192 protein-coding genes, 6 tRNA genes, 4 pseudogenes and 1 riboswitch (2 of these 203 cut by a window edge) are annotated in these 230,686 nt (G+C 63.7%); of the genes and pseudogenes, 91 read left to right on the forward strand and 111 right to left on the reverse strand.

The window, feature by feature from the left end; genetic code table 11:
• Positions 1 to 750, reverse strand: partial view of a substrate-binding domain-containing protein gene (locus L0U84_RS15030; RefSeq protein ID WP_233850857.1) — the 5' portion only. 330 nt of this gene lie to the left of the window's left edge; only the first 750 of its 1,080 coding nucleotides appear in the window; the start codon lies at positions 748 to 750; its stop codon lies beyond the left edge, outside the window.
• A 135-nt stretch (positions 751 to 885) separates the two neighbouring features.
• On the opposite strand from L0U84_RS15030, the gene L0U84_RS15035 reads away from it, so the two are divergent.
• From L0U84_RS15035 to L0U84_RS15050, 4 genes are read left to right on the forward strand one after another with little or no spacing between them, the layout of a single operon-like run.
• Complete coding sequence (locus tag L0U84_RS15035) at positions 886 to 1,371, forward strand: NAD(P)H-dependent oxidoreductase subunit E (protein WP_233850859.1); 486 nt, start codon at positions 886 to 888, stop codon at positions 1,369 to 1,371.
• Positions 1,368 to 2,942: a formate dehydrogenase beta subunit gene (locus L0U84_RS15040; protein WP_233850861.1), complete on the forward strand. Its 1,575-nt coding sequence runs from the start codon at positions 1,368 to 1,370 to the stop codon at positions 2,940 to 2,942. Before L0U84_RS15035 ends, L0U84_RS15040 begins: the two co-directional genes overlap by 4 nt.
• Positions 2,943 to 2,957: 15 nt before the next feature.
• Entirely contained in the window at positions 2,958 to 5,942 is a 2,985-nt protein-coding gene (gene fdhF / locus L0U84_RS15045; RefSeq protein WP_233850863.1) for a formate dehydrogenase subunit alpha, read from the forward strand.
• Positions 5,943 to 5,950: 8 nt separating this feature from the next.
• Positions 5,951 to 6,202: a formate dehydrogenase subunit delta gene (locus tag L0U84_RS15050; RefSeq protein WP_233850865.1), complete on the forward strand. Its 252-nt coding sequence runs from the start codon at positions 5,951 to 5,953 to the stop codon at positions 6,200 to 6,202.
• Between the two features lie 134 nt (positions 6,203 to 6,336).
• On the opposite strand, the gene L0U84_RS15055 is transcribed toward L0U84_RS15050, so the two are convergent.
• Entirely contained in the window at positions 6,337 to 8,055 is a 1,719-nt protein-coding gene (locus tag L0U84_RS15055) for an FAD-dependent monooxygenase (protein WP_233850867.1), read from the reverse strand.
• Between the two features lie 208 nt (positions 8,056 to 8,263).
• Between L0U84_RS15055 and L0U84_RS15060 the strand changes: the two genes are divergently transcribed.
• On the forward strand, positions 8,264 to 10,111 hold the full coding sequence (locus L0U84_RS15060; RefSeq protein ID WP_233850869.1) for a tetratricopeptide repeat protein: 1,848 nt from the start codon (positions 8,264 to 8,266) through the stop codon (positions 10,109 to 10,111).
• Between the two features lie 75 nt (positions 10,112 to 10,186).
• On the opposite strand, the gene L0U84_RS15065 is transcribed toward L0U84_RS15060, so the two are convergent.
• Entirely contained in the window at positions 10,187 to 11,488 is a 1,302-nt protein-coding gene (locus L0U84_RS15065; RefSeq protein WP_233850871.1) for an MFS transporter, read from the reverse strand.
• A gap of 327 nt (positions 11,489 to 11,815) precedes the next feature.
• On the opposite strand from L0U84_RS15065, the gene L0U84_RS15070 reads away from it, so the two are divergent.
• Entirely contained in the window at positions 11,816 to 12,340 is a 525-nt protein-coding gene (locus tag L0U84_RS15070) for a GNAT family N-acetyltransferase (RefSeq protein WP_233850873.1), read from the forward strand.
• A 318-nt stretch (positions 12,341 to 12,658) separates the two neighbouring features.
• Here the strand turns inward: L0U84_RS15070 and L0U84_RS15075 are convergent, their stop codons facing one another.
• Both L0U84_RS15075 and L0U84_RS15080 read right to left on the reverse strand, forming a co-directional pair.
• Positions 12,659 to 14,113, reverse strand: a complete 1,455-nt coding sequence (locus L0U84_RS15075) for a type 1 glutamine amidotransferase (RefSeq protein WP_233850875.1) — start codon at positions 14,111 to 14,113, stop codon at positions 12,659 to 12,661.
• A 128-nt stretch (positions 14,114 to 14,241) separates the two neighbouring features.
• Positions 14,242 to 15,999, reverse strand: a complete 1,758-nt coding sequence (locus L0U84_RS15080; RefSeq protein WP_233850877.1) for a cation:proton antiporter — start codon at positions 15,997 to 15,999, stop codon at positions 14,242 to 14,244.
• Positions 16,000 to 16,213: 214 nt separating this feature from the next.
• On the opposite strand from L0U84_RS15080, the gene L0U84_RS15085 reads away from it, so the two are divergent.
• The 7 genes from L0U84_RS15085 to guaD all read left to right on the forward strand — a co-directional run bounded on the left by L0U84_RS15085 (position 16,214) and on the right by guaD (position 26,305).
• Positions 16,214 to 17,593 carry an amidase gene (locus tag L0U84_RS15085; RefSeq protein ID WP_233850879.1) on the forward strand — a complete coding sequence of 460 codons (1,380 nt, stop codon included), beginning with the start codon at positions 16,214 to 16,216 and terminating at the stop codon, positions 17,591 to 17,593.
• A gap of 157 nt (positions 17,594 to 17,750) precedes the next feature.
• Positions 17,751 to 18,260, forward strand: a complete 510-nt coding sequence (locus L0U84_RS15090; protein WP_233850881.1) for a disulfide bond formation protein B — start codon at positions 17,751 to 17,753, stop codon at positions 18,258 to 18,260.
• Positions 18,261 to 18,645: 385 nt separating this feature from the next.
• A complete protein-coding gene (gene xdhA / locus L0U84_RS15095) occupies positions 18,646 to 20,184 on the forward strand; it encodes a xanthine dehydrogenase small subunit (RefSeq protein WP_233850883.1) in 1,539 nt (512 codons plus the stop codon).
• Positions 20,184 to 22,676, forward strand: coding sequence for a xanthine dehydrogenase molybdopterin binding subunit (gene xdhB, locus L0U84_RS15100; RefSeq protein ID WP_233850884.1), 2,493 nt, complete (start codon positions 20,184 to 20,186; stop codon positions 22,674 to 22,676). Before xdhA ends, xdhB begins: the two co-directional genes overlap by 1 nt.
• The gene (gene xdhC, locus L0U84_RS15105; protein ID WP_233850885.1) at positions 22,657 to 23,673 is read left to right on the forward strand and encodes a xanthine dehydrogenase accessory protein XdhC; all 1,017 of its coding nucleotides are present in this window, start codon (positions 22,657 to 22,659) and stop codon (positions 23,671 to 23,673) included. The genes xdhB and xdhC overlap by 20 nt, the downstream gene beginning before the upstream one ends.
• A gap of 48 nt (positions 23,674 to 23,721) precedes the next feature.
• Positions 23,722 to 24,771 carry an adenosine deaminase gene (locus tag L0U84_RS15110; RefSeq protein ID WP_233850886.1) on the forward strand — a complete coding sequence of 350 codons (1,050 nt, stop codon included), beginning with the start codon at positions 23,722 to 23,724 and terminating at the stop codon, positions 24,769 to 24,771.
• A gap of 151 nt (positions 24,772 to 24,922) precedes the next feature.
• Complete coding sequence (guaD, locus tag L0U84_RS15115) at positions 24,923 to 26,305, forward strand: guanine deaminase (RefSeq protein ID WP_233850887.1); 1,383 nt, start codon at positions 24,923 to 24,925, stop codon at positions 26,303 to 26,305.
• Positions 26,306 to 26,352: 47 nt separating this feature from the next.
• On the opposite strand, the gene L0U84_RS15120 is transcribed toward guaD, so the two are convergent.
• From L0U84_RS15120 to L0U84_RS15200, 17 genes are read right to left on the reverse strand one after another with little or no spacing between them, the layout of a single operon-like run.
• On the reverse strand, positions 26,353 to 27,597 hold the full coding sequence (locus L0U84_RS15120; protein WP_233850888.1) for an NAD(P)/FAD-dependent oxidoreductase: 1,245 nt from the start codon (positions 27,595 to 27,597) through the stop codon (positions 26,353 to 26,355).
• Positions 27,594 to 28,874 carry a beta-ketoacyl synthase N-terminal-like domain-containing protein gene (locus tag L0U84_RS15125; protein ID WP_233850889.1) on the reverse strand — a complete coding sequence of 427 codons (1,281 nt, stop codon included), beginning with the start codon at positions 28,872 to 28,874 and terminating at the stop codon, positions 27,594 to 27,596. The genes L0U84_RS15120 and L0U84_RS15125 overlap by 4 nt, the downstream gene beginning before the upstream one ends.
• Complete coding sequence (locus tag L0U84_RS15130) at positions 28,871 to 30,097, reverse strand: beta-ketoacyl-ACP synthase (RefSeq protein ID WP_233850890.1); 1,227 nt, start codon at positions 30,095 to 30,097, stop codon at positions 28,871 to 28,873. The genes L0U84_RS15125 and L0U84_RS15130 overlap by 4 nt, the downstream gene beginning before the upstream one ends.
• Positions 30,097 to 30,822, reverse strand: a complete 726-nt coding sequence (locus tag L0U84_RS15135; protein ID WP_233850891.1) for a 3-ketoacyl-ACP reductase FabG2 — start codon at positions 30,820 to 30,822, stop codon at positions 30,097 to 30,099. The genes L0U84_RS15130 and L0U84_RS15135 overlap by 1 nt, the downstream gene beginning before the upstream one ends.
• The gene (locus L0U84_RS15140) at positions 30,819 to 31,307 is read right to left on the reverse strand and encodes a hotdog family protein (RefSeq protein WP_233850892.1); all 489 of its coding nucleotides are present in this window, start codon (positions 31,305 to 31,307) and stop codon (positions 30,819 to 30,821) included. The genes L0U84_RS15135 and L0U84_RS15140 overlap by 4 nt, the downstream gene beginning before the upstream one ends.
• A gap of 5 nt (positions 31,308 to 31,312) precedes the next feature.
• Entirely contained in the window at positions 31,313 to 32,497 is a 1,185-nt protein-coding gene (locus L0U84_RS15145; RefSeq protein WP_233850893.1) for a beta-ketoacyl-[acyl-carrier-protein] synthase family protein, read from the reverse strand.
• On the reverse strand, positions 32,494 to 34,965 hold the full coding sequence (locus tag L0U84_RS15150; RefSeq protein WP_233850894.1) for an MMPL family transporter: 2,472 nt from the start codon (positions 34,963 to 34,965) through the stop codon (positions 32,494 to 32,496). Before L0U84_RS15150 ends, L0U84_RS15145 begins: the two co-directional genes overlap by 4 nt.
• Positions 34,965 to 35,678, reverse strand: coding sequence for a LolA family protein (locus L0U84_RS15155; protein ID WP_233850895.1), 714 nt, complete (start codon positions 35,676 to 35,678; stop codon positions 34,965 to 34,967). Before L0U84_RS15155 ends, L0U84_RS15150 begins: the two co-directional genes overlap by 1 nt.
• Positions 35,666 to 36,106 (reverse strand): acyl-CoA thioesterase, encoded by a 441-nt coding sequence (locus tag L0U84_RS15160; RefSeq protein WP_233850896.1) that lies wholly within the window; start codon positions 36,104 to 36,106, stop codon positions 35,666 to 35,668. The genes L0U84_RS15155 and L0U84_RS15160 overlap by 13 nt, the downstream gene beginning before the upstream one ends.
• The gene (locus L0U84_RS15165; RefSeq protein WP_442794009.1) at positions 36,103 to 37,764 is read right to left on the reverse strand and encodes an HAL/PAL/TAL family ammonia-lyase; all 1,662 of its coding nucleotides are present in this window, start codon (positions 37,762 to 37,764) and stop codon (positions 36,103 to 36,105) included. The genes L0U84_RS15160 and L0U84_RS15165 overlap by 4 nt, the downstream gene beginning before the upstream one ends.
• Positions 37,751 to 39,487 (reverse strand): glycosyltransferase family 2 protein, encoded by a 1,737-nt coding sequence (locus L0U84_RS15170; protein WP_233850897.1) that lies wholly within the window; start codon positions 39,485 to 39,487, stop codon positions 37,751 to 37,753. The genes L0U84_RS15165 and L0U84_RS15170 overlap by 14 nt, the downstream gene beginning before the upstream one ends.
• Entirely contained in the window at positions 39,487 to 41,196 is a 1,710-nt protein-coding gene (locus L0U84_RS15175) for an AMP-binding protein (RefSeq protein WP_233850898.1), read from the reverse strand. The genes L0U84_RS15170 and L0U84_RS15175 overlap by 1 nt, the downstream gene beginning before the upstream one ends.
• Positions 41,193 to 41,864: a hypothetical protein gene (locus L0U84_RS15180; protein WP_233850899.1), complete on the reverse strand. Its 672-nt coding sequence runs from the start codon at positions 41,862 to 41,864 to the stop codon at positions 41,193 to 41,195. Before L0U84_RS15180 ends, L0U84_RS15175 begins: the two co-directional genes overlap by 4 nt.
• The gene (locus L0U84_RS15185; RefSeq protein WP_129961494.1) at positions 41,864 to 42,115 is read right to left on the reverse strand and encodes an acyl carrier protein; all 252 of its coding nucleotides are present in this window, start codon (positions 42,113 to 42,115) and stop codon (positions 41,864 to 41,866) included. The genes L0U84_RS15180 and L0U84_RS15185 overlap by 1 nt, the downstream gene beginning before the upstream one ends.
• A 2-nt stretch (positions 42,116 to 42,117) precedes the next feature.
• A complete protein-coding gene (locus L0U84_RS15190; RefSeq protein ID WP_233850900.1) occupies positions 42,118 to 42,417 on the reverse strand; it encodes a phosphopantetheine-binding protein in 300 nt (99 codons plus the stop codon).
• Positions 42,392 to 43,186, reverse strand: coding sequence for a 1-acyl-sn-glycerol-3-phosphate acyltransferase (locus L0U84_RS15195; RefSeq protein WP_233850901.1), 795 nt, complete (start codon positions 43,184 to 43,186; stop codon positions 42,392 to 42,394). Before L0U84_RS15195 ends, L0U84_RS15190 begins: the two co-directional genes overlap by 26 nt.
• On the reverse strand, positions 43,170 to 43,895 hold the full coding sequence (locus tag L0U84_RS15200) for a beta-ketoacyl synthase chain length factor (RefSeq protein WP_233850902.1): 726 nt from the start codon (positions 43,893 to 43,895) through the stop codon (positions 43,170 to 43,172). Before L0U84_RS15200 ends, L0U84_RS15195 begins: the two co-directional genes overlap by 17 nt.
• Before the next feature lie 492 nt (positions 43,896 to 44,387).
• Positions 44,388 to 44,601, forward strand: a riboswitch (yybP-ykoY riboswitch).
• 10 nt (positions 44,602 to 44,611) lie between these two features.
• Between L0U84_RS15200 and L0U84_RS15205 the strand changes: the two genes are divergently transcribed.
• Entirely contained in the window at positions 44,612 to 45,184 is a 573-nt protein-coding gene (locus L0U84_RS15205; RefSeq protein ID WP_233850903.1) for a TMEM165/GDT1 family protein, read from the forward strand.
• Between the two features lies 1 nt (position 45,185).
• Here the strand turns inward: L0U84_RS15205 and L0U84_RS15210 are convergent, their stop codons facing one another.
• Entirely contained in the window at positions 45,186 to 45,875 is a 690-nt protein-coding gene (locus L0U84_RS15210) for a DUF4136 domain-containing protein (RefSeq protein ID WP_233850905.1), read from the reverse strand.
• A gap of 322 nt (positions 45,876 to 46,197) precedes the next feature.
• Here L0U84_RS15210 and pepN point away from each other — a divergent pair, with 322 nt between their 5' ends.
• The 5 genes from pepN (at position 46,198) to L0U84_RS15235 (ending at position 51,110) form a co-directional block, all read left to right on the forward strand.
• Positions 46,198 to 48,894, forward strand: a complete 2,697-nt coding sequence (gene pepN / locus L0U84_RS15215; RefSeq protein WP_233850907.1) for an aminopeptidase N — start codon at positions 46,198 to 46,200, stop codon at positions 48,892 to 48,894.
• A gap of 214 nt (positions 48,895 to 49,108) precedes the next feature.
• Positions 49,109 to 49,390, forward strand: coding sequence for a type II toxin-antitoxin system RelE/ParE family toxin (locus L0U84_RS15220; RefSeq protein ID WP_233850909.1), 282 nt, complete (start codon positions 49,109 to 49,111; stop codon positions 49,388 to 49,390).
• Between the two features lie 16 nt (positions 49,391 to 49,406).
• Positions 49,407 to 49,859, forward strand: a complete 453-nt coding sequence (locus L0U84_RS15225; protein ID WP_233850911.1) for a HigA family addiction module antitoxin — start codon at positions 49,407 to 49,409, stop codon at positions 49,857 to 49,859.
• Positions 49,860 to 49,944: 85 nt separating this feature from the next.
• Positions 49,945 to 50,961 (forward strand): class 1 fructose-bisphosphatase, encoded by a 1,017-nt coding sequence (locus tag L0U84_RS15230; protein WP_233850913.1) that lies wholly within the window; start codon positions 49,945 to 49,947, stop codon positions 50,959 to 50,961.
• Between the two features lie 73 nt (positions 50,962 to 51,034).
• A tRNA-Thr gene (locus tag L0U84_RS15235) sits at positions 51,035 to 51,110 on the forward strand.
• A 235-nt stretch (positions 51,111 to 51,345) separates the two neighbouring features.
• Here L0U84_RS15235 and L0U84_RS15240 read toward each other — a convergent pair.
• On the reverse strand, positions 51,346 to 51,546 hold the full coding sequence (locus L0U84_RS15240) for a hypothetical protein (RefSeq protein ID WP_233850915.1): 201 nt from the start codon (positions 51,544 to 51,546) through the stop codon (positions 51,346 to 51,348).
• A 649-nt stretch (positions 51,547 to 52,195) separates the two neighbouring features.
• Here L0U84_RS15240 and L0U84_RS15245 point away from each other — a divergent pair.
• Together L0U84_RS15245 and L0U84_RS15250 are read left to right on the forward strand one after the other, a co-directional pair.
• Positions 52,196 to 52,345, forward strand: a complete 150-nt coding sequence (locus L0U84_RS15245) for a hypothetical protein (protein ID WP_008921206.1) — start codon at positions 52,196 to 52,198, stop codon at positions 52,343 to 52,345.
• A 288-nt stretch (positions 52,346 to 52,633) separates the two neighbouring features.
• Positions 52,634 to 53,230: a chorismate mutase gene (locus L0U84_RS15250; RefSeq protein ID WP_233850916.1), complete on the forward strand. Its 597-nt coding sequence runs from the start codon at positions 52,634 to 52,636 to the stop codon at positions 53,228 to 53,230.
• 38 nt (positions 53,231 to 53,268) lie between these two features.
• Here the strand turns inward: L0U84_RS15250 and L0U84_RS15255 are convergent, their stop codons facing one another.
• Positions 53,269 to 54,417, reverse strand: a complete 1,149-nt coding sequence (locus L0U84_RS15255) for an exonuclease domain-containing protein (RefSeq protein WP_233850917.1) — start codon at positions 54,415 to 54,417, stop codon at positions 53,269 to 53,271.
• Positions 54,418 to 54,749: 332 nt separating this feature from the next.
• Positions 54,750 to 54,953 carry a cold-shock protein gene (locus L0U84_RS15260; protein ID WP_129962756.1) on the reverse strand — a complete coding sequence of 68 codons (204 nt, stop codon included), beginning with the start codon at positions 54,951 to 54,953 and terminating at the stop codon, positions 54,750 to 54,752.
• A gap of 399 nt (positions 54,954 to 55,352) precedes the next feature.
• Here L0U84_RS15260 and L0U84_RS15265 point away from each other — a divergent pair, with 399 nt between their 5' ends.
• A complete protein-coding gene (locus L0U84_RS15265; protein WP_233850918.1) occupies positions 55,353 to 55,601 on the forward strand; it encodes a hypothetical protein in 249 nt (82 codons plus the stop codon).
• 528 nt (positions 55,602 to 56,129) lie between these two features.
• Entirely contained in the window at positions 56,130 to 57,293 is a 1,164-nt protein-coding gene (locus L0U84_RS15270; protein ID WP_233850919.1) for a porin, read from the forward strand.
• 135 nt (positions 57,294 to 57,428) lie between these two features.
• On the opposite strand, the gene greB is transcribed toward L0U84_RS15270, so the two are convergent.
• Positions 57,429 to 57,998 carry a transcription elongation factor GreB gene (gene greB / locus L0U84_RS15275; RefSeq protein WP_233850920.1) on the reverse strand — a complete coding sequence of 190 codons (570 nt, stop codon included), beginning with the start codon at positions 57,996 to 57,998 and terminating at the stop codon, positions 57,429 to 57,431.
• A gap of 123 nt (positions 57,999 to 58,121) precedes the next feature.
• Here greB and L0U84_RS15280 point away from each other — a divergent pair.
• Together L0U84_RS15280 and L0U84_RS15285 are read left to right on the forward strand one after the other, a co-directional pair.
• Positions 58,122 to 58,198 (forward strand) — tRNA-Arg (locus L0U84_RS15280).
• A 74-nt stretch (positions 58,199 to 58,272) separates the two neighbouring features.
• Positions 58,273 to 58,349: transfer RNA gene (locus tag L0U84_RS15285), tRNA-Arg, on the forward strand.
• A 74-nt stretch (positions 58,350 to 58,423) separates the two neighbouring features.
• Here the strand turns inward: L0U84_RS15285 and L0U84_RS15290 are convergent.
• From L0U84_RS15290 to L0U84_RS15310, 5 genes are all read right to left on the reverse strand, one after another.
• A complete protein-coding gene (locus tag L0U84_RS15290) occupies positions 58,424 to 58,909 on the reverse strand; it encodes a phage protein NinX family protein (protein WP_233850921.1) in 486 nt (161 codons plus the stop codon).
• A 118-nt stretch (positions 58,910 to 59,027) separates the two neighbouring features.
• A complete protein-coding gene (locus L0U84_RS15295) occupies positions 59,028 to 61,388 on the reverse strand; it encodes a RelA/SpoT family protein (RefSeq protein ID WP_233850922.1) in 2,361 nt (786 codons plus the stop codon).
• 111 nt (positions 61,389 to 61,499) lie between these two features.
• Positions 61,500 to 61,703 (reverse strand): DNA-directed RNA polymerase subunit omega, encoded by a 204-nt coding sequence (gene rpoZ / locus L0U84_RS15300; RefSeq protein ID WP_008921215.1) that lies wholly within the window; start codon positions 61,701 to 61,703, stop codon positions 61,500 to 61,502.
• A 60-nt stretch (positions 61,704 to 61,763) separates the two neighbouring features.
• Positions 61,764 to 62,447 (reverse strand): guanylate kinase, encoded by a 684-nt coding sequence (gene gmk / locus L0U84_RS15305; protein ID WP_233850923.1) that lies wholly within the window; start codon positions 62,445 to 62,447, stop codon positions 61,764 to 61,766.
• 19 nt (positions 62,448 to 62,466) lie between these two features.
• Entirely contained in the window at positions 62,467 to 63,390 is a 924-nt protein-coding gene (locus L0U84_RS15310) for a YicC/YloC family endoribonuclease (RefSeq protein ID WP_233850925.1), read from the reverse strand.
• Positions 63,391 to 63,727: 337 nt separating this feature from the next.
• Here L0U84_RS15310 and rph point away from each other — a divergent pair, with 337 nt between their 5' ends.
• The 6 genes from rph to L0U84_RS15340 all read left to right on the forward strand — a co-directional run bounded on the left by rph (position 63,728) and on the right by L0U84_RS15340 (position 70,311).
• The gene (rph, locus tag L0U84_RS15315) at positions 63,728 to 64,465 is read left to right on the forward strand and encodes a ribonuclease PH (RefSeq protein WP_233850927.1); all 738 of its coding nucleotides are present in this window, start codon (positions 63,728 to 63,730) and stop codon (positions 64,463 to 64,465) included.
• On the forward strand, positions 64,462 to 65,148 hold the full coding sequence (rdgB, locus tag L0U84_RS15320; protein WP_233850928.1) for an RdgB/HAM1 family non-canonical purine NTP pyrophosphatase: 687 nt from the start codon (positions 64,462 to 64,464) through the stop codon (positions 65,146 to 65,148). The genes rph and rdgB overlap by 4 nt, the downstream gene beginning before the upstream one ends.
• Complete coding sequence (gene hemW, locus L0U84_RS15325) at positions 65,145 to 66,374, forward strand: radical SAM family heme chaperone HemW (RefSeq protein WP_233850929.1); 1,230 nt, start codon at positions 65,145 to 65,147, stop codon at positions 66,372 to 66,374. Before rdgB ends, hemW begins: the two co-directional genes overlap by 4 nt.
• Before the next feature lie 55 nt (positions 66,375 to 66,429).
• A tRNA-Ser gene (locus L0U84_RS15330) sits at positions 66,430 to 66,519 on the forward strand.
• A 103-nt stretch (positions 66,520 to 66,622) separates the two neighbouring features.
• The gene (locus L0U84_RS15335; protein WP_233850930.1) at positions 66,623 to 68,359 is read left to right on the forward strand and encodes a DUF6538 domain-containing protein; all 1,737 of its coding nucleotides are present in this window, start codon (positions 66,623 to 66,625) and stop codon (positions 68,357 to 68,359) included.
• Positions 68,360 to 68,493: 134 nt separating this feature from the next.
• A complete protein-coding gene (locus tag L0U84_RS15340; RefSeq protein ID WP_233850931.1) occupies positions 68,494 to 70,311 on the forward strand; it encodes a hypothetical protein in 1,818 nt (605 codons plus the stop codon).
• 731 nt (positions 70,312 to 71,042) lie between these two features.
• Here L0U84_RS15340 and L0U84_RS15345 read toward each other — a convergent pair.
• Entirely contained in the window at positions 71,043 to 71,432 is a 390-nt protein-coding gene (locus tag L0U84_RS15345; protein ID WP_233850932.1) for a hypothetical protein, read from the reverse strand.
• A gap of 252 nt (positions 71,433 to 71,684) precedes the next feature.
• Here L0U84_RS15345 and istA (L0U84_RS15350) point away from each other — a divergent pair, with 252 nt between their 5' ends.
• Positions 71,685 to 73,163, forward strand: a complete 1,479-nt coding sequence (istA, locus tag L0U84_RS15350) for an IS21 family transposase (protein WP_267939715.1) — start codon at positions 71,685 to 71,687, stop codon at positions 73,161 to 73,163.
• A pseudogene (locus tag L0U84_RS15355) lies at positions 73,156 to 73,476 on the forward strand (ATP-binding protein); the annotation flags it as partial. The gene istA (L0U84_RS15350) and the pseudogene L0U84_RS15355, both read left to right, overlap by 8 nt.
• A gap of 28 nt (positions 73,477 to 73,504) precedes the next feature.
• Here L0U84_RS15355 and L0U84_RS15360 read toward each other — a convergent pair.
• Together L0U84_RS15360 and L0U84_RS15365 are read right to left on the reverse strand one after the other, a co-directional pair.
• A complete protein-coding gene (locus L0U84_RS15360; protein WP_233845960.1) occupies positions 73,505 to 75,562 on the reverse strand; it encodes a recombinase family protein in 2,058 nt (685 codons plus the stop codon).
• The gene (locus tag L0U84_RS15365; RefSeq protein ID WP_011493047.1) at positions 75,543 to 75,710 is read right to left on the reverse strand and encodes a hypothetical protein; all 168 of its coding nucleotides are present in this window, start codon (positions 75,708 to 75,710) and stop codon (positions 75,543 to 75,545) included. Before L0U84_RS15365 ends, L0U84_RS15360 begins: the two co-directional genes overlap by 20 nt.
• Before the next feature lie 294 nt (positions 75,711 to 76,004).
• On the opposite strand from L0U84_RS15365, the pseudogene L0U84_RS15370 reads away from it, so the two are divergent.
• Together L0U84_RS15370 and L0U84_RS15375 are read left to right on the forward strand one after the other, a co-directional pair.
• Positions 76,005 to 76,499: pseudogene (locus tag L0U84_RS15370) on the forward strand (ATP-binding protein); the annotation flags it as partial.
• Positions 76,500 to 76,634: 135 nt separating this feature from the next.
• Entirely contained in the window at positions 76,635 to 77,432 is a 798-nt protein-coding gene (locus L0U84_RS15375) for an ImmA/IrrE family metallo-endopeptidase (protein ID WP_233850933.1), read from the forward strand.
• A 193-nt stretch (positions 77,433 to 77,625) separates the two neighbouring features.
• Here L0U84_RS15375 and L0U84_RS15380 read toward each other — a convergent pair whose 3' ends face one another.
• From L0U84_RS15380 to L0U84_RS15410, 7 genes are all read right to left on the reverse strand, one after another.
• A complete protein-coding gene (locus tag L0U84_RS15380) occupies positions 77,626 to 78,339 on the reverse strand; it encodes a hypothetical protein (RefSeq protein WP_233850934.1) in 714 nt (237 codons plus the stop codon).
• A 350-nt stretch (positions 78,340 to 78,689) separates the two neighbouring features.
• Positions 78,690 to 80,345, reverse strand: a complete 1,656-nt coding sequence (locus L0U84_RS15385; protein ID WP_233850936.1) for a restriction endonuclease subunit S — start codon at positions 80,343 to 80,345, stop codon at positions 78,690 to 78,692.
• Positions 80,342 to 81,811, reverse strand: coding sequence for a type I restriction-modification system subunit M (locus L0U84_RS15390; protein ID WP_233850937.1), 1,470 nt, complete (start codon positions 81,809 to 81,811; stop codon positions 80,342 to 80,344). The genes L0U84_RS15385 and L0U84_RS15390 overlap by 4 nt, the downstream gene beginning before the upstream one ends.
• 107 nt (positions 81,812 to 81,918) lie before the next feature.
• Positions 81,919 to 84,363 carry an EcoAI/FtnUII family type I restriction enzme subunit R gene (hsdR, locus tag L0U84_RS15395; protein ID WP_233850938.1) on the reverse strand — a complete coding sequence of 815 codons (2,445 nt, stop codon included), beginning with the start codon at positions 84,361 to 84,363 and terminating at the stop codon, positions 81,919 to 81,921.
• A gap of 823 nt (positions 84,364 to 85,186) precedes the next feature.
• Entirely contained in the window at positions 85,187 to 85,591 is a 405-nt protein-coding gene (locus L0U84_RS15400; protein ID WP_233850939.1) for a RidA family protein, read from the reverse strand.
• A gap of 87 nt (positions 85,592 to 85,678) precedes the next feature.
• Entirely contained in the window at positions 85,679 to 85,909 is a 231-nt protein-coding gene (locus tag L0U84_RS15405; protein ID WP_233850940.1) for a hypothetical protein, read from the reverse strand.
• A 214-nt stretch (positions 85,910 to 86,123) separates the two neighbouring features.
• Complete coding sequence (locus tag L0U84_RS15410; protein WP_233850941.1) at positions 86,124 to 87,344, reverse strand: Bcr/CflA family multidrug efflux MFS transporter; 1,221 nt, start codon at positions 87,342 to 87,344, stop codon at positions 86,124 to 86,126.
• A gap of 290 nt (positions 87,345 to 87,634) precedes the next feature.
• Here L0U84_RS15410 and L0U84_RS15415 point away from each other — a divergent pair, with 290 nt between their 5' ends.
• The 5 genes from L0U84_RS15415 (at position 87,635) to L0U84_RS15435 (ending at position 93,020) form a co-directional block, all read left to right on the forward strand.
• A complete protein-coding gene (locus tag L0U84_RS15415; RefSeq protein ID WP_233852037.1) occupies positions 87,635 to 88,111 on the forward strand; it encodes a hypothetical protein in 477 nt (158 codons plus the stop codon).
• Positions 88,112 to 88,269: 158 nt separating this feature from the next.
• Positions 88,270 to 89,553 (forward strand): glutamate-1-semialdehyde 2,1-aminomutase, encoded by a 1,284-nt coding sequence (hemL, locus tag L0U84_RS15420; protein WP_233850942.1) that lies wholly within the window; start codon positions 88,270 to 88,272, stop codon positions 89,551 to 89,553.
• 122 nt (positions 89,554 to 89,675) lie between these two features.
• Entirely contained in the window at positions 89,676 to 90,827 is a 1,152-nt protein-coding gene (gene ribD, locus L0U84_RS15425) for a bifunctional diaminohydroxyphosphoribosylaminopyrimidine deaminase/5-amino-6-(5-phosphoribosylamino)uracil reductase RibD (RefSeq protein WP_233850944.1), read from the forward strand.
• 15 nt (positions 90,828 to 90,842) lie between these two features.
• The gene (locus L0U84_RS15430; protein ID WP_233850945.1) at positions 90,843 to 91,478 is read left to right on the forward strand and encodes a riboflavin synthase; all 636 of its coding nucleotides are present in this window, start codon (positions 90,843 to 90,845) and stop codon (positions 91,476 to 91,478) included.
• A 72-nt stretch (positions 91,479 to 91,550) separates the two neighbouring features.
• Positions 91,551 to 93,020, forward strand: a complete 1,470-nt coding sequence (locus tag L0U84_RS15435) for a TonB family protein (RefSeq protein ID WP_233850946.1) — start codon at positions 91,551 to 91,553, stop codon at positions 93,018 to 93,020.
• 17 nt (positions 93,021 to 93,037) lie between these two features.
• Here L0U84_RS15435 and L0U84_RS15440 read toward each other — a convergent pair whose 3' ends face one another.
• The 6 genes from L0U84_RS15440 to L0U84_RS15465 all read right to left on the reverse strand — a co-directional run bounded on the left by L0U84_RS15440 (position 93,038) and on the right by L0U84_RS15465 (position 99,097).
• Entirely contained in the window at positions 93,038 to 94,618 is a 1,581-nt protein-coding gene (locus tag L0U84_RS15440; RefSeq protein ID WP_233850947.1) for a GTPase, read from the reverse strand.
• The gene (locus L0U84_RS15445; protein WP_233850948.1) at positions 94,615 to 95,871 is read right to left on the reverse strand and encodes a GTPase; all 1,257 of its coding nucleotides are present in this window, start codon (positions 95,869 to 95,871) and stop codon (positions 94,615 to 94,617) included. Before L0U84_RS15445 ends, L0U84_RS15440 begins: the two co-directional genes overlap by 4 nt.
• Before the next feature lie 98 nt (positions 95,872 to 95,969).
• Positions 95,970 to 96,905, reverse strand: a complete 936-nt coding sequence (gene catA, locus L0U84_RS15450; RefSeq protein WP_129962735.1) for a catechol 1,2-dioxygenase — start codon at positions 96,903 to 96,905, stop codon at positions 95,970 to 95,972.
• 78 nt (positions 96,906 to 96,983) lie between these two features.
• A complete protein-coding gene (gene catC, locus L0U84_RS15455) occupies positions 96,984 to 97,274 on the reverse strand; it encodes a muconolactone Delta-isomerase (protein WP_233850949.1) in 291 nt (96 codons plus the stop codon).
• Between the two features lie 27 nt (positions 97,275 to 97,301).
• Positions 97,302 to 98,438: a muconate/chloromuconate family cycloisomerase gene (locus tag L0U84_RS15460; protein ID WP_233850950.1), complete on the reverse strand. Its 1,137-nt coding sequence runs from the start codon at positions 98,436 to 98,438 to the stop codon at positions 97,302 to 97,304.
• A gap of 308 nt (positions 98,439 to 98,746) precedes the next feature.
• Entirely contained in the window at positions 98,747 to 99,097 is a 351-nt protein-coding gene (locus L0U84_RS15465) for a VOC family protein (RefSeq protein WP_233850951.1), read from the reverse strand.
• 207 nt (positions 99,098 to 99,304) lie between these two features.
• On the opposite strand from L0U84_RS15465, the gene ribBA reads away from it, so the two are divergent.
• The 4 genes from ribBA to L0U84_RS15485 all read left to right on the forward strand — a co-directional run bounded on the left by ribBA (position 99,305) and on the right by L0U84_RS15485 (position 102,787).
• Positions 99,305 to 100,438 carry a bifunctional 3,4-dihydroxy-2-butanone-4-phosphate synthase/GTP cyclohydrolase II gene (gene ribBA, locus L0U84_RS15470; protein WP_233850953.1) on the forward strand — a complete coding sequence of 378 codons (1,134 nt, stop codon included), beginning with the start codon at positions 99,305 to 99,307 and terminating at the stop codon, positions 100,436 to 100,438.
• 48 nt (positions 100,439 to 100,486) lie between these two features.
• The gene (ribH, locus tag L0U84_RS15475; protein ID WP_062128749.1) at positions 100,487 to 100,999 is read left to right on the forward strand and encodes a 6,7-dimethyl-8-ribityllumazine synthase; all 513 of its coding nucleotides are present in this window, start codon (positions 100,487 to 100,489) and stop codon (positions 100,997 to 100,999) included.
• Positions 100,996 to 101,430 (forward strand): transcription antitermination factor NusB, encoded by a 435-nt coding sequence (nusB, locus tag L0U84_RS15480; RefSeq protein WP_129962730.1) that lies wholly within the window; start codon positions 100,996 to 100,998, stop codon positions 101,428 to 101,430. Before ribH ends, nusB begins: the two co-directional genes overlap by 4 nt.
• A gap of 160 nt (positions 101,431 to 101,590) precedes the next feature.
• Positions 101,591 to 102,787, forward strand: a complete 1,197-nt coding sequence (locus tag L0U84_RS15485) for a pyridoxal phosphate-dependent aminotransferase (protein ID WP_233850955.1) — start codon at positions 101,591 to 101,593, stop codon at positions 102,785 to 102,787.
• A gap of 103 nt (positions 102,788 to 102,890) precedes the next feature.
• On the opposite strand, the gene L0U84_RS15490 is transcribed toward L0U84_RS15485, so the two are convergent.
• Entirely contained in the window at positions 102,891 to 104,108 is a 1,218-nt protein-coding gene (locus L0U84_RS15490; protein ID WP_233850956.1) for a transglycosylase SLT domain-containing protein, read from the reverse strand.
• A gap of 616 nt (positions 104,109 to 104,724) precedes the next feature.
• Here L0U84_RS15490 and L0U84_RS15495 point away from each other — a divergent pair.
• Both L0U84_RS15495 and L0U84_RS15500 read left to right on the forward strand, forming a co-directional pair.
• Complete coding sequence (locus tag L0U84_RS15495; protein WP_233850957.1) at positions 104,725 to 106,299, forward strand: UbiD family decarboxylase; 1,575 nt, start codon at positions 104,725 to 104,727, stop codon at positions 106,297 to 106,299.
• A gap of 46 nt (positions 106,300 to 106,345) precedes the next feature.
• A complete protein-coding gene (locus L0U84_RS15500) occupies positions 106,346 to 107,026 on the forward strand; it encodes a LysE family translocator (protein ID WP_233850958.1) in 681 nt (226 codons plus the stop codon).
• Between the two features lie 72 nt (positions 107,027 to 107,098).
• Here the strand turns inward: L0U84_RS15500 and L0U84_RS15505 are convergent, their stop codons facing one another.
• From L0U84_RS15505 to L0U84_RS15515, 3 genes are all read right to left on the reverse strand, one after another.
• Positions 107,099 to 108,064, reverse strand: coding sequence for a threo-3-hydroxy-L-aspartate ammonia-lyase (locus L0U84_RS15505; RefSeq protein ID WP_233850959.1), 966 nt, complete (start codon positions 108,062 to 108,064; stop codon positions 107,099 to 107,101).
• 209 nt (positions 108,065 to 108,273) lie between these two features.
• Entirely contained in the window at positions 108,274 to 108,600 is a 327-nt protein-coding gene (locus L0U84_RS15510) for a hypothetical protein (RefSeq protein WP_233852039.1), read from the reverse strand.
• 388 nt (positions 108,601 to 108,988) lie between these two features.
• Positions 108,989 to 109,150, reverse strand: coding sequence for a hypothetical protein (locus tag L0U84_RS15515; RefSeq protein WP_167544139.1), 162 nt, complete (start codon positions 109,148 to 109,150; stop codon positions 108,989 to 108,991).
• A gap of 276 nt (positions 109,151 to 109,426) precedes the next feature.
• Between L0U84_RS15515 and L0U84_RS15520 the strand changes: the two genes are divergently transcribed.
• From L0U84_RS15520 to L0U84_RS15530, 3 genes are all read left to right on the forward strand, one after another.
• Positions 109,427 to 110,362, forward strand: a complete 936-nt coding sequence (locus tag L0U84_RS15520) for a Rossmann-like and DUF2520 domain-containing protein (RefSeq protein WP_233850960.1) — start codon at positions 109,427 to 109,429, stop codon at positions 110,360 to 110,362.
• 96 nt (positions 110,363 to 110,458) lie between these two features.
• Positions 110,459 to 110,779: an EthD family reductase gene (locus L0U84_RS15525; RefSeq protein WP_090801500.1), complete on the forward strand. Its 321-nt coding sequence runs from the start codon at positions 110,459 to 110,461 to the stop codon at positions 110,777 to 110,779.
• A 168-nt stretch (positions 110,780 to 110,947) separates the two neighbouring features.
• Positions 110,948 to 111,511, forward strand: a complete 564-nt coding sequence (locus tag L0U84_RS15530) for a YggT family protein (protein ID WP_129962722.1) — start codon at positions 110,948 to 110,950, stop codon at positions 111,509 to 111,511.
• Positions 111,512 to 111,728: 217 nt separating this feature from the next.
• Here the strand turns inward: L0U84_RS15530 and L0U84_RS15535 are convergent, their stop codons facing one another.
• Positions 111,729 to 113,453 (reverse strand): methyl-accepting chemotaxis protein, encoded by a 1,725-nt coding sequence (locus L0U84_RS15535; RefSeq protein WP_233850961.1) that lies wholly within the window; start codon positions 113,451 to 113,453, stop codon positions 111,729 to 111,731.
• A gap of 268 nt (positions 113,454 to 113,721) precedes the next feature.
• On the opposite strand from L0U84_RS15535, the gene L0U84_RS15540 reads away from it, so the two are divergent.
• Together L0U84_RS15540 and trmB are read left to right on the forward strand one after the other, a co-directional pair.
• Positions 113,722 to 113,795: transfer RNA gene (locus tag L0U84_RS15540), tRNA-Gly, on the forward strand.
• Positions 113,796 to 113,996: 201 nt separating this feature from the next.
• Positions 113,997 to 114,803: a tRNA (guanosine(46)-N7)-methyltransferase TrmB gene (gene trmB / locus L0U84_RS15545; RefSeq protein WP_233850962.1), complete on the forward strand. Its 807-nt coding sequence runs from the start codon at positions 113,997 to 113,999 to the stop codon at positions 114,801 to 114,803.
• Between the two features lie 69 nt (positions 114,804 to 114,872).
• On the opposite strand, the gene L0U84_RS15550 is transcribed toward trmB, so the two are convergent.
• From L0U84_RS15550 to L0U84_RS15560, 3 genes are all read right to left on the reverse strand, one after another.
• A complete protein-coding gene (locus tag L0U84_RS15550; RefSeq protein ID WP_233850964.1) occupies positions 114,873 to 115,709 on the reverse strand; it encodes an undecaprenyl-diphosphate phosphatase in 837 nt (278 codons plus the stop codon).
• Positions 115,710 to 115,807: 98 nt separating this feature from the next.
• A complete protein-coding gene (locus L0U84_RS15555; RefSeq protein ID WP_233850966.1) occupies positions 115,808 to 116,401 on the reverse strand; it encodes a DUF1439 domain-containing protein in 594 nt (197 codons plus the stop codon).
• A gap of 83 nt (positions 116,402 to 116,484) precedes the next feature.
• On the reverse strand, positions 116,485 to 116,760 hold the full coding sequence (locus tag L0U84_RS15560; RefSeq protein WP_233852041.1) for a YkgJ family cysteine cluster protein: 276 nt from the start codon (positions 116,758 to 116,760) through the stop codon (positions 116,485 to 116,487).
• Positions 116,761 to 117,035: 275 nt separating this feature from the next.
• Between L0U84_RS15560 and hemN the strand changes: the two genes are divergently transcribed.
• Positions 117,036 to 118,421: an oxygen-independent coproporphyrinogen III oxidase gene (gene hemN, locus L0U84_RS15565; protein ID WP_233850968.1), complete on the forward strand. Its 1,386-nt coding sequence runs from the start codon at positions 117,036 to 117,038 to the stop codon at positions 118,419 to 118,421.
• Between the two features lie 137 nt (positions 118,422 to 118,558).
• Positions 118,559 to 118,643: transfer RNA gene (locus tag L0U84_RS15570), tRNA-Leu, on the forward strand.
• 263 nt (positions 118,644 to 118,906) lie between these two features.
• On the opposite strand, the gene L0U84_RS15575 is transcribed toward L0U84_RS15570, so the two are convergent.
• The 5 genes from L0U84_RS15575 to L0U84_RS15595 form a co-directional block, all read right to left on the reverse strand.
• Positions 118,907 to 119,515, reverse strand: coding sequence for a hypothetical protein (locus tag L0U84_RS15575; protein WP_233850970.1), 609 nt, complete (start codon positions 119,513 to 119,515; stop codon positions 118,907 to 118,909).
• Positions 119,516 to 119,564: 49 nt separating this feature from the next.
• Positions 119,565 to 119,900 (reverse strand): hypothetical protein, encoded by a 336-nt coding sequence (locus L0U84_RS15580; protein WP_233850971.1) that lies wholly within the window; start codon positions 119,898 to 119,900, stop codon positions 119,565 to 119,567.
• A gap of 54 nt (positions 119,901 to 119,954) precedes the next feature.
• Positions 119,955 to 120,341 carry a hypothetical protein gene (locus L0U84_RS15585; protein WP_233850973.1) on the reverse strand — a complete coding sequence of 129 codons (387 nt, stop codon included), beginning with the start codon at positions 120,339 to 120,341 and terminating at the stop codon, positions 119,955 to 119,957.
• A 684-nt stretch (positions 120,342 to 121,025) separates the two neighbouring features.
• Positions 121,026 to 121,301 carry a hypothetical protein gene (locus L0U84_RS15590; protein ID WP_233850975.1) on the reverse strand — a complete coding sequence of 92 codons (276 nt, stop codon included), beginning with the start codon at positions 121,299 to 121,301 and terminating at the stop codon, positions 121,026 to 121,028.
• A gap of 13 nt (positions 121,302 to 121,314) precedes the next feature.
• Entirely contained in the window at positions 121,315 to 122,853 is a 1,539-nt protein-coding gene (locus L0U84_RS15595; RefSeq protein WP_233850977.1) for an FAD-dependent oxidoreductase, read from the reverse strand.
• Between the two features lie 134 nt (positions 122,854 to 122,987).
• Here L0U84_RS15595 and L0U84_RS15600 point away from each other — a divergent pair, with 134 nt between their 5' ends.
• Positions 122,988 to 123,923, forward strand: a complete 936-nt coding sequence (locus L0U84_RS15600) for a helix-turn-helix domain-containing protein (protein WP_233850979.1) — start codon at positions 122,988 to 122,990, stop codon at positions 123,921 to 123,923.
• 31 nt (positions 123,924 to 123,954) lie between these two features.
• On the opposite strand, the gene L0U84_RS15605 is transcribed toward L0U84_RS15600, so the two are convergent.
• The 13 genes from L0U84_RS15605 to L0U84_RS15665 form a co-directional block, all read right to left on the reverse strand.
• A complete protein-coding gene (locus L0U84_RS15605; RefSeq protein ID WP_233850981.1) occupies positions 123,955 to 125,286 on the reverse strand; it encodes an MFS transporter in 1,332 nt (443 codons plus the stop codon).
• 43 nt (positions 125,287 to 125,329) lie between these two features.
• Positions 125,330 to 125,890 (reverse strand): heme-binding protein, encoded by a 561-nt coding sequence (locus tag L0U84_RS15610; RefSeq protein WP_233850983.1) that lies wholly within the window; start codon positions 125,888 to 125,890, stop codon positions 125,330 to 125,332.
• A gap of 29 nt (positions 125,891 to 125,919) precedes the next feature.
• Positions 125,920 to 127,092 carry a dihydrodipicolinate synthase family protein gene (locus L0U84_RS15615; RefSeq protein ID WP_233850985.1) on the reverse strand — a complete coding sequence of 391 codons (1,173 nt, stop codon included), beginning with the start codon at positions 127,090 to 127,092 and terminating at the stop codon, positions 125,920 to 125,922.
• Complete coding sequence (locus L0U84_RS15620; RefSeq protein WP_233850987.1) at positions 126,995 to 128,719, reverse strand: GMC family oxidoreductase; 1,725 nt, start codon at positions 128,717 to 128,719, stop codon at positions 126,995 to 126,997. The genes L0U84_RS15615 and L0U84_RS15620 overlap by 98 nt, the downstream gene beginning before the upstream one ends.
• Positions 128,720 to 128,729: 10 nt before the next feature.
• Positions 128,730 to 129,509, reverse strand: coding sequence for a 3-ketoacyl-ACP reductase (locus L0U84_RS15625; protein WP_233850989.1), 780 nt, complete (start codon positions 129,507 to 129,509; stop codon positions 128,730 to 128,732).
• A gap of 30 nt (positions 129,510 to 129,539) precedes the next feature.
• A complete protein-coding gene (locus tag L0U84_RS15630) occupies positions 129,540 to 130,646 on the reverse strand; it encodes an ABC transporter ATP-binding protein (RefSeq protein WP_233850990.1) in 1,107 nt (368 codons plus the stop codon).
• A gap of 3 nt (positions 130,647 to 130,649) precedes the next feature.
• Positions 130,650 to 131,543, reverse strand: a complete 894-nt coding sequence (locus L0U84_RS15635) for a carbohydrate ABC transporter permease (protein ID WP_442794010.1) — start codon at positions 131,541 to 131,543, stop codon at positions 130,650 to 130,652.
• A 29-nt stretch (positions 131,544 to 131,572) separates the two neighbouring features.
• Entirely contained in the window at positions 131,573 to 132,547 is a 975-nt protein-coding gene (locus L0U84_RS15640; protein ID WP_233850991.1) for a carbohydrate ABC transporter permease, read from the reverse strand.
• A gap of 78 nt (positions 132,548 to 132,625) precedes the next feature.
• Positions 132,626 to 133,882: an ABC transporter substrate-binding protein gene (locus L0U84_RS15645; protein ID WP_233850992.1), complete on the reverse strand. Its 1,257-nt coding sequence runs from the start codon at positions 133,880 to 133,882 to the stop codon at positions 132,626 to 132,628.
• An 88-nt stretch (positions 133,883 to 133,970) separates the two neighbouring features.
• Complete coding sequence (locus tag L0U84_RS15650; RefSeq protein ID WP_233850993.1) at positions 133,971 to 135,512, reverse strand: aldehyde dehydrogenase family protein; 1,542 nt, start codon at positions 135,510 to 135,512, stop codon at positions 133,971 to 133,973.
• 1 nt (position 135,513) lies between these two features.
• Complete coding sequence (locus L0U84_RS15655; protein WP_233850994.1) at positions 135,514 to 136,296, reverse strand: enoyl-CoA hydratase/isomerase family protein; 783 nt, start codon at positions 136,294 to 136,296, stop codon at positions 135,514 to 135,516.
• A complete protein-coding gene (locus L0U84_RS15660; RefSeq protein WP_233850995.1) occupies positions 136,289 to 137,881 on the reverse strand; it encodes an acyl CoA:acetate/3-ketoacid CoA transferase in 1,593 nt (530 codons plus the stop codon). The genes L0U84_RS15655 and L0U84_RS15660 overlap by 8 nt, the downstream gene beginning before the upstream one ends.
• Before the next feature lie 19 nt (positions 137,882 to 137,900).
• Positions 137,901 to 138,920: a Gfo/Idh/MocA family protein gene (locus L0U84_RS15665; protein ID WP_233850997.1), complete on the reverse strand. Its 1,020-nt coding sequence runs from the start codon at positions 138,918 to 138,920 to the stop codon at positions 137,901 to 137,903.
• Positions 138,921 to 139,036: 116 nt separating this feature from the next.
• Between L0U84_RS15665 and L0U84_RS15670 the strand changes: the two genes are divergently transcribed.
• The 3 genes from L0U84_RS15670 to L0U84_RS15680 all read left to right on the forward strand — a co-directional run bounded on the left by L0U84_RS15670 (position 139,037) and on the right by L0U84_RS15680 (position 143,282).
• Entirely contained in the window at positions 139,037 to 140,119 is a 1,083-nt protein-coding gene (locus tag L0U84_RS15670) for a LacI family DNA-binding transcriptional regulator (RefSeq protein ID WP_233850999.1), read from the forward strand.
• Positions 140,120 to 140,660: 541 nt separating this feature from the next.
• Positions 140,661 to 141,572: a lipid A biosynthesis lauroyl acyltransferase gene (locus tag L0U84_RS15675; RefSeq protein WP_233851001.1), complete on the forward strand. Its 912-nt coding sequence runs from the start codon at positions 140,661 to 140,663 to the stop codon at positions 141,570 to 141,572.
• Positions 141,573 to 142,067: 495 nt separating this feature from the next.
• Positions 142,068 to 143,282 carry a mechanosensitive ion channel family protein gene (locus L0U84_RS15680; RefSeq protein ID WP_233851003.1) on the forward strand — a complete coding sequence of 405 codons (1,215 nt, stop codon included), beginning with the start codon at positions 142,068 to 142,070 and terminating at the stop codon, positions 143,280 to 143,282.
• An 83-nt stretch (positions 143,283 to 143,365) separates the two neighbouring features.
• On the opposite strand, the gene L0U84_RS15685 is transcribed toward L0U84_RS15680, so the two are convergent.
• Positions 143,366 to 144,751 (reverse strand): amino acid permease, encoded by a 1,386-nt coding sequence (locus L0U84_RS15685; protein WP_233851005.1) that lies wholly within the window; start codon positions 144,749 to 144,751, stop codon positions 143,366 to 143,368.
• Between the two features lie 275 nt (positions 144,752 to 145,026).
• Between L0U84_RS15685 and L0U84_RS15690 the strand changes: the two genes are divergently transcribed.
• A complete protein-coding gene (locus tag L0U84_RS15690; protein WP_233851007.1) occupies positions 145,027 to 145,935 on the forward strand; it encodes an alpha/beta fold hydrolase in 909 nt (302 codons plus the stop codon).
• A gap of 74 nt (positions 145,936 to 146,009) precedes the next feature.
• On the opposite strand, the gene L0U84_RS15695 is transcribed toward L0U84_RS15690, so the two are convergent.
• The 9 genes from L0U84_RS15695 to L0U84_RS15735 all read right to left on the reverse strand — a co-directional run bounded on the left by L0U84_RS15695 (position 146,010) and on the right by L0U84_RS15735 (position 157,148).
• A complete protein-coding gene (locus L0U84_RS15695) occupies positions 146,010 to 146,843 on the reverse strand; it encodes a M55 family metallopeptidase (RefSeq protein ID WP_233851009.1) in 834 nt (277 codons plus the stop codon).
• Positions 146,840 to 147,967 (reverse strand): DmpA family aminopeptidase, encoded by a 1,128-nt coding sequence (locus tag L0U84_RS15700; RefSeq protein ID WP_233851011.1) that lies wholly within the window; start codon positions 147,965 to 147,967, stop codon positions 146,840 to 146,842. The genes L0U84_RS15695 and L0U84_RS15700 overlap by 4 nt, the downstream gene beginning before the upstream one ends.
• A complete protein-coding gene (gsiD, locus tag L0U84_RS15705) occupies positions 147,964 to 148,869 on the reverse strand; it encodes a glutathione ABC transporter permease GsiD (protein WP_233851013.1) in 906 nt (301 codons plus the stop codon). Before gsiD ends, L0U84_RS15700 begins: the two co-directional genes overlap by 4 nt.
• Positions 148,870 to 148,876: 7 nt before the next feature.
• Entirely contained in the window at positions 148,877 to 149,797 is a 921-nt protein-coding gene (gene gsiC / locus L0U84_RS15710) for a glutathione ABC transporter permease GsiC (RefSeq protein WP_233851015.1), read from the reverse strand.
• A gap of 127 nt (positions 149,798 to 149,924) precedes the next feature.
• Complete coding sequence (gene gsiB, locus L0U84_RS15715; RefSeq protein WP_233851017.1) at positions 149,925 to 151,487, reverse strand: glutathione ABC transporter substrate-binding protein GsiB; 1,563 nt, start codon at positions 151,485 to 151,487, stop codon at positions 149,925 to 149,927.
• A 108-nt stretch (positions 151,488 to 151,595) separates the two neighbouring features.
• Positions 151,596 to 153,518, reverse strand: coding sequence for a dipeptide ABC transporter ATP-binding protein (locus L0U84_RS15720; protein WP_233851019.1), 1,923 nt, complete (start codon positions 153,516 to 153,518; stop codon positions 151,596 to 151,598).
• Between the two features lie 70 nt (positions 153,519 to 153,588).
• On the reverse strand, positions 153,589 to 154,578 hold the full coding sequence (locus tag L0U84_RS15725) for an isoaspartyl peptidase/L-asparaginase family protein (protein WP_233851021.1): 990 nt from the start codon (positions 154,576 to 154,578) through the stop codon (positions 153,589 to 153,591).
• Positions 154,575 to 155,666, reverse strand: coding sequence for a MurR/RpiR family transcriptional regulator (locus L0U84_RS15730; protein ID WP_233851022.1), 1,092 nt, complete (start codon positions 155,664 to 155,666; stop codon positions 154,575 to 154,577). The genes L0U84_RS15725 and L0U84_RS15730 overlap by 4 nt, the downstream gene beginning before the upstream one ends.
• A gap of 213 nt (positions 155,667 to 155,879) precedes the next feature.
• Positions 155,880 to 157,148 (reverse strand): MFS transporter, encoded by a 1,269-nt coding sequence (locus L0U84_RS15735; protein WP_233851023.1) that lies wholly within the window; start codon positions 157,146 to 157,148, stop codon positions 155,880 to 155,882.
• Positions 157,149 to 157,242: 94 nt separating this feature from the next.
• Here L0U84_RS15735 and L0U84_RS15740 point away from each other — a divergent pair, with 94 nt between their 5' ends.
• Positions 157,243 to 157,953 (forward strand): pseudouridine synthase, encoded by a 711-nt coding sequence (locus L0U84_RS15740; RefSeq protein ID WP_233851024.1) that lies wholly within the window; start codon positions 157,243 to 157,245, stop codon positions 157,951 to 157,953.
• A 167-nt stretch (positions 157,954 to 158,120) separates the two neighbouring features.
• Positions 158,121 to 158,309, forward strand: coding sequence for a hypothetical protein (locus L0U84_RS15745; RefSeq protein ID WP_233851025.1), 189 nt, complete (start codon positions 158,121 to 158,123; stop codon positions 158,307 to 158,309).
• Between the two features lie 131 nt (positions 158,310 to 158,440).
• On the opposite strand, the gene L0U84_RS15750 is transcribed toward L0U84_RS15745, so the two are convergent.
• Positions 158,441 to 159,472, reverse strand: coding sequence for an NAD-dependent epimerase/dehydratase family protein (locus tag L0U84_RS15750; RefSeq protein WP_233851026.1), 1,032 nt, complete (start codon positions 159,470 to 159,472; stop codon positions 158,441 to 158,443).
• A 94-nt stretch (positions 159,473 to 159,566) separates the two neighbouring features.
• Here L0U84_RS15750 and L0U84_RS15755 point away from each other — a divergent pair, with 94 nt between their 5' ends.
• The 4 genes from L0U84_RS15755 to L0U84_RS15770 all read left to right on the forward strand — a co-directional run bounded on the left by L0U84_RS15755 (position 159,567) and on the right by L0U84_RS15770 (position 163,232).
• A complete protein-coding gene (locus L0U84_RS15755; RefSeq protein ID WP_233851027.1) occupies positions 159,567 to 160,598 on the forward strand; it encodes a CDP-6-deoxy-delta-3,4-glucoseen reductase in 1,032 nt (343 codons plus the stop codon).
• Positions 160,599 to 161,003: 405 nt separating this feature from the next.
• Positions 161,004 to 162,188, forward strand: a complete 1,185-nt coding sequence (locus tag L0U84_RS15760) for an acetylornithine transaminase (protein ID WP_233851028.1) — start codon at positions 161,004 to 161,006, stop codon at positions 162,186 to 162,188.
• A 19-nt stretch (positions 162,189 to 162,207) separates the two neighbouring features.
• A complete protein-coding gene (locus L0U84_RS15765; protein WP_233851030.1) occupies positions 162,208 to 162,681 on the forward strand; it encodes a GNAT family acetyltransferase in 474 nt (157 codons plus the stop codon).
• A gap of 257 nt (positions 162,682 to 162,938) precedes the next feature.
• On the forward strand, positions 162,939 to 163,232 hold the full coding sequence (locus L0U84_RS15770; protein WP_233851032.1) for a GYD domain-containing protein: 294 nt from the start codon (positions 162,939 to 162,941) through the stop codon (positions 163,230 to 163,232).
• 107 nt (positions 163,233 to 163,339) lie between these two features.
• On the opposite strand, the gene L0U84_RS15775 is transcribed toward L0U84_RS15770, so the two are convergent.
• From L0U84_RS15775 to L0U84_RS15805, 7 genes are all read right to left on the reverse strand, one after another.
• Positions 163,340 to 164,044 (reverse strand): ABC transporter ATP-binding protein, encoded by a 705-nt coding sequence (locus L0U84_RS15775; RefSeq protein WP_442793975.1) that lies wholly within the window; start codon positions 164,042 to 164,044, stop codon positions 163,340 to 163,342.
• A gap of 17 nt (positions 164,045 to 164,061) precedes the next feature.
• Complete coding sequence (locus L0U84_RS15780) at positions 164,062 to 164,853, reverse strand: ABC transporter ATP-binding protein (protein ID WP_233848678.1); 792 nt, start codon at positions 164,851 to 164,853, stop codon at positions 164,062 to 164,064.
• A gap of 20 nt (positions 164,854 to 164,873) precedes the next feature.
• Positions 164,874 to 166,043, reverse strand: a complete 1,170-nt coding sequence (locus L0U84_RS15785; RefSeq protein ID WP_233851034.1) for an ABC transporter permease subunit — start codon at positions 166,041 to 166,043, stop codon at positions 164,874 to 164,876.
• Positions 166,044 to 166,069: 26 nt separating this feature from the next.
• Entirely contained in the window at positions 166,070 to 167,020 is a 951-nt protein-coding gene (locus L0U84_RS15790) for a branched-chain amino acid ABC transporter permease (RefSeq protein WP_233851036.1), read from the reverse strand.
• Between the two features lie 228 nt (positions 167,021 to 167,248).
• A complete protein-coding gene (locus L0U84_RS15795; RefSeq protein ID WP_233851038.1) occupies positions 167,249 to 168,451 on the reverse strand; it encodes a branched-chain amino acid ABC transporter substrate-binding protein in 1,203 nt (400 codons plus the stop codon).
• A 545-nt stretch (positions 168,452 to 168,996) separates the two neighbouring features.
• Complete coding sequence (ispH, locus tag L0U84_RS15800; protein WP_129961032.1) at positions 168,997 to 169,956, reverse strand: 4-hydroxy-3-methylbut-2-enyl diphosphate reductase; 960 nt, start codon at positions 169,954 to 169,956, stop codon at positions 168,997 to 168,999.
• A gap of 2 nt (positions 169,957 to 169,958) precedes the next feature.
• On the reverse strand, positions 169,959 to 170,414 hold the full coding sequence (locus L0U84_RS15805) for an FKBP-type peptidyl-prolyl cis-trans isomerase (protein ID WP_011489621.1): 456 nt from the start codon (positions 170,412 to 170,414) through the stop codon (positions 169,959 to 169,961).
• Positions 170,415 to 170,628: 214 nt separating this feature from the next.
• On the opposite strand from L0U84_RS15805, the gene radC reads away from it, so the two are divergent.
• From radC to nadB, 4 genes are all read left to right on the forward strand, one after another.
• Complete coding sequence (gene radC / locus L0U84_RS15810; protein ID WP_233851040.1) at positions 170,629 to 171,540, forward strand: RadC family protein; 912 nt, start codon at positions 170,629 to 170,631, stop codon at positions 171,538 to 171,540.
• 198 nt (positions 171,541 to 171,738) lie between these two features.
• Positions 171,739 to 171,972 carry a 50S ribosomal protein L28 gene (gene rpmB / locus L0U84_RS15815; protein WP_007180631.1) on the forward strand — a complete coding sequence of 78 codons (234 nt, stop codon included), beginning with the start codon at positions 171,739 to 171,741 and terminating at the stop codon, positions 171,970 to 171,972.
• A 10-nt stretch (positions 171,973 to 171,982) separates the two neighbouring features.
• Positions 171,983 to 172,150, forward strand: coding sequence for a 50S ribosomal protein L33 (gene rpmG, locus L0U84_RS15820; protein ID WP_008919555.1), 168 nt, complete (start codon positions 171,983 to 171,985; stop codon positions 172,148 to 172,150).
• Between the two features lie 224 nt (positions 172,151 to 172,374).
• A complete protein-coding gene (nadB, locus tag L0U84_RS15825) occupies positions 172,375 to 173,973 on the forward strand; it encodes an L-aspartate oxidase (RefSeq protein WP_233851042.1) in 1,599 nt (532 codons plus the stop codon).
• Positions 173,974 to 174,097: 124 nt separating this feature from the next.
• Here nadB and nadC read toward each other — a convergent pair whose 3' ends face one another.
• From nadC to purN, 6 genes are all read right to left on the reverse strand, one after another.
• On the reverse strand, positions 174,098 to 175,021 hold the full coding sequence (nadC, locus tag L0U84_RS15830; RefSeq protein ID WP_233851043.1) for a carboxylating nicotinate-nucleotide diphosphorylase: 924 nt from the start codon (positions 175,019 to 175,021) through the stop codon (positions 174,098 to 174,100).
• Positions 175,021 to 176,160 (reverse strand): quinolinate synthase NadA, encoded by a 1,140-nt coding sequence (nadA, locus tag L0U84_RS15835; RefSeq protein ID WP_233852044.1) that lies wholly within the window; start codon positions 176,158 to 176,160, stop codon positions 175,021 to 175,023. Before nadA ends, nadC begins: the two co-directional genes overlap by 1 nt.
• Before the next feature lie 128 nt (positions 176,161 to 176,288).
• Entirely contained in the window at positions 176,289 to 177,485 is a 1,197-nt protein-coding gene (locus L0U84_RS15840) for a DesA family fatty acid desaturase (protein WP_233851044.1), read from the reverse strand.
• A 200-nt stretch (positions 177,486 to 177,685) separates the two neighbouring features.
• A complete protein-coding gene (locus L0U84_RS15845; protein ID WP_233851045.1) occupies positions 177,686 to 179,074 on the reverse strand; it encodes a mechanosensitive ion channel family protein in 1,389 nt (462 codons plus the stop codon).
• Between the two features lie 70 nt (positions 179,075 to 179,144).
• On the reverse strand, positions 179,145 to 180,404 hold the full coding sequence (locus L0U84_RS15850; RefSeq protein ID WP_233851046.1) for an RsmB/NOP family class I SAM-dependent RNA methyltransferase: 1,260 nt from the start codon (positions 180,402 to 180,404) through the stop codon (positions 179,145 to 179,147).
• Positions 180,401 to 181,054 (reverse strand): phosphoribosylglycinamide formyltransferase, encoded by a 654-nt coding sequence (gene purN, locus L0U84_RS15855; RefSeq protein ID WP_233851048.1) that lies wholly within the window; start codon positions 181,052 to 181,054, stop codon positions 180,401 to 180,403. Before purN ends, L0U84_RS15850 begins: the two co-directional genes overlap by 4 nt.
• Before the next feature lie 138 nt (positions 181,055 to 181,192).
• On the opposite strand from purN, the gene L0U84_RS15860 reads away from it, so the two are divergent.
• The 6 genes from L0U84_RS15860 (at position 181,193) to dut (ending at position 188,654) form a co-directional block, all read left to right on the forward strand.
• Positions 181,193 to 182,188, forward strand: a complete 996-nt coding sequence (locus tag L0U84_RS15860; RefSeq protein WP_233851050.1) for a bifunctional riboflavin kinase/FAD synthetase — start codon at positions 181,193 to 181,195, stop codon at positions 182,186 to 182,188.
• Positions 182,189 to 182,356: 168 nt separating this feature from the next.
• Positions 182,357 to 185,194 (forward strand): isoleucine--tRNA ligase, encoded by a 2,838-nt coding sequence (gene ileS, locus L0U84_RS15865; protein WP_233851052.1) that lies wholly within the window; start codon positions 182,357 to 182,359, stop codon positions 185,192 to 185,194.
• Complete coding sequence (lspA, locus tag L0U84_RS15870; RefSeq protein WP_129961023.1) at positions 185,194 to 185,700, forward strand: signal peptidase II; 507 nt, start codon at positions 185,194 to 185,196, stop codon at positions 185,698 to 185,700. The genes ileS and lspA overlap by 1 nt, the downstream gene beginning before the upstream one ends.
• Before the next feature lie 127 nt (positions 185,701 to 185,827).
• On the forward strand, positions 185,828 to 187,045 hold the full coding sequence (coaBC, locus tag L0U84_RS15875; protein ID WP_233851054.1) for a bifunctional phosphopantothenoylcysteine decarboxylase/phosphopantothenate--cysteine ligase CoaBC: 1,218 nt from the start codon (positions 185,828 to 185,830) through the stop codon (positions 187,043 to 187,045).
• 80 nt (positions 187,046 to 187,125) lie between these two features.
• Positions 187,126 to 188,142: an LLM class flavin-dependent oxidoreductase gene (locus L0U84_RS15880; RefSeq protein ID WP_233851055.1), complete on the forward strand. Its 1,017-nt coding sequence runs from the start codon at positions 187,126 to 187,128 to the stop codon at positions 188,140 to 188,142.
• 65 nt (positions 188,143 to 188,207) lie between these two features.
• Positions 188,208 to 188,654, forward strand: a complete 447-nt coding sequence (gene dut / locus L0U84_RS15885) for a dUTP diphosphatase (RefSeq protein WP_233851056.1) — start codon at positions 188,208 to 188,210, stop codon at positions 188,652 to 188,654.
• 146 nt (positions 188,655 to 188,800) lie between these two features.
• On the opposite strand, the gene clpA is transcribed toward dut, so the two are convergent.
• Both clpA and clpS read right to left on the reverse strand, forming a co-directional pair.
• Positions 188,801 to 191,098 carry an ATP-dependent Clp protease ATP-binding subunit ClpA gene (clpA, locus tag L0U84_RS15890; RefSeq protein WP_233851057.1) on the reverse strand — a complete coding sequence of 766 codons (2,298 nt, stop codon included), beginning with the start codon at positions 191,096 to 191,098 and terminating at the stop codon, positions 188,801 to 188,803.
• Positions 191,095 to 191,409, reverse strand: coding sequence for an ATP-dependent Clp protease adapter ClpS (clpS, locus tag L0U84_RS15895; protein ID WP_008919570.1), 315 nt, complete (start codon positions 191,407 to 191,409; stop codon positions 191,095 to 191,097). The genes clpA and clpS overlap by 4 nt, the downstream gene beginning before the upstream one ends.
• Before the next feature lie 557 nt (positions 191,410 to 191,966).
• Here clpS and L0U84_RS15900 point away from each other — a divergent pair.
• Positions 191,967 to 192,173 carry a cold-shock protein gene (locus tag L0U84_RS15900; RefSeq protein WP_007180614.1) on the forward strand — a complete coding sequence of 69 codons (207 nt, stop codon included), beginning with the start codon at positions 191,967 to 191,969 and terminating at the stop codon, positions 192,171 to 192,173.
• A gap of 182 nt (positions 192,174 to 192,355) precedes the next feature.
• Here the strand turns inward: L0U84_RS15900 and icd are convergent, their stop codons facing one another.
• Positions 192,356 to 193,612 carry an NADP-dependent isocitrate dehydrogenase gene (gene icd, locus L0U84_RS15905; protein ID WP_233851058.1) on the reverse strand — a complete coding sequence of 419 codons (1,257 nt, stop codon included), beginning with the start codon at positions 193,610 to 193,612 and terminating at the stop codon, positions 192,356 to 192,358.
• Positions 193,613 to 193,942: 330 nt separating this feature from the next.
• Between icd and L0U84_RS15910 the strand changes: the two genes are divergently transcribed.
• From L0U84_RS15910 to L0U84_RS15935, 6 genes are all read left to right on the forward strand, one after another.
• Positions 193,943 to 194,512, forward strand: coding sequence for a pseudouridine synthase (locus L0U84_RS15910; RefSeq protein ID WP_129961017.1), 570 nt, complete (start codon positions 193,943 to 193,945; stop codon positions 194,510 to 194,512).
• A gap of 495 nt (positions 194,513 to 195,007) precedes the next feature.
• On the forward strand, positions 195,008 to 195,202 hold the full coding sequence (locus tag L0U84_RS15915; RefSeq protein WP_027212290.1) for a hypothetical protein: 195 nt from the start codon (positions 195,008 to 195,010) through the stop codon (positions 195,200 to 195,202).
• A 144-nt stretch (positions 195,203 to 195,346) separates the two neighbouring features.
• Positions 195,347 to 195,862: a DUF192 domain-containing protein gene (locus tag L0U84_RS15920; protein WP_233851059.1), complete on the forward strand. Its 516-nt coding sequence runs from the start codon at positions 195,347 to 195,349 to the stop codon at positions 195,860 to 195,862.
• A gap of 298 nt (positions 195,863 to 196,160) precedes the next feature.
• Entirely contained in the window at positions 196,161 to 198,269 is a 2,109-nt protein-coding gene (gene fusA / locus L0U84_RS15925) for an elongation factor G (RefSeq protein ID WP_233851060.1), read from the forward strand.
• Positions 198,270 to 198,472: 203 nt separating this feature from the next.
• Positions 198,473 to 199,000, forward strand: coding sequence for a cupin domain-containing protein (locus L0U84_RS15930; RefSeq protein ID WP_233851061.1), 528 nt, complete (start codon positions 198,473 to 198,475; stop codon positions 198,998 to 199,000).
• 38 nt (positions 199,001 to 199,038) lie between these two features.
• A complete protein-coding gene (locus tag L0U84_RS15935) occupies positions 199,039 to 200,058 on the forward strand; it encodes a HoxN/HupN/NixA family nickel/cobalt transporter (RefSeq protein ID WP_233851062.1) in 1,020 nt (339 codons plus the stop codon).
• Between the two features lie 154 nt (positions 200,059 to 200,212).
• On the opposite strand, the gene L0U84_RS15940 is transcribed toward L0U84_RS15935, so the two are convergent.
• The 3 genes and pseudogenes from L0U84_RS15940 to L0U84_RS15950 all read right to left on the reverse strand — a co-directional run.
• Positions 200,213 to 201,457 carry an HlyD family type I secretion periplasmic adaptor subunit gene (locus tag L0U84_RS15940; protein WP_233851063.1) on the reverse strand — a complete coding sequence of 415 codons (1,245 nt, stop codon included), beginning with the start codon at positions 201,455 to 201,457 and terminating at the stop codon, positions 200,213 to 200,215.
• Positions 201,454 to 203,847, reverse strand: a complete 2,394-nt coding sequence (locus tag L0U84_RS15945) for a type I secretion system permease/ATPase (protein ID WP_233851064.1) — start codon at positions 203,845 to 203,847, stop codon at positions 201,454 to 201,456. The genes L0U84_RS15940 and L0U84_RS15945 overlap by 4 nt, the downstream gene beginning before the upstream one ends.
• Before the next feature lie 904 nt (positions 203,848 to 204,751).
• Positions 204,752 to 205,246, reverse strand: a pseudogene (locus L0U84_RS15950) (ATP-binding protein); the annotation flags it as partial.
• A gap of 294 nt (positions 205,247 to 205,540) precedes the next feature.
• Between L0U84_RS15950 and L0U84_RS15955 the strand changes: the two are divergent.
• Positions 205,541 to 205,708 carry a hypothetical protein gene (locus L0U84_RS15955; RefSeq protein WP_011493047.1) on the forward strand — a complete coding sequence of 56 codons (168 nt, stop codon included), beginning with the start codon at positions 205,541 to 205,543 and terminating at the stop codon, positions 205,706 to 205,708.
• Positions 205,689 to 207,746, forward strand: a complete 2,058-nt coding sequence (locus L0U84_RS15960) for a recombinase family protein (RefSeq protein ID WP_233845960.1) — start codon at positions 205,689 to 205,691, stop codon at positions 207,744 to 207,746. The genes L0U84_RS15955 and L0U84_RS15960 overlap by 20 nt, the downstream gene beginning before the upstream one ends.
• Positions 207,747 to 207,774: 28 nt before the next feature.
• Here the strand turns inward: L0U84_RS15960 and L0U84_RS15965 are convergent.
• The 6 genes and pseudogenes from L0U84_RS15965 to L0U84_RS15990 all read right to left on the reverse strand — a co-directional run.
• Positions 207,775 to 208,095 (reverse strand): annotated as a pseudogene (locus L0U84_RS15965) (ATP-binding protein); the annotation flags it as partial.
• Positions 208,088 to 209,566: an IS21 family transposase gene (gene istA / locus L0U84_RS15970; RefSeq protein WP_267939715.1), complete on the reverse strand. Its 1,479-nt coding sequence runs from the start codon at positions 209,564 to 209,566 to the stop codon at positions 208,088 to 208,090. The pseudogene L0U84_RS15965 and the gene istA (L0U84_RS15970), both read right to left, overlap by 8 nt.
• A gap of 285 nt (positions 209,567 to 209,851) precedes the next feature.
• Positions 209,852 to 212,947 carry a Mur ligase family protein gene (locus L0U84_RS15975; RefSeq protein ID WP_233851065.1) on the reverse strand — a complete coding sequence of 1,032 codons (3,096 nt, stop codon included), beginning with the start codon at positions 212,945 to 212,947 and terminating at the stop codon, positions 209,852 to 209,854.
• A gap of 185 nt (positions 212,948 to 213,132) precedes the next feature.
• Complete coding sequence (locus L0U84_RS15980; RefSeq protein WP_233851066.1) at positions 213,133 to 213,348, reverse strand: hypothetical protein; 216 nt, start codon at positions 213,346 to 213,348, stop codon at positions 213,133 to 213,135.
• A gap of 576 nt (positions 213,349 to 213,924) precedes the next feature.
• Positions 213,925 to 214,947: an OmpA family protein gene (locus L0U84_RS15985; RefSeq protein WP_233851067.1), complete on the reverse strand. Its 1,023-nt coding sequence runs from the start codon at positions 214,945 to 214,947 to the stop codon at positions 213,925 to 213,927.
• Positions 214,948 to 215,063: 116 nt separating this feature from the next.
• Complete coding sequence (locus tag L0U84_RS15990; protein ID WP_233851068.1) at positions 215,064 to 220,004, reverse strand: Ig-like domain-containing protein; 4,941 nt, start codon at positions 220,002 to 220,004, stop codon at positions 215,064 to 215,066.
• 439 nt (positions 220,005 to 220,443) lie between these two features.
• Here L0U84_RS15990 and L0U84_RS15995 point away from each other — a divergent pair, with 439 nt between their 5' ends.
• The 7 genes from L0U84_RS15995 (at position 220,444) to L0U84_RS16025 (ending at position 228,848) form a co-directional block, all read left to right on the forward strand.
• On the forward strand, positions 220,444 to 220,998 hold the full coding sequence (locus L0U84_RS15995; RefSeq protein WP_233852084.1) for a hypothetical protein: 555 nt from the start codon (positions 220,444 to 220,446) through the stop codon (positions 220,996 to 220,998).
• Positions 220,964 to 222,637, forward strand: coding sequence for an ABC transporter substrate-binding protein (locus L0U84_RS16000; RefSeq protein ID WP_233851069.1), 1,674 nt, complete (start codon positions 220,964 to 220,966; stop codon positions 222,635 to 222,637). Before L0U84_RS15995 ends, L0U84_RS16000 begins: the two co-directional genes overlap by 35 nt.
• 40 nt (positions 222,638 to 222,677) lie before the next feature.
• A complete protein-coding gene (locus tag L0U84_RS16005; protein ID WP_233851071.1) occupies positions 222,678 to 223,706 on the forward strand; it encodes an ABC transporter permease in 1,029 nt (342 codons plus the stop codon).
• Entirely contained in the window at positions 223,703 to 224,602 is a 900-nt protein-coding gene (locus L0U84_RS16010) for an ABC transporter permease (protein WP_233851073.1), read from the forward strand. Before L0U84_RS16005 ends, L0U84_RS16010 begins: the two co-directional genes overlap by 4 nt.
• Complete coding sequence (locus L0U84_RS16015) at positions 224,599 to 226,788, forward strand: ABC transporter ATP-binding protein (protein WP_233851074.1); 2,190 nt, start codon at positions 224,599 to 224,601, stop codon at positions 226,786 to 226,788. The genes L0U84_RS16010 and L0U84_RS16015 overlap by 4 nt, the downstream gene beginning before the upstream one ends.
• A gap of 441 nt (positions 226,789 to 227,229) precedes the next feature.
• On the forward strand, positions 227,230 to 228,057 hold the full coding sequence (locus L0U84_RS16020) for a hypothetical protein (RefSeq protein WP_233851075.1): 828 nt from the start codon (positions 227,230 to 227,232) through the stop codon (positions 228,055 to 228,057).
• Positions 228,058 to 228,386: 329 nt separating this feature from the next.
• Positions 228,387 to 228,848 carry a Rap1a/Tai family immunity protein gene (locus tag L0U84_RS16025; protein ID WP_233851076.1) on the forward strand — a complete coding sequence of 154 codons (462 nt, stop codon included), beginning with the start codon at positions 228,387 to 228,389 and terminating at the stop codon, positions 228,846 to 228,848.
• Positions 228,849 to 228,941: 93 nt separating this feature from the next.
• Here the strand turns inward: L0U84_RS16025 and L0U84_RS16030 are convergent, their stop codons facing one another.
• Positions 228,942 to 229,787 (reverse strand): aldo/keto reductase, encoded by an 846-nt coding sequence (locus tag L0U84_RS16030; protein ID WP_233851077.1) that lies wholly within the window; start codon positions 229,785 to 229,787, stop codon positions 228,942 to 228,944.
• Between the two features lie 195 nt (positions 229,788 to 229,982).
• Here L0U84_RS16030 and L0U84_RS16035 point away from each other — a divergent pair, with 195 nt between their 5' ends.
• Positions 229,983 to 230,686: the 5' portion of a GntR family transcriptional regulator gene (locus L0U84_RS16035; protein WP_013090333.1), read on the forward strand. 43 nt of this gene lie beyond the right edge of the window; only the first 704 of its 747 coding nucleotides appear in the window; the start codon lies at positions 229,983 to 229,985; the stop codon falls past the right edge of the window.

Raw genomic sequence — 230,686 nt, forward strand, 5'->3', positions numbered from 1 at the left:
TCCGACCTGTCGCAGCGCCAGATCGAGCAGCATCCGCGTACCCGAGCCCGGCTGGCGGTTGACGAAACGGATGTCGTCGCGTGCCAGATCGCCGAGTCCGCCGATCCGCTTCGGATTGCCCTTGCCGATGAAGAGCCCCTGCTTGCGTCGGGTCAGATGCACGAGCACATGGCGTTGCGGATCGAGCCAGCGCCGGTAGGTATCGGCGCACACCGCGCGAAACTCGCCGAGCGGCAGATGAAAACCCGCCAGATCACACTCGCCCCGCGCTAGCGCGCTGACCGCGTCGGCGCTGTCGCGGTACTTGATCTCGACCAGCAGATCGTTGGCGACCAGCGCCGTCACGAGCGCGGCCACCGCATAACCGTGCGACGCGTGGATGCGCACGTCATCGGCGGGCGGCGCGAGCCAGCGGTTCAGATCGCTCGCCACTTCGCTCGCGAGCGCCTGCAGGTTGCCGTCGAGCCGCTCGCCGCAGAGCCGCTGCGCACGCAGCACCGCGTGACCGAGTTCGGACAGCACCGAGCCGCGTCCACGCTCTTTCGCGATCAGCGGACCACCGAGCCGCTCCTCGATGCTGCGCAGCAAACCCCAAGCGTGCCGGTAGGACAAACCCTTAAGCGCCGCGGCCTGCGCAATGCTGCCAGATTCGTCGACGAGCGCGAGCAGCGGCACCACGTCAGACAGGCTGGCCTCGCGGCCGTCGACGCCCTTCACCACCAGCTCGACCTGACATTCGATCCTGACCATATATGTATGACTCTTTCCTATTGCATGCGCCGGTTGGCCCGCCTATCTTTCGGCTATACCATATCGAATAAGCGAAGCATACGTGCACGTATTATGAATAACAAGTGCATATATCGCTTTGGAGGAGCCCCCACTTTGGACGATTCCCTCGCCACGGCACCGGATCAGCTCGTGCAGCGTCACGCGCAGCCGGGCCGCTCGTTGATCACGATCCTGCACGCGATCCAGGATGAACTCGGTTATGTGCCGCCCGCGGCGGTCGAACCGCTCGCCCGCGCGCTCAACCTGTCGCGCGCGGAAGTGCACGGCGTCATCACTTACTACCATCACTTCCGCACCACGCCGGCCGCGCCCGTCACGGTGCAGCTATGCCGCGCCGAAGCGTGCCGCAGCATGGGTACCGAGGCGCTCGCCCAGCACATCGAGGCGCACACCGGTTGCCGCTTCGACGCCGGTCACCATGACGGCGCGACGGTGGAACTCGAATCGGTGTACTGCCTCGGCCAATGCGCGCTGTCGCCGGCGCTGATGCTCAACGGCACGCTGCACGCGCGCGTGTCGCCGCAGAAATTCGACGCGCTGTTCGCCGCGGCCCAAAAATGCGTGGAGGTGCCGGCATGACGCGCATCTATGTTCCGCGAGATTCGTCGGCGCTCGCGCTCGGCGCCGATGCGCTGGCTGAAGCCATCGCCAGCGAAGCCGCGCGCCGCGGCATTGCGATCGAACTGATCCGCAACGGTTCGCGCGGCTTGCTGTGGCTCGAACCGCTCGTCGAAGTCGCGACGCCTGAAGGCCGCATCGGCTATGCAAACGTTGAAGCAGCAGACGTCGCCGGCATGTTCGACGCGGGCTTCGTCGACGGCGGCGAGCATGCGCGGCGCGTCGGTGTGGTCGACGAGATTCCGTATCTGAAGAAGCAGCAGCGCCTGACCTTCGCGCGGATCGGCATCACCGACCCGCTGTCCATCGACGATTACGTCGCGCACGGCGGCCTCGAAGGCGTGCGCCGCGCGCTGCAAACCGACGGCGACAGCGCCTGCGAAGCGCTGATCGAATCCGGCCTGCGCGGCCGCGGCGGCGCGGCCTTCCCGGCCGGCATCAAGTGGCGCACGGTACGCGGCGCGAAGGCCGCGCAGAAGTACGTCGTCTGCAATGCCGACGAAGGCGATTCGGGCACCTTCTCCGATCGTCTCGTGATGGAAAGCGATCCGTACATGCTGATTGAAGGCATGGTCATCGCGGGCGTCGTGACCGGCGCGACTGTCGGCTACATCTATGTGCGCAGCGAATACCCGCACTCGATCGCAACGCTCGAAGCGGCCATCGCCCGTGCGCGCCAGGCTGGCTGGCTCGGCGACAACGTGCTCTCGAGTGGGCAGCGCTTCGAACTGTTCGTCGCCAAAGGTGCGGGCTCGTACGTGTGCGGCGAGGAAACCGCGATGCTCGAATCGCTCGAAGGCAAGCGCGGCATCGTTCGCGCGAAGCCGCCGGTGCCCGCGCTCGTGGGTCTCTACGGCCAGCCCACCGTGATCAACAACGCGATCACGCTCGCCACGGTGCCGATCATCTTCGCGCGCGGCGCGGCGTTCTATAAGGACTTCGGCATGGGCCGCTCGCGCGGCACGCTGCCGTTCCAGCTGGCCGGCAACATCAAGCGAGGCGGCCTCGTCGAACTCGCGTTCGGCGTGACGTTGCGCGAACTGCTCGACGACTTCGGCGGCGGCACCGCGAGCGGCCGCCCGGCGCGCGCGGTGCAGGTCGGCGGTCCGCTCGGCACGTATCTGCCGGAAAGCCAATGGGACATTCCGATGGACTACGAAGCGTATGCGGCGGTCGGCGCGGTAATCGGCCACGGCGGTCTGGTCGTGCATGACGACACGTCGAACCTCGCCGAGCTCGCGCAATACGCGATGCACTTCTGCGCGCTCGAATCGTGCGGCAAATGCACACCGTGCCGGATCGGCTCGACGCGCGGCGTCGAGGTGATCGCCCGGATTCGTGACGGCGACACGTCGACGCGTCAGGTGCAATTGCTGCGCGATCTATGCGACACGATGGTGTCCGGCTCGCTTTGCGCGATGGGCGGCATGACGCCGTTCCCGGTGCTGTCCGCGCTCGATCATTTCCCTGAAGACTTCGGTCTCGCCGCCGATCCCACTGCCGACCACGCTACCAAAGCGGCCGCGGCCTGACTCCAGGAGTTCACCATGTCCGACCAGTTCAACTCCCCCGCCGGCGCCCCGAAGGAAGTCCCCCAGGGGGGCGGCTGCGGCTCAGGTAACTGCGCGTGCAAGTCGCAAGCGCTGGCACGCGCCGCCAACCCCTATGCCGACGAAACCGACTACGGCACCCCAGCCCGCCACTCGGACGTCGACGTGACGCTCGAAATCGACGGCCAGGCGATCACCGTACCGGCCGGCACGTCGGTGATGCGCGCGGCGGCCGAAGCCGGCGTCAACGTGCCGAAGCTGTGCGCGACCGATTCGCTCGAACCGTTCGGCTCGTGCCGTCTGTGCCTCGTCGAAATCGAAGGACGACGCGGCTATCCGGCATCGTGCACGACGCCGGTCGAAGCCGGCATGAAGGTGCGCACGCAGACCGACCGTCTGCAGACGCTGCGTCGCAACGTGATGGAGCTGTACATCTCCGATCACCCGCTCGATTGCCTGACCTGCCCAGCCAATGGCGACTGCGAACTGCAGGACATGGCGGGCGTGACCGGCCTGCGCGAAGTGCGCTACGGCTTCGACGGCGCGAATCATCTGAAGGACAGGAAGGACGAATCGAATCCGTACTTCACGTACGACCCGTCGAAGTGCATCGTCTGCAATCGCTGCGTGCGCGCGTGCGAGGAAACCCAGGGCACGTTCGCGCTGACCATTACCGGACGCGGCTTCGAATCGCGCGTGGCGGCCAGCGAGAACCAGCCGTTCATGGACTCGGAGTGCGTGTCGTGCGGCGCGTGCGTGGCCGCGTGCCCGACCGCGACCCTGCAGGAAAAGACCGTCGTGATGCTCGGCCAGCCCGAGCACTCGGTCGTCACCACCTGTGCGTATTGCGGCGTCGGCTGCTCGTTCAAGGCCGAGATGAAGGGCAACCAGGTCGTGCGGATGGTGCCGCACAAGAACGGCCAGGCCAACGAAGGCCATGCGTGCGTGAAGGGCCGCTTCGCATGGGGCTACGCGACGCACAAGGACCGCATCAAAAAACCGATGATCCGCGCGAAGATCACCGACCCGTGGCGCGAAGTCAGCTGGGACGAAGCGATCTCGTATGCGGCGTCGGAATTCCGCCGCATCCAGGCGAAGCACGGGCGCGATTCGATCGGCGGCATCACGTCGTCGCGCTGCACGAACGAAGAGACTTACCTCGTGCAGAAGCTCGTGCGCGCCGCGTTCGGCAACAACAACGTCGACACCTGCGCGCGGGTCTGCCATTCGCCGACCGGCTACGGTCTGAAGACGACGATCGGCGAATCGGCGGGCACCCAGACGTTCGCGTCGGTCGATCAAGCCGACGTCATCATGGTGATCGGCGCGAATCCGACCGACGGCCATCCGGTGTTCGGCTCGCGTCTGAAGCGCCGCGTGCGCGAGGGTGCGAAGCTGATCGTCGTCGATCCGCGCCGCATCGATATCGTCGATACGCCTCATGTGAAGGCGTCGCATCATCTGCAATTGCGGCCCGGCACCAACGTCGCGATCGTCAATGCGCTCGCGCATGTGATCGTCACCGAAGGCCTGCTCGACGAAGCGTTCGTCGCCGAGCGCTGCGAAACCCGCGCGTTCGAGCAGTGGCGAGATTTCGTCGCGCTGCCGGAGAACTCGCCCGAAGCGACCGAAGCGGCGACCGGCGTGCCCGCGCAACAGGTGCGCGAAGCCGCGCGCATCTACGCGACCGGCGGCAACGCCGCCATTTACTACGGCCTCGGCGTCACCGAACACGCGCAAGGCTCGACGATGGTGATCGGCATCGCGAACCTCGCGATGGCGACCGGCAACATAGGCCGCGAAGGTGTCGGCGTGAATCCGCTGCGCGGCCAGAACAACGTGCAGGGTTCGTGCGACATGGGCTCGTTCCCGCACGAGCTGCCGGGCTATCGGCACATCGGCGATCCGCTCGTGCGCACGCAGTTCGAAAACGCCTGGAACGTCACGCTGCAACCGGAACCGGGCCTGCGCATTCCGAACATGTTCGACGCCGCGCTGCACGGCAGCTTCAAGGGCCTCTATTGCCAGGGCGAGGACATCGTGCAGTCGGACCCGAACACGCATCATGTGGCGGCGGCGCTGTCGTCGATGGAATGCATCGTCGTGCAGGACATCTTCCTGAACGAGACCGCCAAGTACGCACACGTGCTGCTGCCCGGCTCGTCGTTCCTCGAAAAGGACGGCACGTTCACCAATGCCGAGCGTCGCATCTCGCGCGTGCGCAAGGTGATGCCGCCGCTCGGCGGCTACGCGGACTGGGAAGTCACGCAGCTGCTATCGCGCGCGCTTGGCTACGAGATGGACTACACGCATCCGTCCGAGATCATGGACGAAATCGCGCGGCTCACGCCGACTTTTCACGGCGTGTCGTTCCAGAAGATCGACGAGATGGGCAGCATCCAGTGGCCGTGCAACGAGGACGCGCCCGACGGCACGCCGACGATGCACGTCGGTACCTTCGTGCGCGGCAAGGGCAGGTTCGTGATCACGAAGTTCATCGCCTCGCCGGAGAAGGTCACGCGCAAGTATCCGCTGCTGCTGACGACCGGCCGCATCCTGTCGCAGTACAACGTCGGCGCGCAGACGCGCCGCACCGAGAACTCGCGCTGGCATGAAGAAGACCGGCTCGAACTGCATCCGCACGATGCCGAGGAACGCGGCATCAAGACCGGCGACTGGGTCGGCATCGAATCGCGCGCGGGACAGACCGTGTTGCGCGCGAAGGTGACGGAGCGGATGCAGCCGGGCGTCGTCTATACGACGTTCCACTTCCCTGAATCGGGCGCGAACGTGATCACGACCGACAGCTCCGACTGGGCGACCAACTGCCCGGAATACAAGGTGACCGCGGTGCAGGTGATGCCGGTCGAGCAACCGTCGCAATGGCAGAAGGACTATTCGCGCTTCAACAGCGAACAGCTCGAACTGCTCAAGCAACGCGAGCAGGCCAACGCGGCCGCGGCCGTCACCGCGGGCAAGTGAGGCGAGCGATGGACAATCGGAATCTGATCGACATGGCGAACCGGATCGGCGACTTCTTCGAGTCGATGCCCGACCACGAAGAAGCGCTGACCGGCGTCGCCGAACACATCCGCCGCTTCTGGGAGCCGCGCATGCGGCGCGCGCTGCTCGCGACGCTCGACGAAGCGCCGGACACGTATGACATCGCGCTATCGAACTTCACGCGCGAGGCGATCGTCAGGTATCGCGAGAAGTTGACGCCGGCTCAGGCGGCGGCTTAGTCGGCGGCTCAGTCGGCGGCTTAGGCGGCGGCTTAGGCGGCGGCTCAGGCTTAGGCCGTACGCTCAATCACCGAAGCGCGGCGGCGAGACCCGCCGTCGCGCTCTCGCCCATGCCAGGCAACAGGCGACCCTGATCACAACGTCGCCTGCTCCGGTATCTCTCCCCCCACCGCAAACCACGCCTCGCAGTGCCGTACGAGACCGTGCAGGTCCGAGCCGGTGCGTCCGCGCGCGCTGATATAGCCGTCGGGCCGCACCAGATAGAACGACGGCCGCGTGCGTCCATACGATTCGGACAGCGCCGGGCCGCCATCACCGCTCGTATCGGTGACGCGCCAGATCCGCACCGCGTTCGGCAGCAGCCGCTCGACCTCGGCGGCGAGCTTTTCCAGCTCCGGATCCGGCGGCGCCGCATGTTTGGCGGCCGGATCGAGCGGCGTGCCGTCGACGGGCAGCGGCGGCACCAGCAGAAACAACGAGAAGAACGCCGGATCGTGCAGATCGAAAATGCAGCCAACGCCCGGCGCCCGGCCGAGCGGGCCGTCGACCACATGCACGAGCGCATCCGGCGCGCGCTCCCCCGCGCGCGGGCCGCCGTCGAGCACACGTTCGAGCGTCAGCGGACTGCGCCGGTACTGGATCGACAGCTCGCTGATCGTCGCGCGCGCGGCATCGCGCAGCGGACCGAGCGCGGCCAGCACCGGCATGACGCGCTCGCGCAGCAGCTTCAGCGGACCGTGATCGGCCTCGGCCATCTGCGTGATGAAACCGGTCTGCCGCAGCACGTCGCGCTCGATCGGATGCCGTTCGGCGTGGTACGTGTCGAGCAGGCGGTCCGGTGCCGCTCCGCCGATCACGCGCGCGAGCTTCCAGCCCAGATTGAGCGCTTCCTGGATGCCGGTGTTCATGCCCTGCGCAGCCGCGGGGCTGTGCACGTGCGCGGCATCGCCGGCGAGGAAGATACGGCCCACGCGCAGCCGATCGACCATCCGGCTGTTCACGCGGAAATAGGCCGACCACGCGAGATCCGACACGTCGACCCGCTCGCGCACGCGTCGCGCGATCAACGCCTTGCATTGTTCGAGCGACGGTGCCGGGTCCAGCGGCGGCTCGCCGGGTACTGCGGGGGTCGGTGGCGCGGCGCTGCCGGCCAGCGCGACCGCGTGATCGGCAATCAGACGATGGCGGCCGTGGCCCATCGGAAACAGCGCGACCAGACCGTCACCGGACGCGAAGATATGGAACTCGTCGTCGGGCCAGTCGGTTTCCGCGTGCAGGTCGGCGAGCAGGAAGGTCTGCTCGAAGGTCTTGCCCTCGAAGTTCAGGCCGAGGCGATGGCGAATCGAGCTATGCGCGCCGTCGGCCGCGATCATATATGACGGACGCATGCCTTCCGTGCGGCCGTCCGCGCGGCGCAAGGTCGCCTGAATGCTCGCGGAGCCTTGCATGAACGCCATCAGTTCGACGCCGCGCTCGACCTTCACGCCGAGCGTCGCCAGATGCTCGGTGAGCAGCCGCTCGGTCACGGACTGATCGAGAAACAGCAGATAGGGATAGCGTGTGTGCAGCGGGTCGAAATCGAGCTGCGCAAGCCGCATGCCGTTCGAAAACAGATTCGCGACGCGCGCGCGATGGCCGAGTTCGAGAAACGGCTCGATCAGCCGATGCTGCTCGAGCAGCTCGAGCGTGCGCGCCTGAATGCCGATCGCGCGCGAGTAAGGGTTCGGCTGCGGCGCCTTGTCGATCAGACGCACGGGGATATGCGCACGCGCGAGACTCATCGCTGCGGCAAGTCCGGTGGGACCGGCCCCGACGATCAGCACCGGCGACGCGTCGTAGGCGGCAGCGTCCATGCGGAACTCCGGAGGCAACAATGCGTTCTAGTGTACGCCGCCGCTCTTGCGCACACGGGTGCGCTGCATCAATCGCATCGCGGGACATCTCGCGCGGGCGCTCCGACGGTCGCCCACGACGCGCCCCAGATCCGCGCAAATCCGGGCCCTTTGCGCAAGTATGGGAAAATGCGGCCTCAGTCTGATTGATCCGAATGCCCTCCCCGTCATGCAACCTGTATTTGACCGCGCGTTTGCGGCGCATCGTGACGGCCGCCTCGACGACGCCGAACGCGGCTACCGCACCACGCTCGACCACGACCCCAGCCATGTCGACGCGCTGCACCTGCTCGGCGTGCTGCGCCACCAGCAGGGCCAGCACGCCGAAGCCGCGGCCTTGGTGCGGCGCGCGGTCGACCTGCGCCCGGAAGACGCCGCGCTGCAGTTGAACCTCGGCAATGCGCTGAAGGCGCTCGGCCAGATCGACGCCGCGATCGAGCAGTTCCGCAACGCGCTGACGCTCGCGCCGACGTTCCCGATGGCGCACTACAACCTCGGCAATGCGTATGCGTCGGTGGGCCGTCACGAAGACGCGGCAGATGCGTTCGAACGCTCGCTGCGTCTGCAGCCTAACGATGCGTCGTCGCACAACAATCTCGGCAACGCACTGCACGCGCTCGGCCGTCACACGGACGCGATCGCGTCGTTCCGGCGCGCGCTCGAACTGCGCCCCGGTCACGCGGGCGCGCTGAACAACATGGGCATGTCGCTGAACGCGCTCGATCGGCCGAACGAGGCGGTGCCCTGCTTCGAGGCCGCGCTCGCCGCCGAGCCGCGCTTCGTCGCCGCGCACTTCAATCTCGCGAACACGTTCGATGCGACCGGCCAGCATGCGCAGGCAGTCGCGTCATTCGAAGCGGCGCTGCGTCTGCAGCCGAATTTGCCGCCCGCGATCTATGGCATGGGCAACGCGCTCGCGTCGCTCGGCCGTGCCGAACAGTCCCTGCCGTATCTGGAGCGCGCGGTCGGGCTCGATCCGCAGTTCGCGCTTGCGTGGCTCGCGCTCGGCACTGCGCACCAGGCGCTCGGCGCGCATGAGGCGGCGGTGCGCGCGCTCGATCAGGCGTTACGGCTGCGACCCGATCTCGCGTCCGCGCATATGAACCGTGCGCTCGCGTGGCTCGCGATGCGCGATTTCGAGCGCGGGCTGCCCGAATATGAATGGCGACTGCAAACCGTCGCGCAACCGGCGATCCAGACGTTACCGCGCTGGCATGGCGAGCCGATCGACGAGTACACGCTGCTGATCCATGCCGAACAGGGTTTCGGCGACACGCTGCAGTTCGTGCGCTTCGTGCCGCTCGCAGCGCTTCGTGCGGCGCGCGTCGTGCTCGAAGTGCAGCCGCAGTTGGTGCCGCTGCTCGCACCCGCCGCGAAGGCATGGCGCGTCTCGCTGATCGCGCAGGGCCAGCCGCGTCCCGCCGCCGATCTGCAGATTCCGCTGTTGAGCCTGCCGCTCGCGCTCGGCACGCGCTACGACACGATCGACGCGCGCACGCCGTATCTGAGCGTGCCGCCTGTCTATGGCCGCAAATGGCGCGGCTCGCTCGGCGGTCAGGCGAAGCGCAAGATCGGGCTCGCGTGGTCGGGGCGCATCCAGCGCAACGAAACCCGCACGATGCCGCTCGCCGCGCTGGAGCCGCTGTTCGCGCTCGACGGCATCGACTGGATCGTGCTGCAGCCGGATCTGTCCGACGACGAACGCGCCGCGCTCGACGCGCATCCGCGCGCGGCCGCGATCCATCGCTTCGACGATCGCATCGGCGACTTCGCGGATACCGCGGCGATCATCGAGCGGCTCGACGCGGTGGTGTCGATCGACACGTCGATCGCGCACCTCGCCGGTGCGCTGCGCAAGCCGCTGTGGCTGATGCTGCCGTTCGCCGCCGACTGGCGCTGGTTCGACGACGACACCCGCAGCCCGTGGTATCCCGCTGCAACGCTCGTGCGTCAGCCGAGGCCGGGCGCGTGGGATGAAGTCGTCGAGGCGGTCGCCGGCGAATTGCGGCACGGTTAGCGACAAACCTCGCTCCGCCAACGAAAAACCCCGCTTCCGCGGGGTTTTTCGTTTTCAGAACACGAGGCGAACCCGTCAGGCGGCCCGATACTGATTGCGCGACTCCGGCGTGCGATACAGGAACAGCGTCGCGAGCAGACCGCAGATCGCCGCCACGCCGAGAACGAGGCCCGGCGCCGCCTTGTTGCTGGTTACGTGGATCAGCAGCGTGGCGATGGCCGGCGTGAAACCGCCGATCGTCGTCGCGAGGCTGTACGCGAGCGAGAAGCCGGCGGTACGCACTTCCACGGGCATCACTTCGGTCAGCGCAACGACCATCGCGCCGTTGTAGCAGCCGTACAGGAACGACAGCCACAGCTGCACGGCAAGCAGACGCGCGAACGACGGTTCGGCGACGAGCCATTGCAGCGCCGGATACGCGGTGAGGAGCGTCAGGATCGTGAACGCGAGCAGCACCGGACGGCGGCCGATCCGATCCGACAGCGCGCCCGAGAGCGGCAGCCAGATCAGGTTCGAGATACCGACGCAGACGGTGACGACGAGCGCGTCGATCGCCGACAGCTTCAGCACTTCCTTGCCGAAGGTCGGCGTGTACGCGGTGATCATATAGAACGACACGGTCGTCATGATGACCATGCCCATGCCGCCTAGCACTACGGGATAGTTCGCGAGCATCGACTTCAGGATTTCGCCCATGCTCGGACGATGCTTGCGCGCCGTGAACTCCTCGGTTTCCTGCAGCGAGCGGCGGATGATGAACAGGAACGGCACGATCAGACAGCCGATCAGGAACGGCACGCGCCAGCCCCACGCGAACATCTGGTCGGCGGGCAGAATCTTGTTGAGCGCCACGCCGATCAGCGCGGCGAATACCACCGCGACCTGCTGGCTGCCCGACTGCCACGAGCAATAGAAGCCCTTGTTGCCCTTCGTCGCGATCTCCGACAGATACACCGACACGCCGCCGAGCTCGGCGCCCGCCGAGAAACCTTGCAGCAGCCGGCCGAGCAGCACGAGCACGGGCGCCAGGAGCCCGATGGTCGCGTAGCCCGGTATCGTCGCGACCGTCAGCGTGCCGAGCGCCATCAGGCTCAGCGTGAGGATCAGGCCTTTGCGGCGGCCGTGATGGTCGATGTAGGCGCCCAGCACGATCGCGCCGAGCGGACGCATCAGGAAGCCCGCGCCGAATACGGACAGCGACAGCATCAGCGACGCGAAATCGCTGCCGCTCGGGAAGTAGGTCTTGGCGATCGCCGAAGCGTAGTAGCCATAGACCATGAAGTCGTACATCTCAAGAAAGTTGCCGCTGACGACGCGGAACACTGTCTTGACCTTGGATTCTTCCGTGGTGGAAGCGGCGTGGGTCGCAGTAGACATGACACTCTCGATAGGCCCGCCGCCCTGTCGGACGGATCGACGCGAACGGTGACGAGCGGGCAGTTGGAACGATCCACTGCGTTTGGCAAGCGGATGCCGCAGGCGGACACGCAGGTATAAGCGAAGCGCGCGCCCGAGGGGCGCCGCATTCTGCTGCCCACGGCGCTCATCCGATATCAGGGTAAACGCTGAGCTCGATGCGGGACCGATGCCACGTAATGTTACTGCTGATAGGGTTGCCGCGAAACGCATACAGTTTGCTTACGCGCGACACCGGCGGGCAGCGCGGTAGACTGTCCGCGCGAGGCCATTCAGTTGATTACTCCGATGCGAACCACCCCTGCTGTTTCCCTGCGCCCCGCCACGCTCGAGGACGCCGCGCTGATTGCGTCGATCCACAGCGCCAGTTGGCAGGCGACCTATCGCGGCCTGTTGCCCGACGCGTTCCTAGACGGCGAAGTCACGCGCGAACGTGCCGCCTATTGGGCAGCGCGTCTCGGCGCACCGGGCGGCGAGCGCCGCATCGTGCTGATCGCCGAGCTGGCCGGCGAGCCGACCGGCTTCGTGTGTGTCGAGCGTCAGCCCGAGTCCGCGTGGGGCGTGCTGCTCGACAATCTGCATGCGCTGCCCGGTTATCAGGGCATCGGCGTCGGCAAGACGCTGATGCACGCAGCCGTCGACTGGGCGCGCGCACAGGGCGAGGCGCAGCTGTATCTGTACGTGCTCGAGGGCAATACGGCGGCGATCGGCTTTTACGAGCGGCATGGCTGGCAGTTCGTCGGCGCGGAGCCCGATCATATGGGCGGCATGGATATCACCGCGTTGCGCTACGTGTACCGGTTGAAGCCCTGAGCACTTTGCTCGACAGTGCGTGACGCGCGCCGTCAGGTGGCGTCGCGTCGAACTATCCGCCGGCAAACAGTACCGAGTGGATGACCCACATGTCGCAGCGTCGCTTGACCGAAATCCCGGAGCAATTCGCGCGATGAGCGCTGGGTGAGCGAGTCCGAGAAAAAGAAAACGCACTGCCACAGAACGTGGCAGTGCGTCAGTTGGAGGGGTTCGCCCCGTCGGGCTCCCGAAAGCAGCTAAAGCGCCGGGTCGATACACAGCCACGACGGCGGACTCAACCTCCACCGCGCACACCGCGCCAACGCAAACCCGCCATGCTTAAAACCGCGTCTCCCGCGCGACCCGCAGGAACGTATCGAGCAGCGGCGTGCAATCGAGCAGTTCCGGCCCACCCGCGCGATGAAACTCCGGGTGCCACTGCACGCCCATCACGAACGGTGCGCGCCGGTAGCGCACGGCCTCGATGATGCCATCCGACGCCGACACCGCCTCGATGTTCAGATCGCGGCCCAGCGTCTTGACCGCCTGATGGTGGATCGAATTGACGATCCCGTCGCGCCGCCCGGGGAACATGTTCAGTAACGTCGAGCCATCCGGAAAGTGCACGCCGTGCCGGTGCTGATCGTACTCCTCGTTGACGTGCGCGTTTGCGGTCGGCACTTCGGTCGCGATGTCCTGATATAGCGTGCCGCCGAACGCGACGTTGATCAGCTGGCAGCCGCGGCACACGCCGAGCACCGGCTTGCCCGATTCGACGAACTCGTGCAGCAGCTCGAGCTCGTACATGTCGCGCACGCGGTCACCGGGCCATTCGTGGCTGCTCGCCGTTTCCGCATACGTCTGCGGCGACACGTCGGCGCCGCCTTGCAGCAGCAGGCCATCGAGATGCTTGGCATAGTCGCGCAGACGGATGTTGCTCGGGTGCAGCATGCCCTGATGACCGACGGTCGGGATCATGAACACCAGCACGTCGCGCGACATCACCCAGTGCGCGACCGACTCCTCCAGATACTGCAGCGTCTTGCCGCGCAAGCCCTTCGCGCCCGGTTCCGGGTGGAAGATGCGCGCCGACACGCCGATGCGCAGCGTGCGCTGCGTGATCCGCTGCCCGGCGCGATCGAACAGCTGCCGCGCGCGCGCCGCGATGATGCGGCCGAACACGCTCCATGCCGAATCGCTCTGCTTCAGATAGCGCGGCGGCGACGGCGGAAGTGCGTTGGGTGGCGGCGGGTTGGTGGCGCTGAAATCGGGTGCCGCGCCGAAACCGGGCGGCGGCGAGCCGGGCGCACGCGCCGCGGGCGCGGCGGCTTCCTCGGTGGTGATTTCGGCGTCGGTGGCGATGTCCGTGGCGCTGATGTCGCCCGCGCGCGGCTCGCGAGCCGCCGCCATCGGCTTCACGACAGGATCGGATTTCACCGTAGTGGCGCCCCCGGTGTACGTACCGGCGCGCCGCGCTTCGCGCTCGTGCACCGCGGCTTCCTGCCGCGCGGTCGATTCCGCGGCGGCGCTGCGTGCCTCGACCGCGTCGCGCAACCGCGCCGCTCGCGGATCTTCGGGAGTAACCGACGACGCGCTGATCGGATCGTCGGTGGACGACCTCACGGTCGCCTCCCCGGCGGCCGGGCTCGTGTCTTTGGCGGCCGACTGGGTGGCATCTTCATGCGACGGCGCAAGCGCCGCGGCCGGTGTGACCGGCGCGCCGCCCGGCGCGGGCGAGGCCGGCTGCGGACTGCCGGTCGTGCCGGCGTTTTCAGGTGGTTTGTTTTCGCTCATGACTGTCGGACGGGCGCCTTTCACGGGAACGAATGAATATGCCCTGATTATCCGCCAGCGCAGCAGGCCCGGCAAACCCGCACACAATTACTCACATTGTTGCGAAGCGCTGCACCAATCGCTATGAGTCAAGGGTCTGGCCGCTCTTCGAAAGTTTCCCGCAAGGCGATCTGCATCGACGCGTGAATCTTCACGCACCAGCGCCACACGAGCGCGAGCAGCAGCGCCGCGCACACGAGCACCGCGACGAGCAGGCCCGTCGGCGGCAGGATGCTGCCCGACAGCGCCGCCACCAGCAGAAACACGCCGATCATCGACACGATCGGCACGAGGTCGGCGATCGCGTGACGCAGCGCGCTCGTGAAGCGCCCGGCGGTGGTCGACTGCACGCTGACCTCGGCGAGCAGCAGCGCGAGCGACTTGGTCTTGCGATACACGGCCACGAGGAACGGCAGCGACACGACGAGCGCGACGCTCCACTGCACGACGCGTTGCAGCGGCTCTTCGTCGAGCCAGTGCGCGAGCAGCCGGCCACTGTGCGGCGCGCTATATGACACGGCCAGGAAAATCGCCGCGACGAGCGCGAGATTCACCGCGATCTGCAAGACGATGCGCCGCGTCATGCCGATCAGCGTCGGCTCGCCGCGCGCCGTGGTCAAACTGCGCAGCCATTGCCCGTACATGCCGAACACGTTGGACATCGTGGCGGGCACCGCATGCGCGATGCGGCGCGTCAGCGGATCGGCGACGCGGATCAGATACGGCGTCGTCAGCGTGGTCAGTGCCGACACGGCGACCGCGATCGGGTACAGAAAGCCGCTCGTCACCTTCAACGTCAAACCGAGCGTCGCGATGATGAACGAGAACTCGCCGATCTGCGACACGGTCATGCCGACGCGCATCGAGGTGCGCGCGTCCTGTCCCGACAGAAACGTGCCCAGCCCGCACGACACAAGCTTGCCGACGATCACCGCCAGCGTGATTACCGCAATCGGCCATCCGTAGTCGAGCATCACGGCCGGGTTCAGCATCAGTCCGATGGTGACGAAGAAGATCGCGGAAAACGCGTCGCGCAGCGGTGCGATCAGATGCTCGATCCGATGCAGATGGCGCGACTCGGCCATGATCGCGCCGATCAGGAAGGCGCCGAGCGCGATGCTGTAATCGAGCTTGACGACCAGCAGACAGAAACCGAAGCAGAAGCCGAGCACGGACACGAGCAGCATCTCGTCGCTGCCGGTGCGCGCGACGTAGTTCAGCGCGCGCGGCACGAGCAGCACGCCGACCAGCAGCGACACCGTCATGAACAGCAGCAGCTTGCCGAGCGTGACGGCCGCGAGCCCGGCCGACAACTGCCCGGTCTGCGCGATGCCGGTCAAGAGCACCAGCATCGCGATGCCGAGAATGTCCTCGACGATCAGAATGCCGAACACCAGCTGAGCGAAGCTTTCGCGCTTGAGTCCGAGGTCGGACAGCGCCTTCACGATGATCGTCGTCGACGAGATCGCGAGGATCGCGCCGAGGAACAGCGAGTCCATCGGGCTCCAGCCGAACGCGCTGCCGATCTCGTAGCCGATCCACAGCATCAGCACGATTTCGGACAGCGCCGCGACGATCGCCGTCGCGCCGACCTTGAACAGCTTGCGCAGGCTGAATTCGAGACCCAGTGAAAACATCAGGAACACGACGCCCAGCTCGCCGAGCGTCTGGATCGTCTGTTCGTCGTGGATCAGCTGGAACGGCGGCGTGTACGGTCCGATAATCACGCCGGCCGCGATATAGCCGAGCACCACCGGCTGCTTCAGGCGATGGAACAGCACGGTGACGACGCCAGCCAGCGCCATCACGACGGCCAGATCCTGGATGAAGCCGATGCCATGGTGCATGAGCGCATTCCTTACAAACAGTAATCTCAGAAAGCGCAGTGTAACAAACGAACCGGCCATGTTTCTGGCGAATTCGTGCGCGGCAGCGCACCATCGGTCTCAGGCCGCTCGGCCGCAAAACCTTGCTCTACAATGCGGACGGACCTTTCCCGTTGGCTCGACACTGCCCCGTTCATACGCCCCAACGGCGCTCAACCGGATTTCTACCGACATCATGGCCACTGAATTCGCCCCCTTCCCGCCGCTTGCCCAGCTTGCCGCCGATCTCGCCGCCGGCCGCACCACGAGCCGCGCGCTCGTCGAAACCGCGCTCGGCCGGATCGCCGATCCGGCCGGCCAGGGCGCCGCCGTCTTCATGCACGTCGACGCCGGCGCCGCGCGCGCCGCTGCCGACGCGCACGACCGCCTGCGCGCGGCCGGCACGGTGCTGTCGCCGCTCGCCGGGATTCCAGTGTCGGTCAAGGATCTGTTCGACATCGAAGGCCAGCCGACCCGCGCGGGCTCCATCGCGCTCGCCGACGCGCCCGCCGCGAAGGCCGATGCGGTCGCGGTCGCGCGTCTTAAGCGGGCCGGCGCCGTGATCGTCGGGCGGACCAACATGAGCGAGTTCGCGTTTTCCGGGCTCGGCCTGAATCCGCACTACGGCCATCCGCTGTCGCCGTACCGGCGCAGCGTGACGGGCGACGAGCGGATTTCGGGCGGCTCGTCGTCGGGCGCGGCGGCCTCGGTCGCCGACGGCATGGCCGCGGTCGCGCTCGGCACCGACACCGGCGGCTCGATCCGCATTCCGGCCGCGCTGTGCGGGCTGACCGGCTTCAAGCCGACCGCCGCGCGCATTCCGAAGCAGGGCGGCGTGCCGTTGTCGTCGACGCTCGATTCGTTCGGGCCGATCGGCGTGTCGGTCGCGTGCTGCGCGCTGGTCGACCGGATGCTCGCCGGGCTCGAGCCGCGCATCCCGGTCGCGCGGCCGCTCGAGGGCGTGCGCCTCGGCGTGCTGACCAACTTCGTGACCGACGGCGTCGAGCCCGAAGTCGCGCGCGCGATCGATACCGCGCTCAAGCATCTGGAGGCGGCCGGCGCGATCGTCAGCGAGGTGCGCTTCGCGCCGCTCGACCGCCTGCCGCAGATCAACCGCTTCGGCTTTTCGCCGATCGAGGCGTATGCGTGGCATCGTCCGCTGCTCGACAAGCATCGCGAGCAATACGATCCGCGCGTGCTCGTGCGCATCATGAAGGGGCAGCCGGCCAGCGCGGTCGACTATCTGGACCTGCTCGCCGAGCGCGAAGCCATGCTCGATGAAGCCGCACGCACGCTGTGGCAGCGGTTCGACGCGGTCGTCGCGCCGACGGTGCCGGTCGTGCCGCCGCGTCTCGCTGACCTGGTCGACGACGACGACGCGTTCGGCCGCACTAACGCGCTGATCCTGCGTAATCCGAGCGCGTTCAACTTCCTCGATAGCTGCGCGCTGTCGTTGCCGTGCCATCTGCGCGGCGACGCGCCGGTCGGCCTGATGCTCGCAGGCGCGCCGTACGCCGACGACGCGTTGCTCTCAATCGGCCGAGGGGCCGAGGCGGTGCTGAACGCGATCCGGTAAAGCGTGGCGCGGGCAGTAGCCCGGCGGGAAACGGCAACGGCAGCGGCAGCGGCACCGCCACCGGCCGCGCCAATCGTCAGGCCATAAACGGCACGGCGGGGGTTCGCGCTAGAATCGCGGGCACCCGCCCTTTCGTCTCCAGACCAATCGAAGATCCATGAATAACGACTCCGCGATGCTGCGCCGTGAGCGCACCCTGCTGGTTCTGCTCGGCCTGATCTGCCTCGCCCTCGTGGGCGGTGCGTTGTACCTGCAATTCGGCCTGCGCGAAGACCCGTGCCCGCTGTGCATCATCCAGCGCTATTTCTTCCTGCTGATCGCGATCTTCGCGTTCCTCGGCGCGCGCTTCAAGAACTGGCGCGGCGTGCGCCTGCTCGAATTGATGGCGGCGCTGTCGGCGCTCGCGGGCATCGCCACCGCGGCGCGGCATGTGTACATCCAGGCGAATCCCGGCTTCAGTTGCGGCTTCGACGCGCTGCAACCGGTGGTCGACAGCCTGCCGCCCGCGCACTGGCTGCCGAGCGTGTTCAAGGTCGCGGGCCTCTGCGAGACCGCGTATCCGCCGATTCTCGGGCTGACGCTGCCGATGTGGTCGGGCGTCGCGTTCATCGTCGCGTTCGTCGCGCTGGTGCTGAGCCTGGTGCGCAATCGCCGTCGGATTTCCTGACGGCGGCGAAACCTGGTCGAGCGAGCCTCGAACGCCGTTCGAAACGCCGAACTCGCCGCCAGTGCGCTTGCCGATCCGCATGGCCAAAGACGCCGGACTTCGTGTTGCCCATGCCGGGCCAGCGAAGCCGGCGTTTTCTCTGCGCGACGCTCTGCGCCCGCACGTCATTCCCGTCGTTTCCCGCCACGCGCACGCAACTTCTCGCCGCCGCGCGACTCGTACCAGGATCATGACCGCCGCCGCATGAGCTTCATGCGACGCGGGAAATATTTTCGGGCCGGGGTAGTGCTATCTTCGGGTATGGATGGCGATCTACGTGCGCGAGGCCGGCTTTTGCGACCCCATGCGTAACGCGCGCCCGGTCCGCACTGTCTTCCGACTCGCCATGACAACGCAAACCATCCGCTTCTACCACCAGGGGTCCGTCCGCGAGGTCGCGGACGTCCCGGCGACGCGCACCGTGCTGCAGCACCTGCGCGAGGACCTGCGCTGCACCGGCACCAAGGAAGGCTGCGCGGAAGGCGACTGCGGCGCCTGCACGGTCGTGATCGGCGAACTCGACGCGCACGGCACCCTCGCCCTGAAGGCGGTCAACGCCTGCATCCAGTTCCTGCCGACGCTCGACGGCCGCGCCCTCTTCACCGTCGAAGACCTGCGCGCGGCAAACGGCGCGCTGCATCCGGTACAGCAGGCGCTGGTCGACTGTCACGGTTCGCAATGCGGCTTCTGCACGCCCGGCTTCGTGATGTCGATGTGGGCCCTCTACGAGAATCAGCCCGCCGGCGCCGGCCTGCCGACCCGCGACGAAATCGACGCCGCGCTGTCGGGCAACCTGTGCCGCTGCACCGGCTACCGGCCGATCATCGATGCCGCGCAGAAGATGTTCGACTACGCGCAGCATCCGCGTGTCGCGCTCGACCGCGCCGCGATCACGGCCACGCTGCGCACGCTGCAACGCGAAGACACGTTCGAATACAGCGCGCCCGACACCCGCGGCGCCGCGTTCGGCTCACCGACTTTCCACGCCCCGCTCACGCTCGACGCGTTCGCGACGCTGCGCGCGCAGCATCCGGACGCGCGCATCGTCGCGGGCAGCACCGACGTCGGCTTGTGGGTCACCAAGCAGTTCCGCGATCTCGGCGACCTGCTGTACATCGGCAACGTCGCCGAGTTGAAGACGATCGCGCGCGACGCGCAAACGCTGACCATTGGCGCGGCGGTCACGCTCGAAGACGCGTACGCGGCGCTCACGGCCGACTACCCCGAGCTCGCCGAACTGTGGACGCGCTTCGCATCGCTGCCGATCCGCAATGCGGGCACGCTCGGCGGCAACGTCGCGAACGGCTCGCCAATCGGCGATTCGATGCCGGCCCTGCTCGCGCTCGGCGCCGAGGTCGAGCTGCGCCGCGATCGCACGACCCGCACGCTGCCGCTCGACGCGTTCTACCTCGGCTATCAGAAGACCGCGCTCGTGCCCGGCGAATTCGTCAGCGCGCTGCGGGTGCCGCGCCCGGTCGGCGCGCTGCGGTTTCGCACCTACAAGGTCGCGAAGCGTTACGACCAGGACATCTCGGCGGTGTGCGCGGCGTTCGCGCTACACGTCGCGGCAGACGGCACGATCCGCGCGGCGCGCGTCGCGTTCGGCGGCATGGCCGCCACCCCGAAGCGCGCAGCGCATGCCGAAACCGTGCTCAACGACGCACCGTGGACCGAAGAGACCGCCCGTCGCGCGATGGACGCGCTCGCCGCCGATTACCAGCCGCTCACCGACATGCGCGCGTCGAGCGCGTATCGGCTGAAGGTCGCGCGCAATCTGCTGTGGCGCTTCTACCTCGAAACGCGCGACGACGCGCCGCTCGCGCTCTGCGACGTCAATGCGTTCGCGTTCGAAGCGGGCGCAGCCGTCGCGAAGGAGTCGCCGTGATGAACCGGACCGATGCCTTTATCGAACGCGCGGCCGAGCGTGCCGAGCAACGCGACGCGGCGCCGCACGATGCCGCCGGCGGCGCGGCGATCGGCGTGCCGCTGCCGCACGAATCCGCCGCGCTTCACGTGAGCGGCGAAGCGACCTACACCGACGACATCGCCGAGCTGCACGGCACGCTGCACGCGGCGCTCGGTCTGTCCCGCCATGCGCATGCGCGCATCGTGTCGATGGATCTCGACGCGGTCAGAAACGCGCCGGGCGTGCTCGCGGTGCTGAGCGCCGACGATATCCCCGGTGAAAACAATTGCGGCCCGGTGCTGCACGACGATCCGATCCTCGCCGACGGCGAAGTGCTGTACCTCGGCCAGCCGGTCTTCGCGGTGATCGCCGAAAGTCACGAGCTCGCACGCCGCGCGGCCGCGCTCGCGAAAAGCGACGACGTGATCCGCTACGAGCCGCTCGACGCGATCCTCACCGCCACCGAAGCAAAAGCCGCGAAACAGTTCGTGCTGCCGCCGCTGCATCTGCGGCGCGGCGACCCGGACGCGAAGATCGCCGCTGCGCCGCACCGGCTCGCCGGCAGGTTCGAGGTCGGCGGCCAGGAGCAGTTCTATCTCGAAGGCCAGATCGCTTACGCGGTGCCGAAGGAGATGGACGGCATGCTCGTCTACAGTTCGACGCAGCATCCGAGCGAGATGCAGCAGGTCGTCGCGCATATGCTCGACTGGCCCGCGCATAGCGTCGTGTGTGAATGCCGGCGCATGGGCGGCGGCTTCGGCGGCAAGGAATCGCAGTCGGCGCTATTCGCGTGCGTGGCCGCGCTCGCCGCGCAGTCCTTGCGTCGGCCGGTCAAGCTGCGCGCCGATCGCGACGACGACTTCCTGATCACCGGCAAGCGCCACGACGCGGTCTACGAGTACGAAGCGGGCTTCGACGACGAGGGGCGCCTGCTTGGCGTGCGAGTCGAAATCGCATTGCGCGCCGGCTATTCGGCCGATCTGTCCGGCGCGGTCGCGACGCGCGCGGTGTGCCACTTCGACAACGCGTATTACCTGTCCGACGTCGATATTGTCGCGCTGTGCTGTAAGACGAATACCCAGTCGAACACCGCCTTTCGCGGCTTCGGCGGACCGCAGGGCGCGCTCGTGATGGAAGTGTTGCTCGACGACATCGCTCGCGAGCTGCGGCTCGATCCGCTCGACGTGCGGCTCGCGAATTACTACGGTATCGGCGAACGCGATACGACGCCGTACGGACAGCGCGTCGAAGACAACATCATCGCGCCGCTTACCGACACGCTGCTCGATTCGAGCGACTACCGCGCGCGTCGCGCGGCGCTTGCCGAATTCAATGCGAAAAGTCCCGTGCTCAAACGCGGCCTCGCGTTTTCGCCGGTCAAGTTCGGCATCTCGTTCAACGTGCCGTTCCTGAATCAGGCCGGCGCGCTCGTGCACGTGTACAAGGACGGCTCCGTGCTCGTCAATCACGGCGGCACCGAGATGGGCCAGGGACTCAACACGAAAGTCGCGCAGGTGGTGGCGAATCAGTTCGGCTTGCCGTTATCGCGCGTGCGGGTGAGCGCGACCGACACCTCGAAAATCGCCAACACGTCGGCAACCGCGGCCTCGACCGGCAGTGACCTGAACGGCATGGCGGCCGAAGCCGCCGCGCAGACGATCCGCGCACGGCTCGCCGAACTCGCGGCGCGCCAGCTCGGTGGCGACGCCAACGACGTGGAATTCGCGCGCGGCAGCGTATCGGTAAACGGCGGCGCGCTGCCGTTCGAACAGCTCGTCAACGCCGCGTATCTGGCGCGCGTGCAGCTGTGGTCGGACGGCTTCTACGCGACACCGAAGGTGCATTGGGATGCGAAGACGCTGACCGGTCATCCGTTCTATTACTTCGCGTATGGCGCGGCGGTGTCGGAGGTCGTCGTCGATACGCTGACCGGCGAATGGAAGCTCGTGCGCGCGGATGTGTTGCACGACGCGGGCCAATCGATCAATCCGGCGATCGATCTCGGCCAGATCGAAGGCGGCTTCATTCAGGGCATGGGCTGGCTCACCACCGAAGAGCTGTGGTGGAACCGCGACGGCCGCCTGATGACGCACGCGCCGTCAACCTACAAGATTCCCGCGGTCAGCGATACGCCGGCCGCGTTCCACGTGCGGCTCTACGACAACAGCAATGCCGAGCCCACCGTGTTCCGCTCGAAGGCCGTCGGCGAGCCGCCGTTATTGCTGCCGTTCTCGGTGTTTCTGGCGATTCGCGACGCGATCGCGGCCGCGCTGCCGGGCGCGCAACATGCTCCGCCATTGCGCGCGCCGGCGACACCCGAGGCGATACTCGACGCGCTGGACGCGCTGAATGCCGCGAATGCGTTGCACGACGCCGGGCCGTCCGAACCCGCAGCGCACCCCGAACCCGCCGCGCCGACAGCTGACGCAGCCCCCCACGGAGAATCGCCGGATGCAAGCCTGGCTCACTGACCTGCAACATCTGCTCGCGCATGGCGACGCCGCCGTGCTGGTGACGGTCGCGCGCGTCGAAGGTTCGGCGCCGCGCGAAGCCGGCACGAAGATGATCGTCACGCGCGAGGCGGCCAAACATACGATCGGCGGCGGCCACCTCGAGTGGAAGGCGATCGAGACCGCGCGCCAGGTGCTGCGCGACGGCATGCGCGCGCCGCACATGCGCCGGCTCGAACGCTTCGCGTTGGGGCCGAGCCTCGGCCAGTGCTGCGGCGGCGCCGTGATTCTCGCGTTCGAACGGCTCGACGTCGGCGATCTCGGCTGGCTCGCCTCGCTCGCCAAGCGTCTGGCGGCGGGTCAATCGACGGTGCGTAGCGTATCATTCGGCCCCGCGCCGGATGCGGTGATGCTGTCCGAGCCCGAGCCCGGCATCGACGGCGCCGACTGCCTGCTGTGGGACGGCGCAGGTTTCGACGACAGCAGCGCGCTGCTGACCGAAACGATCGCGCCGGGCGAATTCTCCGTCGTGCTGTTCGGCGCCGGTCACGTCGGCGCGGCGCTCGTGCGCGTGCTCGCGACACTGCCCTGCACGGTGCGCTGGGTCGACGAGCGCGACGCGCAGTTTCCCGCGCTCGATGCGCTGCACGCGCCGAACGTGACGATCGACGCGAACGACGCCCCCGACGAAGCGATCGACCAGGCCGCGCCGGACACGTACTTCGTCGTGATGACGCACAACCACGCGCGCGATCTCGAACTGGCCGAGCGCATCCTGCGGCGAGGCGACTTCGCGTTCTTCGGCATGATCGGCTCGCACACCAAGCGCAAGCAGTTCGAGCATCGGCTCGCGGCGCGCGGCATCGATCCGGCGCGGATCGCGCGGATGAAGTGTCCGCTCGGCGTCGACGGCATCGTCGATAAATCGCCCGAGGTCATCGCGATCTCGGCGGCCGCGCAGGTGCTGCAGGCCGTCGAGGCGAACGCGGGTGCGCACCACGCGACCCAGGCGGTTTGATACGCGAGCCGGCGCGCCCGTTACTCCAATACACAATTCCAAACCACCATGAATACGACAACCGCTACCCCCGTTCCCCTCGTTACGCTCGCCGACAAAGCCGCGCGCGCGCCGAAGGCCGAGCTGCATATCCACATCGAAGGCTCGCTCGAACCCGAGCTGATTTTCGCGCTCGCGCAACGCAACGGCGTGAAGCTCGCCTACGACTCGGTGGAAGCGTTGCGCGCCGCCTATGCGTTCACCGATCTGCAATCGTTCCTCGACATCTACTACGCGGGCGCGAGCGTGCTGCTGCACGAGCAGGACTTCTACGACATGACGATGGCCTACGTCGAGCGCTGTCTCGCCGACAACGTCGTGCATAGCGAAATCTTCTTCGACCCGCAGACGCACACCGAGCGCGGCGTGCGGATCGCGACGGTGGTGGCCGGCATCGAACGCGCGCTTGCCGACGCGGAGAAGCGCGGCATGTCGAGCAAGCTGATCCTGTGTTTCCTGCGTCATCTGTCCGAGGACGATGCGCTCGCCACCTTCGACGAAGCGCTGCCCCTCTTCGAGCAGTACAGGCATCGGCTGATCGGCGTGGGGCTCGATTCGTCGGAGCGCGGCCATCCGCCGTCGAAGTTCGAGCGCGTGTTCGCGAAGGCGCGCGCTCTTGGATTGAAGCTGGTCGCGCATGCGGGCGAGGAAGGCCCGCCGTCCTACATCTACGAAGCGCTCGACGTGCTGAAGGTCGACCGTGTCGATCACGGCGTGCGCAGCATCGAGGACCCGGCGCTCGTCACGCGTCTCGCCGACACGCGCGTCGCGCTGACCGTGTGCCCGCTGTCGAACCTGAAGCTGTGCGTATTCGACGACCTGACCAAACACACGCTGAAGGACCTGCTCGATCGCGGCGTCGCGGTGACCGTCAACTCCGACGATCCGGCCTATTTCGGCGGCTACGTGAACGCCAACTACCTGGCGACGATCGATGCGCTGAAGCTCGACGACGCCGAGGTCTACACGATCATCCGCAACGGTTTCGAGGCGTCGTTCGTGACGCCCGAGGAACGCGCGATGCTGATCGGCAAGCTCGACGCGCACTGGCGGCAGTAAGCCACGCGCCACTGGATTTCAACTGACCGGCCTCGACGGGTGTCGGCGGCCAGCGGCTTCGCCTCGTTCGGGAAACGGCAACGCCCCGGACCGAGGCGCGCTTGCCGCTGCCTTCGCCGCCCGGCTTTCAACATTCGGAGACAGCTTTTCCATGACTGAATCGGCTCATACCGCGCCAGTGGCGCAAACGGCAAAAGCGGCGCAAACGGCATTCCGCGCACAACTGCTGACCTTCAACGGCGATCCGGCGCATGCGCCGAACGCCGCGGTGTACTACGAGGACGGTCTGCTGATCGTCGAAGACGGCCGCGTCGTCGCGGCGGACTCCTATGCGGCGATCGCGTCGCGGCTCGCGCCCGGCACGCAGGTCATGGACCGGCGCGACAAGCTGATCGTGCCGGGCTTCATCGATACGCACATCCACTACCCGCAGACCGACATGATCGCGTCGCCGGCGCCGGGATTGCTGCCGTGGCTCGACACTTACACGTTTCCGACCGAGCGCCGCTTCGCCGACCTCGCGCACGCGCGCGACACCGCGAGCTTCTTCGTCGACGAACTGCTCGCCTGCGGCACGACGACCGCGCTCGTGTACTGCACGGTGCACAAGGAATCCGCCGATGCTCTCTTCGCCGAGAGTGAAGCGCGCAATCTGCGCATGGTCGCGGGCAAGGTGCTGATGGACCGCCACTGCCCCGAGTTCCTGCGCGACACCGCGCAATCGGGCTATGACGACAGCGCCGAATTGATCGGCCGCTGGCACAATCGCGGCCGCCAGATGTACGCGCTGACGCCGCGCTTCGCGCCGACCTCGACCGAAGCGCAACTCGAAGCATGCGGCGCGCTCGCGCAACTGCATCCGGACCTGTTCATCCAGAGCCACGTCGCGGAGAACACCGACGAAGTGAAATGGGTTGCGGATCTGTTCCCCGGCCACCGCAGCTATCTCGACATCTACGATCACTACGGCTTGCTGCGCCGTCGCGCGGTGTACGGCCATTGCATCTACCTCGACGACGAGGACCGCAAGCGCATGGCGCAAACCGGCGCGCTCGCGTCGCACTGCCCGACGTCGAACCTGTTCCTCGGCAGCGGCCTGTTCGACTTCGAGAAAGCCGACTCGGCCGGCATGCCGATCGCGCTCGCGACCGACGTCGGCGGCGGCACGTCGTTCTCGATGCTGCAGACGATGAACGAAGCGCACAAGGTCGCGCGTCTCGGCGGTCATCATCTGACAGCGACGCGGATGTTCTATCTCGCGACCGCCGGAGCGGCCGAAGCGCTCGATCTCGCCGACAAGGTCGGCACGCTGAGGGACGGCTCGGAAGCGGACTTCGTCGTGCTCGATCCGCAGGCGACGCCGCTGCTCGCGCGCCGCACCGCGCGGCGCGAATCGCTCGAAGAGCTGCTGTTCGCGTTCGCGCTGCTCGGCGACGATCGTGCGGTGTATGAGACGTATGCGGCCGGCAAGCGCGTGCATCGCCGCGACGACGCGCGCCAGCACGTGCCGGGGCGCGCGAAGATCGCGGCTTGACGCCGGGCTTGAAGTTGCGTTGACACGGGCTCGGGGCGAGGCGCGTGTCAGCCCGGCTTGCACACCTCGTGCAATGCATTCAGGCGCCGCACCGGGTCCGCGACATACGGATTCGACTCGTCCCACGCATAACCGGCGAGCACCGCGCAGATCATGCGACGGATCGTCGGCGACTGCTCCGGGTAGTAGATGATGTCCTGCAGCTCGCCCGTGTACCAGCGCTCGACGAACGCGCGGAACGTGTCGATGCCTTTGCGCAATGGCACGTCGTAGTCGGCTGACCAGTCGACCGTCGCGCCGTCGAGCTGCCGATTCAGCGCGCGCGCCGCCAGATGCGCGGAGCGCAGCGCGATCGTCACGCCCGACGAAAACACCGGATCGAGAAACTCGCCCGCGTTGCCGAGCAACGCATAGCCCGGCCCGTGCAGACTCGCGACGTTCGCCGCGTAGCCGCCGATCTGCCGCACCGGCATCAGGAACGGCGCCTGCCCGATCAACCGGTTCAGCGTCGGCTCCTGCTGGATCAGCGCGCGCAGCGTCGCCTCGCGCTGCGCTTGCGGCACGTCGAGAAAGCTCGCCTCGGCGACGCATCCCACTGAAGAACGGCCGCCCGCGAGCGGAATCATCCAGAACCACACGTCGCGACGCTCGGGATGCGTCGCGATGCAAATCTTGTTGCGATCGATGTCGTCGAGCGCGAGACCGTCGCGCACGTGCGTGAACAGTGCGGCGCGCGTCGGCATGCGCGTCGGCGCTTCCAGGTTCAGCAGGCGCGGCAGCACACGACCGAAGCCGCTCGCATCGAGCACGAAACGCGCCTCGACCCGATACGCGTGCCCCGCTTCATCGGCGACGTCGAGCACCGGCGCCGCGCCGGTTTGCACCGCGCTCACCGTGTGGCCGAAACGCACGTCGGCGCCCTGCGCGGCCGCGCAACGAATCAGCACGTCGTCGAACAGCGCGCGCTCGACCTGGTACGTGGTGCCCCAGCCCGGCGAATACTTGTCGCGGAAGTCGAACGACGAGCTCTGGTCGCGATACACGAAATACGCACCGTTCTTGTACTGGAAACCCGCCTCGACGACGGCCTGCAGCATGCCGGCCACTTCGAGGTAGGCCATGCTTTGCGGCAACAGGCTCTCGCCGATCGAAAAGCGCGGAAAGTGCTGACGCTCCAGCACCAGCACCGAGCGGCCCGCCTGGCGCAATAGCGCGGCGGCCACCGCGCCGGCAGGACCCGCGCCGATGATCGCGACGTCGACCGCGGTCGGCTTTGAAGTATCGCTATTCAAGTCACTCCTCCAACGTTTTGCATGCGTGGCAGCGCGGTATGAGGGCCACGCCACGCTTCGAACATCAGGCTTGCGCAACTGCCGCCGAACCCGAATGAAACCGACATTGCCGTGTCGATGCGCGCGTCGCGCGCGGTGCGCACGAGCGGCATGTCCCGCACTTGCGGCTCCGGCGTATCGATTAGCGCCGTCCCCGCGATAAAGCCGTCGCGCATCATCAGCAGCGTATAGATCGCTTCGTGCGCGCCGCACGCGCCGAGCGAATGCCCGGTCATGCCCTTGGTCGACGAGAACGCGGGCACCCCTTGCGCCGATGCACCGAACACGTCGCGCAACGCGTGCAGCTCTTCGAGATCGCCGAGCGGCGTCGACGGCGCATGCGTGTTCACGTAGTCGGGACCGCGGCCCGTTTGCTCCAGCGCGCCGCGCATCGCGCGCGCGATGCCGGCCGCACGCGGCGCGACCATGCCCGCGCGATCCGTGCAATCGCCGAAGCCGCACAGCTCCGCGTAGATGCGCGCACCGCGCGCGAGCGCATGATCGAGCGCTTCGAGCACCAGCACGCCGCCGCCCGACGCGATCACGAAGCCGTCGCGCTGCGTGTCGTACGGACGCGACGCGCTTAACGGCGTGTCGTTGAAGCGGCGCGACAACGCACCCATCGCGTCGAACATCAGCGTGGTGTTGTCGTGCAGCGCTTCGCTGCCGCCCGCTAGCACGATCTGTTGACGGCCGGTCTGGATCAGCTGCATCGCCTGACCGATCGCCAGCGCCGACGTCGTGCATGCCGACGACGGCGAATAGCTGACGCCTTCGAGCCCGAACATCTGCGCGACGTTCGCCGACGCGGTGCTGCTCATCGCGTGCGGCACCGTGTACGGCGGCACTTTTTCGACACCGCGCGTTTGCGCGATCGCGAGCGCCGCGTCGTAACTCGCTAACGCGCCGACGCCCGAGCCGATCACGACGCCCGCGCGCGGCGACTGCAATGCGTCCGAGGTAAGCCCCGCATCGTCGATCGCGCGTTGCGCCGCATGGCAAGCGAAGCGCGCGGTATCGCCCATGAAGCGTTCGAGCTTGCGCTCGAACGGCGCCTCGTGCGCGACCGACGCGACGCCGGCCACCTGCGATGCAAACCCGCGCTCGCGCCACGCGTCGACACGCTCGATGCGCGAGCGCCCTGCTCGCAACGCAGCCGAGACTTCGTCGAGCGTATTGCCGAGACACGACACGATGCCCATGCCGGTCACCACCACGCGGTGCAGGCCGGCGCTCATCGAACGCGCCGGAATATCAGCGACGTGTTGATGCCGCCGAACGCGAAGTTGTTGCTCATCACGTACTCGGCGTCGATGTCGCGCGCGCCGCCGACGATGTAATCGAGCGCCGCGCAGGCCGGATCGACGTGGTCGAGATTCAGCGTCGGCACGTACCAGTTGCGCTTCATCATCTCGATCGTCCACCACGCCTCGAGCGCGCCGCACGCGCCGAGCGTATGGCCGACATAGCTCTTCAGCGAGCTGATCGGCACGCGCGCGCCGAAGGTCTGCGCGGTCGCATGGCTTTCGGCGATATCGCCGCGATCGGTCGACGTGCCGTGCGCGTTCACGTAGGCAATCGCTTCGGGCGGCAATTGCGCGTCGCGCAGCGCGAGCCGCATCGCGAGCGCCATCGTGTCGGCGGTCGGTTGGGTCATGTGCGCGCCATCCGAGTTGCAGCCGAAGCCGACCACCTCCGCGTGGATCCGCGCGCCGCGCGCCACGGCGTGCTCGTACTCTTCCAGCACCAGTGTCGCCGCGCCCTCGCCGACCACGAGGCCGTCGCGCGCGGCATCGAACGGACGCGGCGTCAGATGCGGCTCGTCGTTGCGCGTGCTGGTCGCGTACAGCGTGTCGAACACGGCGACCGCCGGGCCCGACAATTCTTCCGCGCCGCCCGCGAGCATCAGCGTCTGCTTGCCGGACTGGATCGCCTCGTACGCATAGCCGATCGCCTGGCTGCCCGACGCGCACGCGCACGAGGTCGGGATGATGCGGCCTTTCAGATCCCAGAACAGGCTCACGTTGACGGCGGTCGTGTGCGGCATCATCTGCACGTAGCTGTTCGACGTGACGTTGCTCATCGAACCGGTCTCGAGCATCGTGCCGAACGCGCGGATCGGCTGCACCGAGCCCGACGACGAACCATACGCGACGCCCATGCGGCCATCGGCGATGCTGGGGTCGTCCGCGAGCCCCGCATCGGCGAGCGCGAGTTCGCTCGCGCGCACCGCATACAGCGACACCGGACCCATCGAGCGCACCTTTTTGCGCGGGTAATGCGCGGGAGTCTCGAACGCGGGTAACGGACACGCGAGCCGCGTATGCAGCGATTCGAAGTAGTCCCACTCGGGCATGCGCCGCACCGCGTTCTCGCCGCGGTTCAGGCGCGCCTGAACCGCGTCCCAGCTGTCGCCGAACGCGCTCACGCCGCCCATGCCGGTGATGACGACGCGCTTCATCAGACCATCCCGCCGTTCACGCCGATCACCTGGCGGGTCACGTACGACGCGCCGTCCGACATCAGAAAGCTCACCACCGACGCGACCTCCGCCGGCTGTCCGACGCGATTCATCGGCACGGTCTTCAGCGCGTGGTCGAGCGTCACCTGTTCGAGCATGCCGGTTTCGATCAGCCCCGGCGCGACGCAATTGACGGTGATATTGCGCGACGCGAGCTCGACCGCGAGCGCCTTGGTCGCGCCGATGAGTCCCGCCTTCGCCGCGCTGTAGTTGACCTGGCCGCGATTGCCCATCACGCCAGACACCGAGGCGATCGTAACGATGCGCCCGCCCTGGCGCGCGCGCACCATCGGCATCGTGAGCGGATGCACGACGTTGTAGAACGCGTCGAGGCCGGTTTCGATCACGACGTCCCAGTCTTCTTCGGTGAGCGCCGGAAACGCCGCATCGCGCGTGACACCCGCGCTGCACACGATGCCGTAGTACGGACCGTGCGCGGCGACGTCGGCTTCGAGGGCCTCGCGGCACACCGCGCGCTCGCGCACGTCGAATTGCAGCACGCGCGCCGTGCCGCCCTGCGCGGCGATGCCCGTCGCGACCGCGTCGGCTTCGCCGCGTCCCGTGCGGCAATGCACGGTCACGGCGAAACCGTCGGCGGCCAACTTGTACGCAATCGCGCGGCCGATGCCGCGGCTTGCGCCGGTAACGAGAACTCGCCGGCTCATGAACTGACACTCCCTTCGATGAATGACTGGAAATCGGGCGGTTGAAACACCTTGATCACGGCTTCGGCGCAACGCGTGTCGCCGTCGTCGATCGTGCATTCGTAGGCGCTGTGGCCTGACTCGCTGCGCAGCAGTTCGCTCACGTCGACGCGCAAACGCGCGCCGCTCGGGAACACCGGCTGCATCGCCTGATAGCTGCGCGAGCCGAGCAGCACACCGGGACGCGCGTGGCCGCCGCCGCGCATCGCGACCAGCGCGATGTGCGCGGCGATCGCCTGCGCCATCAGCTCGATGCCGATCCACGCGGGCATCGCGCCGGCGGCGTCGGCATACCAGGCGTGCGGGTCGACGTTGGCGAAGGCGCTCAGCGTGGTGTCGGCGAAGGTGTCGATCGCGTCGAGCAGCAGCATGCTGCCGCGATGCGGGATGATCGCGTCGATCGGCTGACGCACGAGTTGCTCGACAGTGGGTAGCGAGGTCGTCATGCGCTCTACCTGGCGAGAATCAGGCTGACATTGCTGCCGCCGAACGCGAACGAATTGCTCATCGCGTATTGCGTGCCGGTGCCGCGCGGCAGCTGGCGCGCGCCGGCGACGAGGTCGAGCGCGGGCAGCAAGGGATCGGCCTCGCCGTCCCACAGATGCGGCGGCAGCGTCGCGTTCTCGCGCGCGAGCGTGAGCCACGCGAAGCCGAGTTCCGTCGCGCCAGCCGCGCCGAGCTGATGGCCGGTCAGCGGCTTGGTGCCGCTCGCGGCGACGCCGTCGGGGAACACGCGCGCCATCAGATGCGCTTCCATTTCGTCGTTCTTCTGCGTGGCGGTCGCGTGCAGGTTCACATAGCCGACCGCCGACGCCGCGATGCCCGCGTCCGCGAGCGCGTCGCGAAGCGCGAGTTCACCGCCGACGCCCCGCGGGTCCGGTGACGAAATATGATGCGCGTCGCTCGATTCGCCGAGGCCCGCGAGCCGCACCGCCGCTTCGTCGCGGCTCATCAGGAACACGGCCGCGCCCTCGCCCACGTTGATGCCGCGGCGATTGCGGCTCATCGGGTTGGTGCGCGCGCTGCTGGTCGATTCGAGCGACGCAAAACCCTGCACCGTCAATTCGCATAGCGAATCGACGCCACCGACCACGACCGCATCGCACAGCTGCAATTGCAGCAGCCGACGCGCCGAGGCGAACGCCTTCGCGCTCGACGTGCACGCGGTCGAAATCGTAAATGCCGGTCCCTGCACGCCGAGCGCGGCGGCCGCGAATGGCGCAGCGGTGCCGATTTCCATCTGCCGGTAGTTGAAGCTGCCCGGCAACTCGCCGGCTCGCGCCTGATAGACGAACGCGGTTTCGGCCGCCTCGATGCCCGACGTGCTGGTGCCGAGCACGACGCCGATGCGCCCCGGGCCGTAGCGCTCGCGCGCGGCTTCGATCGCGGGCGCGATCTGCGCGAGCGCCGCGAGCAGCAGCCGGTTGTTGCGGCAGTCGTAGCGCGCCAGATCGGCGCGCGGCGCGAGTTCGAGCGGCGTGAGCACGCTGCCGACGAACGCATCGCCGATGCCGGTATGCACGTTGCCCATGCCGGGCGAGCGCGCGGCGGCGAGCGCCGGCACGATCTCTTCGACGTTGCCACCGAGCGCGTTGATCATGCCGAGCGCGTGCAAATAAACTGTTGGCGCTTTCATGCCGCCCTCCGTGATTCCGATGACCTGCCCGATGACTCGAGCGGGCGCGCTGCCGAAGGCATGCCGATAGGCGCGAGCAGCACCGCGACCGCGATGCCGAGCGCGAGCGTGGTGCCGAAGCTTTTGAGCGCGGGCATCGCGCTGACGCCGAGCATGCCGAACGACAACAACGTGGTCGCCGCCGACAGCAACACGCCGGTCCACACCGCGCCGAGGTCCGCGTCCGCGCGCGCGCAGCCTTCGCGCAGGAACACCGCATAGTTTGCGCCGACGCCGAGCACCAGCATCAGCGCGAGCCAGTTGAACAGATTGAGCGGCACGCCCGCGTAGCCGAACACCGCCAGCGCAACGCCGACCGCGAACAGCACGGGCAAGGTCGTGGCGATGCCGCCGCGCACCCCGTAGCGCAGCGTCAGCAGCACGCACACCAGCACGAGCGCGCCGCCGAGCCACCAGCCGCTATCCACGCGATACGCGCCGAACAGCTTCGACACGCTCGCGGCCTTGTCGACGAACACGACGCCGGGCAAGCCGTGCGCGATCGCGACCAGCGCGGGCTCGTTACTCGGCGTCACGCCTTGCGGGATCACGACGGCCGCATAGCTTGCTTCATGCGCCCGATTTCCGTCATTCGATTCCACCGCGCCGAGCCACAGATGCCGATACGGTTGCGACCACGGCGCCGCGAGCCAGCGCTCGACGCTCAGCGGCGCGGGCGGCTGAGCGAAGCCGGCGAGCCACGCATCGGCGACTTCGTCCTTGAAGCCTGCTTGCAGCAGCGTCGCGCGCAACGCGGCGGAGTCGCCGAACACATGCCGTGCGAGCAGCGCGCGATCTTCGCTCTGACGTTGCGCGGACGGCACGAACTGTGCAACCGACTGATAGCCGCCGACGCTATCGGCGGTGCCGTTCAGTGCATCGAGCTTCGCGCCGAGCGCTTCGGCGCGTTGCAGCACCGCTTCCTCGCTTGCGCCGCGCACGACGAAAAACTGCGCGCTGTTATCGACGCCGACCGCCTCACGCACCGTGTCTTCCTGCGCGGCCAGCGACGCGTCACGCTGGATCAGCAGATGAATGTCGTCGTCGCTGGTCAGACGCAGCCAGCCCGGCACCGACGCGATCAGCAGCAGCGCGGCGACCAGCCACGCGCGCTTGCCGCCGAGCGCATGCTGCCAACGCGCGAGCAGCCGCGCCGCGCCCGCGAACAGGCGTCGCGGACTGCGCTTCGGCGCGCGCGTGAGCAGCGCGGGCAGCAGCCACAGCACCGACGCGAACGCGGTCGTGATGCCCGCCATCGCAAAGCACGCGATCTGCTTCAACGCGGGGAACGGCACCCACATCAGGATCGCGTAGCCGAGCAGGCTCGTCGTCAGCGCCACGCTCAGCGCGGGCCGCACGCTACGCGCGCCGCGCCGCGCATCCCAGTCGCGGCCCGCGCCGAGATAGACGACGAAGTACTGGATCGAATAGTCGACGGCTTCGCCGATCAGGCTCGCGCCGAACACGAGCGTCAGCAGGTGCAGCTTGCCGAAGATCAGCAGCGTCGCCGCGAGCGCGCAGACGATGCCGAGCGCGGTCGATACGAAGCCGAGCAGCAACAGGCGCGGCGAGCGGAATACCCACATCATCAGCAGCGCGATGCCGGCGAGCGACGCGATGCCGATCACGTGCACCTCGCGTTCGGAAGCGCTGCGCGCGGCCTCGGCGTAGAACACGGCGCCCGTGCGCGCAACCGATACATCGGCAAACTGCTGATGCAAAGTGCTTTGCGCATCGGCGAGTGCCGCCTGCACCGCGCGCTGCGTCTTCGTTTCATAAGCCGAGCCCGGCAGCGTCGCGATGATCAGCACGCCGGTCGTATCGCCATGCGCGCCGTGACGATGCGACACCAGCAGGTTGTCCTCGACTTCGAGATTCGACGTCGCGAGCGGCAGGTCGCCGAGCCAGCGTTCGAGCCAGCCGAACGGATCGTCGGCGAGTTGCGTGCTGAGGCCGCCTTGCAGCGGGCTGTAGATGCGCTGCGCGAGCATGTCGTGCAGGGTCGCCGGGCTCGCGCTCGCGAGCGCGGTGCGATCGGGCGGCGCGAGCAGGCCGAAGCGGTACGGCAGATACAGCGCCGGGATCTGCGACAGATCGAACGGCGGCAGTTCGGCGGTCACCGACGCGAATGCGCCGCTCTTTTGCAGCGTCGCGCCCAGTTGCTTCGCGGCCGCTTTCGCGTGCGCATCGTCGTGGCTCGTGACGAGCAGCACGGTGCGATCACCGAGCGCGCTCGCGAGCGTGTCGACCGCTTTTTCGGCGACCGGGTCCGCTTCGGTCGCGGGCAGCAGCGCGAGCAGATTGGTTTCGAGCGGCGACGCGCCCGCGAAGCGCCAGCCGCAATACAGCGCCGCCAGCAGCGCGAGCACGAGCCATGCGGCACGCACGCCCCATGCGCGTTTCGCGACTCGCTGCTGCGGCATGTCCATCAAGGCGCTCCGAACAGGCTGCGCTCGTCGGGCGTCGGCTCGGCGACCGCCGCGCTGTTCGCGAACTCGAGCTTCGTCGTGTCGCCGTTCGCGAGCGTGATGCGCAGGCTTTGCAGATAATCGCCGCCGCTCATGTCGAGGCCCTTGATCGATTGCGCAAGCTGCGGCTGATTCGGCGTGAGACGCATGCGCCATTGCGCGGCGCTGCCTTCGGCACTCACGTCGAACTGCGAGTACAGCGCTGATAGATCGCCGCCGAGCATCGCGCGCATCATCTTCGACACCTGCGCGACGCCGCGCGTGCCTTGCGCGCCATGTGTGCCATTCGCGCTCGCGCGATGGCCGCCGGCGTCGACCTGCGCGACGCCCGCATCGGTGATCACGTAGGTGGCCTTGTACGGCGTGTCGATCTGCCAGATCACGCCGCGCTCACGGAAGAACAGCAACGTGCCGTTGCTGACGAGCGGCTGCTTCATCGCGGCGAGCGTCTGCGTCTGCGTGAATCGCGCGCGCACGCCCTTGGGCTGCGCGAGATGCGCGGCGATCTGCGAGACGAGCGCGGCGTTGGCGTCGTTGGCGGCATGGGTTGTCGGGGTCGTGTCGCCCACGGTGGCCGCATCGGCCCCGACGACCCAGGCCGCCGCCAACGCAAGCGCCCCTATCACGCCAATCGCGCCCGCCAGCCGCGACACGTACCGGTTCATCGTCCCCATACGCGCTCCAGCTTTTCGAACACGACCGGCGGCGACACGAACTGCAATTCCTCGGTGGCGGCATCGACGGCAACCTGGATCGTATAGCCCTTCGTGAGCCGCGCGCCCGACCCGCAATCGACGATTTCATAGCCTATTTTCAGGCGGTTTTCGTATTCGAGCAGTTCCGCGCGCACTTCGAGCTTCTGGCCGTACACGGCGGCCCGCACGTACTTCAGATGCGCCTCGACGATCGGCCATAGATAGCCGGACGCCCGCATCTCGCGATAGTCGTAGTCGAACGCGCGCAACAGCGCCGCGCGGCCCAACTCGAAGTACTTCAGATAATTGCCGTGCCAGCACACGTTCATCGCGTCGACGTCGTGAAACGGCACTTCGACGGTCGCGCTCGCGGCGAGCACGTGCTGCGTTTTCGCGGGCTCATTCATGCGTTGACTCCCTGGCGATCGTCCGCCATGTCCAGCAGTTCGCACGCGGCAATGCGCGCGGTGAGCTCGCGCAACTCGCCTTCGAGCGCGCGGTCCTCGTCGACGAACGGCGAATGCGCGCCCACCTCGTCGATGAATGCGGCGAGCGGCGTCGGCACCGGCGTCGCGCTGTCGATCCGCAAGCGCAGATGCACAGCCTGCACGGTCGCGAGCGTGTGCGCGGCGGCGACCTGCTCGGTCAATTCGAGCACACGCAGGCAGTCGCGCGCGGCGATCGTGCCCATGCTGACCTTGTCCTGATTGTGCGCCTCGGTCGAGCGCGAAAACACGCTCGCGGGCATCGTGTTCTTCAGCGCCTCGGCGGTCCATGCGGAGGTCGAAATCTGCACGGCCTTGAAGCCGTGATTGATCGCCGCGCGCTCGGGCGCCGCGCCCGACAGATTGCGCGGCAAGCCGTTGTTGAAGTTGACGTCGACCAGCAACGCGAGCTGCCGGTCCATCAGATCCGCCAGATTGGCGACGGCAACCTTCAGCGCATCCATCGCGAACGCGATGTGGCCGCCATAGAAATTACCGCCGTGCAGGATGCGTTCGTTGTCGGGATCGACGAGCGGATTGTCGTTCGCGCTGTTCAGCTCGTTTTCGACGTCGCGGCGCACCCAGCCCAGCGCATCGCGCGCGACGCCGATCACGTGCGGCGCGCAGCGAATCGAATAGCGGTCCTGCAGACGATGTCCGGGCGTGTCGGCGCGGCCGGCCAGATCGGCGCGGATCCATGCGGCCGCTTCGGCCTGGCCCGCGTGCGGCTTCACCTCGAACAGCGTCGCGTCGAAGTGCGCGGCGCGGCCGTCGAGCGCGACGGTCGCCAGCGCGGTCAAACGGGCGGCCAGCCGCGTCAGATGCCCGGCGCGCGCCACCGCGAGACACGCGAGGCCGGTCATCACGGCCGTGCCGTTCATCAGCGCGAGGCCTTCCTTCGGCGCGAGCGTCAGCGGCTCGACACCAAGCTCGGTCCATACGTCGCGCGCCGCGCGCAACGCGCCGGCGTACCGCACGTCGCGCTCGCCCGCGAGCGCTGCCGCCACGTACGACAGCGGCGTCAGATCGCCGCTCGCGCCGACCGAACCCTCGGATGGAATGCGCGGCAACACGCGATGATTGATCAAGGCCGCGAGACGTTCGAGCAGCACGGTACGCACGCCCGAAAAGCCGTACGCGAGCGAATTGAGACGAGCGGCGATCACGGCGAGGGTTTGCGCATCGTCGAGATACGCGCCCATGCCGCAGCCGTGATAACGCGTCAGTTGCAGCGGCAATGCCTCGACGAGCGCCATCGGCACGTCGACCACGCAGGCGTCGCCATAGCCGGTGTTGACGCCGTACACGGTCGCGCCGGCGGCCAACTGGCGGCGCAGGAATGCCGCACCGCGCTCGATGCGCGCGCGCCATGCGGGATCGTCGCTCAGCACGACGCGCGCCCGCTGCCGCGCAATCGCGACGACCTCTTCGATCGTCAGTCGGCGCGCACCGACGACGACCGGCGCCAAATCGGCAGAGGCAGAGGCAGAGGCAGCGGCTGCGGCAGCGGCGTCCATATTCGCGGCGGTATGCGCATCGACAAGCACGGGTCGCATCACGTTCAGATCATGTTCGGCCATTCGCGCCTCGCTTGGGGCTGGCCCAGAAATCGAAGAAGTTGAACCATTGATAAGGGGCCTTGCGGCAATAGTGTTCGAGGCGCAGCGCGTAGCGTTGCGCCCACGCGGCCAGATGCTGCGCGCGTTCGCGGCGCGGCAGTTCGATGCGCTCGGCGAACGGTTCGAAGTACATCCGATAGCCGTCGCGTTCTTTCAGGCAGAAGAACAGGTAGACCGGACAACCGAGCGCATGTGCGAGCACGTAGGGTCCTTGCGCGAACGGCGCGCTCGCGCCGAGAAATTGCGCGTCGGTGGTGCGTCCCGCCTCGCGCGCCGGCACCCGATCGCCGACGATCACCAACAGCTCGCCCGCATCGATGCGCTGCTGCATCAGCACCGCGGTCTCGGGACCGAAATCGCCGACTTCGAGCAGATGCCGCGCGAACTCGCGATTGGACGCCGCCAGCACCTCGTTGAAGCGGCGCGCATGCTCGGTGTAGACGACCGCCGTGACCTTCGCGTGATCGCCGCGGATGGCGAGCGCGCGCATCATCTCCAGATTGCCGAGGTGCGCGCCGATCACGAGCGCGCCCTTGCCGCTCGCGATCAATGCTTCGAACGCCGCGGGATCGTCGAACGTGACGTCGGTGTCGTCGACCCGACCGGTCCACGCGGCGAGCTTGTCGAAGCCCGATTGCGCGAACGCGAGCATATGGCGATACGCGGACAGCCAGCCCGGGCGCGGCGTATCCGCGGACGGCGCGACCGCGTTCAGATGCGCGAAGTAGTTGTCGGACGCGGCGCGCGCGGCGCGGCCCGTCAGCAGAAAATACGCGACGACCGGATGCAGCCACAGCGCGGTGAAGCGGCGGCCGAACAGCTTGCAGCTCAGCGCGAGCAGGCTCATGCCGAGGCGGCTGCCGCGTTCGGCGATGCGCCACCAGGCTTCGGGCCGGGGTTCGTCGGCGCGCTCGTCCGCTGTATCCGCCGGCGCGCCACGGCGCGGCATCACCTTGTGCGCGAGCAGCATCGGCAGACGCCACAGCATGCCGAACACGAGCCGCGTATGGCTGCGGCTGATGCGCACGTTGTCCCACAGCACGTCGAAATGCGACACGCCGTCGGACGCATAGGTCACGCGCGTCGGGATCGAGCGGAACGCGGCGCGCCGCCAGTGCAGTCGCACGAGGATCTCGATGTCGAAGTCCATGCGGGTCGGCAGCCGCACGCTATCGATCAGCTCGCACGCGAGCGCGAGCGGGTACAGACGAAAGCCGCACATCGAATCGCGGATCGTCAGCGAGAGCGTCTCGATCCATACCCACACGTGGGTCAGATAGCGGCCGTACAGACGCGCCTTCGGCACGCTGTCGTCGTAGACCGGACGGCCGAGAATCACCGCGCCGGGTTCGGCGCGCGCGGCATCGAGAAAGCGCGGCACGTCGGTCGCGTCGTGCTGGCCGTCGGCGTCGATCTGCAGCGCGTGGGTATAGCCCGCGGCGCGCGCCGCGCGCAAGCCCGCCATCACCGCCGCGCCCTTGCCGCCGTTTTCGGGCAGACGCAGCAGCGTCATCTGCTGCGCGTATTGCAGCGCGAGCGCGGCGAGCACCTGCTGGGTCGGCTCGTCGCTGCCGTCGTCGACGACGAAGATCGGCAGGCCGTGCACCGCGAGATTCGCAACGGTCGCGCCGATCGCGTCCTTGTGGTTGTAGATCGGAATGACGATGCAGGGCGCGAACTTCATCACGCGCCCTCCCGATGCACGAGCAGCCCCGACGCGCATTCGCGTCCGTCGAGCCGGTACGCGAACTGCACACGCCGGCGCGCGGCGTCGTAGGTGAGCGTGAGCTCGAGCACCGCACCGGGCGACACCGGCGCCATGAACTTCAGGCGATCGACCGACGCCACCTCACGCACCCGCGGCCAATGCCCGGCCGCGAGCCGCGCCGCCCAGTCGACCTGCACGACGCCCGGCAGAATCGGCAAGCCCGGAAAGTGTCCGGCGAAATGCTGCAGTGACGGCGGCACGCGCAGCACGTAGTGCAGCGTTTCGCCTACGCGCAGGTCGCCTACGCGCGATTCGGCGAGCACTTCCATGCCCTCGGCGAGCGGCGCGAACGCGGCCGCCACCGCGCTCGCGGGCAGCTTGCCGCGCGCGTCGAATGGCAGGCTCACACGAAAACGCCAGTGACGCGGCAGCACGACCGCATCGAAGTAATCGGCCAGATGCCGGCGCAGCGTTTTGGCGAGCGCGACGCGGCCGTCGTTGCGCAACGCCGCGCCGCCAGCTTCGGTCAGCGCGACCACCGCGCCGACCCGTTCGCGCGACGCGCCTTCGAGCGGCACCAGCGCCGCCTGCGCGACATAGGGATGCAGCGCGAGGCGCGCTTCGAGCTCCGGCAGCGAAACGCGCTTGCCGCCGAGCTTCAGCACGCGGTCGAGGCGCCCTTGCAAACGGAAGCGCCCGTCGGCATCGAACGCGATGCGATCGCCCGTGCGGTGCCAGCCGTCGCGATCGAGATGCGGCGAGCGCACGCATAGCGCGCCGTCGTCGTCGCGGCGCACCTCGACGCCGGCGACCGGTTGCCACGCGTCGCCCTGATCCTGGCGCCGCCACGCGATCCCGCCGGTTTCCGTGCTGCCGTAGATTTCGAGCGGCGCGGCGCCGTAGCTCGCCGCATAGGCCCGCGCGGCGTCGGCCGCAAGGGGTCCACCCGACGAAAAGAACGCGCGCGGCACGGGCGTCAGCGTGGCGAAGCCCGGCAACGCGGGCCAGCGCGACAGCTGCGCGGGCGTCGACACGACCGCCGTCGGGCCGCATTGCGCGATGCGCGCCTGCAACTGCAGCGGCTCCATGCCGATCGCGCGATCGAACGCGCGGCCGGCCGCGAGCGGCCACAACACGCGAAACAGCAGACCGTAGATATGGTGATGCGGCACGCTCGCGAGCATCGTCGCGTCGCCGAGCAAGGCGCCCCACTGCTGTTCGAGCGTATGGACTTCGGCGTTGAATTGCGCGAGCGTCTTGCGGATCGGCTTGGGCGTGCCGCTGCTGCCGGACGTGTAGAGCGTCAGCGGTGCGTGCGGATCGATAGGCTGCGCGGGGTGGGCCGTCACATGCGTCGCCGCGACGAACGGCGGCAGGTCCGCATCCGTGAGCAGGAAGTCGTAGGCGTCCGCGAGATCGGCGAGATAGCCCGGCGTCGCATTGGCCGGAATCACCGGCTCCTTGCCGCACGCGAACAGCGCGAACAGTGCGCAGGCGAACTCGAACGGATCGTCGATACAGAGCGCGCAGCGCCGCGCGTCGTGGCTTCGCACGAGCTCGATCAAGCCCGCGACGCGCGCGCGAAACGCCGCGCGATCGAGCAGCACGGCGCCGTCGCGGCACACCGGTGCGGCTGGCGTGGCAAGCGCGGCTTCGGCCGACAACAGATCATGCAACGCGATCATCGGGCCGACTCCGAACCGGCACGCGCGGCGCGCGGCAGCACGAACAGGCGTCGCCACACGTATTCGCCCGCCAGCAGCACACCGATCAGTCCATAGGCGATCGCACCGTTGTACAGCGACCAGGCCGCGCGGCTCCAATAGAGTGCGGTATAGGCGGAAAACGCGCCGTTGAGCACGAAAAACGCGCACCAGACCTGGGTCACGCGCCGCGTATAGTTCACCGCGCCCGGCGGCAGATCGGGACTGCCGAGGCGCGCGAATTTTTCGATCATCGACGGCCCGCGCACGAGCGTTGCGCCGAACGCGATCAGCAAACCGAGATTGACGAGCGACGGATAGAAGCGCAGCAGCAGTTCGCTATCGGTGACGACGATCGTCGCCGACGCGCAGCTCAGCATCGCCACCACGCTCCAGTCGAGCGTGGAGAGCTGCCGCAGCGACATCGCAACCGGACCGCCGCCGGCCCAGCGCTGCAGCCACAAAGTAGCCAGCAGCATGCCGCCGACGAGACGCGGCGCGTCCCAGTGCCATGCGCACAAGATCAGTGCGGGGTAAGCCAGTTTCAGCAGCACCTGCACGACGGTCCTGCTCCAGTGAGGCCGCACGGCGGATTCGCTTGCGGCGGGACGCGGCTCCGACATCTGCGTGCGCGGGTGCGCGGCCGGCATCAGCCTTGCGCCGCGAGCAGCGATTCGACCGCGCCGATCACGTCGCCGACCGTGCGCACGGACTTGAATTCCTCCGGCTTGATGCGGCGGCCCGTCATCTCCTGCAGCTTGATCGCGAGGTCGACCGCGTCGATGCTGTCGAGGTCGAGGTCTTCGAACAGGTGAGCGTCGGGCGTCACGCGCTGCGGCTCGATCGCGAAGTTTTCCTGAAAGATCGCGCGGATGCGCTCAAGAATCTCAGTCTCGGACACGATTAAACCCCCTTCCTTGCGGTTTCGTTCGCAGCGTGCGCCGCTTCGCGCTGACTTTCGACCAACGCGGCGAGCGTGTTGATCGAGCGGAAGTGCTCGCGCGTGCGTTCGTCGTTCGCCGCGATGGTCAGTTGGTATTGTTTGCGCAGCACGATGCCGATCTCGAGCGCGTCGATCGAATCGAGACCAATGCCGTCGGAACCGAACAACGGGGCGTCGTCGTCGATATCGGCGGGGCTCAGGTCTTCGAGATCGAGGGCTTCGATCAGAAGCCTTTTAATTTCCAGTTTTAAAGAATCCATAATCGAACAGGTGCTGGGTAATGTGGGCTTCTACGGCATTCGTCACGCTGCGCGCCGCGATGGCCGCGGTGGTGTCATGCGCGGCCAGCTCGTCGACGCCGAGCGGCGCGAGCACGTTCACTCGCATCCGGAAAGCGCGCGCCGGCACGTCGTACCAGCGCATCTGCCGCGTGAACGCGGGCGGATCGCAATCCATCAGCACCGGCACGATCGGCGCGCCGGCCTTCAGCGCCATGTGCGCGAAACCGCGCGAAAACGCGTGCAGCCGGTTCGGCGCGGGGCTGCGCGTGCCCTCCGGAAAAATGATCATCGTGTAGCCGGCCGCGAGCTGCTTCGCGCCGGCCTCGACGAGCGCGATCGCGTCCGCATTGCTCACGTATTCGGCCGCGCGCACGATGCCCCAGAAACATGGGTTGCGCCAGTGCGCGTGCTTGACGACGCAGCACGCGCGCGGCGTCAACGACAGCAGAACCATCACGTCGAGGTAAGTCGGGTGGTTCGCGACCACGATCGCCGGTCCGCCCGCGCGCAACGCCTCGCCGCCCGACACTTCGAGTTCCATCACGCCGAGACCGCGCAGCACCGCGACGAGCGCGCGGAAAAAACGGTGAATCACGACCGTCACCGCGCGCTGCCGCGACGCGCGATGCGGCCACAACCACGCGAGCGGAAACACGAGCACGGAAAACAGCACGCCGCACACGCCGAACCCGACGAAAGCCAGGCCCGTCGCGCAAAAACGCCATGCGTAATCAAGCCGCGCGCTCATCCCACCTCCAGTGCCACAGCGCGCCGGCCCGCTGCCAACGCGCGGGCTGACCGGTTTCGAGGCAGTGCAGCAGCGCCTGGCTCTGGGTCGGAAAGCTCGCGGCATCGCTCAACGCGGTTCGCGGCTCGTCGGGTTGCCCGGCCACCTGCTCGTCGGCGCGGGTCAAGGAGCAAACAACGTGCCCGGCTGACGCATGCTTGTCGAGCAACAGCGCGATCGCACCGCCCTGCACTTCGTCTTCGATCGTGCCGTACGCGAGATCGGCCGGTTCGTCGGCATAGACGAGCAACACGGGCGCATCCGGTTGCGTCGCGTATTGCGCGTACGCTTCGAGCAGCGCATAGCCGAGCGTTTGCTCACCAGCCGATACCGCGCTCGCGGCCGAGCGGTCGCCCCGTGCAATCCCGAACACGCCGGTCATCGCGTTCAACACCGACAGGCTGAAGGCGGTTGGCGACACCGGCTCGCCCGCGCTGATGCTGCGCAGGATGTCGGTGGTACGCCGCAATTCCCCGTGCCGCGACGCAAACACCACGCGCGCGGGTTCCTGCGCGACGCAGTCGTGAGCGACCTTGAGCGCTACCTTGGACAGCGTGCTGAGACGCCGCCGCACGATCGGCTCGATGAAGCCGATATCGGGTGCGGCAGACGAGGTAGCCGGCCAGCTAGACCAGCGACCGACCGGAATGGTCCAGTGCAGATCGGGCATATGGTGTTCGCGCGTAGAAACGGGGAAGGGGCTCAAGCGCCTGACGGAATACGCATCCGTCACAGCGAGCGGCGCCGCGCGGATCGGGAGGTTCCAGCCGGGATCGACCAGTCTTGTGGGGAGTGCAGCATGACCGGCGATCGCGCCCGATTTGTCAGGCGCCCCTGACAATCGGTGTAGTGGATGGCGGCTCGGGCTCCTTTTGTGGCCGAATAGTACCGGATATTTTGAAGCAAATCGTCGAGGAAAGACGTATCCATCTGTATCCGCGCCCTGCCCCCGACACGTCGCCGGACGATTTGACCCGGCCGGCCGCGGCGCCGCACCGGAAGGCGGATTCGAGCGGTGGCGCTCGCGTGGCGGCGGCGCCGAACGCCATCGAAAAACCTTTCATTCTTCTTTCCCCGGAAACCTTGCAGAGCGATAACAGCGACGCCGCACCGTCCGCGCAAACAACATTCGCGGCTACGCCGACGCCGCTCCTGTTATACTCCGCCCCTCATTGGGGAGTAGCCGCCCCGCGGCACGTCCGCACCGCTTCGCCGGTGCGTCGCACGTGTGGTTCGCGGGGGCGACTGTCAACAGACTTGGCCGGCACGGCCATGGCAGTCGCAGCCTCTGGCCTGGCGAGACCGATGATCCACACGCGCCGCAACAGGGCCCGGCGTGTCGTGGGTCGTCGCTCGTTCATCTTCGGCCCGAGGAATCCATTCAACGTGACTCAAGCTTTTCTCATTTCGACCGGCGCGGTCGCGCTCGCCGAGATCGGCGACAAGACGCAACTGCTGTCGCTCGTGCTGGCCGCGCGCTATCGCAAGCCCGTGCCGATCATTCTCGGCGTGCTCGCGGCGACGCTGATCAATCACGCGGGCGCCGGCGCGCTCGGCGCATGGCTCGGCTCGATGCTGACGCCGACCATCATGCGCTGGGCGCTGGCGGCGTCGTTCATCGGCATGGGACTGTGGATTCTCGTGCCCGACAAACTCGACGACGAGGAAGCCAACACGAGCCGCTCCCACTTCGGCGTGTTCGGCACGACGGTCGTCACGTTTTTCCTCGCGGAAATGGGCGACAAGACGCAGATCGCGACGATCGCCCTCGCCGCGCGCTTTCACGATTTCTTCGGCGTGGTGGCGGGCACGACGCTCGGCATGATGATCGCGAACGTGCCGGCGATCCTGCTTGGCGATCGCTTCGCGCATCGTCTGCCGACGAAGCTCGTGCACGGCATCGCCGCGGTGATGTTCGTCGTGCTGGGCGCGCTGGCGTTGTTCGGAGTCGGGGTCTGAGCTACTGCGCGGCTTTAGGCGCCGATGCCGCTGGCGCGGGTGGTGCCGCCGCCGGCAGCGACACTTCGTTCGCATCCGCGCCGCCGCCGAGCGGAATCTTCACGGTGTGCACGGCGCCGTTGGCGAGCGGGAAATCAGCGAGCGCGCTACGCGCCAGATACGGCATCGCCCGCACCAGCGACGACTCGTCGCCGAAATTGCGCGCCGTCACGTTGTAGACCTCCCGGCCGCTCGCGCGCTCGGTGATCCGGATGCCGAGCAGATGCGTGAACACCGGGTAGCTCTGGTTCACATACGTCGACGGGAACGGCCCCCACGGTCCCCACGGATCGAACGGTCGCCCCCAGTAAGGACCGGGCCACGGGTTGTAGTAGACCGGCTGCGCGACAGTCACGATGTCCGAACGGATGCCATAGGCGAGCTCGACCAGATAGCGCGCGTCGTCGTGCGCGACTTCGCGGAACGAGTGCACGGCGAGCTCGTTCGCGACGATCCGCTCGTACGCGCTCAGTTCGAGATTGTTCTTCTGATCCTCGTGCCGCGTGAACGCATAGGTACGGGTCGCGTCGCTGCCGCTCCAGTCCGAGAACGCCGTGACCTGTGTCGTCACGTAGGTCGTGCAGCCGGACAGCAGCACCGTCAGCGCGACGAACAGCAGCGCGACACGGCGGGTCCATCGATCGATGCTCATGGTCTGCCTCGTGATGCCTGTGGGTTGCATCGTTTTGCTTCCGTTAAAACCTTGATTGCGCCGCGAATCTTCCGTCGCGCGATCCGCGGGCCGGTTGGCGATGCCTCGCCCGCGCCAAGCGCGGCGCCCGATAATACGCTGACCTCGCCGGCCGGCAAATGGTTCTTCTTCTGCCCGGCGAGACCGGCCGCGCTGCCCGGCGCCGAAACCCGGCCTCCATCCCTGCCGCACGATTGCCCGAGGCTTTGTACAATGACTCGACCAAAGCCCGGCTCGCGCGCCATTTGCGCCCGACCGCTCGAGTACACCACCACAGAACGCCATGGCCGATACCGCAACGCCCAATGTGATCCGCCGCGCCGATTACGCGCCGCCCGCCTTCCTGATCGACACCGTCGCGCTGGAGTTCGATCTGGTCCCCGAACGCACGGTCGTCAGGAATACGATGCGTGTGCGCCGCAACCCGGATGCGTCGCGCGCCGCGCATTTCGAACTGATGGGCGAGCAGCTCGAGTTCGTCAGCGCGGAGATCGACGGCAAGCCGTTCCCGAACGCGCACCCGCACGAGCACGGCCTGCTGCTCGACGACGTGCCGGACAGCTTCGAGCTGACCCTCACGAGCGTCTGCAATCCCGCGGAAAACACCACGCTGTCGGGGCTGTACGTATCGAGCGGCAACTTCTTCACGCAGTGCGAGGCCGAAGGCTTTCGCCGCATCACCTACTTCCTCGACCGCCCCGACGTGATGGCCAGCTTCATGGTCACGCTGCGCGCGAGCAAGGCCGACTACCCCGTGCTGCTGTCGAACGGCAATCTGCTCGAAGAAGGCGAGTTGCCCGACGGCCGTCATTTCGCGCGCTGGGAAGATCCGTTCAAGAAGCCTAGCTATCTGTTCGCGCTCGTCGCGGGCAAGCTCGTCGCGCTCGAAGAACGCGTGAAGACCGGCTCGGGCAAGGAAAAGCTGCTGCAGGTGTGGGTCGAGCCGCACGATCTCGACAAGACCCGCCACGCGATGGATTCGCTGATCCACTCGATCCGCTGGGACGAAGAGCGCTTCGGGCTCGAGCTCGATCTTGACCGCTTCATGATCGTCGCGGTCAGCGACTTCAACATGGGCGCGATGGAGAACAAGGGGCTCAACATCTTCAACACGAAGTACGTGCTCGCGAACCCCGAAACGGCCACCGACACCGACTTCGCGAACATCGAGGCGGTGGTCGGCCACGAGTACTTCCACAACTGGACCGGCAACCGCGTGACCTGCCGCGACTGGTTCCAGCTGAGCCTGAAGGAAGGCCTGACGGTGTTCCGCGACCAGGAGTTTTCGGCCGACATGGCGGGCGGCGCCACCGACGAAGCCGCGCGCGCGACCAAGCGCATCGAGGACGTGCGCGTGTTGCGTCAGATGCAATTCGCCGAAGACGCGGGCCCGATGGCACATCCGGTGCGCCCGGAGAGCTACGTCGAGATCAACAACTTCTACACGATGACCGTCTACGAGAAAGGCTCGGAAGTCGTGCGGATGTATCAGACGCTGTTCGGCCGCGACGGTTTTCGTAAGGGCATGGACCTGTACTTCAAGCGCCACGACGGCCAGGCGGTGACCTGCGACGACTTCCGGCACGCGCTCGCCGACGCAAACGGCCGCGACCTCGCGCAATTCGAGCGCTGGTATAGCCAGGCCGGCACGCCGCGCGTGTCGGTGCGCACGCGCTATGACGCCGGGCAGCAGCGCTACAGCCTGACGCTGCGCCAGGGGTACGGCGATGCCGTGCCAGCCGCGCGCGAAACGCAGAAGGGACCGCTGCTGATTCCCTTCGCGATCGGTCTGATCGGCAGGGACGGCCGCGATCTGCCGCTGCAGCTCGACGGCGAGGCGAAGGCGTCGGAGTCGACCACGCGTGTGCTCGAATTCACGCAGACCGAGCAGACCTTCACGTTCGTCAACGTCGGGCAGGAACCGCTGCCGTCGCTGCTGCGCAATTTCTCGGCGCCGGTGATCGTCGAATACGACTACACGGCCGAACAGCTCGCATTCCTGCTCGCGCACGACAACGATCCGTTCAACCGCTGGGAAGCCGGCCAGCGCCTCGCCACCCGCGAGCTGCTCGCGCTGGCCGCGCGCGCGGCCACGGGCGCGGCGCTGCAGCTCGACGACTCGGTGGTCGCCGCGTTCGCGCGCGTTTTGACCGACGAGACGCTGTCGCCGGCGTTCCGCGAGCTCGCGCTGATGCTGCCGTCCGAAGCGTATCTGGCCGAGCAGATGGCCGAGTCGAATCCGGCCGCGGTGCATGCGGCACGGCAGTTCGTGCGCAAGCGCCTCGCCAATGCGCTGCACGACGACTGGCTCGAGGTCTACGAGCAGCACCGCACGCCGGGTGTCTATGAAGCGACGCCCGAGGCCGCCGGTCATCGCGCGCTGAAGAATCTCGCGCTGTCGTATCTGACCGAGCTCGACGATTGCGCGGACGCCGTGCGTCTCGCGACCGCGCAATATGAAGGCGCGAACAACATGACCGACCGCGCGGCCGCGCTGTCGGCGCTGCTCAACGCGGCCGCGCCGCAAGGCGGCAGCCCCGAGGCGCAGCACGCGCTCGATGACTTCTATCGACGCTTCGAAAAAGAGCCGCTCGTGATCGACAAATGGTTCGCGTTGCAGGCCACGCAGCGCGGCGTCGCACAGCGTCCGGTGATCGAGACGGTGCGCAAGCTGATGACGCATCCTGCCTTCAACCTGAAGAACCCGAACCGGGCGCGTTCGCTGATTTTCAGCTTCTGCGCGGCGAACCCCGCGCAGTTCCACGCGGCCGATGGCTCCGGCTACGCATTCTGGGCCGAGCAGGTGATTGCGCTCGACGCGCTCAATCCGCAGGTGGCCGCGCGCCTCGCGCGCTCGCTCGAACTGTGGCGGCGCTTCACGCCGGCGCTGCGCGACAGCATGCGCGCGGCGCTCGAGAAAGTGGCCACGCAGGTCAAGTCGCGCGACGTGCGTGAGATCGTCGAGAAGGCGTTGGCGTGATGCCTCGCTGAGTTCTCGAGTTGCATCGGAAAGCCGGCACGCGTTGCCGGCTTTTTTTCGCGCTTTTTTCGGCTTTTTTCGGCAATGGGCTGCGTTCACGCGGCGCGTGACGCGCCGTTGGCCGTTTGGCTGACTGTTCATCGGACGTCGTCGGGACGAGAGTATACGCACACGTTTAATGGTTTACATTTAACGCAGAGCGTTATACTATTCGATGATCACGACATTCGCAGACAAGGCCACTGCAAGAATATTCCAGGGCAAATTCGTACACACGCTGCCTCACTCGATCCAGGGGCTGGCGCATCGCAAGCTGCTGATGATCGACGCCGCGAGTTCCATCGCGAATTTACACGCGCCGCCAGGAAACCGGCTCGAAGCCCTGCAGGGCCAGCGCAGCGGGCAATGGAGCATCCGCATCAATGCGCAGTGGCGCATCTGTTTTCATTTCGTCGGCGAAGACGCGCTGAATGTCGAGATCGTCGACTATCACTGACTTCTGGGAGACCGACATGGTCATCAAACGCTCCGCGCTCAAAAGCATCGATTTCTCCGATATCGATTCGGGCGCGGCCATCGCCGAGATCCACCCGGGCGCAATTCTGCGCAGCGAGTTCCTCGAGCCGCTCGGCATGTCCGTCAACGCGCTCGCGCTGGCGCTGCGGGTGCCGGCGCCGCGCATCAACGACGTCGTGCGCGGCCGCCGCGCGATCTCCGCCGATACCGCGCTGCGGCTCGAGCGCTACTTCGGCGCCAGCGCACAGTTCTGGCTCAATCTGCAAATCGCCTACGACCTGCGCGTCGCCACCGCCGCCGCGGGCGAGCAGATCGAACGGGAAATCGAACCGATGCCGCGCGCCGAGCGCCCGAAGCTGCCCACCGTGCCCAAGGGACACGCCCGGGCCGCGGCCCTCGCGGCCAGCGTCAGCGGCACCGTCTCGGCCAAGGCCCGCCGCAAGACCTGATAGTGGCCGTGCGACCAAAAGCACAGAGCCGACACAACGAGCGGTTAAAATCCCATCATTCCTCTAGCCTTCCCGGAGTACAGCAATGTCTTTGCAACGTCGTACCACTCTCTCGAAGTACCTGATCGAGCAGCAGCGCGAAACCAACAACCTGCCCGCCGACCTGCGCCTGTTGATCGAAGTCGTCGCGCGCGCGTGCAAAGCGATCAGCTACCACGTCAGCAAGGGCGCGCTCGGCGATGCGCTCGGCTCGGCGGGCAGCGAAAACGTCCAGGGCGAAGTGCAGAAGAAGCTCGACATCCTGTCGAACGAAATCCTGCTCGAGGCTAACGAATGGGGCGGCAACCTCGCGGGCATGGCCTCCGAGGAAATGGAACAGTTCTTCCCGATTCCGGCCAACTATCCGAAGGGCGAATATCTGCTCGTGTTCGATCCGCTCGACGGCTCGTCGAACATCGACGTCAACGTGTCGATCGGCACGATCTTTTCGGTGCTGCGATGCCCGGACGGCCATCAGCCCACCGAGCAGTCGTTCCTGCAGCCGGGCACGCAGCAGGTCGCCGCGGGCTATGCAGTGTACGGCCCGCAAACGGTGCTCGTGCTGACCACCGGTAACGGCGTGAACTGCTTCACGCTCGACCGCGAGCTCGGCTCGTGGGTGCTCACGCAAAGCGACATGCGCATTCCGGTCGAAACGCGCGAGTACGCGATCAACGCATCGAATGAACGCCACTGGTATCCGCCGGTTCAGCAATACATCGGCGAACTGAAAGCGGGCAAGGAAGGTTCGCGTCAGGCCGACTTCAACATGCGCTGGATCGCGTCGATGGTCGCCGACGTGCATCGCATCCTGAATCGCGGCGGCGTCTTCATGTACCCAGCGGACAAGCGCACACCGGACAAGCCGGGCAAGCTGCGTCTGATGTACGAAGCCAATCCGATGGCGTTCATCGTCGAGCAGGCGGGCGGCGCCGCAACCAACGGCGAGAAGCGCATTCTCGACATCCAGCCGAAGAGCCTGCACGAGCGCGTCGCGGTGTTCCTCGGCTCGAAAAACGAGGTCGATCGCGTGACCCGCTATCACCTCGAAGCTAAACAGTGATCTTGATATAAAAAATGCACACAGGGGCTTGCCAAGGCACTGAAGTAGTCCCTATAATCTCGTTTCTCCTGATGCCGGAATAGCTCAGACGGTAGAGCAGCGCATTCGTAATGCGAAGGTCGGGGGTTCGATTCCTCTTTCCGGCACCATCAAGTTTCAAGCAAAAAGCCCAGTCCTCGTGACTGGGCTTTTTGCTTTTCTGTCGCGCGCTTGCATTGCGTCGCACGATCATCCGAATCGCGCGCCGTTGCGCGAGCCACTGCTGATCAGGAGACGGGCGCCATAGGCGCCGTCCCGACTTTCGATTCCACTCCCCTATTGAGCCATGGCTGCGCCTTACCGATCATCGCGCGGCGCCACGTCGAGGCTCAACGCACGGCTAGCCTATTCGGGAGCGCGGAGCGGGTCGTACGACCGCGGCATCGCGAGGTTGCGCGCGACGACGGTATCGGCCGGCGCGGCAGGCTGCTGGTGTGGCGCGCCGTATGCGGCTATCGCTTGCGCGGGTGCCGACGCGAACCACAGGATCTTGCCGGCGCACTCGATGCCAACCTGACGTCCGTTCCAGTAGACAGCGTTTTCCATCGCGATCTCTCCCTGAACAATGAAGACTGTCATCATCCGCGCCGCACGTCGCGCGACCGTATGCCAACGCACATCGGACGATCAATAGTCGCTTCAATCATAGGAAACCTGGCGCGCTGTGTCTGACTTGTCACCAAGTGAGGGCCTTTTGTCACAGCAATGCGGGAATGCGTTTGCTAGCCAACTATGAGCCAGTTAATTAACGACAAAAATCTATAAATAGTGTTTGGCGCGGTCAACGCGACGCGGAATCTGCCGTTTACAAAGAATTAGGCCGGCAGTTATGCAATCGGCAAATTACGAACGTTCAGTTCATAAAAGCGAAAATCTTGCCGATGCGGCGATGCACAAGTTTTGTCACGTCTTATTCACACTCAAGTGTTAAGTGCAAATATCGACCGGTCGTGCTGAAACCCAGGCCAGGAAGGGAATGGCGGAGCGAGCGGGACAGAGGTGATTTCGCGCTGGCAATTAAGCGGATCAGGCAGATCGCGAAAGCCAAGCGATAGTCAGACGATAAATTTTATTCAATCCCTCTGCTGATGTGTCGGCTTGTGCCGTTAAAGCAACAGAGTGTGTATGACTCGCATCGGACACTGGTGCGACGCGGGGAACGAGGCCGATAATCGGTTCGCAAAGGAGAAAGATCATGGATGCCAAACCACCGAAGATTCCGACCCCGGACAAAGTTTTTTACCCGGATCCGGAACCTGTGGCCGTCGAGTTTCTGGGAGCCGAGCTGCCTGAGCATGTTCGCGCTTTCTTCGACGAACAACGCAAGTCGTGCGACCCGAAGTAACGGACCACTGGTGCGGCGCAGCATTCGCGCTCGTTGAATTCACGGGCAGCGAATACTCGCGCCCTCATTACTACGCGTCAGACACCTCGGTCATGACGCTGGATCAGTTCGCCTGATCCGTGCTGCAGCGCTGGGCCACGCGGCTCAAGCGTGCGAACTCGTGCGTCCTCCTCGCGCCGACCTTCCCTCTCCGACGATCCGTGTGAATTGGCCCGATACGCGCCGTTTGCCTGGCATCATTTATTCTTCTGGTTTTTCAGTCAACGGCCGCCCGGCCGAGTTCACTCCATGAATCGTTTGCATCGCTTCGGCGTCTCATGCGCGCTCGCCATCGCCGCCACTGTCGCCTTCCCGCCCGCCCCCGCCCTCGCCGAAGGCGACGACACCGCGCTCACCAACCTGATCGCACTGGTTTCGCAGCGTCTTGCGCTTGCCGAGCCGGTCGCGCGCTGGAAGTGGGCGAACCATCAGCCGATCACCGATACGCCGCGCGAAAACGCGCTGCTCGCCGAAGTGGAAAAGCGTGCCGCGGCGGCGAACGTCGACCCGGCGTTCGCCCGCGAGTTCTTCCGGGATCAGATCGAGGCGAGCAAGGACGTGCAGAACGCGCTCTTCGCAAACTGGCGCAGCACCCAGCCGCCGCAAGGTCCCGCACCCGATCTCGCGACCAGCACGCGACCGCAGCTCGACAAGCTGACGCAATCGCTGATGGCGAGTCTCTCGCGCGTGCAGCCGCTGCGCACGGCGGAGGATTGTCCGTCGCGCGTCGCGCAATCGCTGGCTAACTGGAAAGCGCTGACGCGCTATGACTCAACGCACTCGAGCGCGCTGACGCGTGCGCTAGGTCACGTGTGCGAAACGGGTGGGGTCGGCGCGACCGGCTGATGCCGGCAACGCCACGGCGCGTGCACGCCGCATGAGCGTCACGCGACGATGCTCGACTCGGGCGTGTCGCGCGACACGCTCAACGGCATCACGCGCAAGCCACGCGCCAGATGGCTTTGCAGGATACGGTACGTCGAGAGTTCGAACGACCCCGCCATCATCGACGCATGCAGCTGCGCCGCCTGGACGAGCGACGGCGCGTGCCCGAGGTAGCGCCAACGATCGACCACATGAAAGATGCGCTGCGCGTCCTCACGCTCCTCGAACACGATGGGCCCCTCGAATGGCCACGGCGCGTTCGCGGGGTCGCTCTTCGTCACACGCGGCAAGCGGTTGTGTCCCGGCCGCAGCGTTGCGATCCACTGCGCCTCCGCGAGCATCGCGCCGAGTTCGCCGCCAGTCGCGCGCCATTCGACGCGTCGCACCAGCTGCGCAAGCCGCATATCCTTCGATGAACGGCGCTCGCCGGTCAGATGCGAGCGCAGCCGCTGACGCACGCGCACGCTGCGGCCGACATACAGCGGCGCATCGCCTTCGCCATAGAACGCATACACGCCACAGCCCGCCGGCGCGGTGTCGAGCAGATCCTCGGTGATGTCGTCGGCGAGCCGATAGCGCCGCGTCGTGCGCTCGATCTGCGCGCGCAGCGCTTCCAGCGGCACCAGCGTCGGCAGACGCTGCCAGAACTGCCAGATCAGATCGGCGTCGGCGAGCGCGCGGTGGCGGTCGGACGGCACCAGCGCATGGCGTTCGACGAGCGCATCCAGACCGTGGCGCTTTTCGCCGGGAAAGAGCGCGCGCGACAGACGTACCGTGCACAGCACGTCCGGATCGAACGCGATTCCCGCCCGACGAAATTCGCTGCGCAAAAATCCGCGATCGAAACTCGCGTTGTGCGCGACGAACAGCTTGCCGGTCAGGCGCTCGAACAGCGCGGGCGCGATCGACTCGAACGTCGGGGCGCCGCGCACCATGTCGTTCGTGATGCCAGTCAGCTGCTGGATGAACGACGGAATCGGCTGCTGCGGGTCGATCAGGCTGCTCCAGCGTGATACGCCAGCCGGCCCGACTTCGACGACGCCAACTTCGGTAATGCGGTGCTCGCTGGTGGAGCCGCCGGTCGTTTCGAGGTCGACGAAGACGATCGGTGCATCGAGTGCCGGTTCCGGCGAAAGCAGTTCAGACATGGGACAAGGGATTCGGACGCATGAATTTGCGGCAAGTATGCACCAGTTGGACGTGGCGCATCCAGGTTGCGGTGCGTGCGCGGGTGGAAACTGTGCGTCGGCATAGGCCGTCGAATATGCGCCGCTACCCCGCAGACGCTTGAACAGTCCATTAACCCGGACGTGGTCAGTTCGCTTCGATCCATTATCTTCCGACAATAATGCGTATTGCTGAACCATGCAGTTACAGAATCTCGAACTCGCGGGGGCATCTGAATGAAAATAAAAACCCTCGCACGACGGCGAGGGTTTTTCACTTCAGACCGCGGGACGGCGTGCCCGGCGCAGCGTATTCACAGCGGCTGAATGTTGGCCGCCTGTTTGCCCTTCGGGCTGGTCTTGATTTCAAACGACACACGCTGGTTTTCCTTCAACGACTTGAAGCCCTCGCTGCGGATCTCCGAAAAGTGCGCAAACAGATCCTCGCCCCCCGAATCCGACGTGATGAAGCCAAAACCCTTAGCATCGTTGAACCATTTGACGACACCAGTTTCCATTTCCTGTTTTCCCTCTGTGATTTATCCAAAGCGGGCAATGCCCTTGAATCGATCTAGCCCCGATTCAGTTGCCTATATTCTGATTGAGACTAAAACCAGAAACCAGCCAATGAAATTCGGCTTTGCCGTTATACGGGGAACAGAGAATGGCCGTCAAGTAAACTTTTCACATGCGTTTAGCGCATAAAAAGATAAGATTTCAAATCAAGTGGATATAGGTCACTCCGTCAAATTTACCTGGAGGAATATGCCTGACCCTCTGAACGGAAAAATTTTCGGCGATATGCAAAGCAAATGTAACAAAATCCATCTTTGCGTAAGTGTTTGTCCGACTTGTTGCGGCGCGGCCCCGCTCGCATGATGCAAACCAGTTGTAGCGATGCGCATCAGGAGGTTGCCATGCTGTTCAAGGAAATCCGCCATCTCTTCGCCTGGCTCACTCATTCGCACGCCAAGGTCATACCAGACCAACCCGCACGGACCGCGGATTCATCCACCGTTTTCGACTTCGATCCGATGTGGCACGGAGACCACTGGCAGAACCTGCTCTCCTCGCCGATGGATGCGCGCCGCTATGTGATGGAAGACTGGAGCGCGTCCGCCCCGACGGACTGGGACGACGCGGAAGGCGCCGCGCCCGCTCATTAGGCGAATCCGCGAAGGTCGTCCGCCATAAAAAAAAAGCGCGACTGGAAGGTCGCGCCGACAAAGGTTTGGAGATCTTTTTCGTCAACGAAAAAGTCTGCTTCGGAAAGCAGAAATTACAGTATAGCGGCCATATGCAATTTCGATTATTCGCACAATTAACAATCGTCTATTGCCGCAATAACAACAATCTTTTTATCGCATTTTGTCCCGTTGTTTTTCCGCCTCGCTCGGTGTCGCGAATCAGCAACGCGCTTTAGGAACATTCAGCCGCCGAATCCGCCGAGTCGGGCGCAAAGCCTTTACACATAAGGCTCGAACGGCAATTAACGATCGTTTCTCCTTGCGTAATACTTTATTGCGCTAATCGGAACGCCAACTCCTGGAAGTGTCTCTCTACACTCTGCCTAATCGGAAACCGGCGCGAATCTGGTCAACGCGCTTCTCATGCGAATTCCGCCTCTCGCAGCGCTCGCGTGAAGGTCTCCTAAGCCAGGGTTTTATACCTCTCTCGCTCTCGGAGTTATAGCAATGAAGAAGACACTCATGGTCGCTGCCCTGTCGGGCGTTTTCGTCACGGCAGCGCACGCGCAAAGTAGCGTCACCCTGTATGGCCTGATCGACGCCGGTATCACCTATACGAATAACCAGCGCGTCAGTGCTACCCAGCACGGCGCCAACGTTGCGATGACGAGCGGTTCGGTGAACGGCAGCCGCTGGGGCCTGCGTGGCGCTGAAGATCTCGGCGGTGGTCTGAAGGCCATCTTCACGTTGGAAAACGGCTTTGGAATCAACGACGGCACGCTCAAGCAGAACGGCCGTATGTTCGGCCGGCAGGCGTTCGTCGGTCTGTCGAGTGACCAGTTCGGCGCCGTCACGCTCGGCCGTCAATATGACAGCGTGGTCGACTACGTCGCCCCGCTGGCGCTGACCGGCACGCAATATGGCGGCACGCAGTTCGCTCACCCGTTCGACAACGACAACCTGAACAACTCGTTCCGAATCAACAACTCGGTCAAGTACCAGAGCGCGAACTACGGCGGTTTCAAGTTCGGCGCGTTGTACGGCTTTTCGAACCAGGCGGCCGGCTTCGCGAACAACCGCGCATACAGCTTTGGCGCATCGTATAACTGGCAGGGTCTGAACGTCGCCGCCGCGTACATGCAACTGAACAGCAACGGCTCGACCAGCGCGGCCGCAGCGTTCAATTCGGGGGGTGCGGTGTCGGGCGACAACACGTTCTTCGCGCAACGCCAGCAAACGTGGGGCGCAGGCGCCAATTACGCGTTCGGCCCGGCAACCGTCGGCCTCGTGTACTCGCAAACCAACCTGCACGGCCTCGCCGGCATCAGCCAGGCCGCATCGGGCATACCGGGCGGCATCGGCTTCCCGACCAACAGCGCACAGTTCCAGAACTTCGAAGCGAATGCCCGTTACGCTCTGACGCCGGCATTGAGCCTCGCGGCCGCGTACACGTACACCCGCGCGAACCTGTCGAGCTCGCACGTGCACTGGAACCAGGTCAACCTGCAAACCGCATACGCGTTGTCCAAGCGTACCGACGTGTACCTGCAAGGCGTGTATCAGGCAGCGAACGAAGACTCGATCGTCCCCGCCTACATCAATGGCGTGGGTAATGCTTCGGGCAACAACAAGCAAGTCGCTGTGACGGCTGGCCTGCGTCACCGCTTCTAAGCACTGCGCAAGGACTGGCAGTAGAGAAGGCGCCGTTCGCGGCGCCTTTTTTTGTGTCCGTGCCGAAGCGGGTCCATCGCCTCGTTTCGCGCAAGATTGCATGCGGGCACGTGAACCCACGTCCTCGCCAGAGGCCTAGCGGCCGCTATCAGGCGTTGGATACTTGACGTCGAGAATATCGATCGGCTGCGGACCGGCCGGCGTGAATAGCGTGACCGTATCGCCGACTTTAGCCTTCAGCAGCGCGCGCGCAATGGGCGAAATCCAGCTCACGTGCCCGATATCCAGGTCGACCTCGTCGACACCGACGATCGTCACCTTACGCTCTTCGCCATCCTCGGTCGCATAGTCGACCGTCGCGCCGAAGAACACCTGATCGACGTTCTCCTGCCGGCTGCTATCGACGACCTCGGCCAGATCCAGCCGCTTGGTCAGAAAGCGGATGCGCCGGTCGATTTCGCGCAGACGGCGTTTGCCGTAAATGTAGTCGCCATTCTCCGAGCGGTCGCCGTTCGACGCCGCCCACGACACGAGCTTGACGACCTCGGGCCGCTCGACATCGATCAGATGCAGCAATTCATCGCGCATACGCCGATGACCGGCGGGAGTCATGTAGTTCTTGGTGCCTGCGGGCACGTCGGGCTGGGCGACATCGAGATCGTCATCGTTGTCTTCGCTCGACTCTTTGACAAAGGCCTTGTTCATAATGATCCGTTAACAGCAGCTAGCAACAACCTTATAAGAGGTTACACGATCGGGCCCGCGACACAAATCGCCGTGATGGGCTTCCATTTTTCGATTCTGTTGGCTATAATCTCGTTTCTGTGTGCGGCTGTAGCTCAGTTGGATAGAGTACTTGGCTACGAACCAAGGGGTCGTGGGTTCGAATCCTGCCAGCCGCGCCACCTCATTCGAGAGCTTCCTTGCCGGGAGTTTTCAGGTTTCACCGGTTTTTGCAGTAAGCATCACCGTTTTGCGTGCGGCTGTAGCTCAGTTGGATAGAGTACTTGGCTACGAACCAAGGGGTCGTGGGTTCGAATCCTGCCAGCCGCGCCACCCATGAAGGGCCTTCCAACCGGAAGGCCCTTTGTCTTTTCTGGCGCACCATGCCATGCCTGTGCACAAGCAGCTCATCGCGGCGGCGACTGAATATCCCCAATCTGCCCGTCCGGGTGCGGCAAGTCCTCGACGACCCCGCCTACCGTTTGCTCGCTAATCGTCTCGGCCCGCACGCCGGTCAGTGCCTGGCGCTCGCGCAGCACGTCGTCGACGGTGTCGCCGAAATGGCTCGCGACAAACGCCCGCAGCAAAGCGATGCGCAGCGAGTCGCCGCTCCCCTCCGAGGCTCGATGTCCGCCCCTGAACTCAGCGACGCATACCGCGCCTTTCTCGCTCTGCTCGCGCACATCGAGCCGCATCGCGCGCTCGAGCACAACGGCAGCCGCCTCCCATGACGCGGAAGGCGTGAAACGCCCGTCCCACGGACGACCAAGATCGTTGCCGCGGATCGCAACCGTCTCGCCGCTATCGGTAAAGTAGATTTCGCGCACGAAGTCGTGCAGGCTGCGCGCGACCCAGTAATCAAGCGCCACGCCGGCGAGGTCGGATACGTTCAATTGCGTTCTCCCTGAGGTTCAGGTGAGACTTGCGTTCAGATGCATCCCGAGCCGCACGAAAGATGCCTGACTAGCCCGCAGCGCCGCTCAAAACCGCGCCGGCGCCCAGTCAGAAGGCTCAGTAATCCGCGCGCTCGCGGTCGATGCGCATACCGCCGTCGTGGCGGTGATGCCCCTCTTCACTCGGCCGCTCACGCGCGATGCGCATGACATCGGGATTCGTGCGCACGCGCCGCATCACGTTAGCCAGATGCACGCGGTCGCTGACCTGAATCACGAAGCGCAGAATCGTGGATTCCTGCGACAGATCTTCGTCCATTGCGATATGGACGATGTTCGCGTCCGCCGACGTGATGTCGGCCGCTACGCGGGCAAACACGCCCTTGGTGTTCTTGACCAGCACCTTGACCGCGACATCGAACAGACGCCCCGGCTGCGGCGCCCACGCGACGTCGATCCAGCGGCCCGGATCGCGCCGGTGGATGCGCTGCGCGACGCGGCAATCGGTGGTATGGATCGCCATGCCGAGGCCGATGCCGATATAGCCCATGATGTCGTCGCCCGGAATCGGGCGGCAGCACGCGGACAGCTGCACCGACATGCCTTCGGTACCGGTGATGACGACCGGCGGCGCATGCGGCGTCGAGCCGGACTCGGAGCGCGAGCCATCGTCGTCGCCGTCGCGACCGTTCATCAACACTTCGATGCGCTTGGCCATCACCGCGGCGACCCGCCGGCCGAGACCGATGTCCGCGAAAATTTCCTGACGGTTCTTGTTGCCCGTCCACTGCACGAGCTTTTCCCACGCTTCCGGCGTCACATCCGATAGCGCTAGGCCATAGCCCTTCAACGCCTGATCGACGAGACGCTCGCCGAGCTGCACCGACTCGTTCAGGCGCATCGTCTTCAGATAGTGACGGATCGCCGAGCGCGCCTTGCCGCTGCGCACAAAGCCGAGCCACGCGGGGTTCGGCTTCGAATACGGCGCCGTGATGACTTCGACGATGTCGCCGCTCTTCAGCTCGGTACGCAACGGCAACAGTTCGTTGTTGATCTTCACCGCGACGCACTGGTTGCCGAGGTCGCTGTGGATCGAATACGCGAAGTCGAGCGCAGTGGCGCCGCGCGGCAGCGCCATGATCTTCGACTTCGGCGTGAACACGTAGACCGCGTCCGGGAACAGGTCGATCTTCACGTGCTCGAGGAATTCGCTCGAGTCGCCCGCTTCGCTCTGAATGTCGAGCAGCGACTTCAGCCACTGGTGCGCGCGCTTTTGCACGTCGTTCAGATCCGCGCTGCCGTTCTTGTACAACCAATGCGCGGCGACGCCCGCCTCGGCGATCTCGTGCATCTTGCGCGTGCGCACCTGAAACTCGATCGGCGCACCGAACGGGCCAACAAGCGTGGTGTGCAGCGACTGATAGCCGTTCACCTTCGGGATCGCGATGTAATCCTTGAATTTGCCCGGCACCGGTTTGAACAGCGCATGCAGCGCGCCGATGCAGGTATAGCATTCGAGCGCGCTCTCGACGACCACGCGAAAACCATACACGTCGAGCACCTGCGAGAACGACAGCTGCTTGTCGCGCATCTTCTTGTAGATGCTGAAGATGGTTTTCTCGCGACCAGTGACTTCCGCGTCGATCTTTGCATCCGCAATCGCGCGCTGCACCGACTCGAGAATCTTGCCGACCACCTCGCGACGATTGCCGCGCGCGGCCTTCACGGCTTTTTCGAGCGTCGCGTAACGGTGCGGATTGAAGTTCGCGAAACTCAGGTCCTGCAGTTCGCGATAGGTATTGTTCAGACCGAGCCGGTGAGCGATCGGCGCGTAAATGTCGAGCGTTTCGCGTGCGACGCGGCGACGCTTCTCCGGCGGCACCGCGCCGAGCGTGCGCATGTTGTGCAGCCGGTCGGCGAGCTTCACGAGGATCACGCGCACGTCGCGCGCCATCGCGAGCAGCATCTTGCGGAAGTTCTCCGCCTGCGCTTCCTCGCGATTGCGAAACTCCATCTTGTCGAGCTTGGACAAGCCGTCGACCAGTTCCGCGACCTTCGCGCCGAAGCGTTCGGCGAGCTCCGCCTTGGTCACGCCCTGGTCTTCCATCACGTCGTGCAACAGCGCCGCCATGATCGACTGGGCGTCGAGATTCCAGCCCGCGCAGATTTCCGCGACGGCGACCGGATGCGTGATGTAGGGCTCGCCGCTCTGGCGATACTGGCCGAGGTGGGCTTCGTCGCTGAAGTGGAACGCCGCCTTGATGTCCTTGATTTCTTCCGGCTGCAGATAGCCGGACAACGCGGACGTCAGATTGGCGATGGAAACGACGTCATGCCGGCGCGGCTGCTCCGGCGTGGCGGTCGGCCCGAACAGATGTCGAAACGATTGCTCGAGGACCGCGTCGATGTACTTGCGTGCAGACGAGGGCGAGTCGGTGTCGTGTTCCGCTTCCGTGGCGGTGGGCGGGGTAGCACTCATGGTCGCCTCCGGTAGCGGTCAGGGTTGGACACACAGTTCTGCACGTTGAGCGAGCCGGTGTGGCGAATACCGGGCAAGTCGAAGACGAAAAAGCGCGAAAATCCGTGCGCCTTAGACCGGCACCTTCTTCAGCATTTCGACGCCGACCTGACCCGACGCGATTTCACGCAGCGCGAGGACGGTGGGCTTGTCGCGGCTTTCGATCTTCGGCGTATGGCCTTGAGCGAGCTGACGCGCGCGATAGGTTGCGGCAAGCGCGAGTTCGAAACGGTTCGGGATCTGTTTGAGGCAGTCTTCGACGGTAATGCGGGCCATGTTGGGTTCCTTCTCAGTATGTTGCTTATTCTACCTTATGTGCCTGACACCACGCCGCGCTCACGCGTGCGGCAGGTGGATGCCGAGCTGCATGAAAAGCTGCGTGTGACGCGCGTACTGCGACGCGAAGCGCGAACGCGTCGCGCCGACGAGGCACTGCAACTCAGCCAGCGCGCGATCGAAGTTCTCGTTGATCACGACGTACTCCGCCTCGGCCGCATGCGCCATCTCGCCGCCCGCTGCGAGCAGGCGTCGCGTGATCACGTTCGACTCGTCCTGGCCGCGCTTTTTCAGACGCTCTTCCAGCGCCTCGAGCGACGGCGGCAGAATGAAAATTTCCACCGCGTTGTGAAATTGCTTTTTAACCTGCTGCGCACCCTGCCAGTCGATTTCGAGCAGCACGTCATGGCCGTTTTTCATCTGCTCCTCGATCCACACGCGCGACGTGCCGTAGTAGTTGCCGTGCACTTCCGCGCTTTCGAGAAACTCGCCCGCGTCGTGACGAGCCATGAAGTCTTCGACGGTCGTGAAGTGGTAGTGCTCGCCGTCCTGCTCCTTCGGACGCGGCGGACGCGTCGTGTACGAGATCGACAGACGAATCGCGTCGTCGCCGGCGAGCAGCGCGTTCACGAGCGTCGACTTGCCCGCGCCCGACGGCGCGACGACCATGAACAGATTGCCGGGATAAGCGCCGGCGTACGGGTGGCGCGGCGCGCCGGTTTCGCGTGGGTGGTGGTCAGTCATGGTGTGTAGTGCTCCAGCCTTATTCGAGATTCTGTACCTGCTCGCGCATCTGTTCGATCAGCAGCTTCAGCGTCATCGACGAATCCGCGAGTTCCTTCGCCGCCGCCTTCGAGCCGAGCGTGTTCGCTTCGCGGTTCAGCTCCTGCATCATGAAGTCGAGCCGCTTGCCGACCTTGCCGCCCTTCTCGATCACGTGACGCGTTTCGTTCAGGTGCGCGGTGAGGCGCGACAGCTCTTCGGCGATGTCGATGCGAATGCCGTACATCGTCACTTCCTGGCGAATCCGTTCGTTGATCTCTTCGCGCGACACGATCGTCGCGGCCGCATCCGGCGCGGCGATGCCGAGCGCTTCCTGCAGACGCTCGACGATCTTCTGCTGATGCCGCGCAATCAGTTCGGGCACGAGCGGGGTGATCTTCGTGACGATCGCTTCCATCTCGGTGACGTTGCCGAGCAGCATCGTCGCGAGTTGCGCGCCTTCGCGCGCGCGCACGTCGATCAGGTCCGCGATCGCCTGCTTGCCGCACGCGAGCACCGCGTCGCGCAGCGTCTCGGGCGCGATGCCGCTTTCGGCGAGCACGCCAGGCCAGCGCAGGATTTCACCCGTACGCAGACGGCCGGCTTCGGGAAACGTGTCGAGCACCGTGCGTTCCAGCTGCGCGAGTTGCGCGAGCGCGTCGCGGTTGATCGCGCCGGCGTTCGCCGACTGCTCGCTGCGCTGCAGATTCACGCGAATGTCGACCTTGCCGCGCGACAGTTTGTTCATCAGCATCTCGCGCAGCGTCGGTTCGACGACGCGCACGTCTTCCGGCATGCGGAAGTTCAGATCGAGAAAGCGCGAGTTCACCGTGCGCAATTCGACCGACACGCTGACGCCGCCAGTGCCCGAAGACGCCACGAGTTCGCGCGTGGCGCTCGCATAGCCAGTCATGCTGTAGATCATCGTATATCTCGCGATTGCGGCCATGCGTTCGACGATGGCCTGAGAAGCGGATCGCCCGGCGTGTACGAGACGCGGGGCGGGGAACCGGCATTATCCCATTTTTGGCGGCGCCATCCGCTCGCGAGCGAGCAGGGATGCGGCTCGGCACGCCGTTGATTTATTGCCATTCGTTGCCGCTTGCAGCCGCGATAGGCGCCACGCACTCGTGCCGCCCTCGGCACCCGCAACTTTGCGTGCGATCCGCATGGGCAACCGCCCTATCCGATCGGCGGTAAAATTATGGTTTTTCCTCCGCCCCTCTTCCGGCCTCTCCTGACCCATCGCGACCCATTCCGACATGAGCAACGACACCCAACGCCCCAGCGGCCGCCAGCCCAACCAGTTGCGCGACGTGCGCATCACGCGCCACTACACGAAGCATGCGGAGGGCTCGGTGCTGGTCGAGTTCGGCGACACCAAGGTGATCTGCACCGCGAGCGTCAGCGAAAGCGTGCCGCCGTTTCTGCGCGATCGCGGCCAGGGCTGGCTCACCGCCGAATACGGCATGCTGCCGCGCGCCACTCACACGCGCAGCGATCGTGAAGCCGCGCGCGGCAAACAGACCGGCCGCACCCAGGAAATCCAGCGGCTGATCGGCCGTGCGCTGCGTTCGGTGTTCGATCTGGAGAAGCTCGGCGCGCGCACGATCAATCTCGACTGCGACGTGATCCAGGCCGACGGCGGCACCCGCACCGCGAGCATCACCGGCGCGTTCGTCGCCGCTCATGATGCGGTCGCCAGGTTGCTCGCGACGGGGCGCCTCGAAAGCTCGCCGATCAACGACTACGTCGCCGCGATTTCGGTCGGCGTGTACGACGGCGAGCCAGTGCTCGACCTCGACTACGACGAAGACTCGCAGTGCGACACCGACATGAACGTCGTGATGACGGGAGCGGGCGGCTTCGTCGAAGTTCAGGGCACCGCGGAAGGCGTGCCGTTCTCGCGCGACGAAATGAATGCGCTGCTCGATCTCGCTAACGACGGCATCCGCACGCTGATCGCGAAGCAGAAAGAGGCGCTGGGAGTGCAGCAGTGAATGAGGTTCGTCAGAACGGCGGCGCGAGTCGCGTTCAAAGCGACGCTCAAGGCGACGCTCAAGGCGCCACGTCGGGCATGCCGTTGAAAAAAGTCGTGCTCGCGTCGAACAACGCGGGCAAGCTGCGCGAATTCGCGGCGCTGCTCGGCGCGGCCGGCATCGAGTTGATCGCGCAAGGCGAGCTCGACGTGCCGGAAGCGGAAGAGCCGCATCCCACCTTCGTCGAGAATGCGTTGACCAAGGCGCGTCACGCGGCGAAGCTGACCGGCCTGCCCGCGCTCGCCGACGACTCTGGCCTTTGCGTGCGCGCGCTGCGCGGCGCGCCGGGCGTCTATTCGGCGCGCTTTGCGCAGCTCGCCGGCGGCGAGAAGAGCGACGCGGCAAACAACGCGCGCCTCGTCGCCGAACTGCAAGGCGCGAGCGATCGCCGCGGTTATTACTACTGCGTGCTCGCGCTCGTGCGTCACGCGGACGATCCCGAACCGCTGATCGCCGAAGGCCGCTGGCATGGCGAAATTCTCGATGCACCGCGCGGCGAACATGGCTTCGGCTACGACCCGTACTTCTATCTGCCGTCGCTGAACGCGAGCGCCGCCGAGCTCGAGCCGGCGGTCAAGAACGCCAGCAGCCATCGCGCGATCGCACTGCGGCAACTGCTCGCGCGTCTGTCGGAGGAAGCGTGATTCCGATCCGATCGACGCCGGCAGACATCGGCAAAGGTGTCGTCAATGCGTTCACGTCGCCAGGCAGCATCCGTTTGACGTCGCTACCGCCGCTTGCGCTGTACGTACATTTTCCGTGGTGCGTGCGCAAGTGCCCGTATTGCGACTTCAATTCGCACGAGTGGAAGGGCGAGACGTTCCCGGAGAACGACTACCTCGACGCGCTGCGCGCCGATCTGGAAATGGCCTTGCCGCTGATCTGGGGCCGCCAGGTGCATACGGTGTTCATCGGCGGCGGCACACCTAGTTTGCTGTCGGCGACGGGGCTCGATCGCATGCTGTCGGACATTCGCGCGCTGCTGCCGCTGGATGCCGACGCGGAAATCACGCTCGAAGCGAACCCCGGCACGTTCGAAGCCGACAAGTTCGCGCAGTTTCGCGCGAGCGGCGTGAACCGGCTGTCGGTGGGCATCCAGAGTTTCAACGAAGCGCATCTGAAGGCGCTCGGCCGCATTCACGACGCGGCCCAGGCGCGCCACGCGGTCGAAGTCGCCGCGACCACGTTCGACAACTTCAACCTCGACCTGATGTTCGCGCTGCCGAAGCAGACGCTCGCCGAATGCCAGGCCGACGTGGAAACCGCGTTGTCGTTTGCGCCGCCGCATCTGTCGCTCTACCACTTGACGCTCGAACCGAACACGCTGTTCGCCAAGTTCCCGCCCGCGCTGCCCGACGACGACGCGTCCGCGGACATGCAGGACTGGATTCATCAACGCACCGCCGAGGCCGGCTACGGGCGCTATGAGGTATCCGCGTATGCGCAGCCGCATCGCCAGAGCAAACACAATCTGAACTACTGGCGTTTCGGCGACTATCTCGGCATCGGCGCGGGCGCGCATACGAAGCTGTCGTTTCCGAATCGCATCGTGCGCCAGGCGCGCTACAAGCATCCGACCACGTTCATCGAGCAGGCCAAAGCCGGCGCAGGCGTGCAGGAAGAGCACGAGGTCGGGCCGCGCGATCTGCCGTTCGAGTTCATGCTGAACGCGCTGCGTTTGGTGGAAGGCTTTCCGGTGCATCGGTTCATCGAGCGCACTGGTCTGTCGATCACGACGATCGAACCCGCGTTGCAGGAAGCGGAGCGGCGCAAGCTGATCACGCGCGACCACGAACGGATCGCGCCGACACCGCTTGGACAGGCGTTTCTGAACGATCTGCAGGAGCTGTTCCTGAAAGATCCGCAGTGATGGCGGCCCGCCTGGACTCGGCAGCGAAGCCTTTTCAGGTTACAATTCGCGGCTTGGAGGTGTGGCCGAGTGGTTTAAGGCACCGGTCTTGAAAACCGGCGAAGGAGTGATCCTTCCGTGAGTTCGAATCTCACCGCCTCCGCCACTTCATCATAAGGCGTTGATTTCTCGTGTAATCCTGCACTTTCAACAAGTTAGCAGGGTCGGGTGTGCCAGAAAGGTGTGCCAGTGACATACGAGAGGACGCCATGTCCGTCAAGCTTGTTCGCCATCCCGGCGGCCGCAGCCGCAACTGGTATGTCGACGTCTCGGTCCCTGCCGCGTTCCAGAAACTGGTCAGCACGCAGCGGGTCCGCCGCTCCACCGGCACCCCTGACCGCACTCATGCACTGACGCAAGCCGCACGCATCGAGGCCAGACTCCGCTCGGAATGGGAACGCCTTGCGGCACCACCGCCGGAACGCGGTTCCCCAGGCAAGCCAACGACCCTCACCCCAGCCCTGATTGACCGTATCTGCGCCCGTCGCATGGCCGACCGGGCGCATAGCGACTGCCGTCGTATCACCGAAGGCGTGGACGATGCAGAAGAGGCCGAAATCGGTGCCCACGGCGAGGCAGGCGAAGCCGCCATACGTGCCGTGCTGGCCGGTGCTCCCAAGGCCAGGACCCGGCAGCTGGTCGTCGCAACGGCCACCGAATACGCTGAACAAGTGGGCTATATCATCGAACCCGATGACCCGCTGCTGTCTCACTTCGTCCATGCGTTCTCGCGTACCGGCCGCGTGACCCATGAGGTTATCGCGGTACGCAACAAGGCAGATGACGCCCCCGGTTCTCCGGTGGCCGACGCATCCGGTGAGAGACTGTCCGCCATGGTTCCGGTGTACCAGGCGCACCGCAAGGGCGTGGTCGACCCGAAATCGGTCTCGAAAGATATCTCCATCTGGCAACGCCTCATCGCGTTTATCGGAGACGTCCCCCTCGACGACATGACCTCGGGGGACCTGTACCGGTTTCTAGAGGACCGCCTGCATTCTCCCGATGATGGCTGGTCCCAGGGCTACGTCGAGGGACACGCAAAGCGCGCGTTGCGTGCGATTTTTGCGCTGGCACGCACCCGTGGCCTGATGCAGGCGGACAACCCCGTCGACCGGCTGGAAACGACGCCGAAGCTGCCGAAGAAGGCACAGCAGGAACGCCTGAAGCCGCGCTACCCCTATTCCACGCACCAGCTCAATGTGCTTTTCAGCTCCGACTGGTATGACCCCAGCGCTACCCACTGGCGAGGCAAAATGGGGACCGACCTTGCCGGACGCTATTGGGGCCCACTCGTCTCGACCTGCCACGGCGCGCGCGTGCGCGAAGTGGTCCAGGTCGTCAACTCGGACTTCACGTTTGATGGCGATGCCCTGCTCGTGACCTTCCAGACCGCGTTGCCCGACAACGACGCCACGCGGAAACTGCCACCGCGAACACTGAAAAACGCAGCCGCCTGCCGTACCGTCCCAGTCCATCCCAAACTCCTCGAACTCGGTCTCGGCGATTTTGTTCGCGACATGCAAGCACAGTATCCCCCGGGCACACCCCTGTTTCCGTCCGCCATCCCGAATCCGGACGGCAAGGCCCCTCTTTGGGGTCGTGCGTACGAAGAGGCGTTCCTGCGTCATGTCCGGGATACCCTGGCATTCGGGCACGGTTACGGCAACCACAGCTTCCGTCATCAACTGGAGGACCGGGTGCGTGACGCACAGGCCAGCCATGGCACCTGGCCGGCGGGGCTGGGTGAATTCGTCAGCGGCCGGCGACTGCCACGCGATGCTGACCGCGACATTTTCCGCGAGCAGAGCAGCGCTATCGCCTATGGCAACGGCTTCCTTGCGGCGCACATCCAGCGCTTTGTCGCACAAATTGCCTTCGACGGAGTCGTTTTTCCCCCGGTCTACAGGGAATGGCTGACCTGCCGGACCGCTACGAACCATCAGTAGTCCTTATCGCTATACACTTGCTACTGTGTTCAACAGCAATTGTTAAAAGCTATCCATTTACGACAATCAATTGGCCGAAAACACGCGGGCATGCGACGCTGTGCGCCTTCACTTACGACAAGGAGCACTCACGCATGCGCGATATTCACCCCGACGCGTTCACCGACGGTGACGAAAACCCTGTCCCCGACGATGCCGGCCGCCCGGGCGTGGACGACAATACAGGGGACACGGCGTCTACTCGTCCCGCGCGCGCCCAGACGCTGGCCAGCGACACGAACATTGAGGCCGGGTCGCGCGCCGGACGCTTGGTGCGCGCCGAAAATGAGCAAGGCACGCAGGTGCCGACCAAATCCGCCGCGCCAGGGGAATCGCGCCCCCCCGGCTTGCCGCGTCCTCAGGAATACGATTCGCCGGGCAAGCCGACCGCGCTCTCGCATTCCGTGGTCACGCGTATCTGCGCGATGCGCATGGCCGATTGGGAAAAGACCCTTCACGATGACCGAAACATCAACACCGGGGACAAGGCCAGGGACAGAATCGCGGCAAAGGAGCTGGCGCGCGAGATGAGGCCGTTCAGTCGAAGAATGGAGCGCATGACGCGAACGGTCATTGCCCGGGGAAGCGCCGCACGGGCGTGGGATAGCCTCAAGGAACTGGCGCTCGAATATGCGGAAGACGCCGCGTATCTCGTCGCACCCGACGACCCGCTGTTACCCGAGTTCGTCCTGGCCTTCGCGGAAACTGAACGGGCCGCCCATGACGTTATTGCTGCAATCCTGGATGGAAAGGGGGCGAAGTTCAACGTCCCCGAGTCGTCCGGCGCGCTCCTCTCGGCCATGATTCCGGTCTACGTCGCACACAAGAGCCGCTCCGTCGATGCCAAGTCCGTCTCGAAAGCCCTGTCGGTCTGGAACCGCCTCATTGCCTTTGTCGGCGATATTCCGCTCGACAACGTGACCGCGCACGATATCTACCGGTTTCTCGAGGCGCGCCTGAACACCGACCAGAAACCCTGGAGCCAAGGCTATGTCGACGGCTTTGTGCGACAGGCCCTGCGCGAGATGTTCGCGCTCGCGCGCACGCAGGGTCGCATGCACGCCGACAATCCGCTGCATCACCTCGAGGTCACGCCAAAAATTTCGAAGCAGGAACGGAAGGAACGGACCAAGCCCCGGTTTCCCTACACGGTCGCCCAGGTCAACGCGCTGTTTACGTCGGACTGGTACGACCCGAACGCGACTCACTGGCGCGGCAAGATGGCCACGGACCTCGCATTGCGATACTGGGGCCCGCCCATTTCACTGTGCCACGGCCCGCGCGTCCGGGAGATGGCTCAACTGGTGAATTCGGACTTCACCGTGTGTGAAGACGTGCTGCTCATGACCATCCAGATAAAGCTGGATGACGCTGATGACCCTTCATCAGAATCCACGCTGCAGTTGCCGGAGCGAAAGCTGAAGAATGAGTCAGCGTTCCGGACCCTCCCCGTCCATCCACAGCTCCTGGCGTTGGGGTTCGCCGAATTCGTTCTGGAAAGCCAGGCGCAACATCCACCGGGCACACCGCTGTTCCCCTCGGCAGTGCCTGACGAAGGGGGCAAGGCACCGCTGTGGGGTCGCGCCTACGAACAGGCCTTCCTGAGATTCGTCCGGGACACGCTGGGTTTCGGTCACGGCTACGGCAACCACTCGTTCCGGCATCTGTTCGAGGACCGCCTGCGGGATGCACAGCTCCTCCATGGCGCGTGGCCTGCCGGCCTCGGAGAATTCGTCAGCGGCCGGCGACTGCCGCGCGCCGTGGACCGTGACATTTTCAGACCGCAGAGTAGCGCCGTAGACTACGGCAACGGCTACGTCGCGGCGCACATCGAGCGCTTTGTCGCACAGATTGACTTCGAGGGCGTCGTTTTCCCCCCGCCCTACGCGGAATGGCTCGGCCGTAGAACGTAGACAGGGCTCGACTTCGGCTCCCCCAGGCAGCAGCTATGCCGACCGCCCGACGCAACGTTGTACAGGAAGTGAATTCACATGCCGGAGGGAGCGGCCGCCGAAAACGTCCATCTAGCAACGAACGAGCGAATACGGAATGTCACGCGACAGTCGGGATTGCCAGCGACGCACCTGGCAAACAAACGTCTGCTATCGCTCGCGCGTCAGGGATATCAAGCCATATCCGACGAGGACGCAAAAAAATTCTTGGCACAAAAGAACCGAATCGCTTCCCTTTAACTACCCCGACTACATGCATCGCCCTTGCGGCGACCTAAACGCAAACGCTGTGAGGCAACGCTCTCCGGCCGAGACGTTGCTGCCGCCGGAGTAGGTGCGCCCGCGAATTAATCCCAATCCCCGGAATTCATTCTATCTAAGGTCTATAAGGCATGAACCACCAGGGAATTCCGCGCTCTCTATTCAGATTTCCGCAAGGACTTTCCGCGTCTTCGTGCTTTAGCGATTCCTTCGGATAGTGAATTCCGCCTTCACGGCCCCAACGCTCGACCAACCTCTGTGGGGCGTACTTCCTCGTCGCCTGCGTCGCGCGATGTGATTTCAACGCCCGCTCAATTAGCGCCCTCTGCCTAGCGTTCGGGTTGAAAGCGCTCTTCCGAATTTCCTGCCAGTAGTGAGGTAGGCCATCCATGCATCTGTCGTTAGAAACAATAGACAGCCTCACCGCTTCGTCATTCGTTTGGCTCGTCGCTAGACGCTGGGCGCAACGGGAGGTCCACGTCATAGTTATAGTGACCGAGGCGTTGAGATTCGCTCATCAGGGCCTCGAGTGCCGCTTTCATTTCGGCACGCATCATCGTGCGATACCCAATCAGAGCGTCAATTGGTATCCATTGAACACCTGCACCGTCCTCGTCCAGTCGACCTGGGATTTTGCCGTCACGAACAAGTGAGCGCACATAGGCGCGAGAGAGGCAGAGCAGCCGCGCGGCGGCGTCGAGCTTCACCTCGTCATAGTTGGCTGTAGCACGCCTGCGCTCCCGACAATCAGGAATCAACTCTGCCGTCGCATCCCGCCATGCCTTACCGCCTCCAATACCCTTCGCGACCGTATTAAACACGAATTCGGCATCGGCGTGATAACCGCACTGGCCGACGAGCTGGTAGATTCGCCCGCTTAGTGTCTGCGCAGTACGTGTCGCCCTATCCAGGTGAACGATTTTTGTGCTGACTGTTGATGTTCACGCAGAATTGACTCACTAAGGGGCGTAATTTTCATCGAATTTTGACCCACGTGATTGAATGTCCTGCTCAATCTTTGAGCAGGGGATACAGAGGTGATCACGGTGGGCATATTGGCCAAGATCAGGCGGATGTATTTCCGCGAGCAGGTCCCGCTGCGCGAGATTGCGAGGCGTACGGGCCTGTCCCGAAACACGGTGCGCAGCTGGCTGCGGCAGACCGATTCTGTCGAGCCGAAGTATCCAAAGCGCGTCAGTCCGAGCGTTGTTGACGAGTGGGCCGCACAGCTGACGGGCTGGCTGCGGGCGGACAGTCATCGCCCGAAGCGCGACCGGCGCACCGCGCGATTCATGTTCGAGGCGATCCGCGGCGAGGGTTACGCGGGCAGCTACGGCCGCGTCAGCGCGTTCGTGAGGCGCTGGCATGAGGAACAGGCCGAAGCGCCGCGCAGAAAGGCCTACGTGCCGCTCGCCTTCGAGCCCGGCGAAGCCTTCCAGTTCGACTGGAGCTGCGAATACGCCTTCATCGGCGGGCTGCGGCGGCGCCTCGAGGTTGCCCACGTCAAACTCAACGCCAGCCGCGCGTTCTGGCTCGTCGCCTATCCCACCCAGAGTCACGAGATGCTGTTCGACGCGCACGCCCGCGCATTCGCCGCATTCGGCGGTGTGCCCAGGCGCGGCATCTACGACAACATGAAGACCGCCGTGGACAAGGTTGGCCGCGGCAAGGAGCGCGCGGTCAACGCACGCTTCGAAGCGATGTGCAGCCACTATCTGTTCGAGCCAGAGTTCTGCAACCGGGCGGCAGGCTGGGAGAAAGGCATCGTCGAAAAGAATGTTCAGGACCGCCGACGGCAGATCTGGCACGAAGCGGCGCTACGGCGCTGGGAGACGCTGGAGATTCTGAACGAATGGGTCGCCGGCCAGTGTCGCGAAGCCTGGCACATGCGGCACCCGCAATGGCCCGAGCTGACAGTCGAGGACGTGTTGCAGGACGAGCGCACCCGGCTGATGCCCAACCCACGGCCGTTCGACGGCTACGTCGAGCAGACCCTGCGGGTTTCGTCGACCAGCCTGATCCACGTCCAGCGCAACCGCTACAGCGTGCCTACCGAGTACACGAACCAGCTGGTGAGCGTGCGCTGCTATCCGGCGTATCTCAGCGTCGTCGCCGACGCGCACGAGATCGCCCGCCACGAACGCAGCTTCGAGCGGCACATGACCTTTTACGACTGGCGACACTACATCACGCTGGTCGAGCGCAAACCCGGCGCACTGCGCAACGGTGCGCCCTTCATCACGATGCCGCAACCGCTGCAGCTATTGCAGCGGCACCTGCTCAAACACCCGGGCGGCGATCGCATCATGACGCAGGTGCTCGCCGCGGTGCGCGAACACGGACTCGATGCTGTGCTGCTCGCTGTGCAGGCTGCGCTGGATTCAGGGCGCCCCAGTGGGGAGCATGTCCTGAACGTGCTGAGCCGGCTGAAGGCGCCTGTCACGAGTGCCAGTCTCGCCACCACGAAACTCCAGCTCAAGGAAGAACCGGCGGCTGACGTGAATCGCTACGAGACGCTACGCGCCAACCCACCGGAGGATCGTCATGTCTAACGACATCATTGCCCAGCTCAAGGGCCTCAAACTGCACGGCATGGCGAGTACCTGGCCGGAGCTACTGGCACAGGCGCGTCACACTGACTTCGAGCCGGAGCGCTTCATGAAGCAGCTGTTGATGGCGGAAACCGCCGAACGGCAGGTCCGCTCGATCGCTTACCAGATGACCGCCGCACGCTTCCCGGCTCACCGCGACCTGAAAGGCTTCGACTTCGCACAGGCACAAGTTGATGAAGCGCTGATTCGTGAACTCAGCGAACTGTCGTTTCTCGCAAGCGCACACAACGTCGTGTTCATCGGCGGCCCCGGGCACGAGACATAATGCTCACCTCCCTATGTCATTGAAGATCAATGGATAATTGATTTGAGTTATCTGATTGCGGACGGTCCGCAGCTCGTCGCTCCAGATAATTGTCGACGTCCACCTGCTGGATGATCCATGGCGCACCCAGACAAGCCTGTGACGCCGGCAACCTCCCGACTCGAATCAGGCGGATGACGGTTGGCGCACTGATACCCAGCAGGGTGGCTACTTCTGTAACCGTCAGTTCGCGGCGCTCCTGCCGTTCGCCTTCGCGATATGCAGGGATTCGATGGTCCTTCCGCAGCGTGCAGATTCGCGCGGCGGTCCAGGTGTGGCCCTTCGCCGTCCGTTTGCCTAGTCGATTGATGACCGCCGCTACGCCTTGATCTGCCAACGTTCTCGCCAACGCGCGAACGATGTCTATCGTTGCGACATCGGTGGCCCAGCGATGCTCACCTGTGTGGTTCTTCTCGAACACGATCTCGGTGTGATCGCCTCCTTGCCAATGCACGAGTGCACGAATCGTGTCGTCCTGCTTTGTGGCAACGATCTCCTTGACGACCGTCCTAAGAATGCGTTTCTTGATCTCGACCGAACTGGCCGGGTGGTGCCATAGCCGGGGCAGGTCTTCACCGAGTCGCAGAAGTTCATCACGCGCGCCCGCACTCAGCGCCCTCGATGACTGTTCGCGCAGGAGGTCGAGTTCGGTCTGTATTTGCACCTGCGTCTTCAGCGTTTCATTCCACCGTCGCTCAAGTTCCGCCGCAACCAGCCGGTTCTCAGGATCAATCGCATCGTATTGCCGACGTGCTCGCGCAGCTTCATACCGCGCCTGTTCAAGTGCCAGCTCCTTGTGCCGCACGCGTTCGTCCTGCTCTGTTCGTGTACGTTCAATGGCCTCGAGTGATGCACGAATACCTAACGGTTGAAGTTGGCGCAAAACTTCTTCAGTAACGCGTTGATCAACACGAACCGCACCAAACGAAATGCAGCGAGGGCCACCATGATTGATCATGCTGCCCTGACAGTTGTACCGCGCGACGGTGCCTTTGGTGCCGGAATACGCAACGTGCAGCTTGCGCCCGCAGTGACCGCAACGAAGCAGTCCCGCCAGAAGCGAGCTCCCGCGCTTGACAGCGCCGCGGACCATGCTGCCCTTCATGTTCGCGTTATTGGTAATCAATTTGCGGTTCGCCTCGTACTCGTCCCAGCTAATGTAGCCCGCGTGGTGCTCGATGATCAAGGCCTGCCATTCCTCGCGCTGAAGGGGGTTGCCCGCAAACACTCGCTTGCGTCCGTTCACAATGCGAGCAATAGTCCGGGTCTTGCCAAACGCGTATGCGCCGCCATAAGTCGGATTCGTCAGGATGTGCAGAAGGGTGTTATAGACGGGAAGCTTCCATACAATGTGGCGACCGTCCGGGCCGTAGTTCACCGCGGGTAGCTCAATGCATTCCTGTCGAATCCATAGGAGGACCTGCCTGACGCTACCAAACTCGCGAAACTTCCGGAACGCCAGATCGAGCGCTTCCCGGACGCGGGTATCAGGATCCTTCTCGATACGATTTCCTTGTGCACGCACATAACCGATTGGCACCGACGTGAACAGTTCACCGCGTTTGGCTTTCTGATCAAGAGCCGCCTGTGAGCGTTGGCGAAACGTCGAAAGCTCCATCTCGGAAAGCGTGCCCTTCATGCCTAACAGGAGGCGATCGTTAGGCTGTCTCGGATCGTAAATTCCATCTTCGTCAATCAGCAGGCATCCTACAAGACGGCAGAATTCCAGAAGCGTGTGCCAGTCACGACCATTGCGCGCAAGACGCGAGGCTTCGATGCAGAATACGGCACCCACTTCGCCGCTGCACAGTGCCACCAATAGGCGCTCGAATCCGGGACGATGATTGCCAGAGCCGGAGCGACCCAGGTCGTCATCGATAACCGTCGCATCTGGCCAGCCAAGTCCGCGTGCGCGATCGGCAAGCCCGTATTGGCGCAACTGGCTCTCGCGATTGTGGTGGACCTGATCCAGCGTTGACTGACGGACGTACACGTATGCACGACGGGAAAGGTGTTCAGCGCCGATCTTGCTCATCACGCGCCTCCGCTTCGATGACGTCGATCAACGCGAACATCAGCAGCGCCAGTTGCGTCACCAGCTCGGCTTGCATCTCCTCTGATACTAACGCCTCCGGCACAGTTTCCTCGAACAGATCCTTCTGCCTCGTCATCTGGTTGCGCATCTTTGCCTCCCTCAGGTGTTACCGCCGCAAAGCACGATAACGCCGTGTCGACCAGGCGCAGAAGTTCGATCAGCACCGCATGAGGCAACTCCGGCTGGACGACGACAGACATGCGGGCAGCATCCTCGCCTGCCATCCACGGCGGAAGATGCGTCAGAGTGCCATCGGGCTGCCTGATAGTCAGATACGACTCGCCCCGGTAATTGTTCATCCCGATGACGGTTATCCGTTCACCGCAGCGAGGGTGAAACGGATAGCGGATGATCACATCATCGCAATGATGATGGGCAGTGTGTAGTGGGTTCGCCGGGCACTGGCAAGACGCACCTTGCCTCGGCAATCGGAATCGAGGCCGTACAGCGCCACGGCAAGCGTGTGCGTTACTTCTCAACTGTCGAGCTGACCAACGCCCTGGAGCAGGAGAAATCGGCGGGCAAACAAGGCCAGATCGCACACAAGCTGATGTACGTCGATCTGGTGATTCTCGATGAACTTGGCTATCTGCCGTTCAGCCAGACCGGTGGCGCATTGCTGTTCCACCTGCTGTCAAAGCTGTACGAGCATACGAGTGTCGCGATCACCACCAATCTCAGCTTCGGCGAGTGGGCAACGGTGTTCGGGGATGCAAAGATGACGACAGCGCTGCTGGACCGGGTTACGCATCATTGCCACATCGTCGAGACTGGCAACGAATCGTGGCGCTTCAGGACCAGTTCTGCCAAAGCGAAGGCAACGAGAAAAAGGGCAGCAAAACCGGCTGGAAACGAAGAGTTATCCACACCGGAATAGATGTACTACGCTGTCTCGAGGTGGGTCAAATTTAGATGAAAACGGTGGGTTAAGACTCCGTGAAAATCAACAGCCAATCGCCTGTCGCAGATTCTGGATACTTTTCACCAGATTCACGGCGGCACGCGTTTTCCAGTGGACGTTGATGCGCTCGCATTGGACTGTGCGAGCCTGTTCCAGTTGGCGGACCCGGTGGTTCGGGTACAAGCCGCAGACATTCAGGGCTTCGAGGGCGGTTTGTTCAAGACGGGGAGCGCCGAATGGTCCATTCTCTACAACGAGTCGCTGACGTCACCCGGTCGCATCCGCTTCACCAAAGCGCATGAGTTGGGGCACTACGTGCTGCACCGCGCGGGGCAGGACGCATTCGAATGTAGCGCGAAGGACATGCTCGAATGGAGCCAGGCTGAAAAGACCATCGAAAGCGATGCTGACAAGTTCGCGTCCTACCTTTTGATGCCGCTGCACGACTTCCGGGCGCAGGTGACAGGCGACGTGACGCTTCACGCGCTTGGCGCATGTGCGGAGCGGTACGGTGTATCGCTGACGGCAGCCATCCTGAAGTGGCTTTCCTACACCGATGAGAAAGCTGTGCTCGTCATGTCACGCGACGGTTTCATGGACTGGTCATCTGCGAGTGACCCGGCATTCAAGGCTGGTGCCTACTTCGCGACACGCAAATCGACCATTGAAATTCCAGCCTCGTCGCTCGCCGCAAACGAGCGGATAGCACATGAAAAGGAAGGGGTCGTCCTGCCGGCGACGGTCTGGTTTCCTCACGCCGCGCCGACGTTGCAGGTGCGCGAAATGAAAATATCTGCAGAACAGTACGATTGCACGCTTACGCTATTGGTCCTTCCAAAGGGAGCCGACGTCTGGCCTCCTCGCGATAGGTTCGGACAAGCGGAACCGCGATTCCGCTCAACGTTTTAGCGTCCGGCGGGCATCAACCGCTTTGAACGCCACGCGGGAGACTGGCTCACGCCGACGTCGCCTCGGTCGCCCCATAGACCAGGGCATCGCGTAGCGCAATGCGTCCCGCAAAACAGAAAGAGAGGTGCAGGGGCCTGCAGAACTCACCCGGGCCACAAATGGTGTGCCATAACCCATGGCCACCCTGCGGAGTTTATATCGCCGGTTCCAGTGCTACCGCTCGCGACCGCCGCGCACGAATGTCGATGTATTTCAGGGCAGCTGTGGCGAACGGTATGTTCAAGTGCACCAAACAGCGCCGGACGGTGTCCTCCTTCACGGCAATCGCGGGAATGATGGCGTCTCGAAAAGCGTCTGCCTCATGTCGCAGCCCCAGTTCTTCCAAAAGACTGTCAGCCGCCAGGATTTGTGGTCTCTCCATGAGCACATGGTGAATGAACAGCCAGTTCACCAGCGCGTGCCGTCGTCTGTCGTCCGGGTTGAGTGGATTGACACGGATTTCTTCAAGTTTCCTTGCCATGACACCGGTCCAGTACTGCCGCCGCGCAGGAAACCGGGCAATTTCTTCGGGCACGATGATGAGGTGCTCAAGGCTGTTATCGAGGACTGTCAGCGCGCGCTCCAGCTCCGGCGTCCAGTCGTTGTAGTCTTCGTTCACCACTATCTGCGGGACACCGTCGACGAGAAACCGGCGCATATGCAGTAGTTCGTGCATGACTGACGCGGGCTGGAAAAACTCTTCCCGGGAAACCAGAAGTGTCGCGCCACGTTCGTCAACGTGGCAGGCCACGGCTGCGCCTCGCGCGGGGTCCACTTCCACCTGGATGACGAGGCCGCTCTGCTGCTCCGTGCGTTGCACGAGTGTCTGGACGTCGTCCGGCAACTGATGCAGGTAATGGTCGTCCATGGCGCAGCTCCGTTCGGGTCAGATTCCGCAAGCCTACGACACGGGCATCCCTTTCGTCACGTCGTACGCTAGCCCTCGCAGCGAATCACATGCGGGAGTCCGGACATCGGAAGGTGGCATCGACTACCGCGCTAACGTCCTCCCCCGTGGACAACGGCACGAGCCCTTTCATCGGGCCCATTGAACCGACCGCGCCAGCCCAACTAGGACCAGCCAGCTTCCGCTTATATACGCCACTCAGGTGTGCCAATATGGTTAGGAAAGCAAAGTTAAGTCTTTGTTTTTAAAGTAGCGGTTTTATGCCCGCTAGCAACAAGACAGGAGGTGAATAAGCACTCCGCTGACAGCCATCAGGCTGCAGTTTCGACCAAGGCTTCGGCGAGGTGGGTCTGGATTTTCTGGCTGGCAGCGAGGCGTTGGCGTAGGTCGGCACAAACGGTGCGCAGCGCTTCGACGCGGGCGACGATGCGTGATTGTTCGGCCAGTGGCGGCACTGCAATTAGAAAGCCATTTAATGCTTCTTGATTTAATTTAGGCATTTTTACCCGATTCTCCGCCACCCAAACCTGGTCTAGAAAGACCTGACTCAAGATGAAGCGGTGCAGATATTCAATGACAATTCTGGAGTTTATTGGGTACATATCGGCGCTGCATAGTCCATCAAAATCCACAATAACGGCCTTACACAAAGAAGGACGAATCTTGGAGTATAGAATTTGCCCTCTCGTAAATAAGTGATTAGCGCTCGTAACGCCAGCCTCACTAACCGTACGCCTAACAATCATTCGGCCGCTGTATTTTTCAATTGAATCTGGTGCAACCTGTTGAAAATCGCGATATTGGGAAGGATTAACCAGATTAGAGGCAATATCTGCCACCCCAGCAAATCTCGCCCACTCCCACCCCTCCGGCAATTCAAACGGCTTTTCATCCTCTCCAATCTCAGGCAGCGGTTTGTCTTTCTTGATTTTCCCCTCAGCAATCAGCCGGTCTTTCTCGGCGCGGATTTGCTTTAGCAGTTCGCTGGCGGGTTGGTCGTTGGGGTCTTGTGGCACCAGCAGGCCGCGCACGGCGAGTTGTAGCAGGGTTTGTTCCAGGGTATCGACGGCTTCGGGGCGGTCGAGGATGAGGTCGAAGCTGTTGGCCAGCCGTGCCCAGTTTTCCTGCAATTGGTGCGCCGATTCGCTGGCGGCAAGCGCGTCGAATAGCGTGGCAGTAAGGCAGGCGTGCTGCTCGGCCTCCAGCTTGCCGCGCGTTTCCAGCGCATCACACAGCGCCATCAGCTCTTCGACTTTGGCCACGATGCGGGATTGTTCGGCGAGGGGGGGCAAGCCAATAACTGTGCCAATAATTTTCTCACGAGAAATGTTGGGTTGTGCCCCACCTGCTCCCATTCCAATGAAGAGCGGCTTTAACGCCTTCAAAACTAGAAGCAAATATTTACGCTCAAGACCTGAGGATGGAGTACATGCACAAACCGCTTGGTTCGTTGTTCCCTCGACATTCAGGATTGCCGTTTTACCAATCGTCGCACCGTACATGGCAATAAGTACATCACCAACATTATTAAACCGCAGCGAACACTCTTTGAGGGCTAGTTCAGTAACAGTCTCTTCCGATTGGTCAATATAATCTCCAATCAATTCGCCGGACTTAAACCATGGAATTGTGCCTCCGTAATAGGAAGAATTGCTTCTTGACGGGGTCGCACCCGCTCCCCAATCTCCGAGTGCGCCAAGTCTTGCCCATTGCCAGCCCCTAGGCAACTCATGGCGTAGCTCTGACTCTTCAATCCCAAGCTGCTCTTTGTTTTTTCTGATTTTCCCACCAGCAATCAGCCGGTCTTTCTCAGCACGGATTTGTTTGAGCAACTCGCTGGCGGGCTCGTCGCTCGGGTCTTGCGGCACGAGCTTCCCCTGCACCGCAAGACTTAAAATCAGCTCGCGCAGGCGCTTGATGCCATCAGGGGCCGTGGCGAGCAGGTTAAAACCGTCGGTGAATTTCATGCCTTGCCCTCCAGCGCGGCGGCAAGGATGGCTTTGAGCTGGTCGCGGATTGCCTGCGCATCGGCTTGCAGGGCTTGGTATTGCATCAGCAGCTCGTCGGGGTCGTGGCTGATAGACTCACCCACGTGCGGGTTTTTCTGGTCGAGGTTGAAGCCCTTGGCGCGAATGTCGTCGATACTGACCTTCCACGCGAACTCGTTTTCCACACGGCTGGCGAAGCCGTCGGCGTCGCTGCCCCACCATGCTTTTTCGACGTCAAATTCGTCAATGCGAATCGGCTTGGTCTTGCTGTAGCTCTTGTAGCCTGCCGGGTATTGGTGCTCGTAGTACCAGACGTCCTTGGTGGGCTGGCCTTTGGTGAAGAACAGCAGGTTGGTCTTGATACCGGTGTACGGCGCAAACACACCATTGGGCAGGCGCACGATGGTGTGCAGATTGCATTCGGTCAGCAGTTTTTCCTTAATGCGCGTTTTCACGCCCTCACCAAATAGCGTGCCATCCGGCAGCACGACGGCGGCACGGCCGTTGTGCTTGAGCAGCTCGGTAATCAGCACCAGGAACAGGTCGGCGGTTTCCTTGGTGCGCACATCGGCGGGAAAGTTGGACTCGATGCCTGGCTCTTCGGTGCCCCCAAAGGGCGGGTTGGTCAGAATGACATCGACCATATCGCGCGGGCCATAGCTCACCAGCGGCCTGGCCAAGGTGTTGTCGTGGCGAATCTGGAACGGAATTTCGATGCCGTGCAGCAACATATTGGTGACGCAAAGCAGATGGGGCATCTGCTTCTTTTCGACGCCGTGGATGGCCTGCTGCAAGCGGCTCTCATCCTCGACCGATTTGACCTGCGCGCGCAAATGCTCAATCGCACAAGCGAGAAAGCCACCGGTGCCGCAGGCCGGGTCTAGTACTTTTTCGCTTAGTTGCGGGTTGACCATATCGACCATGAACTGCGTGACTGCGCGGGGCGTGTAGAACTCACCCGCATTGCCCGCGCTTTGCAGGTCTTTAAGGATTTTTTCGTACAGGTCGTTAAACAGGTGGCGGTCTTGCCGGTTGTTGAAGTCGATTTCGTTGATTTTGTTGATGACCTGGCGCAGCAACTGACCTGACTTCATGTAGTTGAAGGCGTCTTCAAACACCGACTGCACAACGAATGCACGGGCATTCAGCACCGCATCGGCGTTCAGCCCCTTGAGCGCGCCAAACAGGTCGTTATTCACAAAGCCCAGCAACCCGTCACCGGTAATGCCCTCGGCATCGGCCGCCCAGTTTCGCCAGCGCAGCGCTTCTGGAATCGGTGAGACGTACCCATCACGCATCATCTCGATTTCCGTTTCCTGGTCGTCGAAAATCTTGAGAAAGAACAGCCAGGACAATTGCGATATGCGCTGCGCGTCGCCATCAATGCCAGCGTCCTGGCGCATGATGTCCTGGATGGATTTAATGAGAGTGGTGCTGATGGTCATGGGTAATTCGTAAAACGCGGGAAGAGCGGCGTGGGTTCCGCCCAGTGGTGTCTGAAAATGGAAGCACCGGCGCTGTGCTGGCAGTCAGCCAGGCCGGATTTATTCCGTCATTGGTATAAGGCGAGTTCAAGACTACGCAGTGCCGCCTGGTATTGAGGCTTGCCGCCAAACGACTTAATCAGCTCGACAGGGGAGCCGAGGGGCGCAAAGTCTGGCGTTCGCAATACCTCCGTTTGCTCGATATTGGCGATGCCTTCATCGGCGTATTTGTCGAGGAGCTTGTCCAGCACCTTGCGGGCAGTCTCGCCGTACTGCGTGAAGTAGTTCTTCTTTTTGACATTGTCGGCGCGTTCGCGGCGGGTCAACGGTTTCTGGCCGAAGGCGACATGGCAAACCAGGTCAAACGGGTCGAGGTCTTTGCCCGTTTCTTTGGCCAGTTCGTCAAAAAACACGCCCTGCGCTGCCAACTCATCGACAATGGCCTGCTTCCTGTCGGCATCGGTCCAGCTCTGTAAAAACTCATCGAGCGAGGCAAAACGCTTCTTGAGCTGGATACGGGTGTAGTCTTTCAACGACTCGGTAATCAGCTTGCCGTCCGGTCCCATGAACTGGACGCGCTCATTGGCCACATAGACGGTTACGTCATCGACGACGTATTTGATGCGCGCCCCGCCGCCCTGCGCGGCATTGCCGCCCGTACCATTATCAGGGTCATAAGTACCCCGGGGCCCGTCGACGGACTTGCCTTGCTCGTCGGTGGGTGGGTCGTTGTCCCCGGACGGGGCGACAGGCTCATCCCCTTTCGGCTCATAAATAACGACGGGCTCGCCATCGAACGCCGGGTCGGCAAAGTTTTCGGTGGCTTTTTTGAAATCCAGAATCGTGAACCACAGCTTGTCGTAATCGTCGTTAATCCGCGTACCGCGACCGATAATCTGCTTGAACTCGGTCATGCTGTTGATGGTGCGGTCAAGCACGATAAGTTTGCAGGTCTGCGCATCGACCCCCGTGGTCATCAGGCGGCTGGTGGTCGCAATGACGGGGTAGGCACGTTTGGGGTCGATGAAGTTGTCCAGCTCCATCTTGCCCTCGGCGTTATCCCCGGTGATTTGCATAACGTATTTCGGGTTGGCGCTGGCCAAATCGGTATTGGTATTAATCAGCGCCTGGCGCATGCGACTGGCGTGGTCGATGTCTTCGCAGAACACTATCGTCTTGTTCATGCGGCCAGTAGCGTGCAGTAGCTCGGTAATGCGTTTGGCGACTGCCTCGTCACGCTGGGTCAGTACCAGCGTCTTGTTCATGTCTTTCTGGTTGTAGATACGGTCTTCGATGGCCTGGCCTTTGGCATCGACTTTGCCTGCGGTAGGCCGCCAGCCCGAGTCTTTATCCAGGTCGATGCGAATCACCTTATAGGGTGCGAGAAAACCGTCGTCAATCCCTTGCTTGAGCGAGTAGGTGTAGACGGGCTCACCAAAGTAGGTGATGTTGGAAACTTCGGTGGTTTCTTTCGGCGTGGCGGTCAGCCCAAGATGCACGGCACTGCCAAAGTAATCAAGAATTTCGCGCCAGGCCGAGTCTTCCGCCGCGCTGCCCCGGTGGCACTCGTCAATCACCACCAAATCAAAAAAGTCGGGGCTGAATTGCTTGTAGATGTTCCGCTCTTCTTCCGTGCCTGTGACGGCCTGGTAGAGCGAGAGGTAAATCTCGTAGGATTTGTCGACTTTTTTGGTTTGGGGATTGACACCCAGCTCGACCAGCTCGGTCGTCTTCTGGCCAGCGCCATCGACCTTCTCGACGCCCTTCTGGTTGACGCTGAGTTTCGCCATCGCGCCCTTGAAGGGTTTGAAGTCATTGACCATTGTCTGGTCGACCAGAATATTGCGGTCAGCCAGAAACAAAATCCGCCTGGCGGTACCTGACTTCCACAAGCGCCAGATAATCTGGAAAGCAGTGTAGGTCTTGCCCGTGCCTGTCGCCATGACCAGCAAAATCCGCTTTTGGCCTTTAACCACGGCTTCGACCGAGCGGTTAATCGCATTGACCTGGTAATAACGTGCGGAGCGGCCGGCGTGGTAATCCTGAGCATAGACTGCCGCTTGCTCGTCGCTGATGCCTTTCCAGGTCAGATAGCGCTGCCACAGAACTTCAGGGGAAGGGAACTCGGCCAGACTGATTTCGCGCTCCAACACTCCATCGGCGAGGGTCTTGTCGTGAAAGACAAATCCATCGCCATTGCTGGAGAAAGCGAATGGCACATCGAGCATGGCTGCATAATCCAGCGCCTGCTGGATACCATCACGAACCGTGTGTTTGTTGTCTTTAGCTTCAACGACAGCCAGGGGCTGGTCTGGCTTGAAAGACAGCACGTAATCGGCCCGGCGGATGGTTTTGGTGTCGCGTACACCTTTGTTGCCATGCACGACAACACGCCCCGCCGTAAGGTTGACCTCTTCACGCAACTGGCGCTGCTTATCCCAACCTGCGGCTTCCAGCGCGGGAGTAATGAGCTTGGTGCAAATATCTCTCTCGGAGAGCTTTTTCTTGTCCATAACCCAGACCAGCACGTGATTTTTCGATGAGTCGTTGATTGTACCGGATGAAAGTCCGGCAAATCAGTGACAGCAAGTCTGTCTGCGACAGCGTCGAAAGGCCAGCGCTGGGACCCATGGGTGACGCGTTGCGGAAGCTTGAAGTCACGCGGCCTGACCTCCAGAAGCTTCTGGACACAGCGTCAGCCTGTCCGTTCGACACAGGCAGACAGGCAAGACAGGCAAGACAGGCAAAAATGCACGTCCGACGACGGCTCCATTGTTGAAACCGTCGACTGCGGGCCAATGGTGCCACACGCAGCGCGTCCCTCATCCCGTCCTGGTGGACGTCTGGCATCGGGGCGCGATAGGCAACCCGCGCCACGGCCCCCGGCATCAGGTCACGCCTTGCCAAAAGCGGCGCGACTCGCACAAGCAGGCTCGAATTGGCGGGCGCATTGTCGATGCCAGTCCGCGAAAGGGAGAACACCCGATATGGACCACGCCGCTACGGTTCCCCTGACATCCGCACGACCGGCTTGAAGCCGTTCACGCCCTCTTGTGTGTGCCACCGGGGTGTGCCAGAATCAATCCAGAGACGAAGCCAAGTCTTTGTTTTTAAAGGACCAGATTTATACTGAGCGAGAATCTCACCGCCTCCGCCAGATTCTGTGGCACTGCAACCCCGTCGATTCTGATGAACGACGGGGTTTTGCTTTTGCGGATTGGAAAAAAGGCGCCAATTCAGAACGCTGAATTCAAACCGGCCGCGTCCTGAACACGATTCAGACAGGCATCAAGAGGCAACCTGAAATCCAGGCTATCGCGCTTGTGCCCTCACGCGCTAAACCACCCCCACCGCCTCAACCTCGATCTTGAACCCATAGTGCAACTGCGGTACCGGCACGACCGCGCGCGCCGGCTTCGCATCGCCGGCCCAGCGCGCATAGATCTGATTGAAGCTCGGCCAGTGTTCAACATCGACGACATACACGCGCACCTGCACGAGTTGCGCGACGCTGCTGCCGACGCTTTCGAGCGCCGCCTTCACATTGGCCAGAACCTGTTCGGCCTGCGCGTCGAATGACGCATCGGCGAGCTTTTCGCCTTGCGCATTGATCGGCAATTGCCCGGACACGAAGACGAAGCCATTCGCGACCGCCACATGACTGTAGTGACCGCCGGGCTTCGCCAGCGCCGCTGGGTTGTCGGTGTGAGGCAAACGTGAGTCGTGCGTGCTATCGGTCATCAACCACTCCAGAAGTAAGAATCCCGGAGCGGTTCATCACGTGCACCACCTGCATTCAGCACGAGACCACGCACGGCGCAACACACGTCACGCACTCGCCATCTCGAGCTTCTCGCGCGCGTCCGCACAACGACGATTCAGATCGCGATGCATCAACTGGCTATCCAGCAAAGCCGATACATCCGTCAAACCGTGATCAAAGCGCAAGACGTATTCGATGTCGGTGTAATCGTAATAAGCGCCGCTGTCGGCCAGCCGTTGCGCTTCGGCGAATGCGGCAAATTGCCGTTCGCCGCTCATCAGGTCTTTGATCGCCATGATTGCCGCTCCGAGGAACAGTGACTTCATCATAGCAATGCAAACCGCGAAGCACGGTGGTGCGCGCGCAACACCAGGTGTTATCCGGAGAAGCGCCCGCTGAACTCACGCGTTGGCCGACGTCCACCGCCGAAGTAGCACGGGCGTCATACAGCTTTCACATCGTTTTCACAGCGCTCGCGCAGTGCTCTCCGTCGATATCCCCCCAGCACCCTCACACCGCCGCAACCGGCGCTTTCGTGCCGTTCCAGCGCAAAACGAGCAGGCGCCCGACGAAACACAGGCAGCCCGCCACGCCGACCACGATCCCCATGCCCTTCGGGGTACCGTCCTGCCACAGCCCGACCGCGAGGCTCGACAACGCGCCGAGCGCAAGCTGCACCGCGCCGAACACGGCCGCCGCGGCGCCCGCGTTGGCGGGATAGCGATGCATCAGATCGGTCGTGCAGTTCGCGGACAACACACCCACCACGCCGACGACGAAGAACAGCCCGAACACGATCGACCACAAGCCACCCCACCCCGTCAACGACACGATCGACACGAACAGCGACGCGACGAAGCTGACGGTCGCCGCGAACGAGATGATCGGCACCGGCCCCAGCCGGCCGACGAGCCGCGTGTTCAGGTAATTGCCGAACATGATGCCGATGATGTTCAGCGCAAACAGGAAGCCATAGTGCTGCGCGGACACGTGGAAATACTCGATGTACACGAACGGCGTCGCCGTGATGTACGCGAACATCGATGCGAACGCCATGCCGCCGCACAACATATGCCCCCACGCGACCGGATCGCGCAGCAGCGTGCCGTACGCGCCGAACGACTTCAGCAGCGCGGACTGCGCGCGCATCTCGCGCGGCCACGTCTCCGGCACTTTCAGGTATGCGGTCACCGCGCACACGGAACCGAACAGCGTCAGCGCGACGAACACGGTGCGCCAGCCGCCGACCAGCAGAAGCTGTCCGCCGATCAGCGGCGCGAGCAGCGGACCGATCGCCGTGACGATCGCGATCATCGACAGCACGCGCGCCGCGTCGCCCGGCTCGTGCGCGTCGCGCGCGATCGCGCGGGCGAGCACCGACGCCGCGCCTGCGCCCAACGCCTGCACGAAGCGAAAGCCGACCAGCGAGCCGATCGAAATCGACAGCGCACACGCAATGCTCGCGAGCGCATACATGATGATGCCGCCAAGCAGGATCGGCCGACGGCCATACGTATCGGACAGCGGACCGTAGAGCAGCATGCCGAACGAGAAGCCGAACATGAAGCTCGTGAGCGTCGATTGCGCGGCGCCCGTGCTGACCGCGAAGGCCTGCGCGATGGTCGGCAGGCTCGGCAGATACATGTCGATGGAAATCGGCCCGCACGCGGCCAGTGCGCCGAGCAACAGGATCAGCCGGCCATCGGGCCGGCGTTTGACGACGTGAGACATGGGAAATCCGGATGGAACGCCGCGCCGGCATCGGCAGCGGAACGGGTGAAGCGGGAACGGCCAGCAGCTGACCGGCTCGATTGTACGCGACGGTTAACCCGCCGACTGCGCCCGTGGCAGGCCGCGTGGACGTTGCGCGACAGCGCGGCGCGGCGCAATCGCCGTCGATCGGTTAAGCTGCCGCCTGCATGTCCGGCCGTCCGGCGCTCCTCCGCATGCGCAGCCTGACGGCCGCCTATCCGCGCTCGACATCGCGCAACGCCCTTCCCCTGATCCCGTTCGAACCCGCGATGACCGCCTTCCTGCTGATCTGGAGCCCCAAGAAATGGCCGTGGCCCGAGTTGCCCGACATCGCGAAACGAGTGGCGGCCGGCGAAGCGGTGACCGACGCGTGGGGCTGCGGCTTCGCGCGCGGCATCCTGCCTGGCGATCGCGTGTTCCTGCATCGCGTCGCGCAGGAGCCGAAAGGCATCTTCGGCTCGGGCTACGTGACGCGCGCGCCCTACGAAGTCCCCGACGCGTCGACCAAACGCGGCTACCGGCTGTGCATCGACTTCGTCTATGACTGGCTCGTCGACGCGCATCACGCGCCGGTCATTGCTCGCGATCAGCTGCGCGTGCATCCGTTCTCGGTGCAGACGTGGGATGCGCAAAGCTCCGGCACGATCATCAAGCCGATCGCCGAAGGCGCGCTGGAGAAGCGCTGGGCCGAATTGACCGGCAAGCGCAAGCCGCCGGCGATACCCGCACCAGCAAGCCAAGCCTAGCCAGGCCAGACGCGCGCCGCCGCGACCGCCCGCCCGCACAGCCCGCCGGCGCCGACTCCGGTACAATTTCTCGATCCATCCCAGCATCGCGCGAAGTGTCCGCGGGAATCGTCCGAGCCCCTTTGCGCCGCTGCGCAACCCCTATTCCAGCCATCGCCATGTCCAGAAACGAAATCCTCTTCGAACGCGCGCAACGCACGATCCCCGGCGGCGTGAATTCGCCGGTGCGCGCTTTCCGTTCCGTCGGCGGCACGCCGCGCTTCATCGAGCGCGCGCAAGGTCCTTACTTCTGGGACGCGGACGGCCAGCGCTATACCGACTACATCGGCTCGTGGGGGCCGATGATCCTCGGTCACGTCCATCCCGAAGTGCTCGAAGCCGTGCAGCGTGTGCTCACGAATGGCTTCTCGTTCGGCGCACCGACCGAGTCGGAAGTCGAAATCGCCGAGGAAATCTGCAAGCTGGTGCCGTCGATCGAACAGGTGCGCATGGTGTCGAGCGGCACCGAGGCGACGATGAGCGCGCTGCGTCTCGCGCGCGGCTTCACGAACCGCAGCCGCATCGTCAAGTTCGAAGGCTGCTATCACGGTCACGCGGACAGCCTGCTCGTGAAGGCCGGCTCGGGCCTTCTGACCTTCGGCAATCCGACCTCGGCGGGCGTGCCGGTCGATATCGCGAAGCACACCACCGTGCTCGAATACAACAACGTCGCCGAACTCGAAGAAGCGTTCAAGGCGTTCGGCAACGAGATCGCCTCGGTGATCGTCGAGCCGGTCGCGGGCAACATGAACCTCGTGCGCGCGACCCCGGAATTCCTCCAGGCGCTGCGCCGCCTGTGCACCGAGTACGGCTCGGTGCTGATTTTCGACGAAGTGATGTGCGGCTTCCGCGTTGCGCTCGGCGGCGCGCAGCAACTCTACGGCATCACGCCGGACCTCACCTGTCTCGGCAAGGTGATCGGCGGCGGCATGCCGGCGGCGGCGTTCGGCGGCCGGCGCGACATCATGGCCCACCTCGCGCCGCTCGGCGGCGTCTATCAGGCGGGCACGCTGTCGGGCAATCCGATCGCGGTAGCGGCAGGCCTGAAGACGTTGCAGCTGATCCAGGCGCCGGGCTTCTACGACACGCTCGCCGCGCGCACCACGCGTCTCGCGCAAGGTCTCGCACAGGCGGCACGCGCAGCGGACGTGCCGTTCGCGGCAGATGCGCTCGGCGGCATGTTCGGCATCTACTTCCGCGAATCGATCCCGACGAGCTTCGCCGACGTCACGAAGAGCGACGTGCCGCGCTTCAACGCGTTCTTCCACAAGATGCTCGACGCGGGTGTGTACTTCGCGCCGTCCGCGTATGAGGCAGGCTTCGTGTCGAGCGCGCACGACGAAGCGGTCATCGACGCGACGATCGAAACCGCGCGCGGCGCGTTCGCCGCGTTGAAGGGCTGAACCCAGAGCGCGGTCGAGCCTCGGTCGAGGCCTCGAGCGCGGATTGAAGCAAGGCTTGAAGCAAGGTCTGACGCAAAGGCCGCAACCCGCACGACCCAGACACCGCACCGCAACGGACACCGATGTTCTCGCAAACCGATTTCGTCCATATGGAACGCGCGCTCGCGCTCGCGAAGCGCGGCATGTACACGACCGACCCGAACCCGCGGGTCGGTTGCGTGCTCGTCAGAAACGGCGAGGTGATCGGCGAAGGCTACACGCAGCCAGCCGGCCAGGATCACGCCGAGATTCGCGCGCTGAAGGACGCGCGCTCGCGCGGCCACGACCTGCGCGGCGCGACCGCCTACGTGACGCTCGAACCGTGCAGCCATTTCGGCCGTACGCCGCCGTGCGCGAACGCGCTGATCGAAGCGCAGATCGGCCGCGTGATCGCGGCGATGGAAGATCCCAATCCGCAGGTCTCCGGCCGCGGTCTCGCGATGCTGCGCGATGCCGGTATCGAGGTGCGCTGCGGGCTGCTCGCGAACGAAGCGCGGGAGCTGAACATCGGTTTCGTGACGCGTATGACGCGCGGCCGTCCGTGGGTGCGCATGAAGGTGGCGGCATCGCTCGATGGCCGCACCGGCTTGCCGTCGGGCGAAAGCCAGTGGATCACGGGCGCGGCCGCGCGCGCCGACGGTCATGCGTGGCGCGCCCGCGCGTCGGCGATCCTGACCGGCATCGGCACCGTGCGCGAGGACAATCCGCGCATGACCGTGCGCGCGATCGATACACCGCGCCAACCGCACCGCGTGCTGATCGACAGCCAGCTCGAGGTGCCGCTCGATGCGCAGATCCTGGCCGGCGCGCCGACGCTGATTTTCTGCGGCGAGCTCGATGCGCGGCTCGAAGAGCGCGCGAGCGCGCTGCGCGAGCGCGGCGCCGAGATCGTGCCGCTGCCGAACGCGTTCGGCAAGGTGGACCTGCCGCGCATGCTGAGCGTGCTCGGCGAGCGCAACGTGAACGAGCTGCACGTCGAAGCCGGCTACAAGCTGAACGGCTCGCTGCTGCGCGAAGGCTGCGTCGATGAACTGCTGGTCTATCTCGCGCCGAGCCTGCTCGGCATGGACTCGATGAGCATGTTCAATCTGGACTCGCCCGACCTGCTCGAAGATCGCGTGAAGCTCAATTTCCACACGATCGAGCGGATCGGCGACGATCTGCGGATCCTCGCGCGCTTCGCACCGACAGCCGTACCCGGGACCGATACCGTGTCCCCCACCGTTTCGAAATGATCAAGGACTAGCACGATGTTTACAGGAATCGTCGCGGCAGTGGGCCGCATCGAATCAGTCAAGCCGCTCGGCACGGGCGGCGACGCGGGCGTGCGCCTGAACGTCGAGGCGGGCGGGCTCGACCTCGCCGACGTGCAGCTCGGCGACAGCATCACGATCCAGGGCGCCTGCATGACGGTGGTCGCGATGACCGATCATTCGTTCGAAGTCGACGTGTCGCGCGAGAGCCTGAACCGCACGGCCGGTCTCGGCGAAACCGGCGAGGTCAATCTCGAGAAAGCGCTGCGCGCGCATGACAGGCTCGGCGGCCATATCGTCTCCGGCCACGTCGACGGGCTCGGTACCGTCACGCGTTTCGCGCCGGTCGGCGAATCGCACGAGTTGCGCATTCTGGCGCCGCGCGAGATCGGCCGCTATCTCGCATACAAGGGATCGATTACGGTCAACGGCGTGAGCCTGACCGTCAATGCCGTCAATGATCGCGACGATGGCTGCGAGTTCTCGATCAATCTGATCCCGCATACCGTGCAGGTGACGGCGCTCAAGCATCTGCGCGACGGCGTACGGGTGAATCTGGAGATCGATCTGATCGCGCGGTACGTGGAGCGGATGCTCAATGCGCCGCGCGATGGCGAAACGTCGTCGAAGTAAATCCGCGCACGAGGGTATGTCACCATGCCGGGCAAGCGTTGGCCACCCGTACGTTGCCGGAATCCGCTGCCTGTGCGCCTGACGAAAGCGTCGCTGATGCTCGCCTGCATCGTCGGCACCAGCGCAGCCAGTGCCACGATCACGTCGACGCCGCACTTCGTGTCCGCGCAGAGCATTGCCTGCACCTATGGTTTGTCCAGCGACGATCTGAAGTCCGCCGGCGCCGTGCTCGAGCCGGCGCCGCGTCCCAATGCGATCGTGCGTGCATGGGTCGACGAACGTGGACAGATCGCCGACACGGTCGTCGAGGTATCGTCGGGCAATCCGGCGTTCGACAACCTCGCACTTCAGGCATCGCGGCGTGCCCAGTGCAGACCCTTCACCGGCGTGGACAATCAGCCTGTGGCGGTCGAAACCAATTTCGTGTTCAACCTGCCGCACGCGGGCGTCACGACGGCCGCGAACAACACGGACTCCGCCCATCTGCCGTCTTTTCCGTCGGGAGGGACCGGTCCTTCGCTGCTGTCGTCCGCGTTGCCGTTTCTCCCCGGCAAACCGCTCGATGCTGCCGAACTGGCCAACCGCCTGGGCATCCCGGCCGACTCGTCCAAAGCGAAGCTGCTCGCGGACTGGGCGAAGAAACTGACAGCCGATCCGGACATCCAGCGCTACTACTTTTCGCGCGACAGCAATCCGGCTTCCGCGGGTCCCGCCGTGCTCGAACGCGCGCTGGGCGTGCTGGACGGCATGGCGCGCATCTCGCAGCAAGACCGCGATCAGTTGATGGGCCTGACCACGCTCGCGCTGAACGACGCGCCGCCCGATTGCGGCGGCCTGAAGAATCTGCAACTGATCACGTCGCACTATCTATCGATGGATAAGGAGAGCGACGCGGAACTGCGGGCGCAACTGCAGGCGATGTTCAACCTCGTCAAACAGTCGACGCAAACCACGCCGCTGCCGCAGGTCACGCCCGGACAACGGCTGCGCGGACAACTGGCGCTCTCGCAGTCGATCGCGGACGCACTGAATCGCGACCCTGCCGAGGCCGATGATCTGGGGCTGTTGACGAGCGGACGCCAAGGCGAGCTTTCGCCCGAGGCATGGTGCAATGCGATGCGCGTTTATCGCCAGGCGTTCGATAAAACGCCGCGACAAGCACGCGAATGGATCACGCTGGCGGAACTCGACACCAGCAGACGTTCGGCGGCACTACTGATCTCGGCGCTGAAAAAGCTCGCTTCGGCCGCGCCCCGGCAGCCGGCCTCCGCGCCGAAAGTGTTCGACTACGCGGAGCTCGTCCGGCAGCGCGTGCAGCCCAACATCGTGTGGAGTGGCAAGACCGGGCCTCGGGAAACCGTGGTCGAAGTGCACTGCACGTCGTCGGGCAGTCTCGAATCGGTAAAGATCGTTCGATCGAGTGGCGATCCGGTGTGGGACAAGGCCGCCATCGAGGCGGTCCAGCGCTCCGATCCGATGCCGCGCGATGAAAACGGTGAGACGCCACGGTCGTTCACGATTACGCTCAGACCGGGCGTTTGAAAAGGACGCTTTTCGCTTCAGAACGATTCCGAGCGCACCTGCGACTTCAGATCGAACAAACCTTCCTGATGCGTCGCCAATGACGCCTCGAGACGCCGCGCGAGCTTCATCAGTTGAGCGATCGACGCGCGGCATCGTTGCGCGGCATGACCGGCAAGACTCAGAACGCACTCGCGAATCGCGTGGCTGAGCGCGGCGTGAAGGCGGCCATAGTCGACGCCCGCAACTTCGCGCATCGGTCCATTTGCGCCCACACGCTCGACGACAATATCGTCGAAACCGACGTCGGCGTCGAGTTTGATCTGTGCGAGTGAAGCGTCGGGCTCGATCAGATAAGCGCCCAACAGCCGGTCTGCCTCGCGAGCAAACAGCTCGAATATCGATTGCGACAGCGCGTTGCCAAGCCCGATCACGTCATGCGTTGCCGCATGCGCATCGAGCAACCCGGGCAGCGTCGGCACGATGCCGCGCCACACGGCATTGGCAAGTTGCTCCTGCTGTTGCTCGAGCTTCACGAGCGCCGCTTGCGACGACTCGCCCAGTTCGGCAAGCAACGGCAGCACGTCGCTTTGCAGGCTGCCGAGCACGTTTTCTTCCAGATGATGCAGCAGCACCTCGGCCCGCTTGCGCCGCTTATACGCGAGCGCCGGTCCGGTGATGTCGAGCAACGCGGCATAGAGCCGCTCGAAACCCGCTTCGCTCATGGCCGCCGCCGTCTGCCCCGCCTCGCGCGCCACATACGCGGAGATCGACACCGGCGGTTTCAGCAGCGCCTTGTCGACACCCATCGCCACGAGCTTGTCTTCCGCTCGCACCTTGATGTCATGTTCTTGCAGCAGCCGACGCGGCGCGCTCTTGTTGCACAGGCACTTGACGAGTTCTCCGTCGACTTCGTCTTCCTCGTATTCGTCGCTGCGCGTGACCACCGGCAGCAACGGCTTGTTCCGATGCAACTCGCGGCCGAGCTCGTCGAGTTCCTGCACCTGGCCCGGAGACGTGGAGCTGGTCAGCCACAACACACCGTCGGCGCTATCGGTGAAGCGCTGCGTCAAAGCGGCGTTCTCCGGCGTCACCGAATGCAATCCCGGCGTGTCGAGCAGCACCAGCTTCGCGCCGAGACGCACGCCTTGCAGCCGCGAGGTCGTTTCCGTCGCACCTTCCGTGAAGGGCTCCGACGTTTCGACGACGCGGCCCGCGTCGACATGGAAATACTGCACGCTGCGGCCGTGCGCGGCGAAGCGCTCGGCGAGGAAATTGCAGAACGAGCTTTTGCCCGCGTTGAACTTGCCGAATACGAGCAGCAGTGCCTGTTCGTCGAAATGATCGGCGAGGTGTGGGGCCGCCTCGACGCTCGACCACTGTTGCATCCACGCCGCTACGCTGTCGCGCAGCAGCATGTTGATCGTGTCGGCCTGAATGGCCAGTGGGTTGTTTGCGTGCAAGCCGTCGCACGTCAAAGCGTCGGTTCGCAGATCGACGCTCAGCTTCGCGAGCCAGTCGTTCAGCGCATGCAGCAGCGCGTCGATATCCTCAGCGAGGAAGTCGAATGCATCGACCTCGGCGATGAAGCGTTGCTCGTGGCTCACGTCGGCTTTCATGCGTGAGCCTCCAGTAGCCGCATCGCGGTCGCCGCGTCGTCCGATGCGGCGATCGCCGCTTGCGTATCGGCGATCTGCGCGGCCAGCGCCTTGCGGTCGGCGGACAGCTCGTAGTAGTGCGTGAACTCGCGTTGCATGCGTTCGCGTCCCGCCGCTTCGCAGAACATGCGGCGCAGGTCCTTGCGGAACTTCACCGACACGCCCATCACCGCGATCATCACCGAGTTCAGGCTTTTCGCCGCGGTGTGCTGCGCCGCCGGCAAACCGATGACGCCGTGCCCCGCCAGCATCGCATCGATTTCGATGCACGCGCGCGAGTACGCGATCTGGATATGCGCGCGCTCCAGTTTGCCCGCGGTGATCGCGTAGGCGTCCTTCGCGGTATCGGGCACGATCGCGTGATCGGTGCGAAGCGCATTCAACATCGCGTCGATGTCGCCGCTGACCTTATCGATGACGGCCGCGAGACTCCGATCGAAATCCTGCCTTTGTTGTTGCTGCGTCGTGAGCAGAATATCCAGCGACGTCTGCCGCGCCGCGCGCAGCCGTTGCAGTTCGTCGCGGATTTCGCCGATCAGCAGCGCGGTTTCGTGTGTGCGCGCATTCGGCACGCGCGCGAGTTCCGCGTGCAGCGCCGCGTGCAGCGCGGGGATGCCGCTCTTTTCCAGCAGCAGTTTCTTGCCGCCGTCGAGCCCCTTGCGATGCCGCATCGACGACACCGCATTCAACGCGATACCCGGCATTTGCCGGTCGATGGCTGCGCCGATCTTCTGCAACGCGGCGTCGTCGGGAAGCTGGTCGACTTGCGACAGCACGAACAGCGTCTGCCGCCCGGTCCTGACGCGGTCGGCGTCGAGCTCGGTCAACAGCATCAGCTCCTTCGCATCGAGTTCGCCCTCTTTCGCGGCGTGCACGAACAGGCGAATGTCGGACTTCAGCCACGCGGCGCGCAACGCTTCGCGGTCGTCTTCGCTGCCGACGTCGGCGTCGAGTCCCGGCGCATCGAGCCAGCACACACCCTGATGCACGCTGTCGGACAGGCGCACCGTTTCGCGCCGGTCGGACACCGCGAACGCATCGCGGCCCAGCAGCTCGTTAAGCAGGCTGCTCTTGCCATGGTTGTATTTGCCGACGACGGTGACGACCGGTTCGCTGTCGTCGATCAGAATCAGCAGGCGCGCCAGATCGTGGGCGCGATCCGGCAACACGGACGCGACCTCGTGCGCCGCCTGCTCACGAAGTTTGCTCGACACCGTCAACTCCTCGACGCTTCAGGGAATCGGCCGGCAGGACAGCCGGCCGTCGACAACGAAAGGCGGCGGCCGTGTCGCCACGCCGCCGCCTCGTGCGATTACGCTTCGGCCGAAGCGCGCAGACGATAGACGAGCTGGTTGTCCTTACCCTGGACCAGCGGCGTGATCGTGAAGTCGAACTCGATGTCCTTGTACGCATCGGCCTTCAGGCCCAGCGCCGCGCCACCGGTCTTCTCGACGACCGGCGGAATCAGCTCTTCGCGCGTTGCATACGCGAAGTCGTCCCAGATCAGCGGATCGCCTTCGATGTTGAACTGCGTGGTCAGCTTGCGATGGCCGTCGCTCGTGACGAAGAAGTGCACGTGCGCCGGACGGTTGCCGTGACGGCCCAGCGCGTTCAGCAGTTGCTGGGTGGAGCCGTGCGGCGGGCAGCCGTAGCCCACCGGCATCAGCGTGCGGAATTCGTACTTGCCGTCGGCGCCGGTCTTCACCGCGCCGCGCAGGTTGAATTCGCTCTGCGCGCCGGTCGGATCGAAGTGCGAGTAAAAGCCCTTCGAGTTCGCGTGCCAGCATTCGACGAGCGCGCCGGCGACCGGCTTACCGTCCATATCCTTGACCGTGCCGCGGATCACGAGCGGGCCCGCGTCTTCGTCCGCGTTGATGTCGATCTTCGACAGGCCGTCGCGCACCGTCGCGCCGGCGACGTACAGCGGGCCTTCGATCGTGCGCGGCGTGCCGCCTTCGAGACCGATCTGCTTGTCCGCCGCGTCCATGCGGACGTCGAGGTACTTCTCGAGGCCGAGGCCTGCCGCGAGCAGTGCCGCTTCGCCGTCCTGACCCAGCTTGTTCAGATAGTTGATACCGGCCCAGACTTCGTCCGGCGTGATATCGAGGTCATCGATCGCCTTGAACAGGTCGCCCAGCAGACGGAAAACGATCTGCTGGAAACGTGCGTCGCCGTTGCCGGCATCGACGTTGGAAGCGGCTTTCAGCAGATCCTGCACTTCTTTGGTTTCAAAAACTTTGACGCTCACGATGACTGTCTCCAGTTGGTATATGGGGAAAAATTCGGCGTTGGTTGCGCTCGCCTTAAGTGCGCCTGGCCCCTGGGCTCAGATGTCGCCGTCCCGAATCGACGACGGGTGACGACACAGAGGCGTCACCGAAATCTTCATGTACGGGAACAGAGGCAAACCGGACAGAATGTCGTGAAGTTCGGCATTGCTCTCTACATCGAAGATGCTGTAATTCGCGTACTCGCCAACGAGGCGCCAGATATGACGCCACTTGCCGCTACGCTGAAGTTCCTGCGAGTAAGCCTTCTCGCGGGTCTTGATTTCGTTCGCCACTTCGGCCGGCATGTCGACCGGCAGGTGCACGTCCATTCGCACTTGGAAAAGCATGTTTGAATCCTCTTGATCTGAATCCGTTTAGCGAGTGACCTTCATCAGCCCTTCTCGCGTGAATCGCTTGACCTTCGCCTCGTCGAGTTCGATGCCGAGACCCGGGCCATTCGGCACGGTCAGCTCGAAGTCGCTGTAGTCGAGCGGCGTGGTCAGAATTTCTTCGGTGATCAGCAACGGTCCGAACAGCTCGGTGCCCCACTGCAGATTCGCGAAGCTCGCGAACAGATGGGCCGACGCCACGGTGCTGAACGCGCCTTCGAGCATCGTGCCGCCGTACAGCTCGATGCCGGCGGCATCGGCGATCGCGGCCACGCGCTGCGCGGCGAACAGGCCACCGCTCTGCTCGATCTTGATCGCGAACACATCGGCGCCGCCGTTCTTCGCGATCTCGAACGCGCTGTCCGGGCCTTGCAGGATTTCGTCGGCCATCAGCGCGACCGGGAAACGGCGCATCAGGCGCGCGAGCGCCGCGGCGGACGCGACCGGCTGCTCGACCAGATCGCAGCCCGCGTCGGCCAGCGCCGGAATCGCCCAGGCGGCCTGGGTCTCGCTCCACGCCATGTTCACGTCGACGCGTACCGCGGCGCGCTCGCCGACCGCTTTCTTGATCTCGGCGACGTGCTTGATGTCGGTCTTCAGTTCCTTCGCGCCGATCTTCAGCTTGAAGACCTTGTGGCGGCGCACGTCGAGCATGTGCTCGGCTTCGGCGATGTCCTTCGCGGTATCGCCCGATGCGAGCGTCCACGCAACCGGCAGGCGCTCACGACGACGGCCGCCGAGCAGCTCGCTCACCGGCACGCCGAGGCGCTTGCCCTGCGCGTCGAGCAGCGCGGTTTCGAGCGCGCTCTTCGAGAAATGATTGACCTTGACCAGCTTGCCGAGGTGCGCCATCAGCGCCTGGATCTGCGTCGCGTCCTTGCCGATCATCGCCGGGGCGAAGTAGGCGTCGATCGCGAGCTTCATCGCTTCGGGGCTTTCCGGGCCGTAGGCCATGCCGGCGATCGTGGTGCCTTCGCCGATCCCGACGATGCCGTCGCTGCAGTAGACCTTGACCAGCATCAGGGTCTGCCCGTACATCGTGGCGACTGACAGCTTGTGAGGACGGATCGTCGGCAGATCGACGAGGCGGGTTTCGATACGTTCGATGGTCGCTTGGGTCATGGCGGCGGCTGCGGGAAGTGAGTTCATTGGATGTTTTTATACCCCTCGCCGATTTGAGCCGTCCAATACTTTTCCTGTCCTATTTCATACCTGCAGGGTATGAAGAGGCTAGAAAGCCCGGGGTTTCTAGGGATTTTGCGTCGCACCATGCACGTCGGGCATTGAAAAAGAAGCCATTTTCCCGGCTAAAACATGACCAGCGTCAACTTTCGATGCATGCAGAGCATGCTGTGCGCGGCGGGCATGACCGGCGGCAAAGCGCAGAACGTTCGGGCAGGTTCTCGCGGCGACCAATTCTCACGCCGGGGCTATAGCGCGCTGACCATCACGTAGTAACCGTCGGGATCGCGCAGCGCGAACTCCATCGTGCCCGTATGCGAATTCAGGCGCGGCTCTTCTTCGAGCCGGCCGGCGAGCGTCCGTGCTCGCGCGACGCACGGATCGAAATCGTCGACCCGGAAAAACAGCAGCAAGCCGTTGCCGGGCTGGCCGTTGCCTGGGCTCGTCAACGACGGATGCTCATGAGCGCCCCATTGATGCAGGCACAGCAGCACGGTGCCGTCCGCATCGACGATCTGCCCGAAGTCGTCATGAGCGGGCGACGCCGGCGGCTGACCGAACAGCGTCTGATAACCAGGCGAAGCTGCGCGCCACGTCATGCACACCGATGATCGTCCAGGTACGCTTCATTCGAGCCTCCATCCGGTGACGATACGAAGCCACGCCTGCCGCGGGCCGCCCTTCGACGAGCCTGGCAACCGCGCCGGGCTCATCGCCAGTCGGCCAAACCGCCTATGTCGTCTGGCGGAGGCGACTTGGACACGCGCGTGGCGTAAAATACGCGCTTTCCCGAAAAACTCGCCAACATGACGCTCGCCTCCACCCAAGAGATCATCGCCGAACTGAAAGCCGGCCGGATGGTGATCCTCGTCGACGAAGAAGACCGCGAGAACGAGGGCGACCTCGTGATCGCCGCCGAGTTTGTCACTCCGGAAGCGATCAATTTCATGGCTCGCTACGGCCGCGGCCTGATCTGTCTGACGCTGACCCAGGACCGCTGCAAGCAGCTGAACCTGCCGCTGATGACCTATCGCAACGGCACGCAGTACGGCACCGCGTTCACGGTCAGCATCGAAGCGGCCGAAGGCGTGACGACCGGCATCTCGGCAGCCGACCGTGCCCGCACGATCGCCGCCGCGGTCGCGCCGGACGCGAAAGCCGAGCACATCGTGCAGCCGGGCCATATCTTCCCGATCATGGCCCAGCCGGGCGGCGTGCTGGTGCGCGCCGGCCATACCGAGGCCGGCTGCGACTTCACGAGGCTCGCGGGCCTCACGCCTGCCGCGGTAATCTGCGAAGTGATCAAGGACGACGGCACGATGGCGCGTCTGCCGGACCTGCTCGAGTTCGGCAAGGAGCACGGCCTGAAGACCGGCACGATCGCCGATCTGATCCACTATCGCAGCCGCACCGAGTCGATCGTCGAGCGTATTTGCGAACGCACGATGCAAACCGCGCACGGCGCGTTCCGCGCGGTCATGTATCTCGACCAGCCGAGCGGTCAGCCGCACATCGCGCTGGTGCGCGGCACGCCGGCGCCCGAGCTCGACACGCCGGTGCGCGTGCACGAACCGCTGTCGGTGCTGGATCTGCTCGAAGTCGGCGAATCCACCCACTCGTGGACGCTGGATGCGGCCATGAAAGAAATCGCGGAACGCGATCTCGGCGTGGTCGTGCTGCTGAACTGCGGCGACTCGAAAGACCATCTGATCGACGTCTTCAAGGCGTTCGACTCGAAGGAAAAAGCGGACGCGCTGAAGCGCCGCCCGGTCGACTTCAAGACCTACGGCATCGGCGCGCAGATTCTGCGCGAACTCGGCGTCGGCAAGATGCAGGTGCTGTCGAACCCGCGCAAGCTCGGCAGCATGTCGGGTTATGGTCTCGAAGTCACGGGCTTCATTCCGATGCCCGGCAGCAAAACGCAAGCCCCGCAAGTCTGATCCGGCCACTCACGCGCCTCGCGCCCACTCAAACACTACGGAATTCTCATGGAAATCGGACAATACCAACCGAATCTCGACGGCGACGGACTGCGCATCGGCATCGTCCAGGCGCGCTTTAACGAACCCGTCTGCAACGGCCTCGCCGACTCCTGCATCGAAGAACTCGAACGCCTCGGCGTGACCGGCGAAGACGTGCTGCTCGTCACGGTGCCGGGCGCGCTGGAAATCCCGCTCGCGCTGCAAAAGCTCGCGGAAAGCGCGCAATTCGACGCGCTGATCGCGCTCGGCGCGGTGATCCGCGGCGAGACGTACCACTTCGAACTCGTGTCGAACGAAAGCGGCGCGGGCATCACGCGCATCGGTCTCGACTTCGGCATCCCCGTCGCGAACGCGGTGCTGACCACCGAGAACGACGAGCAGGCCGTCGCGCGCATGACCGAGAAGGGTCGCGACGCGGCGCGCGTGGCTGTCGAAATGGCGAACCTCGCGGTCGCACTCGAACAGCTCGGCGGCGATGACGACGATGAAGAAGACGAAGACGACGAGGAAGAGGCATGAAAAGCGCACGCCGACGCTCCCGCGAACTGGCCACGCAGGGGCTTTACCAGTGGCTGCTGTCGGGCTCGCCCGGCGGTGAGATCGACGCGCAACTGCGCGGCGCGCAAGGTTACGACAAGGCCGACCACGAGCACCTGGACGCGATCCTGCATGGCGTGATGCGCGATTCCGAGGCACTGTCGGCCGCGATCGCCCCGTGCCTCGACCGTCCGATCGAGCAACTGTCGCCGGTCGAACGCGCGGTGCTGCTGGTCGCCGCGTTCGAACTGAAGAATCACGTCGACATTCCGTATCGCGTGGTCATCAACGAAGCGGTCGAGCTGACCAAGACGTTCGGCGGCTCGGACGGCTACAAGTACGTGAACGGCGTGCTCGACAAGCTCTCGGCGCAACTGCGCGCCGCCGAAACGCAGGCGGCTCGCAAGAGCTGAACGCGGCGCGGGTGGGGCCATGCCGCGCCTCGGCTCGACACCGCGACCCACTGCACAGGGCGAAGAAGCTCGAGCGCCCGCAAGGACGGCGCTGCACGCATCGATGAGCGCATCATTCGATGGGTGGACGCCGTCCTGTTTCTGAACTGGATCTAACCGTATGAACTCCGTGACCGAACCTCTCGTGCGGCTTGCCGCGCGCGTCGATGCCATCCAGCCTTTCTACGTGATGGAACTGGCCAAGGAGGCCGCGCTGCTCGAACGCGCGGGGCGCGACATCATTCACATGGGCATCGGCGAGCCGGATTTCACCGCGCCGGAGCCGGTCATCGAAGCGGCCGCGAACGCGCTGCGCCGCGGTGTCACGCAGTACACGAATGCGCTCGGCGTGCACGCGCTGCGCGACGCGATTTCCGCGCATTACGCCGAGTTCTACGGGATCGACGTCGATCCGGCGCGAATCGTGGTCACTGCGGGCGCGTCGGCCGCGCTGCTGCTGGCATGCGCGGCGCTCGTCGATCGTGACGACGAAGTGCTGATGCCCGACCCATGCTATCCGTGCAACCGCCATTTCGTGATCGCCGCCGAAGGCAAGCCGGTGATGGTGCCGAGCGGGCCGGCCGAGCGCTTCCAGCTGACCGCCGCCGACGTCGAACGCCTGTGGGGTGAGCGCACCCGCGGCGTGCTGCTCGCGTCGCCTTCGAATCCGACCGGCACGTCGATCGAGCCGGCTGAACTCGAGCGCATCGTCAAGGCCGTGCGCGCGCGTGGCGGCTTCACGATCGTCGACGAGATCTACCAGGGTCTCAGCTACGACGCGAAGCCCGTGTCGGCGCTCTCGTATGGCGAGGACGTGGTCACCGTCAACAGCTTCTCGAAGTACTTCAACATGACCGGCTGGCGCCTCGGCTGGCTCGTCGTGCCGCCCGCGATGGTCGGCGCGTTCGAAAAGCTCGCGCAGAACCTTTTCATCTGCGCGTCGGCGCTCGCGCAGCACGCGGCGCTCGCCTGCTTCGAGCCGGACACGATCGCGATCTACGAAGCCCGGCGCCTCGAATTCAAGCGGCGCCGCGACTTCATCGCGCCGGCGCTCGAATCGCTCGGCTTCTCCGTGCCGGTAATGCCGGACGGTGCGTTCTATGTGTACGCGGACTGCCGCGGCGTCGCGCATCCGGCGGCCGGCGACAGCGCGGCGCTCACGAAGGCGATGCTGCACGATGCCGGCGTCGTGCTGGTACCGGGCATGGATTTCGGTACGCACGCGCCCAAGGACTACATCCGGCTGTCGTATGCGACCGCGTATCCGAAGCTCGAGGAGGCTGTCGAGCGGCTGGCGAAGCTGTTTGGGCGGCATTGACGCATGGAGTGAGGCCTTGAGTCGGCGGCAGCCGACCCGCCAGACGCAAAAAAGGACACTCGAGAGTGTCCTTTTTTCATACGGCTCGACAACGACGTCTAACTCACGCCCCTATCTCCGACGCCGACGCCACATGGCGCGTCGTCGAACCGGTGCTCGCGTCGTCCTGATCGGCCGGCTGCGTGTGCGCCGCCGGTGTCGTCGAACTGATCGCGTGACCGCCCTGCAGCGTCATTTGGACGCGCTTGCCGTTGCTCGTCGCGGCGGCCGGCGCCGGCGTGGCCGACGCGGTCAGCACCGGAGCCTGCGGCGCATTGATCGGCACCTTGCGGCCGCGCACGACGTCGCGCAGACGACCGCGCTCGGCCATCACCTTCGCGCCGTAGCCGCCGTCGTCCGGCGTGCTCGAGCCGACGTACAGACGCAAGCCGCCCGGCAGCGAGCCGCCGCGCGCGATGCAATCCTTCAGCACGAGCGCGCCGACCTTGATGTTCGCGAGCGGGTCGAGCGCCGCGCTCTGGCCGCCGAAATACTGGAATTTGTCCGAATGCACCTTCGACATGACCTGCATCAGGCCTTGCGCGCCGACGCCGCTCTCGGCGTACGGATTGAAGCCCGATTCGATCGCCATCACGGACAGCAGCAGCAGCGGATCGAGGCCGACTTCGCGGCCGGTGTCGAACGCGGCCTTCACGAGCTCGCCGACGGGCTCTTGAGCGACGCGATAACGCCGCGCGAGGTACGACGCGACCAGGTCCTGCTCGTGGCTCGACACGAGCACGCGGTCGTCGCGCGCATCGGCGGACACACGCTGCTGCGGAATCAGACGCGCGAGCGCGGTGACGCCCTGCATGGTGCGCGGATCTAGGCCGTTGAGCGCGGCGGCGCTCGTACCCGACGTGCCGGAGTTATCGAAGGCGCCGTCGAAGCTCGTGGTGGCCGCGGTGAGGGTCATGCTGCCGTCGTTCGAGCCATCGGTCGGGCTCGGCGCGTTCGGGATGGTCGGCGTAGTCGGCGAATTGGCCGACAGCGATTCGTCGGAGGATGCACCGGCGCTTCTGGTCGGTCCGATGGCGGGCAGCGGATTGCCTTGCAGCAGGCGGACGGGACCCGCTTGCACGGCGGCGGAAATGACCGGCATCAGACGCGCGGCGAGCGCGCCGCGCCAGGTCGGCATCAGCCACAGTGCGAGAGCCAGCACCACCGCGATACCGCCGACGATGCTGAACAGGTGATGACTCAGTCGCGTCCCGCGGCGCAGCGCACCGCGCACAAGCTGCGCAATACGCTCATCGGGACGCCACGATAACCAGGCGTTCATTCAGATCTCCCATCTTGCATGATCCGCGAACTCCGCCGGCACAAATCAGGCGGTACAGCGCGCTCGCAGAGTCAAGACATCGCGTGCTCTCTGGTTGGGCAGCAGCGATGCCGGGAAAACGGCAATAAATACCGTTCGGGGAGCCATCTCAAAAACAGCCCACACACCTCATGTATGACGGGCTTGGCTCCCACGCGAAAAACCAGCGTTAGTGGACGCTGGTGAGGGACTTCTTTAAGGCCGTTCTACGCCGCAGGGAAGTAAAACGGTGACGCGTTGCGTCTAAGGACCGGGGGCGACGGTAAAAAGGTTAACGCCCTGCAACCAATGTGGACGGATTCTATGCACGGTTTTATAGATCGTCAACACTATAGAATGCAAAAACTATAACTAATTGTAATTATGAACAGTGTTCAGTCGCCCGAGAACCGCGCTCTATGCGCGTTTTGGGCGATCCGACCCTGGCTCTTCGCAATAGACCGTTCGGTTGATCTACGTGCGCTAGCTAACGCAGGTAAAATCGACAATCGTTCTTTTTCCGCCGGACCGGTTCCACCGCCGTTCCTGCTGCGCTCCCAGTCCTATGCGCCGTGCATGCGGCCCTGAACCGTCACAGATGAAATACAAAGACTTGCGCGATTTCATCGGCCGCCTCGAGACAATCGGTGAATTACGCCGAATCTCGCAAAAGGTGTCGCCGAATCTTGAAATGACCGAGCTGTGCGACCGCGTGCTGCGCGCGGGCGGCCCGGCTCTGTTCTTCGAGAACACCGAGCGTCATACGTTCCCGGTACTCGGCAATCTGTTCGGCACGCCGCGCCGCGTGGCGCTCGGCATGGGCATCGATGCCGAAGCCGGCGCCGGCGACCAGGCGGCGCTCGAATCGCTACGCGACGTCGGTCGGCTGCTCTCCGCGCTGAAAGAACCCGAGCCGCCGAAAGGGCTCAAGGACGCCGGCAAGCTGCTGTCGCTGGCGAAGGCGGTGTGGGACATGGCGCCAAAGACAGTCAGCGCCCCGCCCTGCCAGGAGATCGTCTGGGAAGGCAACGACGTCGACCTCGCCAGGTTGCCCATTCAGACCTGCTGGCCCGGAGATGCGGGCCCGCTGATCACTTGGGGTCTGACCGTTACGAAAGGGCCGAACAAGAGCCGACAAAACCTAGGCATCTATCGCCAGCAGCTAATCGGGCGTAACAAACTGATCATGCGCTGGCTCGCGCATCGCGGCGGCGCGCTCGATTTCCGCGAGTTCGCGCTGAAAAATCCCGGCAAGCCGTATCCGGTGGCCGTCGTGCTCGGCGCGGACCCGGCGACGATTCTCGGCGCCGTCACCCCCGTGCCCGATACGCTGTCCGAATACCAGTTCGCCGGGCTGCTGCGTGGCGGGCGCACCGAGCTCGCGAAATGCATCACGCCGGGCGTCGACGGTCTGCAGGTGCCCGCGCGCGCCGAGATCGTGCTCGAAGGCTTCATCTACCCGCAGGAAGGCGCGCCGTCGCCCGCTCCGGCCGGCGCGCCGCCCCGTCCGTCGAAGGGTGCGTCGGCCATGTACGAACATGCGCTCGAAGGCCCGTACGGCGATCACACCGGCTACTACAACGAACAGGAGTGGTTCCCGGTCTTCACGGTCGAACGCATCACGATGCGCCGCGACGCGATCTATCACTCCACCTACACGGGCAAGCCGCCCGACGAGCCCGCGGTGCTCGGCGTCGCGCTGAACGAAGTGTTCGTGCCGCTCCTACAGAAGCAGTTCACCGAGATCACGGACTTCTATCTGCCCCCCGAAGGCTGCAGCTACCGCATGGCGATCGTGCAGATGAAGAAGAGCTACCCCGGTCATGCGAAACGCGTGATGTTCGGCGTGTGGAGCTTCCTGCGGCAGTTCATGTATACGAAGTTCATCGTCGTCGTCGATGAGGACGTCAATATCCGCGACTGGAAGGAAGTGATCTGGGCGATCACCACCCGCGTCGACCCGACGCGCGACACGGTACTCGTCGACCGTACGCCGATCGACTATCTCGATTTCGCGTCGCCGGTGGCCGGCCTCGGCTCGAAGATGGGGCTCGACGCGACCAACAAGTGGCCGGGCGAAACCGACCGCGAATGGGGCCGCCCGATCGTGATGGACGACGCGGTCAAACAGCGTGTCGATAGCTTGTGGAACGAGTTGGGCCTCGGCCTGTAACGCGCGCCGGACAACACAATCAATAACGGATGGAGCGCTCGCGCGGATGCACGCTTTTTCAATGATGTCGGACGGCTTTTTTCTGTCCTTGTCGCTGTGCCTCGATATCGGTCTCGTCAACGTCGCGATCATTTCGCTGACGCTGTCACACGGCTTCCGGCCGGGTTTCTGGCTTGGCCTCGGCTCGTGCGTCGGCGATCTCATTTACGCGACGCTGGCACTCGCGGGCATGGCCGCGCTGCTGCAGTTCGAATCGGTGCGCTGGGTCGTGTGGATCGGCGGCGCGGCGATTCTGCTGTTTCTCACCTGGAAGATGGCGCGTGAAGCGATGTTCCCGGCCACGGCGCCGGCCGTTGCCGGCGAAGAAACTGCAGCAACGCCGCATCAGTCTCCGTGGCGCGGGTTCGTGCGCGGCGTGCTGCTCGCGGTGTCGTCGCCGTCGGCGATCCTGTGGTTCGCGGCGGTCGGCGGCGCGCTGATCGCGAAGGCCGGCGCAACGAGCCCGACGACCGCGCTGATCTTCCTCGGCGGCTTCTTTCTCGGCGGCCTGTGCTGGACGCTTTTTATTTGCGGACTCGGCAGCCAGGGACGCAAGCGTGCGGGCACCGGCCTGCTGCGCGCGTGTCACGTTCTGTCGGCGCTGCTGTTCGCGTATTTCTCTTACAGCGTGATCGTCAACGGGTACCACGATCTGATCGTGCAAAGCACGGCCCAAGTGACCAGCTAAAACGGCTCACGGACAAAAAAACGGCTCGCATTGGCGAGCCGTTTTTCCATCATGCGACGCGACTTGAGCCGCTCATGCGAGGTACTGCGCGAGCTTCGGCAGATCGACGTTGCCGCCGCTCACCACCACGCCGACGCGCTTGCCTTTCACCGGCACGATGCCGTTCAGTACCGCCGCCGCCGCGAGGCAGCCGGTCGGTTCGACGACGATCTTCATGCGCTGTGCGAAAAAGCGCATCGTGTCGATCAGCTGCGCATCACTGACCGTTTCGATTCGCGCGACCAACTGGCGGATGACCGCGAACGTGTAATGGCCCAGATGCGTCGAGGCGGCGCCATCGGCGATCGTGTGCGGCGCGTCGATATGGACGATCTCGCCGCGCGCGAGCGACTGCTGGCCGTCGTTGCCCGCCTCGGGCTCGATGCCGATCACCGTGCAGGCCGGGCTCAGCGCGGCCGCCGACAACGCGCTGCCGCTGATCAACCCGCCGCCTCCAAGGCACACGAACAACATGTCGAGCGGACCGGTTTCGTCGATCAGCTCTTTGACCGCGGTGCCCTGCCCGGCGATCACGTGCGGATGATCGTACGGCGGAATCAGCGTCATGCCGCGCTCCTCGGCGAGCCGGCGGCCGATTTCCTCGCGATTTTCCTTGTAGCGGTCGTAGGTGATCACTTCGCCGCCGTAGCCTTTGGTCGCGGCGACCTTGGCCGCGGGCGCGTCGTGCGGCATCACGATCGTCGCGTGTATGCCGGCGAGGCGCGCCGACAGCGCGATCGCCTGCGCGTGATTGCCCGACGAATAAGTCAGCACCCCCGCCTTGCGCTGCTCCGCGTCGAAATGCGAAATCGCGTTGTACGCGCCGCGGAACTTGAACGCGCCCATGCGCTGGAAGTTTTCGCACTTGAAGAACACCGACGCGCCAGTGCGCTCGTCGAACGTGCTCGACGTCAGAACGGGGGTACGGTGCGCGACGCCTTCGAGACGCGCGGCGGCGTCGAGGACATCATCGAAGGTGGGAGCGGGAAGCGCTTGCATCGGCGAAACTCTCCAGGAGCGGTGGCGAAACAGCCATTCTCCCAGCTTCACCGATGCTTTGGAACGGAATTCGCGCGACCGCGCGACAGGAACCGACCACGCTACGGAGCGCAAAAAAACCGGCGACACAAATAGAAACGGCGTAACCCGGCACAAGCCGGCGTTACGCCGTCGACGTTCCCGCGCGTCATGCGCATGCGCGCCCGCGCTTAGCGGCGATAGTATCCGTAGCCGTGCCCGTAGCCGCGATAGTAGCCATGGTAGCCGCGGTAGCCGTGGTAGTAGCCAGGATAGTAAGGGTGGCCATAACCGTAATAGCCTCCGACCACTACCGGAGCCGGCGCGACCACGACCGGGGGCGCGTACACCGGCGGGGGTGGCGGCGCGTAGTAGACAGGCGGCGGCGCCGCATAGACCGGGTAGGCCGGCGCGATCGGCACCCCAAGGCCGATACCGACGGAAACACCAGCCTCAGCAACCCCGGCAAGTCCCAGGCCGAGTGCGGCTGCAACGACAAACGGAACGATCTTTTTCACTTCTATTCTCCTAGCGCGGCCTGCCAAGGTCGCCGACAGCGCATGCCTCGCATGCTGTTGAATCAATGTATCTAAAAAGCCCCGGCCGAACTGTTCGCATTTGTTGCAAATTGCAAGGACAAGCCAGAGCGTTTTGCCGAGCATCGCGCGAGTGCGCCTACGCGCCGCCGCGACGACAGCGAAATGAGCTGGGAATCAAGGGGTTGCACGCGAGCGACGGGTCGCGCGTCTTTGGATCTGATCGAGTGCGCGGGCTTGAGTTCGCGCATCGGTAAACTTTAATTACAAATTCGCTTCAATCCTGACAGCCGGAAGGAATGTCCCAATAAAAAATGCCCGGCTCGATGGCTCGGGCCGGGCATTTTTCTCACCTGCGAAGACCGCGCGACTAGCCGACCTTCACGTACACGAATTCGCGGGACACGTTGGGCGGCACGTATGCGCCGCTGATCCGCACGCGCGGCGTCAGGCGCTTTCTCTGATCCCACCAGCGACGGCGCTGGGCGTGCGTCAGGAACCGCAAGTGTTTTCGGTAAGAAAAAATACTCATCGCTACCCTCCCGAATTTTCGACTGCGAACGAAGTACGAAAATACGACTGTCAAAATCGGCGCATCCACCACTATTCCCTGTCAGTGCGATTGTGAGCAGTTTTCACACCCTTGGGCGTCGCGCCACCCGATGACCGACCCCTGGCGCCATATCGCTCGCAAACTCATCCGACGACAGCTGTCGATCCATGCAAGGGGCCGGATCACGCCCGCGCTTCGGCGGATGCGCGATACTGCTGCTTTCCCGTTCACACGATCCGTCTGGAGCAGGTGACCATGTCCCAGTCTTCCTTGCCGCGCGTCGGCTTCATCGGCGCGGGGCGGCTCGCGCGTTGTCTCGCGCTCGCGTTTGCGCGCGCCGGCTACCCGGTCACCGCGGTGGCGAGCCGCTCGGCCGATTCCGCGCGCCGGCTCGCCGTCCAGATCGCACACTGCGCGGCCTCTGACGACCCGCAACAGGTCGTCGACGCCGCCGATATCGTTTTTTTAGCCGTTCCCGACGACAGCATCGGTACGACAGCGCACACACTCCGCTTTGGACGCGATGCGGCAAGCCACCCCGGCAAAGCGCTCGTGCACTGCAGCGGCGCCTCGCCGGTCGAACTACTCGCGCCGGCGCGCGATCAGGGCGCGGCGATCGGCGGTTTTCATCCGCTGTATCTATTTAGCGGCGAGCTCGCCGATCTCGAGCGGATTGCCGGCTGCTCGGTGACGATCGAAGCCGACGGCGCGCTGAAAGAGACGCTGAGCGCGCTCGCACTCGCGCTGCGCTGTCATCCGCTGTCGATTCCGGCGGGCGGCCGCATGCTGTATCACGCCGCAGCGCACTACGCGGCGAGCTTTGCGCTGTGCAGCCTCGCCGAATGCGTCGCGTTGTGGCGCACGCTCGGCTTCGCCGAGGACGACGCGCTGCGTGCGCTGCTACCAATGCTCGCCGGCACGATCGAAACGGCGCGCGACAAGGGCTTGCCGAACGCGCTCGCCGGGCCGGTTTCGCGCGGCGACACGGGCGTCGTCGAGAAGCAGCTTGCGCTGCTCGAAAGCTTCGACGGCGACCATGCCGCGCTGTACGGGCTGCTGACGCGCCGCGCGGTCAACCTCGCCCGACGCCGCGCCGCGCCGCCCGCGACGATTGAAGCGATCTCCGAAGCTGTGGAAGAATCGCTCGGCCGCTCGCTGAATCAGGCCGCGGCAGGTGCAAGCGTCAAGTAAGCCGTGATAATGTGACGTCCGGCACGCCGGACGAACCACACGCGAACCCCGCGACGACTGGCGCCGCGCTTCGGGATCAACAGACGAGAACGCACAATGATCAAGGTCAGCATCCTCTACCCGTACCGGGAGAATGGCCGCTTCGACATGGACTACTACTGCGCGACCCATATGCCGCTCGCGGCGAAGCTGTTCGGGCCGGCGCTGAAAGGCTGGTCGGTCGACGCGGGCCTCAACGCCGGGCCGCCCGGCACACCGCCGCCTTACGTGGCCGCGGGTCACTTCCTCTTCGACAGCGCGGACGACTTCTATAAAGTGTTCAAGCCCGCGTCCGAGCAACTTTTAGCGGATATCCCGAACTACACCGACGGCGGCAACGGCACGATCCTGATCAGCGAGGTCCGGATTTCCGTGTGATGCCGGACAGACAGCCACCGGTTGGCGGCGCGCAATGGCGTCGAAGCTCCGGTTGGCTGACCGGGTAACTCCAGAAAACCGCCGGCGCGCACCGATCGGGCGACGCCGGCAGCCCGCGGCCATTCAGCGGCCGTCATCAGAAGCTCATCAGAAGCATAAGGACACGAGATGTTTGGCGATATCGCCCGTTTTCTGCTCAATACCGTTTTCACGCTGTTCGGCGCGGCGCTGCTGTTGCGCGCGTGGCTCCAGGTCGTGCGCCTGCCGCCGTACAACCCGGTCTCGAACGCCGTGCTGCAGGCGACCAACTGGATCGTGCTGCCTCTGCGGCACATCCTGCCGAGCACGCGCAGGATCGACTGGGCGAGCGTGGTCGCGACGCTGATCGCCGCAATTATCTACGTCGTCCTGATGATCGTGCTGACCGGTGCCGATCCGCTGACGCTCGTGCCGACGCTGCTGATCGTCGCGGTGCTCACCGCGATCAAATGGGCGCTCAATCTGATCATCTGGATGACCATCATCATGGCGCTGCTGTCGTGGCTCAATCCGCGCTCGCCGGCGATGCCGATTCTCTATCAGCTGACCGCGCCGTTTCTGAATCCGCTGCGCCGCGTGCTGCCGAAGTTCGGCGGGCTCGATCTGTCGCCGATCCTGCTGTTCGTGATCGTGCAGGTGCTGCAGATGGTCGTCACGCGCGCGGCGGTCCAGCTGACTTATTTTGTGATCTGAGCTGATCGCGCGGGAAGATGGAGATGGGTTGACGCGCGGCCTCGAGCCGCGCGTCGCGCTTGGGACGCCGCCGTTTGCGAGTGCATGCGGCGGCTTCTTTTTCCTGTGTGCCGATCGTGGTTGCGGCTTCGACCGCCTCAGGCGGTCGATTTCCAGATCGCCGCGCCATTCGACGATGGCGTGGCGCTGATCGCGGCGCTCGCTGGCAAGCCGCGAATCAGAACGTACTCCAGTCACTATCCGAAGCCGCAGTCGCCGCCACGCGCTCGCGCGCGGGCGCCGCCACCGCTGGCTGCAGCAACGCCGGCTTGTCGACACGTACGCGCCCCGGCGCTTGAGCCGGCGCCATCGCCTGCTTCGGCATGGCCGCCGTAAAGCCTCGGCTCTCCCCCGTCCGGAACACCGACACCGTCTCTTTCATCTTGCGCGCCTGCGCTTCGAGCGACTGCGCGGCCGCCGCAGCCTCTTCGACGAGCGCCGCGTTCTGCTGCGTGGTCTCGTCCATCTGCGTGACGGCCTGGCCGACCTGGTGGATGCTGCGGTTCTGCTCTTCGGAGGCCGTCGCGATCTCGCCGACGATATCCGACACACGATGGATCGCGTCCTTGATATCCGCCATCGTCGTGCTGACTTCGGCGGCCTGCTGCGTGCCGCCCTCGATGATCGCGACCGACGTCGTGATCATCTCCTTGATCTCCTTGGCCGCGCTCGCCGAGCGCTGCGCGAGATTGCGCACCTCGCTCGCGACCACCGCGAAGCCGCGTCCCTGCTCGCCCGCGCGCGCGGCCTCGACCGCCGCATTCAACGCGAGAATATTGGTCTGGAACGCGATGCCCTCGATCACGCCGGTGATCTCCGAGATCTTCGTCGAGCTGCCGCTGATCTCGCCGATGGTCCGCACCATGCCCTCGACGGCGGTGTTGCCGGTGTTGGCGACCTGCGCCGCCTGAGTCGCGAGCGCGCTCGCGTTGCGCGCGTTGTCGCTGTTGCGGCTGACCGTCTGCGTCAATTCCGACATGCTTGCCGCGGTCTGTTCGAGCGAGGCGGCCTGCCCTTCGGTGCGCGCGGACAGATCGATGTTGCCGCTCGCGATCTGCTGCGACGCGATGCTGACCGATTCGGCGCTTTCGCGGATCGAGCCAATCGTCGTCGCGAGACGCTCCTGCATGTGCCCGACCGCGCGCAGGATGCTGCCGTCGTCGGCGGCGCCCGTGGGCAGTCGCTGGCTCAGATCGCCGCCCGCGATCTGCTCGACGACCTTCGCGACTTCGGCCGGTTCGCCGCCGATCTGCCGCACGACCGCGCGCGTCACCAGCAGCCCGAGGCCGATCGCAATCGCAACGCCGACGACCGCGCAGCTCGCGATCCACCACGTCACCGAGCGGACCATCTCGACGCCGTTCGCGACGCGCTGCCGGGCCAGTTCGTCACGCACGTCCGACAGCTTGATCATCAGCGTGCGCAGCTTGACGTGCAGCGGGTCGGTGGTCGATTTGAGCTCGGCGAGCGCGCCGGACTGATCGCCCTGGTCGGCCAGCGCCATCACCTTCGCGACCGAACTCATGTAGGCCGGATAGGCGGCGTCGAAGTCGCTCAGCAACTGCTTCTGCGCATCGGTGGTCGCGTGCTTGCGCTCGTAGTCGAAAGCCGACAGGATCGCCGCTTCACCGCCGTGATTCAGGCGCGCCGTATCGGCGCGGCCGGCCGGCTCCGGATTCAGGATGTACGAATAGAGGCGCCGGAAGTGCGAGGCCGCCTGCCAGGCGGCGGTGCCGTCGTCGCGCACCGGCACGAATTCGCGGTCGTACATTTCGGTTTGCATCGTCGCGACTTCGCGCACCTTCAGCACACCGACCGTGCCGACGATGGCGGTCACGAACGCGCACAGCATCAACGAGCCGACCAGCTTCTGGCTCAATTTCAGATTGGAAAACCACTGCATCTTGGGAAAGTCTCTCGATCGGGATGGGGAGCGCCGGGGCGTGCAGGCCTGCGGTTGCGAAAGCTCACGGCGTAGGGCACCAGCCGCGTTTACGGCAAGGCGAGCCCGGATCTGAAGGCCGGGCGAACTGGGAAAGGTCCGGCAGAATTGGCCCGCGAGCCGGGGGGCATCTCAGGCACTTCGTGGAACCGTCACACTGGCGCCGCCTGCCTCATCCAACCCTCCCCCCTGCCCAAACGACCCAAAAGCCTGTAAAATTGCGCGTTCTGCGGGCGTCGTATAATGGTAATACCCTAGCTTCCCAAGCTAGAGCCGTGGGTTCGATTCCCATCGCCCGCTCCACTTTCCGGCTGAGTGCTCAGCGGAATCCAGCAAGAGCCGCCTCCCTGAAGGCGGCTTTTTTGTAGTGCCAATGTCCCGGCACAGCGCGCGCGACGCAACAAGCCACGCGGCTTCGCGTCGACGGCCATTGCGGAGCGCGGGGTGCCACGCACGACCCGCCACGCAAGCCGCGCAGCCCTCACCCTTGCAGCAGCATCGACGATGATCCACGATCCAATCGACTCCGGTCTCCCGGACGACTCCCCGACACCCACGAGCGCAGCCGACCAGCCCACCGGCAACGAGCCGGACAACGTCGACGGCACCGCTGACGCGACGCCCGCAGACACGCTGTATCACCGCCGCATCCGCAGCTTCGTCACGCGCGCGGGTCGTGTGTCGACCGGCCAGCGCCGCGCCCTCGATGAGCTCGGTCCGCGCTACGTCGTGCCCTACGCACCGCAGCAGCCCGACTGGACCGGCGTGTTCGGCCGGCAGGCGCCGCGCATCCTCGAGATCGGCTTCGGCATGGGTGCGACCACCGCGGAGATCGCCGCGCAGCGTGCCGGCGACGACTTCCTCGGCGTCGAAGTGCACGAGCCCGGCGTTGGCGCGCTGCTGAAGCTGGTCGGCGAGCAGTCGCTGACGAACATCCGCATCATCCAGCACGACGCGGTCGAAGTGCTCGAGCACATGATCGCGCCCGACAGCCTCGACGGCGTGCACATCTTCTTCCCCGACCCGTGGCACAAGGCACGCCATCACAAGCGCCGGCTGATCCAGCCGAAGTTCGTCGCGCTGCTCGTGTCGCGTCTGAAGCCGGGTGCGTATCTGCATTGCGCGACCGACTGGCAGAACTACGCCGAACAGATGCTCGAAGTGCTCGGCGCCGATCCATTGCTCGAAAACACCGCCGACACCTACGCACCGCGGCCCGACTATCGTCCGGTGACGAAGTTCGAGCGGCGCGGCCTGCGGCTCGGCCACGGCGTGTGGGACCTGGTATTCCGCAAGCGCGCCGCCGCGTAACGCGACGAGCCGGCAAGCCAACAAAAAAAGGTCCGCAAACGCGGACCTCTTTTCATCGCGGGGCGAACCTCAATCGGCCCAGCTCAACCCACCGCTATAGCCGATCAGCAGGATCAGCAGGCCAAAGCCGATCCGATACCACGCGAACACCGTGAAGTCGTGCGACGCGACGTAGCGCAGCAGCCAGCGGATGCAGATAAACGCACTGACGAACGCCGCCGCGAAGCCGAGGGCGAAGCCGCCGAGCGCATCGGCGGTGAGCAGGTGCCAGTCCTTGTATAACTCGTAGGCGGTCGCGCCGAAGATGATCGGAATCGCGAGAAAGAACGAGAACTCAGTCGCGGCGCGGCGCTCGATGCCGAACAGCATGCCGCCGATGATCGTCGAGCCCGAGCGCGAGGTCCCCGGAATCAGCGCGAAGCACTGCGCGAGGCCGACTTTGAGCGCATCGAGCGGGCTCAGATCGTCGATACTGCGCACCCGCAGCGCCGCGTCGCCGCGCGCGCGCTGACGCGCCTCCGCCCACAGGATCACGACGCCGCCCGCGACCAGCGCGAACGCGACCGGCACCGGCGAGAACAGCGCCTCCTTGATCGACTTCTCGAACAGCAGGCCCAGCACGACCGCCGGAATCGTCGCGACGATCACGTTCAGCGCGAAGCGGCGCGCCTCGGGCCGGCTCGGCAGACCCACGATCACGTCGCCGATGCGGCGGCGAAACTCCCAGCACACTGCGAGAATCGCGCCGAGCTGGATCACGACGTCGAAGGTCTTCGCTTGCTCGTCGGAGAAATCGAGCAGACTGCCGACGACGATCAGATGCCCGGTGCTCGACACCGGCAGAAACTCCGTCAATCCCTCGACAACGCCGAGAATCAGCGCCTTGCAAGCCAGTAGCCAGTCCATCCGTGCCCCTTATCGCGGTAGGTTGTCGCAATGAAGCGACGTAAAGGGCCGGCACGGACATGACTGGCACGCGCGGCCCTCGTGGCCGCGCGTGCGCGTCATCTTTCGACGATCTGCACGCGTATGCCGTTTGTAAGGATGGTGATTGTACCGGGTTCGTAATTCACGCCGGCGAATTGCAGTTGCTCGGGCTTGAACGTGTAGATCGGATAGTTGGTCAGCAATTGGGTCGCGAGCAGCGCCGCGGCCGCGTTGATCTGCTGCGTGTACATCTGTGCCTGGCCGCTGACGCTGACGTTATCGACGGTCGGCGACTTGAGGATCACCGAGCGGCTCGCCGCGTCGTACGCGAGTTCGCTCGACAGCGTGAACACGCCATCGACCGGCTGCTGCAGGAACGGGCTCGCGAAACGCGCGTCGAGCTTGACCTGCACGCGGTTCGCATCGGGCAGCATGCCCACCACCGGATTGCTCAGCGCGACGTCGAACACCTGCGACACCGTGCGCTGATACGGGAACTTGCGCTGCACGGCCTCCTGCACCTGCTTTTGCGAGAACGTGTAGTGCGACGGCATGAACGGAAACGTCGGGCTCGCGCAAGCCGCGAGCGACACAGTGATGCCAAGCACGCTGCAGCCGGTCAGTGCTGCGCGCAGAAAGCGGCGCCGGGCCGGCGCTGCGGGTCGAGTCATGCGAAATCTCCTGTGGAAGCCCGTGCGGACATCGGCTTGCGTTGGCTGAGAAGTGGGTGATGGCGCTTATCGCATGCCGCGCATCATGGATGGGACGCAGGTTGGGTTTGCGCTTCGAGTTGCGTGAGCCATGCGAGCGCTTCACCGCGATTCGCGCCGCACATCTCGAGTTGCGGCTGCAGACCCGAGCAGCACGCGGGCCGCTCCGGCCGGCCGAAGATCGCGCAACGCAGATCGTCGCCGAGTTGCACGCAGCGCACGCCCGCCGGCTTTCCGTTCGGCATGCCTGGAATCGGAGTTGAAATCGACGGCGCGATACAGCACGCGCCGCAATCGGGACGGCACGCGTGGCCGTCCACCCGAAACGGCGAGGTGCGTTTTACGTCGCCGCTCTTCGCCTGCGCCTGATTCGGCCCACTACCGTTTGGCCGTGAGCTGTTCAACCTTTGATCCACGTCATCCTTCCTGAACTCAAACCTTGGCAACGTGTTGCCAGACCCGCATTGTGCCACTGCCTGTTCGTGCGACCTTTTTACACAATCGAGACCAGCAGGCACCCACTTAAACTCAAAGCTGCTGACTGACCATGCACACGCGGCACGCAACCAGAGCCGCCCACCGCCCCATACTGCTCATGTCCCTAGCCGACACCCTGTTCCGTCCCGACCTGCTCGCGCGCTACAGCTCGAATGGTCCCCGGTATACGTCCTATCCGACCGCGCCGCAGTTCCGCGAAACTTTCGACACCGCCGACTATCGCCGCGCCGCCGCCGACCAGGGTGCCGCGTCGACCGATCTGTCGCTGTACTTCCACATTCCGTTTTGCGACACAGTGTGCTTCTACTGCGGCTGCAACAAGGTCGTGACGAAAAATCGCGCGCACGCGCGGCCGTACCTCGATCGGCTCAAACGCGAAATCGGCTTGCAGGCCGCGTGTTTCGATACGCGCCGGCCCGTGTCGCAACTTCATTGGGGTGGCGGCACGCCGACGTTTTTGTCGCACGACGAGATGACCGAACTGATGGCCGCGACGCGCGAGCACTTCAAACTTCTGCCCGACCATCAAGCCGAATATTCGATCGAGGTCGATCCGCGCGAGGCGTCGCCCGACACGATCGCGCTGCTGCGCCGGCTCGGCTTCAACCGGCTAAGCCTCGGCGTACAGGACTTCGATCCGCGCGTGCAGCAGGCGATCAATCGTATCCAGCCTTACGAGATGACCGCATCGGTGATGCAGGCCGCGCGCGCGCACGGCTTTCACTCGATCGGCGTCGACCTGATTTACGGCCTGCCGCATCAAACGGTCGCGAGCTTCAGCCGCACGCTCGACACGATGCTCGAACTCGCGCCGGACCGGCTGTCGGTGTTCGCGTATGCGCACATGCCGCAGCTCTTCAAGATGCAGCGGCAGATGGATGCCGCGACGCTGCCGTCGAGCGAAGAGCGGCTCGCGCTGCTACAACGCGTGGTCGAACGGCTGACCGAGGCGGGTTATGTGTACATCGGCATGGATCACTTCGCGCTGCCCAACGATGAGCTCGCGCGCGCACAGACGCAGCGCACGCTGCATCGCAACTTCCAGGGCTATAGCACGCGGGCCGAGTGTGACCTGATTGGCTTTGGCGCCTCGTCGATCGGCAAGGTCGGGGACGTGTACGCGCAGAACGCCAGAGAGCTGCCTGCTTACACCGACGCGATCGATGCGGGCCGGCTCGCGATCGCGCGCGGCATCCGCCTGTCCGCCGACGACCGCCTGCGGCGCGACGTGATCACTCAGCTGATGTGCAACCTCGAATTGCGCTTCGACGAATTCGAAGCGGCGTACGGCATCCGCTTCGCCGACACGTTTGCGCCGGAACTAGCGCGTCTGCGTTCATTCGAGGACGACGGGCTGATCTCGCTCGGCTCGCGCAAGCTCGAAGTGCAAATGGCAGGCCGCATGCTCGTGCGCAATGTCGCGATGGTGTTCGACCGGTATCTCGGCCAGCAGACGCTTACACGGTTCTCGCGTACGGTCTGAGCGTCGTTGCTCGCTGCGCCCGGTTTCGGGCTCGGTCTTGAGCGGACGAAAGTAAGCGGCTTGCCCGTCGAGCGATTTTCGGCCATAATCTGCGTCTTCCTCGCGCGCTGGAACTCTCGATGCGCGCTGCAGTATCTGCCCAGGTGGTGAAATTGGTAGACGCAGGGGACTCAAAATCCCCCGCCGCAAGGCGTGCCGGTTCGATTCCGGCCCTGGGCACCATCACTCTAGATCGTTGATCTGAAGGGTTGTTTCTCAGAAGCCCTTCCAGCTTCAGTCCGTATCGCCCAACTCTAGGAAGTCTCAACTTCTCCGCGATTGTTCCGCAACTCTTTCGGTACCCGCGCGGCACCAGCATGAGTAGTACGTCGCGGCGGTACACACTGCAAATTTGGCGCAGGGACTGTTATTGCGTTTTGTCCATGTATGCGCCTTACACTCAACCGGGATCTTCGTTACGTCGCAGCCGTTACTCGAATCGACCCCTAGGCCGCTTCCAGCGTTCGACAGATTGCCGGCCAAATACCGGGCGTGCGCGATTCGATGTTCGAGTGATTCAAAGTTGGGTTGCGAAAGAAGGCGCGTGAGAGCGTTACGCCACAAACCTCGTCCCAATAGCCGTACTGTCGCCCTGCGACGACAATCGCTCCCCGTTCGTGCGCCTGTCTGACAAGCGCCGCGATCACTGCCTTGGAAGGACAGTCGAATTTCTCATCGAAGTTGGCGGACGCCCAAGGATGGATCTGCGCCATGCATACGTGCTTCGCGATGTGCTGCGCGCCGAATCGCTCGACCAACCCGGCTACCTTCGGGGCGACCCAATCGCGCATTCCTTTCGCCGCACCGCTGTGAAGAGAGGACATCGGCCATCCTTCCGCACGATACCGATGATCGCTCAACGTACTGGTGCTGTCGTAGCCGGGATTAGCAAGCAACAAGATTACCCTCGCAGTCCTTATATCCCCGTCATACGGGTGCGGCCCCATCTCTTCATGCAACCAATAGTTCTCTGCCGCTTTCGTTCCGCAGATGCGTGCGTTGTAGGCTTGTACCGCCGCTCTGTCTAATTCGATGTATAAATTTTCGTCAAACATTTTTAAACAACCTCAGGTCTACCTCGTTGCACTCATTCGGCTTCCGCCTTTAGTTGCAATAGCTTTGGTTGCCGATTTGTTGACAGCTCCGACCGTTCGAATAATAAGTTGTGTTGCCGACCTGTTGCGCGGTCATGCCGTTCGAATAATAGGTGTTGTTTCCCACCTGCTGAGCAGTCATACCGTTCGAGTAGTAGGTATTGCTTCCGACCTGCTGAGCAGTCGTGCCGTTCGAGTAATAGGTGTTGTTTCCGACCTGCTGAGCGGTCATGCCGTTCGAGTAATAGGTGTTGCTTCCGACCTGTCGGCTGCTGATTTGAGCGACAGCGGGAACACTGATGGCAGCAGACGTTGCGAGGACGAGAGCAAGAAGGGTGCGTTTCACGGTAATACTCTTGGAGTTCAATTGAGCGCGGCTTTCGGGCCGCATTAGCCAACGTTATGCAGGCTCGCGCTTAAACGTCGGCTCGCGAACCACCATCAGTTGCTCTTTCGTGTCGTTCGTACACGACCAAACAAGAGCGACACTCCAACTGACAACAGTCCAGCCAACGGACACTGCCACGCCAACGGTGGCGGCACCGATAGTCGTCCAAAGTGCGTGAACCGGAACGAGCGAATCCGGGACGATTGAACCTAGAACGAGCAGGCTAACCAGGAAAAAGGCGGCGAAGATAAAAAGCGGCAATGAATTGAGTACGAAAATCGCGAGCGTATTATTATGTCGCCGCTGTTTTGCGATAACGGTCGGAACGTAATACACCGAGAGCGCGATAGCCAGGATCAAAAGGCCGTCATGGATGTGAATGATGGGTATTTTGTCCATTTTGTTACTCCTACACGTAGGTATGGCGCGGCGTTCGGCCAGGCCTAAAGCATTTAAATGAGGTCATCAAGCCTATTCGCGGGGTAGATGGCGGACGATTCCTATATTCAACGAGTCGCTGTGAAATTGAACTACGCCGAACAAGTGCTCGCCACCCGATCTTTCCTTCAATTCGAAATATTACGCGGATGGTTGCTTCCTACCTGCGGCAAGCCGCCACAGATCGAGCGCTGAGTCTAAAAACGCGAACGGTCTACCAGTTGTACGAATGCTTTAAATACGATATCTCTGGCTAGCCCATTGCCACGATAACCGCGCTCCGGTTGCAACTTTGCGTAGCAAATGTTGAAAATGCTTAATTCTCAATCCGAATCGCGCTACGCGAATGTATAAATATATAAAGCCAAGGAAATTGGCATTTTCTTTTTCGCGACAAATATTTAGCTTTTTATGCCAGTAGGCGTAAGCACAGCCTTTAGAAATTCCCTTCCGCGTTCGAGCTTGCGCGCGCTGCTTCCTCAGGCGGCCCACCGTCCAGCGAGAAGCGCGCCCGTATCTGGGATAGCCAAAATCCCCCGCCGCAAGGCGGACCGGTTCGATTCCGGCCCCGAGCACCAACAGATTTTCCGGCAGGAGCCGAAGTATTCCAGAAGACCCCACAAGGTCAATGTCTTGCTGGGTCCTTTATTCCCTCTGATCCGAGTTGACTCGTCGACAGCCGGTCGCATCGGGTGGTATCTGGCTCGTTTCCGGGTTTTTCCAGCGAGCAATACCGCCATGCTTCAGTTCGGCGCTCGCCTGTGGGGTGGAATGTTTGTCTGCGAATTGCCAGGCGCGTGCAAGGGCGCTACTGACTATGGCCCCGATCGCTCCGTCGGGTTGAGCGCGGATCGCATTGATCATCCATTCTTCTGCAATCGTGCTGGCGCCCACTAGCGCCCATTGAACAGCAGTTCCCATCTTCCGTCTCCTTTCAGCTCGGTTCGACAATCCGATTCACCATGGCCGGTGGGCCAAAGCTGTGGCACAGCGATGCCCCCACGCGCAAAGCTTGCGCGGCAATCGTCAACGCCGGATTCAAGGCGGCGGACGATGGAAAGAAGCTGGCATCGACAACATAGAGGTTGTCGTGGTCGTACGCCTTGCACAGCGGATCCAGCGGCGACGACGCCGGATCGGCGCCAAAGCGCACCGTGCCGCATTGATGCGACGGCGTGTCCTCGCCAAATCGGCGGCTCACGACCAACGGAAATCCTGAGCGCCGCAATATTTCCTTCGCCTTACTGACAAGTCGCGCATGTGGCTTCAGATTCGTGCGTTTCCACAAGAGCCTGATCTCGCCCTGCTCCGTCAGCTCGATCCGGCTATCGCGATCCGGCAAATCCTCGGACATCGCATACAGATCGACACTGTGGTCACTCAGGTATCGAAGTGCCCGCCTCGGCATGTATGGCATCGCGCCACGCAGCATCGCTTCGCGAATCTTGCCGAGCATCTGGATATTGCCGAGCGGCCAGTCGTCGTGTTCGCTCGCATAATAAAAATCGTTGACGGAAAGCGTTTTCGGAAATCGGGTGTCGTTCACACGGCGCGGATCGATCGCCAGTATTGCCGTGCAGTTGTGGTTCATGTAGTACCGCCCCACAGCTCCCGACGAATTCGCGAGCCCCCGCGGCATGCGCGAGTTGGCTGACGCAAGTAGCAACGCTGCGCTATTGATTGCGCCCGCGCAGAGAATGAACGTGTCGCCCGTCACGGTCTTGCGTCCTTCATGCGATTCGATTTCCGCCGATACGATCCTTCTCCCCGTCCCGTCCGTGACGAGGCGCGTGACGCGCGCGCCAGTCATCAGCGTGACTGAACCGCGCCTCAGAGCCGGACGCAACAGGCATTTCTCCGCGTCGCCCTTTGCATCGATGCGGCAAGGAAAGGCATCGCAGGTTCCACAACGAATGCAGCCTCCCCCAGAGCCCAGATCGATCGAGCTCGGCATATGGAAAGGATGCAGCCCCTGGCGTGCGAAGTCGCGACGCAGCCTCGCAATCGCGGGTTCATCCGGTACCGGCGGATGCGGATAGGGTCGAGAGTGAGGCGGCTCCGTCGGATCGCCGCTCGAGTCTCCCCTGATTCCAAACAGCGATTCGGCGAGGTCGTAGTAGGGTTCCAGGTCAGCGTACGAGATCGGCCATGCCGGAGAAATGCCCTCTTCGTGCTGCACCTCCCCGAAATCCGCCTCTCTGAATCGAAACATCGCTGTGCCGAAGAATTTCGTATGTCCGCCGACGAAGTAGTACTGACCAGGGCGATACCGTTGGTTCGCGCGGTTCAGCCAGGTGTCGCGCGTCCGGTAACGAAGTTGCCCGAACACCGCTTCGGCATCCCAGTTCTCCAGCTCCCGCGGCAGATTTTCGCCGCGTTCGATGACGAGTACCCGCGCGTCCGTCTGCGCCAGTTGCCACGCGACGGCGCTCCCTCCTACACCCGAACCGATGATGACGACGTCGGCGTGCATTGCAGTCTCCATATCGTTGATTGCTATCGACCCTCAGGTGATGCGTTTTCCGTACCTGCAGCAGTGCCCAGATCTTAGCTCCCGCCGCGCTCGGGAAGAGATACAATCTGGACATCATATTTGCGTATCCGGACATGAAGCCAGCATACGAACACGTCACGATGGATGCCGGATGTTCCATCCGGGTCTACCACCGTAAGCTCGCCCGCCTCCCGTTCGAGTGGCATCACCATCCGGAGTACGAACTTACGCTCACGATGAATAGCCGTGGCAAGCGCTACATCGGTGATTCGGTTGCCGACTATGAAGGCAACGACCTCGTGCTGGTTCCGCCGGATCTGCCGCACACATGGGCTTCGAACAAGTCGATCGACGCCGCGGCACCGCAGGTGGCGATCGTGATCTGGTTTAGCGGCGACTGGGCCAGACGAATCGCGGACTGCTGCCCGGAATACGAACCGCTACGCGCGCTGTTGCGCCGGGGCGCATCCGGCCTCGCCTTTTCACCGGAAGTCGGATTGGCCGTGAGTCAGCAGCATGAAGCGCTGCTATCCAAATCGCCGCGGCAACGCTTGAGCGCCGCGCTCGAGCTGTTGTGCCTACTGGCCGACAAGGACGCGACGCCACTCGCCTCCCCGGCCGCCTTCAACCAGGGGCGGGTGGGCCGGCCGTCGGGACACGAACCCGAACGCCTGAATCGCGCGTTGAGCGTCATCGACGCACGGTTTGCCGAGCGCCTGACGCTGCGGGAACTGGCCGAAGCGGCGACGCTGTCCGAGCGCACGCTCAACCGGTACTTCGTTCAGCATCTGGGCGAGAGCATCGGCAAATACCTGAATCGGGTGCGCATCGGCCACGCGTGCCGGATGCTCGTCACCACGTCGTGGCCTGTCTCCCTCATTGCTTCGCGATCCGGGTTTCCGAACGTCGCCAACTTCAACCGGCAATTCCGCGCCGTGAAGCAGACGACGCCGGCCGCCTTTCGCGCAGCGTTTGCGGGAACGAACCCGGCCCCCGAGGATTCGTTGTCCCTCGAAACCAGGTCACCTTCTCTGGAAAAGCATCAGTAGGCGTCATTCAGGCGCTACGGCAATTCACCGCTCATCCGGCGAGATCGCAACCTCGCGTCTCTGGTGCAAAGAACGTCGACAGGAAAGTCACCCCGGCCAACACGACGATATAGGTTGCAATTGGCCAATACGCGCCGCCCGACCAGCCAATCAACGCCGCCGCAATGAAAGGCGCGACGCCCCCCGAGGCCACCGCTGCGAACTCCTTGCTGACCGCGACACCGGTATAGCGATACCGCGCACTGAACAATTCAGGGAAATACGCACCCTGAATGCCGTACATGCCGAACACGCCAACGCCGATTGCCACGCTCATACCGACAATGATCCACACGGGATCTTTCGTGTTGAAGAGCCAGAAGGCCGGAAACGCCCATGCGCAGGTGAAGAGCGCTGCCAGCCGATACATGATCCGGCGGCCGAACCGGTCGGACAGCCAGCCCATCAGCGGGATCGTCACTACAGCCAGACCGGCCGCAACAGTGATACCAAGCGTACCGACCGACTTGTCGACGAGCAGAACCTTCGTCAGGTAGCTGAGCGCGAACACCTGATACAGGTACGACGAACCGTTCTCGCCCACGCGCAAGCCGAAGGCGACGAGCAGCGTGCGGCGCGAATCGGTCAGCAGATCGCGTACAGGCTGTTTGCTGGTATGCCCTTGTCGCTGGATCTCCTCGAACACCGGACTCTCCTTCACGCGCATCCGGATCACGATGCCCGCAATCACGACCAGCGCGCTGAAGAGAAACGGAATGCGCCAGCCGTACGCGTAGAAAACGTCCTTCGGCAGATGCTGCACCCACGTGAACATCGCACCAGCCAGCAGGATGCCGATGATGCAGCCCGCGAACGGCAGCGCGGCATAGAAGCCGCGTCGCTCGGCCGGCGCGAACTCGGAGACGATCAGCGAAGCGCCCGCCTGCTCCGCACCCGCGCCAAAGCCCTGCAACAGCCGCAGCGCCACGAGACCCACCGTCGACCACACGCCCGCACTCGCATAGGTTGGCAGCAGGCCAATGCAGAACGTCGAGCCGCCCATCAGCAGCACGGTCGCGACCAGCACGACCTTGCGCCCGAGCCGGTCGCCGAGCCAGCCGAAGAACAGGCCACCTACAGGTCGCGCAAAGAATCCCGCCGCGTAGGCACCGAAAATCGCGAGTAGACCCGCGGCCTTGCTGAGCCCGGGAAAGAACAGATCGGCGAAGATCAGCGCGGACGCGGTCCCGTAGATGCTGAAGTCGTACCACTCCATCGCGCTGCCGGCCGTGCTCGCTGCAATCACGCGGACCAGATCGGCGGTGCCTGCCTTCCCGGCTGTGTGCATGCGTGGCGCCACGCTGTGTATTGCATTCGCTTCCATGAAAGCGTCTCCTGTGTCGTTCTGGTTTGTTGACCTGTGTCGTTCAGGCGCTGGCCGCGCGCCGTTCGGACGGATGGCTCGTGTGCGGTCGCGGCCCATCCGCGGCATGCGACAGGATCGCGTTGAAGTGCGGCACGCCCAGGTGCCAGCACAACGCCTCCACCACGAGTTCGTGATCGGCCACGTGATCGAGTCCCGACACGCACATCGCACCGACGATGCCCTCGTCCGCCACGCGCAACGGCACACCGCCGCCAAAGGCCGTGAAGCGCTGCTCCGACAGACCGAGCGACGCGAGGCATTGTTCACTCCGTTCCAGCATCACGCCCACCTCGAGCGAACTGCGCTCAAAGCGGAAGACAGTGTTCTCCTTGCGCCGGATCCAGTCGACGTTCTCCGCATTGCTGCCTTCGAGTGCGCAGAAATACAGCGGTCGATCCGGCAGCGCGACAGCCACCGCAATTGGCAGGCTGCGGCGTCCCGCGATGTTGACGACTATCTCTCCCAGCCTGCGCGCGACCTCCGCATTGAAGACCGGCAGCTTCGTGCGCCGTGCCTGCTCATCGAATGTTTCGTTCCGCGTAGTCCCATTGCGTCGTGCCATTTCCTGTCTCCTCGGCTCAACAACCACTATCACTGCGACACACCCGCGCGCACGCTCAGGAAACACGCCATACGCTCGGCTGCGAGCTGCGGCCGGATCAACACGCCTGCCGCGTCCGCCTTGCGGAACACCTCGGCAAAATGTTGCACGGACCGTGCGGACTCCATGCCGCCCGCCATCGAAAAATGATCCTGATGGCCGTTGAGCCATGCGAGAAACACGACGCCCGCCTTGTAGTACTGCGTGGGCGCACGGAACAATTCGCGCGACAGCGCAACCGTCGGATCGATCAGTTGACGATATGCATTCGTGTCTCCAGCCGCGAGCTTCGACAACGCGCGCGACGCGACAGGCGCGATCGGATCGAAGATGCCGAGCAACGCGTGCGAATGACCGGTGCTGTCGCCTGCGATGAGTTCGCCGTAGTTGTAGTCGTCGCCTGTAAACATCGCGACGCTCTCGGGTAACTGCGACCTGAGTTGCCGCTCGTATTGCGCGTCGAGCAGCGAAATCTTGATGCCTTCGATCCTGTCCTGATGAAGACGGATGATGTCGAGCACGGTCGCCATCGCCGTCGGTACGTCGCGGCTGCCCCAGTACCCGGAGAGCGAAGCATCGAACGCATCGCCGAGCCAATGCAACACGACCTTGTTGCGTGAGGCGGAGATCACCGCGTCATAGACACGCTTGTAGTCGTCGGCGGAACGCGCTGCCGCACATAGCGCGCGACTCGCCATCATGATCGGTCGGCCGCCTGCCGATTCGATCACCTCGAACTGCTCCTGATAGCCCGCGACAATGTCTGCAAGCGTATGGCCGCGTGCGCCATCGAGATGATCGGTACCCGCTCCGCAAGCCAGATCAGCGCCGGGGATCCCGCGCGCATGCGCGATACTGCGGCGGATCAACTCCGCGGCGGTCGGCCAGCCGATGCCCATGCCGCGTTGCGCGGTATCCATCGCTTCGGCCACCTTGAATCCCAAGCCATACAGGTAGCTGCGAAATTCAAGCGTAGCGTCCCAGTCGACTCGTGGCGCATCACCCCAAGGCTCATAGGCGTAAGCGGGGTCGACGACCACGTGAGCCGCCGCATAGGCGATGCGGTTAAAGGTCGGCGCGGTGGACGACGCAAGCTGGTCTTCCTGCTGCTGCATCGCGTATTCCAGGATTGTTCCGTCCGATGTAGGCAGTTTGATCTTCATACGATCCTCTCGATGTTGAGGGTTGAAGGATCATGTCGGCGGCTTTTTCGGCGACCATGATCGTCGGTGCATTTGTGTTGCACGAGGGCAGATACGGCATGACAGACGCATCGACGACCCTCAGGCCATCGATTCCAATAAGACGCAGGTCTGGCGTGACCACGCTGTCGGGGTCATCGGATCGTCCGATGCGGCAGGTGCCGACTGGATGGTGATCGGTCTTCGCATTCGCGCATGCGTATTCGAACAGTTCCTGATCGGTGTTCACGCGCGGGCCAGGCAGAACCTCGCTTTGTACATAGCGCTTCATCGCGGGGGCGCGCAGAATATCGCGCGCCAGTCGCAGCCCCTTGATCGCCATGTCGCGATCGTATGGATCGGCCCAATAGTTCGGATCGAGCAACGGCGCCGCGGCAGGATCCGCGCTGGCAAGGCGGACCGTGCCGCGCGAGCGCGGCCGAAGATACGCAGTGTTCAGGGTGACACCGGCATTGTTCAGCTTCGCCATGCCCGCTTCGATTCCGGACCCAAGACCGAGATGAAACTGGATGTCGGGAGAGCGGTCGTGCGCGTCACGATCCGCATACCAGAAGCCGCCGGTTTCGAAGAGACTCGACGCCACCGGTCCTTTCTTCAGCAACAGATATTGCAGTCCGGCCCATGCGGCGTTGTGCAGCTTGTTGTACTTGTCGTAGGTGTGATCGCCCGTGCATTCGGCGATAACAAAGAGGTCGAGGTGATCCTGCAAATTGGCGCCGATGCCGCGAAGATCGTGGATTGGCTTGATACCAACCGACCGCAGATGATCGGCGGGACCGATGCCCGACTGCATCAACAGTTTCGGTGAACCGATCGCGCCCGACGAGACGATGACTTCACGCGACGCACGCACGGTCTGCGGATCGCGGCTATCGCCAGTCACGTACTCGACGCCCATCACGCGGGTCCCTTCGACGATCACGCGCAGCGTCCTCGTCTGCATGCAGACCGTCAGATTTGGCCTTGCGAGCACGGGGCGGATGAAACCTGCCGCCGTCGATGACCGCCGCGCATCCAGTTGCGTTAGCTGGTAATAGCCGAGACCTTCCTGGGTCGCACCGTTGAAGTCCGGATTGAACGGAATGCCAAGTTCCTGACCGGCCTGAAAGAACGCCTCGCAGATCGGCAACGGGCTGATCGGATTCGATACGCCGAGCGGTCCGCCATAGCTGTGATATTCGTTTGCGAAGCGCTGATTATTCTCGGATTTTTTGAAGTAAGGCAGCACGTCGTGATAAGACCATCCCGTCGCGCCCGCTTTCCGTTCCCAGTCATCGTAGTCGGCGGGAACGCCGCGCGTGTAGATCTGCGCATTGATCGACGATCCGCCGCCAATCACTTTCGCCTGCGTGAAGCGCAGCACGCGATTGTTCAGATGCTTTTGCGGCACCGTGAACCAACCCCACGAACCAATGCCGCGCGTCATTTTTGCGAAGCCGGCGGGCATCGAGAAGAATGGGTGGCGATCCGAACCGCCAGCTTCCAGTAGCAGAACCTTGATCGAGGGATCGGCGCTCAGGCGATTGGCCAATACACAACCGGCCGAGCCGCCGCCCACGATCACGTAGTCATATGTCGTCGCTTTCATGGCGTTCGGCTCAGAATGTTGGGATGGACAGGCCACCATCCACGTTGACCACGCTGCCTGTTCCAAAGGGCAGCAGACCGCCGGCAAGCGTCGCCACCACCTGCCCCACTTCGTCGCTTTCACCCCAGCGTCCGGCGGGCACCAGGCCCTCGCGGAATCGCGCCTCGTACTTCTCGGCGACGCCTGCCGTCATCGGGGTGCGGATGATGCCGGGTCTTACCTCGAACACGCCGATATTCGCTTTCGCGAGTCGAAGGGCAAAGAGTCTGGTTATCATGGGCAGCGCCGACTTCGATAGGCAATATTCGGCACGCTCGGTCGATGCCATTTCGGCCGAAACGGAAGAGACCGTGACTATCGCCCGCGCAAAGCTGGAGGACGTCGAGACCATGTGGCGGGCGACGGACTGCGTCATGAAGAACGTGCCGCGCAGATTGACGCCGAGCACGGCATCGAATGCTTGCGGCGATACGTCGAGCAGATCGCCGCGGCTCGGTGAACCGATGCCCGCGTTGTTGACGAGGCATTCAATGCTTCCCTTGAAACGAAGGGCTTCCTCGACGACGCGTTCGTGCGAAGCGATGTCACTGAGATCGCTCTGAATGAACAGAGCGTCCTGACCTTCGTCGCGCACGAGTGCGCAGGTCGTCGCCGCATCCTCGTCGTTCACGACGTCGGTCAGCACAATGTCGAAGCCGCGCCGCGCAAGCGCGACGCAGATCGACCGGCCAATGCCGCGTCGCGCACCCGTTACCAATGCGGTCGGAAACTTTCCAGCTATCTTGCTCATGGTTGCACCATCTATCGTTGCGCTGGGGGCTCAGTGAATCCGGGCTTCCGTATCGGTGTCGAACAGCACGAGCTTCGACAGATCGACGCGCAGTTCGCATCGTTCTCCGGACGCGTGCGGCATGTCGGCGCCGAGCCGCGCGGAGACTTCCATGCCGCCGAGGTCGAGCACGGCCAGCGTGTCGGGCCCCGTCGGTTCGAGCACGTTGATCGTGACGGGCACGGTGCGCAGCGCCGACGTGGCACGCTCGTTTTCCACACCGATCGCCTCGGGGCGCAACCCCGCGATCACCTCCTTGCCGATGTAGCGCTCGACGGCCGCGGGTTGCGGCGGCAGTGCAAGATCGATGGCCTTCAGGCCTTCCCCCACTTTCAGACGCAGCGCGCCATTCATACGCTCGATGCGCGCCGGAATCAGGTTCATCGAGGGTGAGCCCATGAAGGTCGCGACGAACGTGTTGGCGGGCGTGTTGTAGACCTCGGCGGGCGTGCCGAGCTGCTGCAGGACGCCGCCCTTCATCACGGCAATACGGGTGGCGAGTGTCATCGCTTCGATCTGGTCATGCGTGACGTAGACGATGGTCGCGCCCAGGCGCTGATGAAGCTTCTTGATCTCAGTGCGCATATCGACACGCAGCTTTGCATCGAGGTTCGACAATGGTTCATCGAACAGGAAGATCTTCGGATGACGCACCAGCGCGCGACCCATTGCGACACGCTGACGTTGTCCCCCTGATAGCTGGCCCGGACGCCGGTCGAGCAGGTGTTCGATCTGCAGCAGACGGGCGGCATCTTTCACCGCCTTCTCGCGGTCGGGCTTCGAGACTTTGCGCATCTCCAGACCGAAGCTGATGTTCTGGCCGACGGACATGTTCGGATACAACGCATAGCTCTGAAACACCATTGCGATATCGCGCTCGCTCGGATGCAGGTCGTTGACCTTGTCATTACCGATGCGGATTTCGCCGCCCGAGAGTGTGTCGAGTCCGGCGATCAGAGAAAGCAGCGTCGATTTTCCGCAGCCCGACGGCCCGACGAGAACCAGAAAATCGCCATCCTCGACATCGATGTTGATCTCCTTGAGAATTTCAGTGGATCCGTAGGCTTTGCGAACATTGGATACGTGCAAAGAAGACATGATTTACCCCTTGACCGAGCCGGCCATCAGACCGCGTACGAAGTAGCGACCACCGATCACATAGACGAGCAGCGTCGGCAGCGCGGCGATCATGGCCGTGGCCATGTTGACGTTGTATTCCTTGACCCCTGTCGACGTATTGACGATGTTGTTCAGCGCGACGGTGATGGGCGCGGAGCCGCCCGTCGTGAACGAGGCACCGAACAGGAAGTCGTTCCAGATGTTCGTGAATTGCCAGATCACCGTGACCGTGATGATCGGCACCGAGTTGGGAAGCAGGATGCGGAAGAAGATGCGGAAGAAGCGCGCTCCGTCGATCATCGCGGCTTTCACGAGTTCATCGGGAAACGCGATGTAGTAGTTCCGGAAGTACAGTGTCGTGAAACACAGGCCATAGACGACGTGCACGAACACGAGCCCGCTGATTGATTGCGCGAGACCCACCTTGCCGAGGAACGACGCCATCGGAATCAGCACGATCTGGAACGGGATGAAGCATCCGAACAGCACCAGTCCGAACAGCAGGTTGTCGCCTTTGAAGCGCCATTTGGTCAGCACGTAGCCGTTCAGTGCACCGAGCAGCGTGGAGATCGCCACGGCTGAGAAGACCATCCGGAAAGAATTCCAGAAGAAGCCTTTGACGCCGGAGCATTCAAGTCCCACGCACGCCGATCCCCACGCTTTTTCCCATGCATCGAGCGTCCACTGGTGCGGCAGCGCGAGGATATTGCCCGAATAGACTTCGGGCAGCGGCTTGAACGACGTCAGCAGCATCACGAGCAGCGGTACGAGATAGACCACCGCTACGATTGCCAGTAGCGAATAAATGACGATTCGTGACAGGTAGTTATGCTTGCCCACCACCATCTGGGGTGAGTCCCATGTTCTGGTAGCCATCGTTGTCTCCTGAGGGCTGTCGGTTGAGTTCAATGGCCGCCGCTCTTACGGCGTGGTCTCATTTCGGAGTAGAGGTACGGCACCATGATTGCCGCCACCGTGCACAGCATCATCACCGCGCTCGCCGCGCCCATGCCGAGCTCGTTACGGGTGAAGGTGAACGAATACATGAACGTGGACGGCAGTTCGGTCGAGTAGCCTGGGCCGGCGCCGGTCAATGCAATCACGAGCTCATAGCTCTTGACGGCGAGGTGCACGAGAATCACGAATGCCGATACGAACACGGGCCGTAACTGCGGGATGATGATTCGCCGATAGATCGAAGGCATGCGGGCGCCGTCGATCGAAGCGGCCTTGACCTGTTCCTGGTCGATGCCGCGCAGCCCGGCAAGAAACATCGCCATCACGAAGCCCGACGCCTGCCAGACAGCGGCGATCACGACGGTATAAATCGCCATGTCGTCGTTGATGATCCAGTCGAACTGGAAGCTCGACCAGCCCCAGTCATGAAACAGCTTGGTCAGGCCCAGCCCCGGATTGAGAATCCATTTCCATGCGGTACCGGTGACGATGAACGACAGCGCCATCGGGTAGAGGAAAAGCGCGCGCAGACCTCCTTCCGCGCGAATCCGCTGATCGAGCAGAATGGCGAGCCCGAGACCGATCGCCATGCACAGCACCACATAGAGCGACGCGTAGATGCCGAGGTTGCCGATCGCCACATGCCAGCGCGGGTGCTCCCACACGCGGCCATACTGAAGCAGACCTGCCCAGTGGAAGTTGGCGAAAGCGCGTGACCGGGTGAACGAGAGCACGGTCGTCCAGGCGATAAAGCCGTAGACGAAAATCAACGTGATGATCAGCGTCGGGCTGAGCACGATCTTCGGCAAAACCGCTTCGAAGCGGTTTCGCAACGTCGATCGTTTTCGCGTCGGACTATCGCCCGAGCCGCTGTTCAGATCTTCAAGACTGGTCGCCGCGTGGGCGCGATTGTGCAATAGCATGGCAACACCTACCGTCGGAGATGACGGGCCTCGCGCAGCGCAGCGTACGGTGCCGCATCCGCATGAGGACCATTTGGCTTACTGCGAGTTCTTCACTGCGGCGACGAGAGACTTGACGGCATCCGCAGACGACTGATTCGAATTGAAGAAGTGTGTGACGACGTCATAAACGGCGTTCTTCGGACCGTCGGGCATCGCATGTCCGTGCGCGAAGCTGCCGACCATCGAGTCCGTCTTGAGCGCCGCGCGCATGTCGTTCATCGACTTCTTGCCGCAATCGTCGAAGCCGTCCTCTGGCACATCGAGCCGCGCCGGAATCGAACCTTTGATCTGGTTGAATTTCGCCTGGACGCCCTTGTCCATGATGGTCGACGCGAACGCGTACTCGCCCGGCAGACTCGCCTCGCCCTTCTTGAAGCCCGCAAACTGATCGGTGTTGAAGATGAAGTCACCATCCGTTCCCGGATAGTTGAAGCAGAGATAGTCGACGTTCGGCTGCTTGCCTGCCGATGCAAACTCGCCCTTGGCCCAGTCACCCATGATCTGCATCGCTGCCTTGCCGGTGATCACCATCGACGTCGCAAGATTCCAGTCGCGGCCGGGGAAGTTCGGGTCGACCATGCCGCGCAATGCGCGCATCTGGTCGAAGGCCTTTTCCATCGTCTTCGAGCCGAGTGCGTTGGGGTCGAGCTTGACGAGCGCCTGCTGATAGAACTTCGGACCGCCTGCCGACATCACCGCGCTATCGAAAATCGTCGCTTCCTGCCACGCCTGGCCGCCGTGCGCGAGCGGAACGTAGCCGGCTTTGCGGATCTTGTCGGCGTCCGCGACGAGTTCGTCGAATGTCTTCGGCGGCGTGAGCTTCAATTGATCGAAGATCTTCTTGTTCGCCCAGATCCAGTTCGTGCGGTGCACATCGACAGGTGCGGCGACCCAGTGACCATCGACCTTCGAGAACTTCTGGATCGGCGCGGGCACGAGTTTGTCCCAGCCTTCCTTGGTGGCGACGGCATCGAGGTTCTGCAGGTAGTCCTCCTGCGCGTATTCGGGGATCGTGAAGCCGAGCATCTGAATCGCATCGGGCGGATTGCCCGATGCGACGCGAGCCTTCAGCACCGTACGCGCGGCTTCTCCGCCGCCGCCCGCGATCGGGCTGTCCTTCCATGCATAGCCCTTTGCCTTCAGGCCGTCCTTGAGGACAGTGAGTGCCTTGGCTTCTCCGCCGGAAGTCCACCAGTGCATGACTTCCACCGTTTTCGTGTCGGCCGCGGCAGCGGACAGCGCGTGGCAGGCAACGAGGCCGACAGCGATTGCAGTAATACGCTTCTTGAACATTTTCGTCTCCATGATGAGGCTCTCTTAACGGGCTTTTTTTCGAACTCCACGGCGGGCATGCCGTGCAGTGATCTGGGTAGATTCGTGGTCAGTGGGCTTGACGCGGCAGCCACCAGTTCTTGCGCTGTCCGATGTGCAGCTGGATCGTCTTCGTCTCGGTGTAGTCCTCGACCGCCTGCTTGCCGAGTTCGCGTCCGACGCCGCTCGACTTGAATCCACCGAACGGCAGTTCGGGGTAACCGTCGAGGAAGGTGTTGACCCAAACGGTCCCCGCATCGACGCCGCGCGCGACAGTCAGGCAGGTGTTGATGTCGTTGCTCCAGACGGCGGCGGAGAGCCCATAGGCCGTGTCGTTGGCGATATCGATCGCGTTGCGCGTGTCTGAGAAAGGGATGATCGCGAGCACAGGGCCGAAAATTTCTTCGCGCGCGATGCTCATGTCGGGCGCGACATCGCTGATGACAGTCGGCTCCAGATACAGGCCATCCGCGTCATAGCGTTTTCCGCCCAGACGCAGCCGGGCGCCTGCCGCGACGCCCTTTTCGATGTTGCCGAGAATCTCGGCCAGCTGGTTCTCGCTGACGATTGCGCCGATCTTGCATTCGGGATGCAGTGGGTCGCCAACCGGCACCTGGCGCGCGCGCTCGACTACCGCCTGCGCGAAGCGCTCTGCAATCGATTCGTGCACGAGCACCCGGCTTCCGCTGTTACAGCATTCGCCGGCATTGAAATACACCCCGAACACGACGGCATCGATCATCGCGTCCCAGTCGCAATCGGGGAAGACGATCTGCGGATTCTTGCCACCGAGTTCGAGCGCGACCTTCTTCAGCTTCTGCGATGCGAGTCCGCCGAGCAGGCTACCCACACGCGTCGAACCGGTGAACGACAGCATGTCGATGGCGTCGTGCTCCGCCAGCGGCTGGCCGACGGACGGGCCCTTTCCCGTCACCACGTTGACGACGCCCGCCGGGACACCGGCCTGTTCGAGAATCTCCATCAACATGACGGTCGTGCTCGACGTCAGCTCACTTGGCTTGACGACGCACGTGCAGCCTGCCGCGAGTGCGAACGGCAACTTCTGGGAAAGAATCCAGAGCGGAAAATTCCACGGCGTGATGAGTCCGACGACACCAATCGGCTGGCGCAGTACGATGCCGAGCATGTCTTCGCCGAGTGTGTCGTATGCGTCGCCACTCGTCGTGCGGGCAAGGCTCGCTGCGTACTGCCAGAGATCGATGCAGCCGGAGACTTCGCCGCGTGCCTGCGCAAGCGGTTTGCCCGTTTCGAGCGATTCGAGCAGCGACATCCTGTCGACACGTGCCTTGATGCCGTCGGCGATCGCGAGCAGAATCCGCGCACGTTCCGCACCCTTGAGCTTCGGCCATGGACCGTGACGGAAGGCGACGTCAGCGGCCTTGATCGCTCGCTCGACGTCCGCCGGCGTCGCTTCAGGAAACGAGCTGACAACGTGACCATGCGCGGGACTGCGGCGCTCGAAGCGCTGCTGGTCCGCTGATTCGGTCCACGTTCCGTCGATGTACATGCGGCCCTTGAAAGCTTCGTGCGCGGGTGCTTTATCGCTTGCCAGAAGCGCAGTTGCAGCGGGAATTGCAGTGTCGTACGTCATGTCATTGACCCTCGTATTGCGCTGGGCGCCGTTCACGGAAACTGGCCATGCCTTCGCGGGCGTCGTGCGTCGACGCGGACAGCGCGCCCGCCATGGCTTCGAGCGTTGTGCCGGCTCCGAATCCCGAGGCGGCGTTAATCAGTTGCTTCGTCAGTTGCACGGAGACGGGCGCGAGCGTCGCGATCTTTTCAGCGAGTGCGACAGCTGTAGTGACCGACTCTTTCGGCGTGGAGATTTCGTCGATCAAACCGATCGCGTACGCGCGTTGCGCATCGATCCGCTTCGCGGTCAGCGCAAGCGATTTCACGTGGCTCGGACCGATCAGCGAAACCAGCCGTTGCGTGCCGGACCAGCCCGGGCAGGTTGCAATGCTCGCCTCGGGAAGCGCGAACGTGGCATGCGGATCCGCGACGCGCACGTCGGCCACGGCTGCCAACTCGAGACCGCCGCCGAATGCCGGACCGTTGATCGCCGCGACGACAGGCAGACGCAATGCCGCCCAGCGGTCGAAAATGCGATGGCCGCGCGAGACCCATACTCGCCACATGTCGAGCGGCGCGAGTGCCGACCACTGGTTGATGTCCGCGCCCACGCAGAATGCGCGGTCGCCTGCGCCTGTTAGCACGACAGCGCGCACGTTTGGATCCGACTCGAGCTGTGCCGCCGCAGCTTCAAGTTGATCGAGCATCTCCGGAGTCAGCGCATTGAGCTTCTCCGGGCGATTGAGCGTGACGACGGCAACGGCGTTCGCCTTCTCGATCTGGATCAATCTCTGGTCAGCCATGACGCTCCTCCTTCAGCTTCAGACCGAAAGGAGAGTCAGTGAAAATGGACTCATCCATGGTCTTCAGGGAGGGAGATACGGCGAGCCCGATTTCGCACTGATCGAGTACGTCCTTTTGCAGATCGATGCCGGGCGCGATCTCGATCACTTCGAGACCGTTGTCGCCGAGTCGAATCACACACCGCTCCGTGACATACAGCGCTTGCTGAGCGCGCTTTTGTCCCATGCGTCCGCTGAAGGTCACATGATCGACATCGGCAATGAACTTCTTCTTGCCCTCCTTCACGATCTTCAGACGGCCGTTGCCCACTTCGATCTGTGCGCCCGCCGTGAAATAGCCGCAGAAGACGACACGCTTCGCATGCGTCGTGATGTCGATAAAGCCGCCGCATCCGGCAGTGAGATACGGCTTGCTCGGCAGCTTCGACACGTTCACGTTGCCGAAGCGGTCCACTTGCAGGAACGACAGCAGCGATACATCGAAGCCGCCGCCCTGGAAGTACACGAACTGTGAAGGCGAAGGCATGATCGCGTCGGCATTGCCCGAGCATCCAAAGGCGAAACCGAGCAATGGCACGCCGCCGACGGCGCCTTGTTCGATGACCCACGTGACGTCGTCGCGGCAGCCCTCCTCGAGAAGAACGCGCGGCACGTTTGCAGCGATGCCGAAACCCAGGTTCACCGCGTCGTTCTGCGCGAGTTCCATCGCTGCCCGGCGTGCGATGACCTTGTCCGCGTGCCATTCGGCGAACGCGAACGCGCTATCGGGCAGCTTCACTTCACCGCTGATCTCCGGGTCGTATTCGATCTGGGTGGTCTGTTTCTGCGCGGGATCGACGACCACGTAGTCGACGAGGTTGCACGGAATGTGCACCTGCTGCGTATGCAGCGAACCGGCCTTCACCACGCGCTTCACTTGCGCGATCACGATGCCGCCGTTATTGCGCACGGCCAGCGCCTGATCGCGACCGCCAAGCAGCGCGCCTTCATGCTCGAACGACAGGTTGCCGCGTTCATCGGCGGTGGTTGCGCGCACGATTGCAACGCGCGGCACGAAGTTCTTGTAGTGCAGCCACTCGTCACCCGCGAACGTCACCTTTTCGACGATGGGATGTTCGGCGGCTTGTGCGTTCATCGCGCCACCCTGGCGGTCGGGATCGACGTACGTGTCGATTCCGACTTTTGTCAGCACGCCCGGACGTTTCGCCGCGACTTCACGATGCATGTCGAACAGGACGCCGCTCGGCAGGTTGTATGCGCGGATGTCGTTATTGGTGATCAGATGCCAGATGTCGGGCATCGGCAGGCTCGATGGACCGCTCGGAAACGAGCCAGCAATGACCGTCTGGATCAGCCCTTTCTTCGCGATATGGTCGATACCCTTGATGCCGTACATGTCGCCGGCCGCGATCGGGTGCAGCATCGTCAGATTGCGCGGATGGCCTTCCGCCTCGAAGCGTGCGCCGATGGCGGCGAGCATCGCGTCAGGGCAACCCAGACCGCTCGACGAACTGACGGTGACCGTGTCGTCATCGTCGATCAGGCTCGCCGCATGGGCCAATGAAACAACCTTGCTGGAACGCACAGTCAATCTCCTCAAACTTTTATTCGGCGAAACGGGATGGCACCGTCACGTGCTCCCCTGCTTCGGCGGACTTCATCAGCGACAACGCAGCGACAAGCGAGCGATAGCCGTCGGCTCCGGTGGCGGCAGGGTTCTGGTCTCCGGAAATGGCGCGGTGGAATTGCGCGACGGCGGTGCAGTACAGGTCTCGATGCTCGATCTGGATGTTCTGCATGCCGTCGGCCGTATTCAGCGCGATTTCGCCAACGGGTCGTTGCGTCATCACGTCCTTCGCGAACAACGATCCCGTCGTGCCGTGAATTTCGAGTCCGGTCGGTGCGAAGGGCACGGTGAACGCGTCGTGGAGTTGCGCGAGCACGCCGTTCCTGAAGCGCACGATCGCCATGACTCCATCTGCGAGCCCCGCGCTCGACATCGTTCCCGACGACGTCATCGCGCTGACTTCGACGGGTTCGTCGTCGAGCAGAAAGCGCAGGGTGTCGATGTCGTGCACGGAGATGTCGAGGATCACGCCCCCACCCGCTTCGGGTCGTTCGATGCGCCAGCCACGCAGATGCGGCGGCAACGAGACCGCGTGGAAGACGCGCACGAACAGAGGCATGCCGATCGCACCGGCACGGATCAGTTCGCGGATCTTCCGATGTGTAGCGGCGCAGCGCAGGTGATGGTTCGTGCCGAGCTTCACGCCGTGCGATTCGCATGCCTCGATCATTTGCGCGGCCTCGTCCTCGGTCAAAGCAAGAGGCTTTTCGCACAGCACGTGCTTGCCCGCCTTCGCTGCCGCGAGCGCTTGCGACAGATGCCTGTCGTTGGTGCTGCTGATGTACACGGCTGTGATGGAGGGATCGGCGAGTACTGAGCCGAGGTCCGTCGAGTGCGAAGGAATCGCGTTCTTTTCAGCGAATCCGCGTGCGCGCTCCGCGCTACCGCTGATTACCGTGACGATCTCGCCGTCGGGTTGCGAGCGGATGGCATCGACCATCCATTCGTCGGCGATGGTGCTGGCGCCAATCAGCGCCCAGCGGATTTTTGCAGTCATGTCTCACTCCATTGGAACGTTCCAATTCGAGTTCGTTGGATCGTTCCAATGAACTGTAGTAGACTCATTTCACAGTGTCAAACACTTTTTGGAACGATCCAATTGTGCAGAGCAACATGAAATCAGGCCCGACCATACAGGACATCGCCGCCGCTGCTGGCGTATCGAAATCGACGGTGTCGCTCGTTTTGCAGGAAAGTCCGCTCATCAAGGCCGAGACTGCGGAAAAGGTGCGCGTGGCGGCTCGCGCGCTCGGCTACGTGTACAACCGCGGGGCGGCCAACCTGCGAGGCAGGCGCAGCACGACGATCGGCATGGTGATCAATGATCTGACCAACCCGTTTTTTGTGGAGTTGCTGGTGGCAATCGAGCGCGTGCTGGCCCAGGCCGGATATACGACGCTAATGGCTCACACCGCCGAAAGTCTCGAAACCCAGACGAGAGTTCTGAAATCCATGCGCGAGCAGAATGTTGCTGGCCTGATCATGTCTCCCGCGCTGGGAACGACGGATGAGTTGCCTGCCGAGATCCAGTCGTGGGGAATTCCGCTGGTACTCGTCATGCGTCCGATGGGTCCCGACGTCGATACGATCGGTGTCGACAACAGCTACGGATTTGCGCTCGCGACAGAGCATCTGGTCGCGCAAGGACATACGCGCATCGCCTTCGCCGGCAACCGCAAGGGCTATGCGGTCGCCAATCAGCGCAGAGAGGGTTATCTGTCGGCGATGGCGAAGCACTCATTGCCTGTCAATGACGACTGGATCATCGATGTGCCTTTGACACCGGAGGGTGGGCGCGATGCGGTCCGTGCGATCTTCGACATGAAGCCGCGGCCGACGGCGGTGGTTTGCTACAACGACCAGGTCGCTATCGGCGTGCTGCACGAACTCGACAGAATGGGCAAGCGCGCTGGCAAGGCTCTGGCGGTCGTGGGTTGTGACAATGTCATCGCGGCTGAGCACACCAATCCGCCTTTGACGACGCTGTTCGCGGGTGCGGACAAGCTCGGCACCATTGCGAGCGAGACACTGCTGGCACGACTGAGCGAAGCATCGGAAGACGAGAAGCCGCCAGTGCAATATTTTGCGGTGCCGGAACTCGTCGTGAGGGAATCGAGCGTCGGTGCGAAGGCATCTCAGGTCAACGCGGCGGCAAAAGCGTCGCGAAAGCGTGTGGTCGATGCTGATGAAGAGTAGGCGCCGTCCATGCAATTGCCATTTGACGCGGCGATTCCAACTCTGACGCCAGAGCATGCAACGCCACACTGCGGTAGGCAGTTAGCGTTTTGAGTCGGGTTAGGTGCGACTGATACACTTGGCCTTTTGATGTTGGTGAGACGTCAGAACCCGAAACGCGGAAAGGTACCGGTGATGATTGGGCAATGAGATGTTCACCGGCGATGGACGAAGGTTGTTGGGGGTTGCCTGGGGACGTAGGCATCGGGCAGTGGCCGGCCATGAACGGCCATTAGCGCGCTGATTCACCCCGACATTCCGATGACCGTCCAACTCTAACATGAGCCTCACCTGCGCGATTGGCTTCCTCGGGGAGAAACCCCTATGGTGCCCACGTAGATAGCCTGTCACAAAGTGGCACGTGCGATACCAGTTCGAAACTTCTGCGCCGTGGTCACGTCAATGCAATGGTGTTGCGGCCTCGAACTTTTCGCTCCAGCTGCCAACCACGGCGCCTCGCCCAGCAAAAATCGCTTGTCCAAAAATATCGATACTTTTCCGAATGGCGACTGACGAATCTCACAAGCAGGAAAAACTCTTGAAGCGAGTCGGCTTTGTTGCCTGTGTGGCGCTGCTGCGCCTCCTTTCAGTCCTTCCCTATGGGTTCGTCGCAAGGCTTGGCAGCGTGCTCGGTGCGATGTTGTATGCGCTTCCCAGTTCCCGAAAACATATCGTTCATGTCAACCTGCGCCTGTGCTTTCCGGGCCGTTCGGATGGTGATTACGATGACCTCGCGCGAAACCACTTTCGCCATGTCATTCGAAGCTATCTCGAACGCGGCATTCAATGGTTTGGCAGCGCGAAGTCGCTACTAAACCTGGTCGACATCGAAAGCAGAATTGATCTGGAAGACCCGAATGCTCCCCCGACCATCTTTCTGGGCTTTCACTTTGTGAGCATTGAGGTGGGCTGCATACTTTACTCTACGCAGTTGCCCGCCGCCTCCCTGTACACGCGGATGTCAAACTCGCGCCTGTGCGACCTCGCGAGGCGGCAACGCGGCAGATTCGGCGCGGAGATGATTGAACGTTCGACAAGCGCACGGAAGATCGTTGGGCTACTTCGCTCGGGCATACCGGTCATGCTGGCTGCGGACATGGACCACGGCATACACAACTCGGTTTTTGTGCCGTTCTTTGGCGTTCCCGCGTGCACGCTCACGTCAGTTTCGCGCCTTGCTCGACTGGCCCACGCGCGGGTTGTGCCATTCGTCACTGAAGTGCTTCCAGATTATCGCGGATACAAGCTCACCATCTTCGAGCCGCTCGGCGACTTTCCAACAGAAAGCGACACGCACGATGCGCGTCGGATAAACGAGTTTCTTGAAACGCAGATACGGAAGTGTCCAGAGCAATATTACTGGGTGCATCGACGCTTCAAGCATCGTCCGCCGGGCGTACCCGGTGTGTACTAGACGGGCCGCAGCAGTGGAGCGTGACCCTGCCAGGTTGCGGACTCGCATGAGTTCCCCATGGGTGAACGGCGCTCTCGTTTTCCGTCATTGCCGAATGCAGGCCTTATTGCTGAGGACCATAACGAAGCTCGGCAATGGCCGCCCCCTCGCCGCACGAATGACTGATGGACCTTGAAAGCAGCCGGTGCCCTTGCGCCAGTCCCTATGGCCGGAGTGGGTCCGGAAGCGTCTAACCGTCTCGCAGCCCCCCGATTGAAGAAGCTTGTCGAGGGGCACAAGCCAGTGGATCGTTCAAACCGCGGATTGTATGATTGCGCTCATCGCAGCAAGACGTCGCCGCCCAAAGACGTTCGCATGGTGTGCAACCCGAGTCAGACTGGCGCTCACGGAGCCGCCACCGCCAGCAGGCGCCGCGTCTGAGCCCCAGCGTCGTCCCAGGCTATTGGCCGGATCCGACATTCCGAGCGAACTGTTTTGCCGGCACTGGAGGGACCCATGTTCGACAAGGCGTTGCGTTTCGAGAACGGCCCGGACTGGCATCACTTTCACGTCTATACCGACAGCCCGCTTATCGCATTTCTGATCGTCGCCGCCCTGCTGCTGACGATTCTGCTCGCGAGCGCGATCTGCTACTACGTGACGCGCTTGATCGTGCAGTTCATCGTCGGTCGCCTTGCTCGCCAGCCGCAGCGCAAGTGGCTGCGTGCCGCCGAGTCCCACAAGGTGTTCGACCGGCTCGCGCCGCTCGTGCCAGCCTTGATCCTCTATGCGTCCGCCCCCCTGCTGACCGGGCTCACGTTCCCGCTGGTCGCGGCGCTCGGCCATCCACTGGCGGTGCTCGCGGCATGCTACATGGTGTACACGCTGCTGCGCGCTGCGCTCGCGCTCCTCAACAGTGTCGGTGAGCGCTACAGTCACTTCCCCTCAGCAAGCGAGAGGCCAATCAAAAGCTTTTTGCAGACCGCAACCATCGCGCTCTACGTAGTCGCGCTGATCGCGGGGATCTCGGTAGTGCTGGAACGCTCCCCGGCCTACTTCCTCACCGGCCTCAGCGCGATGACGGCGCTTCTGATCATCATTTTCCGCGACTCGCTGCTCGGCTTCGTGGCCAGCATCCAGCTCACCGTCTACGACATGGTGCGGGTGGGGGACTGGATTGAAGTACCCGGCTTCGTCGCCGACGGCACTGTGATCGACATTGCACTGAATACGATCAAGGTCCAGAACTTTGACAATTCGATCGTGATGCTGCCGACCTACGTCCTGCTCACGAACAGTATGAAGAACTGGCGAGGGATGACTGAGTCGGGCGCTCGACGCGTCAAGCATGCGATACATTTCGATGCCGAGACCGTCCGCTTTCCAGACGACGCGCTGCTCGTTCAACTCTGCAACGATATTGACAGGCCGCTAGCGGAAGTTGCGCCCGGGGACACCCGGCGTCGCACGAACCTCGGTCTGTACCGGCTCTATCTGAATGCATACTTTCGCGATCATCAAGCGGTCCGCCAGGACATGCCGATCGTCATTCGCCAGGTGCAGTCGACCCAGCCTGTCGTCGCGCTCGAGATATTCCTCTACGTCGACGAGACACGCTGGGAACCGTACGAAAACCTGCAATCGGACATGCTCGATCACGCTTACGGCCAAATACCGCTGTTCGGGCTGCGCTGCTGGCAGGAACAAAGACCGTCGACGCGGCAATCGTGATCTGCGCCATCAGATGGCGGCCATGGGCGCCCCCCTCATTCTCCGTTCGAGAACGTCCACGGGCGATGAAATTTTCCACGCGCTTATCGGCTCACGGCCCCCAAGCCCGCGCGCGCCACCTCGCGCCGCCGCTTGATCACATAGCCGACCCACATCAGCACGAGCCACGCCGGCACCAGCCACACCGACACCGACAAGCCCGGCGTCATCGCCAGAATCACGAGAATCAGCGCCATGAACGCGAGGCAGATCCAGTTGCTGACCGGAAACCAGAGCGAGCGGAACACCAGCGTTTCGCCGGCGGCCACCATCGCCTTGCGCGACTTCAGATGCGTGAGGCTGATCAGCGCCCAGTTCAGCACCAGCGCCGCGACCACCAGCGACATCAGCAGGCCGAGCGCCTCGGCCGGGATCACGTAGTTGATGATCACGCATGCGAACGTCGCCAGCGCGGACAGACCGATCGCCAGATACGGCACGCCGCGCCGGTCGATCTTCAACAGCGCGCGCGGCGCGTTGCCCTGCTCGGCGAGACCGTACAGCATGCGGCTGTTCGCGTAGACGCCGCTGTTGTACACCGACAGCGCCGCGGTCAGCACGACCACGTTGAGCACGTTGGCGGTCAGCGTCGAGCCGATCTGCGAAAAGATCATCACGAACGGGCTGCCGCCCGCCGCCACCTCGTTCCACGGATACAACGACAGCAGCACCGCCAGCGAGCAGATATAGAAAATCAGAATCCGCAGGATCACCTGGTTGACGGCCTTCGGAATGCTCTTGTGCGGCTCGGCGGCCTCGGCCGCCGTGATGCCGATCAGCTCCAGCCCACCGAACGAGAACATGATCACCGCGAGCATCATGAAGAGCCCGTGAAAGCCGTGCGGGAAAAAGCCGCCGTGACTCCACAGGTTCGCGACCGTCGCCTGCGGGCCGCCGTGACCGCTGAGCAGCAGCCAGGCGCCGAATACGATCATGCCGATCACCGCCACGACCTTGATGATCGCGAACCAGAACTCGGTTTCACCGTAGGCCTTCACGTTGGTGAGATTGATCGCGTTGATGATCGCGAAGCACACCAGCGCCGATACCCACGTCGGCACGCCCGGCCACCAGAAATGCACGTAGGTGCCGACCGCGGTCAGCTCGGCCATGCTGACGAGCACATAGAGCACCCAGTAGTTCCAGCCCGACAGGAAGCCCGGGAAATCGCCCCAGTACTTGTATGCGAAGTGGCTGAACGAGCCGGCGACCGGCTCCTGCGCGACCATCTCGCCGAGCTGGCGCATGATCATGAACGCGATGACGCCGCCGATCGCATAGCCGAGGATCATCGACGGACCGGCGGCCTGCAGCACGCTGGCGGAGCCGAGAAAGAGGCCCGTGCCGATCGCGCCGCCCAGCGCGATCAACTGGATGTGGCGATTCTTGAGCCCGCGCTTCAGGCCCGGTTGCTGCTTTGCACTATTCATTACGCCCTGCTGTGTGGAGATCGCTGCATCTAGACCGCCGCGTATGGAGCGCTGCGCAAGGCGGCGCCGTGGCGGCGTCGTGGCCGATTACCCGGCGGGACAGCACGGTCCGGCCCGGGCAAAACCTGTAATTTTACCGCGACAGATATTCCTCTGACATTCGGAGCCGCCCGCCTTCGTTCTGCGCCGCACTAAAGCGCACGGATTGTGATTGTCACGGGGAGGGCACCCGGGTATGTTGCCGAATTCCACCTCTCAAGCCGCGGAGTTTCAACATGTTGCCCAAACGTTTGCTTTGCGCCGCCGTGTTGTCCCTCTGTTTCGCGGGTGTGAGCACGTCCGCGCTCGCGCAGACGGCGCCCGCCGCGGCGCCGGCCGCCCAGTCTCCGGACGAGGACGCCGCTTCGCAGGCAAGCGGCCAGCCGGCGCCCGCCCCCGCTACCGCTACCGCTACCGCCAGCAAACCGCCTGCCGTTGCGCCCGGCGGTCCGGTGCGCAACATCGTGCTCGTGCACGGCGCGTTCGTCGACGGATCGAGCTGGAACGGCGTGGTCGCGAAGCTGCAGCAAAAGGGGTATCACGTGAGCTCGGTGCAGAACCCGCTGACCTCGCTCGCCGACGATGTCGCCGCGACCCGCCGCGTGCTCGATCGCGAGAACGGTCCGGTGCTGCTGGTCGGGCACTCGTGGGGCGGCGTCGTGATCACCGAGGTCGCCGCGAATGCGCCGAATGTCGCCGGGCTCGTGTATGTCGCCGCGCTCGCGCCGCAACTGCACGAATCGGCGATGGACGTGATGAAGGCCGGCGGCCCGATGCCGGCCGGCCAAAGCATCAGCAAGGATGCAAACGGGTTTTTGTGGATCGACCGGGCGCGCTATCACGCCGACCTCGCCGCCGACGTGCCCGAGACCGTCGCACGTGTGCTCGCCGCCGCGCAGGTGCCGATCGCCGCGAGCGCATTCGACGAACCGGTCGATCAGGTCGGCTGGAAAGACAAACCGTCGTGGTACGTGCTGACGACGAAAGACCACGCGGTTTCGCCCGAACTGCAGAAAATGATCGCCGGGCGCATCGGCGCGAAGGTGGTGCCGGTCGCGTCGAGCCATCTCGCGCCGGTGTCGCACGCAGGCGCGGTGGCGGAGGCGATCGATCACGCGGCGCGCGAGTTGAGCCGGCAGCAGTAGTAGGTCAGGTCGCCGCAACGAGCCGCGGTAACGAGGCGCGGCAATGATCTGTCAGCGGCTCGACGTCGCGCGGCTCAGCGCAGCATGAACGACATCGCCGACAGGCAGTTCAGCATCCGCACCGCATGCTCGGCCGACGCCGCACTGAAGCGCAACGTCACGCCATCGACGCGCGTAAGCGTCGGCCATTGGCAGAACAGATCGGCGAGCCCGCTCGTTTGCACGCGCAGTTCGCAGTCGATTGCTCGCGGCTCTGCGCGCGTCGCGGCGGGCGCGCAGCCTGCTTCGACATGCTGACGGACCACGTCGCGCGCGGCGGCCAGCAGTGCCTCGCGCACGCTCGCGGGCGAGCGCGTGACGCCGCTTGCCTGCCCAGTCGCGCTCTTCGTGACGACGAACCGCGCACCCGGAAAACGCGGCGCGGTTTCCTCCGCGAACACGTCGTCACCCGATAAAAGCGCGACACGTGCGCCATATTCTTCGGCGAGCGCGCCATACACCCCCGCTTCGCCCAGTTCCACGCCATTGAACGCGACGCGCGCGAACGCGAAGCTGTTGATCGTATGCGCGAGGATGCCGCGGGTTTGCGCCTTCGCGTGGTAGCCGATCATGAAGACGAGCGTCGCGCCGTATTCGAGCCCGGACATCATGCCGAGCGTGCGCGGCTTGCCGAGCACGACCTGCGCGCGCGGATCGAGCAGATCGGGCAGCAGGTTGCGAAAGCCGCCGTGCGAATCGTTCACCCATACGTCGGTCGCGCCGCCCGCGAACGCGCCCTCGATGGCGGCGTTGGCTTCGAGTGTCATCCAGCGTCGCGCGGCTTCGTATTCGCCGTTGCCCGCGCGCGTCTGCTCGGCATGGAAGACGCCGGCGATGCCTTCGATGTCGGTGGAAATCAGGACTTTCATCGCGCGGTATTCCTCAACAGTTCGGCAAGGTCCGGCACGCTGTCGCGCAGCGACAGGCGTCGATGGCCATCGCGGCCGGTGACGGATTCGGCGCTCCACAGCGCGTCGAGGATCGCCTGTTCGACGCTGTCGGCGCACGCGCGAAACAGCGGGTCCATGCAGTGATCGGCGACGAGCGGCGGCAATTCGACGAAGTCCGCGCCATGCGGCACCGTGTACGCGGTCGAAAACGCCAGTGCGATATCGCCGCTGCCGTGGCCGTACACCGAGCCGGTGCGCGCAAGACCGGCCGCAGCCCGCAACGATAGGCGTTTGAGCTGGCGCGAATCGAGCGGCGCATCGGTTGCGACGATCATGATGATCGAGCCTTGCTCGGGTTTGTCGGCGGTTGCGTTGGCAGCAGCATCAGCAGCGTCAGCAGCCTTCGCCGCCTCGGCCTCAGCCGCGGCCGCGCGTTCGGCCAGCATGCGGCCGAGCGGCGTGCCGTCGATCGTCAGCATCGGCAGACGGCCGAAGTTGGCCAGCACGAGCGCGCCGACGGTGTAGTCACGGCCCGCCGCACCGACCACGCGCGACGCGGTGCCGATGCCGCCCTTCAGATCGAAGCACGACATGCCGCGCCCCGCGCCGAGCGCACCGCTCGCGACGTCGGAGCTCGCCGCGTCGAACGCTTCGTCGAAATGCCGTTCGGTCACGGCAAGCGCCTGGATGTCGTTCAGGTAGCCGTCGTTGCATTCGAACACGAGCGGATTGACCGTCGACCATTCGCGGCCGATACGCGGATTCGCGCGCATCGCCGCACGAATCTGCGCCTGCGCGAGCGCCGCGACGCCGAACGTATTGGTCAGTGCGATCGGCGTCTCCAGTGTGCCGAGTTCGTCGAGCTGCACGAGGCCGACGCTTTTGCCGAAGCCGTTGATCACCGACGCGGCGGCCGGCACCCTGGCGACGAACGGATCGCCGCGATGCGGTCGGATCACGGTCACGCCGGTTTGCAGCGCGCCCTCGGCAAGCGTGCAATGTCCGACGCTGACGCCGTCCACGTCGGCGATCGTGCCGAGCGCTCCGGCCGGCAACGTGCCGATATGCGGCGCTCGCTCAGCGGAATGTTTGCTGATGCTCATGGCCGGTCCAGCTTCGGATCGAGCGCATCGCGCAGACCGTCGCCTAGCAGGTTGAATGCGAGCACGGTCAGAAAAATGGCGAGGCTCGGAAACAGCGCGATGTGCGGCGCGGTCACCATGTCGGCGCGTGCTTCGTTGAGCATCGCGCCCCACTCGGGCGTCGGCGGCTGCGCGCCCAAGCCGAGAAACGACAGGCTCGCGGCCGTGATGATCGAGGTGCCGATGCGCATCGTCAGATACACGACCACCGATGAAATCGTGCCCGGCAGAATGTGCCGCGCGATGATCGTCCAGTCCGACGCACCGATGCTGCGCGCCGCCTCGATATAGGTGAGCTGCTTGAGCATCAGCGTATTGCCGCGCACGAGCCGCGCGAACGCGGGGATGCTGAAGATCGCCACCGCGCAGATCACGTTGATCATGCCGTTGCCGAGAATCGCGACCACGCCGATCGCGAGCAGAATGCCGGGGAACGCGAACAGCACGTCGGCCACGCGCATCGTGATGCGATCCCACCAGCCCTCGTAGTAGCCGGCAAGCAGACCGAAGAACGTGCCGATCACCGCGCCGATCGCAACGGACAGGAAGCCCGCCTCGAGTGAAATGCGCGAACCGACGAGGATGCGGCTGAAAATATCGCGGCCCAGCGAATCGACGCCGAACCAGTGCGCGGACGACGGCCCCGCGTTCAGCGCGTCGTAGTCGAAGAAGTTCTCGGGGTCGTACGGCACGATGTGCGGCGCGATGATCGCGATCACGATCAGGAGCAGCACGAACAGGCCGGCGGCCATCGCCACATGCTGCTTGCGGAACTTGCGCCAGAACTCGCTCCACGGCGTGCGGATCGCGCGTTCGGCGGCTGCGGGATTGGCCGCGTTCGGCCCGGTGGCGGTGGTGCTCATGCGGGCCTCACTTGAAACGGATGGTCGGGTTGATCACCGCGTACAGCACGTCGACGATCAGATTGATGATGATGAATTCGAGCGAGAACAACAGCACCTCGGCCTGGATGATCGGATAGTCGCGCATCGACACCGCATCGACGAGCAGGCGCCCGAGCCCCGGCCAGTTGAACACCACTTCGACGACGATCGAACCGCCGAGCAGAAAGCCGAACTGCAGACCCATCATCGTGACGACGGGAATCAGCGCGTTGCGCAGGCAGTGCTTGACGATCACGAGCCGCTCGGGCACCCCCTTCGCACGCGCGGTGCGCACGAAGTCCTCGTGCAGCACCTCGACGAACGAGGCCCGCGTGAAGCGCGCCATCACAGCCGCGACCGCCGCGCCGAGCGTGAGCGATGGCAGCACGTAGCTGCGCCAGGACCCGTCGCCGACGATCGGCAGCCAGCCGAGCTGCACCGAGAAAATCTCCATCAGCAGCATGCCGAGCGCGAACGCCGGAAACGAAATGCCCGATACCGCGAGCGTCATGCCGAGCCGGTCCGGCCAGCGGTTGCGCCACACCGCCGAGGCGATGCCGATCGCCATGCCGATCACGACCGCCCACACCATGCTCGCGATCGTCAGCCACAGCGTCGGGAAGAAGCGCTCCGCGATCTCCTCGCTCACCGGCCGTTTGCTGCGCGTCGAAATGCCGAAGTCGCCGTGCGCCATCCGCCAGAAGAACCGGACGAACTGCTGCGGCAACGGCTTGTCGAGGCCGAGATCGGCACGCACCAGCGTGACGGTCGCCTCGTCCGCTTCGGGACCGGCGGCGAGCCGCGCCGGATCGCCCGGCAGCAGATGCACGAACAGGAACACCAGCACGGCGACGATGAAGAGCGTCGGCAGAAGGCCTAGCAGACGTTTGACGAGGAAATTCAGCATGAAACCAGTCCGGCAAATGAGCGGCGAATGAGCGGCAGATGAGCGGCAAATGAGGCGGGCAACGAAGCAGCGTGCGCGGCGACGACCTGGGTAAGCCGCCGCGTGCGCATGCCGCCTCGTCAGCTCATCACTTGATCGCGATCTCGTCGAAGTTGAACGAGCCGTCCGGCGCGACGTAAGCGCCCGACAGACGCTTGCTGCGCGCATACACGACCTTCTCCTTGACGAGGAAGATCCACGGCGCGTCGGCCCAGATGCGCTTCTGCGCGTCGGTGTAGAGCGCGGCCTTCTGCGTGCGGTCGGTGGTTTCGAGTGCCTGCTTCAGATCGTTGTCGACCGCGTCGCTCTTGTAGTACGACGTGTTGACCATCTTCGGCGGGATCGAGTAGCCCGCGAGCAGCGGGCTGATCGCCCAGTCCGCCTCGCCGGTCGACGACGACCAGCCCGCGTAGTACATGCGCACCGGCGCGGTCGCCGGATCCTGCGCGCTTTCGACCTTGGCGACCCGCTGACCCGCTTCGAGCGCTTCGACGCTCGCCTTGATGCCGACCTGCGCGAGCTGCTGCTGCACGAACTGGATCACCTTCTGCGCGGTCGAGTAGTTATACGCGGACCACAGCGTCGTTTCGAAACCGTTCGGATAGCCCGCTTCCTTCAGCAGTTCGCGCGCCTTGGCCGGATCGTACGGCCACGGTCCGAGCTTGACCGCATAGTCGACGCCCTGCGGCACCACGCCGTCGGCCGGCGTCGCGTAACCGGCGAACGCGACCTTGGTCAGCGCTTCCTTGTTGACCGCGTAGTTCAGCGCTTCGCGCACCTTCGGATTGTCGAACGGCTTCTGGTTCATGTTCATGCTGATGTAGCGCTCGATGATCGACGGCGCCGCGATCAGGTCGACCTTCGGGCTCGACTGCAGTTGCGCGGCCTGCTCGAACGGCACCTGGAACGCGAAGTCCGCTTCGCCGGTGCGCATCAGCGCGGCGCGAGTATTGTTGTCGACGACCGGCTTCCAGTCGATCGCATCGATCTTCGGATAGCCCTTTTTCCAGTAGCCGTCGAACTTCTTCACGGTCAGGTCACCCGCCGGGTCCCACTTGACGAGTTCGAACGGACCCGTGCCGACCGGATGAAACGCGATGTCCTTGCCGTACTTCTTCAGTGCGTCCGGCGAGATCATCACCGCCGACGGATGCGCGAGCACGTTGATGAACGCCGAGAACGGCGCCTTCAGCGTGATGCGGACCGTGTACGGATCGACTACCTCGGTCTTCTCGATGCGGCTGAACATGTTGTAGCGCTTCAGCTTGTTGGCCGGATCGGTCACGCGGTCGAAGTTCGCTTTCACGGCCGCCGCGTTGAAGTCGGTGCCGTCCTGGAACTTCACGCCATGGCGCAGCTTGATCGTATAGACGCGCGCGTCGGGGCTCGCCTCATAGCTGTCGGCGAGCACATTGCCGAGCTTCATGTCCTTGTCGAAGCCGAACAGCCCCTGGTAGAACGACTTCGCGACCGCCTGCGACAGCGTGTCGTTCGCATCGTACGGATCGAGCGACGTGAAGGTCGACGCGACGGCCATCACGGCCGTGGTTTCGGCGTGCGCCAGATTGCCCGCGAGCATCGCGAACACCACCGCGCCGCCGCTGACGAGCGCGCGCAAACGAAACGGAGAGGACGGGAACAGCAGGTTCATGAGGTTGCTCCAGGCTGCGAGTTGAGGGTGAGACAGGGTCGTTACGGTTGGCTGGTGCTTCGGGTGCTGCTTCAGATCTATCAGCTCCAACGCGAGGCGACGCTTCGCTCAATAAGCGCCGCCGACGCGATGCTGCGCGACGAAATGATCCGGTCCCACCGCCACGAGCGGCGCGACCACCGGCTCGTCGTGCAGCGCGCGGATCGGGCTCGGAATATCGTCGGCGGCGAGCATGCGTTTCGCGTGACGGCGCGCGGGATCGGCGACCGGCACCGCGCTCATCAGCTTCCTGGTGTACGGATGCTGCGGCGCCTCGAACACCGCGCGACGCGGACCGATCTCGACGATCTGGCCGAGATACATCACCGCAACACGATGGCTGACGCGCTCGACCACCGCCATGTCGTGCGAAATGAACAGATAAGCGACGCCGAGTTCGCGCTGCAGATCGAGCATCAGATTGACGATCTGCGCCTGCACGGAGACGTCGAGCGCGGACACCGATTCGTCGGCGATCACGACTTTCGGATTCAGCGCGAGCGCGCGGGCGATCGCGATACGCTGCCGCTGCCCGCCCGAAAACTCATGCGGATAGCGGCGCGCGGCCTCCGCCGGCAAGCCGACTTTCTCGAGCAGCCACGCGACGCGCGCCTGCGCTTGCGCACCCTGGGCGACGCCGTGCACGAGCAGCGGCTCCATGATCGAGAAACCCACCGTCAAGCGCGGATTCAGCGACGCGAACGGGTCCTGAAAAATAAACTGGATATCGCGGCGCAGCGCCTGCAATGCGGGACCGGTCAGCGAGCTGATTTCCTTGCCAGCGAATTCGATCGAACCGCTCTGACTTTCGACGAGCCGCAGCAGCGAGCGGCCCGTGGTCGACTTGCCGCAGCCCGACTCGCCGACCAGCGCGAGCGTCTCGCCGGGACGCAGATCGAAGCTGACTTTTTCGACCGCATGCACGCGGCCCGTCATGCGGCCGAACAGGCCGCTGCGAACCGGAAAGCGCGTGACCAGATCGCGCACGCGCAGGATCGGCGGCGTGTCGTCGCGCACCAGCGGCTGCGCTTCTTCGGCGACGGCCGCGGCGGGCTGCACCGCGGCATCGGCGCCATTCGCGCCGGCCTGCTCGACGGTCAGGATGGGGAAGCGCGCGGGCTGATCGGTGCCGTGCATCGAGCCGAGCCGAGGCACCGCCGCCAGCAGCGCCTTCGTGTACGGATGCGACGGCGCGGCGAACAACGCGTCCGACGCGCCCTCCTCGACCTTCTCGCCGCGATACATCACGAGCACACGGTCGGCCACTTCGGCGACCACGCCCATGTCGTGCGTGATGAAGATCACGCCCATGTTCATCTCGTCCTGCAAGCCGCGGATCAGTTGCAGAATCTGCGCCTGGATCGTCACGTCGAGCGCGGTGGTCGGTTCGTCGGCGATCAGCAGCGCGGGCTTGCACGACAGTGCCATCGCGATCATCACGCGCTGGCGCATGCCGCCCGACAACTGGTGCGGGAAACGCGCCGCGACGCGCTTCGCTTCGGGTATCCGAACCAGTTCGAGCAGGCGCAAGGTTGCGGCGCGCGCGGCCTCGCGGCTCTTGCCCTGGTGCAGCGCGATCGCCTCGCTGATCTGGTCGCCCACCGTGAAGACCGGATTGAGCGAGGTCATCGGCTCCTGGAAGATCATCGCGATGTCGGCGCCGCGCACCGTGCGCATCGTGCCGGACGACGCCTTCGCGAGATCGAGCACGCTGCCGTCGCGCCGCCTGAATGCGATGCTGCCGCCGGCGAGACGGCCGCCGCCATGCTCGATCAGCCGCATCAGCGCGAGGGACGTGACCGACTTGCCCGAGCCCGATTCGCCGACGATCGCCAGCGTCTCGCCGCGCTCGACCGTGAACGACAGATTGCGCACCGCGTTGAAGGTCGAGTCGCCACGGCGGAACGCGACCGTCAGATCGTCGACCGCGAGCACCCGCTGCGGCGGCAGGGTTTCGATCAGCGGGCTGGCGGTGTGCGAGGAAGTCGGCACGGTGATTCCTTTGCTTTGAATGCGAACGCGGCTAACGGGGCTTCGGCAATGTGGCGACGCGCGCCGGCGGCTAGCGATAGATCGCCGTCACCGGCGCTTCGCCCAACCGCGCGAAACCGCGATACATGCCTTCGGTGTTGAATGACAGCGTGACATTGCCCTGCGCGTCGACGGCGACGAGGCCGCCGCGTCCGTCGATCTTCGGCAGGCGGTTCATCACGACGTCGTGCGCGGCTTCTTCGAGCGAGACGCGGCGATAGGCCATCTGCGCGGCGACGTCGTAGGCGGCGACCATGCGCATGAACATTTCGCCGGAGCCGGTGGTCGACACCGCGCACGTCGCGTCGTCCGCGTAGCAGCCCGCGCCGATCAGCGGCGTGTCGCCGACGCGGCCCACCTGCTTGTTGGTGACGCCGCCCGTCGAGGTCGCAGCGGCGAGATGCCCGTGGCGGTCGAGCGCAACCGCGCCGACGGTGCCGAACTTGCGGTTCGGATCGATCGGTTCGTGCGGCATCGGGTCGTCGTGGTTCGACGCCGTGGACGCGAGCGTGGCGGCGTCGTGATCGAGCATCGGGCGCTGCTGCTCGCGCGCGAGCTGCCATTGGCGATAGCGCGCGTCGGTATCGAAGTAGCTGTTATCGACGAATTCGAGCCCCTGCGCGATCGCGAACGCTTCCGCGCCTTCACCGGTGAACAGCACGTGGTCGCTATGCTCGAGCACGCGGCGCGCGGCGAGAATCGGATTGCGCACGCGCTTCACGCAGCAGATCGCGCCCGCGTCGAGCGTGCGGCCGTCCATGATCGCGGCGTCGAGCTCGTGCGTGCCGGCCGCGGTGTAGACCGCGCCGTGGCCCGCGTTGAACAGCGCGCAGTCTTCGAGCAGCCGCACCGCTTCGCTTACTGCGTCGAGCGCGCTGCCGCCGTCGGCGAGCACGCGCTGGCCGGCGCTCAGCACCGCGTTGAGCGCCGCGTGATACTCAGCTTCGGCGCTGGCTGACATCGACGTGCGCAGGATCGTCCCTGCTCCGCCGTGAATGGCAATGACTGCGTTGGAGTTCATCGTTTGGATTGTGGAGTGCGGGTGGTTCGGGGAGTGCGGACTGGCGCGAGGGCCTTTGCTTCGGTATCCCTGGCTTTGACGCCCTTGGCCTGGGTGCTGTCGATCATTGCGCCGTCGCCGGGTTTGAGCTTCGCAGACTTCGCGCGCACGGCTTTGCTCGCGGCACGCGCAGGCTCCTGCGCGGCACCGCCTGCGCCGGCCTGCGGATCGAACAGCCACGGCAGCACGAACTCGCTGACCTCCGCGGCCGCCTTGACCGAGCGTTGCGCGCGATACGCGACCGCGTCGCACAACGCCTCGATCACCGCGAGCACGGCCGAATCGGCATTCGACGCAAGACGCCGGTCGGTGCGGACATACAGCGCCAGGTCCGCGAACCGAACGAGCGGCGAGCGCGGACCGTCGGTGAGTGCGAGCACGCGCGCGCCGCGTTCGGAGGCCCGGCGCGCAAGCTCGATCGTGTCCTCGACATAGCGCGGAAACGCGATGCCGATCACGAGATCCCCCTTACCGGAACCGGCGAGGTGCCGCGCCGCATGCGATGGTCCGCCGTTCAGCGCAAGCGATTGCACGTTGTCGTGATACGGCAGCAGCCCGTGCTCCATCAGGCCCGCGAGAAAGGCGCTGGCGCCGAAGCCGATCACGAATACGCGGCGCGCGGCGATGATCGCGTCGACGGCGGCGTCGGCGGTCGCGCGATCGATCGACGTACGCGTCGCATGCAGATTGTTGGCGGCCTGCTCGAGCGATGCGTCGATCAGATCGTCACCGGCCGCGAGCGTTTCCTGAGCGCTGCGCAGCCGCTCGACCGGCGCGAGCGTCGCCTCGAAGCCACGCACGAGCGCCTCGCGGAACTGCGGATAACCGTCGAAGCCGAGCGCGCGCGCAAAGCGATTCGCGCTCGCGACCGACGCGCCGACCACGCTCGCGAGTTCGTCGATGCGCATCGTCGCCGCGCGGAACAGATTGGCCAGCACGTACTCGCCCATGCGCTGGTGGATCGGCGTGAGCGTCGGCATCGCGGCGGTGAGGCGCGCGGCGATGGCCTGCTCGGCGGGGTTCGACACAGCGGACGGGTGATGGATCATGCGAGCGGACAGGCGCGGTTGTTCTAGGTGAACTGAATGAAATTATATTTACATGAAACACGCGTCGAAAAAAATTCATTTTCATCATTCGAGGGTTTTCACCGACCAGAGCCCTTCAGACAAGGGAGTTCAGCATCCGCGCGTGCCGCGCCCCGATGAAAATCCATTTTCATCGGGGCGATTGGGGGCTTCGTTGCGTGCCGCGTGCCGTCATCAGCACGCCGCCGCGCTCTGCTCGGGAATGCCCGTGAGCCGCGCCGCCGGCGACATCACGATGATCAGCGCCTGTACCACGAACGCGAACGACGCCGCGACCAGACACACGTCGATGCTCCAGCGCGCGCTGAGCGCGGCGCCGAGCAGCGCGCCGACCGGCCGCGCGCCATAGGTGGCGGTGCTGATCAGCGCGGACACCCGGCCGATCATCCGTTCGGGTGTGATCGCCTGACGCAGCGTGGTCGAGCCGACGACCCACAGGATCGGTCCCGCGCCGAGCAGGAAAAAGCTCGCGAGCGCGAGCCAGAACGATGGCGCGATGAGCGTCGCCACCATCACCAGCGACGCGAGCGGGCCGCACGAGGGCCCGATGATCAGCAGACGTCCGAACGCGAGACGCCGCGCGATCGCGGGCGCGGCGAGCGCGCCGCAGACCATGCCGACACCGTACGCGCCGAGCGTCACGCCGACCGCCGAGGCATCGAGGCCCAGCCGATGCACCGCGTACGGCACGTAGACCGCCTGCAGGATGAAGAAGCCGAGATTGAAGAACACGGCGGTGAGCAGCATTGGCAGCAACAGCGGATCGCGCAGCACGAAGCGCGTGCCGTCGCGCAGCTCGAGCATGAAGTGACGCCGCGGCGCGGCCGCGCGCGGCGGCTCGCGCAAGCCCGCGAGCAACGCGACCGCGAACGCGGACAACATCGCCGCGCCGCCATACGCCCAGCCCGCGCCGATCCAGCCGACCAGCACGCCGCCCACCGCCGGCCCCGCCGAGTACGCGACGCTGCGCGCAAGTTCGAGCCGGCCATTCGCGTTCGCATAGGCCTCGCGCGGCACGATCGACGGCACCAGCGACGGCGCCGCCACGTTGTAGGCAACCGTGCCCGTCGCGGCGACGAAGCCGAGCGCGGCGAGCAGCGGCAGGTTCAGCGCATGCGTGAGCACCAGCAGCAGCACGCACAGCATCGCGCAGACACGCACGCTTTCGGCGAGCGTCATCAGCACGCGGCGCGAGCGGCGATCGGCCCATACGCCGAGCGGCATCGACAACAACAGGAACGGCAGCGTCTGCGCGGTTTGCAGCAGACCGGTGTCGCGCGCGTTGGCGCCGAGCGCGAACACCGCGACGAGCGGCGCGGCGGCGAGGCTGATCTGCTCGGCCGATTGCGCGCACAGGTTCGACCAGGCGAGACGCTGGAATGCGCGGGGTAGTCGTTGCGCGCTGGAAGGCGAAGACGATGAAGACGAAGACGTGGCGGACATCGATGCACTCCCGAGGTTGGACGTGAGGCATTCATCGTCGGCGCTTGGAGCTTGCGGGGCGCTCCGCTTCTTGCGGTGTTATTCTTCGCTCGCCATGAATCTCGAAAGCATCCTCTTTACTCAAGGTTTCGGTTCGCGCCGCCAATGCCGCGCGCTGATCGGCGACGGCCGCATCGGCGTCGACGGTGCTATTTGCACCGATGCCGATGCCGATTTCGCTGTCGATAGCGGCGCGTTGCGCTTTAGCGTCGACGGCGTCGAATGGCCGTATCGCGAGCACGCCTACCTGCTGCTGAACAAGCCGGTCGGCTACGAATGCTCGCGCGATCCGCAGCATCATCTGAGCGTGTTCAGCCTGCTGCCGCCGCAGTTCGCCGAGCGCGGCGTGCAGTGCGTCGGCCGTCTCGATCAGGACACCACGGGCCTGCTGCTGCTCTCCGACGACGGCAAGTTCGTGCATCAGTTCACGTCGCCGAAACGCAAGGTGCCGAAGCTCTACGTCGCGACCACGCGCCATCCGCTCGACGACGCGCAGCTCGCCGCGCTGCGCGACGGCGTGCTGTTGCACGGCGAAACGAAGCCGAGCGCCGCGCTCGACGCAGAGGCGCGCGACACTCACACGCTCGCGCTCACCGTGCTCGAAGGCAAATACCACCAGGTCAAGCGGATGATCGCGGCCTCCGGCAACCGCTGCGAGGTGCTGCATCGCGAGCGGATCGGCGGCCTCGCGCTGCCCGCGACGCTCGCGCCCGGCGCATGGCAATGGCTCGACGAAACGGGCCTCGCCGCGCTGCGGGGCGGGTAAACGACTACCGCGCAGCGAGTGCCAGCCTAAGCCCTTGATGCGCCGGAGAAAGCCCGCGCGCATTGCGGTGCATCGCGCGCACGCCGTTGCGGTGCAGCATGCCGTTCCTTACATGTCGCCCTATACTCGTCTAAACAAACGACTACAAAAGTTTCAGGAGGGGCGCCATGCATATCGACGGCACGATGGCGTTTTCGCACGCGATGATTGTGTTTATCTGCTTTGCGCTGCTGCTGGTCGGCGGATCGCTGATCGTCATGCGGCTGCGGCACAAGTACCACCCGAATCTGATCGGCGCGCTGATCGGCGGCATGCTGTGCTTCCTGTTGCTGGAAATGCTGCCGACGCTGACCTGATGCCTGTTGGACCGCGCGGCTCGTTTTGCGCGGCGCATTGATGCGGTGCGGGGATACGGTTTGTTTCGGGGCAACGCGGCCTCGCGAGGCGGTATTTTGTTTCTGCTGCTGGCCGTGTCGGCCGCTGTGGCCTAGCCGCCCTTCCCGCTCGCTTCGCGCAAAAAATCGTCGACGCTCGGATAGCGCAGACGCACCCGCAATTCTTCCTTCAGACGCCGGTTCACTAGCCGGCGCGACTCGCGCATGAACGACAGCAGCATCGGATCGATCTGCTGCTCTGCCTGCTCGCGCGTAATGCGCGGCGCGCGCGCGAGCCCGAAAGCGTCGGCGACCGCGTCGAAATACTCTCCCATTTTCAGTGCTGAATCGTCGGACGCGTGCAGTGCGCGCGCGGGCCGGCCATGCGTGGCGAGTCGCACGAGGATCGCGGCGAGGTCGTCGGCGTGGATGTGATTCGTGTAGACATCGTCGGCATCAACGAGCGCCGGCGTGCCTTTTTCGAGCCGTGCAAGCGGCAGACGGTTGCGCGCATAGATGCCCGGAATCCGCGCGATGCTCGCGGCGACGCTGCCGCGCGCGGTCGCGCGCCGCAACTGCCGCTCGGCCGACACGCGACGTTTGGCGCGCGCATTCGCGGGCCGCGTCGCGCGCGTTTCATCGATCCATGCGCCGCCGCAATCGCCGTAGACGCCCGTCGTGCTCGCGTACACGATGCGCACCGGTGTGCGCCAGGCGCCGGTCCGGCGCACCCCGTCGGGTACAATATCGGGTGTTTCAGCGTCCAGACCTGAAGCGCGCGCACGGCGCAACCGCGCGATGGGCGCGACGAACGACCTCGCCGCGCAAGCGTTCATGCGGCCCGCGGCACCCAGCGTCGCAAGCAGCGCGCGAGTGCGCCGGTCGTCGTCGCCGGACTTCTGTGGCGGCGCGAGATGCAGCACCGTCGGCGCGAGGCGCGCGAGTCGTTTGAGGCTGCGGCGCACGTCGAGATCGCCGACGAGCGGCGTCACACCCGCGGCGCGCAACTCATCGCAGCGCGCGGCATGGCTCGTCAACGCGAAAACGTGCGCGCGCGGCCGCAACAGCGGCACGCAGCGCATGCCGACGTCGCCGCATCCTACGATAAGCACGCGCGGCCGGCGGAAGATTCGTGTCGCTTTCATGGTGGACGCATTGTAGCGGTCACACGCAACAGGTACCGCGCGGTTTATCCGGCGGGTCCGATTACGATTCCGACTTTTCGATTTCGAACACTTTATGGCATTTAACGTCACGCTCCGGCAAAGCGGCCGGCAGTTTCAGGTAGAACAGGACGAACCGGTCCTCTCCGCAGCCCTGCGCCAAGGCGTCGGCCTGCCGTACGGCTGCAAGAACGGCGCGTGCGGTTCGTGCAAGGGCGCGATCGTGAGCGGCGAGGTCGAACAGCGCGCTCACTCGTCGTCGGCGTTGTCGAACGACGAAAAGACGCGCGGCATGGCGCTCCTGTGCTGCGCAACCGCGTGTTCCGATCTCGAAGTCGACATCCGCGAAGTGGCTGGCGTCGGCGACGTGCAGGTCAAGAAGCTGCCGTGCCGCGTGAATGCGATCGAGCGCCGCGCCGACGACGTGATCGTCGTCAAGCTGCAACTGCCGGCCAACGAACGTCTGCAATATCTGGCCGGCCAGTACCTCGAATTCATCCTGAAGGACGGCAAGCGCCGCAGCTATTCGATGGCAAGCGCTCCGCACGTCGAAGGCCCGGTTGAACTGCACATCCGCCACATGCCCGGCGGCGCGTTCACCGATCACGTGTTCAACACGATGAAGGAGCGCGACATCCTGCGCTTCGAAGCACCGCTCGGCACGTTCTTCCTGCGCGAAGACTCGGACAAGCCGATCGTGCTGCTCGCGTCGGGCACCGGCTTCGCGCCGCTGAAGGCGATCGTCGAGCACGCGGTGTTCAAGGACATCACGCGACCCATGACGCTTTACTGGGGCGCGCGCCGCAAGAAAGACCTGTACCTGCTCGAACTCGCCGAGCAATGGGCGCGCGAGATTCCGAACTTCAAGTTCGTGCCGGTGCTCTCCGAGCCCGATGCGGGCGACGCGTGGACGGGCCGCACGGGCTTCGTGCATCGCGCGGTGATCGAGGATCTGCCCGATCTGTCGGCCTACCAGGTGTACGCATGCGGCGCGCCGGTGATGGTCGAATCGGCGCTGCGCGACTTCACGCAGCATCACCAGTTGCCGGAAGACGAGTTCTACGCGGACTCGTTCACGAGCGCGGCGGATCTCGCGAACGCGGTCTGATTGCACGGCGGCAAACGACCGGCCCCCACGCCTGGATCAGCGCGTCAATGAGCGCTCGCGTGGACCGGTCGCGCCGAACATGTCAGCCTCGCGGCAAGCCGTCAATGTGACCTCGATGCAGCGCCAGTGCAAATTCATGGTTTACACCAGCGGTTTTCTTATCGTATTCTTTCGCGCATGAACCGCATCCAGTCCGAACTCCGACGTCGCCGCTCGCCGCTCCCCTAGGGACGCCGCTGGCTTCTTCACGGACTCGCGCCACACACAAATCTGGGCGCAAGCTGTTCGAATCATGAAAGCCACGGCATGCCGTGGCTTTTCTGTTTTTCCGGCCGCCGTTTTGATTGGCCAAACCGTCACCGTTTCTTCACCCTGCTCTTACCCTTTTGCCTGGAGCCCGCCGTCATGAATTTCAATGAGTATCCAATCGATTCGCTGATGTACATCACGAACCGGCCTGAAATCGTTTTCACGCACGGCAAAGGCTCGTGGATTTACGACAACAACGGCAAGCGCTACCTGGATTTCATTCAGGGCTGGGCGGTCAACAGCCTCGGCCACTGCAACGACGGCATGATCGAAGCGCTGAACAGCCAGGCCAAGCTGCTGATCAACCCGTCGCCGGCGTTCTACAACGAGCAGATGGCGAAGCTCGCGGGTCTGCTCACGCAGCACAGCTGCTTCGACAAGGTGTTCTTCGCGAACAGCGGTGCCGAGGCGAACGAAGGCGCGATCAAGCTCGCGCGCAAGTGGGGCAGGAAGTTCAAGGACGGCGCGTTCGAGATCATCACGTTTGACCACAGCTTCCACGGCCGCACGCTCGCGACGATGTCCGCGAGCGGCAAGCCGGGCTGGGACACGATCTACGCGCCGCAGGTGGCGGGCTTCCCGAAGGCGGAGCTGAACGACATCGCGTCGGTGGAAAGGCTGATCAACGCGAAGACCGTCGCGGTGATGCTCGAGCCGATCCAGGGCGAAGGCGGCGTGATCCCCGCGACCCGCGAATTCATGCAGCAACTTCGCGAGCTGACGAAAAAGCACAACATCCTGCTGATCGTCGATGAAGTGCAAAGTGGCTGCGGCCGCGCCGGTACGCTGTTCGCGTATCAGCTCTCCGGCATCGAGCCGGACATCATGACGCTCGGCAAGGGCATCGGCGGCGGCGTGCCGCTCGCGGCGCTGCTGTCGAAGGCGGAAATCGCCGTGTTCGAAGCAGGCGACCAGGGCGGCACCTACAACGGCAATCCGCTGATGACGGCGGTCGGCTACTCGGTGATTTCGCAGCTGACAGCGCCGGGCTTCCTCGAGGGCGTGCGCTCGCGCGGCGAATACCTGCGCACGAAGCTGCTCGAACTGTCCGAAGAGCGCGGCTTTCTGGGCGAGCGCGGCGAGGGTCTGCTGCGCGCGCTGCTGCTCGGCAAGGACATCGGCAATCAGATCGTCGAGAAGGCACGCGAGATGCAACCCGACGGCGTGCTGCTGAACGCCGCGCGTCCGAACCTGCTGCGCTTCATGCCGGCGCTGAACGTGACGACCGAAGAGATCGACCAGATGCTGGCGATGCTGCGCTCGGTTCTCGACTCGCTGTAATCAAACACGGAGCGCACCGATGACGACGAACACGACGCTGTCGATCCGCCGCTTCGACGCGGGCGATACCGAGGCGGTGGTCGCGCTATGGCAAGACGTATTTCCCGAGTACCGCGACGTGACGCGTCCGCAGCGCAATCCGCGTCTGTCGATCGCGAACAAGCTGGCGACGCAACCGGAACTGTTCTTCGTCGCGGTGCTCGATGGACGCATCGTCGGCACCGTGATGGGCGGCTATGACGGACACCGCGGCTGGCTTTATTCGCTCGCGGTCGACACATCGCTGCGACGTCATCGCATCGGCACGCGGCTCGTCGCACACGTCGAGAGCGAGTTGACGAAGCTTGGTTGTCCGAAGCTGAATCTGCAGGTGCTGGCGTCGGCGTCGGCTGAAGTGCGCGCGTTCTACGACGCGCTCGGCTATCGCGCCGATGCGGTGATCAGCCTCGGCAAACGGCTCGGCGAATACGCGGACGCGGCCCCGGCGGGTTGATTCGCGTCGTACACCTGATTAAAGAAGGCCGCATGCGTGGGTTAGCGCATGCGGCTTTTTTCATTGGTTCTCCAACGAACGGCGCACATATCGGCGGATTCGGACAAACATCAGATGGCGGACAGATGGTTGCCTAGAATCGTTTACGCACGAGACGACCCCGGGGCTGGAAGAGACGTTCGCGGCGGTTCGCGGCGCTCCCCGCGGCGGCTCATGCATCTGAGTCCCAACGCGTTTGAATCCTAAGGGGAATCTTCATGGCGACTTATGTGGTGCTCCTGCAATTCACGGATCAGGGGATCCGCACGATCAAGAACACAGCACAGCGAGCCGGGCAGGCGGCGGAGATGGCGAAATCGTTTGGCTGCGAAATGAAGCAGATCTACTGGACGTTAGGGGAATACGACCTTGTCTCGGTCATCGACGCGACAGACGAGCAGAGCTTCCTCGCCTTCGGCTTCGCACTCGGCTCGGCCGGCAATGTCCGCACGAAAACGCTGCGTGCGTTCGATAAAGACGAAATCAGTGCGGTTATCGGGCGACTCCCTTAATTCACGCCCCAACCAGAAAAATAAAACGCGCCCCACGACGTTGCATCGTGGGGCGCGCTGCAAGCCGGACGTGTGCACAAAGGGCACACGTCCAACAATTCACCTACTTATTCACCGAGATACGCGGCCCGAACCTTCGGATCGTCGAGCATCTGCTTCGCGTCGCCCGACATCGTGATCAGACCGGAGTCCATCACGTAGCCGCGATTGGCCGCCTGCAGCGCAAGACGCGCGTTCTGCTCGACGAGCAGAACCGTCATGCCTTCGGACGAAATCGAGCGCACCACTTCGAAGATCTTCTCGACCATGATCGGCGACAGACCCATCGACGGTTCGTCGAGCAGCAGCAGCTTCGGCCGCGAGATGATCGCGCGCGCCATCGCGAGCATCTGTTGCTCGCCGCCCGAGAGCGTGCCCGCGTATTGCGATGCGCGCTCCTTCAGACGCGGGAAGAAGCCGAACATGCGCTCGACGTCCTTCTGGATGCCGTCGTTGTCGTTGCGCAGATACGCGCCCATCTGCATGTTCTCGACGATCGACATGCGCGCAAAGATGCCGCGCCCTTCCGGCACCATCGCGAGACCGCGCTTGAGCAACTCATGCGCGGGCAGGCCCTTGATCGACTGACCCATGTACTCGATGTCGCCGGCCGCGTATGCCTTCAGGCCCGTGATCGCCTTCATCGTCGTGGTCTTGCCCGCGCCGTTCGCGCCGATCAGCGTGACGAGTTCGCCCTGCCCGACCTCGAGGTCGACACCCTTGACCGCCTGGATGCCGCCGTAGTTGACCTGCAGGCCCTTGATTTTCAACATTGCTTGCGTCGTGGACATCAGTGGACCCCCGCACCCAGATAAGCTTCGATCACCTTCGCATCCTTCTGCACGTCCTGCGGCAGACCTTGCGCAATCACCTTGCCGTAGTCGAGCACCGTCATCTGGTTGCACAGGCCCATCACGAGTTTCACGTCGTGTTCGATCAGCAGGATCGTCTTGCCGTCCGAGCGGATCTTGTCGAGCAGCTTGGTCAGTTCGACCTTCTCGGTGGCGTTCATGCCCGCCGCCGGTTCGTCGAGCGCGAGCAGCTTCGGATCGGTCGCCAGTGCACGCGCGATCTCCAGACGACGCTGGTGGCCGTACGACAGGTTGCGCGACGTGTAGTCCGCGTACTGCGTGATACCGACGTAGTCGAGCAGTTCGAGCGCACGCTCCTTGATCTCGCGCTCTTCCTTGCGTTCGGCCGGGGTCTGGAACACCGCGCCGAGCAAACCATGCTTGGTGCGCACGTGGCGCCCGACCATCACGTTTTCGAGCGCGGTCATGCCGCCGAATAGCCGGATGTTCTGGAACGTGCGCGCGATGCCCGCCTTCGCGACCTGATAGACCGCGGTCGGCGTGTAGTTCTCGCCATCGAGCTTGAACTCGCCCGAATCCGGTGTGTACAGACCCGTGATCACGTTGAAGAAGGTCGTCTTGCCGGCGCCGTTCGGACCGATCAGACCGTAGATTTCGCCCGCGCGGATCTGCAGGCCGACCTCGGAAAGCGCCTGCAGGCCGCCGAAGCGCTTGTTGACGCCCTTCACGGACAGACGGATCGCCGCGTTGTTGCTTACGTTATCGCTCATGTCTTTTTCTCCACCGGACCTTATGCGCGCACCGGCTTCTTGCCGCTACGCTTCGCCAGCTTCGCAATCTTGTCTTCGTGCTTCGGCGCGGGCCACAGGCCTTCCGAGCGATACAGCATGATCACGACCATCGCGAGACCGTACAGCAGCTGACGGATCACTTCGGTATCGACGATTTCATGGCCGAAGATCATGTTCTGCAGCGGCCCCATCGTGGAGCGCAGGAACTCGGGGAACACCGCGAGCAGCACCGCGCCGAGGATCACGCCCGGAATGTGGCCCATGCCGCCCAGCACCACGCAGGCGAGCACCACGACCGATTCCCAGAACGTGAACGATTCCGGCGACACGAAGCCCTGGAACGAGCCGAACATCGCGCCCGACAGGCCGCCGAACGACGCGCCCATCGCGAACGCGAGCAGCTTGACGTTACGGGTGTTGATGCCCATCGCCTTGGCGGCGATTTCGTCTTCGCGAATCGCGGCCCATGCGCGGCCGATACGCGAATGCTGCAGACGCGTACACGTCCAGATCACGAACAGCGCGCACAGCACGAACAGGTAGTAGTACAGGTACACCGACGGGAACTGCATGCCGAACAGCGAGTGCGACTGCGCGAGGCTGAAGCCGCCGATCTGCACCGGCGCGATCCCGGTGATCCCTTTCGGGCCGTTGGTGATGTTCACCGGACGGTCGAGGTTGTTCATGAAGATCCGCACGATTTCCCCGAAACCGAGGGTCACGATCGCGAGGTAGTCGCCGCGCAGACGCAGCGTCGGCGCACCGAGCAGAATCCCGAACATCGCGGCGAGGCCCATCGCGATCGGCACGATGATCCAGATCGGCACGTTCAGACCGTGCGGCGCGAGCGCCGCGATCCACTCGAATTGCGTCGAGAGGTGAGGTGAGCTGAGCAGCGCGGCCGTGTAGGCGCCGATCGCGTAGAAAGCGATATAGCCCAGGTCCAGCAGGCCGGCAAAACCAACCACCACGTTCAGGCCCAGCGCGAGCATCACGTACAGCATCGCGAAGTCGAGGACGCGAACCCAGTAGTTGCCGCCCGCGGCGCCGATCACCATCGGCGCGGCGATCACGAAGATCGCCGTGAGGATGCCGATGGTCAGCGTCTTCGTGCGGTTCTTTTCGGGGATGAGCGTCGTGGACGGCTCGATCGGTTGAATTGAGGTCATGATTGTTGACTCCTTGTGGCCCGGGATCAGGCGCGATCCGCTACACGTTCGCCGAGCAGACCCGACGGACGGAACACCAGCACGATGATCAGCACGATGAAGGCGAACACGTCCTGATAGTTACTGCCGAACACGCCGCCGGTGAGGTTGCCGATATAGCCGGCGCCCAGCTGTTCGATCAGGCCGAGGAGCACGCCACCGACCATCGCGCCGCCGAGATTGCCGATACCGCCGAGCACCGCCGCGGTAAAGGCCTTCAGGCCAGGGATGAAGCCCATGTAGAAGTGCGCGTTGCCGTATTCGGACGCGATCATCACGCCGGCGAGCGCAGCCAGTGCCGAGCCGATCATGAAGGTCGCCGAAATCACGAAGTTCGGGCTCACGCCCATCAGGCTCGCGACGTTCGGGTTCTCGGCGATCGCGCGCATCGCACGGCCGAGCTTGGTCTTGTGCACGAGCAGCAGCAGCCCGCCCATCACGAGGAACGCCACCACGATGATCACGATTTCAGTCATCGAGATCACGGCGCCGGGCGTCGTGTCGGTGGCCTTGATCACGTTGATCGGATCGGTGGGCAACAGCTGCGGGAACGGCAGCGGATTGCGCGACCAGATCATCATCGCGAGCGTCTGCAGCAGAATCGACACACCGATCGCGGTGATCAGCGGGGCGAGACGCGGTGCGCGCCGCAACGGCCGGTAGGCCACGCGCTCGATCGTGTAGCCGACCACCGAGCAAACCGCCGCTGCGATGATCAACGCGATGACGAGCGTCAGCGCGTTGCCGAGCCCGGGGAAGTGGTTCTGCAGCACACCTATGGCGGAGAGCGCAACCATCGCGCCCACCATCAACACATCGCCGTGAGCGAAGTTGATGATGCCCAGAATGCCGTAAACCATCGTGTAGCCTAGTGCGATGATGGCGTAGACACTGCCAAGCACCAGTCCATTCAGGATCTGCTGGATGAAGATATCCATTTATTGCTCCTTAGCCCGTGCGACTGGATTCGCGTTGTTCATCTGCCGGTGGGCGGTGATGCGCGACGAATCTCAACGGCACTGCGGGTACTGATGTAAAAGACCGGTAAGGGTTATCCGCTGCCGGCTTGCCCTGACGACCGTGATGCGGTCGCGGGCTCCCCTTGGGCGGATGCAAAAACGGCACCGTTGGATGGTGTCGGTGCCGTCAGGCCGAACTTCCCGTCATCACATCTTTACGACGTCGAGAACTGCTTTCTTGCCGTCCTTGAAGTCGTAAAGCGTAATGGCGCCCTCTTTCAAATCACCCTTGTCGTCGAACGCGATGTGGCCGATTACCCCGTTGTAATCGGTCGAAGGCATCGCAGCCAGCACCTTGGGCGCCTCGATCGAATTAGCGCGCTTCATTGCATCGACGATCACGTACACAGCGTCATACGTGAACGGCGCGTAAATCTGCACCGGCGTGTGGAAGCGATCCTCGTACTTCTTTTCGAAGTCCGCTCCATTGGTCATTTTCGAAAGCGCGAGTCCTGCTTCCGAACAGACCAGGTTTTGCACGGCGGTACCCGCCAGCTCACCTACCTTGTCGGTACACACACCGTCGCCGCCAAGGATTTTTGCCCTGATACCGAGCGCCGCCGCCTGCTTCGTAAACGGCCCGCCCGTCGCGTCCATGCCGCCGAACATGATGGCGTCCGGCTGAACACTTTTGATCTTCGTGAGAATGGCCCGGAAATCCGTGGCCTTGTCGTTGGTCGCCTCGCGCGCGACGATCTTCGCGCCGCTCGCCTCGGCGGTCTTCGCGAATTCATCAGCGAGACCCTTGCCGTAGGCGGTCGCATCGTCCACGATCGCGATGCGCTTGGCGCCCAGCGCCTTCGTCGCGTAATTGGCGAGCGCCGGACCCTGCTGCGCGTCGGTCGCGACCACCCGATAGGTCGTCTTGAACCCCTGTTGCGTGTAGGCCGGATTCGTCGACGACGGCGAGATCTGCACGATGCTCGCGTCGCTGTAGATCTTCGACGCCGGAATCGACACCCCGGAGTTCAGGTGCCCGATCACCGCGACCACGTGATCGTCGACCAGCTTCTGCGCGACCGCGGTGCCGGTTTTCGGGTCCGCCGCATCGTCCTGCGCGTCGAGCTGCAGCTGGATCTTGCGACCGTCGATCGTCAGACCCTGCGCATTGATTTCCTCGACCGCGAGACGCGCCCCATTTTCATTGTCCTTGCCCAGGTGCGCGATGCCGCCCGTCAACGGAGCCGCATGACCGATCTTCACGATAGTCGCTTCACTCGCGGCGGCGACCGCCGCGGCCGAAGCCGCCGATGCGCCCGCTCCCGCTTCGCCATCCTGTTTCTTGCCGCACGCGGTCAGCATCGCAACCGCGGCCGCGATGGACACGGCGTAAGCAAATTTGACTCGCATCAAGTGAGGTCTCCCGCGCCTTTCAAAATCCACTTTTCAGGACCTTAAGGCCTTGAGAACGCGCGCATTGTAACTCCAATTATGCGGCTGGCAATATTGTTGAACCGGTGGGGTTTTCCTGCATTGCAACCTGATATTGAGAGGAAAATTCGCTAAAAAGCGCAACCCGGTTGCGATCCTTTTTCGTGCACCAGTTGCACCGCCTCCGAGCCCGATGGCATCAAGTGTTGCGGCCGATCGGCCTGAATGCCGGATAGGGCGGGCTTTGCATCGGATATGTCCATTTAGCGTGCGCTCGCCAAGATGCACTAATTCAGTGCGTGATTAATTCGTCTTAAGCCGATTGCTTAGCTTAAAACGGGGGCGCATCGCTCGAAAATCAATAAAAGACCCGATCACAATTCAAAATTATTTGTGCGCGAGACCACTGAAATCCAGCGAAGCGTTCGATCTGGCACCTAATTTACCTGGCGTGCCGTCAGACTCGGCACATAAAAAAAGCGCGCCCTCGGGCGCGCTTTCCTTTCACTGATGCTAACGGATTGTCAGGCTGGCAGACCGAGCCCGCGTGGCAGCGGAAACGCGATGTTTTCCTCGATACCCTCGAGCGCGCGCACGTTGCGCACACCCAATTCGCGCAGACGCGCGATCACTGCCTGCGCCAGCACCTCCGGCGCCGACGCGCCGGCGGTCACGCCGATGCGGCGCTTGCCCTCGACCCAGACCGGATCGATCTGATCGGGCGAATCGACCATATAAGCCGGCACCCCGAGCTTCTCGGCGAGCTCGCGCAAGCGATTCGAATTCGAGCTGTTCGGACTTCCGACGACGACCACGACGTCGCACTGCGGCGCCATGAACTTCACGGCGTCCTGGCGATTCTGCGTGGCGTAGCAGATGTCCTGCTTCTTCGGCTCACGGATGGACGGATACTTGGCCTTCAGCGCGCCGATGATTTCGGCGGCGTCGTCGACCGACAACGTAGTTTGCGTGACGAACGCGATCCGCTCCGGATCGGCGAGCTGCAAAGCCTGCACGTCCTCGATGTCCTCGACCAGATGCATACCCTCGGCCGCCTGGCCCATCGTGCCTTCCACTTCCGGGTGGCCCTTGTGGCCGATCATCACGATGTCGAAACCGTCCTGGCGCATCTTCGCGACTTCGATATGCACCTTGGTCACGAGCGGACAGGTGGCGTCGTACACGCGCAGCCCGCGCGACTCCGCCTCCGAGCGCACGGCCTTCGACACGCCGTGCGCGCTGAAGATCACCGTGTTGCCCGCCGGCACTTCGTCCAGGTTCTCGATGAAGATCGCTCCCTTCTTGCGCAGGTCTTCGACCACATAGGCGTTATGGACGATTTCGTGACGCACGTAGATCGGCGAGCCGTACAGCTTGATGGCCCGCTCGACGATCTCGATCGCCCGGTCGACGCCGGCGCAAAACCCGCGTGGCTGGGCCAGCAGGATCTCCGCTTCGGCAAGAGTCGTATCCGTGATGCTCATGTTTACAGAATCCCGATGATTTTCACTTCAAACGCCAGCGCCTGGCCGGCAAGCGGGTGATTGAAGTCGAACAGGGCCGACGTTTCGCCGACTTCCTTCAGCACGCCGGCGTAGCGCCCGCCGCCCGGCGCATTGAATTCGACCAGGTCGCCCGGGGAAAAATCCTCGCCGATCATGCTGTTCTCCCGCAGCGTGGCAAGGGACACCCGCTGGATCAACTCCGGATTGCGCGGGCCGAACGCCTGCCCCGGCGCTAGCTGAAAGGTCGAATGGTGGCCCACCTTCAAACCCAGCAAAATATCTTCCAGCGGCGGCGCCAGTTGACCGGCGCCGAGCAGCAGCGTGGCGGGCTTGTCGCTGAACGTGTTGATCACTTCGGCGCCATCGGCAAGGGAAAGCCGGTAATGCAGCGTGACGTGTGAACCGGGTTTCACCTCGGAAATATCGATGATGCTCATGCAATGCTCGCTCAGTCGAAGCGCGCTGCACGCGGGCGCCGTGGGCGCAGCCAACGCGTGTGGCAAGCCGTCGGCCTGCCGTGCGCAAAGCGTCTATTGTAAGCCACCTAGCGGGCGCCGGCTTGAGTCCGTCGCTCGCCGAGGCGGCACGGCCCGACGGCGCGCTGCGCTGCGCCGCGCGCGCCGTCAACCTTATGCGGAGGACTCTATATATATGGCTGATTTCGCCAGCACAATCGACGAAACACCGGCGGCAACGGTGCGGCCGAAGTCGCGCAAACGCATCGGGCGCGGCGCGAAAGCCGCCGCGAATGAGTCGGCCGAGGCTTCTTCGACGGCCGCCGGCTCGACCGCTCGCACCCGAGCGCAACTATTCCGCGGCAAATGGCACAGGCGCGACATGCCGCGCGAGCGGCTGATCGACCTGGGCCCCGACGTGCTGTCGGACACTGAAATGATCGCACTCATACTCGGCTCCGGCCTGCCCGGCCACGACGTGTTCAGCGTCGCGCGGGCGCTGCTCGACCGCTTCGGCTCACTGCGCGCGATGCTCGACGCAACTTACGCGGACTTCGACGGCATTCGCGGCATCGGCCCGGCGAAAAAGGCGCAATTGCTCGCGATCATGGAAATGGCGCGCCGCTCGCTCGTCGACAAGATGCGCGAGCGCCCGCTGATGAACTCGCCTGACGCGGTCGAAAGTTATCTGCGCCTTCTGATCGGCGGCCAGCCACAGGAGGTGTTCGTGTCGCTGTTTCTCGACGCGCGGCATCGGCTGATCCGCTGCGAGGAAAGCGCGCGCGGCTCGCTGACGCGCATGGCCGTTTATCCGCGCGAGATCGTGCGGCGGGCGCTCGCCGCGAACGCGGCCAGCCTGATCGTCGCGCATAATCATCCGTCCGGCGCCGTCGAGCCGAGCGCGAGCGACTGCCGGCTTACGCAGACGCTGCGCGACGCGCTCGCGCTCGTCGATGTGCAGCTGATCGATCACCTGGTAATCGGCGCGGACAGCGTATACTCGTTCGCCCGCGCCGGCTGGCCGGGGCTCGCACGAAAGCCCACTCGAGCGCAAGAAGCGGAAAAGCCGCCGCACGGCGCCGTATTCCGCATCGCAAATAAGGTTTGATTTTGCGGCTTTTTTTCTGCTAGAATTCCGGTTTGCCTATTTCCAACCCCCTGTTCCGAAGCCATCAAGGCGTTCCGCAAAGGTCAGGCGGCTGTGGTAGCGAGTGCCTCTACGCAACTTCGCACATCTTCAGCGCGGCTCTTTTCGGGAAACTTTCACGGCGTTCGAACTCAGAATTAGCGTATTAGGAGTGCTCTCATGGCACGCGTATGCCAAGTAACTGGGAAAGCGCCGATGAGCGGCAACAACGTTTCCCACGCGAACAACAAGACCAAGCGCCGGTTCCTCCCGAACCTGCAAAACCGCCGTATCTGGGTGGAAAGCGAAAACCGTTGGGTGCGTCTGCGCGTTTCGAACGCCGGCCTGCGCCTGATCGACAAGAACGGTATCGACGCCGTGCTCGCAGACCTGCGCGCACGCGGTGAAGCCTAAGGAGTAAATCATGGCGAAAGGCGCACGCGACAAGATCAAGCTGGAATCGACCGCAGGCACGGGTCACTTCTACACGACGACGAAGAACAAACGCAACATGCCGGAAAAGATGCTGATCAAGAAATTTGATCCGGTCATCCGTAAGCACGTTGACTACAAGGAAACCAAGATCAAGTAATCTTGGCTCTCCAGCCTGACGAAGGCAAAAACATGAAAAGCCTCGCACCCGTGCGAGGCTTTTTTGTTTTTGCGCCGACCTCGCGATAGCGCCGCAACGCGCGCACGAATCGCCCTATTCCGTTTGGCCAGCTTTCGCTAGCGCGTCGCGGCGCGTATCCTTTGTCGTTTTCGCGGCGCGGTTTGCGCGCCGTCATTGCAAAACGAAAGACGGAGATGTGGGCAATGGAATTCGATGTGGCGATTGTCGGTAGTGGTCTGGCTGGTTTGAGCGTCGCGCTCAATCTCGCGCAGACACGGCGCGTTGCTGTGATCGCCAAGCGATCGCTGACCGAGGGTGCGAGCGACTGGGCGCAGGGCGGCATCGCCGCCGTGCTCGATTCCGCGGACAGCGTCGAGAATCACGTGCGCGACACGCTGATCGCAGGCGGCGGCCTGTGCGACGAGGCGGCGACGCGATTTATCGTCGAACACGGGCGCGCCGCGATTGAATGGCTGATCGAACAGGGCGTGCCGTTTACGAAAGACGACGCCGCCGAACTGGGCTTTCACCTGACGCGCGAAGGCGGTCATAGCCATCGCCGGATCATTCACGCGGCCGACGCGACCGGCCACGCGGTCGTCGCCACACTCAGCGAACAGGTGCGCCAGCATCCGAACATCACGCTGTTCGAAGAACATCACGCGGTCGACCTGATCACGTCCGAACGCCTCGGCCTGCCCGGGCGCCGCTGCCACGGCCTGTACGCGCTCGATCTGCAAAGCGGCCGCACCGTCACGGTCGAGGCACCGCATACGGTGCTCGCGACCGGCGGCGCCGGCAAGGTCTACCTTTACACGACAAACCCGGACACCGCGACCGGCGACGGCATCGCGATGGCATGGCGCGCGGGCTGCCGCGTGTCGAACATGGAGTTCATCCAGTTCCACCCGACCTGCCTGTTCCACCCGTACGCAAAGTCGTTCCTGATTTCGGAAGCGGTGCGCGGCGAAGGCGGCATTCTGAAGCTGCCGGACGGCACGCGCTTCATGCCCAATCACGACGATCGCGCGGAGCTTGCACCGCGCGATATCGTCGCGCGCGCGATCGACTTCGAGATCAAGAAACGCGGCATCGACTGCGTCTACCTCGACATCAGCCATCAGCCGGCCGCATTCCTGCACGAGCATTTCCCGACTATCCTCGCCCGCTGCCTCGAGTTCGGCATCGACATCACGAAAGAGCCGATTCCGGTCGTGCCGGCCGCGCATTACACGTGTGGCGGCGTCGTCACCGATCTGGCGGGGCGCACTGATCTCGCGGGTCTCTATGCGGTCGGCGAAACGTCGTGCACGGGCCTGCACGGCGCGAACCGGCTCGCCAGCAATTCACTGCTCGAATGCCTTGTGATCGGCCGCTCGGCCGCCGAGGCGATCGAAGCGGAGGGCTTTGCCGCCGCCGTCCACGCGCCGCTGCCGGACTGGGACGAAAGCCGCGTGTCCGATCCGGACGAGGAAGTCGTGGTCGCGCACAACTGGGACGAGTTGCGCCGGCTGATGTGGAACTACGTCGGCATCGTGCGCACCGACAAGCGACTCGAGCGCGCGAAGCATCGGCTCGCGCTGCTGCGCGACGAAATCCACGAGTATTACGCGAACTTCAAGGTCAGCCGCGATCTGCTGGAGTTGCGCAATCTGGTCGACGTGGCCTCGCTGATCGTCGAGGGCGCGCGCTCGCGGCGCGAAAGCCGCGGCCTGCATTTCAGCCGCGACTGGCCGGCCGCATTGCCCAAGGCGCTGCCGACAGTGCTGTCGCCGAAATATGCGCGCAAGCGGAATTCCTGATGGCATAGCGCTGAAACATACGCTGAAGCGGCGCCACAGACGACAAGGCCATTGCCGAAAAGCTCCGGCAATGGCCTTGTTCAGTTGTCGCGATGGTTGTTTGCTGCGCTAGAACGCCCGACGCTCAAACGATCCGCATCGAGTAGTCGGTCGCGCGTACGTCCTTGGTCAGCGCGCCGATCGACACGCGGTCCACGCCCGTCTCCGCAATCGTACGCACGGTCTCGAAGTTCACGCCACCGGACACCTCGAGCACCGCGCAACCCGCCGTGATACGAACCGCGTCGCGCATCATGTCGAACGAGAAGTTGTCCAGCAGGATCGACTGCGCGCCATGTGAGAGCGCGGTTCCGAGTTGCTCGAGCGTTTCGACTTCGATCTGGATCGGCACGCCCGCGTTCAACGCGAGCGCCGCGTCCATCGCCGCACCCACGCCGCCGGCCGCTGCAATGTGGTTTTCCTTGATCAGAATGCCGTCGTACAGCGCGAGCCGCTGATTCGCCCCGCCGCCGACGCGCACCGCGTACTTTTGCGCGAGCCGCAAGCCCGGCAATGTCTTGCGCGTATCGAGCACGCGCGTGCGCGTGTGCGCGATTGCATCGACATAGCGGCGCGTCGCGCTCGCCACTCCCGACAGCAGTTGCAGAAAATTCATCGCGTTGCGCTCGCCGGTCAAGAGCGCGCGCACCGGCCCCCGCAGATCGCACACTGTCGTGTCGGCGCTCATGCGGTCGCCCTCGCGGTACCGCCATTGAACTTCGATGCGCGGATCGACCGCGCGCATCACCGCGTCGAACCACGGCACGCCGCACAGGACCGCGTCCTCGCGCACGATGATGCGCGCGTTGCGAACGTCATCGGCAGGCACGAGGCGGCCGGTCTGATCTCCGCTGCCGATGTCTTCGGCGAGCGCATCGGCGACGTTGCGCGCGAGCGCCGTGTCAAACGCCGCGCCGTACTGTGCGTGAATCTCCGCGAAAAGCGGCGACACTGCGTTGGCCCCTTCGCGCGCCACTGCCTGCTCCGGCGCCTTCTCCACCACAGTCATTACGCTGCTCCCACGTTCGAATACAGTTGCGCGTCGCGCGCAAGATCGCCACTCGCCTGCACGCGCTTCTTGTGACGTGCCGCGAAATCGAGCATGCGGTCGATCGGCAGACGCGCACGCTCGCCGATCGCGCGATCGACGAAGATCTCGTTGTGGCCGCGCTCGAGCACATCGGCCAGGTTGGCGAGGCCGTTCATCGCCATCCACGGGCAATGTGCGCAGCTCTTGCAGGTCGCGCTGTTGCCAGCCGTCGGTGCCGCAATCAGCGTCTTGCCGGGCGCGGCGAGTTGCATCTTGTGCAGGATGCCGAGGTCGGTCGCGACGATGAAATGCGTCGCGTCGAGCTTCTGCGCGGCGTCGATCAACTGCGTGGTCGAGCCGACCACGTCCGCCTGGGCGACCACATTTGCCGGCGACTCCGGATGCACGAGCACCTTCGCATGCGGATAATCAGCCCGCAGCAGATCGAGCTCGATGCCCTTGAATTCGTCGTGCACGAGGCACGAGCCCTGCCACATCAACATGTCCGCGCCGGTCTTGCCCTGGATGTAGCTGCCGAGATGACGGTCCGGCGCCCAGATGATCTTCTCGCCGCGCGCATGCAGATCGGCGACGATCTCCAGCCCGATCGACGACGTCACCATCCAGTCCGCGCGCGCCTTCACGGCCGCGCTCGTGTTCGCGTAGACGACCACCGTGCGGTCCGGGTGCGCGTCGCAGAACGCCGAGAACTCGTCGACCGGACAGCCGAGGTCGAGCGAACAGGTCGCATCCAGATCCGGCATCAGAATGCGCTTGTCCGGACTGAGAATTTTCGCGGTCTCGCCCATGAAGCGCACGCCCGCGACCACCAGCGTCTGCGCTTCGTGATCGCGGCCGAAGCGCGCCATTTCCAGCGAATCGGCTACGCAACCGCCGGTTTCGTCGGCAAGCTCCTGCAATTCTGCATCGACATAATAATGAGCGACCAGCACCGCTTTCTCGCGCCTGAGTAACTCGCGAATGCGTGCCTTCAGCGCCCGCTTCTCTTCCGCCGACGGCGTCTCGGGCACCTTCGCCCACGCCTGGCCGATCCCGCAGGTCGTGCCCTGCGCCTGAGGCCGGTCGTATTCGACGGTCTTGATCGCCTGCTGCTCCATCATCTCCTCTGCCCTCACCTGGCCGCCGCGGCTTGCCGCTCGCGTTACACGCGATGCTTTTCCGCAGCCCAAAAATGCAAAACCCCGCCAACGCGGGGTTTTGTGACGTCTTTGAATTTTAATGGATTTCAGGCATAGCGACGCAACCGCATCGCGAAGTCTTGCAACGCCTTGATTCCGCTCTGCTCGGCACGATGGCACCAGTCCTGCAATTGCACCAGCAATTGCTCGCGCGATGCGTTGGAGCGCTCCCACATCGCCGCCAGTTCGTTGCGCATGTCGATGTAGGTCTTCAGCTTCTGGCTGTTCGCAAAAATCTGCGGCAGCTGGAGCCTCTGCGGCTCGTTGAGGCCTGCCTCTTCCTTGTGGAACCAGCTACGCGCGCCGCGCATCACCTGATACTTTTCGCGCGCGCCGACTTCCTTCAGATGCGCGAGCTCCTGGCGGTACGCGCGCTTGATCGCCTTCGCGTAACGCGCCATCACTTCGTAGCGGTTCGCGAGTACCGCCTGCAGCGTGTCCTGATCGAGCACGAGCTTGCCGGTGGTCAAGCGCGGCGTCGGCGCGACCTTCTTCACCTTGGCCAGACGAAACGCCTGCATGATGCGGATGTACATCCAGCCGATGTCGAACTCGTACCACTTGTTCGACAGCTTCGCCGACGTCGCATACGTGTGATGATTGTTATGCAACTCCTCGCCGCCGATGATGATGCCCCACGGGAAAATGTTGGTGCTCGCATCCGACGAATTGAAGTTGCGATAGCCCCAGAAGTGCGCAAGTCCGTTGACCACGCCGGCGGCCCAGAAAGGGATCCACACCATCTGCACGGCCCAGATGGTCAGGCCGACGACGCCGAACAGCGCGACGTTGATCACCATCATCAGGCTCACGCCGAGGATCGGGTACTTCGTGTAGACGTTGCGCTCCATCCAGTCGTTCGGCGTACCGTGACTGAACTTGCGCATCGTTTCTTCGTTTTTCGCTTCGGAGCGATAGAGCTCGGCGCCTTCGAGCAGCACCTTCCAGATGCCGCGCGTTTGCGGGCTGTGCGGATCCTCTTCGGTTTCACACTTCGCATGGTGCTTGCGGTGAATCGCGGCCCACTGGCCGGTCAGCATGCCGGTGGTCATCCACAGCCAGAAGCGGAAAAAATGACTGGCGATCGGGTGCAGATCCAGCGCGCGATGCGCCTGGCAGCGATGCAGATAGACGGTCACGCCGATGATCGTGATGTGCGTAACGATCAGCGTGTACACGACGAGTTGCCACCACGAGAAATGCAGCAGTCCGTGGGCAAGGAAATCGAGCAAAGAATTCAACAAGGTAAGTTACCTGCAGAACGAGAGATACGAAGCACACGCGGCGCGTGTGTCATGAAAGTGAAAGCATACAGCGGGATAGGACGATATTCTACTTGAAGCGTTCCAAGTGTTTGTAACAAATAGGGATTTTTTGTTCGCTATCAAGTCGATGGCGATTCTCGCGGCGCTGACTCATGCCTCGCCGCAGCCCGAAACGGTGCTTATCGACCGTCGTTGGCAGCCCCGTCGGCGGGCCTGAGCGCCGAATCGGCCGTGGCTTCGGGCACCGGATCGGTCATTGCTACCGGGTGCGGCATTGCGCCGCCTGTCGGACTGACGATGCGCACCTCGCGTTGCGGGAGCGGAATCGTGACGCCGTGCTCGGAAAAGAGACGCCAGATGTTGCGATTGACCTTCGAGCGTACGCCTCCAGTGCCGTTCGCCGCGTCCGCGATCCAGAAGCCCAGTTCGAGATTGATGCCATCTGGACCAAAGCCGACCAGAAACGGCGTCGGCGCCGGTTCGCGCAGCACCCGCGGCACGTCGGCGGCGGCCTCGGCGAGCAGCGTCATTGCTCGTTCGACGTCGGATGTGTAGGCGATCTGCACGGCCGCCTTCGCGTAGCCGCGAGTCAGATACGACGACTGGTTCTGTACGACGTCGGTGATCAGCTTCTCGTTCGGAATCAGCGTCTCGATACCGTCGAGTCCACGCACGACGGTGTAGCGCGTGCGAATCTGCGTGACGCGGCCCTGCAGGCCGCTCACGTTGATCGTGTCACCGATCCGCAACGAGCGGTCGAGCAGAATGATGAAGCCCGACACATAGTTGCTCGCGATCTTCTGCATGCCGAAGCCGAGGCCGACGCCCAGCGCGCCGCCGAACACGCCGAGCACCGTGATGTCGATGCCGACGATCGACAGGCTGATCAGGATTGCCGCGAGCACGAAGGCCGCGCGGCCGACCCGCGCGACCACCACCTTCAGGTTAGCGTCGAGCGTCTTCGAGCGCATCAGGCGATCTTCGAACGACGAGCCGAGCCACATCGCGACGACCATCGTGACGCCGACCCACAAAAGCCCCGTGATCAGCGACAGCAGCGTCATATGCGCATTGCCGACGCGAAAGCTCACGCTGTCCATCCATGCGATCACGGCGTTCTGAATGCCCAACAGCGTGAGCACCATGGCGATCCACACGACCACCGACACGACCTTCTCGACGAGAAACAGCCACGGATGCTCGCCACCTTCGCGGTTGAACACCCGCCGCGCGAAGAAGAAGACGATGTAGATCAGCCCGATGCCGACGAGCGGCACCAGCGCCAGATCGAGCAGCGCCGTGTCCATGAACCGGCCGGCGATCGCCCGCGCGAGCCACACGAGTCCCGCGCCGATCAGCGGAAAAGCCGCCCGGTCGAGGCTTTCCATGCCAAAACGCAGGCTCTCGTAGCGCGCCGACTGCGGCCGGTCGATCCGGCGGCGCAGTGCCCGCGCAAGCGCCCACGCGACGAGCAGCGTCGCGAGCAGGATAGCGACCTGCCACAGCATCACGGGCTGACCGAAGTCGCGCGCGATGTCGCTGAACATGTGGGGAAAAGTCGTATGCATGGATGTCGCCGAAAATGCCGGCACGCGCGGATTCGTCTGCCAATCCGCGCACTGGCCGGTGGCCGGTTGCCTAGCTCTGGCGCTCGAGCACGGCGGCGAAGAAGCCGTCGGTCGCATGGCGGTGCGGCCACAGCGACAGGTAGTCGCCCATCTCCAGTTCGATGCGCTGCTCGGCGAGCACGTCGCGCACGGGCACCAGCGCGAAATCAGGGTGGTCGGCGAGGAACTGCTGCACGACCGCCTCGTTTTCCGCTTCGAGAATCGAGCACGTCGCGTAGACGAGCCGGCCGCCCTTCTTCACGAGACGCGCCGCGCTCGCGAGAATCGACGCCTGCTTCGGCGCCAGCTCGGCGATCGACTCCGGCGACTGGCGCCACTTCAGGTCCGGATTGCGGCGCAGCGTGCCGAGGCCGCTGCACGGCGCATCGACGAGCACGCGGTCGATCTTGCCGGCCAGACGCTTGATCTTCGCGTCGTGTTCGCTGTCGATCAACACCGGGTTCACGTTCGACAGGCCGCTCCTCGCGAGACGCGGCTTCAGCTTCGCGAGCCGCCGCTCGGAGACGTCGAACGCGTAGAGTCGGCCGGTCGAGCGCATCGCCGCGCCGAGCGCCAGCGTCTTGCCACCCGCGCCCGCGCAGAAATCGACGATCATCTCACCGCGTCGCGGCGCGACCAGCGAGCACAGCAGTTGGCTACCCTCGTCCTGCACTTCGAGCCAGCCCTGCTGGAACGCGTCGAGCTTGGTGAGCGCCGGCTTGCCGACCACCCGCACACCGAGCGGCGCGAACGGCGTCGCGCCTGCCTCGATGCCGGCCTTCGACAACGCGCCCAGCACGTCGTCGCGGCTCGCCTTGATGGGATTGGCGCGCAGGTCGAGCGGCGCCGGGTAGTTCAGCGCGGCGGCCAGCTGCGCGAGCTCGGCGCCCTCGAAGCGCGGGCTCAACGCCTGGCAGATCCAGTCGGGCAGGTTCAGGCGAATCCGCAGCGGCAGGCTTTCCGGGTCGATCTTCGACACGTGTTCGAGCCACGTCCCCTCGGCCTCGGTGACGAACGGCTTGAGGGCCGAGCGTCCGGCCGTCTGCATCAGGCCCAGCAGCGCCATGCGGCGTGCCGGACTGCCGGTGCCGCTTTCGGCCAGATGCGCGAACTCCATCCGGCGGCGCAGCACCGCGAACACCGCCTCGGCGATCACGCCGCGCTCGGCATGGCCGAGCTTCGGATGCGCGCGGAAGAAGCGGCTCGTGGTGGCGTCGGCGGGGCCGTTCAGCCGCAGCACTTCGGCCAGCAGCGTTTCAGTTTGTCCAATCAGGAAACCATGCAATCTCATGCGCCCTCTCCGGCGGTGTGACCGGCAAAGAGCCATTGCGGCTCCGACGGCGTAAGCGTGACGCGCAAGCCGTCGAGAGCGAGACGCCCTTCGACGAACCAGCGCACCGCGCGTGGATAAATGATGTGCTCGGTGGCGAGCACGCGTGCGGCGAGCGTCTGGGCGGTATCGCCCGCCTCGACAGGCACGGCCGACTGCAGGACGATCGGCCCGTGATCGAGCTTTGATGTGACAAAATGCACCGACGCGCCGTGGAACCGCACGCCGGCGTCGAGCGCCTGCTGGTGGGTCTTCAGGCCCGGGAAACTCGGCAGCAGCGACGGGTGCACGTTCAGCATGCGCCCCGCGTAATGGTCGACGAAGCGCTCGGTCAACACGCGCATGAAGCCCGCGAGCACGACGAGGTCCGGCGCGAACGAGTCGATCTGCTCGGCGAGTGCCGCGTCGAAGCTGTCGCGATCCGGAAACTGGCGGTGGTCGACCACCGCCGTGGCGATGCCGAGCGACGCCGCGAACGCGAGCCCCGCGGCATCAGGACGGTTGGCAATCACGGCGGCGACCTGCGCCGGCCAGCCCTCGCTCGCGCAGGCGCGCACGATGGCTTCCATGTTGCTGCCCCGCCCGGAAATCAGGATGACGAGTTTTTTCATGCGCGGATTTTATCATTCGGCAATCGCTAACCCGCGACCGCGCAGCCGTCTGTTGCGCCAAGCGTTTATAATCGATTGTTTTGCGGCACCCTGCCCGCGCCCCTATTGCAATCGCAGCAACTGCTGCAACCCGCTATCGTGAGAGTCTTCCGCGGTCTTCCCAATGCCGAGAGCCGCGCGCCGTGCGCGCTGACCATCGGCAACTTCGACGGTGTCCACCGCGGCCACCAGGCTCTGCTCGCGCACGTGCGCGCGGCCGCCAACGCGCGTGGCCTGCCCGTCTGCGTGATGACCTTCGAGCCGCACCCGCGCGAGTTCTTCAACCCGGCCGGCGCGCCGCCGCGCATCGCGATGCTGCGCGACAAGCTCGAGGCGCTGCGTACCAACGGGGTCGACCGGGTCGTCGTCGAGCACTTCAATCACACGTTCGCGAGCCAGTCGCCGGACACGTTCGTCGAGCGGATCATCGTCAACGGCTTGCACGCGCGCTGGATCATGATCGGCGACGACTTCCGCTACGGCGCGAAGCGCGCCGGCGATTTCGCGTCGCTGCAGGCCGCCGGCAAGCAATACGGCTTCGAAGTCGAACAGATGGCGACGGTCGCGGATCCATCGGGCGCGCGCATCTCGAGCTCGGGCGTGCGCGCGGCGCTGATCGCGGGCGACCTCGACTCGGCGCGCGCCGCGCTCGGCCGCGACTACCTGATCAGCGGCCACGTCACCCATGGCATGAAGCTCGGCCGCGATCTCGGCTTTCCGACGCTCAACCTGCCGATCGCGCACAAGCGTCCGGCTCTGGCCGGCATCTTCGTCGTGCAGGTGCACGGCATCGCCGAGCACCCGCTGCCGGGCGTCGCGAGCCTCGGTTTGCGCCCCACCGTCGACGATTCCGGCCGCGTGCTGCTCGAAGTACACCTGCTCGACTGGCACGGCGACGCGTATGGCAAACTCGTGCGCGTCGAATTTCTGAAGAAGCTGCGCGACGAGGAGAAGTTCGTCGACCTCGAAACGCTGACCGCCGCTATCGCGCGCGACGTCGCCAATGCGCGAGCGTGGTTCGCCGCGGTCGGCGGCGGCACGCCGGGTAGCCGTTCCACCGGTTTCGCCACTTCGGCCACCGACCGAATTAGATAACCGCCGCGGTTTGGGCCGGCGCACCGCGCCGCACGAACCGTCGCCGCGCGCATCGGAGGGCGTCCTGGCTTCACGCGGAGCCGCCCGCCGGGCGCGTCCCACGCTCCTCGCGCAGCGCGCAATCCGCGCGCCGCTACGCAAAGAAACGAATTCACCGCCACCCACATCATGAGCAACAAGAAAGCCGATTCGAAACCGCAGTCCCGCTACCCGGTCAACCTGCTCGACACGCCGTTCCCGATGCGTGGCGACCTGCCCAAGCGCGAGCCGCAATGGGTCAAGGAGTGGCAGGAACGCAAGGTCTACGAGAAGATCCGTGCTGCCTCCAAGGGCCGCAAGAAGTTCATCCTGCACGACGGCCCGCCGTATGCGAACGGCGACATCCACCTCGGCCACGCGGTGAACAAGATCCTGAAGGACATGATCGTCAAGGCGCGCAATCTGGCGGGCTTCGACGCGGTCTATGTACCGGGCTGGGACTGCCACGGCATGCCGATCGAAATCCAGATCGAGAAGCAGTTCGGCAAGTCGCTGCCGGCGGCCGAAGTGATGCAGAAGGCGCGCGCTTACGCGACCGAGCAGATCGAGAAGCAGAAGGTCGGCTTCCGCCGTCTGGGCGTGCTCGGCGACTGGGACAATCCGTACAAGACGATGAACTTCACGAACGAAGCCGGTGAAATCCGCGCGCTCGCGAAGATCATGGAAAAGGGCTATGTGTTCCGCGGCCTGAAGCCGGTCAACTGGTGTTTCGACTGCGGCTCGGCGCTCGCTGAAGCGGAAGTCGAGTACAAGGACAAGACCGATCCGACCATCGACGTGCTGTTCAGCTTCGCCGAGCCGGAAAAGACCGCGCAGGCGTTCGGCCTCGCGGCGCTGCCGCGCAACGAAGGCGGCATCGTGATCTGGACCACCACGCCGTGGACCATTCCCGCCAACCAGGCGCTGAACCTGCATCCGGAAATCGTCTACGCGCTCGTCGACACGCCGCGCGGCCTGCTGATCCTCGCCGAGGAACGCGTCGAGGCGTGCCTGAAGCTGTACGGTCTCGAAGGCAAAGTCGTCGCGACCACGCCGGGTGAAAAGCTCGTGAACCTGCGCTTCAACCACCCGCTCGCGTCCGCGCATCCCGGCTACAAGCGCACCGCGCCGGTCTATCTCGGCGACTATGTGACGACCGAAACCGGCACCGGCGTCGTGCACTCGTCGCCGGCGTATGGCGTGGAAGACTTCGTGTCGTGCAAGTCGCACGGCATGGCCGACTCCGACATCATAAACCCGGTGATGGGCGACGGCCGCTACATCGAATCGCTCGCGCTGTTCGGCGGTCTGTCGATCTGGGCGGCCAATCCGCAGATCGTCGAGGCGCTGCAAGGCGCCGGCTCGCTGCTGCGTACCGAAAAGTACACGCACAGCTACATGCACTGCTGGCGCCACAAGACGCCGATCATCTATCGCGCCACTTCGCAGTGGTTCGCCGGCATGGACGTGAAGCCGAACGACAGCGACAAGACGCTGCGCGAAACCGCGCTCGAAGGCATCGAGAACACGGCGTTCTATCCGTCGTGGGGCAAGCAGCGCCTCTTCAGCATGATCGCGAACCGTCCGGACTGGACGCTGTCGCGTCAGCGCCAGTGGGGCGTGCCGATGGCGTTCTTCGTGCACAAGGAAACCGGCGAGCTGCATCCGCGCACGCTGGAGTTGCTCGAACAGGTCGCGCAGCGCGTCGAGAAGGAAGGCATCGAGGCATGGCAGACGCTCGATCCGCGCGAGCTGATCGGCGACGACGCGAACCTGTACGAAAAGAACCGCGACACGCTCGACGTGTGGTTCGACTCGGGCACCACCCACTGGCACGTGCTGCGCGGCTCGCACAAGGACGAGCTGCAGTTCCCGGCCGACCTGTACCTCGAAGGCTCGGACCAGCATCGCGGCTGGTTCCATTCGTCGCTGCTCACGGCTTCGATGCTCGACGGCCGCCCGCCCTACAACGCGCTGCTCACGCACGGCTTCACCGTCGACGGCGAAGGCCGCAAGATGAGCAAGTCGCTCGGCAACGGCATCGATCCGCACGAAGTGGCGAACCGCCTCGGCGCGGAAATCATCCGCTTGTGGATCGCGTCGACCGACTACTCGGGCGAGCTCGCGATCTCCGAGGAAATCCTGAAGCGTGTGACGGAAGGCTACCGCCGGATCCGCAACACGTTGCGCTTCCTGCTTGCGAACCTGTCGGACTTCGACATCGCGCAGCACGCGCGTCCGGTCGACGACTGGCTCGAAATCGACCGTTACGCGGTGGCGCTGTCGGCCAACCTGCAGAACGACATCCTCGCGCATTACGAGAAGTACGAATTCCATCCGGTGGTCGCGAAGCTGCAGACGTTCTGCTCGGAAGACCTGGGCGGCTTCTACCTCGACGTGCTGAAGGATCGTCTGTACACCACGGCGGCGGATTCGGTCGCGCGCCGCTCGGCGCAGACTGCGCTCTACCACATCGCGCACGGCCTCCTGCGCGTAATGGCGCCGTTCCTGTCGTTCACCGCGGAAGAAGCGTGGAAGGTGTTCCAGCCGAACAGCGAAACGATCTTCACCGAGACGTACCACGCGTACCCGGCCGTGCCGGACGCGGGCGCGCTGCTCGACAAGTGGACGCTGCTGCGCGCCGCGCGCGGCGACGTGACCAAGGCGCTGGAAGAAGCGCGGGTCGCCAACCTGATCGGCTCGTCGCTGCAGGCGGAAGTCGAAATCCGTGCGAGCGGCGCGCGTTACGACGCGCTCGCGAGCCTCGGCGACGACCTGAAGTTTGTCCTGATCACGTCGGCAGCGAACGTCGTCAAAGTCGACAGCGAAGCGGATGAAGGCGTCGAAGTGATCGCCTCGAAGTACCTGAAGTGCGAGCGCTGCTGGCACTATCGCCCGGACGTCGGCGCGAACGACGAACATCCGTCGCTGTGCGGCCGCTGCTTCAGTAATCTGTTCGGCGGTGGCGAAACGCGGAGCGCGGCATAATGGCGAGAACCATGTCGAAAACGTCCACCGCAAGCAGTTCGCTCGCACCCTGGCTCGGCATCGCGCTGATCGTCATTCTGTTCGATCAGCTGACGAAAATCGCGGTCCGCAAGGTGTTCGCCTACGGTGTGCCGCACGAGGTCACGCCGTTCTTCAACCTGATTCTCGTGTTCAACCGCGGCGCCGCATTCAGCTTCCTCGCGATGGCGGGCGGCTGGCAGCGCTGGGCGTTCACCGCGCTCGGCGTGGTGGCGGCGCTCGTGATCTGCTATCTGCTCAAGCGGCATAGCGGGCAGAAAATGTTCTGCACGGCGCTTGCGCTGATTCTCGGCGGCGCGCTCGGCAATGTGATCGACCGGCTCGCCTACGGCCACGTGATCGACTTCCTCGATTTCCACGTGGGCGGTTGGCACTGGCCGGCGTTCAATCTGGCCGACAGCGCGATCACGATCGGCGCGATCCTGCTCGTGATCGACGAGCTGCGGCGAGTACGCGGCACACGCTAACGTCGCCGCCGCGACGCACGGCCGCGGTTGCGCGAGCCGCGCGTCGCGGCCGGTTTGAAACGCGCGGTGGCAACGACGGACAACACCCTCCTGCCGCCGCGCGATCATGCTTTGTCGGAGGCTTTCGTTGGCAACCGCTGAACTCGCAGGCAAACACCTCGTCCTCGGCATGACGGGCGGCATCGCCTGCTACAAGATCGCCGAACTCACGCGTCTGTTGACCAAGGCAGGCGCAACCGTGCAGGTCGTCATGACCGAAGCGGCCACGCAGTTCATCACCCCCGTCACGATGCAGGCACTGTCGGGCCGGCCGGTCTACACGAGCCAGTGGGACGCACGCGTGCCGAACAACATGGCGCACATCGATCTGTCGCGTGAAGCCGATGCGATCGTGATCGCGCCGGCGTCGACCGACTTCCTCGCCAGGCTCGCGCACGGCATGGCCGACGATCTGCTGTCGACGCTGTGCATCGCACGCGACTGCCCGCTGCTCGTCGTGCCGGCGATGAACCGGCAGATGTGGCAGAACCCGGCCACGCAACGCAACGTCGCGCAACTGCGCGCGGACGGCGTCGAAGTGCTCGGCCCCGATTCGGGCCCGCAGGCCTGCGGCGAGATCGGCGATGGCCGCATGCTCGAAGCGGCCGCGACCTACGAGGCGATCGCGTCGTTCTTCGCGCCGAAGATCCTGTCGGGCCGGCGCGTGCTGCTGACCGCCGGGCCGACCTTCGAACCGCTCGACCCGGTGCGCGGCATCACCAATCGTTCGAGCGGCAAGATGGGCTTCGCACTCGCGCGCGCCGCGCAGCAGGCCGGCGCCGACGTGCATCTGGTCGCCGGTCCGGTCGCGCTGGAAACGCCGTGGGGCGTATTCCGCGAGGACGTGCAGACCGCGCAGCAGATGCACGACGCGGTGATGCGCGCGGTCGTGGACGCGGACATTTTCATCGGCGTCGCGGCGGTGGCCGACTGGCGCGTCGACCACGTCAGCGATCGGAAGATCAAGAAAACCGCCGAGCGCACGCTGCCGAGCTTTTCATTCGTCGAGAATCCGGACATCCTCGCCGCGGTCGCCAGGCTGTCGAAGCCACCGTTCGTGGTCGGCTTCGCCGCGGAGAGCGACAATCTCGAAGTCCACGGCGAGGAAAAGCGCGCACGCAAGAACGTGCCGCTGCTGATCGGCAATCTGGGTCCGCAAACGTTCGGGCTCGACGACAACGAAGTGATTCTGTTCGAAGCAGGCGGCGCAACCAGGCTGCCACGCGCCGACAAGCAGACGCTCGCGCGCGCGCTGATCACGGAAATCGCGAAGCGTCTGCCGCCCGGCATCAGTCCGGCTGGCTGAGCAACGGAACGGCAACGGGCCCGGGTGCCCCTGCCGTCCTGGTCGCATAGCTAACGGGAATCATCTGGAGCACTACTGCCATGACGCTACTCTCCGTGCTCGATCAAACACCGGTGATCGCCGGCCATTCGGTGGCGGATGCGATCGCCGCGACCGTCGAACTCGCGCAGCTCGCCGACGACCTCGGCTACACGCGCTACTGGTGCGCCGAGCACCACGGCCTGCGCGGCGTATCGAACCCCTGCCCCGAAGTGATGCTGGCGCGTCTAGGCAGCGTGACCAAACGCATTCGCATCGGCTCGGGCGGCATCATGCTGCCGTACTACAGCCCGTTCAAGGTCGCCGAGCAGTTCATGATGCTCGAGGCGCTGTTTCCGAATCGCATCGACCTCGGCGTCGGACGCGCACCGGGCGGCGACATGCGCACCGCGCAAGCGGTCGCCGCCGGCGCCTACAATCGCGGCGAGCTTTTTCCGCAGCAGGTCGCCGAGCTGTTCGGCCTCATGCACGGCACGCTGCCCGACGATCACCTCGCGCAAGGCGTGCTGCTGCAGCCGCAAATCGATACGCGCCCGCAGCTATGGATGCTCGGCTCGAGCGAATTCGGCGGTCTGCTCGCGGCCCAGCTCGGCATCCGCTTCTCGTTCGCGCATTTCATCAACGCGCATTTCGGCAAGCAGGTCGCGCTCGCGTATCGCGAACGTTTCCAGGCTGGCCACGAGGCATCGCAGCCGTATCTGGCGGCAGCGGTTTTCGTGATCTGCGCCGATACCGAGCAGGAAGCCGCAGACCTCGAAAAAGCCGTGGATCTGCGTCGCGTGCAGATGGCCTATGGCCTGAACGAACCGATTCCATCGATCGAGCAAGGCATCGAGCAGGAATATGGCGACCGCGAACAGCTCGTGATCGATCGGGAAAAGCCGCGCAGCATCATCGGCACACCTGAGCGCGTGACCGAGCGGCTCACGGATTTGCAGCAGCAGTTCCAGGCCGACGAGCTGATCGTGCTGACCGTGGCCGGCAGCTATCGCGCACGGCTGCGCTCCTACGAGCTGCTCGCCGACGCGTTCCAGCTCGGCTCGAACCAGGCGGCTTGATCGCACAGGTTTTGCCGATCTGCCGCGTGCCCCTTCACCACACCCACACCCACTATCGAACCTGAATGAAACTCGACCTGAAGATTCTCGATCAGCGCATGCGCGAACAGCTCCCCGCCTACGCGACGACCGGTAGCGCCGGCCTCGATCTGCGCGCGTGCCTCGACGAACCGCTGACGCTGAAGCCTGGCGAAACCGCGCTGGTGCCGACCGGACTCGCGATCCACGTCGGCGACCCCGGCTACGCGGCGCTGATTCTGCCGCGCTCGGGTCTCGGCCACAAGCATGGGATCGTGCTCGGCAATCTGGTCGGCCTGATCGATTCCGACTACCAGGGTCAACTGATGATTTCGACGTGGAATCGCGGCCAAACGACGTTCGTGCTGAATCCGATGGAACGCCTCGCTCAACTGGTGATCGTGCCGGTCGTGCAGGCCGAGTTCAACATCGTCGACGACTTCGAAGAAAGCCTGCGCGGCGCGGGCGGGTTTGGCAGCACCGGCAAGCATTGATAGTGCTGCAACGCGGCGGCCGGGTTTTTCAGCGCACGCCGCGAGCAGGAAACCAGAGCAAAAAAAAACGGCGCGGGATAAAACCCGCGCCGTTCTGTTTTTGGTCGCCCGACCGGCTTACCGCAATGCTACCGGCCTGACTGACATCACTCGACTTCCACCGCCTCCGGATTCGGATTGCGCGGCGCCGGATGCTCGTCGAAGGTCAACTGCACCTTATCGTCCGCATCGACGTCGACCGTCACGCGGCCGCCGTTCATCAGCTTGCCGAACAGCAACTCGTCGGCGAGCGCGCGACGGATCGTGTCCTGGATCAGGCGCTGCATTGGCCGCGCACCCATCAGCGGATCGAAACCGTGCTTTGCCAGATGCTTGCGCAGCGTGTCGGTGAACAGCGCATCGACCTTCTTCTCGTGCAGTTGATCTTCCAGCTGCATCAGGAACTTGTCGACCACGCGCATGATGATTTCCTCATCGAGCGCACGGAAGCTGATCGTCGCGTCCAGACGGTTGCGGAACTCCGGCGTGAACATGCGCTTGATGTCGACCATCTCGTCGCCCGCCTCGCGGCGGTTCGTGAAGCCGATCACCGCTTTGCCCATCGACTCGGCGCCCGCGTTCGTCGTCATGATGATGATGACGTTGCGGAAGTCCGCCTTGCGGCCGTTGTTGTCCGTCAGCGTGCCGTGGTCCATCACCTGCAGCAACACGTTGAAGATGTCCGGATGCGCCTTCTCGATTTCGTCGAGCAGCAGCACGCAGTGCGGCTTCTTCGTGATCGCCTCGGTCAGCAGGCCACCCTGGTCGAAACCAACGTAGCCCGGCGGCGCGCCGATCAGCCGGCTCACCGCGTGACGCTCCATGTACTCCGACATGTCGAAGCGGATCAACTCGATGCCGAGCGTGAACGCGAGCTGCTTCGCGACTTCGGTCTTGCCGACGCCGGTCGGCCCCGAGAACAGGAACGCGCCAATCGGCTTGTCGAGCTTGCCGAGGCCCGCGCGCGCCATCTTGATCGCGGCCGACAGCGCGTCGATTGCCGGGTCTTGCCCGAACACGACGCTCTTCAGATCGCGGTCGAGCGTCTGCAGCTTGCTGCGGTCGTCCTGCGACACACTTTGCGCCGGCACGCGCGCGATCTTCGAGATGATTTCCTCGATCTCGTTCTTGCCGATCGTCTTCTTCTGCTTCGACTTCGGCAGAATGCGTTGCGCCGCGCCCGCTTCGTCGATCACATCGATCGCCTTGTCCGGCAGATGGCGATCCGTGATGAAGCGAGCCGACAGCTCAGCCGCCGCCGACAACGCACCCGACGAATACTTGACGCCGTGGTGCTCTTCGAAACGCGACTTCAGCCCGCGCAGGATCGCGACCGTCTGCTCGACGGTCGGCTCGGTCACGTCGACCTTCTGGAAACGACGCGACAGCGCCGCGTCCTTTTCGAAGATGCCGCGATATTCGGTGAAGGTGGTCGCGCCGATGCACTTCAGCGTGCCCGACGAGAGCGCCGGCTTCAACAGGTTCGACGCATCCAGCGTGCCGCCCGACGCGGCGCCCGCGCCGATCAGCGTATGGATTTCGTCGATGAACAGAATGGCGTGCGGACGCTCCTTCAGTTCCTTCAGCACCGTCTTCAGACGCTGCTCGAAGTCGCCGCGATACTTGGTGCCCGCGAGCAACGCGCCCATGTCGAGCGAATACACCTGGGCATCCGCGAGGATGTCCGGCACTTCGCCGCGCGTGATGCGCCAGGCGAGACCTTCGGCGATCGCCGTCTTGCCGACACCGGCCTCGCCGACCAGCAGCGGGTTGTTCTTGCGCCGGCGACACAGCACCTGCACCACGCGCTCGACTTCCGACTCGCGCCCGATCAGCGGATCGATGCGGCCATCCTTCGCCATCTGGTTCAGGTTCTGCGTGAACTGGGCAAGCGGCGTTTCCTTCTGCGCGGCGGCTTCGTCGGACTCGGCATTCGCGTCGCTCGCTTTCGCGGCGTCCGAGCTGCTCGTCTTGGCGATGCCGTGCGAGATGAAGTTGACCACGTCCAGACGCGTGACGCCCTGCTGCTGCAGGTAGTACACCGCATGCGAGTCCTTCTCGCCGAAGATCGCGACCAGCACGTTCGCGCCGGTCACTTCCTTCTTGCCATTCGAGGTGGACTGCACATGCATGATCGCGCGCTGGATCACACGCTGGAATCCGAGCGTGGGCTGCGTGTCGACGTCGTCCGTGCCCGGCACGGTCGGCGTATTGTCATGAATGAAGTTGCGCAGGTTCTGACGCAGATCCTCGATATTGGCCGCGCATGCGCGCAGTACCTCGGCCGCCGTCGGGTTATCCAACAGCGCGAGCAAAAGATGTTCGACCGTTATGAACTCGTGCCTTGCCTGGCGCGCTTCCATGAACGCCATATGCAGGCTGACTTCCAGTTCCTGGGCAATCATGCTTCCTCCATCACACACTGCAGCGGATGCCCGGCCTGCCGTGCGTGGGTAACGACTTGCTCGACTTTGGTCGACGCGATGTCCCGCGTATAGACCCCACAAACTCCCCTGCCCTCGCGATGCACCTTCAACATGACCTGCGTTGCGGTTTCACGATCCTTATTGAAATATTCCTGCACGATCATCACGACAAATTCCATCGGCGTGAAGTCGTCATTCAGCAGCACCACCTTGTACATGGACGGCGGCTTGAGTTTCTGCTCCTGCCGCTCCAGTACGGTGCCGTCCTGCTTGTCCGGGATAATCGCCATACACCCATTCTAAACAACTAGGACAGGCCCGCAATCCTGTCAAAACCCGGCCGCCCGGCCGATGAGCCCGTTCGCTGCCGCCCGGCGGTCACGACGCTGTCATGATCGGCCCGGCCTCTCGCGTTTTCGACGGGCCGATTGCGGTGCCGGCCCCCGATCCTGTCATGCGCGGTGCGTGCTGCACCGCGGTCGGATCGAGTATCGCACAACCTGCCGGTACTGGCTGCGAGCGCTCGCCGCGCTGGGCGTCGGCGCCGCGGGCACAGCCAGCATGTGAGTCGATTATGCGACTTTTCAAGCCACGGCGCTTGCGCCACCGCACATACGGAAGCGGTAAAAACCCTGGAAAGCGGCCTGTTTGCAACGCGACAACGACGTCTCAAAATTTTCTTGACACTCGAATAAAGAGCCCCAACAATCAAGCTGGCACTTTTTTCACCAAGCCATAATTTCGAAAAAATGCCGATGGTGAGCTTGTGAGGAGGGGACGACTGCCTCGCGCGGTCGTGGCTTTTCGAGGGCTCGTGGTAGTGACATGAGTTACAGGGGAAGTTGGAATGGCAACTGGTACGGTCAAATGGTTTAACGACGCAAAGGGTTTCGGATTTATCACGCCTGACGAGGGCGGCGAGGATCTGTTTGCACACTTCTCGGCCATCCAGATGAATGGCTTCAAGACGCTGAAGGAAGGCCAAAAGGTCACCTTCGAGGTCGTGCAAGGCCCGAAAGGCAAACAGGCATCGAACATTCAGGCACCCGCCTGAAACGTTTTGTTACCCAGCCTTTTTGAAACCCGGCTCCGCGCCGGGTTTCTTTTTTGCGGCGGCTTTCTGTTGCAGCGGATTATCCGGCTGGGAAACCGCGCGAGAATTCAGGGTAAAAAAATACCCCGGCCGTTTGCTGGCGCCGGGGTTTTTATGCAAACCGGATAATCCCGGCGCATCGATTACATATTTTCGATCATCACCTGCCCAAATGCCGAGCACGATACCTGGGTCGCGCCTTCCATCAGGCGGGCAAAATCGTAAGTCACGCGCTTTTGCAGGATCGATTTTTCCATCGAGCTGATTATCAGATCCGCCGCCTCGAACCAGCCCAGGTGGCGCAGCATCATTTCCGCTGACAGGATTTCCGAGCCCGGATTCACGTAGTCCTTGCCGGCGTATTTCGGCGCCGTGCCGTGCGTCGCTTCGAACATCGCAACCGAGTCCGACAGGTTCGCGCCCGGCGCGATGCCGATACCGCCGACCTGCGCGGCGAGCGCGTCCGAGATGTAGTCGCCGTTCAGGTTCAGCGTGGCGATCACGTCGTATTCGGCCGGGCGCAGCAGGATCTGCTGCAGGAACGCGTCGGCGATCACGTCCTTCACGACCACGTCGCCGCCGGTCTTCGGATTCCTGACTTTCATCCACGGGCCGCCGTCGATCAGTTCCGCGTTGAATTCCTTCTGCGCGAGCGCGTAGCCGTAGTCGCGAAACGCGCCTTCGGTGTACTTCATGATGTTGCCTTTGTGCACCAGCGTCACCGAGCGGCGTTCATTGTCGATCGCGTACTGGATCGCCTTGCGCACCAGACGCTCGGTACCTTCGCGCGACACCGGCTTGATGCCGATACCCGACGAATCCGGGAAGCGGATCTTCTTCACGCCCATTTCTTCGCGCAGGAACTTGATGATCTTCTTCGCCTGTTCGGATTCGGCCGGCCATTCGATGCCCGCGTAGATGTCTTCCGAGTTCTCGCGGAAGATCACCATGTTGGTCTTCTCGGGCTCGCGCACCGGCGACGGCACACCCTTGAAATACTGCACCGGGCGCAGGCACACATAGAGGTCCAGTTCCTGGCGCAACGCGACGTTGAGCGAGCGGATGCCCCCGCCGACCGGCGTGGTGAGCGGCCCCTTGATCGACACGACGTATTCCTTGACCGCCTGCAGCGTTTCGTCCGGCAGCCATACATCCGGGCCGTACACCCGGGTCGCCTTCTCGCCCGCATAGATTTCCATCCAGTGAATTTTCTTCTTGCCGCCGTACGCCTTTTCGATCGCCGCATCCACGACCTTGATCATGACCGGCGTGATGTCCAGACCGGTGCCGTCGCCTTCGATATACGGGATGATCGGCTCGTCGGAAACGTTGAGCGAGAAGTCGGCGTTGACGGTGATCTTATCGCCACCAGTCGGAACCTTGATGTGCTGATACGGCATGATCGGACTCCAGTGAAAGCTGTGCAAAAGCTGATGGGAGACTGCGAAAGAGATGCCCTCGCCGCGCAATGCCGAACGTCCGCGAGCGGCCAGGCCGTTATTCTAGCCCGCCCCAACGCGCGACGCGGCCGCCCCCGGCTCCGGGTTTTCCAACATGGACGGCCGTTGGAACGCGCCACGCTCCTCTATAAGATACAAGAATCTGCATACCGATTTATGCATTATCATCGCGCCATCCATCACCGGATGAAATGCGTGCGCAATGCGCGTACGCTAGTGTCCGCGCGCCGCCCCTCGCTTTGCAGTATCGCTCTGCCGTCTCGCTCTCCTATGCGCCTTCTCGCCCTCAACAAGCCGTTCGGCACCATCTGTCAATTTTCGCCGCACGAGACGCGCGCGTCGCTTGCCGACTGGGTCAAGGTACCCGGCGTCTATGCGGCCGGCCGGCTCGACTCCGATAGCGAAGGCCTGCTGCTGCTCACCGACGACGGCGCGCTACAGGCTCGCATCGCCGAGCCGCGTCACAAGCTCGTCAAACGCTACTGGGCGCAAGTCGAAGGCGCGGTCGATGACGCCGCGTTGAAAAAGCTCGCACGCGGCGTCGATCTCGGCGACTACGTGACTCGCCCATGTCAGGCGACCTATGTCGAACCGTCCAGCTCGCTATGGACACGCACGCCGCCGATCCGTTATCGCGCTGCGATCCCGACCACCTGGATCGAGTTGTCGATCACCGAAGGCAAAAACCGTCAAGTGCGTCGCATGACGGCCGCGGTCGGTTTTCCGACGCTGCGTCTGGTACGCGTCGGCATCGGTGCGCTTGACATTTTTTCACTCGGACTGCAACCCGGACAAAGCATCGAGTTGCGAGCGAACGCGCCATGGGATGGCGTCGCCTGAACGTTATTTGACGATTGTTCATTCATCGCCAAAGCATCGCGTGCCGAACTCATGCACGCGCAAAACAGCCTGCACGTGATCGCTCCAAACACGTTTCACGGCTGTGACGATTAAGCTAACTCGTTGTAGCAGCACGCAAATTAATGCGTGAAACACGGCCCAAAATGCGTGAAACAATTGCGCTCGCGCGAGGCCTGCGCCATGTAGTTTGAGCGCGTGTCATGGCGATAAAAATTTCCGCGCAATTCGCGTCAACCGCCGTACAACTCCACGCGTTATTCGACGCAGATGCCACCGAAGCTATCCGGCATTCAGCCTTAAAGACCTTTGCATACGCCGTTTTGCGCGGTGGGTACGAAAGTCCGAACGCTAGCAGACGCGTCGAAAAATTTGTTCGATGCGGCTGTCAACCGAAAGGTGGATGGCACGTTTACCGACATGACTCTACATAAGCCGGGTCATTTGGTTAATTAAATCAAGCTGAGGATTCACAAAATGAACAAACTGATCGCCGCTCTGGTCGCTGGCCTCTTCGCAACGGCAGCATTCGCACAAGCATCGGCACCGGCAGCAGCTTCGGCAGCTCCGGCAGCAGCAGCTTCGTCGGCAAAGAAGACCACCAAGCACGCTCACAAGAAGTCGCACAAGAAGGCAGCAGCAGCAGCTGCAGCTTCGGCAGCTTCGGAGTAAGTTGCTTGTAAAAACGCAGTAAAGAACTAGCTTCATTGCCGTTCTTACGGCGTTGTAAGGCAGATCACCGAAAGGCGATCTGCCTTTTTGTTTTTGACGCGCTCGCGTAACATGCGCGAGTTAATTTCAGCAAGGAGTCTTGCCGTGCGATTTTCCATGCGCTCGTCGATGGCGCGTCTCGCCGTTGCCGTTGCACTGCCGCTCGCGGCGCTGTCGTTCGCCGCCACCACGGCTCCTGCCCAGGCGCAGCAGATGCCGCCGGGCGCCAAGCAGCCGAGCGAGTTTCCGCGCGTCAAGCTGACCGCTGGCATGTTCGTGATCGACGCGGCCGTCGCCGCCAACGACGCGGACCGCGAACAGGGCTTGATGTATCGCACCAAGCTCGGCCCGAACGAAGGCATGCTGTTCGTGTTCAACGAGAACGCGGGCCACTGCTTCTGGATGAAGAACACGCTGATCCCGCTGTCGATCGCGTTCATGCGCGCTGACGGCACGATCACCGATATCGACGAGATGCAGGCCGAGACCACCAACAACCACTGCCCGACGCACAACGGCGTGTTCGCGCTCGAAATGCCCAAGGGCTGGTTCTCGGCGAAGGGCATCAAGCCGGGCATGCAGATTCAGGGCTTGCCGCCGGTGCCGGGTATCACGCAGTAACGTTCAAGCGGCCGTCCAGGCGGCCGTCTGGGCGGCCCCCTGAGCGGCCCGACCGCCCTGCCACACTTTCCCGCAAAAAGCCGGCGCCTCGACCCGAGGCGCCGGCTTTTTTTCGCCCGCACGGCCCCGCGCGGCCAGCCTTCGCGCCGGCTGGCAGGATTCATGCAAAAGACCAATCGACGCGCTATCCTTGTAATCTCGATCTGGTAACGCCACATACAGCATCACCCAGACTCCCCGGGCGATCCACGCGGCCGCCCGGCATGCGTTTCAGGCGCGCCATTACAAGGAGATTCACGTGCCCCGCAAGACTCCCATCGAGCGCTACCGGAATATCGGCATCAGCGCTCACATCGATGCCGGCAAAACCACCACCACCGAACGGATCCTGTTCTACACCGGCGTGACCCACAAGATCGGCGAGGTTCACGACGGTGCGGCGACGATGGACTGGATGGAACAGGAGCAGGAGCGCGGCATCACGATCACGTCGGCTGCCACCACCGCGTTCTGGAAGGGCATGGCCGGCAACTATCCCGAGCATCGGATCAACATCATCGACACCCCCGGGCACGTCGACTTCACGATCGAAGTCGAGCGCTCGATGCGCGTGCTCGACGGCGCCTGCATGGTGTACGACTCGGTCGGCGGCGTGCAGCCGCAATCGGAAACCGTGTGGCGCCAGGCGAACAAGTACAAGGTGCCGCGCATCGCGTTCGTCAACAAGATGGACCGCGTCGGCGCGGACTTTTTCCGCGTGCAGCGGCAGATCGGCGATCGCCTGAAGGGCGTCGCCGTTCCGATTCAGATTCCGATCGGCGCGGAAGAGCACTTCCAGGGCGTGGTCGACCTCGTCAAGATGAAGGCGATCTTCTGGGACGACGCGAGCCAGGGCATCAAGTTCGAGTACCGCGACATTCCGGCTGAACTCGCGGCCACCGCGAAAGAATGGCACGACAAGATGGTCGAGGCCGCGGCCGAGGCGAACGAAACGCTGCTCGAAAAGTACCTGGGCGGCGAGCATCACCTGACCGAAGAAGAAATCAAGCAAGGCATCCGCGCGCGCACGATCGCCAACGAGATCGTGCCGATGCTGTGCGGCAGCGCGTTCAAGAACAAGGGCGTGCAGGCGATGCTCGACGCGGTGATCGACTATCTGCCGTCGCCGGTCGACGTGCCCGCGATCACCGGCCACGACGAGCACGACAAGGAGATCGAGCGTCATCCGAACGACGACGATCCGTTCTCGGCGCTCGCCTTCAAGATCATGACCGACCCGTTCGTCGGCCAGCTGATTTTCTTCCGCGTGTACTCGGGCGTCGTCAATTCGGGCGACACGGTCTACAACGCGGTCAAGGAAAAGAAGGAGCGCCTCGGCCGGATCCTGCAGATGCACGCGAACGAGCGCAAGGAAATCAAGGAGGTCTACGCGGGTGACATCGCCGCGGCCGTCGGCCTGAAGGAAGCGACCACCGGCGACACACTCTGCGATCCTAACCATGTGATCATCCTCGAAAAGATGATCTTCCCGGAGCCGGTGATTTCGCAGGCCGTCGAGCCGAAGACCAAGGCCGACCAGGAAAAGATGGGCATCGCGCTGAACCGTCTCGCGCAGGAAGACCCGTCGTTCCGCGTACAGACCGATGAGGAGTCCGGCCAGACGATCATCTCCGGCATGGGCGAGCTGCACCTCGAAATTCTGGTCGACCGGATGAAGCGCGAGTTCGGCGTGGAAGCAACCGTGGGCAAGCCGCAGGTCGCGTATCGCGAAACGGTGCGCAACAAGGTCGAGGACGTCGAAGGCAAGTTCGTCAAGCAGTCGGGCGGCCGCGGCCAGTATGGCCACGCGGTGATTACGCTGGAGCCGTCCGCGCAGGGCAAGGGCTATGAATTCGTCGACGCGATCAAGGGCGGTGTGATTCCGCGCGAATTCATCCCCGCGGTCGACAAGGGCATCGTGGAAACGCTGAAGGCCGGCGTGCTGGCGGGCTATCCGGTGGTGGACGTGAAGGTCACGCTGACCTTCGGTTCGTACCACGACGTCGACTCGAACGAAAACGCGTTCCGCATGGCCGGCTCGATCGCGTTCAAGGAAGCGATGCGCAAGGCGAAGCCGATCCTGCTCGAACCGATGATGGCCGTCGAGGTGGAAACGCCCGAGGACTTCATGGGCAACGTGATGGGTGACCTGTCGAGCCGGCGCGGCATGGTGCAAGGCATGGAAGACATCGCGGGCGGCGGCGGCAAGCTGGTGCGCGCGGAAGTGCCGCTTGCCGAGATGTTCGGCTACTCGACGTCGCTACGCTCGGCCACCCAGGGCCGCGCGACCTACACGATGGAGTTCAAGCACTACGCCGAAACGCCGAGCAACGTCGCTGAAGCCGTGATCAACGCGAAGAAGCAGTGACGCCGACGCGGCAGTACCGATTTCGATAACCCGAAGCCCGCTCCTCGTGAGCGGGCTTTTTTTTCGCGGCGCCGTTTGCGTTCTCACGGAACGCAGCCGTTTTTTGAACGTGCCAGAATGTCGATCATCCATGCGGCACGCCCTCAATCGTAGGATCGAAGCGAACGACTCGAACGCGGCAAGCAAGCCGAGGAGGAGACACGATGAGCCAGGATCACGAACATCCGCATTACCGGGCCGAGCACGAAGCCGCTGAGGCCAGCCACCAGATCGACTGGCGCGAGCACGGCGTGAAGGTCATCCGAGGCGATCAACTCGACACCCATACCGCGCAGACGCCAGGCATGAATCGCGCGGCCGCGATCAACGCGGCACGGGTCGGTGCGCAAAAGATTTGGGCCGGCACCGTCACGATCCATCCGAACGCGAAGACCGGTGCCCATCATCATGGCGCGCTGGAAAGCGTGATCTACGTGGTCCGCGGTCAGGCGCGCATGCGCTGGGGCGAGCATCTGGAATTCACCGCCGAGGCCGGTCCCGGCGACTTCATCTTCGTACCGCCCTATGTGCCGCATCAGGAGATCAACGCGAGCACCGACGAGCCGCTCGAATGTGTGCTCGTACGCAGCGGTAACGAAGCGGTCGTGGTCAATCTGAACATCGATGCGGTCGAGCAGCCGGAAAGCGTCTACTGGGTCGATCCGATCCACAAGCACCCGCACGATCACTAAGCCGCTCATTCACCTGCTCACTTAACAGACCACGCCACATGACGCCTACCACCTCGCTGCGCCCTCGCCTTGTCGCGCTCTACGTGGTACTGATCTCCGCCAACCTCGGCGCATGGCTGTGGGCGCTGATCGCGTTTCGCCACTATCCGCTGCTGCTCGGCACCGCGCTGCTTGCGTATGGCTTAGGCCTGCGCCATGCGGTCGACGCCGACCACATCGCTGCGATCGACGCCGTCACGCGCAAGCTGATGCAGACCGGCAAGCGACCGATCGGCATCGGACTCGCGTTTTCGCTCGGCCATTCGACGATCGTGATCGCGGCGACGATTGGCATCGCGTGGACCACGCATTCGCTGCATGGGCGTTTCGAGGGTTTCAAGGAAGTCGGCGGCACGCTCGGCACGTTGGTTTCCGCTACGTTCCTGCTAGTGCTCGCGGCGGTCAATCTCATGATCCTGCGCGACGTGTGGCGCCGCTACCAGCACGCGCAGCCTGGCGAGATAGGGACCACAGCGTCAGCCGAAGTGCTCGCTCCAGTCGGGCTACTGTCGCGCACATTGCGGCCGCTATTCCGGCTGGTGACGAAAAGCTGGCACATGTACCCGGTCGGCTTGCTGTTTGGACTTGGCTTCGACACCGCGACCGAGATCGGCCTGCTAGCGATCGCCGCGTCGCAAGCGAGTACCGGGCTGCCGCTCTATTCGATCCTCGTGTTCCCGGCGCTCTTCACTGCCGGCATGACGCTCGTCGATTCGACCGACAACGTGCTGATGGTGCACGCGTATGCTTGGGCGATCGACGACCCGAAGCGCAAGCTTTTCTATAACGCGAGCATCACGTTCGTGTCGGCGGCGGTCGCGATCGCGATCGGCGGCGTCGAGGTGTTGGGGCTGCTGTCGGACCGCTTAGGCTGGAGCGGCGGCGTGTGGGATGCGATCGCTGGCGCCAATGATCATTTCGGCGCGCTCGGCTATGCAATCGTCGCGGCCTTCGTGGCGTGCTGGATCGGCTCAGTGCTGTTTCATCGCTGGAGACGGCCGGATGCAGCGGCAAGCTAGGTGTCGCAGCAAAACTTGTTCTATGCGAGCGATGCGATTGGTAAGGATTGACGCACAATGCCCAGCGGCACATCGCGCTGATCGTTGCGCATCAAATCCTTTCCGTCGTGGATCAGATTCCGAACTGTCGAAAAGCTGGATTTCGCAGCAGTTTCTAACGCTCTCGGAACGCTTCACGCGCTTTGAAAATCGGCTTCAGCAGGTAGTCAAGGATGGTTTTCTCACCAGTACGGATATCGACCGTCGCAACCATGCCCGGCAGAATCGGCAGGCTTTTCCTGCCTGCATGCAACTCACTCGACTCTGTCAGCACAAGCACGCGATAGTAGGTCGCATCGGGTCGGCCTGCTGCGGCCTTCTGGTCATCCTTGAGGGTGTCAGGACTGATGTTTTCAACCTTACCCTTCAGCCCGCCATAAATGCCGTAGTCGTAGGCGGTGATCTTCACCGTGGCCGGTTGACCGGGATGAAGGAATGCGACATCCGAAGGCTTTATGCGCGCCTCGACGAGCAACTGATCTTCCAGCGGCACGATCTCCATGATGTGCTCGCCCGGCTGAATGACCCCCCCGATCGTATTGACGCGCACGTTCTTCACCGTGCCATATACGGGTGCCACCACCGTCGTGCGCTGCAGGACATCCGCGCGACCCACCACGGTTTCGCTGGTTTGCGCCAACTCCAGTTCCAGCTTCGTCAGTTCCGAATTCGCATCGGCCTGAAACTTGTTGCGCCGCTCGACGATCTGCGAGCGCAGGTCGTTTGCCTGACGGCGCATGCGTAGCAGTTCGACTTCGGATACCAGCCCCTTGGCCGCCAACGGCCCGGCCAGCGCGATTTCCTTGCCCGAGAGCGAGTAGCTCTTTTCCAGCGCAGCCACGCTGTCGTCCAGCGCACGCCGTCGCGCGTTGTAGGCGAGCGTCTCCTGCTTCACGACCGCAGGCACGGCTTTCACATCGTCCGGAAACGTCAGCGGTTGGCCATACGCCTCGGCACGCAAACGCGCGATCGTCGCCTTCAGTCCGACTGATTTGGACCACGCTTCGCGATAGCTTGTCTCTGCACGCGTCGGGTCGATCTTTGCCAACACCTGGCCCTTCTTGACGATATCGCCCTCGCGTACATCCAGCTGCTCGAGAATCCCGCCTTCGAGACTCTGGATGACCTGCTCGCGGCTCTTCGAAATGATGGTTCCGTCTCCGTGCGTAATCTCCTCCACGCGCGCAAAGTGCGCCCAGGTCAGGCCGACTGCCAGAATCGCGAGAATCACGTAAAGCACGATCATCGAGCCTGGAGTCGACTGCGTCAGCAGCGATTCCTTGATGTCGCTCATAAATGCGGCGTCGGCTGGTGTGAGCCTGACATCTTTCCCGCCGCGTCTAAGAATATTGAGGTTCATTGAAATTGCTCCTGGTTCGGCACGACTGCCTGCCCGTTAGCGGCTTGCACAGTGCTTGCTGAAACAGCTTTTTTTGCGGCCATGATCCTGATATCCGTGGTGGCGGCTTTAGGCGCCGCTGGCCTGACGGCCGAGCCGGCAGCGGTTTTCGCCACGGCTCCCGGCGAGGTGCGCTGTTGCACGTCCGGCTGCGTTCCATCCGCTGCGGCCGCCTTGGCCTTGCCCGACAGCGTGGCGAGGATCTTGTGCTTCGGCCCGTCGGCCACGACTTTGCCTTCCTCGACGACGACAATCCGATCAACCAACGCCAACAAAGATGGCCGATGGGTCACGACAACAATCGCCTGTCCGACCGTCGCGCGCGCGAGGTGCTCAAGGAAAACCGTCTCAGTCTGGCTGTCCATCGCGCTGGTCGGCTCGTCGAGCAGCAGAAGCTGCGGCCGGGCAAGGAGGCTCCGAGCTAACGACACCAGTTGACGCTGGCCGCCGGAGATGCCCAGACCACCTTCACCAATCGGAAGATTGATGCCTTTGGGATGGCGGCTGGCGAAGTGGTCAAGGCCGGTCAGACGCATCACGCGCAAGAACTCGTCAGCGCTCGCTTCGGGCCTACCGATCATCACGTTTTCGCGCAAGGTACCGTGAAAAAGACGCGCGTCCTGACCCACGTAACCCACGGCTTTGCGCCAGTCGGCCAAGTCAATCTGCTCGACATCCAGACCGTCCGTGAACACCTGGCCGCCGACCGGTGCATAAAGACGCGCCATCAAACGCAGCAGGGTCGATTTGCCGCTACCAACGCGGCCCAGGATGGCAACCCGCTCGCCGGCCCCGATGCTCAGATTGACGTCCTTCAGAACCGACGGATTCGGTTGCATGTCGGGTGAGGGGTATGCGAAGCAGACGTCCTTCAGCGTGATTTGTCCCGAGAGCGGTGGCTTAGGCAGATAGGTGCGTAACGGATCGCGATCGACGGGCATCGCCATCAGGCTGTTCAAGGAGTGCAGCGCGGCCTTCGCCTGCTGGAAGCGCAAGGCGAGTCCCATCACCTGGCCCAGCGGCGCGGTAATTCGACCCGCCAGCATCACGGTACCGATCAGTGCACCTTGCGTCAGCTCGCCCGCGCCAATCAGGTACACGCCCAGCACGACCAGCACCACGGTCTGCAACTGCTGCAACAAGGTGATGAAGCTCATTGCCTTGCTGGAAATCTGACGCGACTTCATCGACGAGGATGCCGCCATCCCGCTGAAGGTCTCCCAACGCTTTTGCATATGGCCTTCGCCACCCACCGCCTTGAGTGTTTCAAGACCTTCAATCGATTCGATCAGTACACCCTGCTTGAGCGATGCGTCCCTGAAATTCTCTTTCATGAGTCGGGCAAGTGGCCACTGCACGAACAAACTCGCACCGATGATCAACGGAATCATCAACAACGGCACCCAGCCGAGCGAGCCTCCAACCGCGAACACCACGCCCACGAAGACGAATACGAACGGCAGATCGGAAATCGCAGATAGCGTTGCGGAGGTCGCGAAATCTCGCACCGACTCGAACTCGCGCAGCTGGTTGGCGAATGAACCTGCCGATGTCGGCTTGTGCTCCATCCGGATGGAGAGCGCTCGCCGGAATAGAATCGTGCCCATGATGAGATCCGCCTTCTTGCCGGCGACGTCCAGCAAATGGCCACGGACCTGACGAGAGATCGCTTCAAAGAGCATCGCAATGCCAACTCCAATCGCGAGCGACCAGAGCGTGACGTAAGCCTGGTTCGGAACCACCCGGTCGTACACATTCATCGTGAAAAAGACGCTGGCGAGGCCGAGTACATTGATCAGCAACGCTCCAAGTGCGGCACTCGCGTAGTAGCGCCGATAGCGCCATAGCGTACCGAGCAGCCAGTGACCGGCTGGTTCGACGCTTTCCCCTTCGCGCAACTCGACTCTCGCCGTCGGCTTGACCAGAATGGCGTAGCCCGCATAGATCTCATCCATCTCCTCTTGGGTGTACTCCACCGGCTCGTGGCCGATCTCTGGCACGATCACCTGATACAGAACGCGGCTCTTGGCTTCCTTATCCGGATTCGTGCGCCGACCCAGCAACACGCAGCCGCCCATACGGCGATGCAGCAAAATGACCGGCAGCACGTGCCCCGGCAGCAGTTGCAGGTGGCGCTCCACCAGCCCCGCCGTGAGACCCGCATTAGACAGAGCGGCGAGCGCCAGTGACGGCGAAAGCATGCCGCTCTTCGGCAGGCCAGCAGTCAGCGCCTCCGTCGTCTTGCCACAACCGTAACGCTCGCAGACCCACATTACGGAACTGAGTAGGCCGTCCTCGTTGGTGAGGGTCTGCGCCGCAGCCTGCACGTCAGGAAAAACGTCTTGAGTCATGATCGGAACCGGTTAGATTGATCGTTGTGGCGCGATACCTGAACCGTGATCTGGACGTACAGAACGATGACACAATCCTTGTCGTCTAAGGGTCGATTCGGCTAATTCGCGTGATTGATAAGCGAAACAAGAAATTCCGCATTGGCTTCCATTGTCCAAAAAATAGTCAGCTGAAAGAATCAGACGGTCACACCGACGCAGCAGGACCAGTACGAATTTGTGGCTCGCCTACCTGTAACCCCACGGTCCTTGGACGAAGTAGCGTTAGAACGCAGCACTTGCGGGAGCGGCTTTTGAGCTAATGCGAAATCTTGCTTATTGAGGTCCCTTGTGCGTCGAATCGACGCACGACGGCATTCCTCGTATTGAGAAGCCTTTGGTGAAGAATCCCAGCAAGAGCACGCCAGCGTATGAACTGAAAACGAATGACCGCGGTTACGCTGTGCGTAGTTATTCTCTCGGGAGCCAATAACTGGACCGGAATTTAGTGGTGGGGCACTGCAACTTTGCGTGCATCGCTGACTTAGTGCCGCGGCTGTAGGTCGCGTGTCGTGAGCTGGACCTCGAAGCCGCCATCGATCGCTGGATCACCTCGGTCTGCGCATCCTGAACGATCTCGGATATGTGATCCAGGATCGGCCGGGACTTCAGTGCTATTTGAGCTCACCAATTCCAGGCATGAGAGCCGCGCCGTGCTAGCAAACAGCCAGTCCCCTCTACGAAATAGAACAAGCTGTTCCTGGATCCGGCTATTACGTCGGCGGCCGTCGACCGGCTAGCTAGTCATGCGATCATGGTCGACCTTGACGTCGATAGCTATCGGAGGCGTACCTGTTGATTTTCACGGAGTCTTAACCCACCGTTTTCATCTAAATTTGACCCACCTCGAGACAGCGTAGTACATCTATTCCGGTGTGGATAACTCTTCGTTTCCAGCCGGTTTTGCTGCCCTTTTTCTCGTTGCCTTCGCTTTGGCAGAACTGGTCCTGAAGCGCCACGATTCGTTGCCAGTCTCGACGATGTGGCAATGATGCGTAACCCGGTCCAGCAGCGCTGTCGTCATCTTTGCATCCCCGAACACCGTTGCCCACTCGCCGAAGCTGAGATTGGTGGTGATCGCGACACTCGTATGCTCGTACAGCTTTGACAGCAGGTGGAACAGCAATGCGCCACCGGTCTGGCTGAACGGCAGATAGCCAAGTTCATCGAGAATCACCAGATCGACGTACATCAGCTTGTGTGCGATCTGGCCTTGTTTGCCCGCCGATTTCTCCTGCTCCAGGGCGTTGGTCAGCTCGACAGTTGAGAAGTAACGCACACGCTTGCCGTGGCGCTGTACGGCCTCGATTCCGATTGCCGAGGCAAGGTGCGTCTTGCCAGTGCCCGGCGAACCCACTACACACTGCCCATCATCATTGCGATGATGTGATCATCCGCTATCCGTTTCACCCTCGCTGCGGTGAACGGATAACCGTCATCGGGATGAACAATTACCGGGGCGAGTCGTATCTGACTATCAGGCAGCCCGATGGCACTCTGACGCATCTTCCGCCGTGGATGGCAGGCGAGGATGCTGCCCGCATGTCTGTCGTCGTCCAGCCGGAGTTGCCTCATGCGGTGCTGATCGAACTTCTGCGCCTGGTCGACACGGCGTTATCGTGCTTTGCGGCGGTAACACCTGAGGGAGGCAAAGATGCGCAACCAGATGACGAGGCAGAAGGATCTGTTCGAGGAAACTGTGCCGGAGGCGTTAGTATCAGAGGAGATGCAAGCCGAGCTGGTGACGCAACTGGCGCTGCTGATGTTCGCGTTGATCGACGTCATCGAAGCGGAGGCGCGTGATGAGCAAGATCGGCGCTGAACACCTTTCCCGTCGTGCATACGTGTACGTCCGTCAGTCAACGCTGGATCAGGTCCACCACAATCGCGAGAGCCAGTTGCGCCAATACGGGCTTGCCGATCGCGCACGCGGACTTGGCTGGCCAGATGCGACGGTTATCGATGACGACCTGGGTCGCTCCGGCTCTGGCAATCATCGTCCCGGATTCGAGCGCCTATTGGTGGCACTGTGCAGCGGCGAAGTGGGTGCCGTATTCTGCATCGAAGCCTCGCGTCTTGCGCGCAATGGTCGTGACTGGCACACGCTTCTGGAATTCTGCCGTCTTGTAGGATGCCTGCTGATTGACGAAGATGGAATTTACGATCCGAGACAGCCTAACGATCGCCTCCTGTTAGGCATGAAGGGCACGCTTTCCGAGATGGAGCTTTCGACGTTTCGCCAACGCTCACAGGCGGCTCTTGATCAGAAAGCCAAACGCGGTGAACTGTTCACGTCGGTGCCAATCGGTTATGTGCGTGCACAAGGAAATCGTATCGAGAAGGATCCTGATACCCGCGTCCGGGAAGCGCTCGATCTGGCGTTCCGGAAGTTTCGCGAGTTTGGTAGCGTCAGGCAGGTCCTCCTATGGATTCGACAGGAATGCATTGAGCTACCCGCGGTGAACTACGGCCCGGACGGTCGCCACATTGTATGGAAGCTTCCCGTCTATAACACCCTTCTGCACATCCTGACGAATCCGACTTATGGCGGCGCATACGCGTTTGGCAAGACCCGGACTATTGCTCGCATTGTGAACGGACGCAAGCGAGTGTTTGCGGGCAACCCCCTTCAGCGCGAGGAATGGCAGGCCTTGATCATCGAGCACCACGCGGGCTACATTAGCTGGGACGAGTACGAGGCGAACCGCAAATTGATTACCAATAACGCGAACATGAAGGGCAGCATGGTCCGCGGCGCTGTCAAGCGCGGGAGCTCGCTTCTGGCGGGACTGCTTCGTTGCGGTCACTGCGGGCGCAAGCTGCACGTTGCGTATTCCGGCACCAAAGGCACCGTCGCGCGGTACAACTGTCAGGGCAGCATGATCAATCATGGTGGCCCTCGCTGCATTTCGTTTGGTGCGGTTCGTGTTGATCAACGCGTTACTGAAGAAGTTTTGCGCCAACTTCAACCGTTAGGTATTCGTGCATCACTCGAGGCCATTGAACGTACACGAACAGAGCAGGACGAACGCGTGCGGCACAAGGAGCTGGCACTTGAACAGGCGCGGTATGAAGCTGCGCGAGCACGTCGGCAATACGATGCGATTGATCCTGAGAACCGGCTGGTTGCGGCGGAACTTGAGCGACGGTGGAATGAAACGCTGAAGACGCAGGTGCAAATACAGACCGAACTCGACCTCCTGCGCGAACAGTCATCGAGGGCGCTGAGTGCGGGCGCGCGTGATGAACTTCTGCGACTCGGTGAAGACCTGCCCCGGCTATGGCACCACCCGGCCAGTTCGGTCGAGATCAAGAAACGCATTCTTAGGACGGTCGTCAAGGAGATCGTTGCCACAAAGCAGGACGACACGATTCGTGCACTCGTGCATTGGCAAGGAGGCGATCACACCGAGATCGTGTTCGAGAAGAACCACACAGGTGAGCATCGCTGGGCCACCGATGTCGCAACGATAGACATCGTTCGCGCGTTGGCGAGAACGTTGGCAGATCAAGGCGTAGCGGCGGTCATCAATCGACTAGGCAAACGGACGGCGAAGGGCCACACCTGGACCGCCGCGCGAATCTGCACGCTGCGGAAGGACCATCGAATCCCTGCATATCGCGAAGGCGAACGGCAGGAGCGCCGCGAACTGACGGTTACAGAAGTAGCCACCCTGCTGGGTATCAGTGCGCCAACCGTCATCCGCCTGATTCGAGTCGGGAGGTTGCCGGCGTCACAGGCTTGTCTGGGTGCGCCATGGATCATCCAGCAGGTGGACGTCGACAATTATCTGGAGCGACGAGCTGCGGACCGTCCGCAATCAGATAACTCAAATCAATTATCCATTGATCTTCAATGACATAGGGAGGTGAGCATTATGTCTCGTGCCCGGGGCCGCCGATGAACACGACGTTGTGTGCGCTTGCGAGAAACGACAGTTCGCTGAGTTCACGAATCAGCGCTTCATCAACTTGTGCCTGTGCGAAGTCGAAGCCTTTCAGGTCGCGGTGAGCCGGGAAGCGTGCGGCGGTCATCTGGTAAGCGATCGAGCGGACCTGCCGTTCGGCGGTTTCCGCCATCAACAGCTGCTTCATGAAGCGCTCCGGCTCGAAGTCAGTGTGACGCGCCTGTGCCAGTAGCTCCGGCCAGGTACTCGCCATGCCGTGCAGTTTGAGGCCCTTGAGCTGGGCAATGATGTCGTTAGACATGACGATCCTCCGGTGGGTTGGCGCGTAGCGTCTCGTAGCGATTCACGTCAGCCGCCGGTTCTTCCTTGAGCTGGAGTTTCGTGGTGGCGAGACTGGCACTCGTGACAGGCGCCTTCAGCCGGCTCAGCACGTTCAGGACATGCTCCCCACTGGGGCGCCCTGAATCCAGCGCAGCCTGCACAGCGAGCAGCACAGCATCGAGTCCGTGTTCGCGCACCGCGGCGAGCACCTGCGTCATGATGCGATCGCCGCCCGGGTGTTTGAGCAGGTGCCGCTGCAATAGCTGCAGCGGTTGCGGCATCGTGATGAAGGGCGCACCGTTGCGCAGTGCGCCGGGTTTGCGCTCGACCAGCGTGATGTAGTGTCGCCAGTCGTAAAAGGTCATGTGCCGCTCGAAGCTGCGTTCGTGGCGGGCGATCTCGTGCGCGTCGGCGACGACGCTGAGATACGCCGGATAGCAGCGCACGCTCACCAGCTGGTTCGTGTACTCGGTAGGCACGCTGTAGCGGTTGCGCTGGACGTGGATCAGGCTGGTCGACGAAACCCGCAGGGTCTGCTCGACGTAGCCGTCGAACGGCCGTGGGTTGGGCATCAGCCGGGTGCGCTCGTCCTGCAACACGTCCTCGACTGTCAGCTCGGGCCATTGCGGGTGCCGCATGTGCCAGGCTTCGCGACACTGGCCGGCGACCCATTCGTTCAGAATCTCCAGCGTCTCCCAGCGCCGTAGCGCCGCTTCGTGCCAGATCTGCCGTCGGCGGTCCTGAACATTCTTTTCGACGATGCCTTTCTCCCAGCCTGCCGCCCGGTTGCAGAACTCTGGCTCGAACAGATAGTGGCTGCACATCGCTTCGAAGCGTGCGTTGACCGCGCGCTCCTTGCCGCGGCCAACCTTGTCCACGGCGGTCTTCATGTTGTCGTAGATGCCGCGCCTGGGCACACCGCCGAATGCGGCGAATGCGCGGGCGTGCGCGTCGAACAGCATCTCGTGACTCTGGGTGGGATAGGCGACGAGCCAGAACGCGCGGCTGGCGTTGAGTTTGACGTGGGCAACCTCGAGGCGCCGCCGCAGCCCGCCGATGAAGGCGTATTCGCAGCTCCAGTCGAACTGGAAGGCTTCGCCGGGCTCGAAGGCGAGCGGCACGTAGGCCTTTCTGCGCGGCGCTTCGGCCTGTTCCTCATGCCAGCGCCTCACGAACGCGCTGACGCGGCCGTAGCTGCCCGCGTAACCCTCGCCGCGGATCGCCTCGAACATGAATCGCGCGGTGCGCCGGTCGCGCTTCGGGCGATGACTGTCCGCCCGCAGCCAGCCCGTCAGCTGTGCGGCCCACTCGTCAACAACGCTCGGACTGACGCGCTTTGGATACTTCGGCTCGACAGAATCGGTCTGCCGCAGCCAGCTGCGCACCGTGTTTCGGGACAGGCCCGTACGCCTCGCAATCTCGCGCAGCGGGACCTGCTCGCGGAAATACATCCGCCTGATCTTGGCCAATATGCCCACCGTGATCACCTCTGTATCCCCTGCTCAAAGATTGAGCAGGACATTCAATCACGTGGGTCAAAATTCGATGAAAATTACGCCCCTTAGTGGGTCAATTCTGCGTGAACATCAACAGGTCCACTAAAGCAGAGATGATCAACGATCGTCATGCGCGCACGTGGCCGGCGAAGCACGAGTCCCCTCTTGGGAACCGCGCTACCGTCGTGAGGTCATTCAATCACGCCTGAAAGGCTGCATTGCCCGCAGGCTTGGGGGAAGTCAAACCGCTTGTTTTTTTGCGCATGCCTTCATCCACGCCACGATGTGGTGCATGCCCGTGCTGTTGGAGCCCTTGAGCAGAACCACATCCTCGTCGACGAGTTCTTCGTGAAGTGCCGACTTCAGTTCATCCAGGGAATTCGTGTGACGTCCACGGCACGCCATCGGCAATCTCTCCCAGAAATCGGCATAGAGTTTGCCCATGACATAGACACGATCGATCGCACAGCGCTCGACCACCGCAGCAAGGTCCGAATGAAGCATCGGCGCATCGGGACCGAGTTCGGCCATCTCGCCTAGCACGGCGACCCGTCTGCGGGCAGGCTTCATGTCCCTTAAATGCTCTAAGGCCGCCCGCATCGAGCCGGGATTGGCATTGTAGGCATGGTCGACGACGGTCAGATGCCGTCCGTCAAGCGTCAATTCAAGCTCCTCGCCCCGGCCGGACAAGGCAGCAAAGTGCGCAATCCGTTCGAGCGCGGGCTCAAGCGGATAGTCGAGCGCCAGGACGGCCGCGAGGACGGCCACGCTGTTCAGCGCCATGTGCACGCCGGCCGCCCCAATCGGGTAAGTGATATCGCGGCCTCTGATGCGAACGGTCGCCGATTGTCGCGATGCATCATGGTCGACGAGCTGAAATTCACTCTCCGCAGTCGTGCCATAAGTAACGATTTTCAGATCCCGTTCCGTGGCCGCCTGGTAGACGGTGTCCCATTCCAGCATGTCGCGATTGAGTATCACAGTACTTCCCGCAGACATGCCATGGAAGATCATGCTCTTGGTCCGCGCAATGTCGGTGATCGTGCTGGTCTTGCCGAGGTGCGCCGGCTGGATGTTGGTGAAAATGCTGATGTTAGGGCGTGCAATGAGCGCGCTCTTTCTCATGTTGCCCACGGCAACTTCCAGGACCACGTGAGGGGTATCCCAATTGATTGACGCAAGATTCCAGCTCAAACCGTGGGGAAGGTTTGCGTTGAATGCACTCGCCGCCGTTTGGCCGTACGCATTGAGGGCATCTGACAGCATGGCCACGAGCGTAGTCTTGCCGGCGCTTCCGGTTACTGCCAGGACCGACCCGCTCATCTGCTGGCGCGCGTAGGCGCCCATCGCAAGAATGGCCTCACCCGTGTCCGCGACGTGCAGGACCGGCAAATCGTCAAGTTGAGCCTGCACATCAGGATCGGTCGTGATGACACCCGCCGGGCGCGTGCGCATCTGTCGAATCACGGGAACCGGAATCCCCCGGTCGCCCTCACGGACTCTGGCGACCACGATGTTTCCGGCCTGCATGGCCGGCACGTAAATGCAAAGTCCGTTGGCCGTCCACCCCGATGGCGGCGGCGTAAGCCATGTCCCATGCGTGACTGACTGGATCACCGAGGCGCTCCATTCCCGTCCCTGCGCGGAGGATTCAGACTGCTGCTTGTTCAGGTAGTTTAGATAGGCGACAAAACCAGAAAGATAGTGCTCGACGTCGTCAATGCGGATCCGGAAGGCGTGGTGACGAATGAAGAAGCTGCCCGTGATCCTGTCCGGATTGGCAAAGTACATGGCCAGTTCAGGCCAGAAATGGCCGTTGAGAAGCCGCTGCGCCCGCGCGTGCAGTGCATGGAAGAATTTATCCAGGTCAATCTCGACGAGCAGGTGCGCCAATTCGGGCTGCTGCTGCAGACGACCGACCATCTGCTCGGCAGCGGTCATCAACTCAAGGAGAGTCGGAAATGTCGTGATCCTTCCGATGACGAAATCGAGGTACCCGGCGAAATTCTGGATCCCGAACTTGTAATACGCTTCCAATGGCTTGTGACGAGTCAATTCGTTCACGCAATAGCTGAGCCAGTGATCATGCGCCTGCCAGTGTTTCGCCTCGATGAAATGACCGAACGCCTTTTCTACTGCTGCGAGCCACCTCGGATCGCCAGTCAGGCCATAAAGGCGCATCAGGCCGAAGGCCGCTTCCCCGTCGTAATAAATAATCCGGAATGCCTGTTTCACCGACAGGTCCGGATAGTTCAGCACATGACTGAACTTGCCGGTCTCCGCATCCTGCATGAAGAGGACGCCTGTCGCGAGTTGCTCAAGCAGAGTCAGATATTCGGTGGAGCCGGTCAGCTGGCTATATTTGACCAGCGCCAGCAGGCACACGCCGTTTCCACCCAGTTTGATTTCGGCCTGTGCATCAACCAGAAACGCCGCCCGCGCGCCGGACGGCAACTCCACCAGCTTGATAAGTTCGTTGACGAGATAATGCAGGGCTGCGTCGATTGCTATCTTGAGGTCGTTATCCCGGGTCACTTCCCAGGCTTCGAGCATTGCATAGACCGAACTTGCATGGCGCAGAGTGTTGTAGGTGTTGATCGCGCGATCGAAGCAGGGATGCCAACCATAATGAAAGCGTCCACCCTGCTGTACCTGCCCGGCCAGATAACGGCTGCCGGATTCGACGAGCGCCCTGACGTCCGCCGGCTGGAGCCGCTCAATCATGCGGCGGCCAGCATCCACGCCAGTTCCGTGCAAGAGATGAACTTCCTGCGATTGAAGACTCGTGAACGCCCCGCGGGTCGAGAACACGTACACCTCTCGCGCGTCTGCGAAATCCACATTGGTCAGCTTGTGACGGATGGCGGCATACCGTTCGAAGTTCTTCGTGTTGACAACGGCATGCGCCTGTGCCACGCCTCCATACAGCATGGCATTCGCATTCAGCTCGGTCTCGAGGAAGGCATGCGTGAAATTGCTGTCCAGCGACAGGCCGCAACGGAAGTAATTGCGTTTCGTTTGTTCGAGGCGATCCCGCAATGATTTCCAGGTCATGCCTTCAACCTTTTCAACCCAGTCGACCCGAAGCCACTGAACGTCCACTGCGGCGGCGCCGGCGGCCTGCGCCGCCCGCTCCATACCAGCGTCCCAGGCCTGGGCAAATGTCGGTGCCGTTGCGCTCACGACGTCGGCTCGCCGCTGCCCGTCGCTCCATGAAAAGAACACGACAAAGGACGGCCAAGGCGCAGCCAAGCGATTGACCTGCGATTCGACGACAGAGCGCAGTCGTGCGAACAGCGCAGGAAAATCTGTGGAAGTGGACGCGGTAGGCAACATGGTTTTACTCTCGGATAAGGGGAGGACAATACGTCTTCGGCCAGATACCTGACGTTAATGCTTCGTCTGGCGGCGGACAATGAAATCTGACTGGGAACGATTGACTAATCCAGTATATGCATTTGGCGAACCATGCATTTGCAAAGATTCGACCCTGTAATCGAAAAACTGGCTCCCCCTTAATTTCACCTTCTGGGGCGGCCATCATGTATCGGCACAATCAGTGCCGCGCCCGCGGACACGAGTTCCCGTCGCCACTGCTCGATGAACTCTCGTTTGTGAAATGGGGACGCAAATGTGAACTCATTGAGCATCCTGTTAAAGAACTCCTTGTCACTGCCTTGCAGCGCCGCATAGGCGAGCAATACATTGATTGCAGGAATCGCTGGTTTTTTGGTCATTCACAACTCCGTATTTGAAGCCCTTGTCGTTTTGTTTGTCTGTGGCGAAAGACAGATTAACGATAAGAACATGTTGCGAAGTTAAGTTTTCTGACTGTTAATTTTGTGGCTTACTTTTAACTTCCTGTTAGGTTTTACCTGACGGGAAGCAATGCCCAATCGACAGCATGCGGGGCCCAATCCGACATCCAACCGCGCCATACTTGCGCGAATTGTGTTCGTGCTGTGCCAAAGCATTGTGTGAGATCTGCTACCGCAAGAGATGGGTTACGGTTCGGGCACCGGCGGCTGGCGACGGCTCGCCGGGTGGCAGAACGCAGGTGTCCGGGAACGCAATCGCGAAATTCGGCCCGTCGCGCGTTAGATTCAATAGCTTCGCTCATTCGGATGCTTGAATATCCGCTACGAACGCTACGCTCGTATTCACGAAGCCTTACTGTCGCTCGCTTGCGCCTTGATTTGCTGAACGCGCCTCAAGCCGCCTTTGAGTTGACTTCGCACTTGCTTCTGAGTGGAAACGCGACCCCACCGATTCAGCAAGGTCGCGAGCCACAGAAGCCCGAGCGCGCCTTGCCATCAGGTCGGATGGGACAGGTTCACACGTACCACCACGCGGCGATTAGGCTCGTTGCAGGCAATCTTCTGCTGCATGGTGCCGCTGCACTCCGTAACCACAGGATCGGAATTGCCCGCGCTTTCAGCTGCAATCTTCAACGTCGGAACACCCCGCTCAATCAGCATCTGGCGAACCGTCATCGCACGCTGCTCGCCAAGTTTCTGCGCCGCTGCATCCGAGCCGATCAGGTCCGCATGGCCAATCACCGTGACGGCTTCCAGCGATCCGTTCTCCGCGAGAATCTGCTCGGCAAGGTGCGAAATCTGCTCCCGTCCTTTGCCGGTCATGTCCCGACTGCCAGACCTGCCGAAAGCGAACAGCGTGTCGCCCTTAAGGGTGTAGTTTTTTATCAACGCAGGTTGTGCCGCCGCGACAGGTTGTACCACGGGGACTGACGGATAGTCACACGCCTGAACTGCCGGTGCACGGGAAAGCACGTGCATTTGCGCGCGCATGCCTTGCAGCTGGGTTTCGGCTTCGTTGCGCGGCACCACCACCGGTGCACCATTGCTGCCAGCCGGCGCGACCTTGACGAAGTAGGTCATGCCGCCCTTCAGTTCAGCGCGGGATCCACCAGCGGTCTTGCCTTTGTACAGCGGTGCATCGTGGGTGTACGCACCCAGCGTGTGTTCGCCCGGCTTCACGCAGAAGACGCTATAGCCGTTAGGCAGCAACGCGGTCTGCAGGTCGCCATCAACATAGACGTCAGCGGCAGCTGAACGGCCCGCACCCGCAGAAGCGTCACGGTAATAGACGATCTGCGCCTGCTGCGGGCCGATCTGTTTAACCGGCGCATAAGTCTGGCCGAATACCTTGCCAGGCTGTGTGCCGGCGCCGGTCATCGGTCCGGCACCGGGTGCGCCAGCCTGGGTAGCCAGCGACGGCTGGTTAGAGAAAGTTTGCTGTGCGACGGCGGGCAAGACGCTGCCCATCACGAGCAATGCGCCTGCTAGCGCACGCTTCAAGGTTTTATTGAAAGTCATGTTAGTTCACCAAAACGGCTCCCCAAAACGCTCGATGCGGTTCAGGGGACCGGGTCAAATGATTGGTCAATTCCAGGGTCCGCGACGCAGGTCATGCGCCGCGGACCGCGCTGAGGTCAGTGGTTGTTCAGCACCGTCTCGACACCATGCTGTACCAGCAGTTCGGCATTCAGACCCGCGTGGTAGAAGACGTCATACTCGACGCCACCCACGGTCGTAGTGCCAGACTCCTGCACCCAGTCGCCAAGGTCCTCTCCGTCCGGCAATAGATCGGAGAGTTCGACCTTGTCGCTCGCATCGCCCTTGACCATCAACTGCGTATGGCCATCGGCAATGAACAGGTCCTCGGCTCCCAGTTCGAGCACATCGCCCAGCGAAAGCTTGAGCGTGTTGTTGCCCGTGCCGGTGATGTCGAAGACTTCGATCGACGACAGCTTCTCTTCAACGTTCGCAAGATCCAGCACCAACCCTGAACCCGTCAGCGTCAACACGTCTACTCCATCTTCAGTATGAATATCACCATCCTCATGGGTGGAATACTCAATGCCCTGAAGATCAAGCACCGTCTCTGGGCCTTCAGCCAAGGTCGCGCCTACTGACTGTTCGTCACTATCGGGTGCCGAATCTGAATCGCTCGGCTTCTCATCGTCAACGCCACTGTCAGCAGGAACATCTGCATTTGCATGTGCCATTGCATCTGTATCAGACGAATCCTCGGTGTCCTGAATCTCGGAAACCGCGACCTCGTCAACAAAGACATCAGACATCAGGCTGGTGATGGGCTGATATTCAGCAGTGTAGTAAGAACCAGCCGTGATATCGAAACCAGGCGATGCGTTATCGAAGTAAATCTCAATATTTCCCAACCTCCAGCCTTCCGGCAACATAAATTCAATATGATTTGCACCTTTATTATTCAAGTTGAAGACAGCGACAACACTATAAACCCCAGCCTTTCCGTTCATGTCGGTGGCACTAACCTTCACAACATAGTGATATTTCGGATCGATCCCATCGAAATCAAGCGAAAACCCAATCGGCCTCCCAGCGACCGAAACATGGTCTCCAAGATTGAAGTGGAGCAATGACGTCGCCGGCTGATTCTGATTGTAGAAATCCTTTGTGGCATTTATGCCTACACGTAGTACACCACCCACCCTTTTTATCTCATGACGGTCAATTACTGATTCGAAAGAATTCAGTTGGTCAGAGCCGGTGGATGTCCGGAAATCCACCTCATGGTGGCCAGGCAGTAACATCGAAAACCCGAACTGCCCGCTCGGTTCACTGGTGCCCACCGCGTTCGTCGCCACAGCCGTCAGGCTATGTTGCCCTTCGGCCAGGGGCGTTTCCGGCGTGAAGCTCCAGTTGCCATTGTCATCAGCCTTCGTCTGTCCCAGCACCTCACCACCATCAAAAATCGTCACCGTGCTGCCCGGCTCCGCCGTGCCCCGGATTTCCGGCTGTGAATCATCCGTCGTCGAACCCTTGGCGATCGGCCCCGTCACCGGCCCTTGATCGTCAATCACCGCAGTGATCACCGGTGCGTCTGGCGGCGTCGTCTTCACGATCACGACCCACGGATCCGACGGCTTGCTGTCGTTGCCCACAGGATCGCGCTGCACCAGCGTGATCTCATGCGGGCCGTCGTCCAGCGGCGTCTCCGGCGTGAAGCTCCAGTTGCCCTCCTCGTCCACCGTCGTCTCGCCAATCGGCGTGCCGTTGTCGATCACGATGACCGTGTCGCCCGGTTCACCCTTGCCCACCAGCGTCGGCTGCGGGTCGTTCGTGCCCTCGCCATTGCCCACCGGACCCTGAACCGGACCCACGTGATCAATCACTTCGTCCAGCGACGGCGTGTCCGGCGCAGTCGTCTTCACGATCACGATCCACGGATCCGACGGATCACTTTCGTTGCCCACAGGATCGCGCTGCACCAGCGTGATCTCATGCGGGCCGTCGTCCAGCGGCGTCTCCGGCGTGAAGCTCCAGTTGCCATCCTCGTCCACCGTCGTCTCGCCAATCGGCGTGCCGTTGTCGATCACGATGACCGTGTCGCCCGGTTCACCCTTGCCCACCAGCGTCGGCTGCGGGTCGTTCGTGCCCTCGCCATTGCCCACCGGACCCTGAACCGGACCCACGTGGTCAAAGATTTCGTCCAGCGTCGGCGTGTCCGGCGGCGTCGTCTTCACGATCACGATCCACGGATCCGACGGATCACTTTCGTTGCCCACCGGATCGCGCTGCACCAGCGTGATCTCATGCGAGCCGTCGTCCAGCGGCGTCTCCGGCGTGAAGCTCCAGTTGCCATCCTCGTCCACCGTCGTCTCGCCAATCGGCGTGCCGTTGTCGATCACGATGACCGTGTCGCCCGGCTCACCCTTGCCCACCAGCGTCGGCTGCGGGTCGTTCGTGCCCTCGCCATTGCCCACCGGACCCTGAACCGGACCCACGTGATCAATCACTTCGTCCAACGACGGCGTGTCCGGCGGCGTCGTCTTCACGACCACGACCCACGGATCCGACGGATCACTTTCGTTGCCCACAGGATCGCGCTGCACCAGCGTGATCTCATGCGGGCCGTCGTCCAGCGGCGTCTCCGGCGTGAAGCTCCAGTTGCCATCCTCGTCCACCGTCGTCTCGCCAATCGGCGTGCCGTTGTCGATCACGATGACCGTGTCGCCCGGCTCACCCTTGCCCACCAGCGTCGGCTGCGGGTCGTTCGTGCCCTCGCCATTGCCCACCGGACCCTGAACCGGACCCACGTGATCAATCACTTCGTCCAACGACGGCGTGTCCGGCGGCGTCGTCTTCACGACCACGACCCACGGATCCGACGGATCACTTTCGTTGCCCACCGGATCGCGCTGCACCAGCGTGATCTCATGCGGGCCGTCGTCCAGCGGCGTCTCCGGCGTGAAGCTCCAGTTGCCATCCTCGTCCACCGTCGTCTCGCCAATCGGCGTGCCGTTGTCGATCACGATGACCGTGTCGCCCGGCTCACCCTTGCCCACCAGCGTCGGCTGCGGGTCGTTCGTGCCCTCGCCATTGCCCACCGGACCCTGAACCGGACCCACGTGATCAATCACTTCGTCCAACGACGGCGTGTCCGGCGGCGTCGTCTTCACGACCACGACCCACGGATCCGACGGATCACTTTCGTTGCCCACCGGATCGCGCTGCACCAGCGTGATCTCATGCGGGCCGTCGTCCAGCGGCGTCTCCGGCGTGAAGCTCCAGTTGCCATCCTCGTCCACCGTCGTCTCGCCAATCGGCGTGCCGTTGTCGATCACGATGACCGTGTCGCCCGGCTCACCCTTGCCCACCAGCGTCGGCTGCGGGTCGTTCGTGCCCTCGCCATTGCCCACCGGACCCTGGATCGGACCCACGTGGTCAATCACTTCGTCGAGCGTCGGCGCGTCCGGCACATCCGCATCCGCATCCGCATCCGCATCCGCATCGGCATCGGCATCGGCATCGGCATCGGCATCGGCATCGGCATCAGCATCAGCGTCAGCATCCGCATCAGCATCCGCATCCGCATCCGCATCGGCATCCGCATCGGCGTCAGCGTCAGCGTCCGCGTCCGCGTCAGCATCAGCGTCCGCATCCGCATCCGCATCCGCATCCGCATCGGCATCGGCATCGGCATCGGCATCCGCATCCGCGTCAGCGTCAGCGTCAGCGTCAGCATCCGCATCCGCATCCGCATCGGCATCCGCATCGGCGTCAGCGTCAGCGTCAGCGTCAGCGTCAGCGTCAGCATCCGCATCCGCATCAGCGTCCGCGTCCGCGTCCGCGTCCGCGTCCGCGTCGGCATCGGCATCCGCATCCGCATCCGCATCCGCATCGGCATCCGCATCGGCGTCAGCGTCGGCATCGGCATCCGCATCCGCATCCGCATCGGCATCCGCATCGGCATCCGCATCCGCATCCGCATCGGCATCCGCATCGGCGTCAGCATCCGCATCCGCATCGGCGTCAGCGTCAGCGTCAGCGTCAGCGTCAGCATCCGCATCCGCATCCGCATCAGCATCGGCATCGGCATCGGCATCGGCATCCGCATCCGCATCGGCATCAGCGTCCGCGTCCGCGTCGGCATCGGCGTCCGCATCCGCATCAGCGTCAGCGTCAGCGTCCGCGTCGGCATCGGCATCCGCATCCGCATCCCCATCTGCATCCGCATCCGCATCCGCATCCGCATCCGCATCCGCATCAGCATCAGCATCAGCATCCGCATCCGCATCCGCATCCGCATCCGCATCCGCATCCGCATCCGCATCCGCATCGGCATCGGCATCGGCATCGGCATCGGCATCGGCATCGGCATCGGCATCGGCATCGGCATCAGCATCGCCATCCGCATCCGCGTCGGCGTCAGCATCCGCATCGTCTCGCTCACCCGGTGGCGTCTGCGCATCTTCAGTCGGAACTACGCCCTCTGAGCCGCCACTCTTACCGCCGCTGGCGGCTGCAATCCCTGCGCCCAACGCTGCAAGCGCGCCCAGCCCAAAAATACCGAGACCGGCCAAGCCCATACCAGGCGCAGCTGCGGCATTCGCGCTGAACCCGTTCAGTTGCTGCGCGCCCAGAACCAGAGGCGAGTCGGTGCCGTCCACAAGGAACGCGGCTTCATGGTCATTCTCGCCGTCTGCAGCGATATATTCGTGATACGCACCGTCTTCGCCCAAGCCGATCAGTTCACCTTCATTGCCGTAAAAGTCTTCGATGATCAGTTGCGGTTGGTCGAGCTCCGTCCCCTCCAGGCTGACTAGAAGGTTCTTGCCGGAACGACGCACGGTAATGTTTTGAGGAGCATGGCCAGTATCGTTGTGGGCCAGAATGAATTTGCCACCCTTGAAGGCGTGGATATGAACGGGTGCGCCTTGCGCGGAGTCGCGCAATTCGACCGTCTTCTTGATCGTGCTGCCGTCGATGACGGCCAGCTTCACTGAACTCGTACTCACAGTAATATTCCTTTCTTTCGGAGTGGGCGCGCCGGCCCAGCTGGCCAGCATATGGATGGAAAATCGTGAACCGGTTGCCGCCGGATTCATCTACGTTCATTCTTAATAAGTGCCCCGGAAACCGAAACTGGACCGATCCACTTCCCATTAGGACTGGAACGAAAACGACGTTTGGCCGGGAAATGAGGCAGGGCAACCACCCAAGGTGGCTGTTAAGGAATGTCCGGAATAGTTCTGGCGTTGAGATCCCGGTGAACTATCCTGGGAGTACAAGAGTCAGTCGCGGAGAAACTTGAACCTCCCCCAGAAATATCGCTTGGAACTTCCTGCAAACCACGCACGCCTGGATTGACGCGGATTGTCAGTACTTCCTGCGGTCAGCCCTGTGCGGTGCCCTATCAGTGCGGGCGAATTCAACCGGTGGATGAAGCAGGTTGCACGAACCGTCCGTGCTGGTGTTTTGTAGCCCGGTGTCTTCCTCGGACGTTGGTTGATCCTGGCATGGACGCGTGTGAAGCGTCGATCATGTTTGAGAATCAGCAGCGGTTCGAAACTGACATTCCGGTCGCATGGCACCTCGATGCAGATCGGGCTCATTCAAGATCAGGTCGCCTGTGTCGAATGGCCGATGAGGCCGCCGAAGACGTCAGCTTTCTCTTGCTCGGCCTGGTCTAGGGAGAGACTGATCTACACCACAGATTTCTTTAAGAGTTCTACCTTGAGGAATTCGAAGACGCATCTCGCCTCGCCCGGTTCCGCCAATTCGTCCGCGATCGCGGCCGGATATCCGAGGCACGCGTCCGGTAACCGTTGTGACGACGACACACCGCGCGTCATTTATCGGCCGATCGGACAGCGCGGCGTGCCGCCGGCGCGCCATAGCTGCGAGCAATCGCTTACACTGAGACCGCTCTGCACTGCGTTGCGCTTTCACGATCGCGGACTCACCACCTCGCGCGGCCCATCGGAAAGCGCGCTGCCCCTCGCGCCGTCGCGCGGCTCGCGCGACGCCTCCGAACCAGCAACAGAACGGATTGGACACGCCATCGATGAAAACGCCAGCGGACCGATTTCTCGCACCTGACGCATTGGACGCAGCCCGCCTCACCGCCGACGCCTACGGCAACCACGCCCTCGACGAGTTCCTCGCCGGCCGCATCACGCGCCGCGATCTGCTGCGCTATGCAAGCGTGATCGGTCTTTCGCTCGCGAGTGGCGGCCTGCTCGGCACGCCGCATGCTCAGGCACAGGGCGCTCCGGCAGCATCGAACCAGACGATCCGCGTCGCCCATTTGACGCCAGCGGGCGCCGTCGATCCGCTGACCGTGACCGACGCCGCGAGTCTCGCGCTGCTGAATCAGACCGGCGAATTCCTGATCGACGACGACGGCGAGAAGCTGATGCTGAAGCCGGCACTCGCGTTATCGTGGAAACCGAACGACAAGGGCGACGTCTGGACCTTCAAGCTGCGGCCCAACGTCAAATTCCACGACGGCCAGAGCTTCGGCGCAAAGGACGTGGTCGCCACCTTCGACCGTCTCGCCGATCCCGCGAGCGGCTCGGCCGCGCTATCGGTTTTAAAAGGCGTGCTATCGAAAGGCGGCGCGAAGGTCGTCGACGAACACACGGTGGAGTTTCATCTCGATGCGCCGATCGGCAATTTCCCGTACTACGTTTCTTCGGATAATTACAACGCGGTGATCCTGCCCGCGAACTTCGCGGGCAATTACGAAAAGAGTTTCATCGGCACCGGTCCGTTCAAGCTCGAAAAGTATCAGCCGAAGGTCGGCGCGTCGTTCGTGCGCAACCCCGACTACTGGGGCGACAAAGCGTTACCGCAACGCGTACAGTTTTCGTTCTATGCCGACGAACAGGCGCAATTGCTCGCCTTGCAAGGCCATCAGGCCGACGTGATGGGCACCTTCACCGTGCAGGGTGGCGCGGCGATCCTGAACAATCCGGAGTACAAAGCGGTCGGCGTGAAGTCGAGCGCGCATCGGCAGATTCACATGCGCAACGACAGTCCGCTTTTCAAGGACAAGCGCGTGCGCCAGGCGCTGGCGTTATCGCTCGATCGCGACGTGCTCGTGCGCGGCCTCTTCAAGGGCCGCGCACAACTCGGCAACGATAGCCCGTTCGCGCCGGTGTTTCCATCGTCGGATGCGGGCGTGCCGCAACGCAATATCGACGTCGCGAAGGCGAAGCAGTTGCTCGCCCAGGCGGGCGTGCCGAACGGCTTCGACGTCACGCTGACCACCGAAAAATACATGGAGATTCCCGACCTTGCCGTCGTCGTGCAGAACGCCGCCAAGGCGATCGGCGTGCGCATCAATCTGAAGGTCGAGAGCCAATCGCTCTACTACGGCGCGGGCACGCCGGGCAAATCCGATTGGCTCGACTCACCGCTCGGCATCACCGACTACGGCCATCGTGGCGTGCCGAACGTGTTCCTCAATGCGCCGCTGACGAGCAACGGCACGTGGAACGCCGCGCACTTCAAGAATCCGCAATACGATCAGCTGGTCGCGCAATTCGTCGCGGCGATCGATCTCGCCACCCAAAGAAAACTCTCCGGGCAGATCCAGACACTGTTGCTCGACGAAACGCCGCTGATCATCCCGTTCTTCTACGATCAGCTGATCGCGATGCGCAAGGGCGTGAATGGCGTGCGCTTCACGGCGCTCGCGCAACTCTATTTCGATCGCGCGACGTTGAGCGCGTAAACATCGCGCGCTCTGCCTCACTTTTGCAGGAGAACTCACGATGTCGGCTCCGGCGCCCTCTCCCGCATCGAACACATCCCGTTCGCCGCGCACGGCCAACGGCAACGCGGGCCGTGTCGCGCGGTTTCTGGCGACGCGCGCGGGTCTCTCGCTGATCACGTTGTGGCTGCTGTCGTTGATCGTGTTCGCCGGCGGCCAGTTGTTGCCCGGCGACATCGGCCGCGCGGTCCTCGGGCCGCTCGCCGATGCGCGCGCGGTCGCCGCCCTCGATCATCAACTCGGCGCCGACCGCCCGTTGCTCACTCAGTACATCGACTGGATCACGCATTTCGTGCGCGGCAACATGGGGCTGTCGTACGCGTACCGCGAGCCGGTCGGGCCGTTCATCGCCGATGCGCTCGTGCATTCGGCAAAGCTCGGCTTGCTCGCGTTCATCGTCGTCGTGCCGCTCGGCATCGCGGGCGGCGTGTGGTCGGCGATGCATGCGGGGCGCTGGCTCGATCGCACGATCAGCATTGCCGGTTTGTCGGCGACGGTGGTGCCGGAGTTCGTGTCGTCGATCGTGTTGATTCTCGTGTTCGGCATATGGCTGCGCTGGCTGCCGATCGAGGCCTCGTATCCGCCCGACGCGGGCGTGCTCGAACAACTGAGGCATCTCGTGCTGCCCGTGCTGCCGCTCGTCCTCGTTTTCTTCGGCTACATCGCGCGGATGGCGCGCGCGGGTACGGTCGAAGCGCTCGACGCCGACTACACGCGCACCGCGATTCTCAAAGGCCTGCCGCGCCACGTCGTGATCTGGCGGCACGTACTGCGCAACGCGCTGCTGCCGACGATCACGGTCGCCGCCACCCAACTCGGCTACATGATCGGCGGACTCGTGGTGGTCGAGACACTGTTCCACTACCAGGGCATCGGCTCGCTGATCTACAACGCCGCCAAGGCGAAGGACTTTCCCATGCTCGAAGCCGGCGTGCTGACGATCGGCGTCGTCTACACGCTCGCGAATCTGGCCGCCGATGCGCTGCACGTGCTGCTCAATCCGCGGCTGCGGGTGAGGACTGCTGAATGAACACGACCGCACCGCCGGCTGCAGCGACGCCACCAGGCGCACGTGGCCCCAAGCCGCGCGCGGCCGCCGAACCGCGCTTCCCGCGTCTTGTCCTGCTGCTGCGCTCGCCCACCTTCATCGTGGGCGCGCTGATCGTCGCGTGGTGGATCGTCTGCGCGATCGCCGGGCCTTGGTTCGTGCATCTCGATCCGTACGCGTCCGATCCGCTCAATTCACTGACGCCGCCCGATCGCACGCACTGGTTCGGCACCGATCAGCTCGGCCGCGACGTGTTCTCGCGCGTGATCGTCGGCGCGCGCGACATCCTGACGATCGCGCCGCTCGCGACGCTGCTCGGCACTGCGGCAGGCACCGCACTTGGTCTGCTGGTCGGCTACTTCGACGGTTGGGTCGACGACGTGATCGGCCGCCTGATCGACGCAGTGCTCGCGCTGCCGCTCGTGATCGTTGCCCTGCTCGCGCTCGCCGCGGTCGGTGCGTCGAACTTCACGGTGATTCTCGTGATCGGCATCACGTTCACGCCGATCACCGCGCGCACCGTGCGCGCCGCCGTGTTCGCCGAACGCCATCTCGACTATGTGGCCGCCGCACAGCTGCGCGGCGAGCGTGCGCCGTACATCATGTTCGTGGAGATCCTGCCGAACGTCTTGCCGCCAATCATCGTCGAGGCAACCGTGCGGCTCGGCTACGCGATCTTTGCGGTCGCGACGCTATCGTTTCTCGGCTTCGGCATCCAGCCGCCGTCAGCCGACTGGGGGCTCGCGTTGTCGGAGTCGTACACGCTGATGGCGGGCGGGGCGTGGTGGACCGTCGTGTTCGCGGCCGGCGCGATCGCCTCGCTGGTGGTCGGCGTCAATCTGATCGCCGACGGCGTGCAGGGAGTGCTCGACCGATGAACGGCGCGCCGCCCTCCTCGTTCGCCGCGTTCGACGTGTCGAAAAGCGATCGCACCGATGCGCTGACCGTGGTCGGCCTGACGGTCACCTACCGGATCCGCGGACGCGATCGCGAAGTGCTGCAGGACGTGTCGTTTCGCGTCCGACGCGGCGAAGCGTATGGGCTCGTCGGCGAATCGGGCTGCGGCAAGTCGACCGTGGCGATGGCGACGCTGCGCTATCTGCCGCGCAACGGCAAGGTGAAGGCCGGCAAGATCGTGATCGCCGGTGAGGACGTGCAGAAGCTCGGCGCCGATGCGCTGCGCAGCATGCGCGCGACTACCGTCTCGATGGTCTACCAGGACCCGGGGCGTGCGCTGAATCCATCGCTGACGATAGCCCGTCAGGTTTCCGAAGCATTCGAGGCCGCCGGCGTCGCGCGTGACGAAGCGCTGCATCGCACGCTCGAAATTCTCAAACGCGTGCGCATCGCCACGCCCGAGCGCGTGATGGACAGCTATCCTCATCAATTGTCGGGCGGCATGCAGCAGCGCGTCGTGATCGCGATGGCACTGGCGTCGAACCCCGCCCTGCTGATCCTCGACGAACCGACCACCGGCCTCGACGCGACCGTCGAGGCGGAAGTGCTCGACCTCGTCGCGCAGTTGCGCGGGGAACTGGGTACCGCGGTGCTGTTCATCAGCCACAACCTCGCGGTAATCGGCCGCATGTGCGAACGCGTCGGCGTGCTGTACGCGGGCAAGCTGGTCGAGGAAGGCGCGACCCAGGATGTGTTCGCACGGCCACGTCATCCGTACACGGTCGGATTGCTGCGCTGCCTGCCGACGGCCGGACGCAGCAAGGACCGCGAGCGGCTCGATACGATCGCGGGCGGCCTGCCGCTGCCGGGCTCGGTCACGCAGGGCTGCGTCTATGCGGAGCGCTGCCGTCTCGCCGACGAGCGCTGCCGCCGCGACGCGCCGCCGCCGTATCGGCTCGGCGCCGCGCATGGCGATCAGATGGCGCGCTGCCACTATCACGAGCGCGCGATCGAGTTGCCGCGTGCGGCCTCGAGCGCAGCGCCCGCAGTGGCCGCATCACCCGAGGCGCGGCCGGGCGCGCCGTCGTCGCCAGTTCTGCGCGCGCGCAACCTGGCGAAAACATTCCACGTGTCGGGTACCCCGCTGCGCGCGGTCGACGACGTGTCGCTCGAACTCGCGAGCGGCGAGACGCTCGGCCTCGTCGGCGAATCGGGCAGCGGCAAGACGACCCTCGCGCGGCTGATGCTCGGCCTGCTCGCACCCGACGCCGGCGCCGTGCTCGAACTCGACGGCGCGCCGCTCGCCGCGCGTGTCACGCGACGCAGCGACGAACAGCTGAAGTCGCTGCAGATCGTGTTCCAGAATCCCGACTCGGCGCTCAATCGCGCCCATTCGGTCAAGCGGCTGATCGGCCGCGCGCTCGCGCGCTTCACCGCGCTGCGCGGGCCCGAGATCGACGCACGTCTCGCCGCGCTGACGGATGCCGTGCGGTTGCCCGAGCGCTATCTCGACGCGCGCTCGCGTCAGCTATCGGGTGGGCTCAAGCAGCGCGTCGCGATTGCGCGCGCGTTCGCCGGCGAACCACGGGTCGTCGTGTGCGACGAGCCGACTTCGTCGCTCGACGTGTCGGTGCAGGCCGCGATTCTGAACCTGCTCGCCGACTTGCAGCGCGAGCGCGGCGTCAGCTACGTGTTCATCTCGCACGATCTGCACGTGGTGCGCTACGTGTCGGATCGCATCGCGGTGCTCTATCTCGGCCGATTGCTCGAAATCGGCCCGGCGGCGGCCGTGTTCGATGGGCCGCAGCATCCCTATACCGAGGCGCTGCTGTCCGCGGTGCCGACGCTACCGGGCGACGGCGAGTCCAGCGACGCCCATCGACGTGCGCGCATCCGTCTCACGGGCGAGTTGCCCGGGCCCGGCGCGATGCCCTCGGGCTGCGTGTTTCACACGCGCTGTCCGCGCAAGCTCGGCGCGATCTGCGAGCAGCAGGACCCACCTTTGCTCGACGCCGGCGGCGCCGCGGACTCGCGTTCCGCGCACCGGATTCGCTGCCATATTCCGGTCGCCACACTGCGCGAGCTGCAAAGCGAGCGCCGCCGCGACAACGCGGACGACCCGACGAATGGCGGTGCCGGCGGCGACGCGTCGGAAAACGCCAGCTAGCGTCGACTCGAACCCCATCGATTCGCACCACACGGCGTGAGGCAACACGCCGCCCATTTAACGAATCCCGCACTGGAACACGCTTTTGCGTGCGTGCGTTTCATCGCCGCAACGTTTTCGGGCGTTTTTCCGGCGTGCGCATCGCACATCCCGATATCGCCCGCGTCGCTTCAAGGCTTGGCGACCCGTGGCATGGATATCGCTAAATTAGCGGCCAGAGAATCGAAGTCAGACCGGGCGCGCAACGCCGCGCATAGCCGCACGACGAGCGTCACCACGCGATGGCGCGACCTCGCGCGATCTGCACGGCAGCGACGCGCGCACCGCTTCGACACCACGGACTCGGGGTGCGACAGGACCCGCAGGCAGACAGGCCGGCCGCCGCTGGAGCAGCACGCGAAGGCGGCAGCGAGGTACCGTCCTTCGCTCGGGAGACGCGCGATGAAGACCAGAAAATTAGCTCAGTACTACTGTGCAATGCGCTGCGCGGTGGTCCTCGCGGGGGTGGCGGCGCTGGCGGGCGAGGCCACGTACGGGGCGTCGGCGGACGTGATCCCTCGCTGGGTGGTGCTGGCCGACGCGTCGCGGGGGCAGCCCGGCGAGTCGGTGCCGCTGCTGCTCGCACAGAACGACGCCGCGGCGACCGGCGCCGAGGCCGGCACCGCCACGGCCGCCGACGATGCCGCGTCGGTGTTCGCACCGGCCGGCTGCGGCGGGCTCGGCGGTCCAGGCTGCGGCCGGCTCGGCGGCGGCAGCGGCAATGGTAGTGGCGGCGCGGCGGGTTCGAGCAATAGCGGTGCTGGCGCCAGCGGCAACGGTGGCGTCGGGGCGGCGGGTTCAGGGAGCGGGAGTGGGAGTGGGAGTGCGGGCACGGGCGGTAAGGGAAATAGCAGTGGAGGAAATAGTGGCGGTGGTGGTGGCAGCGGCGGTGGGAACAGTGGGAGCGGCAGCAGCGGTGGTGGCGGTGGCGGTGGCGGTGGCGGCGGCAGCGGCGGCAGCGGCGGCAGCAGCGGCGGCAGCGGCGGCAGCGGCGGCAGCAGCGGCGGCAGCGGGAGCGGCGGCTGCGGTTGCGGAGGCTCCAGCGGCGGCCCTGGTGGTGGCTTCGGTGGTGGACCTGGCGGTGGTTTCGGCGGTGCGAATGGCGGTGGCTTTGGCGGTGGCTTCGGTGGCGGGTTCGGCGGAGGCCTTGGCGGAGGCTTCGGCGGCGGTCACGGAGGCAAGGGTGGCGGCAGCGGCGGCAGTGGCAACGGTGGCGGGAACGGGCATTAGGCGTGGCCCGTTTCCTCAGGTAGGGGGCCCCCGCGCCCTACCCGCCGGCGACATGTCCCGGCATACTGTCCGCTATCCGCTGGCAACGGCGGTGGCGTCCCGATCCCCCGGTCGGGCGTCACCGCCCGAGGCCGGTCGGAGCGGCCCGCCCCGCCTTCGGCGCGCGCTGACGGAGTGGCTCGCAGAGTGCGCGACCCGCGCCGCGCGCCGTCGCGCGAACCGCACCGTCAGCGGCGGGAACACAACCTCCATTGCGTGCGAGTGTTATGGAACCAATCCGAGACGACCGCCTCATATCAGATTCATCGTTCGATATGAGGGCCCACAACATGCATAGAAGCGTCCCCCCCTCCGCGACCCGCACGGCAGCCGCCGTGCTAATGGTTACCGCCTTGGGCCTCGCATCGCTCGCCAATGCGCAAACACCCGCGCAGCCAATGGCGCAAACCCTGTCGCAAGCGGCGCCGCCGGTCGACCCGAGCTTCTCCGCCTACTCGCTCGTCCAGAGCTGCAAACAGCGCCACGACAACGTCGCGCAAGGGCAATGCGTCGGCGCGATCCGCGGCATCATCCACGGTTATCAGTACGGTGTGCTGTTCCTCGCCCAACGCGTCACACTCCCCGCCAACGAGACCCAGCGCGTGTCGCTATGCCTGCGCGACGTGCCGGTGTCGTCGATCGTCGACGACTTCCTCGCCGACGCCGCCCAGGTGCCGGACGACGCGCTGCAGCACACCCCCGCCGAAGTCGCCGTGCTCGGCTCCGTGCATCAGCACCATCCCTGCACCTGAGCGTCGCGTCGGCGCGAGCGGCGTGAGCGCCGCTCACGGCGCTTCGAGCCTCGCGCGCCGCCGCTTCGCAACGGGCGGCGGTCGCGCCAGGGCTTACAACATCTCCAGCGCACGCTTGCCGCGCGGCGGCTTGAAGTACGCGTCGAGCGCGGCGAGTTCGCCGGCTTCCAGCACCAGTTGCGACGCGCGATGGTTGTCGCGCACATGCTCGACGCGCGCCGCCTTCGGAATCGCGCACACGTTGGGCTTGCCCAGCACCCACGCGAGCGCCACCTGAAACACGGAGACGCCGCGCGCGTCGGCGATGTCGTCGAGCGGTGAGCGTTTGGGCAGCCGCGCATGATCGACCGGGCTGTACGCCATCGCCGGCATGCCGCGCCCGGCGAGCCAGGGCAGCAGATCGAACTCCGGCCCGCGCCGCGCCACGTTGTACAGAATCTGATTGGTCGCGCACGCGTCGCCTCCCGGTGTCGCGACGAGTTCTTCCATGTCGTCGGTATCGAAGTTGCTCACGCCCCAGTGACGGATCTTGCCCGCGCGCCGCAACGCCTCGAAGCCGTCGACGGTCTCCGCGAGCGGCACCGAGCCGGGCCAGTGCAGCAGATACAGATCGAGCCGGTCCGTCTTCAAACGCTTCAGGCTCTGCTCGCACGCGGCGATCACGCCGCGCCGGCTGGCGTTGTGCGGATACACCTTGCTGACCAGAAACACCTTGTCGCGCAAACCGGCGAGCGCTTCACCTAGCAGCGACTCGGTCGCGCCGTCGCCGTACATTTCGGCGGTGTCGATCAGCGTCATGCCGAGTTCGACGCCGCAACGCAGCGCATCGATTTCCGCCGCGCGTCGGGTCCGCTGCTCGCCCATCTCCCACGTGCCCTGCCCCAGCGCCGGAATGCGCTCGCCGCCCGGCAGGCTCACGCTCGCGATCTCGCTCGTCATGCTGACTCCTCGAAAGTGGTTCGATCCGGATGCGATGCGACGGCACGCTGCCTCATCACGCAACGCATGCTACGAAAAACATCGCGACGAGTTTAGCGGCTCCGCGGCCTCACCGCGGCGCGCCAGGCAAAAGCCCGCTATAACGGGACGCGCCGATGTTTTAAAATTGCCGCTTGCCCATCTTGCGTGAGCCCCATGACCTCTGCCTCGGAAGACCGCTGGCGCGACCTGCGCCCGGACCCGGAAAACGACACACCGCTCTATCTGCAACTTGCCCGCAAGCTCGGCAGCGCGATCCACGAAAACCGCTGGAACGCCGGCGAGGCATTGCCCTCGGAGCGCGTGCTGTCGGAGGCCCTCGGCGTGTCGCGCATCACGTCGCGCAAGGCGATCGCGCTGCTCGTCGAGCAAGGTTTGATCCGCCGTACTCAAGGCGCGGGCAGCTTCATCACGCCGCGCTATGAAGATCCGCTGTCGCGTCTGTCGAGCTTCAGCGAAATGCTGCGGCGGCGCGGCTTCACGCCGAGTTCGAAGTGGCTATCGCGAGAAATCTCGCCGGCCAATCGCGACGAGGTGATCCAGCTGGGGCTGTCGCCGGCCGCCGCGGTCACGCGGCTGCGGCGGCTGCGGCTCGCCGACGGCATCGTGATGGCGGTCGAGAATTCGACGTTCCCGGCCGCGGTGATTCCCGATCCGCAGGCAATCGGCGACTCGCTGTACACGTATCTGGAGAATCGCGGACTGACGATCGTGCGCGCGTTGCAGCACTTCCGCGCGGTGAACGCGAGCGACGAGATAGCGCAGCAAATGAGCATCGCGCCGAACGAGGCGTTGCTGTTGATCACCCGCGTTGGCTATACGGCGGATCAGCGGGCCATTGAATTGACCGATACATACTG

Origin of the sequence: Paraburkholderia sp. HD33-4 (assembly GCF_021390635.1) — a bacterium.
In the GTDB taxonomy this organism is placed as follows: Bacteria; Pseudomonadota; Gammaproteobacteria; order Burkholderiales; family Burkholderiaceae; genus Paraburkholderia.

Excerpts from the sequence above, each read along its gene's own strand:
- L0U84_RS15040 (WP_233850861.1), top strand. The coding sequence starts at position 1,368 with ATGACGCGCATCTATGTTCCGCGAGATTCGTCGGCGCTCGCGCTCGGC.
- fdhF (WP_233850863.1), top strand. The coding sequence starts at position 2,958 with ATGTCCGACCAGTTCAACTCCCCCGCCGGCGCCCCGAAGGAAGTCCCC.
- L0U84_RS15050 (WP_233850865.1), top strand. The coding sequence starts at position 5,951 with ATGGACAATCGGAATCTGATCGACATGGCGAACCGGATCGGCGACTTC.
- L0U84_RS15055 (WP_233850867.1), bottom strand. The coding sequence starts at position 8,055 with ATGGACGCTGCCGCCTACGACGCGTCGCCGGTGCTGATCGTCGGGGCC.
- L0U84_RS15060 (WP_233850869.1), top strand. The coding sequence starts at position 8,264 with ATGCAACCTGTATTTGACCGCGCGTTTGCGGCGCATCGTGACGGCCGC.
- L0U84_RS15065 (WP_233850871.1), bottom strand. The coding sequence starts at position 11,488 with ATGTCTACTGCGACCCACGCCGCTTCCACCACGGAAGAATCCAAGGTC.
- L0U84_RS15070 (WP_233850873.1), top strand. The coding sequence starts at position 11,816 with ATGCGAACCACCCCTGCTGTTTCCCTGCGCCCCGCCACGCTCGAGGAC.
- L0U84_RS15075 (WP_233850875.1), bottom strand. The coding sequence starts at position 14,113 with ATGAGCGAAAACAAACCACCTGAAAACGCCGGCACGACCGGCAGTCCG.
- L0U84_RS15080 (WP_233850877.1), bottom strand. The coding sequence starts at position 15,999 with ATGCACCATGGCATCGGCTTCATCCAGGATCTGGCCGTCGTGATGGCG.
- L0U84_RS15085 (WP_233850879.1), top strand. The coding sequence starts at position 16,214 with ATGGCCACTGAATTCGCCCCCTTCCCGCCGCTTGCCCAGCTTGCCGCC.
- L0U84_RS15090 (WP_233850881.1), top strand. The coding sequence starts at position 17,751 with ATGAATAACGACTCCGCGATGCTGCGCCGTGAGCGCACCCTGCTGGTT.
- xdhA (WP_233850883.1), top strand. The coding sequence starts at position 18,646 with ATGACAACGCAAACCATCCGCTTCTACCACCAGGGGTCCGTCCGCGAG.
- xdhB (WP_233850884.1), top strand. The coding sequence starts at position 20,184 with ATGAACCGGACCGATGCCTTTATCGAACGCGCGGCCGAGCGTGCCGAG.
- xdhC (WP_233850885.1), top strand. The coding sequence starts at position 22,657 with ATGCAAGCCTGGCTCACTGACCTGCAACATCTGCTCGCGCATGGCGAC.
- L0U84_RS15110 (WP_233850886.1), top strand. The coding sequence starts at position 23,722 with ATGAATACGACAACCGCTACCCCCGTTCCCCTCGTTACGCTCGCCGAC.
- guaD (WP_233850887.1), top strand. The coding sequence starts at position 24,923 with ATGACTGAATCGGCTCATACCGCGCCAGTGGCGCAAACGGCAAAAGCG.
- L0U84_RS15125 (WP_233850889.1), bottom strand. The coding sequence starts at position 28,874 with ATGAGCGCCGGCCTGCACCGCGTGGTGGTGACCGGCATGGGCATCGTG.
- L0U84_RS15130 (WP_233850890.1), bottom strand. The coding sequence starts at position 30,097 with ATGAAGCGCGTCGTCATCACCGGCATGGGCGGCGTGAGCGCGTTCGGC.
- L0U84_RS15135 (WP_233850891.1), bottom strand. The coding sequence starts at position 30,822 with ATGAGCCGGCGAGTTCTCGTTACCGGCGCAAGCCGCGGCATCGGCCGC.
- L0U84_RS15140 (WP_233850892.1), bottom strand. The coding sequence starts at position 31,307 with ATGACGACCTCGCTACCCACTGTCGAGCAACTCGTGCGTCAGCCGATC.
- L0U84_RS15145 (WP_233850893.1), bottom strand. The coding sequence starts at position 32,497 with ATGAAAGCGCCAACAGTTTATTTGCACGCGCTCGGCATGATCAACGCG.
- L0U84_RS15150 (WP_233850894.1), bottom strand. The coding sequence starts at position 34,965 with ATGGACATGCCGCAGCAGCGAGTCGCGAAACGCGCATGGGGCGTGCGT.
- L0U84_RS15155 (WP_233850895.1), bottom strand. The coding sequence starts at position 35,678 with ATGGGGACGATGAACCGGTACGTGTCGCGGCTGGCGGGCGCGATTGGC.
- L0U84_RS15160 (WP_233850896.1), bottom strand. The coding sequence starts at position 36,106 with ATGAATGAGCCCGCGAAAACGCAGCACGTGCTCGCCGCGAGCGCGACC.
- L0U84_RS15165 (WP_442794009.1), bottom strand. The coding sequence starts at position 37,764 with ATGGCCGAACATGATCTGAACGTGATGCGACCCGTGCTTGTCGATGCG.
- L0U84_RS15170 (WP_233850897.1), bottom strand. The coding sequence starts at position 39,487 with ATGAAGTTCGCGCCCTGCATCGTCATTCCGATCTACAACCACAAGGAC.
- L0U84_RS15175 (WP_233850898.1), bottom strand. The coding sequence starts at position 41,196 with ATGATCGCGTTGCATGATCTGTTGTCGGCCGAAGCCGCGCTTGCCACG.
- L0U84_RS15180 (WP_233850899.1), bottom strand. The coding sequence starts at position 41,864 with ATGCCGGCCGCGCACCCGCGCACGCAGATGTCGGAGCCGCGTCCCGCC.
- L0U84_RS15190 (WP_233850900.1), bottom strand. The coding sequence starts at position 42,417 with ATGGATTCTTTAAAACTGGAAATTAAAAGGCTTCTGATCGAAGCCCTC.
- L0U84_RS15195 (WP_233850901.1), bottom strand. The coding sequence starts at position 43,186 with ATGAGCGCGCGGCTTGATTACGCATGGCGTTTTTGCGCGACGGGCCTG.
- L0U84_RS15200 (WP_233850902.1), bottom strand. The coding sequence starts at position 43,895 with ATGCCCGATCTGCACTGGACCATTCCGGTCGGTCGCTGGTCTAGCTGG.
- L0U84_RS15210 (WP_233850905.1), bottom strand. The coding sequence starts at position 45,875 with ATGAGCATCGATCGATGGACCCGCCGTGTCGCGCTGCTGTTCGTCGCG.
- pepN (WP_233850907.1), top strand. The coding sequence starts at position 46,198 with ATGGCCGATACCGCAACGCCCAATGTGATCCGCCGCGCCGATTACGCG.
- L0U84_RS15220 (WP_233850909.1), top strand. The coding sequence starts at position 49,109 with ATGATCACGACATTCGCAGACAAGGCCACTGCAAGAATATTCCAGGGC.
- L0U84_RS15225 (WP_233850911.1), top strand. The coding sequence starts at position 49,407 with ATGGTCATCAAACGCTCCGCGCTCAAAAGCATCGATTTCTCCGATATC.
- L0U84_RS15230 (WP_233850913.1), top strand. The coding sequence starts at position 49,945 with ATGTCTTTGCAACGTCGTACCACTCTCTCGAAGTACCTGATCGAGCAG.
- L0U84_RS15240 (WP_233850915.1), bottom strand. The coding sequence starts at position 51,546 with ATGGAAAACGCTGTCTACTGGAACGGACGTCAGGTTGGCATCGAGTGC.
- L0U84_RS15245 (WP_008921206.1), top strand. The coding sequence starts at position 52,196 with ATGGATGCCAAACCACCGAAGATTCCGACCCCGGACAAAGTTTTTTAC.
- L0U84_RS15250 (WP_233850916.1), top strand. The coding sequence starts at position 52,634 with ATGAATCGTTTGCATCGCTTCGGCGTCTCATGCGCGCTCGCCATCGCC.
- L0U84_RS15255 (WP_233850917.1), bottom strand. The coding sequence starts at position 54,417 with ATGTCTGAACTGCTTTCGCCGGAACCGGCACTCGATGCACCGATCGTC.
- L0U84_RS15260 (WP_129962756.1), bottom strand. The coding sequence starts at position 54,953 with ATGGAAACTGGTGTCGTCAAATGGTTCAACGATGCTAAGGGTTTTGGC.
- L0U84_RS15265 (WP_233850918.1), top strand. The coding sequence starts at position 55,353 with ATGCTGTTCAAGGAAATCCGCCATCTCTTCGCCTGGCTCACTCATTCG.
- L0U84_RS15270 (WP_233850919.1), top strand. The coding sequence starts at position 56,130 with ATGAAGAAGACACTCATGGTCGCTGCCCTGTCGGGCGTTTTCGTCACG.
- greB (WP_233850920.1), bottom strand. The coding sequence starts at position 57,998 with ATGAACAAGGCCTTTGTCAAAGAGTCGAGCGAAGACAACGATGACGAT.
- L0U84_RS15295 (WP_233850922.1), bottom strand. The coding sequence starts at position 61,388 with ATGAGTGCTACCCCGCCCACCGCCACGGAAGCGGAACACGACACCGAC.
- rpoZ (WP_008921215.1), bottom strand. The coding sequence starts at position 61,703 with ATGGCCCGCATTACCGTCGAAGACTGCCTCAAACAGATCCCGAACCGT.
- gmk (WP_233850923.1), bottom strand. The coding sequence starts at position 62,447 with ATGACTGACCACCACCCACGCGAAACCGGCGCGCCGCGCCACCCGTAC.
- L0U84_RS15310 (WP_233850925.1), bottom strand. The coding sequence starts at position 63,390 with ATGATCTACAGCATGACTGGCTATGCGAGCGCCACGCGCGAACTCGTG.
- rph (WP_233850927.1), top strand. The coding sequence starts at position 63,728 with ATGAGCAACGACACCCAACGCCCCAGCGGCCGCCAGCCCAACCAGTTG.
- L0U84_RS15335 (WP_233850930.1), top strand. The coding sequence starts at position 66,623 with ATGTCCGTCAAGCTTGTTCGCCATCCCGGCGGCCGCAGCCGCAACTGG.
- L0U84_RS15340 (WP_233850931.1), top strand. The coding sequence starts at position 68,494 with ATGCGCGATATTCACCCCGACGCGTTCACCGACGGTGACGAAAACCCT.
- istA (WP_267939715.1), top strand. The coding sequence starts at position 71,685 with ATGTATTTCCGCGAGCAGGTCCCGCTGCGCGAGATTGCGAGGCGTACG.
- L0U84_RS15360 (WP_233845960.1), bottom strand. The coding sequence starts at position 75,562 with ATGAGCAAGATCGGCGCTGAACACCTTTCCCGTCGTGCATACGTGTAC.
- L0U84_RS15365 (WP_011493047.1), bottom strand. The coding sequence starts at position 75,710 with ATGCGCAACCAGATGACGAGGCAGAAGGATCTGTTCGAGGAAACTGTG.
- L0U84_RS15380 (WP_233850934.1), bottom strand. The coding sequence starts at position 78,339 with ATGGACGACCATTACCTGCATCAGTTGCCGGACGACGTCCAGACACTC.
- L0U84_RS15385 (WP_233850936.1), bottom strand. The coding sequence starts at position 80,345 with ATGAAATTCACCGACGGTTTTAACCTGCTCGCCACGGCCCCTGATGGC.
- L0U84_RS15390 (WP_233850937.1), bottom strand. The coding sequence starts at position 81,811 with ATGACCATCAGCACCACTCTCATTAAATCCATCCAGGACATCATGCGC.
- hsdR (WP_233850938.1), bottom strand. The coding sequence starts at position 84,363 with ATGGACAAGAAAAAGCTCTCCGAGAGAGATATTTGCACCAAGCTCATT.
- L0U84_RS15400 (WP_233850939.1), bottom strand. The coding sequence starts at position 85,591 with ATGACCGATAGCACGCACGACTCACGTTTGCCTCACACCGACAACCCA.
- L0U84_RS15405 (WP_233850940.1), bottom strand. The coding sequence starts at position 85,909 with ATGGCGATCAAAGACCTGATGAGCGGCGAACGGCAATTTGCCGCATTC.
- L0U84_RS15410 (WP_233850941.1), bottom strand. The coding sequence starts at position 87,344 with ATGTCTCACGTCGTCAAACGCCGGCCCGATGGCCGGCTGATCCTGTTG.
- L0U84_RS15415 (WP_233852037.1), top strand. The coding sequence starts at position 87,635 with ATGACCGCCTTCCTGCTGATCTGGAGCCCCAAGAAATGGCCGTGGCCC.
- hemL (WP_233850942.1), top strand. The coding sequence starts at position 88,270 with ATGTCCAGAAACGAAATCCTCTTCGAACGCGCGCAACGCACGATCCCC.
- ribD (WP_233850944.1), top strand. The coding sequence starts at position 89,676 with ATGTTCTCGCAAACCGATTTCGTCCATATGGAACGCGCGCTCGCGCTC.
- L0U84_RS15430 (WP_233850945.1), top strand. The coding sequence starts at position 90,843 with ATGTTTACAGGAATCGTCGCGGCAGTGGGCCGCATCGAATCAGTCAAG.
- L0U84_RS15440 (WP_233850947.1), bottom strand. The coding sequence starts at position 94,618 with ATGAAAGCCGACGTGAGCCACGAGCAACGCTTCATCGCCGAGGTCGAT.
- catC (WP_233850949.1), bottom strand. The coding sequence starts at position 97,274 with ATGCTTTTCCAAGTGCGAATGGACGTGCACCTGCCGGTCGACATGCCG.
- L0U84_RS15460 (WP_233850950.1), bottom strand. The coding sequence starts at position 98,438 with ATGACCCAAGCGACCATCGAACGTATCGAAACCCGCCTCGTCGATCTG.
- L0U84_RS15465 (WP_233850951.1), bottom strand. The coding sequence starts at position 99,097 with ATGACGTGGCGCGCAGCTTCGCCTGGTTATCAGACGCTGTTCGGTCAG.
- ribBA (WP_233850953.1), top strand. The coding sequence starts at position 99,305 with ATGACGCTCGCCTCCACCCAAGAGATCATCGCCGAACTGAAAGCCGGC.
- ribH (WP_062128749.1), top strand. The coding sequence starts at position 100,487 with ATGGAAATCGGACAATACCAACCGAATCTCGACGGCGACGGACTGCGC.
- nusB (WP_129962730.1), top strand. The coding sequence starts at position 100,996 with ATGAAAAGCGCACGCCGACGCTCCCGCGAACTGGCCACGCAGGGGCTT.
- L0U84_RS15485 (WP_233850955.1), top strand. The coding sequence starts at position 101,591 with ATGAACTCCGTGACCGAACCTCTCGTGCGGCTTGCCGCGCGCGTCGAT.
- L0U84_RS15490 (WP_233850956.1), bottom strand. The coding sequence starts at position 104,108 with ATGAACGCCTGGTTATCGTGGCGTCCCGATGAGCGTATTGCGCAGCTT.
- L0U84_RS15495 (WP_233850957.1), top strand. The coding sequence starts at position 104,725 with ATGAAATACAAAGACTTGCGCGATTTCATCGGCCGCCTCGAGACAATC.
- L0U84_RS15500 (WP_233850958.1), top strand. The coding sequence starts at position 106,346 with ATGCACGCTTTTTCAATGATGTCGGACGGCTTTTTTCTGTCCTTGTCG.
- L0U84_RS15505 (WP_233850959.1), bottom strand. The coding sequence starts at position 108,064 with ATGCAAGCGCTTCCCGCTCCCACCTTCGATGATGTCCTCGACGCCGCC.
- L0U84_RS15515 (WP_167544139.1), bottom strand. The coding sequence starts at position 109,150 with ATGAGTATTTTTTCTTACCGAAAACACTTGCGGTTCCTGACGCACGCC.
- L0U84_RS15520 (WP_233850960.1), top strand. The coding sequence starts at position 109,427 with ATGTCCCAGTCTTCCTTGCCGCGCGTCGGCTTCATCGGCGCGGGGCGG.
- L0U84_RS15525 (WP_090801500.1), top strand. The coding sequence starts at position 110,459 with ATGATCAAGGTCAGCATCCTCTACCCGTACCGGGAGAATGGCCGCTTC.
- L0U84_RS15530 (WP_129962722.1), top strand. The coding sequence starts at position 110,948 with ATGTTTGGCGATATCGCCCGTTTTCTGCTCAATACCGTTTTCACGCTG.
- L0U84_RS15535 (WP_233850961.1), bottom strand. The coding sequence starts at position 113,453 with ATGCAGTGGTTTTCCAATCTGAAATTGAGCCAGAAGCTGGTCGGCTCG.
- trmB (WP_233850962.1), top strand. The coding sequence starts at position 113,997 with ATGATCCACGATCCAATCGACTCCGGTCTCCCGGACGACTCCCCGACA.
- L0U84_RS15550 (WP_233850964.1), bottom strand. The coding sequence starts at position 115,709 with ATGGACTGGCTACTGGCTTGCAAGGCGCTGATTCTCGGCGTTGTCGAG.
- L0U84_RS15555 (WP_233850966.1), bottom strand. The coding sequence starts at position 116,401 with ATGACTCGACCCGCAGCGCCGGCCCGGCGCCGCTTTCTGCGCGCAGCA.
- hemN (WP_233850968.1), top strand. The coding sequence starts at position 117,036 with ATGTCCCTAGCCGACACCCTGTTCCGTCCCGACCTGCTCGCGCGCTAC.
- L0U84_RS15575 (WP_233850970.1), bottom strand. The coding sequence starts at position 119,515 with ATGTTTGACGAAAATTTATACATCGAATTAGACAGAGCGGCGGTACAA.
- L0U84_RS15585 (WP_233850973.1), bottom strand. The coding sequence starts at position 120,341 with ATGGACAAAATACCCATCATTCACATCCATGACGGCCTTTTGATCCTG.
- L0U84_RS15590 (WP_233850975.1), bottom strand. The coding sequence starts at position 121,301 with ATGGGAACTGCTGTTCAATGGGCGCTAGTGGGCGCCAGCACGATTGCA.
- L0U84_RS15595 (WP_233850977.1), bottom strand. The coding sequence starts at position 122,853 with ATGCACGCCGACGTCGTCATCATCGGTTCGGGTGTAGGAGGGAGCGCC.
- L0U84_RS15600 (WP_233850979.1), top strand. The coding sequence starts at position 122,988 with ATGAAGCCAGCATACGAACACGTCACGATGGATGCCGGATGTTCCATC.
- L0U84_RS15605 (WP_233850981.1), bottom strand. The coding sequence starts at position 125,286 with ATGGAAGCGAATGCAATACACAGCGTGGCGCCACGCATGCACACAGCC.
- L0U84_RS15610 (WP_233850983.1), bottom strand. The coding sequence starts at position 125,890 with ATGGCACGACGCAATGGGACTACGCGGAACGAAACATTCGATGAGCAG.
- L0U84_RS15615 (WP_233850985.1), bottom strand. The coding sequence starts at position 127,092 with ATGAAGATCAAACTGCCTACATCGGACGGAACAATCCTGGAATACGCG.
- L0U84_RS15620 (WP_233850987.1), bottom strand. The coding sequence starts at position 128,719 with ATGAAAGCGACGACATATGACTACGTGATCGTGGGCGGCGGCTCGGCC.
- L0U84_RS15625 (WP_233850989.1), bottom strand. The coding sequence starts at position 129,509 with ATGAGCAAGATAGCTGGAAAGTTTCCGACCGCATTGGTAACGGGTGCG.
- L0U84_RS15630 (WP_233850990.1), bottom strand. The coding sequence starts at position 130,646 with ATGTCTTCTTTGCACGTATCCAATGTTCGCAAAGCCTACGGATCCACT.
- L0U84_RS15635 (WP_442794010.1), bottom strand. The coding sequence starts at position 131,543 with ATGGCTACCAGAACATGGGACTCACCCCAGATGGTGGTGGGCAAGCAT.
- L0U84_RS15640 (WP_233850991.1), bottom strand. The coding sequence starts at position 132,547 with ATGCTATTGCACAATCGCGCCCACGCGGCGACCAGTCTTGAAGATCTG.
- L0U84_RS15645 (WP_233850992.1), bottom strand. The coding sequence starts at position 133,882 with ATGTTCAAGAAGCGTATTACTGCAATCGCTGTCGGCCTCGTTGCCTGC.
- L0U84_RS15650 (WP_233850993.1), bottom strand. The coding sequence starts at position 135,512 with ATGACGTACGACACTGCAATTCCCGCTGCAACTGCGCTTCTGGCAAGC.
- L0U84_RS15655 (WP_233850994.1), bottom strand. The coding sequence starts at position 136,296 with ATGGCTGACCAGAGATTGATCCAGATCGAGAAGGCGAACGCCGTTGCC.
- L0U84_RS15665 (WP_233850997.1), bottom strand. The coding sequence starts at position 138,920 with ATGACTGCAAAAATCCGCTGGGCGCTGATTGGCGCCAGCACCATCGCC.
- L0U84_RS15670 (WP_233850999.1), top strand. The coding sequence starts at position 139,037 with ATGAAATCAGGCCCGACCATACAGGACATCGCCGCCGCTGCTGGCGTA.
- L0U84_RS15675 (WP_233851001.1), top strand. The coding sequence starts at position 140,661 with ATGGCGACTGACGAATCTCACAAGCAGGAAAAACTCTTGAAGCGAGTC.
- L0U84_RS15680 (WP_233851003.1), top strand. The coding sequence starts at position 142,068 with ATGTTCGACAAGGCGTTGCGTTTCGAGAACGGCCCGGACTGGCATCAC.
- L0U84_RS15685 (WP_233851005.1), bottom strand. The coding sequence starts at position 144,751 with ATGAATAGTGCAAAGCAGCAACCGGGCCTGAAGCGCGGGCTCAAGAAT.
- L0U84_RS15690 (WP_233851007.1), top strand. The coding sequence starts at position 145,027 with ATGTTGCCCAAACGTTTGCTTTGCGCCGCCGTGTTGTCCCTCTGTTTC.
- L0U84_RS15695 (WP_233851009.1), bottom strand. The coding sequence starts at position 146,843 with ATGAAAGTCCTGATTTCCACCGACATCGAAGGCATCGCCGGCGTCTTC.
- L0U84_RS15700 (WP_233851011.1), bottom strand. The coding sequence starts at position 147,967 with ATGAGCATCAGCAAACATTCCGCTGAGCGAGCGCCGCATATCGGCACG.
- gsiD (WP_233851013.1), bottom strand. The coding sequence starts at position 148,869 with ATGAGCACCACCGCCACCGGGCCGAACGCGGCCAATCCCGCAGCCGCC.
- gsiC (WP_233851015.1), bottom strand. The coding sequence starts at position 149,797 with ATGCTGAATTTCCTCGTCAAACGTCTGCTAGGCCTTCTGCCGACGCTC.
- gsiB (WP_233851017.1), bottom strand. The coding sequence starts at position 151,487 with ATGAACCTGCTGTTCCCGTCCTCTCCGTTTCGTTTGCGCGCGCTCGTC.
- L0U84_RS15725 (WP_233851021.1), bottom strand. The coding sequence starts at position 154,578 with ATGAACTCCAACGCAGTCATTGCCATTCACGGCGGAGCAGGGACGATC.
- L0U84_RS15730 (WP_233851022.1), bottom strand. The coding sequence starts at position 155,666 with ATGATCCATCACCCGTCCGCTGTGTCGAACCCCGCCGAGCAGGCCATC.
- L0U84_RS15735 (WP_233851023.1), bottom strand. The coding sequence starts at position 157,148 with ATGTCCGCCACGTCTTCGTCTTCATCGTCTTCGCCTTCCAGCGCGCAA.
- L0U84_RS15740 (WP_233851024.1), top strand. The coding sequence starts at position 157,243 with ATGAATCTCGAAAGCATCCTCTTTACTCAAGGTTTCGGTTCGCGCCGC.
- L0U84_RS15745 (WP_233851025.1), top strand. The coding sequence starts at position 158,121 with ATGCATATCGACGGCACGATGGCGTTTTCGCACGCGATGATTGTGTTT.
- L0U84_RS15750 (WP_233851026.1), bottom strand. The coding sequence starts at position 159,472 with ATGAAAGCGACACGAATCTTCCGCCGGCCGCGCGTGCTTATCGTAGGA.
- L0U84_RS15755 (WP_233851027.1), top strand. The coding sequence starts at position 159,567 with ATGGCATTTAACGTCACGCTCCGGCAAAGCGGCCGGCAGTTTCAGGTA.
- L0U84_RS15760 (WP_233851028.1), top strand. The coding sequence starts at position 161,004 with ATGAATTTCAATGAGTATCCAATCGATTCGCTGATGTACATCACGAAC.
- L0U84_RS15765 (WP_233851030.1), top strand. The coding sequence starts at position 162,208 with ATGACGACGAACACGACGCTGTCGATCCGCCGCTTCGACGCGGGCGAT.
- L0U84_RS15770 (WP_233851032.1), top strand. The coding sequence starts at position 162,939 with ATGGCGACTTATGTGGTGCTCCTGCAATTCACGGATCAGGGGATCCGC.
- L0U84_RS15775 (WP_442793975.1), bottom strand. The coding sequence starts at position 164,044 with ATGTTGAAAATCAAGGGCCTGCAGGTCAACTACGGCGGCATCCAGGCG.
- L0U84_RS15780 (WP_233848678.1), bottom strand. The coding sequence starts at position 164,853 with ATGAGCGATAACGTAAGCAACAACGCGGCGATCCGTCTGTCCGTGAAG.
- L0U84_RS15785 (WP_233851034.1), bottom strand. The coding sequence starts at position 166,043 with ATGACCTCAATTCAACCGATCGAGCCGTCCACGACGCTCATCCCCGAA.
- L0U84_RS15790 (WP_233851036.1), bottom strand. The coding sequence starts at position 167,020 with ATGGATATCTTCATCCAGCAGATCCTGAATGGACTGGTGCTTGGCAGT.
- L0U84_RS15795 (WP_233851038.1), bottom strand. The coding sequence starts at position 168,451 with ATGCGAGTCAAATTTGCTTACGCCGTGTCCATCGCGGCCGCGGTTGCG.
- ispH (WP_129961032.1), bottom strand. The coding sequence starts at position 169,956 with ATGAGCATCACGGATACGACTCTTGCCGAAGCGGAGATCCTGCTGGCC.
- L0U84_RS15805 (WP_011489621.1), bottom strand. The coding sequence starts at position 170,414 with ATGAGCATCATCGATATTTCCGAGGTGAAACCCGGTTCACACGTCACG.
- radC (WP_233851040.1), top strand. The coding sequence starts at position 170,629 with ATGGCTGATTTCGCCAGCACAATCGACGAAACACCGGCGGCAACGGTG.
- rpmB (WP_007180631.1), top strand. The coding sequence starts at position 171,739 with ATGGCACGCGTATGCCAAGTAACTGGGAAAGCGCCGATGAGCGGCAAC.
- rpmG (WP_008919555.1), top strand. The coding sequence starts at position 171,983 with ATGGCGAAAGGCGCACGCGACAAGATCAAGCTGGAATCGACCGCAGGC.
- nadB (WP_233851042.1), top strand. The coding sequence starts at position 172,375 with ATGGAATTCGATGTGGCGATTGTCGGTAGTGGTCTGGCTGGTTTGAGC.
- nadC (WP_233851043.1), bottom strand. The coding sequence starts at position 175,021 with ATGACTGTGGTGGAGAAGGCGCCGGAGCAGGCAGTGGCGCGCGAAGGG.
- nadA (WP_233852044.1), bottom strand. The coding sequence starts at position 176,160 with ATGGAGCAGCAGGCGATCAAGACCGTCGAATACGACCGGCCTCAGGCG.
- L0U84_RS15845 (WP_233851045.1), bottom strand. The coding sequence starts at position 179,074 with ATGCATACGACTTTTCCCCACATGTTCAGCGACATCGCGCGCGACTTC.
- L0U84_RS15850 (WP_233851046.1), bottom strand. The coding sequence starts at position 180,404 with ATGAGATTGCATGGTTTCCTGATTGGACAAACTGAAACGCTGCTGGCC.
- purN (WP_233851048.1), bottom strand. The coding sequence starts at position 181,054 with ATGAAAAAACTCGTCATCCTGATTTCCGGGCGGGGCAGCAACATGGAA.
- ileS (WP_233851052.1), top strand. The coding sequence starts at position 182,357 with ATGAGCAACAAGAAAGCCGATTCGAAACCGCAGTCCCGCTACCCGGTC.
- lspA (WP_129961023.1), top strand. The coding sequence starts at position 185,194 with ATGGCGAGAACCATGTCGAAAACGTCCACCGCAAGCAGTTCGCTCGCA.
- L0U84_RS15880 (WP_233851055.1), top strand. The coding sequence starts at position 187,126 with ATGACGCTACTCTCCGTGCTCGATCAAACACCGGTGATCGCCGGCCAT.
- dut (WP_233851056.1), top strand. The coding sequence starts at position 188,208 with ATGAAACTCGACCTGAAGATTCTCGATCAGCGCATGCGCGAACAGCTC.
- clpA (WP_233851057.1), bottom strand. The coding sequence starts at position 191,098 with ATGATTGCCCAGGAACTGGAAGTCAGCCTGCATATGGCGTTCATGGAA.
- clpS (WP_008919570.1), bottom strand. The coding sequence starts at position 191,409 with ATGGCGATTATCCCGGACAAGCAGGACGGCACCGTACTGGAGCGGCAG.
- L0U84_RS15900 (WP_007180614.1), top strand. The coding sequence starts at position 191,967 with ATGGCAACTGGTACGGTCAAATGGTTTAACGACGCAAAGGGTTTCGGA.
- icd (WP_233851058.1), bottom strand. The coding sequence starts at position 193,612 with ATGCCGTATCAGCACATCAAGGTTCCGACTGGTGGCGATAAGATCACC.
- L0U84_RS15910 (WP_129961017.1), top strand. The coding sequence starts at position 193,943 with ATGCGCCTTCTCGCCCTCAACAAGCCGTTCGGCACCATCTGTCAATTT.
- L0U84_RS15915 (WP_027212290.1), top strand. The coding sequence starts at position 195,008 with ATGAACAAACTGATCGCCGCTCTGGTCGCTGGCCTCTTCGCAACGGCA.
- L0U84_RS15930 (WP_233851061.1), top strand. The coding sequence starts at position 198,473 with ATGAGCCAGGATCACGAACATCCGCATTACCGGGCCGAGCACGAAGCC.
- L0U84_RS15935 (WP_233851062.1), top strand. The coding sequence starts at position 199,039 with ATGACGCCTACCACCTCGCTGCGCCCTCGCCTTGTCGCGCTCTACGTG.
- L0U84_RS15940 (WP_233851063.1), bottom strand. The coding sequence starts at position 201,457 with ATGAACCTCAATATTCTTAGACGCGGCGGGAAAGATGTCAGGCTCACA.
- L0U84_RS15945 (WP_233851064.1), bottom strand. The coding sequence starts at position 203,847 with ATGACTCAAGACGTTTTTCCTGACGTGCAGGCTGCGGCGCAGACCCTC.
- L0U84_RS15955 (WP_011493047.1), top strand. The coding sequence starts at position 205,541 with ATGCGCAACCAGATGACGAGGCAGAAGGATCTGTTCGAGGAAACTGTG.
- L0U84_RS15960 (WP_233845960.1), top strand. The coding sequence starts at position 205,689 with ATGAGCAAGATCGGCGCTGAACACCTTTCCCGTCGTGCATACGTGTAC.
- istA (WP_267939715.1), bottom strand. The coding sequence starts at position 209,566 with ATGTATTTCCGCGAGCAGGTCCCGCTGCGCGAGATTGCGAGGCGTACG.
- L0U84_RS15975 (WP_233851065.1), bottom strand. The coding sequence starts at position 212,947 with ATGTTGCCTACCGCGTCCACTTCCACAGATTTTCCTGCGCTGTTCGCA.
- L0U84_RS15980 (WP_233851066.1), bottom strand. The coding sequence starts at position 213,348 with ATGACCAAAAAACCAGCGATTCCTGCAATCAATGTATTGCTCGCCTAT.
- L0U84_RS15985 (WP_233851067.1), bottom strand. The coding sequence starts at position 214,947 with ATGACTTTCAATAAAACCTTGAAGCGTGCGCTAGCAGGCGCATTGCTC.
- L0U84_RS15990 (WP_233851068.1), bottom strand. The coding sequence starts at position 220,004 with ATGAATCCGGCGGCAACCGGTTCACGATTTTCCATCCATATGCTGGCC.
- L0U84_RS16000 (WP_233851069.1), top strand. The coding sequence starts at position 220,964 with ATGAAAACGCCAGCGGACCGATTTCTCGCACCTGACGCATTGGACGCA.
- L0U84_RS16005 (WP_233851071.1), top strand. The coding sequence starts at position 222,678 with ATGTCGGCTCCGGCGCCCTCTCCCGCATCGAACACATCCCGTTCGCCG.
- L0U84_RS16010 (WP_233851073.1), top strand. The coding sequence starts at position 223,703 with ATGAACACGACCGCACCGCCGGCTGCAGCGACGCCACCAGGCGCACGT.
- L0U84_RS16015 (WP_233851074.1), top strand. The coding sequence starts at position 224,599 with ATGAACGGCGCGCCGCCCTCCTCGTTCGCCGCGTTCGACGTGTCGAAA.
- L0U84_RS16020 (WP_233851075.1), top strand. The coding sequence starts at position 227,230 with ATGAAGACCAGAAAATTAGCTCAGTACTACTGTGCAATGCGCTGCGCG.
- L0U84_RS16025 (WP_233851076.1), top strand. The coding sequence starts at position 228,387 with ATGCATAGAAGCGTCCCCCCCTCCGCGACCCGCACGGCAGCCGCCGTG.
- L0U84_RS16030 (WP_233851077.1), bottom strand. The coding sequence starts at position 229,787 with ATGACGAGCGAGATCGCGAGCGTGAGCCTGCCGGGCGGCGAGCGCATT.